Origin of the sequence: Pseudomonas sp. WHRI 8519, from assembly GCF_040224055.2 — a bacterium.
Taxonomy (GTDB): Bacteria; Pseudomonadota; Gammaproteobacteria; order Pseudomonadales; family Pseudomonadaceae; genus Aquipseudomonas; species Aquipseudomonas putida_X.
In genome coordinates this window covers 739,868-967,552 of sequence record NZ_CP167996.1, presented here as the reverse complement: position 1 = coordinate 967,552, position 227,685 = coordinate 739,868, and the positions used below count along the sequence as shown (strand labels likewise).

Sequence of the window (227,685 nt, the reverse complement as noted above, 5' to 3'; positions counted from 1 at the left end):
CTGCACGACAAGCGGCCGAGGCGAAGCGACTGGCTGCCGAGGCTGAACGCCACAGGCAGGAAGTAGCACGCAGAAGCATCAGCTATATCAACGACACCCATTCTGTTGCATCTGCGACTACCGTCATTCCGATTGGGGCAGCGAGCTTCGCTGTCGAGGTCGCGTCAGTTGCCCTTCGCGCTACGATCGTCGCTGCAGTAAGTCGATTGGCTGCCCCTTCGGCCACCTTGGCTGTAGCCATTCTTTCGGCAGCATGGCCTTCGACGCTCGGTAACGCTGAAAGGCGCTACCTGATCAGCACTCCTCTTTCCAGCCTTTCTCCGCCGGGCGGGCCTGACCTGGCAGCCCTTGCACTTTCGTCAGCCAGCGTAGACGTTCCTTACTTACTGGCTGGCAGTGAAGAAGGGAATGACATCGGCCTATACGTGGTGCCCGGTGGGAAAGCAGTGGCCGTAAGAGCGGCCACGTTTGATACAGAACGGCAGGTTTACAGCCTTGTACTTGAAAACCCGCAGCGCATCCTGACCTGGACCCCCGCCAGCCCGCCCGGAGGTGGTGAAGGTAGCTCCACCAGCCTGCCACCCGCTCCACCGGGCACGATTGTTTACACTGGCAGTAGCCTGAATCCTGTAAGTAATGAAACGGAAGGTTATCCGGCACTGGATCTGCTCGATCAGGAACGGCTGATCATCACCTTCCCGATCGACTCGGGATTGCCGCCTATTCTGGTGGTTTTCAAGAGTCCAAGGTATGAGCCAGGTACCGTCACAGGCGTCGGTGCACAAGTAACAGGGATCTGGCTTGGTGAGGCCGCCCGTGAAGGAGGCGCGCCGATACCGGCACATATTGCCGATCAGCTTAGAGGTATTGAATTTCCGAGCTACGATGCTTTTCGAGAAAAACTCTGGAAAATCGTTGCAAATGATCCCGAGCTTTCAAAGCAATTTTCCAAACAGAACCTTAGCCGCATGCGGGAAAGAGGGAACGCACCTAGGTCACGTTACTCTGATGCTTACGGGAAAAAGAAGAGTTTTGAACTACACCATGTAGTACCCATCAGCGAAGGGGGTGCGGTCTACGACATTGACAACTTAAGGGTTGTGACACCAGCAGCTCATCATAGGATTCATTATGGAGACAAACCATGAGCCTTAAGACCAACTACCACGACTATACAGAACTGGAATTCATTGAATTCCTAAAGGAAATATACCGGGCCAATACCGAGGAGCCGGATGACGTATTAGATCCTTTGCTGGAGCACTTTTCTGCAATAACCGAGCATCCTAGCGGAACCGACCTGATTTACTGGCCCGAGAATGATGAGCAAGGTGAGCCTGAAGCGGTCCTGAACATTATCAAAACTTGGCGTGCAGCTAACGGAAAGCCCGGATTCAAGGATAACTAAACCATATACCCCCGCTTCGGCGGGGCACCCTAATTAGAGCAAGAATTTTCCTACAAACCTTTAGAAAAATCCTCACACTCAGTGCAGTACGGTGAACATTTCCAACCCAAACAAACACAGTCATGATCCATGCATCACTTCAAGAGAGAAACGCTTTCATGGCTATGCACCTTCCAGAGTACATCGCACAGAAGCTGGCAGAACAAAGCTTCGCCAACTTCGACGAATTTTCCGAGTCCTTCTGGATGGCCGTCGCCGAGGACCCGGTCTACTCTCATCAATTCGTCACCTCGCAACTCAACCGCATCAAACAAGGCTGACCACCCCGCGCCCCGTTCGGCGAAACCGCCAAAGCCGTGCGCAACTATCAGCTCTGCCACCTCGACCCACCCACCTTGGGCGGTGCAATGTACGACGCTGAAAACCTGCGAATCATGAGCGTCCTGCAATACGCGCTATCGTCGGAGGTGCAGTGGTGATCAGTCAAAAGCACAGCCTTGCCGATTACACCTGCGCCGAGTTCAAGGCGGTGATCGAGGAACTGCTCCAGGCCTCTGGCACCTCGGCCTGGCAGGACCGATTGCTTGAACACTTTATCGACATGACCGAGCACCCGAGCGGCTCGGATCTGCTCTATTACCCGGCAAACGAACTCGAGGGCTGCGCCATGGGTGTGATCGCACGTATCATTGCCTGGAGAAAATCGAAGGGATTTGCCCTGTTCAAGGATATGCAATGAAAAAGTCGGTATGGATGCTGATGCTGCTTCTCTCGGGTTGCACCAATGGAGATTTCTTTCTGTTGCCCAATCAGCAGGACCTGAAATTTGCCTGCGACATGGATCCTTATAAACAAGGGTGCGAACGGCAAAATGATTATGGCCAGCATTTCAAGTCAGTCGAGGGCAAGAAGGGCTAGGTAGTCATTGGGGAGCGGTGCCTACTGGCTCAATGTTTGTTCTGTAATGCCCAAAAACTCGCAGGCTGCTTGAACATCCAACAACTGACAACGGCTGTCGATACGCTTCCGTACTACCTGAGGCTATGGCCGTCCAGTTGCGTCAGTCAATTTCTCAATGCATCCATTTGTAAATACGTTCGTCCATCAAGGTGCATGACTTACGCGCTGAGGTGGCGCGCAAATCGAGCGCCGCGCGGGCGGCGCTCGATCTCAAGAGCGCTGGAAAAGCCAAGGCAAGCACCTGGCAGCCCAAATGCATATTTCCTCCCCACAATCGAGTAGGAGGCGGGTTCACACCCGCCGTCCTCTCACACCACCGTGCGTACGGTTCCGTACACGGCGGTTCAGGCTATGCGGCTAAGCCGGTTGATCGTATCCAGTATCGAGACCAGTCCGAGTCGATCCCATAGTTTCTTCGGCAGCGCCTGATTCATATGTGGCGCCCCCGAGTTCCACCACGGGCCTCGGCCGTTATAGGCCGATTTACAGGCACGCTCTTCGCTTAAGCCCAGACGCATCAGGTTGCGCGCCCTCGTAGAGGGCTGCTTCCATTGGCGCCAGATGGCACAGCGGAGTTTGTGCCTGACCCAGCCATCCAGTTCCTCAAGTGGCCGTTTGCTCTGGCTGAGCTTGAAGTAACCCGCCCAGCCTCGTAATACAGGGTTTATCCGCTCGATGGTATTTGCCATCTTGCGACCCCGTGCACCGCGTAGCAACTCTGCGAGCCGGTCGCGCAGGCGACCCAGGCTCATCGTTGCCACCCGCAGCCTTGGCTGCTGATGCCAGCTCATCCCATAGCCCAAGTAGTCACACTTCCAGGCTCTCGCGACTCGACTCTTCTTCTGATTCACCGTCAGTTTCAAACGTTGGTTCAGGAAGCGCTCGACACTGACCAGTACTCGCTCGCCAGCCCGAGGACTGCGCACATAAATGTTCGCGTCATCGGCATAGCGCACGAAGCGATGGCCCCGCCGCTCCAGTTCGCGGTCAAATTCATCGAGCAGGATATTCGACAGCAGCGGCGAGAGCGGGCCGCCTTGCGGCGTCCCTTCCTGCCGTGGGCTAACGACACCGCCTGACATGACTCCCGCTTCAAGGTAGCGACGGATAAGCCTAAGTACGCACCTATCTTTGACCCGGCACTCGATACAGGCCATGAGGATGTCGTGGTTGACTCGATCGAAGAACTTTTCCAGATCGATTTCCACGCACCACCGATGCCCCGATGCCACATGGGCACGGGCCATCTCGACAGCTTGATGTGTGCTTCTGCCCGGACGGAAGCCATAACTGTAGTCCGAGAACAGTGGGTCGAAGATGAGCGTGAGCTGTTGCTGCAAGGCTTGCTGGATCAAGCGGTCCACGACGCTGGGGATTCCCAGTTGCCGTGTGCCGCCCTGCGGCTTGGGAATTTCAACCGCTCGCACTGCTTGTGGATGGTATTCACCGGCCAGTAGCCTGGCCTTGAGGGTTGGCCAATACTGTTTCATGTAGCCCGCCAAGTCAGCGACCGTCATGCCATCGGCACCCGGCGCTCCCTTGTTGCTGACCACGCGTTGATACGCACGTCTGAGGTTGGCCGGTGCAAGCACCCGCTCCATCAGCGTGTCCGGCTCCGCGTTCGTCCACGTTACTGACGCCGTCGATACCTTTGCGCTGTCAGGCATCATCCTCAGCTTCTGGCCGGGACTCGGGATGACAGTTTCCACTGTGGGAAATTTCTGCATTACGGCTACCAACGAGACAGTGACGCCTACTGGCGGCATAACCTGTTCGGCCCTTGGTGGCGCGGTTAACCGCCACTTACTACGGCTTCGGCTGACTTCTGCATGCTCATCCCGTCGCCTTACGACGCTCGGTAGCACAAAGGCAAGCGTGCAGATCTCCCAGGGTAATTCGCGCGACCTTCCTGCTTATGCCTGTCGGATTTACGTCACAGCGTTCCGTGCAAGTATTGGGCTTTGAAGATTGTTGCCTTCTTACCCCGCTGCGCCGCCTAATCCGCTTCCTGTTCGTCAGGCCAGCATTTTGCCTCGGGCTTCCTTCAGATTCGCAGTCGCCCACGACACCCTTGCCTCTGGCTAACACTTCCCCTTGCCGGGTGTGTAGAGGACTTTCACCTCCAAGTCACCCACTCGGCCACCACAGCCAAGCGGGTTGCGCTGACGCGCAACGCGCCATGCCTGGCGCACAACAAAAAACCCCGCCGAAGCGGGGTTTTTCACAAGCAGCAATGCTTAGATAGCGCCACGCTGGCGCAGCACATCCAGCACCTGCTTCACGCCTTCTTCAACACTGGTGTTCTGGGTATCGATCACCAGGTCGGCATCCAGCGGCACATCGAACGGGAAGCTCTCACCCGGAATGTTGTCGCCACCAGCAGCGTACAGGCCCTGCGGGTCGCGCTCACGGCAAGCCAACGGCGAGGCCTGAACGTAAACGGTCACCAGGCGCTCCTTGCCGATCAGGGCCTTGGCCTGCTCGCGGCCTTCGGCATCCGGGGCCACGAACGCAGCCAGGGTCAGCAGGCCGGCTTCGTTGAACTGGCGCGCCACATGGGCGGCGCGGCGCCAGTTCTCGGTGCGGCCGGCGCGGTCTTGCGGCAGGCCTTTGTTCAGGTCGTGGCGCAGGTTCTGGCCATCGAGCACGTACACCGCACGGCCCATGTCGAACAGCTTGCGCTCCACGGCATAGGCCAGGGTGCTCTTGCCGGCACCGGACAGGCCGCTGAACAGCACGGTGGCTGGCTGCTGGCCAAAACGCAGGGCGCGCTCTTCGGTAGACACGTGGGCCTGCTTGCCATGCTGGCCGGTGCTGCCGTGCGGCAGAACAGGCGGGGCGATGATCATGCCGGCGCCGACGGTGCCGTTGGTCAGGCGGTCGATGACGATGAACGCACCGGTGGTGCGGTTGCTGTCATAGCCGTCCAGGGCGATGGCGCTGTCCAGCGACACCTTGACGCGACCGATCTCGTTCAGCTGCAGCGCGCTGGCTGCATCTTTTTCGAGGGTGTTCACATCCACCTTGTGGGTGATGCTGGCAATCGAGCCCGGCACGTAGCTGGTGGCGCGCTTGATGTCGTATTTCTTGCCCGGCAGCATCGGTTCTTCGGCCATCCATACCAGCATGGCGTCGAACTGGTCGGTCACCGGTGGGACGTTGTCGGCATGTACCAGCAGGTCGCCACGGGAGATGTCGATCTCGTCTTCCATGGTCAGGGTCACGGCCTGGCCTGGGCCGGCGTTCTCCAGTTCACCTTCGTAGGTGACGATGGACTTGACCCGGCTGCTCTTGCCCGAGGGCAGCACGACGATTTCGTCACCCTTGTGCACCACGCCGCTGGCGAGGGTACCGGCGAAGCCGCGGAAGTTCAGGTTAGGACGGTTGACGTACTGCACCGGGAAACGCAGGTCGGTGAAGTTGCGGTCGGCCGCGACCTCGACAGTTTCGAGGATTTCCATCAGCGCAGGGCCGGTGTACCACGGCGAACGCTCGCTGCGGTTGACCACGTTGTCGCCCTTGAGCGCAGACATCGGCACGAAGTGCAGGCTGCTCGGGGTCAGATTGATGGCATCGGCGAACTTCAGGTAGTCGGCCTTGATTGCCTCGAAGACGCCTTCATCGAAGCCTTTGAGGTCCATCTTGTTGACCGCGACGACGATGTGCTTGATGCCCAGCAACGAAGCGATGTAGCTGTGCCGGCGGGTCTGGGTCTGCACGCCGTAGCGGGCATCGACCAGAATGATCGCCAGGTCACAGGTGGACGCGCCGGTGGCCATGTTGCGGGTGTACTGCTCGTGGCCTGGGGTGTCGGCGATGATGAACTTGCGCTTGGCGGTGGAGAAATAGCGGTAGGCGACATCGATGGTGATGCCTTGCTCACGCTCGGCCTGCAGGCCATCGACCAGCAGCGCCAGGTCGACTTCTTCGCCGGTGGTGCCGGACTTCTTCGAATCACGGGTGATGGCCTCGAGGTGGTCCTCGTAGATCATCTTCGAATCGTGCAGCAAGCGCCCGATCAGGGTGCTCTTGCCGTCATCCACGTTGCCGCAGGTGAGGAAACGCAGCAGTTCTTTACGCTCGTGCTGAGCCAGGTAGGCGAGGATGTCCTCGCTGATCAGATCGGATTGGTGACTCATTGCATTCAAGCTCCAAGCTGTAAGCTTCAAGCAGCAAGCTTGTCGGCATACAGCTAGTTAGAAATTTTGTTGATCAACCCTGCAAGCATTTTGGAGAGCTCGCGGGTTTCGTTAATCCAGTCGTTAGCCAATTCAGCGGGCAGGTAACCTATTTCACCGGCGATGATCAGTTGCGTACGCAGCTCCGCACTGGAGGCTTTCGCTACGCTGAGAAACCAGACCTTCTCTCGCCATCCTCTACGCTCCATCCCCTCTGCAATAGTGGAGGGTATTGAAACAGCTGAGCGTGTGATCTGAGATCGGAACCCAAAATCTCGGCATTCGGCAAAAGCCCGATACATCTCGACCGCTAAGCACTTGCTTCTCTGCCAAACCAGTAACTTCTCAAAATCCACTGCGAGCACTCCCTGTGCGCCCGCAGAGCAGGCGGCAGTCCGCAAATTTCAGAAGCTAACGCGTTTCGCTTCTTTCTTGCAGCTTGCCGCTTGTAACTTGAAGCTTAGAAGTAGCCCTGACGTTTCTTGTCTTCCATGGAGCCAGCGCCATCGTGGTCAATGACTCGGCCCTGGCGCTCGGAAGTGCGCGTCAGGAGCATTTCCTGAATGATGTCGGTGAGCGTTTCGGCTTCCGACTCGACAGCACCCGTGAGCGGGTAGCAACCGAGGGTACGGAAACGCACCTTCTTCTTGACGATGCGCGCTTTGTCTTCCTCGGAGAGATGCTCGAGGATGCGGTCGTCGTCGATCATGATCAGGGTGCCGTTCTTCTCGATGACTTCACGCTCGGCAGCGAAGTACAGCGGCACGATCGGGATGCCTTCGAGGTAGATGTACTGCCAGATGTCCAGCTCGGTCCAGTTCGACAGCGGGAACACGCGGATCGACTCGCCTTTGTTGACCTTGCCGTTGTAGACGTTCCACAGTTCCGGGCGCTGGTTCTTCGGGTCCCAGCGGTGCTTGCTGTCACGGAACGAGTAGACACGCTCTTTGGCACGCGATTTTTCTTCGTCGCGGCGGGCACCACCGAAAGCGGCGTCGAAACCATGCTTGTCCAAAGCCTGCTTGAGGCCTTGCGTTTTCATGATGTCGGTGTGCTTGGAGCTGCCATGGGTGAATGGGTTGATGCCCTGCGCCACACCTTCAGGGTTGACGTGGGTGATCAGCTCCAGGCCCATTTCCTCGACCATCTTGTCGCGGAAGCGATACATCTCCTGGAATTTCCACTGGGTGTCGACGTGCATCACCGGGAACGGCAGCTTGCCTGGGAAGAAGGCTTTGCGTGCCAGGTGCAGCATCACGGCGGAATCCTTGCCGATCGAGTAGAGCATCACCGGGTTGTCGAACTCGGCGGCCACCTCGCGGATGATGTGGATGCTTTCCGCCTCCAGCTGTTTCAAGTGCGTCAGTTTGTCGACCATGGCTACTCACGTAAAACGATCTTATGGACGGCCTTCGGGCCGTGTTCGAGCGAGCCACTTTATCACAGCGGCTGATTCTATTTAGGCGCCTGCCTAGATCGAAAAGGTCTAACGATATGACTAGGGGTTTGGCTATTGAAGGGCGGCTCTGCGGCCCCTTTCGCCAGCAAAGCGACGCCCATGCGCTGGAGGCCCGCTTGCCCGCGATTGGGCCGAAGATGGCCTCAGATCGGGTTCGGGCAATCGATGAACAGGTGCTCCAGGGCAAAGCGCCGGGCCAGGTAGTCGCCCAGCGCCTGCACGCCGTAACGCTCGGTGGCATGGTGCCCGGCGGCAATGAAGCTCACGCCATTTTCGCGGGCACTGTGGTAGGTCTGCTCGGACGCCTCACCACTGATGAACACGTCCACCCCGGCCGCGATCGCCGTATCGATATAGCCCTGCCCTCCGCCGGTACACCAGCCGACGCGACGGATCACCTGGTCACCCTCGACCAGCAGCGGCTCACGCCCCGTGACCTCCTGCACACGGCGGGCGAAATCGCGCGCCGTCACAGGCTCGGCCAGCGAACCTACCAGCCCGACCACCTTGGGATTATTCGGGTCCAGCGGCCCTTCGACAGTGATATCCAGTTGGCGGGCCAGTTGTACGTTGTTGCCGACCTCAGGGTGCACATCCAGCGGCAGATGAAAGGCCAACAGGCTGATGTCGTGCTTGAGCAGGGTCTTCAGGCGGCGCTGCTTGATCCCCGTGATGCACGGGTTCTCGCCCTTCCAGAAATAACCGTGGTGCACCAGTACCAGGTCGGCCTGTGCCTCGACTGCGGCATCGAGCAATGCCTGGCTGGCGGTGACGCCGCTGACGATGCGGCTGACCTGCGGGCGGCCTTCGACTTGCAGGCCGTTGGGGCAGTAATCCTGGATTTTCGCGCTACCCAGGTAACGCTCGGCTTCTTCAACCAGGGTGTCAAGGGCGACGGCCATGGAAAATCTCCTCGAAATCTGCACGTTCAACGGGAACAACGCCCGTATAATGGCCGCCATTATGGGCCGTCGCCGGCGTTGGGGAAACCGGTGTATGATCGCGCGCGTTCGCGCTCCGCCGCGCCACCATGGCCCTCGCCCACTCCCAGGATTCGTTCATGTTCAAGGCTTTGCGTTATTTTGGCTGGCCCCTGCTTACCGGCATATTGATCGCCATACTGATCATTCAGCGCTTCCCGCAGTGGGTCGGCCTGCCCAGCCAGGATGTAAACCTGCAACAAGCGCCACAGACCACGCAGATCATGCAAGGCCCGGTGTCCTATGCCGACGCCGTCACCCTCGCCGCCCCCGCCGTGGTCAACCTGTACACCACCAAGGTGGTGAACAAGAGCGCCCACCCGCTGTTCGAAGACCCGCAGTTCCGCCGCTTCTTCGGCGACAACCTGCCCAAGCAGCGGCGCTGGGAGTCGAGCCTGGGCTCGGCGGTGATCATGAGCCCCGAAGGCTATCTGCTGACCAACAACCACGTCACCAGCGACGCCGACCAGATCGTCGTGGCCCTCAAAGACGGCCGCGAAACCCTGGCACGCGTGATCGGCAGCGACCCCGAAACCGATCTGGCAGTCTTGAAGATCGACCTCAAGAGCCTGCCGGCAATCACCATCGGCCGCTCCGACACCATCCACATCGGTGACGTCACCTTGGCCATCGGCAACCCCTTCGGCGTCGGCCAGACCGTTACCATGGGCATCATCAGCGCCACTGGCCGCAACCAGCTGGGGCTGAACAACTACGAAGACTTCATCCAGACCGACGCAGCGATCAACCCGGGCAATTCTGGTGGCGCACTGGTCGATGCCAACGGCAACCTGGTCGGCATCAATACGGCGATCTTCTCCAAATCTGGCGGTTCACAGGGCATCGGCTTCGCCATCCCGGTCAAACTGGCACTGGAGGTGATGAAGTCGATCGTCGAGCATGGCCAGGTGATTCGTGGCTGGCTGGGTATCGAAGTTCAGCCGCTGAGCCAGGAACTGGCCGAATCGTATGGCATGCAGGGCCGCCCCGGTATCGTTGTCGCGGGCATTTTCCGCGATGGCCCGGCGCAGAAGGCCGGGTTGCAACTCGGTGACGTGATCCTGAGCATCAATGGCGAGCCGGCCGGTGACGGGCGCAAGTCGATGAACCAGGTGGCGCGGATCAAGCCCAACGAGAAGATCACCATCGAGGTGATGCGTAACGGTCAGCAGCTGAAGCTGATCGCCGAGGTGGGCCTGCGGCCGCCACCTGCTCCGGCAGCGGCCCCAGAAGAAGATAAATGACACAAGGGCTGCTCTGCAGCCCATCGCCGGCAAGCCGGCTGCCACAAGTGCTGCGCCTATCCTGAGCCCGGCGCCGTAGCTGTGGGCCGGCTTGCCGGCGATGGGCCGCAGCGCGGCCCCAGTTGCCTCAATGCAGGATCTGGCTGAGGAACAGCTTGGTACGGTCACTGCGCGGCCGGTCGAAGAAATCATCAGGCGCAGCCTGCTCCACGATCTCCCCCTTATCCATGAAGATCACCCGGTTCGCCACCGTGCGGGCAAAGCCCATTTCGTGAGTCACGCAGAGCATGGTCATGCCGTCCTCGGCCAGGCCAACCATGGTGTCGAGCACTTCCTTGACCATTTCCGGGTCGAGCGCCGAGGTCGGCTCGTCGAACAGCATGATCTTCGGCTTCATGCACAGCGCCCGGGCAATCGCCACGCGCTGCTGCTGGCCACCAGACAACTGCCCCGGGAACTTGTGCGCCTGCTCCGGGATGCGTACCCGCTCCAGATAGTGCATGGCGATTTCCTCGGCCTTGCGCCGCGGCATCTTGCGCACCCACATGGGCGCCAGGGTGCAGTTTTCCAGGATGGTCAGGTGCGGGAACAGGTTGAAGTGCTGGAACACCATGCCCACCTCACGGCGGATCGCCTCGATCTGCTTGAGGTCGTTGGTCAGCTCCACACCATCGACCACGATGCGCCCCTGCTGGTGTTCTTCCAGGCGGTTGAGGCAGCGGATGGTGGTGGACTTGCCCGAGCCGGACGGCCCGCACAGCACGATACGCTCACCCTGGCGCACGTTCAGGTTGATGTCCTTCAGTACATGGAACTGGCCGTACCACTTGTTGACGCCCTGCATCTGGATGATGCCTTCTGGGCCGGCAGGCTGCTTGATCGCTTCACTCATTTCGAAACTCCTAACGCTTGTGGCCAGTGTCCAGCTTGCGCTCCAGGTGCATGGAGTAGCGGGACATACCGAAACAGAAGATCCAGAACACCAGGGCTGCGAACACATAGCCCTCGGTGGCCATGCCCAGCCAGGCCGGGTCGGCGGCAGCCTGCTTGACGCTGTTGAGCAGGTCGAACAGGCCGATGATGATGACCAGGCTGGTGTCCTTGAACAGGGCGATGAAGGTATTGACGATGCCAGGGATCACCAGCTTCAACGCCTGCGGCAGGATCACCAGGCCCATCGAACGCCAGTAGCCCAGGCCCATCGCGGCAGCGGCCTCATATTGACCCTTGGGGATTGCCTGCAGGCCACCTCGCACCACCTCGGCGATGTACGCCGACTGGAACAGGATCACGCCGATCATGGCCCGCAGCAGCTTGTCGAAACTCATGCCTTCGGGCAGGAACAACGGCAGCATCACCGACGACATGAACAGCACGGTGATCAACGGCACCCCACGCCAGAACTCGATGAAGGTCACGCAGACCACCTTCACCGCCGGCATCCGTGAACGCCGCCCCAAGGCCAGCAGGATGCCCAGCGGCAAGGCGCCCACGATACCCACCGTGGCGATGACCAGGGTCAGCATCAGCCCGCCCCACTGGCTGGTCGGCACGCTTGCCAGGCCAAGGTATCCGCCATGCAGCAGCGTGTAGGCCAGGATCGGATACACCACCAGAAAGCCCAGGCCGTAGACGGCCTTGCGCGGGAAACGCTTGATGAACAGCGGCGCAGCGCCCAACACGGCAAGCCACACGGTCAGGTCCACGCGCCAGCGCAACTCCACCGGATAGTAGCCGTACATGAACTGGCCGAAGCGCTGCTGGATGAACACCCAGCAGGCGCCCTCCTTGGTGCAGTCGGCGCGCGTGGTGCCGACCCAGTTGGCGTCGATCAACGCCCACTGCAGCAGCGGCGGCACGATCAGCCATACCAGGTACACGGCGAACAGGGTCAGCAGGGTGTTGATCCAGCTGGAGAAAAGGTTTGCCCGCATCCATGCGAGCACGCCGACGGTCTTGACCGGTGGCGGCATGTCAGGTTTGAAAACATGGGCATTCACGGGCGTATCCTCACCGCTCGATCAGCGCAATGCGCTTGTTGTACCAGTTCATCAGCAGCGAAATGCTGATGCTGATGGCGAGATAGACACTCATGGTGATGGCGATCACCTCGATGGCCTGGCCGGTCTGGTTGAGTACGGTACCGGCGAACAGCGAGACCATCTCTGGGTAGCCGATACCTGCCGCCAGCGACGAGTTCTTCGCCAGGTTCAGGTACTGGCTGGTCAGCGGTGGAATGATCACCCGCAGTGCCTGGGGGATGATCACCTTGCGCAGCGTCGGGCCTTCGCGCAGCCCGAGCGAACGGGCGGCTTCGGTCTGGCCATGGCTGACCGAACGGATGCCCGAGCGTACGATTTCGGCGATGAACGCGGCGGTGTAGATGGTCAGCGCCAAGGTCAGCGCAAGCAGTTCCGGAATCAGGACCCAGCCACCAACGAAGTTGAAACCTTTGAGCTGCGGGACTTCCCAATGCACAGGGCTGCCGAACAGCACCGCACACAGGCCTGGGATCACCAGGAACAGGGCAAGCCCTGCCCAGAACTTGTGGAACGGTTCGCCGGTTTCGTTGAAGCGTTTGTTGGCGTAACGCACCATCGCCATGATTGCCACGATCGCCAGCACCAGGGCAGCGACGAATGGCCAGAAGCCTTCGGCCATGGTGGCGCCGGGCATGTTCAGGCCACGGTTGCTGATGAAGAACGCATCGTCGAAGCTGATGCTGCCCCGTGGCCCCGGCAGGGTCAGAAACACGGCGAAATACCAGAACAGGATCTGCAGCAGCGGCGGGATGTTGCGGAATGTCTCGACGTACACCGTCGCCAGCTTATTGATCATCCAGTTCGGTGACAGGCGCGCCACACCGATGATGAACCCCAGGATCGTTGCCAGAATGACGCCGATGAAGGTGACCAGCAGGGTATTGAGCAAGCCGATCACGAACACGCGTGCATAGCTGTCGGACTCCACGTAGGGAATCAGATGCTGGGCGATGCCAAAGCCGGCACTGCGGTCGAGGAAGTCGAAACCGGAAGTGATGCCCCGGTGTTGCAGGTTGGTCTGCGTGTTGTGGAACAGGTACCAGCCCAGACCCACCACGAAGATGATCGTGAGAATCTGGAACAACCACGCGCGCACACGTGGATCGCTCAGGGTCAGCCCCTTTTGTGCGCCGATTTGATTTTGCATGAAGTGCCCCGGACAGTAGGGATTCGAACAGCCTGCGGCGGCGGAATGCCGCCGCAGGGTGCAGCCATCAGCGCACAGGTGGCGCGTACTGGATGCCGCCGTTGTTCCACAGGGCGTTCATGCCACGGTCGATCTTCAGGTCAGTGCTCTGGCCCAGGTTCTTCTCGAACACCTCGCCATAGTTACCCACTTGCTTGACGATCTGTACTACCCAGTCCTTGGGCAGCTTCAGGTCCTTGCCGTACTCACCGTCAGCGCCGAGCAAGCGGGCTGTGTCCGGGTTCTTGGTACCTTTGGCTTCAGCCTCGACATTCTTCGAGGTGACGCCAGCCTCTTCGGCGTTGAGCATGGCGAACAGGGTCCACTTGACGATGCTGAACCACTCCTCGTCGCCCTTGCGTACCACCGGGCCCAGCGGCTCCTTGGAGATGGTTTCCGGCAGCACCACGTAGTCGGTCGGGCCGGCCAGCTTGGAACGCTGGGCGAACAGCTGCGACTTGTCCGAGGTCAGCACGTCGCAACGGCCAGACTCCAGCGATTTGGCGCTTTCGTCGGAGGTATCGAAGGTGATCGGGGTGTACTTCAGGCCGTTGGCGCGGAAGTAGTCGGAGACGTTCAGCTCAGTGGTGGTACCTGCCTGGATGCAGATGGTCGCGCCATCGAGCTCCTTGGCACTGGAAACACCCAGCTTCTTGTTGACCAAAAAGCCAACGCCGTCATAGTAAGTGACGCCGGTGAACACCAGGCCCATGCCGGCATCGCGCGAGCTGGTCCAGGTGGTGTTGCGCGACAACACATCGACTTCGCCGGACTGCAGCGCAGTGAAGCGTTCCTTGGCGTTGAGCTGGCTGAACTTGACCTTGGTGGCATCGCCGAACACGGCGGCGGCCACGGCGCGGCAGACATCGGCGTCGATACCGATGATCTTGCCCTGCGCATCAGGAACCGAGAAGCCTGGAAGACCGTCGCTCACGCCACACTGGACGAAGCCCTTCTTCTTGACCGCATCGAGGGTGGCGCCGGCCTGGGCATTGCTCACGGCGCCCAGCGCGGCGGCAGCGGTGAGGACTGCCAGGGTGGTTTTCAACATCTTCATTCACAACCTCCAAATCGCTCTTGTTGTACGAGCCGGAATTGCACCGCACCCTTATGAGGCGCATCCGACCCTTGTTGGCTTGTTATTGGGTCAATGGCGCAATGGGCTGTTCTATGACAGCCTTCGCGTGTCAAGGGTGTTACCGTACCGGCCCGACCCTTGCATCGCAGGTTTAATAGCAAGGGGCGTACCATAGTTGGCGGCTAAAGCGTTTAAGCGCTCGTCAAGTAGGGAAAGTTGTATCGTTGCGACATTCTTTTTCCGACAATCATTTCCAGCGCCTTCTTTTTGCGCATGCCTTCATACGATTCGCACACTTTCGGAGCAGTCATGACCCACCCGTTGATTCTCGAACCCCAGAAAACCGCAGATGCCTGTGTGATCTGGTTGCACGGCCTGGGCGCCGACCGTTACGACTTCCTACCGGTTGCCGAATTCATGCAGGAACGTCTGCTGAGCACGCGGTTCGTCATGCCCCAGGCGCCGACCCGGCCAGTCACCATCAACGGCGGCTATGCCATGCCCAGCTGGTACGACATCAAGGCCATGACCCCGGCCCGCGCCATCGACGAAGCGCAGCTGGAAGAATCGGCCGACCAGATCATTGCCCTTATCGAAGCCGAGCGGGCCAAAGGCATCGACCTGACGCGGATCATCCTGGCCGGTTTCTCCCAGGGGGGCGCGGTCGTGCTGCACACCGCCTATATAAAGTGGCAAGAAGCGCTGGGCGGTGTGATCGCACTGTCGACCTACGCACCGACCTTCAACGACACCCATCAGCTGAGCGCCTGTCAGCAGCGCACCCCGGCCCTGTGCCTGCATGGGGTGCACGACCCGGTGGTGATCCCGTCCATGGGCCGCACCGCTTTCGAGTACCTGAACACCTGGGGCGTGGCCGCACGCTGGCAGGAATACCCAATGGAGCACGAGGTGGTGGTGGCAGAGCTGAGCGATATCCACGACTGGCTGAGCACGCAACTGCAATAGTCAGGCTCTCTTGTAGTTGTGGGCGCATTCCGCTACGCCGCGCCCAGATCTTGCATTACACTGCCCGGCGTACATTCCTTAATCAGTTGATGAGACGATCGTGCTCAAGGCACTCAAGAAAATATTCGGCAAGGGAGACGCGGCACCTCAGGCCGTCGCTCCTGCTGCCAGCATCACGCCGCCTGCGGCGCACGTAGCTCAGCCCGAGCCGCAGCCCTCCACGCCGCGCACCGAAGCCGCCGCCAAGGCTCCATTGCCTGTCGCCGCGGCCAAAGCCGAGCCGCCGGCCAAGGACAAGCCCCGCCGCGAACGCAAGCCCAAACCCCAGGCCAGCCTCTGGAAGCCTGAAGACTTCGTGGTCGAACCACAGGAAGGCAAGACCCGCTTCCACGATTTCAAGCTCTCCAACGAGCTGATGCACGCCATCCATGACCTGGGCTTTCCTTACTGCACGCCGATCCAGGCCCAGGTATTGGGTTACACCCTGCGCGGCCAGGACGCCATCGGCCGCGCGCAGACCGGCACCGGCAAGACCGCCGCGTTCCTCATCTCGATCATCTCCCAGCTGCAGCAGACCCCGCCGCCCAAAGAGCGCTACATGGGCGAGCCGCGTGCGCTGATCATCGCGCCTACCCGCGAGCTGGTGGTACAGATCGCCAAGGACGCCGCCGCGCTGACCAAATACACCGGCCTGAACGTCATGACTTTCGTCGGCGGCATGGACTTCGACAAGCAGCTCAAGGCGCTGGAAGCACGCCACTGCGACATCCTGGTGGCCACCCCTGGCCGCCTGCTGGACTTCAACCAGCGCGGCGATGTGCATCTGGACATGGTCGAGGTGATGGTGCTGGACGAAGCCGACCGTATGCTCGACATGGGCTTCATCCCGCAGGTGCGGCAGATCATCCGCCAGACCCCACCCAAGAGCGAGCGCCAGACCCTGCTGTTCTCTGCCACCTTCACCGACGACGTGATGAACCTGGCCAAGCAGTGGACCACCAACCCTGCGATCGTCGAGATCGAGCCGGAGAATGTCGCCAGCGAAACCGTCGAACAGCACGTCTACGCGGTGGCGGGCAGCGACAAGTACAAACTGTTGTACAACCTGGTGACCCAGAACAAGTGGGAGCGGGTGATGGTGTTCGCCAACCGCAAGGACGAAGTGCGGCGTATCGAGGAGAAACTGGTACGCGACGGTATCAATGCCGCCCAGCTGTCGGGCGACGTGCCGCAGCACAAGCGCATACGTACCCTGGAAAGCTTCCGCGAAGGCCGGATCACCGTGCTGGTGGCCACCGACGTGGCGGGGCGTGGCATTCACATCGACGGCATCAGCCATGTGATCAACTTCACCCTGCCGGAAGATCCGGATGACTATGTGCACCGCATCGGCCGTACGGGCCGTGCCGGCACCAATGGTGTGTCGATCAGCTTTGCCGGTGAGGACGATTCATATCAGTTGCCGGCGATCGAGACGCTGCTGGGGCGCAAGATCAAATGCGAGATGCCGCCGGACGAACTGCTCAAGCCGGTGCCGCGCAAGCATCATTGATGGGTGCTGACAAAGCCGGCTTGCGGGCGATGGGCCGCAAAGCGGATCTAGATGCTCGCTAGTCCCGTCGAGCGCGCTCGGGCTATTACAGGTCTGCTATGGGGCTGCTGCGCAGCCCATCGCCGGCAAGCCGGCTCCCACCACGACCGCGCGGTTCTTCAGGCCTACGCTGTACCTGTGGCAGCAACTGTCTTGCTCAACTTCTAAAAGTTGGCGCAATCCAAGTGGGAGCCGGCTTGCCGGCGATCCGGGGCGAAGCCCCGGCCAATCGATCAGGCCTTACCAGCGCCCCGCCGCGTCCTGATCACTTTGCCGGCCTTCGACCCACCGCGGCCCCTCCTGGGTATTTTCCTTCTTCCAGAACGGCGCACGGGTCTTCAGGTAATCCATGATGAAATTGCAGGCATCGAATGCCGCCTGCCGATGGGCACTGGCCACACCGACGAACACGATCGGCTCCCCAGGCTCCAGCGCACCGATGCGATGCAGCACTTCAACCTTCAGCAACGGCCAGCGCTGCTCGGCCTCGACCACGATCTTCGCCAACGCCTTCTCGGTCATGCCAGGGTAATGCTCCAGGAACATCCCAGCCACGTCCCGGCCATCATTGAAATCGCGCACGTAACCGACGAACCCGACCACCGCGCCCACGCCGACATTGGCGGCATGCATGGCATTGACCTCAGCCCCGGGGTCGAACGCACCGTCCTGCACTCGCACAGCCATGCTCAGCCTCCGGTCACCGGTGGGAAGAACGCCACCTCATCGCCCGCTTCCAGCGGCTCATCGAGCTTGCACAGCTCCTCGTTGCGCGCGCACATCAGGTTTTGCTCGGCCAGGACCTGGTACTGCCCACCCTTGGCCACCAAGGCTTGACGTACATCGTCGAGCACCTTGAAGTCACCTTCCAGGCGCTCGGCATCCACCCCGAGCAATTCGCGGTAGCGGGCGAAATACATCACTTTGATGTTCATCACACATCCGCCTTGTAGTGGCCGCTCTTTCCGCCGAGCTTCTCCAGCAAGCGCACCTGCTCGATCACCATGCCCTTGTCCACCGCCTTGCACATATCGTAGATCGTCAGTGCGGCAACGCTGGCCGCGGTCAGCGCTTCCATTTCCACGCCGGTCTGCCCGGCCAGCTTGCAGCGTGCGAGGATACGCACCGCATCCACGCCCTCGGCGCTCAGCTCGACCTTGACGCTGGTGAGCATCAGCGGGTGACACAACGGGATCAGGTCGCTGGTCTTCTTCGCTGCCTGAATCCCGGCGATACGCGCCACGGCGAACACATCGCCCTTGGGATGCTCACCCTCGACGATCATCTGCAAGGTCTGCGGCAACATCCGCACGCGCGCCTCAGCGGTGGCCTCGCGCTCGGTCACGGCCTTTTCAGTGACGTCGACCATGTTGGCCCGCCCCTGGGAATCAAGATGTGTCAGCACTGCTCTGCTCCTGTGAAGGGAACACAGAGTGTAAACCTGTGGGTCAGGTTTGAGCAGTGGAAAAAACCGGGCGGCGCACCGCCCGGTTCGAGAGGCTACAGATGCGACTCGGCGTACTCGGCCAGCACCGAGCGCGGTACACCTTGCAGGGTGATGTGCACACCGTGGGGGAAGTCCTTGAAACGCTCGGTCAGGTAGGTCAGGCCCGAACTGGTCGCGGACAGGTAGGGGGTGTCGATCTGCGCCAGGTTGCCCAGGCAGACCACCTTGGAACCGGAACCGGCACGGGTGATGATGGTTTTCATCTGGTGCGGCGTCAGGTTCTGGCACTCGTCGATCAGGATCAGGCTCTGCTGGAAGCTGCGACCCCGGATGTAGTTCAGTGATTTGAACTGCAGGGGGACCCGCTCGAGGATGTATTCGACACTGCCGTGGGTGCTTTCATCATCCATGTGCAACGCTTCGAGGTTGTCGGTGATCGCGCCCAGCCAAGGCTCCATCTTCTCGGCTTCGGTGCCCGGCAAAAAGCCGATTTCCTGGTCCAGCCCCTGCACGCTGCGGGTGGCGATGATCCGGCGGTAACGTTTGCTGACCATGGTCTGCTCGATGGCCGCCGCCAACGCCAGGATGGTTTTGCCAGAGCCGGCGGCGCCGGTCAGGTTGACCAGGTGGATATCCGGGTCGAGCAGCGCGAACAGCGCCAGACTTTGATGGATATCCCGCGGCTTGAGGCCCCAGGCCTCCTGGTGCAGCAGTGGCTCCTGGTGCAGGTCGAGCAGCAGCAGCTCATCGTTGCGGATGCCCTTGATCCAACCCACGAACCCCTGCTCATCGATGATGAACTCGTTGACATGCACCGCCGGCAGGTTGTCGATCAGTTGCACGCGATGCCAGGTTCGTCCCCGCTCCTGACGGGTATCGACCTTGCTGACACGGTCCCAGAACGAACCGGTGACCGAGTGGTAGCCCTTGGAAAGTAGCGAAACGTCATCGACCAGCTGGTCGGTACTGTAATCTTCGGCCGCGATGCCACAGGCCCGCGCCTTGAGGCGCATGTTGATGTCTTTGGTGACCAGCACCACGTCCAGGTCGGCACGTTTGGCCCGTAGTTCCAGCAACTGGTTGATGATGATGTTGTCGTTGAGGTTCTCCGGCAGCAGCCGGTTGGGTTCGCTGCGGGGGCTCATCAGGATCGATAGAAAGCCCTTTGGCCCGCCCTTGCCACGTTGGATCGGCACGCCCTGCTCGACATCGTTGGGCGATGCGTCACCGAGGGTCTGGTCGATCAGGCGGATGGCCTGGCGACATTCGGCGGCGATGGTGTGTTTCCCTGTCTTGAGCTTGTCGAGTTCCTCCAGCACCGTCATCGGCAGGGCGACGTGGTGCTCCTCGAAGTTGAGAAGTGCGTTGGGGTCGTGAATCAGGACGTTGGTATCGAGCACATAGAGGATTGGCTTGCTGGAGGAAGGGTTGCGTCCTTGGTCATCCATACTCGGTCACCTTATGTCGAAGCCACACGGCGCGGTCTGCTGCGCCGCAAAGTGACTGCCGTTCTTCCCGTATCCGCGTCGCTACGGGCGGGAAGTGAACCTGGCAAGGTGGGCTTGGATGACGCCACCTGTGCTGCAGGAATCGGCTGTCTGGTTTCTTCATACCGCAAAAAGCATGACTAAAAAAAGCATTTTTACGTGTTGGTGAAGTTTATTTTTCCGAATGACGAACAGGACTTGGCGATGGACCCATACGGGACTACAGTCAGAAGTCAGACCCGTTATTCCTGATAGCCGTATTCACGGCAATCCTCCCAGCCAATGCCGCTTTGCGCGGTGTTTTCCAGTAACCATTGCACCGCCGGCTGCGCCTTGGGCAGGCTGTCATGGAACTGGATCACCCCCTTGCGCCACAGCAGCATCAAGGTCACCACCCGCTGGGCCGAGGCTTGGGCTGTCAACGGGCCATCATCCTGCGCATCGATATCCCACAGCGACACCCGCAACTGCTGGCTGGCCATGAATGCCTCGCCATCGGCCCGGCGCTGACCATAGGGCGGGCGGAACAACGGCACGTACTGCTCAGGCAGGTCGGCCTGGATCCGCGCCTGGCTGCGCCTGAGCGAATCCTGCCAGCCGTTCCACTGGGCATGCGAGCGATACTCCCACCCCTGAAGCCCCACGCACTGGCCATCATAGAGCTGCCCCAGCGCATTGGCCGTTCCAGCGTCACGCCGCTGCTGCAGGCGGTTGCCCAATACAAAGAAGGTGCCCTGCATCTTCTGTTTGCGCAGGTAATCGGTCAGCGTGTCGGTCGTGCTGCCCTGGGGGCCGGGCCCGCCCACGAAGGTCAGCAGGAACATGCGGTCGTTAAGCTCATCGCCGCTGCGCTCACGGTTGGACAGGCGTTCGACCTCGCTGGTGATCTGCGGCAACAGCGCCGCCTTGCGCAGTTGCTCATCCAGGTAGCGCACATGGAACTGGTGGCTAGGCTCGACCCAGCCTGTATAGAAGGTGCCGACATCGGCGGCGAACGTCGCAGCCTTCGTGCGCAAATCGGCCATGGACTCCACCAGGTAGCAGAACGAGGCATCCTGCTCGCAGCTGCGTTGGGCTTGCTGGTAGCCCTGCCACAGCCGCTGCCACATGCGCGCCCGCAGCGCCCGCACCTTTTGCAGGTTGATCTGCCGCAAACCCAGGCGCGCGGCCAGCGCCCGGTCGTCGAGCAGCTCACTTTCGTGCAGCACCTGGGCAAACGACAGGATCTCGGCGCGCGAGGCGACATCGAACAACGCTGGCGTGTCCAACTGTTCGGGCCACAGGCTGCGGTCCAGGCTGGCGGGGGGAATAGGGGCGGCGTGGGCGGCCAGGCTCAAGAGTGAGGCCAGCAAGACACCGGCAATGCGCACGATCGATCTCTCCGTCACAGCGAAAGGCGCACTATAGCGCCTGCTCATCCGATGGTCTGTGACTATTGTCGCCATAGTTTGGCGTTCCCCTGCTTCAATCCGTAGAATCCCGGCAACGATTCCAGGAGCCGACCCGATGCTGACGGTGATTTCCCCCGCCAAGACCCTCGATTACGACACCCCTGCGGTGACCGAGCGTTTTACCCTGCCCCAGTACCTGGACGATTCTCAGGAGCTGATCGTGCAACTGCGTGAGCTGTCACCGGCACAGATCAGCGAGCTGATGCACCTGTCGGACAAACTCGCCGGCCTCAACGCCGCTCGCTTTGGCAGTTGGACGCCAGACTTCACGCCGGAAAACGCCAAGCAGGCCCTGCTGGCCTTCAAGGGCGATGTGTATACCGGGCTGGACGCCGAAACCCTGAGCGAAGACGACTTCACCTACGCCCAGCAGCACCTGCGCATGCTCTCCGGCCTGTACGGCCTGCTGCGTCCGCTCGACCTGATGCAGCCTTACCGCCTGGAAATGGGGACCAAGCTGGCCAATGCCCGTGGCAAGGACCTGTATGCCTTCTGGGGCACGCGTATCAGCCAATGGCTGAACCAGGCGCTGGCCGAGCAGGGTGATGACCTGCTGTTGAACCTGGCCAGCAACGAGTACTTCAGCGCGGTGAAACGCAGCGCCCTCCAAGGCCGGGTAATCAACGTCGACTTCAAGGACCTGAAGAACGGCCAGTACAAGATCATCAGTTTCTACGCCAAAAAAGCCCGTGGCATGATGAGCCGCTTCGTGATCCAGGAGCGGGTCAACGACCCCCAGCAGCTCAAGCAGTTCGACGTACAGGGCTACTACTACAGCGCCGAACAGTCCAAGCCTGATCACCTGGTGTTCTTGCGCGACCATCCGGCCGAGTGAGTGCCTGCCCCACCGCCAGGCACCTGATCCCTGAAGCAGTGACCGATGAAGGGGCCGCACAGCGGCCCTTTTACGGCATGCGCACATAACCCGCCGACAGCCCCAGCACCTCGACCCCCTGCGCTACCGCCCTACCAGCGGTAACCGGCACCTTGCGCCCCTGCAGATCCCCCCTAGCCCGGTAAACCACGTAAGCCTGCCCCGCCTCATCCACCTGACATCACTGTTGCGATTGCCAAAGGTACGCGCCTTGAATGAGAGCTGTGGGGCATAGTGATCACGCGCCACGCGCAGGTCGAATTTCTGCGCGATGCGCTCAAGGTAAGCACTGCGGATGGCGCGGTTGTCCCGCAGGGCCAAGGCAACCGCATCGGCTAGCTCCAGCGATACCTCGGCCTCCCCGCTGGCCGCCCATGCAGTGGCCGACACCGCAAAGGCCTGGCCCGCACGAGACGGCTGCAGGGCATCTGCCGCCAGTACGGCTCCGCCCAGCAGCGCCAGGCACAGAAACACAGGCCACCTAGTCATCGCGCAATGCCAATACAGGTTGCAGGTGTGCCGCAGCCAGCGCCGGTTGCAAGCCAAAGAACAGGCCGAGCGACAACGCGCTGCCCATGCCCAGCCCTATCGATGACGCATCCAGCGCATAGCGCCAGCCTGACAGCAAGGCAAAGCCCCAACTGGCGGCCAGTCCCACCAGCGTGCCGAGCAACGCTCCGCCCCCTGCCAGCAACAGCGCTTCGAGCAGGAACAACCAGGCAATATCGCGGGTGCGTGCCCCCAGCGCCATGCGCACGCTGATCTCGCGACGGCGCTGCGCTACGCTCATCAGCATCACATTCATCACCCCAACCCCACCCAACAGCAATGCAATACCTGCAAAGCCGGCGAGCACCCACGTGAGCATCCGTGACTGGTTGGCCATCCCTTCGAGCAACTGCTGTGGCAGCTGCACATCGACCTCGTACCCAGGTAGTCGCGAAGCCAGATAATCAGTCAGCGGTTGTGCCGTGTCCGGCAACACGGCGACAGCATGGCCGCGTGCAAGCACCGTCCCCACCTCCGGCACAGCGCCCAGGCGGCGCATGCGCGGCAATGGCATCAACAGCGCATCGTCGACCTGTATTGGCAGCATCGGGTTGTAGCCCCGATGCGCAAGCACGCCAACCACCTCGAACAGGTAGCGGCCGGACTGCAGTCGGTCGCCCACGCGTGCACCCAGTTGCCGGGCCAGCGTGGCCCCCAGCAACACGTGAGTGGTGTCATCGTCGTAGGCGGACAACAAGCGGCCCTGACTGGCTTGCAAGTCCAGTACCTGCGCCAGTTGCAGCGTGCTTGCAGCGACCAGCGTCTCATGGCGCTTGCTCGCCAATTGCACTGTGGCCACAGAAACCAGCAAAGGCGCAGCCGCGCGAATGGACGCTGGCAATGCAGACAGGTCCAGGGCCACCGGCGGAACAACTTCAGCAGGGCATTGTAGGTTGGCGACCAGCAGATCACTGCCCATGCCTCGATACAGCTGCCGAGCATGTTGCGTGGCGCTGTGGCCGATATTGAGCAAGGCCACCAGCGCCGCGCAGCCCACCGCGATGCCGATAAGCGTCAGCCAGGCACGGGGGCCTGCCTGCCGCAAGCTGGCCAACGCCTCGCTCAAACGCTGTGGCCACGAAGGGCCTTAGGCCTCAGGCATCAAAGGCCCCGCCATGGCGCACCTCGATGCAACGCTCCATGCGCTGCGCCATGGCAGGGTCGTGGGTGACCATCAGCAAGGTCACGCCCCGCTCACGATTGAGTGCCAGCAACAGCGCTGCAATACCCTCGGCCGTGGCGCCATCGAGATTACCGGTCGGCTCATCGGCCAGCAGCACCGCAGGCTCTGTCACCAGCGCCCGGGCGATGGCGACCCGTTGCCGCTGGCCACCGGACAAGTCGGCTGGCAGAAGCTGCGCCCGCTGACCTAGCCCGACTTCCTCCAGTTGCTGCTGCGCCGCCAGGCGTGCCGCTACCCGCCCGATGCCCCGGTAACTCAATGGCAAAGCGACGTTGTCCAGCGCAGTCAGGCGCGGCAGCAGGTTGAAGCTCTGGAAGATGAAGCCCAGCAGGCGATTACGCATGATTGCCCGCTGGTCGGCGGTGGCTGCGGTCATGTCCCGGCCAGCCAGCACTATCTGGCCACGGCAAGGCTGGTCGAGCAGGCCGATCAGGTTGAGCAAGGTACTTTTGCCCGAGCCGGAAGGGCCGATGATGGCGCAGGTCTGGCCGCGGGGGATAGACAAAGAGACATCTTGCAGCACTGGTTGGCAGCCCTGAATGCGCGCGATACCGTTCACGCAAACTATCGGGTTCATGCCTTGGCCCCCCCATTCTCACCCTGAAAAGCAGCGTCGCTCTGCGAGTCGAGTGCTTTCGCTTGATCGCTTCGTGCAGATTTCCACTCCTTTGCCAACATGTCGATCAACGAAGTATCAAACTCCGGCTGCGGCACTTCATGCTGCGACAACTGCATCATGATATCGGCCTCATAGTTTCCATATTCGGCGACTTCAATGGGCGGTAGAGCATTATAAAAGTCCAGAATCTCATGCAACCCTTCATCAATTCGGCCCGTTCGCTGATACTCAGCATTCATCTTGCCGCTTATTGATTGTGCCCACTGGTTATGCTGGTCTGTTTTTTCGAACATTGCAGCGCGTCGCTCACTCACCGTGAAAGCCCCGCTTTCGTCGTAAATGATCAGGCTTAGCTGCTCGCGACTAAAACCCTTGAATGGGTTGCTACCTTTGCCACTTGCAAAATCATTGGCTTGGCGCGCACGCGCCAGCAACTCATCATTATCCGAATCCGGTAGCTGTGAATCATAAAAGTCTTTTGCCAAAGAATATGACAGCCCTGCCAACCTATCAAGAATGCTGGCTGCAAGGTCTGCCAGCTCACTACGGGAGAGCTGGCTATCACGCAACGCCGCACGCTCGGCAGCAGCACTCAACTGTTTAGCCAGGCTCGAGATTTTTTCTTCGCCATTGCCCGTTTCGCTGTCTATTTTCTGCGCGTCTACAAGGCCAGATTCCTCTACACGCCTGACAGTTAGAGCCGTGCCAACCTGGCTTTTATATACCCCACGACCACTGACGCCATCCATATACATAACTCCTGGTGCTGATGCAGCACCCGCCTTTCGCACAAATACTCCAACTACACTTCGCCGGCGCATACCGGCAAAGTGCAGACTTTGAGAGGCAGACTGGAACGCCACTCACCTCATCGTGAATTCGACTTTCCATGAGAAGTCAGCGGAGGTACTCGTAATATTCGCCGTGCACGTTGCCCCGCCACTTGGCGTTGCGGTTTTGGTCCACTGGGGCTGTTTTATTCCACCCGGTAGCATGCGCATCTGAAAAGTGGTGCCAAAAGCGCACGTCTTGCTGCCGATGGTGTAGCGCACCATCGCACCATTTACGTCCGGGCTTACCAACCGCTGCACGCGCATGAAGGTGGAAGATGAGGCTGAAATCGTATTGGAGGGTTTAGGGTTGGCGATCTGATAGGTACTGGTCTCATTTGAGGTCACCAGTTTCATGACCGCGGGCTGAGCACCGAGGTTTTTGATGGTCACTTCTACGGGCGGCCCCGCCTGCACCAGGCCGGCAGCAAGCAGCGAAACGATGGCAAGCACAATCTGCGATGTCTTTTTCATAAGCGTGATCTCGTCTCTTCCATGTGATTAAGGATGAGACGCCCCTGATGGCCAGTGGCCCCAGGCTGCCCAAGACGCTCCGTCGTTCATGGACAGCGCCTGAAAGGTGCGTCCAAGGGTGTTAACGACCCGCTGGGGCAAAACCTTAGCTTTTGCATGGCTTTGAGTATTTCTGAATGTGATCCCGCACCACCCTGAGGCATGAATCACAAAGCCATCACGCCAACAAACCAGCGTCAAAAAACGGACGAATAAGCCGTTATCGCCAACCGTCATAAGCCCGCTCGTACTTTTTTGACGAATTTTGAAAAAAATTTTCTCATGCTGGCACAAAAATATCGTACCCGGTTTTCGCCCTTTATATACAGGGGTGCTTCCGAAGCGTGCTATCAGTTTGAAACTATTCGCTACTGAAGAATTATTTAGAAATCTTTCATCGGGGCGAAACCCACCCAGGAACTTCTTCTGCGACGCATAGCTCATAGTGCCGTAACGAATTTCATGCCTGTGCGGTGTGAGAGATGACTTACAGAGGACTAGCAGTCGCGAACCAACAGCGGCTCTGAAACTTTTAACAAACGCCACGGGTACTCCCGTAGGCCCTGCCCAGCAGGAGAGACGCGCCCCTTAAAATCGTCCTAGTGGTTGATTTCAAAGGATTTTTCCAATTGAAAAAACAAGCACAGCAACGCGCCAAGTAGCGCATTGCAATAAAGACGGCTGCATTTCAGGGCACGCCTATTAATTACTGGCCTTTGACTGCCAACTTTGAGTGCATAACTTTGTGCGCTCCGGATTTGTTCATGCCTGCGCTCGGTGAAGTGTGCATTCGCCATGGGATCCGTGCGCCCTAAAACTGTTGTTAATCAACCCGGTCCGGCTCTTCCCGGAGGAGCTGGCGTGATAAACACATGAGGTGATAGCGATGCGTATCAGCATCTTTGGTTTGGGTTATGTGGGTGCGGTCTGTGCAGGCTGCCTGACGGCGCGAGGCCATGACGTGATTGGTGTGGACGTGTCCAGCACCAAGATCGACCTGATCAACCAGGGCAAGTCGCCCATCGTCGAACCTGGCCTGGAGGCACTGCTGCAACAGGGCATCGCCAATGGCCGCCTGCGTGGCACCACCGACTTCGCCGAGGCCATCCGCGCCAGCGACGTGTCGATGATCTGCGTCGGTACCCCAAGCAAGAAAAATGGCGACCTGGGCCTGGAATACATCGAGTCGGTCTGCCGCGAAATCGGTTACGTGCTGCGTGACACCACCCGCCGCCACACCATCGTGGTGCGCAGCACCGTGCTGCCAGGCACTGTGAAGAACGTGGTCATCCCGATTCTCGAAGACTGCTCGGGCAAGAAGGCCGGCGTCGACTTCGGCGTTGCGGTCAACCCTGAGTTCCTGCGTGAAAGCACCGCGATCAAGGACTACGACCACCCACCGATGACTGTCATCGGTGAACTGGACAGCGCCAGCGGCGACGTCCTGCAAAGCCTGTATGAAGAACTCGATGCGCCGGTCATCCGCAAGCCGATCGAAGTCGCCGAGATGATCAAGTACACCTGCAACGTCTGGCACGCCACCAAGGTCACCTTCGCCAACGAAATCGGCAACATCGCCAAGGCCGTCGGCGTCGATGGCCGTGACGTGATGGACGTGGTCTGCCAGGACAAGGTGTTGAACCTGTCGCAGTACTACATGCGCCCTGGCTTCGCCTTCGGCGGCTCGTGCCTGCCCAAGGACGTGCGCGCCCTCACCTACCGTGCCGCCAGCCTCGACGTCCGGGCCCCGCTGCTCGACTCGCTGATGCGCAGCAACGAATCCCAGGTGCAGAACGCCTTTGAACTGATCGAAGCCCACGACAAGCGCAAGGTCGCCTTGCTGGGCCTGAGCTTCAAGGCCGGTACCGACGACCTGCGTGAAAGCCCGCTGGTGGAGTTGGCCGAGCGCCTGATCGGCAAAGGCTACCAACTGGACATCTACGACGAGAACGTCGAGTACGCCCGGGTTCACGGCGCGAACAAGGAGTACATCGAGTCGAAGATCCCGCACGTCTCGTCGCTGCTCAACGCCGACTTCCAGAAGGTCATCGACAACGCCGAGATCATCGTTCTGGGCAACCGTGACGAGCAGTTCCGCGCCCTTGCCGACCAGGCACCGGCTGGCAAGCAAGTGATCGACCTGGTCGGTTTCATGAGCAAGCCAACCTGCACTACCCGCGGCACCGAAGGCATCTGCTGGTAAGCCAGCAGCCCGGCAGCGCAGGCCTCCTGCGCTGCCCTTTTTCCAGATTTCTCAACGGATGCTGAACATGCAAAGGCTACAGACAGTGCTGTTGCAGTGCGCCGGTTGGCTGCTCTACATGAGCCTGCTCATGTTGATCGCCCTGGCCTTGCCGGCCGACATCTTCGACTCGCAGTCCAAGCACTTCATCTTCCTGGTCGGCGCAGTCGGCATCTGGCGCTACTCCATGGGCGCCACCCATTTCATCCGCGGCATGATCTTCCTCTACGGCGTGTACCCCTACCTGCGCCGCAAGGTGCAGAAGATGGGCGCTGCAGCCGACCCGTCACACGTGTACCTGATGGTCACCAGTTTCCGCATCGAAGCGTTGACCACCGCGCAGGTGTACAGCTCGGTGATCCGTGAAGCGATCGATTGTGGCTTCCCCACCACCGTGGTCTGTTCGTTGGTGGAAATGTCCGATGAACTGCTGGTAAAGAGCCTGTGGGCCAAATACAACCCGCCCGCCCACGTGAAGCTGGACATCGTGCGCATCGCCGGGACCGGCAAGCGTGATGGCCTGGCGTACGGTTTCCGCGCCATCTCGCGCATGCTGCCGGATGAAAACGCCGTTGTCGCGGTGATCGACGGCGATACCGTGCTGGCCGAAGGCGTGGTTCGCAAGACCGTACCGTGGTTCAAGCTGTACCCGAACGTGGGTGGCCTGACCACCAACGAGTTCTGCGAAGTGCGCGGTGGCTACATCATGAGCGAGTGGCACAAGCTGCGCTTCGCCCAGCGCCATATCAACATGTGCTCGATGGCACTGAGCAAGCGCGTGCTGACCATGACCGGGCGCATGTCGATGTTCCGTGCCAGCGTGGTGACCAACCCCGAGTTCATCGCCGACGTCGAAAGCGACTCGCTGATGCACTGGCGCCTGGGCCGCTTCAAGTTCCTCACCGGTGACGACAAGTCCAGCTGGTTCAGCCTGATGCGCCTTGGCTACGACACCTTCTACGTGCCGGACGCCGCCATCAACACGGTCGAACACCCGCCGGAGAAAAGCTTCCTCAAGGCCAGCCGCAAACTGATGTACCGCTGGTACGGCAACAACCTGCGCCAGAACTCCCGCGCGCTGGGCTTGGGCCTGCGCCGCCTGGGGCTGTTCACCAGCATCGTGCTGTTCGACCAGCGTGTGTCGATGTGGACCAGCCTCCTGGGCCTGACCGTGGCCGTGATCGCCAGCCTCAAGTTCGGCCTGGGCTTCCTGCTGGTGTACCTGCTGTGGATCGGCATCACCCGCCTGATCCTCACCATCATGCTGCTGTGCTCGGGGCACAACGTCGGCCCGGCCTATCCGCTGATCCTCTATTACAACCAGATCGTCGGGGCAATGATGAAGATCTACGTGTTCTTCCGCCTCGACAAGCAGTCCTGGACCCGCCAACCGACTGCCCTGAAACGCGACCTCGCCAGTTTTCAACAATGGTTCAACACCTGGTCCTCGCGGACCATGACCTTCTCGGCTGCCAGCATCTTCGTCGCTGTGCTGTTCATGGTCGTGTGAGCCAAACCCGGATCGGAACTAACAGGAACAAATCACCATGAATACCGCCGTGAACGTCAATGTCGTGCATGAGTCCGAAGCCCAGCGCCAGCACGCCCGGGTGCGCATCCCAGCCAAGCTGCGCTACCTCGATGGCGAACGCCAGACCCATGAGGTCAAGGTCGAAGACCTGTCCGCTGGCGGCTTGAGCTTCTTCGCCAAGCAGCCGCTGCAGGTCGGCCAGGTACTGCGCGGGCGCTTGCAGTTCGTGGTCGACAACCTGGGCCTGTCGATGGACATCGAGTTTCAGGTGCGCTCCTGCAACCCGAGCGACGGCCGCACCGGTGCACAGTTCCAGAACCTCGAACCGCGCGACATCGCCACCCTGCGCCACATCATCACCAGCCACCTTTCAGGTGAGCTGATCAGCGTCGGCGACGTGCTCAGCACCCTGCAGCGCGACAACTTCACCAAGGCGCGCAAACAGAAGGACGGCGGCTCTGGCCTGTCCGCCTTCGGCCGGTTCAAGGCAGTGACCGTCACCCTGGGCGTGTTTGTGGTCGGTGTTGCCGCCTTCGGCTTCGTCGCCAAATCGCTGTACGGCATGTACTTCGTCAGCCACGCCGAAGCCGGCGTGGTCGCGGTGCCGACCACCAGCATCACCATGCCGCGCGACGGCACCGTCAACAGCCTGGTCGAGCCCGGCGGCATGGTGGTCAAAGGCGCGCCGCTGGCCAGTTTCAGCACCAGCATGCTGGACATGCTCAAGGGCCACCTGGACGACTCGCAGCTGGAGCCGGCCAAGGTCGAAGAACTGTTCGGCAAGCAACTCTCCGGCACCCTCACCAGCCCCTGCGATTGCGTGGTCGCCCGCCAACTGGTGGACGACGGCCAGTACGCCGCCAAAGGCCAGCCGATCTTCCAGCTGATCCCGCGGACCAGCAACCCGATGGTCGAAGCACGCTTCAGCTACCGCCAGTTCGATGAAGTCAAGCCAGGTACCCGCGTCAACTTCCAGGTGGCTGGCGAAAACGAAGTGCGCACCGGGCAGATCGTCAGCAGCACCAGCCTCAACAGCGAAAACCTGGCCTCCGACATCCGCGTGCAGATCAAACCAGACGGCGGCCTGCCTGCCGAGCTGGCCGGGCGCCCGGCATCGGTCAGCAGTGACCGTGGCCCTTCGCTCAACTGGCTGATCGACAAAGCCGCGGCCCGTGGGCTGTAAGAGGATCAACGCATGATGCCCCACAAGAAGAGCGCAAGCCTGGGCCTCTGCGCCCTGGCCGCGGCCATCGCCCTGGCAGGCTGTGCCGGCCTGCCCGACCAGCGCCTGGCCAACGAAGCCCTCAAGCGCGGTGACACCGCGCTGGCCGAGCGTAACTACAAGGCGCTGGCGGACCTGGGCTACAGCGAGGCACAAGTCGGCCTGGCCGACATCAAGGTCGCTACCCGTGACCCCGATCAGCTCAAGGAAGCCGAGGCCACTTATCGCGCTGCGGCGGCCACTTCGCCACGCGCCCAGGCACGCCTCGGCCGCCTGCTGGTGGCCAAGCCCGACAGCACCCAGGCAGAACGCGAAGAAGCCCAGACCCTGCTCAAGCTCGCCGCCAAGCAGGGCCAAGGCAACACCCTGATCCCGCTGGCGATGCTCTACCTGACCTACCCGCAGAGCTTCCCCGACATCAATGCCCAGCAGCAGATCGACCAGTGGCGCGCGGCCGGCAACCCGGAAGCGGGCCTGGCCCAGGTGCTGCTGTATCGCACCCAGGGGACCTACGACCAGCACCTGGCTGAGGTCGAGGACATCTGCAAGGCTGCGCTGAACACCAACGACATCTGCTATGTAGAACTGGCCACCGTGTACCAGAAACGCGGCCAGGCCGACCAGCAGGCTGCCCTGATCGGCCAGCTCAAATCCGCCTATGCCCGCGGTTCGGTGCCTGCCACTCGGGTCGACAGCGTTGCCCGTGTACTGGCCGACCGCAGCCTGGGCCAGACCGACGAGAAAACCGCCAAGGCGCTGCTGGAACAGGTCGCTGAGGCCAATCCGGCTTCTTGGGTGAGCCTGGCGCAACTGGTCTACGACTTCCCGGAACTGGGCGACACCGACCAGTTGATCGCCTACATCGACAAGGGCCGCGAAGCCGAACAGCCGCGCGCCGAACTGCTGCTGGGCCGCCTGTACTACGAAGGCAAGACCTTGCCCGCGGATGCCGAAAAGGCCGAACGCCACCTGCAGGCCGCTGCCGAAGCCGGCGAAGTCAGCGCCCACTACTACCTTGGCCAGCTGTATCGCCGTGGCTACCTGGGCAACGTCGAGCCGCAAAAGGCCGTCGACCACCTGCTCAGCGCCGCCCGCGGTGGCCAGAACAGTGCCGACTACGCCCTTGCCCAGCTGTTCAGCGAAGGCCATGGCATTCGCCCTCAACCGGGCGACGCCTGGGTATTCGCCCAGCTTGCGCAGGCCAACCCGACGCCGCAAGCCACCGAACTGCTGCAGCAACTCGACCAACAACTCACGCCTGACCAGCGCAGCCAGGCGCAGAGCCTGCTGGCGCAGGAAAGGCAGGCTCGCGGCAGCATGGCCCAAGGCGGCGCCAGCACCCTGGCCCTCGAGGCCCTGCAAGACGACGAAAAAGAAGTAGACGGTGAGGACTCGCTATGACGCTCAATCCCTTCGTGAAAGCCGGTATCGGCCTGAGCTTCGCCCTGCTGTGGTCCTGCCCGACCCTGGCCGACATGACTGCCCAGAAGAACTTCGGCCTGGATGTGAAAATCACCGGCCAGTCGGAAGACGATCGCGACCTGGGCACCCGCTCCGGCGGTGACGTCAACGGCCTGGGCCTGGACCTGCGCCCTTGGGTGTACGGCGAGCGCGGCAACTGGAGTGCCTATGCCATGGGCCAGGCCGTGGCCGCCACCGACACCATCGAAACCGACACCTTGCGCCAGAACGACGACGGCACCACCACCGACACCGGTGACGACAGCCGTCAACCCGACAAGAGCTACCTGGCCATGCGCGAGTTCTGGGTTGGCTACAGTGGCCTCACCGCGTACCCCGGCGAGCAACTGCGCCTGGGTCGCCAACGCCTGCGCAGCGACGACGGGATGTGGCGCGACACCAACATCGAAGCGTTGAACTGGACCTTCGACACCACCTTGCTCAAGGCGGACCTGGGTGTGGCCCAGCGCTTCAGCGAGTACCGCACCGACCTGACCGAGCTGGCCCCGGAAGACGAAGACCGTACGCACCTCTACGGTAACGTCGCCACGCAGTGGACACCGGGCCACTGGGTCGGCCTGCGCGCTCACCACACCCATGACAGTGGCAGCCTGAAAAGCCCGGGCGAAACCATCGACGCACTGGACAAGACCCGCACCGGCGACCTCACCTGGCTGGGCCTGGAAGCCAACAGCGACGCCTACAACTGGCGCAACGACCACACCGTCAACTACTGGGGCAGCCTGACCTGGCTGACCGGTGATCGCGACAAGCTCAACAGCCAGCTGGTCGGTGACGATCAGGTCGTCACCGGCAAGCAGAGCGGCGACGTCAACGCCTGGGCCACCGACCTGGGCATCCGCCTGCGTCTGGACCCGAACTGGCAGGTCGGCGCAGCCTATGCCCGCGGCAGCGGCGGCGGTGGCGACGACGGTTCGAACAACTTCGAGCAGACCGGCCTTGAGAGCAACCGCTCCAACTTCACCGGTACCCGCTCGCGCGTACACCGCTTCGGCGAGGCCTTCCGTGGCGAGCTGGGCAACCTGCAGGCGGCCACGCTGTTCGCCTCCTGGCAACTGCGCGAGGACTACGACGCCAGCTTCATCTACCACAAGTTCTGGCGTGTCGATGGCTCGCAGAACATCGGCTCCAGCGGCATCAACGCCGCGGTCAACGACAACGGCGTGAACCGCCCGCTGGTCAACGGCGAGAAAGACCTGGGCCAGGAAATGGACGTGGTCGTCACCAAGTACTTCAAGCAGGGCCTGCTGCCCGCTTCGATGAGCCAGGCGATCGACGAGCCGTCCGCGCTGGTGCGCCTGCGTGCCGGTGTGTTCAAACCCGGCGATGCCTATGGCAAGGAAGCGGATTCTTACATGCACCGCGCCTTCGTCGACGTGATCTGGCGCTTCTGAGGCCGGTAGAGGACCTGCAATGAACCTTCACCCGCACATACGTCACAGCCTTCTGGCCAGCGCCTTGCTGCTGGCCACAGGCCTGGCCGTCGCCGCAGAACCTGCGGTGATTGCCAAGGAACTGCAGCAGGCCAAGACCTACACCGTGTCCAGCGCCCCGACCGAGCCGCTGCACATGGACCCGCCCAAGCTGCCCGATCTGAGCGGTTACACCGCCGCCGCCGTGCAGAAAAAGATCGACCGCAGCCACAAGGGCAAGGTCAGCGTGCGCCGCATGCTGCAAGAAGAATCGCTCAAGGAATTCATCGGCGGCGACAACAAGGCTGCCGAGTGGGTACAACGCCAGCACGGCATCCCCCAGGCGATCTTTGTCGATGATGGCCATGTCGACCTGGTCGAGCTGAGCAAGAAGGTGCCCAAACAGTACCTCAGCGAAGTCGAGCCAGGGGTTTACCTGGCGCGCCTACCGATCGTGGTTGGGCACAAGGGCATCCTCGAGATCGACGGCAAGGTCAAGCAACTGCGCCTGTCCCAGGAGGGCGGCGCATTCCTGGTCAATGACGGCAAACTGTTTGTCAGCGACACCCAGGTCACTGGCTGGCGCGAGAAGGACAACGGTCCGGCGACCTTCCGCTCGCCCAAGGAATTCCGCCCGTTCCTGCTGTCGTGGGGCGGCACCGAGACGTACATCGTCAACACCAAGATGGCCAGCTTTGGCTATGCCAAGTCCAAGTCGTACGGTGTGAGCATCTCGCAGTACACCCCGAACATGGCCAAGCGCATGGGCCGCCCGGAGCCCACCGGCTGGATCATCGGCTCGGAATTCAGCGACATGTGGTACGGGTTCTACTGCTACGAGACCCAGGACTTCGTGGTCAAGGACAGCACCTACCGCGACAACATCGTCTACGGCATCGACCCGCACGACCGCTCGCACCGCCTGATCATCGCCGGCAACACAGTGTATGGCACCAAGAAAAAGCACGGGATCATCGTATCGCGTGAGGTCAATGACAGCTGGATCATCAACAACAAGAGCTACGACAACAAGCTCTCGGGCGTGGTGATCGACCGTAACAGCGTCAACAACCTCATCGCCTACAACGAGATCTACCGCAACCACACCGATGGCATCACGTTGTACGAGAGCGGCGACAACCTGATCTGGGGCAACAAGCTGATCAACAACCGTCGCCACGGCATCCGCGTGCGTAACAGCGTGAACATCCGCCTGTATGAAAACGTCGCCGTGGCCAATGGCCTGGTGGGTGTCTACGGGCACATCAAGGACTTGTCCGATACCGACCGTGACATCGCCCTCGACCCGTTCGACACCAAGGTGTCCCTGATCGTGGTCGGCGGTGAGCTGGCGGCCAATGGCTCAGGGCCTCTTTCGATCGACTCACCGCTCTCGGTGGAGCTGTACAAAGTCTCCATGCTCGCCCCGCGCAAGGCCAGCGGCATCAGCCTCAACGGCATCCTCGGTGAGCGCCAGGACGAAATCCTCGACCTGCTGGTGCGCCAGCAGAAGGCCGTGCTGATCGACCCGGTCGAACGCCAGACCGAAATGATCGATTAAGGAAGCCCAGACCATGACCCCACACTTGATGAAATTGCTGGGCCTGTCCGCCGCCCTCCTGGCCATCAGCCAGGGCGTGCGCGCCGACGAGGTCAAGGCGCCGACCTTCACTGCCGAGCCTTGCTGCCAGCTGTGCCCTGAAGCACACGACGCCAGTCGCTACACCACCCGCTACCAGCAGAACTTCACCACGCTGGTACAGGCCAAGGGCGACTGGCTGTTCCGTACCCGCGAAGACCTGCGTACCGAGTTCAACACCACACCGGCAGGCTACAAACGCCTGCAGCAAGTGCACGACGCGTTCAAGAAGCGCGGCGTTGAACTGGTGATGGTGTACCAGCCCACCCGAGGCCTGGTGAACCGCAACATGCTCAACCCGGCCGAGAAAGCCGCCTTCGATTACCAGAAGGCCCTTGGCAACTACCAGGCCATGCTCAAGCGCTTCGCCAGCATGGGCTACAACGTGCCGGACCTGTCGCCGCTGACCAACGAACAGTTGGCGGCCGCCGACCAGGGCAAGGACTTCTACTTCCGTGGTGACCAGCACTGGACGCCTTACGGCGCTGAGCGTGCAGCCAAGATCGTGGCCGACACCGTCCACAAGATGCCGGCCTTCGAAGGTATCCCACGCAAGGAATTCGAAACCCACAAGTCCGGGCGCATGGGCAAGACCGGCACCCTGCACAACGTTGCCGGGCAACTGTGCGGCACCAGCTACGCCGTGCAGTACATGGACCAGTTCGCCACCGAACCGAAAGGTGCCAGCGGCGGCGACGATCTGTTCGGTGACAGCGGTAACGCCCAGATCACCCTGGTCGGCACCAGCCACAGCGGCAAGAACTACAACTTCTCCGGCTTCCTGGAGCAGTACATCGGTGCCGACGTGCTCAACGTCGCCTTCCCTGGTGGCGGCCTGGAAGGCTCGATGATCGAATACCTGGGCAGTGAGGAATTCCAGAACAATCCACCGAAGATCCTCATCTGGGAATTCTCGCCCCTGTATCGCCTGGACCAGGAAACCATCTGGCGGCAGATCCTCGCGCTGCTCGACGATGGCTGTGACGCGCGTCCGGCACTGATGAGCGCCAGCAGCACCCTCAAGCCCGGCAAGAACGAGCTGATGGTCAACGGCAAGGGCGGCGTGATCAAGGACCTTATCAACCGCAACCTGCAGATGGACATCAAGTTCGAAGACCCTTCGGTGAAGGTGCTGCAAGCCACTCTCTGGTACCTCAACGGGCGCCACGAGGACATCAAGATCGAGAAGCCGGAAACCTCCGACACCAATGGCCGCTTCGTCTTCCAGATGCGTGAAGACGAGGACTGGGCCAGCCAGAACCTGTTGGCACTCGAGGTCCAGGGGCCGGAAAACGGTACCCAGAAAGTCGAGGCCAAGCTCTGCAAACGCAACAACTACGCCGTGCCCGCGCAAACCGCGCAGGCCGGCCAGTGAGGCGACCATGACTGCATTCAAGCGACTCTTCAGCCCCGCCCTGCTCGTGCTGGCCCTGACCGGCGGTGCCGCGCATGCCGCGCTGGTACCCCCTCAGGGTTATTACGAGGGGATTGAAAAGATCAAGACCAGTGACGGCAACTTCCGCTGCGAATCTGCGCCCAAACCCTACACCGGCGCGCTGCAGTTTCGCAGCAAGTACGAAGGCTCTGACAAGGCTCGGGCGACCCTGAACAAGGAGTCGGAACAAGCCTTCCGCGACTCCACCAAAGACATCACCACCCTGGAGCGTGGTGTCGCCAAGATGGTCAACCAGTACATGCGTGACGGCCGTCCGGCACAACTGGACTGCACCCTGACATGGCTGGGCACCTGGGCGCGCGCCGATGCGCTGATGTCCACCAACTACAACCACACCGGCAAGTCCATGCGCAAATGGGCACTGGGCAGCATGAGCGGCTCGTGGCTGCGCCTGAAATTCTCCAACTCGCAGCCCCTGGCCGCACACCAGGCCGAGGCCGAGCTGATCGAGAAGTGGTTCGCCCGCCTGGCCGAGCAGACCGTGCGCGACTGGAGCAACCTGCCGCTGGAGAAGATCAACAACCATAGCTATTGGGCGGCCTGGTCGGTGATGGCCACCGCCGTGGCCACCGACCGCCGTGACCTGTTCGACTGGGCGGTGAAGGAATACAAGATCGGCGCCAACCAGATCGACGACCAGGGCTTCCTGCCCAACGAAATCAAGCGCAAGCAACGTGCCCTGGCGTACCACAACTACGCCCTGCCGCCACTGGCGATGATCGCAAGCTTTGCCAAGGCCAACGGCGTGGACCTGCGCAGCGAAAACAACTTTGCCCTGCAGCGCCTGGGTGAAGGCGTGCTGTACGGCGCCCGCGACCCGCGCCACTTCGCCGAACGTGCGGGTGAGAAACAGGACATGAAGGACCTCAAGGTCGACGGCAAGTACGCCTGGCTCGAGCCTTGGTGCGCGCTGTACCAGTGCGTGGGCGACACCCTTGAGCGCAAACACGAGATGCAGCCGTTCGACAGCTTCCGCCTTGGCGGCAACTTGACCCGGGTCTATGACCCGAGCGCGGCTTCGAAGAAATAACGCAAAACCCTGTGGAGCTGGCTTGTCGCCAAGCCAGCTGCCACAGGAATACGAAGTGCCTTCCAGTTTTTGGGCTGGGGGGTTTGGGGGGCGCTTTGCCCTGGATGCTGTGAACCATTTAGGAGAACCGGGATGGTCTTCTCGTCCAACGTGTTCCTGTTCCTGTTCTTGCCGATATTCCTCGGCCTGTACTACCTGAGCGGGCAACGCTATCGCAACCTGCTGCTGCTGGTCGCCAGCTACATCTTCTACGCCTGGTGGCGGGTGGACTTCCTCGCCCTGTTCGCCGGTGTCACCCTGTGGAACTACTGGATCGGCCTGAAAGTGGGTGCCGCCGGCGTACGCACCAAGCCTGCACAGCGTTGGCTGCTGCTGGGCGTGGGCGTAGACCTGGCGATCCTCGGCTATTTCAAGTACGCCAACTTCGGCGTCGACAGCCTCAACGCGATCATCAGCTCGTTCGGCCTTGAGCCCTTCATCCTTACCCACGTGCTGCTGCCGATCGGTATCTCGTTCTACATCTTCGAATCGATCAGCTACATCATCGACGTGTACCGCGGCGACACCCCGGCTACTCGCAACCTGATCGACTTCGCGGCGTTCGTGGCGATCTTCCCGCACCTGATCGCCGGCCCCGTGCTGCGCTTCAAGGACCTGGTCGACCAGTTCAACAACCGCACCCACACCCTGGACAAGTTCTCCGAAGGCTGCACCCGCTTCATGCAGGGCTTCATCAAGAAAGTGTTCATCGCCGACACCCTGGCGGTGGTCGCCGACCATTGCTTCGCCCTGCAGAACCCGACCACCGGTGACGCCTGGCTCGGTGCGCTGGCCTACACCGCACAGCTGTACTTCGACTTCTCCGGCTACAGCGACATGGCCATCGGCCTGGGGCTGATGATGGGCTTCCGCTTCATGGAGAACTTCAAGCAGCCGTACATCAGCCAGTCGATCACCGAGTTCTGGCGCCGCTGGCACATCAGCCTGTCGACCTGGCTGCGCGACTACCTGTACATCACCCTGGGCGGCAACCGTAAAGGCACCTTCAACACCTACCGCAACCTGTTCCTGACCATGCTGCTGGGCGGCCTGTGGCACGGCGCCAACTTCACTTACATCATCTGGGGTGCCTGGCACGGCATGTGGCTGGCAATCGAACGCGCACTGGGCCTGGACACCAATCCGCAGCGCTTCAACCCGGTCAAGTGGGCGTTCACCTTCCTGCTGGTGGTGGTCGGCTGGGTGATCTTCCGCGCTGAAAACCTGGAAGTGGCCGGCCGCATGTACGGCGCCATGTTCAGCTTCGGCGAGTGGCAGCTGTCCGAACTCAACCGCGCCCAGCTCACCGGGCTGCAGGTAGCGACCTTGGTCATTGCCTACGTCACCCTGGCGTTTTTCGGCCTGCGCGACTTCTACCGCAATGCCACCCCGCCGGCAGCAATCCGCACGCCGGCGCAGGTCAATGCCGACGGTTCGCTTGGCCTGGACTGGACCCGGGTGATGACCCGTGCCCTGATCCTGCTGCTGTTCGTGGCCTCGATCCTCAAGCTTTCGGCGCAGAGCTACTCGCCGTTCCTTTACTTCCAGTTCTGAGGTTGATGACCATGACCCGGACTTTACGCATCACCTATTCCCTGTCGTTCCTCGGCCTGCTGGTGGGCATGGGCGCCTGGTCCACCGGCGGCCTGCAAAGCTTCCAGCGCACCGAGCAGATGACTCTGCTCAACGGCAAGCTGGCCAAGGCCGCCGAAACGCACTACGACGATGAGTTCCCGATCAAGCGCCTGGGCACCAACCTTTGGGCAGCCCTGGATTACAAGCTGTTCAACGAGGGCCGCCCAGGCGTGGTGCTGGGCCGTGACCAGTGGCTGTTCAGCGATGAAGAATTCAAGCCGACTGCCGGCGCCGACCAGCTCATGCAGGAAAACCTGGCGCTGATCCGCGGTGTGCGCGACACCCTGCAACAGCACGGTAGCCAGCTGGTGCTGGCGATCGTGCCGGCCAAGGCGCGGGTCTATTCGGAGTATGTAGGCAAGGAGGCGCCTGCCAGCCTGCATGAGGACCTGTACAACCAGTTCCATGCTCAGGTCCGTCAGGCCAACGTCTTCGCCCCTGACCTGATGGCCCCGATGGAACAGGCCAAGGCCCGCGGCCAGGTATTCCTGCGTACCGATACTCACTGGACGCCAATGGGCGCTGAAGTCGCCGCCCAGGCAGTGGCCGAGGCGGTCAACCGCCAGAGCCTGCTCAATGGCGATCCACAGGCGTTCATCACCGAGGCTGGCAACACCGCCCCGTACAAAGGCGACCTGACCAACTTCCTGCCACTGGACCCGCTGTTCAGCAATCTGCTGCCCAGCCCGGACACCCTGCAGCAACGCAGCACCCGACCCGTCGAGGCCCCAGGTGATAGCGGCGATGCCCTGTTCGCCGACAGCCAGATCCCGGTCGCGCTGGTCGGCACCAGCTACAGCGCCAACCCGCACTGGAACTTCCTCGGTGCGCTGCAGCAGGCCTTGCACAGCGATGTCGCCAACTATGCCGAAGACGGTCACGGCCCACTGCTGCCAATGCTCAAGTACCTGCAAAGCGATGCCTTCAAGAACGCCGCGCCACAGGTTGTGGTGTGGGAATTCCCCGAACGATATCTGCCAATGAAAAACGACCTCAGCAGCTTCGATCCGCAGTGGATCGCGCAACTGAAGAACACCCGTAAATCCGAAGAAAACCTGGCCCTGTCGTCCAACCGGACGGACCACTGATAGATAGAGAGGAACACGCACATGACTACCAAGACTTCCATTGCCAAAGCCCTCACCCTCGCAGCAGGCCTGTCGTTGGCTTCGATGCAGGCATTCGCCGGCGCCGACGCTGCCCTGTATGGCCCTACCGCACCGAAAGGCTCGACTTTCGTGCGCCTGTACAACGCCGCCCCTGCACCCGCTGCCGCGAGCGTTGGCAACACCCAGATCAAACAGGTCGGTGCCCAGGCCAGCAGCGACTTCAGCTTCCTCCCGGGCGGTGACTACACCGCGCAGGTCGCTGGCAAGAGCGTCCCGGTCAAGCTGGCCGCTGACAAGTACTACACCCTGGTCAACAACGGCAGCGGCAACCCGCAGCTGATCGAAGAACCACCGTTCAAGAACAAGCAGAAAGCCCTGGTACGTGTACAGAACCTGAGCGACCAGCCGCTGGCCCTGAAGACCGCCGACGGCAAGACCGAGGTGGTCAAGCCAGTGGCAGCCAAAGGCCGTGGCGAGCGTGAGATCAACCCGGTCAAGGTCAACCTGGCCCTGTTTGCAGGAGACAAGAAAGTCAGCGACGTCAAACCCGTCGCCCTGGAGCGCGGTGAAGCCGCCGTGCTGTACGTCACTGGCTCGGGCAGCAGCCTGTCGCCGGTCTGGGTCACCCGCCCAGTGTCCACCAACTGATCCTCTGCCTCTTTAACGACCTTATTGGAGAAACAACATGATCCCGGTAATTCTTTCTGGTGGTAGCGGTTCGCGTCTGTGGCCTTTGTCGCGCAAGCAGTTCCCCAAGCAGTTCCTCGCCCTCACCGGTGAGCACACGCTGTTCCAGCAAACCCTCGAGCGCCTGGTGTTCGAAGGCATGGACGCGCCGATCGTGGTCTGCAACAAGGACCACAAGTTCATCGTTCAGGAACAGCTCGCGGCGCTGAAACTGCAAACCCAGGGCATCCTCATGGAACCCTTCGGCCGCAACACCGCCCCTGCGGTGGCGATGGCCGCGATGAAGCTGACCAGCGAGGGGCGCGATGACTTGATGCTGGTGCTGCCGGCCGACCACGTGATCGACGACCAGAAAGCCCTGCAGCGGGCCTTGGCCCTGGCCACCGTAGCTGCCGAGCGTGGCGAGATGGTGCTGTTCGGTGTCCCGGCGACCAAGCCCGAGACCGGTTATGGCTACATCCGCTCCAGCCAGGACGCCCTGCTGCCCGAAGGGGTGGCCCGCGTGGCGGAGTTCGTCGAAAAACCCGACGAGAAGCGCGCTACCGAGTTCGTCCAGTCCGGTGGCTACTTCTGGAACAGCGGTATGTTCCTGTTCCGCGCCAGCCGCTTCCTGGAAGAGCTGAAAAAGCACGACCCTGACATTTATGACACCTGCGTGCTGGCCCTGGAGCGCAGCGACGAAACAGATGATGTGCTGAGCATCGACGAAGCGACCTTCGCCTGCTGCCCGGACAACTCCATCGACTATGCGGTGATGGAAAAGACCCAGCGCGCCTGCGTGGTGCCGATGTCGGCTGGCTGGAGCGACGTTGGCTGCTGGTCGTCGCTGTGGGAAGTGCATGACAAGGACGCCAATGGCAACGTCACCAAGGGTGATGTGGTGGTGCAGGACAGCCACAACTGCATGATCCATGGCAACGGCAAGCTGGTGTCGGTGATCGGCCTGGAAAACATCGTCGTGGTCGAGACCAAGGACGCGATGATGATCGCCCATAAGGACAAGGTCCAGGGCGTCAAGCAGATGGTCAAGACCCTCGACGAGCAAGGCCGCAGCGAAACTCAGAACCACCTCGAAGTGTACCGCCCGTGGGGCTCTTACGATTCGGTGGACATGGGCGGCCGCTTCCAGGTCAAGCACATCACCGTCAAGCCAGGCGCCAGCCTGTCGCTGCAGATGCACCACCACCGTGCCGAGCACTGGATCGTGGTCTCGGGCACTGCTGAGGTGACGTGCGATGAAAATGTGTTCCTGCTGACCGAAAACCAGTCGACCTACATCCCGATCGCCTCGGTCCACCGCCTGCGCAACCCGGGCAAGATCCCGCTGGAGATCATCGAAGTGCAGTCCGGTAGTTACCTGGGCGAGGATGATATCGAGCGCTTCGAGGATGTGTATGGGCGCACCTCCACGCCCGTCGACCGGGGCGTGTCGGTCAAGACCATCGCGCAGTAAGCTGCAAGCTTCGAGCTGCAAGCGGCAAGAAAAAGCGGGGCGGTGGTGTTCCTGCTGATGTGGGGGCACCGCCGGCCCGCTTTGCTCTTGCAGCTTCAAGCTTCAAGCTTCGAGCTGCAAGCGGCAAGACAAAGCGGGGCGGTGGTGTTCCTACTTGATGTGGGGGCACCGCCGGCCCGCTTTTCTCTTGCAGCTTCAAGCTTCAAGCTTCGAGCTGCAAGCGGCAAGACAAAGCGGGGCGGTGGTGTTCCTGCTGATGTGGGGGCACCGCCGGCCCGCTTTTCTCTTGCCGCTTGCAGCTTGGAGCTTGAAGCTTCCAGCTAGCAGCTCCAAGATGTCCGGAGACTCGAACGGGATTCGGACCACATGATCATCGGCGCCTTCCTCATCCTCACCTGGCTGGTACTGCTCCTGCGTTACCCGGGCAAGGCCCTGCCGATCTCGCTGGCCGCCGTCTGCGGCCTGGGGCTGGTGGCACTGTTCGTCGTCTGGCAGGACACACGCGAAGCTTCGCAACTGGCGCGGCTTGACCTGCGCCTGACCTACGCACCGGATCAATGCCCTGCCGACCGTGCCTTGAAGGTACATATGAAAAACGGCAACAAGGCTCCGCTGACCGAGCTGCGCTGGCGGATCGCTGCCTATGCCCCGGGCGATACCATCAACCTGGCCGAAAATACCTACAGCGCACCGCGCTATCGTGGGCCGGGCGAACTGCAGCCTGGGGCCGAATGGACCGATTGCCTGCCACTGCCGCCACTGCGCGCTGGGTACCGGCCGCAGACACTGGAGTTTCGCGCCGAACATCTACAGGGTACATTCGCCAACTGATACGGTGCCTGAACGGGCCCCATCGCCGGCAAGCCGGCTCCCAGCAAAAGCACCCAGTACCGCCTGGCATCGGTGCACCCTGCACCCGTTGGCAGCTAGGGATCTGGACTGGTCTCAGGAGGTTGGACACCAATCCAATGCCTTGGGGCAATCCAGGTACAGCACAGAGCTCAAGCCCTGTGCGGTCCATTTGTGGGAGCCGGCTTGCCGGCGATGGGGCCGGTTCGGCCTCTACATAACCTACTCTGAGCACAGGCCTGCCCAATGCCCACCGTCCTGATCACCGGTTGTTCCAGCGGCATCGGCCGCGCCCTGGCCGAAGCCTTCCGCGATGCTGGCCACGACGTATGGGCCACCGCCCGTAAAACCGAAGACGTCGAACACCTGGCAGCAGCCGGCTTCACCGCCCGGCAGCTTGACGTCAACGACGCCGAGGCCCTGATGCGCCTCGCCGACGAGCTGGAAACAGGCCACGGCCGCCTCGACATCCTGGTCAACAACGCTGGCTACGGTGCCATGGGCCCCTTGCTCGATGGCGGGGTGGAGGCCATGCGTCAGCAGTTCGAAACCAATGTGTTCGCCGTGATCGGCGCCACCCGCGCACTGTTCCCGCTGCTGCGCCGTGCGCGTGGCCTGGTGGTCAACATCGGCAGTGTATCGGGCATACTGGTCACGCCGTTCGCCGGCGCCTACTGCGCCTCAAAGGCTGCTGTGCATGCCTTGAGCGACGCCCTGCGCCTGGAGCTGGCGCCGTTCGGCATTCAGGTCATGGAAGTGCAACCGGGAGCGATCGCCTCACAATTTGCCAGCAATGCCCAGCGCCAGGCCGATCAGGTGGTGGCAGCGCAGTCGCCGTGGTGGCCGCTGCGCGAGCATATCCAGGCGCGGGCCCGCGCCTCGCAAGACCGGCCCACCTGCGCCGCACAATTTGCCCAAGGGCTGCTGGCTGCCACACGCAAATCGCCTGTGCCAGCGGTGGTGCGGCTGGGCAATGGCAGTACGGCGTTGCCGCTAGTGGCACGCTGGCTGCCACGACGTTTACTGGACTGGGTACTGCGTAAACGCTTCGGGCTGCTGCGACCGCTCTGATCCACTGCCCAGGTGGATCACCTGCCCCCACTTGCGCTCGGCCATGCCGCGGGCGTAATGCCGCTGTAGCCGCAGGGCAACGTCCTGCGTGCCGTTATTGACCAGGATATCGGTGTGCGGCACCTGCTGGAGCAAGGCCTGCACACCCTGTTCGGTGCCCAGGTCAGCGGCAACGCCAATGATCCGCGCCTTGGGCAAACGCTCGCGCACCGCTTTGAGCGCAGCGTCGACCAGCGCCTGGGTGCGGTCGTTGAGCACGACCTCGGCGCCGGCGGCGGCAAGGTCGATGGCGGTAGACACGCCCTGCCCGGCCATGGAACCACTGATGAGTGCGCGCTTGCCATTGAGGGAGAGGTGCATGGCTGCCTCCGCTTGATCACACCTTGTTCGTCGGCTGCCCGTCGAACGCCTGCCAGCCACCACCCAAAGCCTTGTACAGCCCGACCAACGCCTGCGATACCGCCGCCGAACTGTCGATCCACTGCTCTTCACTGGCAAGCAACGCACTCTGCACCGTCAGCACATTGAGAAAGTCCACCGCGCCTTCCACGTACTGGCGCTGGGCAGTTTCCAGGGCGATGCGGTTCTGCCGCACCGCTTCGGCCAAGTGATCACGGCGCAGTTGGCTGGCGTTGTACAGGCGCAGCACATCGTCGATCTCATGCCAGGCACCGAGCACCACCTTGCGGTAGTTGAGCGCCGCCTCCTGCTGCTGCGCCTCACGCAGCGCCAGGGTGCCCTTGAGCCGGCCACCCTCGAAGATCGGCAACGACAGCTGCGGGCCGAAGGCAAAGCGGCGCGAGTCCCAGGCGCCGAAGTCCGACAGTTGCATGGCCTGGAAGCCGACGCTGCCGGACAGCCGGATGCTGGGGTAGAAATCCGCCTTGGCCACGCCAATGCTGGCAGTGGCCGCATGCAGCCGGGCCTCGGCCTGACGGATGTCTGGACGGCGCTCGGCCAGCTCGGACGGCAAACCGATCGCGAATTGCTGCTGCGGCGCAGGCAGCTCTCCACCCTCAAGCAACTGTGCCTGCAAACTGCGTGGCGGTTCGGCCGCCAGCAGGCTCAGCGCGTTGATCAGGTCATCGCGCCGGGCCTCAAGGCTGGGCAGACGGGCCTCGATCGAGGCTACCTGGGCGCTGGCCTGGGCCACGTCGAGCCGGGTGGCGACACCCTCGGCCTGGCGGTCATGGGACAGCTTCAGGCTGTGCTGGGCGACCTTCAGGTTGTCACGGGTGACATCGAGCGTGTGCTGCACGGCACGCAACTGGATATAGTTGCCCGCGGTTTCCGACAACAGCGCCAGGAGCACACCGCGCCGGTCGTTCTCGGCCACTTGCACCGTGGCGTCGGCAGCCTCCACCTGCCGGCGTACCCGGCCCCAGAGGTCCAGTTCCCAACCGGCGACCAGGTCGCCCTGCCACAGGTTGAACGCCGACTTGCCGGCATTGCCAGACGGGTCGTTGAGGCCTTCGGCACTGTTACGGGCGCGGCTGTAGCCGGCATCCACATCGACCGACGGCGCCTGGTCGGCAGCCACCGTGCTGCGCAAGGCGCGGCTTTGCAGCAGCCGCGCACTGGCGATCTGCAGGTCCAGGTTACGCTCGGCCACCTGCTGGATCAGCGCACTCAGGCGTGCATCGTGGAAGGTTTCCCACCAACGAAGTTCAAGGGGTTCTGCCTGCGCCTGGCTGGGTGCCGCCTGGCCCTGCAGCGATGGCCATTGTTGAGGGGCCTGGCTGTCCGGGCGCTCGAAGTCCGGGCCAAGGGTGCAGCCAGCCATCAGCACGGCCAGCAGCAAAGGGCTCAAGCGTAATGCCGGTTTCATCGTGCACTTACCTCTTTGCCACTGAGCCTGTCACCACGGGTGTCGATGGTCGCTTCCACCGACATGCCCACACGCAAGCGCGCGAGTAACGGCTGGCCGTCATCGAAGACGATTTTCACCGGGATACGCTGCACCACCTTGGTGAAGTTGCCGGTGGCGTTGTCGGGTTTCACTGCCGCGAAGGTCACGCCCGTGGCGGGGGCAATGCTTTGCACATGGCCTTTGAGGGTTTCACCGGCAAAGGTATCGACGCTGATACTGACCGGCTGCCCCGGCTGCACATGGGTCAACTGGGTTTCCTGGAAGTTGCCCACCACATAGGCCTGCTGCAAGGGCACCACCGACAGCAGGCGCGCGCCCGGGTTGACGAAGGCACCCACGCGCAGGGCACGCTCACCGACCATGCCATCCACCGGCGCGGTAATGCGGGTGTAGGACAGGTCCAGCTGAGCTTTTTCAAGGCCCGCTTCGGCACGCTTCAACTGCCCATCGGCGCTGGCGACCTGAGCGCTGAGGATGTCCACCTGCTTGCGCGCGGCGACCAATGCAGCCTGGGTATTGGCCAGCCGTGCGCGGGCCTGGTCGACCCGGCTGCGCGCCTGCTGGGCATTCTGCACGGTGCCGGCGCCCTGCTCGGCGAGGCGGCTGTAGCGTTTGACCTCGTGGTCGGCGAACGATGCTTCGGCCTGCGCCGCCTTCACCGCCGCCTCAGCCTGGGCAATCAATGCCGCCTGGCGTTCCAAGGTGGCACGCGCATCGGCACTTTGCGCCTTGGCCACCAGCAGCTGGGCCTGCGCGGCATCCAGTGCGGCCTGGTAGTCCCGTGCATCGATGGTCGCCAGCAACTGGCCGGCCTGCACCTGCTGGTTGTCTTCGACCAGCACCTGCTTGACGAAGCCGGCCACCTTGGGTGCCACCACGGTGTAATCGGCGATCACGTAGGCGTCGTTGGTACGTTGCCGGTGGTCACTGCCGAGCACCCAGGGGCCGACGATACCCGCCAGCACGGCCACGGCGAGTACCGAGCCGATCACGATTGTCTTGCGCTTGTTGGTCATTTTCAGCGATCTCGAATTCATCCGGGCTCAGGCCACCGCGCGCGGTGGGTAGACCCGGGTAGGCACGAAAGGAATCAGGCAGATCAGCGCCACGGCGATACCGGCCATGACCAGGTAAAGGTCGGCCGAAGTCAGCACCAGCGCCTGGTCATGAATACGCTTGGCAAGGCCCGCAGCGTTGTCATCGATCAGCGGGGCGTTGCCCAGGCTGTCCACCAGGTGGTTGGAATGAAAGTGCCGGCGCAGCGTGCCGAGGGCGTCGAGCAGGCCACCGGCGATCACTGCGGCGAGCCCTTTGACGGTGTTGAACCAGGCGGAAGCGAATGGGCCTTCCTGCGGGCTCATGCCGTTGGTGGAGAGCATCAGCAGCGGCAGGACCGCCATCGGTTGGCCGAACACCTGAAGCAGGTAGAACGGGTAGAAATCACCGCGTATCCATTGGCCGGTCAGCAGGCTGCTACCGATGCACGACAGCACCAGCAGCGCCAGCCCCGTGGCCAGCACCCAGCGGCAGTCCACTGCGCGCAGGTTGCACAGTGCCGCCGTCAGCGGCAGGGCAATCAGTTGCGGCATGGCCACCAGCATCATCAGCGGGCTGGTTTGCGCCGGGCGATACCCTTGGATTTGTGCAAGGTAGGCGGAGGGGATGCTGCCCACGCCGGACAGCACCACCAGCACGCCGGCCAAGGTGACCAGCGCGAAGCTCAGGTTGCGCCGCGACAGCATGCGCAACTGGAAGAACGGCAGCGGCTCTGACCATTCGTTGTACAGGAACAGCACCAGCAACAGCGCACCCCCGCCCAGCAGCCAGCAGATCAGCGGCGAATCGAACCAGCCCCAGCGGTCCCCAAGCGACAGGCCCAGGACAATGCAGCTGATGGCCGGCAGCCCCAGCAGCACCCCGCGCCAATCGAACTGCTTGAAGCGCTCAAGGCGCAGCGGGTCCTGGGGCAAGCCCCAGCCGACACAGAACATGGCCAGTGCCGAGGGCAAGATGATCTGCCAGAACGCCCACTGCCAACCGACATATTCGGTCCACAGCCCGGCCAACGGCGTGCCAAGGTTCGGGCCGAAGGTGGCGGTCAGGGCATAGCAGGCCAACCCGTACACCTTGATGCCCGGCGGCAGGAAACGCAGCGCCACGCTCATGAGCATCGGTGGCAAGGCGCCCGATGCAAAGCCCTGAAGGATGCGCAGCAGCATGAGGCTGTGCAGGTTGGGGGCGAAGGGCTGCAGCAATCCAAGCAGCGCGAACATCCCAACCGCGCTCATGGTGAAGCGGCGCAAGGAGAAGGTAGTGGCCAGCCAGGGCGCGAAGGCCATGGCCGAGACCGAGGCTGCGCTGTAAACCGCCAGCAGCCAGGCGCCCTCGTCGGCGCCGATGCCCATGGCCCCGCGGATATCAGCCAGGGAGATCTTGGTCACCGATTCGTTGAGGCCGGCGCACAGCACGGCCAGCAACACGCCGAACAGCCCGACCACCACGCGCAGGCCGAACGCCGACTGCACGGGCGCAGCCGGCGCGGGGGCGGCGGCGATCGCGGTGGCAGGGGCGGACAGGGAACTCATGGGTAGACAACTCCAGCAACAATTTTATGGCTGGAGCAAGTCTAAGAAAGTCGAATGCTTACGAAAACTGACTTATCGGCAGTTCTATATTGCGTGTGACGCAATCCACTCGAAGCGCCACAAAACGCTGCGGGTTTACGGATCGACACTGCAACAGGCTTTCAAGATCTGCCGCAACCAGCGGTGCGCCGGATCGTTGTGATAACGCGGGTGCCAGGCCTGCAGCACGGTCACCCGTTCCAGCGGCACCGGAATCTCGAACGAGCGCAACGGCAAGCCGAGCTTGTGCACACTGTTGAGAATATTGGCGGGCATCGGCAGGATCAGGTCCGAATCGGGCAGCGAGAACAACGCCGAGTGGAAGCTCGGCGTAATCAGCGCCACCCGCCGTTGCACCTTGAAGTTGGCCAACTCGACATCGATCGGCCCGTTAGCACGGCCACGCCGGGACACGCTGATCTGTGGATAACTGGCAAAACTCTGCGCGGTGATCGGCTGGTCGAAGATCGGATGGTCGCGCCGCGCCAACCCCACGTAGTAAGTCTGGAACAGGCTCTGCACCTTGATTTCCGGGCCCAGGTCGACGGTCGAGCTGATGATCAGGTCGGTGCGCCCATCGCGCAGGATGCTGTCGTCATCACCACCGGGGCTCTCCGGCACGAAGCGCAGTACCGTGCGCGGGGCCTGCTCGTGCATGCGGCGCAACAGCAGGGCACCATACAGGGCGATGAACAGGTCATTGGTGCGGATGTTGAAGGCTCGGTCGAGCTTGGGTAGATCCACCTCTGCAGCACTGCGGAACACCTCACCGGCCTGCTCCACCAGCGCCGCCACCTGCTCGCGCAAGGCCAGCGCCCGAGGTGTGGGTACCAGGCCACGGCCGGCGCGCACCAGGATCGGATCGCCCAAGGCATCGCGGATACGCCCGAGGGTCCGGCTCATTGCCGCCGGGCTGAGGTTCATGCGCTGCGCCGCGCCGACCACACTGCCTTCATCGAGCAGGGCGTCGAGGGCGACGAGCAGGTTCATGTCCGGGAGTGGCATGGCCGATTTCCGTGGCGGTTGTGGGAACGCGATGTTAGCAGGTCGCACGATTGCACCAGACGCAATGCGCTCGTGCGTGGTAGCGCATTTATTTCCATGGCCTGATGAGCCATAAGTAAGGCTGTGACTTTACCGGCCCTATCGCCGGCAAGCCGGCTCCCACAGGGGTGGGGACTGCCCCGGGACATTGGATGGGTGTCCAACTTCCCGGGGGCAGGCCAAACTTGTGGGCCGGCTTGCCGGCGATGGGGCCAGTACAGGCAACCGACCAGCCAGTTTCAGCGAGGATCCTTATGCCCAGCCCCGTCCTGATCGCCATCGACGCCTCCCCTGCCTCGACCGCCCTGCTCACCCTCGCCCGCCGCTACTGCCGGCCCGACGAACACGAACTGCATGTATTGCTGGCCATCGACTCGACGTTCGCCGTGCACGACAAGCCTGCGCCTTACACCGCCGAGGAACTGGAGCAATACCCTGCCGCCTGTGAGGAACAACGCCTGGCCGACCGTGCCGTGGCCGAAGCCGTGGCATCGCTCAAGCAGGCCGGCTTCAGCAGCCAAGGCTGCATGGTCGCAGGGCAACCGGTCGAGGCCATCGTCGCCAAGGCGCAGGAAATCAAGTGCGGGCTGATCATCATGGGCCACCGCCACCTGTCGCGCCTGGGTCGGATGCTGGACCCGTCAGTCAGTGCGAAGGTGATTGACCGGGTCACAGTGCCGGTCTTGGTCGGGGCGGCAGTCTAGACATCGCACAGGCCCGCGTTCACCCATCGCTCGGCGTCACCACCACGGTGCACGTCGTCCCTGCCGCCAGCAGAAACCCGTCCGGCACTTCATCGATGTGTATCCGCACCGGCACCCGCTGGGCCAGGCGCACCCAGTTGAAGGTCGGGTTCACGTCGGCGATCAGCTCGCGGCTCTGCGGGTTATCGCGGTCGTAGATGCCCCGGGCGATGCTCTGCACATGGCCCTTGAGCCGTTCGCCGCTCATCATCTGCAGCTCAGCCTGGTCACCCACCTTCACGTGCGGCAGCTTGGTTTCCTCAAAGAAGCCGTAAACCCAGAACGAGTGTTCATCGACCACCGCCATCACCGCCTCACCGGTACGCGCATAGTCACCTTTGTGGATATTCAGGTTGGTCACGTAGCCATCGACCGTGGCAACGATGCGGGTGCGTGTGAGGTTCAACTCGGCCGCTGCCAGGGCTGCCTGGGCCTGTTGATAGTCGGCCAGCGCGGCGTTGGCGATGTTGCTGGCGTCGTCGCGGTTTTCCTCGGAGATCACCAGGTTGTCCATGTCGGCACGGCGCCGGGCGTTGACCTTGCGCATCTCCCAGGTGGCCTTGCGCGAGGCGACCAGCGCCTTGGCCTGGTCGACGGCCAACTGGTAGTGCTCGGGGTCGATCCGGATCAGCAGGTCGCCCTTCTTCACCCGCTGGTTATCCTTGACCGGTACATCCACCACATAACCGGGCACGTCGGCGGCGACATTGATGATGTCGGCCCGCACGCGCCCGTCGCGGGTCCAGGGCGTCGTCATGTAGTGCAGCCACAACTGGCGACCGATCACCACGGCAGCAGTCAGCACCAGCAAGGTGGCAATCAGGCTGAAGAACTTTTTCATCGAAGGATTCTCACCGGTAGAGCGACAGCGCCAGGGCGCCGAACAGGCAGACGAACAGGCTCAGGCGCAACAGCGCCGGGTGCCAGAAGAAGCGGTAGCCATCATGGCTGGCGATGAAGCGGTCCAGGCCCCAGGCCAGGCCCAGGGCGAACAGGAACATCAAGGTCATGGTGGGCATGTACACGCCATGGAAGGCGATTTCACGGGGCATGAGTTCACGGAGCATCGTGCAATCCTTTCGCCGTAGCCAACGGCGACTGTGGGTCGAGCAGGGAGGAACGGATGAAGTGCAGGTAGCTCTGCACGCGGCGCAGTACCGAGGTGTCGAAGTGCCGGGCGAAGGGTTCGTCGGTGGCCTGCACACGGCTGATGGCATGGTCGACAGCCACCAGCGCGCGCTCGTGGTTGCTGGCACTGGGCTGCAGGAACAGCCGCGCCAGCGCCCGGCCCATGACACGAATTGCCTGGCGCCAAGGCTGCGACTCGGCATACGCCGGGTGGACGGGTGCGCGGGCCTGCTCCTTGCGCAGCTCGATGACCGCATGGCCGATTTCCAGCACCGTCAACATCCAGCCCATCAGCTCGCTTTGTACCTGCGGCTTGCCGGCGGCCAGGCCATAGGCCTGGTGCAACAGGTCACGGGTGCGGCTTTCGAACGCCGAGCCCAGGCCGCGCAGGCGACCGCTGATGGCGAACAGCACCTGCTCGCGCAGTTCCTGCTCCAGGCGGCTCCACAACCAGCGGCTGTTGGGCGGCAGGATGATCGCCCCCGCCGCAGCGCAGACGAACATACCGATGACCATGCCGATGTAGTCGTTGATGAAGGTGTAAGGGTCGTACACGGTCAGGTTGTTAGGCACTGAGCCGATGGCGAAGAACACCAGCAGGCCTATGCCGTAACCCGCGTAGGCAGGCCGCGAAGACAGGAAGGCACCCAGCGTGAACACCGGCGCCAGCACCATGCACAGCAGCGCGAAGCCGTCGATCCAAGGGAACACGAAGAAGGTTTCGAAGAAGCCGATGAACGCCCCGATCGCCGTCCCGCAGGCCATTTGGAACGACATGCGCTTGGGGTTCGGCGAAGCCGCCGACAGGCCTACGGTGACGGTGGCGATCAAGGTCATCATGCCCCCACTTGGCCAGTCGCTGAGCAGCCAGTAGCTGCCCAGCAGCAACAGCACCGCCGAGGCGCGCACGCCGGCGGCCAGCGATACCAGCCAGCTGGTCTGGGCCACGTAAGGCTCATCCCACTGCTCGCGCTCATGCGTGTGCGCGGCCAGGGAGGCGTGGGTTTCGGCGTAGCTGTACATCTCGTCGACGAAGCGATAGAGCAGCTCGAAAGCGGTATGGAAATCGAGCTGGTCGGACTCGCTGGGGTCGGTCAGCAGGTATTCGGCGCGCAGGCCACGTACCTGAGCCTGCAGGCCCTCTTTGTAGGCCGCCAGCTCCAGCGTCAGGCGCAGCGCATCGGCATCGGTCAGCGCGCGCCCGACATAGGGCTCAAGCAGCTCGACCAAGGTGTTCAAACCCGGCTCGATGGCCCCGACGATGGTGAGCGGCCCACGGGCGCGCAGGCGTTCAAGCAACCGGTGCAGGGCGTTGAAGCGCGTGGTGATGGCCATGAACTCGCTGTTCATGCGCACCAGGCGGCCAGAGCGCCTGCGCATGTGCGGGTCTTCGAAGGCAGTGACGTTGCGCAGGCTTTCCAGGCCGACCGCCTCGGCGACGAACCTGACGTTGCTGGTTTCGAAACGGTCTCGCTGGCTGTCACCACGCAAGGCCTCGACCACGACCCCGGCGAACACGCCAAAACGCTGGTACAGCGCATTGCGCATGGCGGCGCTGGCCGACTGCGGCAGGACCGCGGCGCTGACGAAGGTCGAAACGAGGATGCCCAAGCCAATCTCCAGCACCCGCCATACCGCCGCCATGAACGCTTGGTCTGGGTGTTCCAGCACCGGCAGGCCGGTCATGGCCGCGGTGTAGCCGGCCAGCACGAAACCATAAGCGCGAAAGGTGCGGTAGCGCATGGCGCCCGCCGAACACAGGCCCACCCACAGCGCCAGGCTGGGCAGGAACAGCTCAGTGTTCTGCGCGAACAGGGCAATCAGCGCCACCATCATCGCCGAGCCGGCCAGGGTGCCGAGCACCCGGTAGAAACTCTTGGCGAAGACATGGCCGCTCTGCGGCTGCATGACGATGAACACGGTGATCATCGCCGTGCGCGGCTGTGGCAGCTCCAGGCGCATGGCCAGCCACAAGGTGATGAACGCAGCGGCCAGCACCTTGCAGATGTAGACCCACGTCACCCCGTCGGTACGCGCCCAGGCAAAGAAACCCCGGCGCCATTCCAGGCTGTGCAGCCAGCGCAGGGGCAGGCTCGATGCACTCATTCGGCGTGGTCCGGTTTGCGGTCGAAAACAGCCAGGCTGGCTGGGGTGGTCGGCGCTGCCTGGCGCTCCTGCTCAGGCACGTCCTTGCCGGCCTGCAGGCCACCGCCCAGGGCGGTCACCAGCTCGGCATGGGCGATCAGGCGCGCGGCTTGCACCTGCTGCTGCACGTTCTGCTGGCGCAGCAGCAAGGTCTGGGCATTGAGCACGTTGAGGTAGTCGGTCAGGCCCCGCTGAAAGGCGATCATGGCGATGTCGTAGGTCTTCTGTGCAGCGGCCACGGATTCAGCGGCGAAATGCGCCTGTTCCTGCATCGACTCACGGCGGATCAACTGGTCGGAAATGTGCTTCAACGCGCCAATGACCGTCTGGTTGTAGCGCGCCACGGCCACGTCATAGCCCGCCGCAGCCGCCCCCAGCTGCGAGCGCAAGCGGCCGCCGTCGAAGATGGGCAGGCTGACGGCCGGCCCGACGTTGTAGTTGAACTTGCGCCCGCTGAGAAATTCCAGCGGCCCGCCACCGGTGGCCATGAAGCCCAGGCTGCCGACCAGGTCGACGTTAGGGAAGAAGCCAGCGTGAGCGACGTCGATGCCACGCGCCTGGGCGGCCACCTGCCAGCGGCTGGCAACCACGTCGGGGCGCTGGCCGACCAGCTCGGCCGGCAGCGCAGACGGCAGCTGCACAGGGGCGGCAAGGGTCAGGCTGGGGCGCTGGATCTGCGCGCCCTCCCCTGGCCCCTTGCCCGCCAGCGCAGCCAGCTGGTTGCGGGTAAGCGCGATTTCTTCGTCGAGGCTGTCCAGTTGGCGATGGGTTTCGGGCAGCGGGGCCTCGGCCTGGCTGACCTCCAGATGGGTACCGATACCGCCGTCCAGGCGGCGCTTGGCCAAAGCCAGAATCTGCTCCTGCTGCTTGAGCTCGGCCTGGACGATGTCACGCTGGGCGAAGTGCAGGCTCAACTGAATGTAGGCACGCACCACGTTGTTCTGCAGTTCCAGTTGCGCCTGGCGGGCCTCGGCCACGCTCATGTGCGCCTGGTCCACGGCCTGTTCGCTGGCGTTGCGTTCGCGCCCCCAAAGGTCCAGGGCATAGCTGAAGCCGATGGCGGCGTTGTTGTCCCAGGTGTTGGCACCCGACAGTGCGCCAGGGCCGTAGAACGGGTCTTCAGGCCAGTTGTGGCGCTTGAGCGACGCCTGGCCGTTGGCCTGCAGCTGTTCTGCCGACTCGACCACGCCGGCCATGGCCTTGGCTGCGCGCACCCGCGCTGCGGCCATGGCCAGGCTCGGGCTACCCGCCACGGCCAGGTCCAGCCAATGGTTCAGTTGCGGGTCATGGTAGGCACGCCACCACTGCTGGTCGGGCCAGTGGGCATCGCTGGCGGCTGCACGGATGGCTGCGTCGGTGGTCAAGGTATTGGCTTGGAGGGTCTTGCTTTGTGGGGCAATGCCCCAGGTTCCGATACAGCCGCTCAAGGTGAGGCTAATGGCACAGGCACTGAACGCCTGAAGCGTTCTGATGATGCGACGCGGCACAGCTGCGATTTCCCGAGGAAGAGGTGGAGGGCTGGGCAATTCTAGGGGGCGGCCGCACTGGCGATAAGCGTGGATTCCTGCGAATCTTTGTTACCAAAACAGCGATAATCCGGCTTTGGTCGAAGGCACATGCAACTTACTTCGTGACACAATTTGCCCTCTACCTTGAGAGTGACCCATGGACACCCTGCAAAACATGCGTGCTTTCAGTTGCGTAGCCCAGCTTGGCAGTTTCACTGCTGCTGCGGCGCAACTGGATACGACCACCGCGAACGTGTCGCGGGCGGTCTCCAACCTGGAAGCCCATCTGCAAACCCGGCTGCTGAACCGAACCACGCGGCGCATCGCCCTGACCGAGGCGGGCAAGCGTTACCTGATGCGCTGTGAACAGATCCTGACCTACGTCGAAGAGGCCGAAGCCGAGGCGAGCGATGCGCATGCCCGCCCTGCCGGGCAATTGAAGGTGCATTCGATGACCGGGGTCGGCCAGCACTTCGTGGTCGATGCCATCGCCCGCTACCGCGAGTCGCACCCGGACGTGACGTTCGACCTGACCATGGCCAACCGCGTGCCCGACCTGCTCGACGAAGGCTATGACGTGTCCATCGTGCTGGCCACCGAGCTGCCGGACTCGGGCTTCGTGTCGCAGCGTCTGGGCATTACCTACAGCATCGTCTGCGCCTCGCCCGACTATGTGGCCAGGCACGGCTTCGCGCACAAGCCGGTCGACCTGCTGCAGCATGCCTGCCTGCGCATGGTCAGCCCGGTGATCCCGCTGGAAAAGTGGTTGTTCGACGGCCCGGAGGGCCAGGAGCTGGTCCACATCAGCAGTTCGCCGTTCCAGGTCAATTCTGCCGACGCGATGAAAACCGCGATTCGCAGCGGCATGGGCATGGGCGTGCTGCCGATCTACTCGGCCATCGAGGGTTTGCGTGATGGCAGCCTGGTACGGGTGATGCCGGACTACAGGCTGCAGGAGCTGAACCTGTATGCGATCTACCCGTCGCGCCAGTATCTGGATGCGAAGATCAAGACCTGGGTGGAGTACCTGCGCAATTCCTTGCCAGAAATTCTCGCAGCCCACGAAGCGGACCTGAAAACCCACGAGTTGCTCATCGCGAACTGAAGCAGCTGCAAGCTGCAAGCAACAGCAGGGCCGTGCACGCGCTGCTTTTTCTTGCAGCTTGAAGCTTGCAGCTTGTAGCTTCCACCTTTTGCCCGGAAGTAGCCCGATGAAAAAGACCGTCCTGGCCTTCAGCCGCATAACCCCGGCCATGGCCGAGCGCCTGCAGCAAGATTTCAACGTGATCGTGCCCAACCCCAAGCTCGGCGACATCAGTGCCCAGTTCAATGAAGCCTTGCCCGAAGCCCACGGCCTGATCGGCGCCGGTCGCAAGCTCGGCCGCGCGCAACTCGAAGGGGCCGCCAAACTGGAAGTGGTGTCCAGCGTCTCGGTGGGCTACGACAACTACGACGTCGACTACTTCAACGAGCGCGGCATCGCCCTGACCAACACGCCGGACGTGCTGACCGAAAGCACCGCCGACCTGGGCTTCTCGCTGATCATGGGCTGCGCACGGCGCACGGCCGAACTGGACGCCTGGACCAAGGCCGGCCAATGGCAGGCCACCGTCGGCCCAGCGCATTTCGGCAGCGACGTGCACGGCAAGACGCTGGGCATCGTCGGCCTGGGCAACATCGGCGCGGCCGTCGCCCGCCGTGGCCGCTTCGGTTTCAACATGCCGGTGCTGTATGCCGGCAACAGCCGCAAACCAGCACTGGAGCAGGAGCTCGGGGCCCAATACCGCAGCCTTGAGCAACTGCTGGCAGAATCCGATTTCGTCTGCATCGTGGTGCCGCTGTCCGACGCCACCCGCAAGCTGATCGGCGCTCGCGAGCTGAAGCTGATGAAGCCGAGCGCCTTCCTGATCAACATCGCCCGTGGCCCGGTGGTCGACGAAGCAGCGCTGGTCGAGGCGCTGCAAAACGGCACCATTCGCGGCGCGGGCCTGGATGTCTACGAAAAGGAGCCGCTGAGCGAGTCGCCGCTGTTCAAACTGCCCAATGCCCTGACGCTGCCGCACATCGGTTCGGCCACCGCCGAAACCCGTGAGGCCATGGCCAACCGGGCAATGGACAACCTGCGCGCTGCGCTGCTGGGCGAACGGCCGCGGGATCTGGTGAATCCACAGGTGTGGAAGGGCTGACAACGCGTATTCGCCGCGAAGAGGCCAGCACAGGCAACCTTCACATGGGTTGCCTGTGCCGCCTCACTACCTTGCGCACCACGTACCGGGGCCGATGCTTGGTCTCCTGGTAGATCCGCCCTATGTATTCGCCCAATATTCCGATGCCGATCAACTGCACCCCGCCCAGGAACAGCACTGCCGTCATCAACGACGGATAGCCCGGCACATCGTTTCCGAACAGCATTTTGTCGATCACCATGTACATCGCAAACACGAACGCCGACAGCGATACCCCTCCACCCACGTAACTCCATAGCCGCAAAGGCACCGTGCTGAACGAGGTAATGCCATCCAGGGCCAGGTTCCATAGCCGCCAGAAGCTGAATTTGCTGGTGCCCGCCGTGCGTTCGGGCCGGTCGTACTCGACGATTTCGGTACGAAAACCCACCCAGGACAACACACCTTTCATGAACAACTGCTGCTCCGGCAACTGGCGGATGGCGGCCACCACCTTGCGGTCCAACAGGCGAAAATCACCGACGTTTTCCTCGATCCGGGTCGAGGCGATGCGGTTGTGCAAGCGGTAATACAGGCGTGCAGTCCAACGCTTGAGCCGGGTGTCGGTCGCACGGCTACGGCGCTTGGCCAGCACGACGTCGGCCCCCTGCTGCCACAGCTCGATCATCTGTGCGATCAGCTCTACAGGGTCCTGCAGGTCGACGTCGATCGGCACCACCGCATCGCCATTGGCGTATTCGAGGCCCGCGAACAGGGCGGACTCCTTGCCGAAATTGCGCGAGAAGTTGACCACCGTGACCCATTCATCGCGCGCCGCCAACTCGGTGCAAATCTGCTCGCTGGCATCGCTGCTGCCATCGTTGACCAGCAGGATCTCGACCGTCACCCCCTGCAGCGTCGGCTCGCTGCGTACCGCATGATAAAAGCGTTCAAGGGTGTCCTGCTCGTTGTACAGGGGCGCGACCAGGGTAATGTTCATGCCTCCCTCCGCTTGAAAACCACCGCGTGCGAGTAGCTGTAGCCGACGATCAGGCTGGTGGCTGAAAACGTAAGCACGGTCAACCAGGGCGACAACTGCGCCCAATCGGCGATGGCCCCGAGCACTAGGCTGATGCCACCCATGCCGGCCATGAACACCAGGTAGTGCGACCCCGTTGGCCTGACGGCAAAGGTAAAGCGGGCATTGATGTGATAGGACACCGTTGCCGCCACGGCGAAGGCCAGCAGGTTGCTCTGCCCCTGATTCAACCCCAGCGCCAGCGCCCCCCAGAACACCAACCCGTGCAAGGCGGTATTACCGATGCCAACCAGGCCATAGCGAGCGAAACGAACCATGATCAGTGCTCCTGTCCGGTTGCCTGCGGCAGCTTGATCAGCACATAAGCGGCATCACCCACCAAATGGATGTCATAGAACCTGCTCACGACCCGTGGCGAGGGACTGCGGGCCAGTACCTGCCGACGGGTCAGCGGCGGCGACTGGTAGAACGTGCGAGGGTCGTCGATACCCACCCGCGGGAGCATTTCTGGCAGCATCACATACCGGTTCGCATCGATGACTTCGATCGCTGGCATATGCGCCAAGGTACCTTTGGCAGCAGGCACCCAAAGCCTGGACTGCCAATAGCCGAGCAGGTAGTAATGCCTGGCTGCGGCCAGCTCCGGCTGGGACGAGAGGTCATGGGCAACGGACTGGGCGACTGCTTGGTGCAAGGCCTTCTGCAGCATCAGCACCCGGCCGTACGCAAAGGACATGGAGAGCATGAACACGATCGAGGTGGCCAGAACGAACAGGCGCACACGGGGCAACGCTGCCAAGGCGTCGTGCACCACGTAAAGCAACATGGTCAGCGCGGCACCCAGGCCCATCAGTACCCGCGCGGTGGGGTCGAAGTGCTCCAGGAACAGAATGAGGCCTGGAATGCATAGCAGTATCAGGGCAACCGGTAACAGTAATGCCGCGACCAACCCCAGCCGCTCGCTCAAGGCGTAGGGACGACGCCACAGTGCTTGCATCTTGCGGCCCAATGAGAATGCCGCCAACAGGCACAAACCGAGGGCACCCCAGAACACCCAAGGTGTGAGCAACACGCTGACAACTTCCACCGTAGCCGCAAGGCGCTGGGATATTTCAGTCAGCCACAGCCCGTCGAAAGCAAGCAGCGCCGTACGCCCACTGCGCACCATCCAGGCGCAGGACACATAGAAAAGCCCCACGCCAACCAGCAACTGCCCCAAGCGCACCGCTGCAACCTTGCAAACCATTGCAAACCGGCTGCCGTTCATGACCAAACGCATGATTTCCAGGCAACACAAACCCGCGAATACGTTCAGGCCGGGTTGGTAGAGCGCAGCGCTGGCGGCCACCAGCAACGTGCCGCCGAGCCATGGTTTCGACCATTGGCAGCCAAGGGTGATCGCCCAGACGCTACACGCCAGCGACAAGGCCATCGACACCCCATCATATTGATAGGAAAGGTTCTGCAGGAAGAAGGGCTGCATCCACAACGGCAACACCACCAGCACGGCACTCACCGTCGGTAGCGTGAACCAGTGCTGCACCAGGTTGGCCAGCGCGTGTGCGGTAATCAGCACGGCAAGCAGCAACGGCAATGGGTAAAGGTTCACAGCAGCGGGGCCGAAACTCAGTACGGCATTGAGCAAGGCGGCCAGCGGCCGACCGTCTTGCACCCAGTCATTGCGTGCCAGGTACTGGCGCGCGTAGTCGTCCAGGACTGACATGTCGGCCATCAGCAGCGGGACGATATGCAACAGCAACGCTGCTGAACACGTTAGCCAAAGCTGTGTAGAGGACAGTGTTCTGAAGGAGTACGGCATTGGTTTCCCCAGCGATTTGCGGCCTAGTCTTAGCCATGCTGCAAATACGCGCACCTGTCATTTCTGACAGTTGCCAATGCCCCCGCCAACATGCAACACACCAGCAGCCACGGGCCTTGGCTTGCGAAACACCAGCACGTTACCCGCCATCACCGCGACCATCCCGAGCAACGCGGGGGCTGTCCATTGATAGCCTTCGGCAAACGCCGACACATTCAGCGCCACCAGCGGGAACAGCACCGTGCAATATGCAGCGCGCTCCGCGCCCATGCGCCCGACCAACGTCAGGTAGGCGGTGAAGCCGATCACCGAGCCCGGTATCACCAGGTACAGCAGCGAGCCGACATAGCGCGTGTCCCACTCCATCGCAAAGGGAATACCGCTGATCAGGCAATACACGGACAACAAAGCGGCCCCATAGACCATCCCCCACGCATTGGTGGTCATGGGCTTGAGGCCGGCTTTCTGCTGCATGCTCGACAACATGTTGCCTGCCGAGAAGCACAGCGTACCGAGCAAGGCCAGGCCGAGGCCATAAAGCGTTTCGCGGCTTGCCGCATGGTGCGACAACTCCGGCCAGAACAGCAGGCCCAACCCCAAAAGGCCAAGCGCGCCGCCAGCGAGTACGTTGCTGGCGACCCTCTGCCCGAAGAAGATCCGTGCGTTCAGCGCATTCCACAATGTGGCAGTGGAGAACACCACGGCGATCAGGCCACTGGCAATCCACTGGCTGGCGGTGAGGAAACACATGAAATTGACGCAAAACAGGCACAGCCCCTGCGCCAGACACAACAGGTGACCGCGCCGATTCATCGGCTGCAGGCGGCGGGTAAGCAGCAGGATGGCGAACAGGATCAGGCCAGCCAAGGCAAAGCGGTAGACGATCGACACCGGGATGGCGACTTCGCCCAATTGCAGTTTCAGCGCGAGCCAGGTGGTACCCCAGATCAGGACGGTGAGCAGGTACAGGGAAAGGTTCATGGGGGGTTCCTTAGGCATACGACCTTCATAGCGGGGGCACCATGCGGCCCATCGCCGGCAGGTCGGCCTCCACAGGTTCGGCTGCGTACTTGAAAGCGGCACCTGTGAGCGCTGGCTTGCCGGCGATCGAGGGCGCAGCCCTCGCCAGAGCCATCAGTGTTCGCTTCGGCCAGTGCTGTGCGCTTGCACAAACTTGCGCTTTTCAACGCCCAGGGAGCTGCCACCTCGGCGCATCGGCAGTACGATGGCAACAGAGGAATCGCCCATGACCCCACTGAACCAGCTGCACGTATTCAACGCCATGCATGCCTCGCCCCACGCCAGGCTGGAACTGAGCGCGCACCTGGGCGATGGGCTGGCCGCGGCACTGTGGAGCAACCGTGACGACGCCCGCGACTACCAGGCGCCCAGTCACCACACGCTGTCGTGCTACATCGCCCACGGCACGGGCACCTTTCGCCGCCAACGCCCCGCCGACAAAGGGGCACCGGGCAAACTGTGCATCATGCCGGCCGGCCACGAGTCCAACTGGGTGGTCAATGGGCAGCTGCGCCTGGCGCACCTGTACATCAGCGAGGTGCAGTTCGCCCTGGGCTGCGTGCGCCTGCTCGACCGGGAACCGCGGGAGATGCAACTGCAGGAAGCGACGTTTCTCGACGACCCACGGCAGTCCATGCGTTTTCGCCAGTTGATCAGCCTGGCCTGGGAGGAGCCAGGCGAGCGCTTGCTGGCCAGCAGCCTGGCACACGAGATCGTCGATCACGCCGTGCTCAGCCAGGTGGGGCCGCGCCAGGGGTTACGCCTCAAAGGCGGGTTGGCACCGAACCTGCGCCGGCAACTGGTGGACTACATCGAGGCACACCTGGATCAGCCCCTCACCCTCGGTGAGTTGGCCGTGCGTTGCAACCTCTCCGAGTATCACTTCGCACGCATGTTCCGCACCAGCTTCGGCGTGCCACCGCACCAGTATCTGCTGGCCCGCCGGTTGTATCGGGCCTGCCAGCTGCTGCGCCTGGGGCAGTTGCCGTTGGGAGACGTTGCGTTGCTGTGCGGGTTTGCCAGTGCCAGCCATTTCAGCAATCGCTTTCGCCAGGCAGTCGGCGCGACACCTGGCGATTATCGCGCCGCCTTCAGCCACTAGAACTCAAACGTACTCGACAGGCTCACCTGGCGTGCATCACCTATGGCGACGAAGTACTGGTTGACCGCCGAGCTGTAGTACACCTTGTCGAACAGGTTCTTCACGTTCAGTTGCAGGCGCACGTTGTGCTCGTCCAGCTTGGTCTCATACGTGGCGAAGGCATCGGCCACGGTGTAGCTGGGCAGGTCGAAGGTATTGGTCGAGTTGCCCGGGCGCTCGCCGACATAACGGGCTCCGGCACCGAAACGCAAACGGTCGCCGCCGAACAGGCTGCCGAAGTCGTACACCGCCGACAACGAGCCACTGTGCCTGGCCACGTTCTGCAGGCGGTTACCCTCGAGGTCTGGGTCCTTGGTCACCTTGGCGTCGGAGTAGGCATAACTGCCGATCAGGCTCCAACGCTCACTGAGCTGCCCGGTGAGGTCGAGCTCCACCCCTCTGGAACTGACCTCGCCCGCATTGCTGTAGACCGTATCGCCGGTACCGCTGTCGAAGTTGGCGACCAGCACGTTGCGTTTGGTGATGTCGAACAGCGCCAGGGTGCCGGTCAGGCTGCCGGGCATGTCGAGCTTGGCCCCCAGCTCCCACGATTTGCCCTCTTCGGGCGCAATCGACGAATCCAGCACCACGCCGCCGGTCAGCGGGGCAATGCTGGAGTTGGGCTTGAACGACTCGCTGTAACTGCCATAGAACGACAACTGTTCATCGACCTTGTAGACGATACCGGCATGCGGTACCCAGGCCTGGCCACGGGTGTCGGTATTGGCCTTGAACGGCCGGCCGCGGCCAGCGTATTGGTCGTACTGCTGAAAGCGTGCGCCGGCCACCAGTATCCAGTGCTCATCCAGGTGCACTGCGTCCTGCAGGAACAGCGCGTCGGTGCGCAGCTTGTCGGTCTGGTCACTGTCGCTGGCGCGCACCGTGCTCCCCTCCACTTCCTGGCCGTAGACCGGGTTCACATAGCTGAAGGAGGACTGCGCGCTCTGCCGAATCAGGTCGCCGCGAAAGACCTTGCGGTCTTCGTGATCGATGCCCATCAGCAGGTCATGCTGCATGCCGGCCAGCTCCAGGTTGCCAGTCAGGCTGAGGGTGGCGAACTGGTCGCGACTCATGGCGTTGTGGGTGCCATCGATGCTGCGTGTGAGCGTGCCCTTGGTTTCGTTGACACCGGTCACGCGCACCTGGCTGGCGTCGTAAGTCTCGCGGTTGAAGCTGTAGCCAACGTGCAGCTTCCAATCGTCGGCCAACTGGTGATCGACCTCCAGGCGATACAGGTCGGAGCGGCCTTCCATGTCGTTGAAGGGTTCATCCAGGCGGCGCGTGGCCGGAATGTCCAGCGGGTGGCCGTTGCTGCCGAAGGCGGTGCCCCGGTCGAACGGGTAGAGAAATTCACGGTGCTCGTAGGCCAGCACCACCTGGGTGTCCTCGCCAAGCCAGGCCAGCGACGGCGCCACCAGCGATTCGCGGTGCACGCCATAGTTACGCCAGTAATCCTCGTCTTCATGGTCGACGATCAAGCGGTAGGCGAAGTGGCTGTCGCCCAGTGCCCCGGTGCTGTCGAAACCGCCGCCGCTGCCATTCTTGCCGCTGCCGTAGGTCGAGCCGCGCACGTTCAGGGCGTTGTACTGCTGCAATTGCGGGCGCTTGCTGACCACGTTGATCACCCCGCCCGGGTCCTGGATGCCATAAAGCAGCGAAGCCGGCCCCTTGAGTACCTCGACCCGTTCGGTACTCGCATTGAGGCTACGCCCCTGCACCACGGGCATGCCGTCGCGCATGATCGAACCGTCGCGGTTGTCGCCGAAGCCGCGCTTCATCACCGTGTCGGAGGTGCCACCGAAATTGTTGCCCTGGGTGATGCCGCTGACGTTGGCCAGGGCATCATCCAGGTTGCGCGGGGCCTGGTCGCGAATGACCTGGGCCGGGACCACGTTGATGGCTTGGGGGATATCCTGGGACGGGCCCTGGCCACGCATGATCGAGGCGCTGGCCGGCGGCTGGTAGCTGTAGGTGTCCATCTGCGAGGTCACCGTGGTGGCCTGCAGGTTGAGCGCACCGGAGGTGTCCACAGGTTCGAGCGTCAGCGTGCGGGCGTCGACCCGGCGCCACGTCAGGCCAGCGTTGCCCAGCAACTGCTGCAGCGCCTGTTCGGCACTGAACGTACCCTGCAGGGCCGGTGCCTGCACGGCAGGCAGTTCCAAGGTGTAGACCACGCTCTGGCCGGTGGCGCGGCTGAAGGCACTGAGCGCCAGAGGCAAGGGCTGGCTCGGCTGGGCGAACCTGTGCAGTTCGAGCTGTTCGGCGGCGAAGATACCAGGGGCAGCAGCCAAGGCCGAAAGCGCAGAAAGACCAAGCCAGAGGGGGACGCAACGGTGGGTGAACTTCATGGACGCTGACCTGTGAGAGGGTGATGACTGCGAATGAATCGCACTTCCACTCATTACACGGATGTCACGTCCTGTTACCTCACCCGCTTTTGAAAATTATTTTCCCGCGACCGACACTTGCCGGATGACCGTCAACCGGCCGAGAACCGTCTGCCGCGAGAACCCCATCACCTTGCCCAGCGAGTCCAGCGCCGCCAGTGGCTCGCGCACCGGGAAACTGCCGCTGACCTTGCGCTGCCCCAACTCGCTGTCGAGCAGCACGATCCGCCCCGGGTAATAGCGCCCCAGGTCTTCGATCACCTGCGCCAAGGGCGCCTGGTAGTAGTTGACCCAGCCTTGGCGCCAGGCCAGACGGCTGTCGCTGTCCACACGCGCAGTCTCACCCGCCAGGCCTCGGGCATAGGCCAGTTGCTGGTTGGCCGTCAGCTCACGGGCGGCTTGCCCTTGAGCCGGCGTGACCGCCACTCGACCGTTGCGCACCGTGACCTGTGCACCCTCGGCCTGCTCCCGCACTTCGAACTCCGTACCCAGCACCCGCACCTGGCCCCCCGCCGCCTGTACCAAGAAGGGCTCACCGGTGTGGGTGACCTTGAAGAATGCAGCGCCATGCAACAGCCGCACCTGGCGCTGCCCGTGCTGGAAATCGACAGCAATGGCACTGCCCGCGTCCAGCGTCACCTGCGACTGGTCAGCCAGCGTCACCTGACGGATGGCGTCCGTGCTGCTGAAATCGGCTTGCAGGTCCTGCAGCCAGTACCCCGGGTGCCAGCCCCCCGCAACACCCACGGCCAGCACCAGGCATGCCGCCATAGCCAGGGCGCGGGCGCGGCGCCAGCGCGCCGGGACAGGCGCCTTGGCCATGGCATCCAGGTATCGCTGCAGGTCTGCGTGTTCTTCCTCGGCCAGGCGAGCCGCCGGTGCCGCAGTCTTGTGCCACAGCGCCTGGGCCTGGGCATAGGCTTCACGGTGCCTGGGGTCGGCCAGCAACCAGCGCTTGAACGCCACACTCTGCGCAACCTCAGGCTGCTCGTTGATCGTGGCCAGCCAACGCAGCGCTGCTTGCGACGGGTCAGCAGTGGTCAAGTCTGAACGGCTCATCGACGGGCGCTCCCTGGCCTGGGGATCGGGGGCGCGGGCTCGGCAACACTGGCTTTGCACGCTTGGAGGGCGCGCATCATATGCTTTTCCACGGCACTCTGGGACAGCTGCATGGCCTTTGCGATCTCGCCATATGTGCAGCCGTGTATACGGTTGAGCAAAAAGATCTGCCGGGTTCGCTCAGGCAAGGCGCGCAGCGCCGCTTCGATGCGCTGCAGGTCATGGTTGACCTCCAGCGCCTGCTCCGGTGCCTGGGCCAGGCATTCATCCAGGGGCAGCGACGCTTCGGCGATACGCTCGCGGCTGCCTTCACTACGCAGGTGGTCGATGGCCAGATTCCCGGCGCAGCGCAGCAGGTAGGTGTCCAGCGCCTCTACCTTGACCTCGGGGCGCCGCCAAAAGCGCAAGAACAGCTCCTGGACCAGGTCCGATGCCGTGGCGCGGCAGCCCACTCGACGGCTGACCAAGGCTTCCATGCGTGCGCGCTGGGCCATGAAGACCTGCACGAAACGCGCGCGAGTGCCGTCGCTGTCAGGCTCGATCAAGGCATCATCCGCCAGACAGGATCAATAGCGGGCCCACTATCAGGCTGATCGCCGCCAGCCCCAGCAGCACGCGCGGCTGGTAAGGCAAGGCGAAGACCCACAGGGTCACCCCGGCCATCGACACCGCGACCCACTCCACCACGCCATGCGCCCACCCACGCAGGTGCACCGACAGCGCCAGCGATGCCAGCAGCAACGACCAACCCGCCACGCGCAGGCTACGCAACTGGCCAGCAGCAGGCTTGCGCCCCAGCAGGTCGTTGAAGTGCCTTTCCATCGCCAGGCACAAGGCAGCGAAGCCGGCGAAACCGATCAGGGCGACGCTCAGCATCCATTCACCTCGACCGTTTCAGCCGTTGCCTTGGCCACCCGGGGCTCACGCTTGGCCACAGCCTTCGGGGCACGTAGCATCTTGCCTGCGGCCCAGGCCAAAAACAGACCGGTGCCGAGTGCCGTGAGGTCCAGCCCGGCCATGGCCCAGTCGCCGGCGGCCAGGCTGTGGTTCAGGCCCTGGCCGGTGGTCAGTGCATTGAGCAACGGCAGCAGGGCAAAGGCCAGCGCCCCAAGCCCCAACTGCTCGCCCCAGGCGCGACGCCCGGGGCGCAGCACGGCATGTACCAGCGACAACAGCCAGACTACGAAGAACGTGTTCACCTCCCAGTCCGCCCGGCCTTGCAGCGCGGCAGGCAGCACGCGGTTGGCCCAGAAAAAGCCGGCCACCGCGAGCAGCAGGCCACTGATGCTGGCAATGTTGAGCACCTCGACCAGGCGCAGCTCGGCGGGCATGCGTTCGCGCTTGGCGTGCTTGAGCTGGCGCTTGCCAAGCCACATCACCAGGCCCGTGCCGATGACCGCAGTACCGGCCACCCCGAACACGAAGTACAGCCAGCGCAACCAGGGCCCGGCGAAGTTGCCCATGTGCAGGCCGACGAAACTGAACGAGGTCATCATTGCAGCGCTTTCCGGTGCCCCTTGGCTCAGCAGTTCGCCCGTGCTGCCGTCGAACATCCAGTTGGCGCTGCGCTTGTAGGCGATGCTGTCGGCCGAAGCCTGGGCGAAGCTCACGCGAGCGTTGCGGTCGCCCGGGTTGTGGACCTGGATGTACCCCATGCGGGCTCCGGGGGCCTGCGCCTGAACCTTGGCATACAAGCTGGCCAACGGCACCAGTGGCGCAGCGACGTTGGCCACCTTGGGCACGTCCTCACGGCCGAACAGGTCGTTGAAATAGCCGTTGGTATTGCCCCCATAGCTGGCCATGATGCTGGCCGGCATCACCATGTACATGAAGATCACCAGGCTGCTGTAACTGATCATCAGGTGGAACGGTAACACCAGCACACCGATGGCGTTATGCCCGTCCAGCCACGAGCGCTGGCCCTTGCCGGGGCGGAAGGTGAAGAACTCCTTGAAGATCTTCTTGTGGGTGATGATCCCGGTGACGAGGCCGAGCAACATGATGAAGGCGCAGAAGGTCGCCAGCCAGCGCCCCCAGGGGTGGGGCATCTGCAGCTGGAAGTGGAAGCGGTAGAAGAATTCGCCGCCGCGGCTGTCGCGGGCCTCTACGGGCTGCCCGGTCTGGGCGTCGAGTTGCTTGCTGACAAAGCCACGGCGCCCGCCATCTGGGTCACGCCAACCGACGCTCAACGCGGCTTTGCGCTCGCTGGGCAAGCGGATCATCCAGTTGCCCGAATGTGCCGCGTTGGCCTCCAGGTAGCGCTGAGCCAGGCCCAGGCTCGCCACCGGGTCGAGTGCGTGGCGGTGGACTTCAGGCTGTGTCCAGTGGCTGATCTCTTCCTTGAAATACGACAGCGTGCCGGTCAGGAAGATAGCGAATAGCAGCCAGCCGAAAATAAGCCCGGTCCAGGTGTGCAACCAGGCCATCGCCTGGCGGAAACCGTCCTTCATGGGTTTCTCAGCCAATAGGCGAACCCGCTGATCAGCGCCAGCAGCAGGCTCGGCAGCAACACGCCCAGCCAGGCAAGCGCGGCGCTGCGACAGGCGAAACACCAGATGAAGGCCAGCAGGTAGAAGACGAACGACAACATCATGCCGGTCATGGCCGCGTCGACTTGCGGCAACGGCGCCAGCAGGGTGATGCAGACGCTGGCCATGGACGCCAGCAGGTATCCGCCCAGCACCGCAGCCAGGCAGCGTGAGGTCACGGCCAGGCGGTAGCTCAGGGGCAGTCCGGCGGCATTGCGCTTCATGGCGGAGGTCCGGGAAACGATGGGGTAGCAATAGTAATGATTTCAATTCGCATAAGCAAAGTCTGAAAGGCCACAGGGTTTTGAGCAGGCCTTCGCTCGTCAAGGGCAGCCCAGTTGCCTTTGCGATGCCAATTGCAACAGAACATTTATTTTCACGAAGGGCTTGAATTCAGGCTTCGGTTGCCTGACCTTAGAGTCAAGAGGCGAAGCTTTACCAAGGGCCTCAAGGGCCTAGGCACGCCTCCATGCGAGCAAGCTGAATAAGGATTGAATCATGCAAATCCAGGTCAACAGCAGCAACCATATCGAAGGCAACATCCGTCTCAACGAGTGGGTCCGCAGTACGCTGCAAACCACGCTCGAACGTTACGAGGAGGACCTCACCCGCATCGAGGTGCACCTGCGCGACGAGAACGGCGCCAAGCCCGGGCCGCATGACAAACGCTGCCAGATGGAGGCTCGCCCCAAAGGCCATCAACCGATTTCCGTGACCCATACCGCCGCTTCGCTGGACCAGGCCGTGGATGGGGCAGCCAGCAAGCTGAACAATGCGCTGGATCATTTCTACGGCAAGCTGCGCAGCAAGCGCGGTGTACTGGAGCTCAATGACCCCGACGCCTGATCCTTGCCAGTAACCAGAACGCCCGGCCATGTGCCGGGCGTTTTCGTTTCTGCTCTCGCCGCGTGGAGTCAGTACTTGGCAACCTGCAACAACGGTTGCGGGAACAGGTTGTCCAGTGTCTCCAGCAACCGTGCGTAATAGATGGGCTTGCGGAAGAAATCCAGCACCTGCAGGCGCAGCAGGTCGCTGAGGTCGTCTGCACCGGCGTGGCCCGACATGACGATCACCGGCAAATGCTGGCGGGCCGTATGGTCGCGCAAGCGCTGGATCAAATCGATGCCGCTTTCCTCCGGCATACGCAGATCAGTGATGACCAAGGCAACGTCCGGATACTGGGTGAGCAGTTGCAGTGCAGCTTTCACCGAGCCTGCGGTATGGCAGTAGTACCCCTCGCTTTCGAGGAGTTCGGCCAACTCAAGTAGATGCTCTTGCTCGTCATCGACCAGAAGAATCTGCTGACGCGAGGGCGAGTTCTGCATGTGCGGCTCCTGGACACCTGGCCCGGTGAGGCGTTGAACATCATTGGGTTAGGGATTAAAGAGCCCCCTGGATCGCGGTGAACATCGCCGTGATCTGGGTCGAGATGGGCGTGACGAAACCCGCCAGCACCACCGCCACCATCGCCGCGATGACCGCGTACTCGATACCCGAAGCGCCGTCTTTGCGACGCAGGAAGTGTTTGCAGTGAAGGACGACCTGTTTCAGCAACATGACCAGCTCCTTGCGGCGACATCGCCGGCGACAATGGTGTCAAAGTGACCCCTGTTTGCCATCAAAGGATTGCCAAGCTGGCGCCGTCCGCAAATATAAAAAAGCATTAGTCATCAGGTAATAATCCAAAAGCATTAAAGCCGTCGATTTCATCAACTGATTGTTTTAATTGGTTTTACATTCAGGCGTGAAAAAAACGCGAGCGGCTAATGGCGAATGGCAATGGGTGGGCTACCGTGCAATAGCGAAATAGTAACTTTTTGCCACCACCCGAACATGTGCACGGAGGCCAGACATGAGCAGTCGCTTGACCATGATTCTGGCTGCAGTTTTCCTGATCGGCGCACTGCTGGCAGGCTATTGGGGGGTGGTGCTCAGCCGCCCTGCTGCACCACCCCAGCCAGTCGCCCCTGTCGCCGAACAGCCGGCAGCCGTGGTTGCCGCGCCCACCCCAAAACCGCCCGAGCCCCAGCGCTTCCCTGTCGTCGTGCTGCGCAAGGCGCTGCCGGCCAATACGCCTCTGACTGCAGACGACGTGCTGCTCGAGCGCTTGCAGGTGGTGCCTGACGGGGCCTTCCAGCACGTAGACCAGGTGATCGGACGCAGCAGCGCCAGGCCACTGGCGGCAGGTAGCTGGCTGGACGAATCGAGCTTCCAGCCTGGCGGACCGCTGGCACGGATGATCCGCGCCCACGAACGGGCCGTGGCGGTCGGCGTGGACGAAGTGGTCGGCGCAGCCGGGCAACTGTACCCAGGTGATTTTGTCGACGTGCTGCTGTACCTGCGCGAAGAGGCCAACAACCCACAATCCTCGGCCCAGGTGGTGTTGCCGGCCCTGCGCGTGCTGAGCGTCGGCGAACAGATGGGCGTTGCCAATGACGGGCGGCCGGCACTGACCGCCGAGGAACTCAAGGCCCGACGCGAACAGGCGCGCCCAAGCAACCCGGCCAGCACCCACACCGTGGTGCTGGCAGTTCCTGAAGCCTTGGCCAGCCGCCTGATGCTGGCAGCCCAGGTCGGCGCCCTGCGCCTGGCCGTGCGCAGTGCCGCCGAGCAGCGGCTGGCCCGCTACTGGGCCGAAGCGGAAAGCAAGCCTCAGGTAGAAACCATCAACCGCGAACTCTTTCGGTTCAGCCAGCTTTCCCAGGCCCCGTTGGCCAAAACCGCCTCAAGCGCTGCAGCCGTTGCGAGCATGCAGATCATCCGTGGCGCACAGGCCGCGGACGCCAACAAGACCCCCTGACAAGGCAAGGATGCAGCATGCGCAGTTCCGAGCGTTGCAGTGCAAAACGGTTCGCCAGCCACACATGCCTGGCCTTGCTCATGATGGCGCTGTTGCCGCACGCCAATGGCGCCAGCAAAGGCTGCGAAGCCTTTGCCCAACTGCCTTCAGTGATCGAAATCGATCAAGGCCTACAGCAAGAATTACGCTTGCCGCTGGCAATCACCCGGGCTGCCGTCGGCGACCCCAACGTTGCCGATGTGCAACCCAGCGGTGACCGCGCCGTACTGGTGACCGCCGTGGGCCAGGGCAATACCACGCTCATGCTGTGGACGGACTGCGCCCCCGCGCCACACCGGGCCATGCTGTTCGTCAACGGCCAGGCCAGCGCCGCCATGGCCGAAACGGGCCTGCCACCGTCGCTGGATCCGGCGTTGCCGAGCCAGGTGCAGGCCGATATCCGCTTCGTCGAGGTGCGCCGCACCAAGTACAAGGAAGCCGGCGCCCGCCTGTTCTTCAGCGGCTCGAACAACAGCCTGATCGGGTCGCCGGGCACCGTGCCAGGCACATCGGTGACGCCGGGCGCCGTGCCTGTCACCTCGCCGCAGATCCCGCTCAACGACGGCGTGTTCAACATTGTCTGGGGCGGCGGCAGCAGCCGTTTCCTGGCAGCCATCAATGCACTGGAGAACAGCGGCTTCGCCTACACCCTGGCGCGCCCCAGCCTCACCGTGCTCAGCGGCCTGACGGCAAGCTTTCTGGCCGGGGGCGAGATACCGATCCCGGTGCCCAGCGCTGGCAGCGACAACTTTTCGATCGAGTACAAGGAGTTTGGTGTGCGCCTGGCCCTGACGCCGACCGTGATCAGCCGCGACCGCATCACCCTGAAGGTAGCGCCTGAAGTCAGCGAGCTGGATTACACCAACGCGGTGACCATTGGCGGTACCAGCGTACCGGGGCTGAGCATACGGCGCACCGATACCAGCATTTCCCTGGCCGATGGCGAGAGTTTCATCATCAGCGGCCTGGTCGGCAACAACACCCGTTCGGCGGTGGACAAGCTCCCCGGGCTGGGCAACCTGCCGATCCTTGGCGCGTTCTTCCGGCAATCGGCCCTGGTACGTGAGGAAACCGAGCTACTGATGATCGTCACCCCGCATCTGGTTCAACCGCTGGCGGCCAATGCCCGCCTGCCGGAACTGCCCGGTGAAGGGTTGCGCACCTATGACCCCAGCTGGGGCCGGCTGTTCTTCATGGAAAACGGCAACTTCGATGGCCAAAGCGGGTTATCACGATGAACGAGAGCCTCAACCAGACGTTTCTGGGCATCACCCGCAACGAAGAAGACCTGCAGTGGCTGCAGAGCGCGCTGGCACCCCAAGGCCAGGTGATCGGTGCCAGTGGCGGCAGCCTCGACGAGCTGTTGGCGCTGATCAATGCGACGTTCAGCACCTTGGTGTTCATCGGCCTGGACCGTGAGCAACTGGTCAACCAGTGCGCACTGATCGAAGGCGTGCTCGAGGCCAAGCCGCTGCTTGCGATCGTCGCCCTGGGTGATGGCATGGACAATCAGCTGGTGCTGCACGCCATGCGTGCCGGCGCCCGCGATTTCGTCGCCTATGGATCGCGGGCCAGTGAAGTGGCCGGGCTGGTCCGGCGCCTGGGCAAACGCATGCCCACCGTCACCAACAACCCCAGCCTGGGCGGCCTGACCGTGCTGTACGGCGTGCAGACCGGTGCCGACGGTGCGCTGCTGACCACGCATCTGGCGCGGGTGGTCCAGGAAAGCGGCCAGCAGACCCTGCTGCTGGACCTGGGCATGCCACGTGGCGACAGCCTGGCGCTGCTGGGGCTGGAGGCGTCGTTTTACTTCGGCGATGCCCTGCGCCACTTGCGCCGGCTCGACACCACCCTGATCGACAGCGCTTTCACCCGCGACAAGAAAGGCCTGCGCCTGCTGACCTTCGCCGAAGATGACGAACCTCTGCCCAAGACCAGTGCCGCCGAGCTGTACATGCTGCTCAGCGCACTGCGCCAGCACTTTCAGCACATCGTCGTGAACCTGACCGGGCATGCCGACAGCGAGGCCCTGCGCACCATCATCAGCCATTGCGACAAGCTCATCATCTATACCGACCAGAACATCCTCGACTGCCGGCGCAACCTCGAAGTGCTGGAGCTGTGGCGCGATCATGGCATCAAGCTGGAGCATGCCAGCCTGCTGGTCGACCGCTACCTGAGCAATGTCGCGCCGGATGCCGAGAGCCTGGCCAAGCGCTACGGCCTACCCCTGCTCAAAGTCATGCCTGACAGCCCCGAAGTCCGGCTGAACGTGAAAAACCAGGGCCTGAGCCTGTTCGAGCTGGCACCGCGGGAAAACCTGACCCAGGCCCTGCGCAGCCTGGGTGAGCGCTTGGCGCAGCGCTCGGAGAACCTTGCGCCACCGGCCTTTACCTGGCTGCGCCGGCTATGGGGTAGCAAATGAACGGCGACCAACCCTTCGGCGGCCCTCACCATGCCTCGGGCGACCCGTATGCGCTCAAGCGTGCACTGCACCGTTTTGCCATCGATGCCATCGAAGACAGCGGCCGCAACCTGCTCGAAGGCGCGCGCCCGGCATTGACGCAATTTGTCCTGGAGCAGGTGGGCGATTACGTGGCCCGCCTGCGCCTGGCGATGTCACGCTATGAAATGGAGCGCCTGGCCGAAGAACTGGTCGATGAGCTGACTGGGTTCGGGCCGCTGGAGGTGCTGCTGCGTGATGCCAGTGTCACCGAAATCCTGGTCAACGGACCGCACAGGGTGTTCGTCGAGCGCGGCGGGCAACTGCAACAGACTGACCTGCGTTTCATCGATGCCCACCACGTCGAGCGCGTCATGCAGCGCATCCTCGCACCGCTCGGAAGGCGCCTGGATGAATCGTCGCCGATGGTCGACGCGCGCCTGCCCGACGGCAGCCGGGTCAATGCGATCATTCCACCGGTGGCCTTGGACGGCCCCTGCCTGTCGATCCGCAAATTCCGCCAGGACATGCTCAAAAGCGCCGACCTGCTCGCCACCCGTGCCATCGACCAACCTATCTTCGACTTCCTCGAGCGCGCCGTGGGCCGGCGCTGCAACATCCTGGTCAGCGGCGGCACCGGCACCGGCAAGACCACCCTGCTGAACATCCTCAGCCAGATGATCGCCCCACGCGAGCGCCTGGTGACCATCGAAGACGTCGCCGAACTGCAACTGCACCATCCCCACGTGGTACGCCTGGAAACCCGCCCGCCAAATGCCGAGGGGCATGGCGAGATCAAGGCCAGCGAGCTGATCCGCAATGCCCTGCGCATGCGCCCGGACCGTATCATCCTCGGTGAAATCCGCGGTACCGAGGTGCTGGATGTACTCACGGCGATGAACACCGGCCACGATGGCTCGATGAGTACGGTGCACGCCAACACCGCGCAGGACGCCTTGCTGCGCCTGGAAACCCTGGTTGGCCTGAGCGGGCGGCAGATCGCCGAGAAGACCTTGCGGCAGATGATCTGCGCGGCACTGGACGTGGTGATCCAGCTGGCGCGCCTGCCCGACGGGCGCCGCTGCGTCAGTGAAATCCTGGAAGTGGTCGGCGTGCGTGATGACGTGTACGTGACCAGCACACTGTTCCGCCTCGACCGCCGCGGTGGCGACGTGTTTCTACGGGAGGCGCCGAACCCGGCGGGGAGCAAACTGCGCCATGAAGGTGTGCAATGACCGGCCCCTTGCTGCTGGCGCTGGCGCCCCTGTTGCTGGGCGTCGCCCTGATGCTGTTTCGCCGGGGCCTGTACAAGCGCAGCGAACAGCGCATTCTCCAGCGCCTGGGGCGGGCCTTTGAGTTGGCCCGCAGCGCCAACGCACGGCGCGACTGGCTCGAGCCGCTGTTGCAACGGGCCGGGCTTGGCGCCACCGACTGGCAACCGCAGCGCTGGCTGCTGGCCTGGCTGGGCCTGGCGCTGGTGGCGCTGCTGGGCGCCGGGTGGGTGGCCGCGCTGATGGTGCTGGTGAGCCTGCCGCTGCTCGGCTATTTCACCCTCAGCTGGCTATGCCGGCGGCGTGTGCAGCAGCTTGTCGCGCAACTGCCCGCACTGCTGGACTACAGCGTGCGTAGCCTCAAGGCCGGGCGAACCCTCAATGATGCGCTACTCGGTGGTATCGACGGCTCGCGCGAGCCGCTGCGCTCGACCATGACCCGGGTACGGCGCAGCGTGCAGCTGGGCGTACCGCTGGACGATGCGGTCAACGAACTGGCCGAGCTCTACAACCAGGATGAGTTGCGCCTGTTCGCCATGGGGCTGCGCATCAACCAGCGCTACGGCGGCAACACCAGCGAGCTGATGGAAAACCTGATCAAGCTGATCCGCGAGCGCGAACAAGGCAGCCGCCAGCTCAAGGCGATGACCGGCGAAACCCGCATCACAGCGATGATCCTCGGCGCCTTGCCGCTGTGCATGGTCGGCTACTTCCTGATGGCCAACCCGCAGTACCTGCTGACTATGTGGCAAGACAGCGGCGGCCAGATGATGTTGCTGCTCGCCTTCGCCCTGCAGGTGGTCGGCTGCCTGGTGCTGTGGCGCATGATGAGGAGCCTCTGACCATGGCCTTGTTGCTCTGTGCCGTGTGCCTGTTCATCGCCGCCGGCTTGCTGGGCTTGCAGGCGGCCCGTCAGCTGCGTGCCCGTTACCTGGTCACGCGCAGGCTGCAGGGGCGGCTGGCGCGCGAGGAGCGCCTGGGGAACTGGCTGCACTGGCTGGGCAACAGCCCCTTGGGGCAGCGCCTGCAGAAACTCGACGGTGAAACCCAGGCCTTGCTCGACCGGGTCGGCTGGCGCCGCAGCCGCCAGCGGGCGCTGTTCGCTGCCCTGCAACTGGGGCTGCCGCTGGTGGCGGTCGTCCTGACCTTGATCCTGCAGCACGCCGCACTGGGCGGTGCGGGCACACACTGGCTGGTCTGGCCGCTGTTTGCCTTGGGTGCCAGCTACCTGTTGCCCAAACGCTTGCTGGCGATGGCCGCCCGGCAGCGCCAGCAACGGATCGCCCTGGAAGTCAGCCTGATGATTCCGCTGCTGCGTATTCTGTTCGAGACAGGCCTGGCCGTAGAGCAGGCGTTGCGGGTACTGAGCCAGGAAGGCCAGGCGCTGCTCCCGGAAATCAGCGAAGAGCTACGCCTGGTGCTGCAACGGGTGGACTCGGGCCTGGCGCTCGGCCCGGAACTGGACAAGACCGCACGCCTGTTGGCCGTGGATGAATTCATCGATACCTGCGTAATCCTTCAGCAGTTGCTGGTACAGGGCAGCGGCGCGATGAAGTCGCTGCTCGCACTCAAGGATCTGCTCGACGACCGGCGCCTGACACGCATGCAGGAGCGGGTTTCGAAGATGTCGGCAAAGATGTCGGCGGTGATGATGGTATTTCTCTTCCCGGCACTGCTCATCGTCCTGGCCGGGCCGGGTTTTTCCGCCTTGACGCGGGCCTTGGGGCCCTAGGGAGTAACGGATGAAAGCGACCCTGTTGTTCACCGGCCTGCTAGTGCTGACGGGCTGCGCCGGCCAGCCGCCTGGCGGGCTCGGGCAGTTGTTCGGCACCTCAAGCTGCGCTAAGCCGGACGCCGACCAGCAACTGGCACTGAACCTGGCGGACGAGATGCTCAACGATGGCCGCCCGCACGCCAGCCTGGCGCACCTGGAGCAGTTGCCCAACACCCTTGACCAGGTACGCTTGCGCAAGGCCAGGGTCTCACGCCTGCTGGGGCGCAGCGAAGCAGAACCGCTGTACCGCAGCTTGCTCGGCGGCTGCCTCGCGGCCGAGGGTGAGCATGGCCTGGGCCAGCTCGCCTCGGCCCGCGGCGATGACGTGCAGGCCTTGCAGAACCTGCAGCGCGCGGCACGGCTGGCACCGACCGATGAGCGCATTCGCAATGACCTGGGTGTAGTGCTGATGAACCTGGGCAGGTATGAACAGGCACGCTTCGAATTCCTGACCGCCATCGAGCTCAAGGAGGACAACTCGCTGCCCGCCGTCAACCTGGTGACCTTGGCGCTGCTGCAAGACAACTGGCAGCAAGCCACCGACCTGGTCGGCCGCCTGCGGCTCAAGCCGGCGCAGTTCGCCCAGGCCCAGGCCCGCGCCAGCCAGATCAAAGCCACCGGGCGCGGGCCGATAGCCTCGGCCGGTGGCGAACGTGTGATGGTCAACTGAGCGAAGGAGAAGGTCATGATCAGGTATGTGATGCTGCTGGCCTGCTGCACCGGTTTCTCCACGGCCTGGGCAGAGGATTACCCACGCCAGCAACCGCCTGCGCAAACGGCGACCGAAGCGCTGCTGCGGGTGCAGTCCAGTGGCGAACAGGCGTCCAACCGCCTGCAGGTGCAGACAGCGCGCGAGCGCGACCTGTCCAAGCAGCGCTGGCTGGAAACCTACAAGTACGCCATTCCGGATTTCTATCGCTGGACCAAGGTGACCGAGTCCAACAACTGACCGGGCCAGGGCACGCTCAGCGCATGCACACGCAGGCCAGCAAAAAGCCCACCAGCACGAAGGGCGCAAATGGCTGGGTTTCAGGCGCCTGCCCTGCCCTGCGCCGCGCCCAGCGTCGCAACAGCGCCCAGATCAGCATGCAGCCCCCGGCACCGATGAACGTACCGAGCACGTAGGCCTGGCTGGTGGCCAACCCCAGCGCGCCGAGCAACTTGACGTCGCCGGCACCGAAACGCCCCATCATGTAGCCAGGCAATGTGAGCAGCAACACGATCACCAGTGCCCAGCCGGCATCACTGGCCCGGGCGCCGATCCAGCTGTGCCCGGTAGCCACCAGCCATACCAGCGCACAGGCTGCCACCCCCAGGGTCAGAACGTTGGAAATCTGCCGTTCGCGGACATCTTGCCCGCTGCACACGGCAAGCCACAGCAGCAAGGCGATACTGGATATTGGCAATTGGCCATCCCTGTTCGTCGAAGGCTTCTATGCTGTAACTCAGGACTCCTCGTCAGGGTAGACGCAATCATGCAAGCAGGCCCGCCAGCACGGCAAAAAGGCGCAGCAGCCATCGAGTTCGTCGCCGTCTTCATGATCTTTTTCACCGTGTTCTACGGCCTGGTCAGCTACACCCTGCCAATGCTGATGCTGCAGTCGTTCAACCAGGCCAGCAGCGAGGCCGTACGCCGCTGCGTGGCCCTGGACCCGAGCAGCGAAAGCTATGACGACGATGTGCAGGCGCTTGCCCACGCCGTGATCCGCGAGCAGTTGGCCTGGATGCCCGAGGCACTGGACTTCCAGCCGGCCGATGCACAGGTGAGCGTGGATGATGACAAGCTGCTGAAAGTGACGATCAATTATCCGAAAAGGAAACTGCACAACGTATTGCCGATGCTGGTGATACCGCTGATTGGCGAAGTGCCCCGCTTGCCTGAGAGCTTGCGAGCCGAAGCGAGCCTGCAACTGTGAGCGGCCTGTTCGATCGCTGGCTGGGCAGCCCTGCCGCAGAGCCTGCCGCGCAGATGCCGCAGGCGGTGGGCCTGCAGGTGTGGCTGGACGATCACGGGCACGTGCTGCGCCTGGCCGGGCCCTTGCGCACGCTGCTGGCCGTACCTGGCCACGCCCAGGCGCGAATACACGACTACCTGTATCGGCACAGCTGGCTGGCCCTCGAAGGTGTGCCTGCCGATTGGCAAGGGCAAGCGCTGGATCTGGATTTTCACACCGTGCACGGCCACGCCCTGCAGACCCGCGGCTGGCTGCAACACCAGGCGATCGGCTGGATGCTGCAGCTGTTCGATATCAGCGACCTGCTGCGCCAAGGCGCTCAGCAGGAGCAGTGGCTGACCCAGCGCCAGCTGGCCGCAGAGGTCGGCCAGGCCGTGCGTGACTGCAGCGAAGCGTGGCTGACGCAGACGACCGCCGAGCAACTGCTGCGCCTGGCCGAGCACTGGCACGCCGGCTCGGTACGCCTGATGTTGGCGGACCAAGCGCGCTGGCGCGCCTATACCTGCAGCGAAAACGACTGGCCTTGGCCCGATGACCAACGCCTGCAGCCGTGGCTGCAGGCGCTTCCCGCCCACTTTCAGCAGGTCGCGCCGGACTTGCCGCACTGGCGAGCGACGTGCGCTGGGTTACCGCTGTTCCTTGTGCCTTACAGCCACGGCCATGAGGTTCAGGCCTGGTTGCTGTGTGCGGGCGCGCCGTCGGTACCTGCGCCAGAGGCGGCCAAGGCGCTGTTGCAAGCCTTGCTCGAACCGCTGCTGGCGCGCCTGCGGCAACACCAGTTGCAGCAGCGCTCGCGGCATCTGGACGAGTTGCAACAGCAACTGGGCGCAGGCTGGTGGCAATGGCCCGGTCAAGGGCTGCTGCAGTTCGATCCGGCCCTGGCCGCCAGCCTTGACCTGCCTGCTACGGTAAGCCTCGAGCAATGGCTGGCGCGCCTGCATCCGGCTGATCGGGAGGCCGCGCAAATGGCCCTGGAGCAACTGCGCCACGGTGCTGCATTGAGCCTGAACGTGCGCCTGCTCGCAGCCGACAGTGCTGCCGCGCCGCGCTGGCTGCACTGGGTCGGGCAGTTGCACGGCGGGCAGGGGCAAGGCTTTGTGCTCGACATCAGCGCACTGAAAGCCCAGGAACTTCAGGCCAGCGCCGCGCGCGCCCGGCTGGAGAACCTGATCGCCAGCTCGCCTGCGGTGATCTATATCCAGCGCTGTAGCGAGGGCGCGCTGCACAGCGAATTTTTCAGCGCCAGCCTGACGCCGATGCTGGGCTGGCCCAAAGATAGCGAACTGGCGCGCCAGCCAGGCCAGGCGGTACACCCGCACGACCAGGCACTGTGGCTTGAACGAACACGTACGCTGCTGCGCGATGGCCAGGTACGCAGCCGCTATCGCCTGCGCGATCATCTGGGTGGCTACCACTGGGTGCTGGACGAAGCCCGCCTGTTGCGTGACGACCTCGGCCAGCCGGTCGAGGTGGTCGGCCTGTGGCTCGATGTCAGCGAAGCGACCGAAGCTGCCGAGCGTGTGCGCCAGAGTGAGGAACGCTACCGGGTACTGGTGGAGGATTCACCCGCGATGATCTGCCGCTACACCCCGGACCTGCAATTGCTGTTCGGCAACCGGCCGCTCGCCGAACAGCTGGAGTGCGCCCCTGAGCAATTGCGCGAGATGAACCTGGGCCAATGGATGTCAGAAGCCCAGCGCCTTGCATTCCTGCAGCGCCTCGCCGCGCTGACCCCCGAGCAGCCGCTGGGCAGCGCGGAGATCTGCCTGCAACTGCCAGGGCACAGGCATGCCTGGTGGGTGTGGGCCGAGCGTGGGTTGTTCGATGAGCAGGGCCGGCTGCTGGAAGTGCAGGCAGTGGGGCGCGACAACACGCAGGTCAGGCATAGCCAGCAACAACTGATGCAGGGCGCGAAGATGGCCACGCTCGGTGAGTTGGCGACAGGGCTGGTGCATGAAATCAACCAGCCGCTGAACGTGATGCGCCTGGCCATCGCCAATACCCTCAAGCGCGTGGAAAGCGGAGTGCTCGACGTCGAATACCTGCAAGGCAAGCTACAGCGCATCGATGCACAGGTGGGGCGTGTGGCCAGGCTGGTGGAGCATATGCGCACCTATGGGCGGCGCTCTGCGCTTGAGCACCAGGTGTTTGCGGCGTGGACGGCGGTGGATGGCGCCATAGCGTTGCTGGGTGAAGGGTTGCGCGGCAAAGGTGTCGCCTTGCAGATCGAAGCGCCGGACTTCTGCCCGGAGGTGCAAGGGCATGAGGACCAGCTCGAGCAGGTGCTGATCAACCTGATGGTCAACGCCCGGGATGCGTTGCTCGAGCGTCAGGTGGTCAGCCCCCGAATCGGCATCTGCCAGCGTATCGAGCAAGGGCAACTGTGCCTGCAGGTGGACGACAACGCCGGGGGTATCGACCCGCGTCTGATCGCGCGTATCTTCGAGCCGTTCTTCACCACCAAGCCTGCGGGCGTGGGAACCGGGCTGGGGTTGTCGGTGAGCTTCGGCATCGTCGAGGCCATGGGTGGCAGGCTCGAAGCACTCAATGGGGCTGACGGCGCCTGCTTCCGGGTATTGCTGCCCATCTACAACATCAACTGAGCTCGGCCGGTGGCGCAACTGAGGTTGGCGCCAACGTCGGTATTGACCAGGTCGATGCCCAGCACCTTCAACAGCACATTGACCAAGGGGTCGAGCAGCGGGCTGAGCAACCCCCTTATCAACGGTTCGATGATGCCTTTGACCGTACCGAGCACGTTACCGGCAATCACCAACACCTCGCCAAGGCCACTGTTGGCAGTGGGTTTGAAGGCCTGGAGCTGGACGCCCAGTAAGGTATCGCTGAGGCTGCCGACCACATTGTCATTGGCGGGGCGCATGTTCATGTAGGCCGCGGGCTGGCCGATATTGGGCGGTTCGCTGCCCGGCCCCTGGAACAGCAACGGGTGCTCTACCGGGCCACTGCCCAGCAGTTTGCTGTCGACCCGCAGGCCAAGACCACCACCGGCGTAAGGTATTCGGCTTTGGCAGGTGCCGAGTATCAGCAACTTGGTGCAGCGCTTGGTGCCGATATCGACCAATGGCAGGGCCTTGACTACGGTCGTGCCGCTGGTGAAGAACGCATCAGCGGATTCGAAGCGGCCCACCGCCAGCTTGGCGGCAGCGCTCTGAGCCTGAACGGTCAAACGCTTGGGCGAGCACCTGAACGTGTCAGGGGACTGCGGGTCGAGGCGCGCCGTGGCTTCGGCGACCTCAAGGCCAATGTCCAGCTCAAGCCTGTCTGGCACGAGCACGATGTCGGTGACAGTGCACGGCACACCCAGCAGACACAGCACCGACTCCAGTGTCGAAGCCAGGTTCAGGCTGAGCAGGTTATTGAGCACGTTGGTCAGCGGCGAGACAAGGTCGAGCACGGCATTGGCCAAGCCGAAAACCCCGCTGAGCAGCGGCAGGTCGAGGGAAATCATCGCCCGTACCTGAGCCGTGTGAACCCTCAGTTCATCCGTACGCGGGTCGCCGACCGCCGAGACCTGTTGCGGCTCGATCACCTTCAGCCGCACCCGCCCGTTGACCAGGCCGAGCACGCTGAGCGGCAAGTCGGCGGTGGCTGCGCTTTCGCTCGCCGCCAGCTGGATCACCCCCTGCACCAGCTGCAGCAGCTGGATGCTGGCGTCCAGCCCTGCTTGGGCAGTACCGTTCTGAATATCGAGAATCTCGCCCAGTTGCAGCAAGGTGCTGTTGCCGGCACCCAGGGCGACCTTGCCCAGGTTGGTGACGACATCGGCGGCGGCGCCGCTTTGCTCAAGCACCTTGACCGCCGCTTCCAGCAATTGTGTGGCGGTGGCGTCGGCATTGACTAGCTGCTGGTAGTCGCCGACGGTCAATTGCAGGTCGACAGCCAACTGGTCGAGGTAATCGAGCAGGTTGAGGTCGGTTGCGGCGATGCCGTTCCAGCCCGCCAGGCCAAGCTGCACGTTGCCACCCAAGGCGCCGAGCAAGCCATCGAGCAACACCGACTGTTGCGAGTTCACCGTAGCCAACGTAGTGCGAATGCTCAGCATGGCCTGTGGCGGCGAGGGTTTCGATGCCACAGCATGGGCCTGCAAGGTCGTGGTCAGCGGCACCTCCCCCCCTTGGGTCAGCAGGTAGATGCCGGCGGCGAAACTGGTGGTGACGGTGTTGCTGACATCGACCCTTATCGCTTCGTTACGGGTGTTGTCATGGGTGAAGGTGCGCAGGCTGTTGGCACCGGTCTGCAGGTAGCCACAGCTGGCCACCACCGGGCTGCCGGGCGTGTGGCCGTTGCGAGCCGCGGCGATGCTGGCGATGGCCGTGGCCTGTGGGCCATTGCCGGTGCACACGGCAGACTGGCCAGCAGCCTCCAGCGCGGCCATGTCGGCGATACGTTGCAACTTGCGCTGTTCAAGGTAAAGACGGCCGCTGTCCACCGCTACCAGCATGAACAGCAAGGCCAGCGCCAGCGTGGTAACCGCCATCAGGCCGATCGCGCCACGCTGCCGGGCAGCGGAAGAGGGAACCACGGGCACTCCTTTGCAGGCCAGAGGCCAGCCATCGCGGCTTTGGTCAAAAGAGTGTAGCCACACTAGTGGCTAATTGCCTTGCCCTGTTGATGCCAGGCTACCGATCAAATGCCCTGAACCAACCCGGCACCTATCCGGTCAATTCCTGCAATCACCTATTGCAGGCCCAGACCATGAACAATCCATTCGAGCAGATCAGCGCCGCCTTCGCCCCCGAGTACCGCGTCAACCTGAGCATCGAGCGCCTGGACGGCAGCATCATGCTGACCTTGTCCGATGATGCCGGCGTGGTCGCCAAGCGCCTGATCACCCAGGCCCAGCGCAACGACCCGGTGCGCCTGCAGCGGGTCATCGACAGCATCCGCCTGGGCCTGGCCATCGAACTGGGGCAGAACCCTTTGCAGGTGCTGGCCGCCCTCACCCGCGACCCACGCCAGCAGCCAAGTCACGCCATCGCCAACTGACGGCTACTTGCCGTCTTCCACTGCCTTGCCATTGGCGTCCAGCACCTTGGTCGAGGGGTAACGGTAGGAGGCGTAGCGCACCACCAGGATCGAAAACGCCAGCAGCAGGATGCCCCCGCACAGGTACAGCAGCCCCTCATCCGGCGCCTTGTGGTGCGACACATCACCGATCAGCAGGCGCGTCAGCGCGGTGATCGCCACATACAGCAGGAAGCGGATAGGCATGTGGTTGGTCTTGAAATAGATCCCGACCATCGCCCCGAGCTCCAGGTAGATGAACAGCAACAGAATGTCATCGACGCTGATGCCACCCTTGCCGAGCATGTCCAGGAACGTCATCACCGCCGCGTAGGCGGTAATGGCGCCGATGCCGAATAGGGCAAGGTAGTGGAACCCTTCTACACACAGATTGCCCAGCGAGTCGGCCGAGCCGTGCAGGCCCTTGCGCAGCTTTTCTGCCCATTTGATGTTCACGATGTGCGATTCCCCGATACGACATGAAGGATGGTGCGTCACGCATGTGACGCTTGTGCCATGCAGTTAAAGGGCCAGGCCCCTGCTTTGGAAGGCGGCCAATTGCCGCAAGGCACCTGTGGGCTACGCTTTTTTGCGGCAAGGGTTGCACCTGAGGTGCGATTGCCATTACTGTATGCGCATACAGTAATCGATCAACCAACCGCAAAAAGGCACAGAGGTGATGAATGGCCGTCGAAGTGGTGTACCGCAGCAGCCGCGACCCGGAGCGCTTGTTCATGGATAAGGCCGAAGCAGATCGTCACGACAAGATGCTCGAACTGGCCGAGCGACTGGCCGAGGTGCTGCAGAAGGCGGTGCCTTCGCTGTCCGAGCAGCAGGTCGAGGAAGCCGGCATTTACATGGCGAAGAACCGCGACGTGTTCGCGCGGGCATTCAAGAGCCAGCCGGACGCCTTGAGTGAGTTGTTGGACACTGACGCGGCCCAATGATCTGCGGCGGCTGGGCGGCCGTGCAGCGTCAGCCGTATAGCAACCGCTCGGCCAGCATTTGCGCCACGCGCGCGGGTGAGCGCTTCTCGGCCTGGGCGTGGGCGAACACCTCGGTCAGGCGCGTCGGGATGCGCGCCAGGTGCGCGGTGATGGTCGCCAATTCTTCGCCGCGGTGCTTCATTGCCACGTAGATCAAACCACCGGCATTGATCACGTAGTCCGGGGCATAAAGAATCCCGCGGGACTCCAACTGGTCAGCCACCTGCAAGGTGGTCAGCTGGTTGTTTGCCGCCCCCGCCACCGCAGCACAGCGCAGTTGCATCACCGTCTGGCCATTGAGCACCGGGCCCACGCCACATGGCGCAAAAATGTCGCAGGGCATGCTGATCAAGGCGTCGTTGGTCACCGGATGGGCGTTGAACTGCTCCACGGCCAGCCGCACCCGACCGGGGTCCAGGTCACTCACCAGCAACTCGGCACCTGCTGCGTACAATTGCTCGGCCAATGCATAACCCACATTGCCCAGGCCTTGCACCGCAATGCGCAAGCCTTTGAGGTCACTGCTGCCCAGGCGGGCCAGGCAGGTCGCACGGATGCCGGCAAACACGCCCATCGCCGCATGCGGCGAGGGGTCACCCGAGGCCGTTGTGCTGGTCACATGGGGCGTGCTCTGGGCGATGCAATCCATGTCCAGCGTCGAGGTGCCGCTGTCCACAGCGACGATGAAACGCCCCTGCAGGGTATCGATGCAGTGCCCCAGTGCTTCGAACAGTGCCGCGCGGTTTTCCACGTGCGGGTTGCGCATGACCACCGCCTTGCCACCCCCCAATGCCAGCCCGGCCAGCGCCGCCTTGTAGCTCATGCCTTGCGCCAGCCGGATGGCATCGGCCATGGCACTCTCGTCGTCTGCATAGGGCAGGTAGCGGCAACCACCCAGCGCCGGGCCGCGAATCTCGTTATGAATGGCCAAAACCGCCTTCAGGCCGGTTTGGGGGTCATTGAACAGGTGCAGTGACTGGGTGCGGGTGCTTTGCATCAGCGCGAACATCGGCGGGCTCCCCTGCGAGGTGCTCCTAGCAGTATAGGCATCCGCATGCAGGCCAAGCTGCTACCGGACCACTGGACGAATCAGCCCGCCAGCGCTATTACTCAAGGGTATGTGGAGATGCCCCGATGAACCCACGCCAAGCCTGCCTGGCCTGCCTGGAACGCGAACCGGTCGCCTTGCTGGAGGCTGCCTTGTGGATGGCCGCCGAGCACGATCACCAGGTCGAGCCTGCCACCAGCCTTGCCAGCCTGCACCACCTGCAAGCCGAAATCAGTGCCAGCCTGCCGATGCTGCCGCTCTGCGAGCTGGCTCAGCCACTGCTGCGCCAACTCAATGCGCTGGGCTTCCAGCAGGATGAATACCACCCTCTGCGCCCGCAGGCAGCACTGATGGACAAGGTTTTGCAGCGCCGCCGGGGCCAACCGCTGGCGCTGGCCATCATCACCCTGGAACTGGCCCGGCGCCTGTCCATAGCGCTGGAGGGTGTGGCATTCCCAGGGCACTTTCTGCTGCGCGTACCCGGTGCCGATCACCTGCTCGACCCTTGCGGTGGCCGGCGCCTGTACCCCAATGATTGCCGCGAGTTGCTGGCCCGCCAGTTTGGCCCGCACGTGCCACTGACAGCCGAGCACCTGCGAACGGCTACCCCGGCCCAGATGCTGCAGCGCCTTTCGCGTAATTTGCGCCAGTTGCATATCAGCAATGACAACCACCTGGCCGCGCTGATCGACGCCGAACGGGTCATGCAATTGGGCCCGGTGCAAGTGAGCGACTACATGACCCGCGCCTCGCTCTACCAGCACCTCGACTGCCCCCAGGCCGAACGCTTCGACCTGGAGCATGCCTTGCTGCTCACCGAGGATCCGGTGCAGCGCCTGAAACTGACCGAACGTATCGGCCAGTTACCGCTGGCGAAGCGTTCGATTCATTGAGCCGGTGTATCCGGCTGGCAGGACGGGTGCGCCATGGCGAATGCAGCATGCCTGGCGGCCAATCCCATGACCCGGCGGATGCGCGGATAGCTGCCGAGGTCGACATTGAACCGCTCGGCCGCATACAGTTGCGGCACCAGATAGACGTCCGCCAGCCCCGGCGCCTCACCAAAGCAGTAGCCATCGTCGCCGATCAGTTGCTCTACAGCCGCCAGGCCTTGGCCAATCCAGTGGGCGATCCACTGGTTGACCTGGGCCTCGTCATGGCCCAACTGGCGTAACTGGTTGAGCACACTGACGTTGTGCAACGGGTGGATGTCGCAACCGATGATGGCCGCCACACCGCGTACCTTGGCCCTCGCTGCAGCGCCACTGGGCAACAGCGCAGGCTGTGGATAAACCTCTTCCAGGTACTCGATGATCGCCGGCGACTGCACCAGCAGCTGGGCATCGTCGGTACGCAGCGCCGGGACCCGGCCCTGCGGGTTCACCGCTGCATACTCGGTGCCGCGCTGCTCGCCCTTGAGCAGGTTGACCGGCAGGGCCCGGTAATCCAGGCCCTTGAGCGCCAACGCGATACGCACCCGGTAGGAAGAGGTGGAACGGTAGTAGGTGTACAGCTCCATTACCCTGCTCCCTCAGTTGGCGGCAATGACCTTGCCGCGGCACTCACCAAAGCCGATGCTGGCCACGCCATCCCGCTTGCAACGGGCACGCAGGATGATTTCATCGCCGTCCTCGAGGAACTTGCGCTGCTCGCCACTGGCCAGCTCCACCGGCTGCTTGCCACCCAAGGTGGTCTCCAGCAGGCTGCCGTAAGCATCGGGCGAAGCACCGGACAGCGTGCCCGAACCGAACAGGTCGCCTGGCTGCAACTGGCAGCCGTTGACACTGTGATGGGCGATCAGCTGTGCCACAGTCCAGTACATGTTCAGGGTGTTGCTCAACGCCAGGCGGTGAGCGGGCAAGCCCTGTTCACGCATGCGCTCGGTCAGCAGCAGCACTTCCAGTTCGATGTCGAAGGCACCGTGGGCCTGATCACGCGGGTCTAGCAGGTAGGGCAACGGTTGCGGATCACCTTGCGGGCGTGCCGGCTGGGCGCAACGGAAAGGCTCCAAGGCCTCGGCGGTGACCACCCAGGGCGACAGCGTGGTGATGAAGCTCTTGGACAGGAACGGCCCCAGCGGCTGGTATTCCCAGGCCTGGATATCACGCGCCGACCAATCGTTGAGCAGGCACAGGCCAGCCAGGTGCTGATCGGCTTGCGCGATCGGAATCGCCTGCCCCATCTCGTTACCCTGGGCAATCCAGATACCCAGCTCAAGTTCGTAATCCAGGCGCGCGCACGGGCCGAAGGTCGGTTCGGTGTGCCCGGCGGGCAGCGTCTGGCCCTTGGGGCGGCGTACATCGGTGCCGGACGGGCGCAGGGTCGAGGCGCGGCCGTGGTAACCGATCGGCACGTACTTGTAGTTGGGCAGCAGCGGGTTATCGGGGCGGAACAGCTTGCCGACGTTGGTGGCGTGCTGAATGCCGACATAGAAATCGGTGTAGTCGCCGACCTTGGCTGGCAGGTGCAACTGGCAATCACTGGCAGGATGCAGCGCCGCCTTGAGCACCGCCTGGTGCTCGCTGTGTTCGCCCAACAACGCCAGCAATCGCTCGCGCAGCGCCACGCGGGCCTCACGGCCGAGGGCGAAAAAGGCGTTCAGCGCACCACCACGGGTAGCCTCCACCGCAGCCTTGGCCTGGCCCTCGAACAGCCCGGCAGCCAGTACGGCCTCCAGGTCGAGAACCGCATCACCGATGGCAACGCCGCAGCGCGGCGTTTCACCTGGGCGGCTGAAGATGCCCAGCGGCAGGTTCTGCAGCGGGAAGTCGCTGTGCCCGTTGGCGTGCTCGACCCAACTACGGGCAATGGCGGACTGGTTCATGGGTTATCTCCGGTTCGGGTTGAAGGTGCTCGGCAAGGTGGCCCAGCAACTATCGTAGTCGGCCTGCAACTGCGGGCATTCGAGGGCCTGCAGGCTCGGGCGCAGCACCTGGCTGGTCTCGAACATGAAGGCCATGGTGTTGTCGATCTTGTGCGGCGCGAGGTCAGCGGCGATGGCTTTCTCGCAGGTCTCGGCATCGGGCCCGTGGGCGCTCATCACCCCGTGCAGCGACGCGCCGCCGGGCAGGAAACCTTCGGCCTTGGCATCGTAGGCACCGCTGATCAGCCCCATGAACTCGTTCATCAGGTTGCGGTGGAACCACGGTGGACGGAAGGTATTCTCGGCCACCATCCAGCGCGGTGGGAAAATCACGAAGTCCATGTTGGCCAGACCGTGCACGCTGGTCGGTGAGGTCAAGACGGTGAAGATCGAAGGGTCGGGGTGATCGAAGCTGACCGTGCCGAGGGTGTTGAAACGGCGCAGGTCATACTTGTAGGGCACGTTGCTACCGTGCCAGGCCACCACGTCCAGTGGCGAATGCTGCAGCTCGCAGGCCCAGTGTTCGCCCAGGAACTTCTGCACCAGTTGCACCGGGCCTTGAGCCTCCTCGTAGTGCGCGACCGGGGCCAGGAAGTCTCGGGGGTTGGCCAGGCCATTGCTGCCGATCGGGCCCAGGTCCGGCAGGCGCAATGGCGCGCCGTGGTTCTCGGCAATGTAGCCGCGGGCCTGGCCATCAGGCAGTTCGACGCGAAACTTCATGCCGCGCGGTATCACCGCGATCTCCTGTGGCTCGACCTCCAGCAGCCCCAGCTCAGTGGCGATGCGCAGGCGGCCCTGCTCCGGCACTATCAGCAGTTCACCGTCAGCATTGAAGAACACCCGCTCCATCGAGCGGTTGGCGCAGTAGATGTAGACACTCACCCCCGCCGGTTTGTCCGCAGCCGAATTGGCTACCATCGGCAGCCAGCCTTCGATGAAGTCGGTTGCTTCAGCGGGGAGCGGTTGAGGGTTCCAACGCAGGCGATTGGGGGTGACGGCGCCCAACGGCCCGTTCAGTGGCTGACGCGCCAGCCGTTCGAAGCGCGGGTGCAGGGCGGAGGGGCGGATGCGATACAACCAGGTCCGGCGCAGTTCGCTGCGCGCCATGGTGAACGCCGTACCCGACAGCAGCTCGGCGTACAGGCCATAGGGGGCCTTCTGCGGAGAATTCTGCCCGATGGGTAGGGCCCCGGGCAGTGCTTCACTGGCGAATTCATTGCCGAAGCCGCTCAGGTACTGAAGGTCGGGCGACGTGTCGCGGTTCATCGATGCCTCCGGATTTTATATTTATCGTAATCAGATTACGAATAACGTAATTTGCTCCGTGTCAGGCGTCAAGCTATAAAGGCGCGACTCGACGAATCCGGAAACCCGTAACCCATGGCCAAAGCCAGCCCCCCCACCGACAACGGCAAGCAGAAGGTCCGCTCGGCGGAAGTCGGCACCGACATCCTCAAAGCCCTCGCCGAGCTCTCCCCGTCTACCTCCCTGTCGCGGTTGGCCGAGCACGTGCAGATGCCCGCGAGCAAAGTGCACCGTTACCTGCAAGCGCTCATTGCCAGTGGCTTTGCCGAACAGGATGCGGCCACCAACCACTACGGGCTGGGCCGCGAAGCATTGCGCGTGGGGTTGGCAGCGTTGGGTAGCATCGATGTGCTGAAGCTGGCTGCGCTGCCCTTGTCGCAGTTGCGTGACGAACTCAACGAAAGCTGCTTCATCGCCGTGTGGGGCAATCAGGGGGCCACGGTGGTCAGCATCGAGCCTGCTGTACGGGCGGTCACGGTGGTGACCCAGATCGGCTCGGTGCTGCCGCTGCTCAGCTCGTCCACCGGCCTGGTGTTTGCGGCGTACCTGCCTGAACGCGAAACCCTGGAGCTGCGCGACAAGGAACTTGCCGTGCTGCAGCAGAGCGCGAGCGATTACGACCGGCTGCTGGCAGGCATTCGCGAACGGGGCCTGCACCATGTGCACGGTTTGCTGATGCCGGGCGTGGATGCGCTCTCGGCGCCCGTTTTCAATGCCATGGGGCAGATCGCTGCGGTGATGACCGTAGTCGGGCCGACCTCGATCTTTCACGCCGATGAACATGGGCCGGCGGCGCAGCGCCTGCTGGCAGCAGCGGGCAATACCAGCTGGCGCATGGGTTACGCGCCGAAGGCCTGAGCGGGCGCTGGCACTGTTGCCTGGAACGTAAAGGTGAATGTCGCGAGGGGCTATTTTTCTTGCCTGATCAAGCGCTTATTCTGGGGTCACTGGCCGGCATGAAGGGCCCTCCCCCCGCCTTTCAGGCCTGCTAGGTTCACCGACGTTGATTTTGAAGCTCCTTGATCTGACGTCTCGATTGGCCGCTGCGCTTGCAGCGGCCTTTTTTTATTTACAGGGCGTTTGGGGCGTGGCGGACGCACGCTACAGCGGATAGCGCTGCAGGTTCGCCATCATCTGCTGCAACGCCTGCAGGCTGTCCTGTGGGTGTACCGCGTCAGCGAAATCACCAATCTGGTTCCAGCTGTCGGCCACCTGCTCAGGGCTGAACCCTTCCCTCGGGTCGAAGCCGACACCCAGGCTACGCTCCCAGCGCACCTTGCCTATCCAGCCTCCACCCACCTCGAACAGCTCACCGCTGCTCTGGCACTGCTCGCTGCCCAGGTAAACCACCAAGGGGCTGACCAGTTCAGGCTTGAGGCGCTCGAACACCTGTGCCGGGATCAGCCCTTCGGTCATGCGCGTGCCACCGGTGGGCGCGATGGCATTGACCAGCACGCCGTGCTTACGCCCCTCGATGGCCAGGGTTCGGGTCAAGCCATACAACCCAAGCTTGGCCATGCCGTAATTGGCCTGGCCGAAGTTGCCATAAATACCAGAGGTCGAAGCGGTGAAGATCACCCGCCCCCAGTTCTGCTCGCGTAAATGGGGCCAGGCAGCCCGGGTAACCTTATAGGCGCCCTCGACATGGACCCGGTAGACCTGATCCCAGTCACTGTCGTCCATCTTGTGGAAGGTCTTGTCGCGCAGGATGCCGGCATTGTTGACCAGCACATCGACCCGACCAAAGCTGTCCAGCGCCTGTTCGACGATGCGTGCGCCGTCACTCACGGAGTCGTGGTTGGCCACGGCCATGCCTCCCGCGGCGCGGATCTGCTCGACAACCCGGTCGGCCGCCGAAGCACTGGCACCTTCCCCATGGGTAGAGCCACCAAGATCGTTGACCACCACCTTGGCGCCACGCGCGGCGAACAGCAGGGCATGGGCGCGGCCCAAGCCACCACCGGCTCCGGTGACGATCACCACACGGTCTTGCAGACGTACCGGCTCGCTCATGCTCCTGGCTCCAGATAGGTTGAAGGCTCGAGTTTCCACCAGCCTCTAGCGGCGGACAATCAAGCTCACTCAGGCTGAATGCCAGGCGATAACGCGCAACGATATCAGTCGCTCAGGACCAGGCCACTTTTTGCGGGACGTAGCGCAGCGGCTGTTCGCGAAACGCCAGATAATGGCGCAGTACCTGCACAGGGGCTTCGGTGTGCGGGTAATGGCCTATGCCTTGCAATTGCACGATGTCCGGGTTGGGCACCAGTTGCCCGTAACGCTCGACCATCTGCGCGCCGCTCAGCGGATCGACCACACCGTTGATCAAGCGCATGGGCACGCCGTCACGCTGCAGCGCCCCCACCCAGCGCTCGCGATGCAGCCTGCGCTCGGTCACGAAACCTACCAGCTTGTGCAGGATGCGAGTGCCGCTGTTGGCCGCGATCAGGCTCCAGAAATCATCCAGTGCGCTTTCGCTGGGGTGAGTGCACGGCCCGTAGACCTGGCTGACGTTGCGCACCAGGTCGTCGCGCCCGAACGAGCGCGCCACCAGCCAACCCAGGCGGCTGAGCAGCAGTTTCTGTATCAACAGTACCCGGCAGCTTTCAGGGAACAGACCGCTGTTGAGAAACACGCAACTGGCGATGTCCGCACTCTGCTGTTCATGGTGCCGCGCCAGCAACTCCTGGGCCACACTGCCGCCGTAATCGTGTGCCAGCAGGTGCACAGGCTGGTCGACCTTGAGGTGGGCAAGCAACGCCTGCTGCAGGTCGGCTTGTTCGATCAGGCTGTAGCCATGGTTGAGCGGCTTGGCCGAATCGCCAAAGCCGAGCATGTCGCAGGCGATGACGCGAAAGCGCTGGGCCAGCGGCGCCCAGAGGTAATGCCAATCCCAGCTTGCGGTCGGGAATCCATGCAACAGCAGCAGAGGCTCTCCTTGCCCTGCGGTCCAGTAACTTATGCTCTGGCCCCGGAATGAAAATGTCTGACTCCGGGTACGCCAGACGCACAATGGTATCTCGGCCAAAGGCATCAGATTCGTCCCGGTATGCAACGGTTGTGGTGGTTATAGGGCAAGGCTGCGTTCATTGCATGTCACCTCGGCACATACATGTGCTCTCTATGTCGAGGCTGAGTCTAGTCAGCCACCAACTCGGTGAAACTTGCGTTGACAGCCAGCTTGATGACCGAGCGAGTCAGTGGCACGAACGGTCATGGCCCATGGGGGTCACTACAGCCTCAAGCCTCCAGGGCCTGGGCAAATGTCGCCAACCACGGTTCGGCGTCAGTCTCCGGGGTTACTGTCTCGCTGGCATCGAGCGTGAGCATCGGCTGCACTTCACGCACACCCAGTTCGGCGAACAACTCTCGCATCTGCTCACCACCGCCGCAGTAAGTATCGCCATAACTGGAATCGCCCAGCGCGATGACCGCCCCCGGCAGGCCACGCCAGGCAGCGGGCAGGGTGTCGCGGATGCTGCTGTACAGCGGCATGAGGTTGTCCGGCAGTTCACCCATGCCGGTGGTGGAGGTCACTGCCAGCAAGGCTTCTGGGGCAAAGCCTTCGAGATCCTGCTGGGTGGCGCGGGCTGCGTGCCAGGCGTCATGGCCTGCAGCTTTGAGCAGCGACTCGGCGTGACGGGCAACTTCTTCGGCGGTACCGTACACGGAGCCGGAAATAATGGCGATTTTCATCGGGAGATGGATTCCGAAACTGAGTGAAAACGTAGGATACTAGCATCCGGCGGTGGCAAAAGGCCGCCTACCCCTACGCCCTTTTGCCTACTGGCCCGGACATGATCAACGCACAACTGCTGCAATCGATGGTCGATGCGTCCAACGACGGTATCGTGGTAGCCGAACAGGAAGGCGATGACACCATTCTGATCTACGTCAACCCGGCGTTCGAGCGCCTGACCGGCTACAGCCGCGACGAGATCCTTTACCAGGATTGCCGTTTTCTGCAGGCCGATGACCGCGACCAGCTTGCCCGTGCACGCATTCGCAAGGCGCTGGCCGACGGCCGCCCCTGCCGCGAGGTACTGCGCAATTACCGCAAGGACGGCAGCGCCTTCTGGAACGAGTTGTCGATCACGCCGGTGAGATGCGATGCCGATAGCCGCACCTATTTCATCGGCATCCAGAAAGATGTCAGCCGCCAGGTCGAACTGGAGCGTGAACTGGCGCAGATGCACGTTCGTCGGGATTTCGACGAGCGCCCGGAACCAAGCGCCTAAGGCAGGGTCAATCCCGTTGAAGAAGTCGCCAACTCCGAGCTCGATCATGCACGCCAATGCGCTTTTGACCCAGGACGAACTGGATTTCATCCAGGACATGCAGCATTCCCCGCAATTGAACCAGATCGACCCGATGTCGAGCCTGCAGGTCAATGGCGACCGGCGCATTCAATCGTTGCTGGCTCGCCTGGTGGCCAACGAGCAAGTCACCCTGCAGGCCCAGTTCAACAATCAGCAGATCAATTTCCCCCTGCAACTGGTGGAGGACGAGTTCCACGCCGTGCACCTGCAGATCGGTTCGCCGGAAATCTACGAAGACGGCCCGATGCTTCGCCCGTGGCGCCTGTCGATGGACCAGCCCACTGCGCTGCTGGATGGGCAGGGCAAGGTCAGCGGGCTGTTCGTGCGCGAGATCTCTTTCAAAGGGGCGCTGCTGGAAATTCGCGGCCTGCCTGAAGCGCCTTCACGCTTCGACCTGCGCTTCGCGCCAGCGGGCATCCCGGCTATCACACTGCACGGCAGGCTACGCCGGCGTATCGGCTCGGATCTCGCTGCCTACGACCTCAGCCGCAGCCTGGCGCAAGAAACCGAGCGCTTGCGTGAATACATTCTGCAGGCCCATCGTCAGGCCCACCCGGAGCTGCACGCTCAGCTGTCGAGCTGACCGGCCAGGTATTGCCGCAGGCGCCGCCGCATCACGCTCACCTCTGCCCCCAAGCACGCCACCGGGCTGCCTGCCAGGCTTTCCTGGGCCAATTCGGCAGCTTCCCCCGCCAGTAACAATGGACACTCGAGCCCAACAGCCATCCGGCTCAAGCGCTTGCTCAGCTCAGCGGTGGGCGCCTGGTTGGAGAACAGCACCAAAGCGTCAGGCCTGAGCTTTGCAGAGACGACCGCCAACTCATCCAGCGGCTGCCCAGGCGCCAACAGCGTCACGCCGATATCATCGCTGCACAACAGCAGGCCGGTGACCAGCAGCTCCAGCTCCAGGCACTGCCCCGATAGCGGCGCCAGAAGCACGCAGCGGCTGTGCTGCCGACGCGTGAGTTGCAGGCGCGAGAACACTCGGGCACGCAAAAACTGATCGAGGAACAGCCACTCGCTGGCCTGGCCGAACGCACCTTGCCCCGCCGCCAAGTCGTGCCAGACGGGCATGAATACATCAGCGAAAACCTGGTCCTGGCTGATGCAGGCAAACACCTGGTCGAACAACCGATCAAGGCTTGCGGCATCGAAGCGTTGCACTGCCTCGCGCACTTGCGCCTGCCAGCGCAGGGCAGAATCGGCTGCGAACGCGTCACTCGCGCTCGCCTGATCACGCGCCAGAATACTGCCTACCTTGCTGACCGCCACGCCGCGCTCGAGCCACCCGAGGATGCGCCGGATATCGTCGATGTCCGCCAGCGAATACAGGCGGTGGCCGCTGTCGGTGCGGGTTGGCTGGATCAGCCCATAGCGCCGCTCCCAGGCACGCAGGGTCACGACATTGACCCCGGTGAGCCGGGAAACTTCACGTATGGGGAACAGGTCCTGATGCTGCAGGCCTGCTTCGACTTCCGCTGTAAGTCCCTGATTGTCGATCTGCACTGAATGACCTGTGCGCAATAAATTGGAGGTGCAGTCTACTACGGGAGGAAAGATCGCAGGTTACCCAGCCACAGCAGCAGGCAGTTGCCAAGGACGTTCAATCAGCCATAATCCGCGCCCGATTCTTGCATAGACGCTTGTGTCGCCCACCACCCCGGGCCACACAGCCAAGGGGCCGGCTACCCGCCAGCCCCGTCGCCAGGAGATACACGATGTCTACCCCACCCGTCACCCTGATGGTGTCGCGCCGCGCCGCCCACGGCCGCTACCAGGACCTGCTGGCCTGGCTGCACGAAGGCGAGCAGCTGGCCACCGACTTCCCCGGTTACCTCGGTTCAGGCATCCTCGCGCCGCCCCGCGACAGCGATGAATTCCAGATCATTTTCCGCTTCAGCGACGAGCCCACCCTGCACGCCTGGGAGCATTCGGCGTCGCGCCGCGCCTGGCTGCAGCGCGGCAACGGCCTATTCGAGCGCCCCAAAGAGAGGCGCGTCAGCGGCATTGATGACTGGTTTGGCAGCAATACAGTGCAAAAACCACCCCGTTGGAAACAGGCGGTAGCGATCTGGTTGGCATTCTTTCCCGTGTCGCTGTTGTTCAACGTGCTGTTCGGCCACTGGCTGAACGCACTGGAACTGCTGCCGCGTGTGATGCTCAGCACCTTGGCACTGACGCCACTGATGGTGTACCTGTTCATCCCGCTCTCCACCCGCCTGCTGGCCAGCTGGCTGCATGCTTCGCCTGCCTCTGGCGCCGCTCTGCGCAGCCGCTGAGGCGAGGCCGCACACGAGGGAAACAGTTCGGGTATGCTGGGCGGCAACGACAGGAAAGACAAGTTGACCGCCCGCACATGAACAGCCCAATTCTCGTTACCGGAGCCAGCCAGCGCGTCGGGCTGGCCTTGGCCCTCGAGCTGGCAGAGGCCGGCCATACCGTGGTCAGTGCCAGCCGCAGCGTGCAGCCCCAGCCTGCGCACCCGAACATCGTGCAGTTCCAGGCCGACCTTTGCCTGGCGGCCGAACGCCAGGCGCTGATCGACTACCTGCAGCAGCACTACGATGGCCTGCGCGCGATCATCCACAATGCCTCCTTGTGGCTCGACGATGGCCTGGACAACCTGCAGACCATGTTCCGCCTCCACGTCGAGGCGCCCTACCACCTGAACCTGGCGCTGGGTGATTTGCTGAACAAGGTCGACAAGGCCGATATCATCCACATCTGCGACGAAACGTCCTCGCGTGGCAGCAAGAGCCATATCGGCTACGCCGCCACCAAGGCAGCGCTGCAGAACATGGTGCTGTCGTTTGCCGAAAAATATGCGCCCAAGGTGCACGTCAACGGTATCCTGCCCGGGCTGCTGATCCTCAAGGAAGGGGGCGACGAAGCCTATCGCCAGCAAACCCTGAAAAAGGCCCTGCTGGAATTCGAACCCGGCCCAGGCCCGCTGATCGAGACGGTCAAATACCTGCTCGACAGCCAATACAGCACCGGCAGCCAGGTGGTCATCAACGGTGGCCGCCACCTGAAGAATCGCATGATTTGAGAGAACCCCATGACTGCGCAAGAACAACTCGAACTCGAGGCCGCCGCCTTCCGGCGCCTGGTCGCACACCTGCAGAACCGCACCGACGTGCAGAACATCGACCTGATGAACCTTTCCGGTTTCTGCCGCAACTGCCTGTCCAAGTGGTACAAGGCCGCGGCCGACGAACGCCAGGTCGACATCAGCCTGGATGACGCCCGTGAAGCGGTGTATGGCATGCCCTACGCCGAATGGAAAAGCCAGTACCAGAAAGAAGCCAGCGCCGACCAGCAAGCGGCGTTTGAAAAAGGAAAACCTCGTGACTGATCTGAACACCCTGCGCGCCAGCCTGGCCAGCGGCGAACACGCCTTTGCCGACACCCTGGCGTTCATCGCCGCCAACTACAGCTACCAACCACAGGCCTTCACCAACGGCGGCGTGGAAAACGCCGCCGGGCAGAACGAAGGCTCGTGCAAGACGCTGGGCCTGGCCCTGCTGGAGGGCCTGAGCGACCAGGAGGCGTTGCTGGCCTTCGGCGAACACTACCGCGACGTGGTGGCCACGCCCCAAGGCACCGACCATGGCAACATCCGTGCGCTGATCTCGCATGGCCTGGCGGGGGTGAAATTCACCGCGCAGCCGCTTTCGCGCAACGCCTGATACTGCCGGGCCGGGCAGGCCGCATCAGCTGATGACCTGCCCCGGCCCACCGGCCGGCAACCCGCCGCGCTGCACCCACGCCAGCGCTATCGGCCACAGGCTCTCGCGGAACCGGTCATGGAAGAACGCGAAGTGACCAATCTCCTCGACCGCGATATCCGCAGGGGCGATCCGCAGATGCCGACGCTCTGCGCCCTGCAGATAACCTAGCAATCGCTCCGTAGCGGCCACCGTGCCGAACGGGTCATCGGTCAGGCTGATCGCCAAGGTGGCAGCCCGCACCTGAGCAAACGGCACATGCTGCAACTGGCGCCCGCTGGGCCTTTGCTCGTAGCGTGCAGTAGCGGTAGTCCAGTCCTGCACCACACCTGCGGGCGTGTCTTCCATCCAGCCCAGGCGCTTGCCGGGGAAGTAACCGAACACGCGGGTCAGCAGGGGCATCGCCACGTGCCACTTTCCAAACAGCCGCCATCGCTGATCGGCTGCGTAGTCGCGCCAATAGGCGAACTGCGCCCCAACCATCACCACCCGCCTGATCCGCCCGGCAGACGGCGCCAGCCCCACGGCGCAACCACCGAAGCTGTGCCCCACGACGTCCACCGGCTGGCAGGGAAATGCCTGGCTGGCGTGCACCAGCATCGCTTCGAAATCCAGCCTGCCCCAGTCGCTCCAGGAGGCCTGGAAACCACGCAAGGAAGGCGGCCGGGATTCGCCGATGCCGCGGTAGTCGTAGGTCAACACATCGCAGCCTTGGGCGAACAGGTAATCGGCAAAGCGGGTGTAGTAGCGGCAGCGCACGGACGTGGCGGCGTTGATGATCACCAGCGGGCGCTGGGGATTGGCTTGGGCGTGGCGCCAGCAGAAACCACCAAGGCTATAGCCGTCGGCTGTGGTCTGGCGAAAAGGCGTGGCCGGCTGGGTGAGGCTGCTCATGGCGCGCTTCCTGTTGTCGTGCGCCAACGCTAGCAAAAAATTCGGGGGCTGTACCGGCCCTTTCGCGGGGCCGGTACAAGCCAAGGGGCTTACAGCTCGACGCAGTCGAACTTCACCTCGGTGGCCACATCTTCGTCGTAGTTGACGTCAGCGCGCTCGAAACCGAACAGGTTGAGGAACTGCTTCTTGTAACCAGCGTAGTCGGTCAGTTCGAACAGGTTCTCGGTGGTCACTTGCGGCCACAGGGCCTTGCAGGCGCCCTGCACGTCTTCGCGCAGTTCCCAGTCGTCCAGGCGCAGGCGGCCCTTCTCGTCCAGCTCCGCCGCGGCGCCGTCAGCACGGTACATACGGTCACGGAACATGCGGTCCAGCTGGTCCTGGGTGCCCTCGTGAACGCCCTTCTCCTGCATGATCTTGAAGACCATCGACAGGTACAGCGGCATCACCGGAATGGCCGAACTGGCCTGGGTGACCACCGACTTGAGCACCGCCACGTTGGCGCTGCCACCGACCTTGCCGGCCAGGCGCTGGGCGGTTTCGTCCAGGTCCTGCTTGGCCTTGCCCAGGGCGCCATGCCAGTAGATCGGCCAGGTGATGTCGCTACCGATGTAGCTGAAAGCAACGGTGCGAGCCTGTGGCGCCAGCACGCCAGCGGCGTTCAGGGCATCGATCCACAGCTCCCAGTCCTGGCCGCCCATGACGGTGACGGTGTCAGCGATTTCCTGCTCGGTGGCCGGCTCGATGCTGGCCTCGATGATGGTGTCTTTGTTGGTGTCGATGGCGGTCGACTTGTACGGCTGGCCGATCGGCTTGAGGGCGGAGCGGATCACTTCGCCGGTCTGCGGCAGCTTGCGCACGGGCGAGGCCAGGGAGTAGATGACCAGGTCGACCTGACCGCCCATTTCGTTCTTGATCAGCTCGATGACCTTGGCGCGTGCTTCATCGGAAAAAGCGTCACCGTTGATCGACTTGCTGTACAGGCCCTCGGCCTTGGCGAACTTGTCGAAGGCAGCAGCGTTGTACCAGCCGGCAGTGCCAGCCTTGGTCTCGGTGCCTGGCTTCTCGAAGAATACGCCCAGCGTATCGGCCTTGAAGCCGAAGGCTGCGGTAATGCGTGCCGCCAGGCCGTAGCCGCTGGATGCACCAATGACCAGGACCTTCTTCGGGCCATCCTCGCGCACGCCCAGCTTGCGGGTGGCTTCGATCTGGTCACGGACGTTCAGCTCGCAGCCCTTGGGGTGGGTCGTGGTGCAGATGAAACCGCGAACCTTAGGATGAATGATGGCCAATGTCTGTACCTCGTCAGGTTTATGCCGGGGAAGCGCCGCCTCGGGCGATTCCGATTGATCAGAGGGTGAGACTACCCCCACAGGTTATCCGACACATATTACGGGGTGATCAGAGGGATGCAAAACGATGCGCCCCCGGCAAGCCCTCATGCGCTGGCAAGAACCGGTGGCAAATACCAAGCGCCGGACACCCGTCCCGGTGCCATTGATTGGGTTTTCACATCAATGGCAAAGAAAAACAAACTTAACAAATGAGCCAAACCCGCCGAAGCTGGTGGCCCTGCGCCCGCTGGGCGACCACCTGCACACGGAGAACAACAAGATGAACGATGTGGTCATCGTCGCCGCAACCCGTACCGCCATCGGCAGCTTCCAGGGTGCCCTGGCCAACGTGCCTGCAGTAGACCTGGGCGCTGCCGTGATCAAGCGCCTGCTGGAGCAGACCGGCCTGGACCCGGCTCAGGTCGATGAGGTGATCCTCGGCCAGGTACTCACCGCCGGCGCCGGGCAAAACCCCGCACGCCAGGCCGCGATCAAGGCCGGCCTGCCCTTCAGCGTGCCGGCACTGACCCTGAACAAAGTCTGCGGCTCGGGCCTGAAGGCCCTGCACCTGGCAGCCCAGGCCATCCGTTGTGGTGACGCCGAGGTAGTGATCGCCGGAGGCCAGGAAAACATGAGCCTGGCCCCCTACGTGATGCCGTCGGCGCGTACCGGCCAGCGCATGGGCCATGGCCAGTTGGTCGACAGCATGATCAGTGACGGGCTGTGGGATGCCTTCAACGATTACCACATGGGCATTACGGCCGAGAACCTGGTGGAAAAGTACGGCATCAGCCGTGAACAGCAGGATGCGTTCGCTGCCCAGTCGCAGCGCAAGGCGGTGGCTGCCATCGATGCCGGCCGCTTCAAGGACGAGATCACACCCATTGTGATGCCGCAGAAAAAAGGTGACCCCAAGGTCTTCGACCGTGACGAGCAGCCACGCCCTGACACCACCGCCGATTCCTTGGCCAAGCTGCGCCCGGCCTTCAAGAAAGACGGCAGCGTCACTGCTGGCAACGCTTCCAGCCTCAACGACGGCGCTGCTGCGGTGCTGCTGATGAGTGCAGGCAAGGCCAACGCCCTTGGCCTGCCGGTATTGGCCAGGATTGCCGGCTACGCCAGTGCCGGGGTGGACCCGGCGATCATGGGTATTGGCCCTGTGTCAGCGACCCAGCGCTGCCTGGACAAGGCTGGGTGGCAATTGGGCGAGCTTGACCTGATCGAGGCCAACGAAGCCTTTGCCGCACAGGCGCTGGCGGTGGGCAAGGCGCTGGAGTGGGATGCCGAGCGGGTCAACGTCAACGGCGGGGCGATTGCCCTTGGCCATCCGATCGGTGCTTCGGGGTGCCGGGTGCTGGTGACCTTGCTGCATGAAATGATCAAGCGCGACGCCAGGAAGGGGTTGGCCACGCTGTGCATCGGCGGCGGCCAGGGGGTCGCTTTAGCGATCGAGCGTTGAGCCTGGGTCAAGGCCCGAGGTTTTCCAGGCCGCCGAAATCGGTGGCCACCCACTTCTGACCCGCTCATAGGGTTCAATGCCATTTATTGGCCTATTGGCTGATGATGGAAGGCAACGAGCACGTCTCGTTCAGAGCAACCTCGTACGCTTCCAGACATGCCCGCGCCTGAGACGCGTCGCACAATGCTTCCCTGACAAATCCAGGTGCCCCACTGCCATGAGCCTGCTTAAATCGGCGCTGCGCGATAAAACCTTCGTCTGCGTCATGGAATTCGTGCCCAAGCCGTCGGCCGAACGCTTCGCTGCGATGGAGGCGATCATGGCCCGTGGGCACTTGTGCGGCTGGCCAATGACCGTGGCCATCGGCGACCGTGTCGGTAGCCCGCTGGACCTCTCGCCATTGGACGCCCTGTCCAGCTTCAGTAAACCGGTCCCTGCCCTGCCCCACTTTTCTGGCAAGGACCGTGAACGCCATGACCTGCTGGCGCAAGTGAAAAGCATGGACGCCGCCGGTCTCGACCAAATGCTGCTACTGACCGGCGATCGCCTGCCCGGCCACCAGCCAGGCGAGCGCCCAGTGCGCTATCTGGAGTCGGTCGCGGCACTACAAATTGCACGCGAGGCCTGCCCCCACTGGCTGCTGGGGGCTGCACTCAACCCCTTCAAATACCGTGAGGAAGAAGGCGGTGCGCAGTACCTCAAGGCGCAGAAGAAGCTCGCTGCGGGCGCCGACTTCCTCACCCTGCAATTGGGTTTCGATGCCAGCAAGCATCTGGAGGCCATGCAGTGGATGGGCCGTCAGGCCGACCCCAAGCCTCTGCTGGCCTGCCTGATGAGCCTGAGCCATGGCCGTGCCGCGATGCTCGAGCATGTCGCCGGCGTTACCGTCTCGCCGTCGATGCGCGACATGCTCGAGGCTGAAGCAGCCGTCTCCAAAGCCTACGCCCACGCACGCAGCGTCGATCGCCTGGCCCTGCAGATCATTGGCGTAAAGTCGATGGGGTATGCCGGGGTGCACCTTTCCGGGGTTCATGAGCTCAAGCAACTGCTTGCCCTTGAGGCGCGTATCCAGGACTGGCAAGCGCGTATCCATTCACAGGCACAGTGGGCAACGGCCTGGGCCGAGAGCTGGCAGATGCCAGGCCTGCCGGCGGTGACCTTCCACCCACCACAAGCAGCCTGGCGCCACGGCCAGTCGCAGGTCAGCGCAACGGCCAGGGAGAAACTGCGTTATCACCTGTTGCATGGGTTTCATGCCCTGTTGTTCAGCCGTAACAACTGGCTGAGCAAGGCCTTTGGCTGGGCCGTGCGCCGGCCGCTGTGGGCCAGCGACAACGGCGCCCGCTGGCTGCACAGCCTGGAACGCAGCGTGAAGCGCCCGTTGCTGGGCTGCGACACCTGTGGCCGGTGCCGCCTGGAAGACACGTTGTACGTCTGCCCTGAAACCTGCCCCAAGGGCCTGGCCAATGGCCCCTGTGGCGGTACTGCGTTGAACCGCTGCGAGTTCGGCGACCGCGAGTGCATCCACAGCGTCAAATATCGCATTGCCAAAGCCGTGCAGCAGACCGAGGTGCTCGCCGAGCGGCTGATCCCCTGCGTCGAGGTACACACGCGTCACCGCAGTTCATGGCCGCAGTGGTTCGCCCCCCAGGCGCCTGGCCGGCTCAGCCCGCGGCCAAAGCTTCGAAACCCGCCCGAATCTTCGCCTCAGGCAGTTCATCGGCAATGAATACCATCACGCTTTCGCGCGTTTCGCCTTCGGCCCACTCGGCGTCCCAATCGAAACCATAGAGTTTGAGCACGCCCTGGAATACCAGGCGACGGTCTTCTCCGGCAATGTTGAGCACACCCTTATAGCGCAGCAGCTGTTTGCCGTGCGTCTCGAGCAACTCGTTCATGAAGTCGCTGAGGCGGTCGATGTCCAGAGGGACCTCGGTACGCAGCACCAGGGTCGAGATGCGGTCAGGTGTGGCGGGTCTGAACACTGGGCGCAGGGTTGGCCTGAGGTTGGCGCCCAGGTCAGGGTTGAGGTTGAACCCGCGCACATCGAGCAGTTCGGCCAGATCGATACGGCCATGCTCGACCACGCGCATCGCTGCACGGCCATTGATACGTGCCAGGCGCTCGCGCAGCGCCTCCACCACCGCCGGCTCGACCAGGTCGGTCTTGCTCAGCAACAGGCGGTCGGCGAAGCCCACCTGGGCCTGCGCGATGGTCTGGGTCAGATGCAAGTCGGCATGAGCCGCATCGACCAGGGTAATGATGCCATCGAGGAGATAGCGGTCGCGCAGTTCCTCTTCGACGAAGAAGGTCTGCGCCACCGGCGCGGGATCGGCCAGGCCGGTGCATTCGATCACCAGGCGATCGAAAGCGATCTCCCCGGCGTCCAGGCGTTCGAGCAGCAGGAACAGGGCACGGGTCAAATCGCCGTGAATGCTGCAGCATACACAGCCGTTGGCCAGGGTCATGACCTGCACCGGCTCGTCACCCAGCAGCTGGCTGTCGATGCCTGCCTCGCTGAACTCGTTCTCGATCACAGCGATTTTCAGGCCGTGCTCGGCTTTTAGCATGTGCTTGAGCAACGTGGTCTTGCCGGCACCGAGAAAACCGGTGAGCACGGTTACGGGAATGGGCGTCTGCACGCAGAAATCTCCTGAAGCTGAAAATGACTGTGGGAGCCCACAGGCTCCCACAGGTTCACGCAGTGTGCCGAATCAGCAGCACTTCGGGCCAGACTTGCCACCGTAGCGGGCTTCCTGGCGTTCCCGGAAGAACGCCTCGTAGCTCATCACCGGCTTGTCCGGGTGCTTGGTCTGCATGTGCTCGACATAGTTGTCGTAGTCGGGCATGCCGACCATCAGGCGGGCAGCCTGCCCCAGGTATTTACCCAGTCGACCCAGGTCGTTGAACATCGCAGCATTCCTCTCAAGCGTCAGGCAGTGCCTGGAACGGGGTTTCCTTGTCGGTGCGTTCCTTGCGACCGAGGGCGGCGTAACCGACCTTGACCGCAAAGAACAGCACGCTGAACACCACAATCAGGAACAGCACGGTGAGCCCGGCGTTGGTGTAGGCGTTGTAGATCACATGCTGCATCTGCCCGATGTCCTTGGCTGGGGCCAGCACCTGACCGGCATCCAGGGCGGTGCTGTACTTCTCGGCCAGGGCCAGGAAGCCAACCGCAGGGTTCGGGTCGAACAGTTTGATCAGCCCTGCAGTGGTTGTGCAGATCAGCAGCCACACCGCTGGCAGCAAGGTGACCCACATGTAGCGCTGGCGCTTCATCTTGATCAACACCACGGTGCCGAGCATCAGGGCGATACCGGCCAACATCTGGTTGGAGATGCCGAACAGTGGCCACAGGGTGTTGATGCCACCCAGCGGGTCGATCACGCCCTGATACAGCAGGTAACCCCAAAGCGCCACGCAGCCGGCCGTGCCGATCAGGTTGGCGGTCCACGACTCGGTCCGCTTGAGCGCCGGTACGAAGCTGCCCAGAAGGTCCTGCAGCATGAAGCGGCCGGCACGGGTACCGGCGTCCACTGCGGTCAGGATGAACAGGGCTTCGAACAGGATCGCGAAGTGGTACCAGAAGGCCATGGTGTTTTCACCCGGCAGCACCTGGTGCAGGATCTGCGCAATACCCACCGCCAGCGTCGGCGCACCACCGGCACGGGCCAGGATGGTGTGCTCGCCGATGTCGCGGGCTACGGCCTCAAGCTGCTCGGGGGTGATGAGGAACCCCCAGCTGCTGACCGTCTGGGCCACCGACACCACATCGGAACCAACCACTGCGGCCGGGCTGTTCATGGCGAAATAAACGCCTGGCTCGATGACCGACGCAGCGACCATGGCCATGATGGCGACGAACGACTCCATCAGCATGCCGCCGTAGCCGATGTAGCGGGCGTTGGTTTCGTTGTCCAGCAGCTTCGGCGTGGTCCCCGAGGAAATCAGCGCGTGGAAGCCGGACACCGCACCACAGGCGATGGTGATGAACAGGAACGGGAACAGTGTGCCCTTCCACACCGGGCCAGTGCCGTCGGTGAACTGGGTCAGCGCAGGCATTTTCAGCTCTGGCGCGATGATCAGGATACCGATGGCAAGGCCGACGATGGTGCCGATCTTGAGGAAGGTCGACAGGTAGTCACGCGGCGCCAGTACCAGCCACACAGGCAGCACGGCGGCGACGAAGCCGTAACCCACCAGCATCCAGGTGATCTGCACGCCGGTGAAGGTGAACGCCGGACCCCAGACCGGATCCGCGGCAATCTGGCCCCCCAGCCAGATCGACGCCAGCAGCAGGACCACGCCGACGACCGAAATCTCGCCGATACGCCCCGGGCGGATGTAGCGCATGTAGATGCCCATGAACATCGCGATCGGGATGGTCGCCATCACCGTGAACATGCCCCATGGGCTTTCAGCCAGGGCCTTGACCACGATCAGCGCCAGCACCGCGAGGATGATGATCATGATCAGGAAGCAGCCGAAAAGGGCAATGGTGCCTGGGATGCGGCCCATCTCCTCGCGCACCATGTCGCCCAGCGAGCGGCCGTTGCGGCGGGTGGACAGGAACAGGACCATGAAGTCCTGCACCGCACCGGCCAGCACCACACCGGCGATCAGCCAGAGCGTGCCGGGCAGGTAGCCCATTTGCGCAGCGAGCACGGGACCGACCAGGGGGCCGGCGCCAGCGATGGCGGCGAAGTGGTGACCGAAAAGAATGTGTTTGTTGGTCGGGACGTAGTCCAGACCGTCGTTGTTGAGCACCGCAGGGGTGGCTCGGCGTGGGTCGAGTTGCATCACCTTGGTGGCGATGAACAGGCTGTAGTAACGGTAGGCGACCAGGTAGATGGCCACTGCCGCGACCACGATCCACAAGGCATTGATCGCCTCGCCTCGACGCAGGGCGACCACACCCAGCGCACAAGCCCCGATGACCGCCAGCGCCAGCCACGGGATGTGGCGTAGCAGGCTGTTATTGTTGTTCATGGCATGCTTCCAGCTAAGTGGTTGGAATAGACAGCCCCTTGAGTCTAGGGCTTGCTTGAAGGGTTTACCATCCCGAATTGGCATGTAGCCACCGGCGAGCACAGGCTCTAGAACGCAGCTACCCGCACCACCTCATGCCTGGGAGGCGAGCCGCGCCCTGGCAGGCCTGTCATTTTTGCCAGTTGTTCAGGAAAGGGGCGTCGGCTTTCAATGATCAGGCAAGTCGATTGCCCTTGGACGACACGCGATTGGCGAATCTGCACACGCTGCAATTGTGCGTCGATCATCTGAAAAGCCAGCAAAAAGGAAACGATCATGACCACGGAAAAAGCCGGCACCGCTCAACGCTCAGCCCCCATCGCCCCCACCCATGGTTCGATTGCGACCCCAAAGTCCCGCGCCACCTTCGCTGAAGAAAGACGCTTTATAGACGGGAATCTTCACAACGGGATCGAAAGCGGCAAGTTCTTTCCGGAGACGACCGGTGGCCTGACCGACCCCTATGCTAAGGACGACGTAACAAATATTGCACCGCCAGCCGATGGCAAGATTGCCAGCGGCGAGCGGCCCGGCGCGGCCTACCTGGACAAAACGGATGTCGAGTGGGACAAGCATGATGTTGCCAGCGGCGCATCCCTTGATTTTGTCTGGAGTTTCAGTGCGCGCCACAAATATCGCCGTTTCAACTACTTCATCACCAAAGCCGACTGGAACGCCGGGGAGCCGCTGACCCGTGCCCAGTTCGAGCCGCAGCCGTTCGCCACATTCCTCAATGAGCTCCAGCCTTACTGGGGCTTCACCGACGAGCAGATGTGGCCGGCGCAACCCACCACCCATACGCTGAAGCTCCCTGAGCGCCAGGGCTATCACGTACTGCTGGGCGTGTGGGAAATAGCTGAGACCGACAAGGCCTTCTATCAGGTAGTCGACCTCAATTTTGTTGCCAAGTAAGAGCGTCACGAGGTGACGCGGTCCTATGTCATCCGTGTCACCTTTCATCCGGCAGGAGTGCCCGTGGCTGGTCTATAGTCAGTGCTAATGACGAGGGCCCGCCATGACCACTCCTTCCGACGATCGCCGGCGCTTCCAGCGCATTGATTTCGACGCCCCCACCGAACTGCGCCAGGGCGATCGCCGCTGGCCGGTCAAACTGCTCGATCTTTCGCTCAAGGGCCTGTTGATCGAGCGCCCTGAGCCGTGGAACGCCGACCTCACGCAGGATTTCGATGCGATCATCCAGCTGGACCCTCACACACGTGTGCAGATGCAAGTGGAGCTGCGCCATGAAGAGGCGAAGCGGCTGGGGTTCATTTGCCTGTACATCGACATCGATTCGATGAGCCATTTGCACCGTCTTGTGGAATTGAACGTGGCCGACAGCACCGAAATGATGCGCGAGCTGCGTCAACTCATCGAATAATGGGATCTCTTAGCTAGCTAATAGCTTTCCCACCTTGTGTTTCTTGTCTACCCAGACAGCTTTCAAGCTGGGTATCACCACGTTGTACACACCCCTCTAACACCGTATTCAACGAGTTGGTACGCGATCTGCATTGCGTTCTTGCACACCCTGCACGCCTGCTTGTTCGCGCTCCAATCAAAATATTGTATACAATTCTTGTAGCAATCATTTGTAGGAAGTGTCTACAGTAGCGGCACAACAATAAACAGTGAGCCTGCTCAATGACTACGTCCCCTAGCACGTCTCCCGCCAAGCGCCCCGAGGACGAAAACCTCGGCCTTGGAGCCAACTTGGCTTATGGCCTTCAGCATGTGCTGACCATGTATGGAGGGATCGTCGCAGTACCGCTGATCCTTGGGCAGGCTGCGGGCCTGAACGGTGCCGAGATAGGCATGCTTATCGCGGCCTCGCTGTTTGCCGGAGGCCTGGCAACGCTGCTGCAAACGCTCGGCCTGCCATTCTTTGGATGCCAGTTGCCGTTGGTGCAGGGCGTATCGTTCGCTGGCGTGGCAACCATGGGGGCGATTCTCAGCAGCCAGGACGGTGGTGGCTTGCCAGGCGTGCTGGGAGCAGTCATGGCGGCATCGCTGATCGGCTTTCTGATCACCCCGGTGTTCTCGCGCATCACCAAGTTCTTCCCGCCGCTGGTCACCGGCATCGTCATCACCACCATCGGCCTGACGCTGATGCCGGTGGCCGCACGCTGGGTGATGGGCGGCAACAGTGCTTCGCCGGAATTCGGCAGCATGGCCAACATCGGCCTGGCAGCGCTGACCTTCGCCATCGTGCTGCTGCTGAGCAAACTGGGCAACGCGACCATTTCGCGCCTTTCGATTCTGTTGGCCATGGTGTGCGGCACCCTGATTGCCTGGGCGCTGGGCATGACCGACTTCAGCAAAGTCGCCGAAGGCCCGATGTTCGCCTTCCCCACCCCTTTCCACTTCGGCATGCCGACTTTCCACATCGCGGCAATCCTGTCGATGTGCATCGTGATCATGGTGACCCTGGTGGAAACCTCGGCCGACATCCTGGCCGTAGGTGAAATCATCGATACCAAGGTCGACTCCAAGCGCCTGGGTAACGGCCTGCGCGCCGACATGGCCTCGAGCATCCTGGCACCGGTGTTCGGCTCGTTCACTCAAAGCGCCTTTGCCCAGAACGTAGGCCTGGTGGCCGTGACCGGGGTCAAGAGCCGCTACGTGGTGGCCACCGGTGGCGTGATCCTGGTGGTGCTGGGCCTGCTGCCGGTGATGGGCCGGGTGATTGCAGCAGTGCCGACGCCGGTACTGGGCGGCGCAGGCATCGTGCTGTTCGGCACTGTGGCCGCCAGCGGCATCCGCACCCTGTCCAAGGTCAACTACAAGAACAACGTCAACCTGATCATCGTCGCCGCTTCGCTGGGCTTTGGCATGATCCCGATTGCCGCGCCGAACTTCTACCACCACTTCCCGAACTGGTTCGAGACCATCTTCCACTCCGGCATCAGCTCGGCAGCGATCATGGCCATCGTGCTGAACCTGATCTTCAACCATTTCACGGCAGGCAATTCGGACCAGCAGTCAGTATTCGCCGCCGGCTACGAGCGCACCATCCAGTACTCGGACATCTCTGCGCTGCGCGATGGCGACTACTTCAAGGAAGGCAAGCTGTTCGACGCCGAGGGTAACGAGGTGCCGGTGCTGGAGCAGGACGAGCATGGCAATACGGCGCCCAGGCGAACGCCGGTAGCCGAGCACTGACCGCTGACTGAGCGGTAAAGCAGGGGGAGCCGATGCGCATCGTCGGCTCCCCCTTTTTGTTTGCCTGCAGCGGCCCACGGCCAACCCCGCAAGCGGGTTACTCGAACAAGGCGTCCAAGGCCTGCTCCAGCCGGGTCACGGCGATCACTTGCAAGCCGGCCGGTGATTCCTTCGGCGCGTTGCCCTTGGGCACGATGGCCCGCTTGAAGCCATGTTTTGCCGCTTCTTTGAGGCGCTCCTGCCCACTGGGAACCGGCCGCACCTCGCCCGACAAACCAATCTCGCCAAATACCAGCAGCCCATGGGCCAACGGCCGGTTGCGCAGGCTGGACATCACTGCAGCCAACAAGGCCAGATCCGACGCGGTTTCAAGGACCTTCACGCCGCCGACGACATTGAGAAACACGTCCTGGTCATGGGTGGGGATGCCACCATGACGGTGCAGCACCGCCAGCAACATGGCCAAGCGGTTCTGGTCCAGGCCCAGGGTGACACGCCGCGGGTTGGCCAGGTGGCTGTCATCGACCAGCGCCTGTACCTCTACCAGCATCGGCCGGGTACCTTCCCAGGTGGCCATGACCACGCTACCCGGTACTTCTTCCTGAGCCCGGTTGAGGAAGATCGCCGATGGGTTGGACACCTCTTTGAGCCCACGGTCGGTCATGCCGAAGACGCCCAGTTCATTGACCGCACCGAAGCGATTCTTCACCGCGCGCAGCAAGCGCAAGCGGCCATCGGACTCACCCTCGAAATACAACACGGTGTCGACCATGTGCTCCAGCACCCGCGGCCCGGCCAGGGAGCCTTCCTTGGTGACGTGGCCGACCAGGAAGATCGCCGTACCGCTCTGTTTGGCGTAGCGCACCAGCAGAGCCGCACTTTCGCGCACCTGGGCGACACCGCCGGGCGCGGATTGCAATTGCTCGGTGAAGATGGTCTGGATCGAATCGATGACCATGACCCGGGGCTTTTCCTGACGAGCCGTGGCGATGATCGTTTCTATGCACGTCTCGGTCATCACCTTGAGTTGGTCCTGGGGCAGCCCCAGGCGGCGTGAGCGCATGGCCACCTGCTGTTGCGATTCTTCGCCGGTGACATACAGTGCCGGCATGCCAACGGCAATGTTGCACAAGGTCTGCAGCAGAATGGTCGATTTGCCGATGCCCGGATCACCACCGATCAACACCACCGAGCCATCGACCAGGCCGCCACCGAGCACGCGATCGAGTTCGGTGCTGCTGGTGGTGAAGCGTGGAATCTCCTCGACGCTGACTTCGGCCAGGGTCTTGATCTGCGCCTGCTGCCCGGTCCAGCCGGCGCGACCGCTGGGTGGCGCTGCGCCACCGCTCTCGATCATGGTTTCGACCAGGGTGTTCCAGGCCCCGCATTCGCCACACTGGCCGGCCCATTTGGGAAAGGTAGCGCCGCACTCGGTGCAGCCATACAAGCGCTTGGCCTTGGCCATGGGCAGGGTCTCCTGGAAAAAGTGGCCATGATAGCCGACGCAGAGCGGTCGTGATCGCGTCTGGATGCGACAAAACTATTCTTGCCCGGAGCAGTCATTACCCCTGAGCGGCAAGCATCAAGCGTTTTGCTGGTTTACACTGGGTTGACGCCACCATTTGTTATAAGGGATATCGAACATGGGAATGATCAGTGAGTTCAAGGCCTTCGCGGTCAAGGGAAATGTCGTCGACATGGCGGTCGGTATCATTATCGGCGCGGCGTTCGGCAAGATCGTCTCCTCCTTCGTCGGCGACGTCATCATGCCCCCGCTGGGGCTGCTGATCGGGGGTGTGGACTTCAGTGACCTGGCGATTACCTTGAAGGCAGCTGAAGGTGACGTACCGGCCGTGGTGCTGGCCTACGGCAAGTTCATCCAGACCGTGATCGACTTCGTGATCGTGGCATTCGCCATCTTCATGGGTGTGAAGGCAATCAACCGCCTGAAGCGCGAAGAGGCCGTGGCGCCAAGCGCTCCGCCAACACCCACCCCTCAGGAAACGCTGCTGACCGAGATCCGGGATTTGCTCAAATCCCAGAACCAGAATCGCCTGCCCTGAGGAGCGGCAAGCGGCAAGCTGCAAGAGAAAAGCCGCTCGGCGCAACGCTCGCAGCTTGTAGCTTGCAGCTTGCAGCTTGCAGCTACCAGTAATTCTCCACGGCCACCTGGCCAGGCCGCTTGCTCAAGCTCAACTGCAAGTCACGCGCCTTGAGCACCTTGCGGGTCTCATCGATCATTTGCGGGTTGCCGCAAAGCATGACCCGTGAGTGCTCGGGCGACAGTTCGAGCCCCGCCGCTTTTTCCAGCTCGCCGTTCTCGATCAGCGTGGTGATACGCGCATTCAACGCACCCGGATGCTGCTCACGAGTAACCACCGGGATGAATTGCAGCTTGCCTGCAAACTCCGCCAGGTAATCACGCTGTTCAAGCCCGGCAATGTCATCCACATAGGCCAACTCCTTGGCCTCGCGTACCGAATACACCAGCTTGATGCTGTCGAAACGCTCCCAGGCCTCGAAGTCCTGCAAGATCGACATAAAAGGCGCAATGCCAGTACCGGTCGCCAACAGCCACAGGTCACGGCCACCGACGAAGCGGTCAAGGGTCAGGTAGCCAAACGCCTGGCGGTCGATCAGCAGGGTATCACCCTCGCCGAGGCGGCTGAGCTCGCTGGTGAACTCCCCGCCCGGCACCACGATGGAGAAGAAGTCGAGATACTCGTCATGCGGCGCACTGACCATCGAATAGGCACGCCAGACCACGCTGCCATCGGCCTTGGTCACGCCAAGCCGAGCGAATTGCCCGGCCCGGAAGCGAAAGCCCGGGTCGCGAGTCACCCGCAGGCTGAACAGGCCAGGCGTCAGTGGCTGGACGTCCAGCAGGGTCTGGCGGGTAAACTTTTCGGCACTGGCGGTCATGACGGGCTCCGTGAATAGCGTACGCACAGTGTCGCGCAAAGCGGCCAGGATAAAAACCGTTCGATTGTAAGGGCACAGACGACCACTCAGCCTTTTCCATGGGCAGATGAGACCTCCTTAACAAAAAAAACCCAACATGCCGCTCGGTCTTTTCCTACAATTGTTCCGGTATGCAAACGGATTGAGTCCTCAGGACGCGACGGAGGGGGCCAATGCCTCACTGGAATCACGAGCATTTACATCGCCTGGTCACTGAAAGCACGCCCCAGAAGGTATTCGACCTTGCGGTACACCTGGCACAGGACCTGGGCATGGAGTTCATGGGGCTCAAGCTGCGCATTCAACTTGCGGCCCAGGCCCCCAGGCTGTACCTGTACAGCAACTACCCGCTGGCCTGGATCGAGCGCTATCAGCGCGATGAGTTCTACAAGCAGGATCCGGCAGCTGCACTGAGCCACACGTCGACCGGGCCGGTACTGTGGACCGATGAGTTGTATCGTGAAGCTCCGGACTTTCGTGAGCAGGCGTGCAAACATGGCCTGCGCCACGGCTGGACTCAGTCGCTGCACGACCTCCGGCACAACGAGACACAGCTCAGTGTGGCAAGGCCCTGTGGCGAGATCGACATCCACGAACTGTACGACAAGGCCGGCCAGGTGCAATGGCTTTGCCACACGCTGCATGACACCATTTGCGAGCACCACCTGGGCAAATTGAGTTCGCCACTGAAGATGAGCGATCGCGAACTCGAGGTGCTGAAGTGGTCGGCCGCCGGCAAGACTGCAGCCGACGTTGCCTGCATTCTGTCCCTGTCGCTCAGCACGGTGAACTTCCATATTCGCAGCGTGATCACCAAGACCAACGCCTCCAACAAGGCCGGCGCCGTCGCCATTGCGATGATGCGGGGCCTGATCGACCAGTAGCCCAGCCTGCGACCCGCTGCAAAGCCCTGTAGAATCGCGTACCAAAGCTCGTGACGATCCGTCTCGGGCAGATCCGTGCCCGAGCCAGATGCCATGCCCCTGTTGATCACACCCTATGCCGAACTCGACCTGATCCGCCACCCGGACCAGGCCAACGACCCGTTGCAGGCCTTTGACGCCGCCGATGAATACCTGCTTGAGCAACTGCACGCTCAGCCACTGGCTGCCGGGAGCAGCGTGCTGGTCCTCAATGACAGTTTCGGCGCGCTGGCCGTCAGCCTGGTCGACCACGTGCCTGTGATCAGCAGCGGTGATTCGCACCTGGCCCGCATGGCCCTGGAAAAAAACCTCGCGCGCAACGGCAAGGCTTTCGACAGCGTACCGTTCGTGCCCGCCAGCGAGCATTGGCAGGGGCACTTCGATCGCGTGCTGGTCCGCGTGCCTAAAACCCTTGCACTGCTCGAAGAGCAACTGATCCGCTTGCAAGGCCATCTGGCGCCCGGCGCCCAGGTCATCGCTGCGGCCATGATCAAACACTTGCCTAGGGCTGCGGGTGAACTGCTGGAGAAGTACATCGGCCCGGTGCAGGCTTCGCTGGCGCAAAAAAAAGCGCGCTTGCTGACGGCCACCTTCAGCGAGCGCCCAGCCGCACGCTCCCCCTACCCGACCCGCTACCGCCTCGAGTCACCGGCGCTCGAACTGCTCAACCATGCCAACGTATTCTGCCGCGACGGCCTGGACATCGGCACACGGGCCTTCCTCCCCCACCTGCCACAGGGCCTGGGCAATGCCCGTGTCGCCGACCTGGGTTGCGGCAACGGTGTGCTGGCCATCGCCAGCGCGCTGGCCAACCCCCAGGCGCACTACACACTGGTGGATGAATCGTACATGGCGGTGCAGTCGGCGCAGGAAAACTGGCAGGCGGCGCTGGGCGATCGCGCGGTGACGGTGCAGGCAGGCGATGGCCTGGCCGGGCTGGAAAAGCAATCGCTGGAGGTGGTGCTGTGCAACCCGCCGTTCCACCAACAGCAGGTGGTGGGCGACTTCCTTGCCTGGCGCATGTTCCAGCAGGCGCGTGAGGCCTTGGTGGTTGGCGGTGCGTTGTACATCGTCGGCAATCGCCACTTGGGCTATCACAGCAAATTGGCGCGCCTGTTCCGGGGGGTTGAACAGGTGGCCGCGACACCGAAGTTCGTGATCCTCAAAGCCCGCAAATGAAGCCGGGGCCGCGCAGTGCGGCCCCGGATCATCAATGGGTGGTCAACCCCGCCGCGCTCATGAACAGCCGCATCGCATAGGCCGCCACACCCAGGGCGGCCACGCTCGCGGCCCAGATCAGTACCAGCCAGCCCAGGCGTTGCCACAGGGGTTTCTTCTCTTCAAGGCCATGCTTGCCAGCCATGATGGGCCCTCCTAGTGATAGCCGTCTTCGTGGGTGACCTTGCCACGGAACACGTAGTAGCTCCAGAAGGTGTACCCCAGGATGAATGGCAGGATGAACAACGTGCCGACCAGCATGAAGCCCTGGCTCTGCGGCGGCGCGGCTGCCTCCCAGATCGAGATCGACGGTGGAATGATGTTCGGCCACAGGCTGATACCCAGGCCGCTGTAGCCCAGGAAGATCAGCACCAGGGTCAGCAGGAACGGGGTGTAGTTGGCACTGCGTGCCACCGCCTTGAACAACCCGTAGAAGGTTACCAGCACCAGCAGCGGTACCGGCATGAACCAGATCAGGTTAGGCATGCTGAACCAGCGATCGGCGATCTGTGGGTAAGCGATCGGCGTCCACAGGCTGACGATGCCGATCACCACCAGCAACACCAGGGCCAGCGGCCGGCCGAGCTTGTGCATCTGCGCTTGCAGCGGCCCCTCGGTCTTCATGATCAGCCAGGTGCAGCCAAGCAAGGTGTAGGCAACGATCAGGCCCAGGCCACTGAACAGGCTGAACGGGGTCAGCCAGTCGAGCGTGCCACCGGCGTAGTGCCGGTCCACGACCTTGAAGCCCTCGATGAACGCCCCAAGCGCCACCCCCTGGAAGAAGGTCGCCACCAGTGAACCGCCGATGAACGCTTTGTCCCAGATGTGGCGCTTGTGGTCCTTGGCCTTGAAGCGGAACTCAAACGCCACTCCGCGGAAAATCAGGCCGATCAGCATGAGGATCAGCGGCAGATAAAGCGCTTCGAGCACCACCGAATAAGCCATCGGAAAGGCCCCGAACAGCCCGGCGCCGCCCAGGATCAACCAGGTTTCGTTACCGTCCCACACGGGGGCGACGGTGTTCATCATCACGTCACGGTCCCGCTCAGCCTCGACGAAGGGGAAGAGCATGCCGATCCCTAAGTCGAAACCGTCCATCACCACGTACATCATGACGCCGAAAATGATGATCACGGCCCAGATCAGCGGAAGATCGATACCCATGGCTCAGTTCTCCTTGCTCAGGCTGGGGGCAGTGGCCTTGTGGCCTTCATCGGCAGCGGACAGCGGCCGTGCCGGCGTGCGTTTCTGGCCTGGGCCACCTGGGGTGTGCTCATCGCCCTCGCCGGTTTTCGGCCCTTTGCGCACCAGGCGCATCATGTAGCCCAGGCCCGTGCCGAACAGCGCGAAGTACACCACCACGAATGCGATCAGGGTAAAGCCCAGCTGGGCGTAGCTATGGTTGGACACGCCCTCCGACGTCCGCATCAGCCCATACACCACCCACGGCTGGCGGCCGATCTCGGTCGTGAACCAGCCGGCAAGAATGGCGATCAGCCCCGATGGCCCCATCCACAGCGTCAGGTACAGGAATGGGCGCGACGTGTAGAGCGTGCCGCGCTTGCGCAGCCAGAGGCTCCACAGGCCAACGAAGATCATCAGGAAACCAAGCCCCACCATGACCCGGAACGACCAGAAGACAATGGTCGAGTTGGGACGGTCCTCGCGCGGGAACTCCTTCATGGCAGGCACTTGTTTATCCAGGCTGTGGGTAAGGATCAGGCTACCGAGCGCCGGGATTTCGACCTTGAAGCGGGTGGTTTCGGCTTCCATGTCCGGGATGCCGAACAGGATCAGCGGGGTTGGCTCGCCAGGGACGTTCTCCCAGTGGCCTTCGATTGCGGCAATTTTCACCGGCTGATGCTTGAGGGTGTTGAGCCCGTGGAAATCACCGATCACAGCTTGAATGGGGGCAACGATCAGCGCCATCCACATGGCCATCGACAGCATCTTGCGCACCGCCGGGTTATCCCGCCCGCGCAGCAGGTGCCAGGCTGCCGAGGCGCCAACGAAGAAGGCAGTGGCAACGAACGCGGCGGTGGCCATGTGCATCAGGCGGTAGGGGAACGAGGGGTTGAAAATGATCGCCAGCCAGTCCACCGGCACGACCCGGCCATCGATGATCTCGTGGCCTTGCGGGGTCTGCATCCAGCTGTTGGACGCCAGGATCCAGAAAGTCGATACCAGCGTCCCCAACGCCACCATCACCGTTGAGAAAAAGTGCAGGCCCCGGCCCACACGGTTCCAGCCAAACAGCATGACGCCGAGGAAGCCTGCCTCCAAGAAGAAGGCCGTCAGCACCTCATAGGTGAGCAGTGGGCCCGTGACAGCGCCGGCGAAGTCTGAAAAACGGCTCCAGTTGGTCCCGAACTGGTAGGCCATGACCAGGCCCGAAACCACGCCCATGCCGAAGTTCACGGCGAAGATCTTCGACCAGAAATGGTAAAGGTCACGGTAGACCTGCTCGTTGGTCCTCAGCCAAAGGCCTTCGAGAACCGCCAGGTAACTGGCCAGTCCAATGGTGATGGCCGGAAACAGGATGTGGAACGACACGGTAAAGGCAAACTGAATTCGGGCGAGCTCGAGGGCTTCTATTCCGAACATGATGCTTCCTCTTCAGGTAATCCGGCTTCGGGCTCGTGGCCCGTTGCCCACAGCCCCCGCGTTAGTGTCGAGTGCGGCACGTTGGAATTGTTCTGTTCGATCGCAGGGATTTTGACCCGCAGGCCAATTCGTTGTTTCTGGAACGATTGATCCAGATCAACGATTGCTACCAAGCATAGTCCTGAATGGCACGGCAGGCGGTGCGGTTGTTTGCCGCGTGACCAGTTGCCTCATGGGCTTCCAAAGCCGGTGGAAGCGTGCCGACACAGGCAAACAGTAACCGTTTGTTACAAACAGATGATAATCTGCCGCCCCCGTCTACTGCGCCGAGGCCACAGGTTTCCGATGTCCGATTCCGCACCGCAGTTGTTGCGCCATCACCGCCCTTTCATTGCCTTCTGGCTGGCCCGTGTGTTCACCGCCAGCGGTTTCCAGATGCTCACCGTGGCCATTGGCTGGCACCTCTACCAGCTGACCGGCAATGTGCTCGACCTGGGCCTGGTCGGGCTCGTCGAATTCGCCCCGCGGGTGCTGTTCATGCTGCACACCGGGCATGTCGCCGACCGCTTTGACCGGCGTAAGGTCGCGGCCCTGTGCCAGACCCTGCAGGGCCTGATCGCCCTGATGCTGGCGTTGGGAAGCGCCACCGACAACGTCAGCCGCGAACTGATCTTCGCCCTCGCCTTCCTGCTCGGCGCTACCCGCTCGTTCGAAATGCCCGCCACCCAGGCGCTGCTGCCCAATGTGGTGCCGCCCGGGCTGTTTCCTCGGGCCGTAGCGGCCTCAGCCTCGGCCACCCAGGCGGCGACCATCGTCGCCCCGGCCGTGGGCGGGTTTCTTTATGCCTTCGGCAGCATTTGGGTGTACGGCCCTACCGTGGTCCTGTATGCCATTGCATGCCTGCTGATGCTGAGCCTGAACTCGCGCCAGCAGGTGCCGCAGCGAGGGCGAGCCAGCCTGGAGTCGTTGCTGGCCGGGATCCGTTTCATCCGTAGCCGGCCAGACATTCTCGGGGCGATTTCCCTTGACCTGTTCGCCGTGCTGCTGGGAGGCGCCACCGCGCTGCTGCCAGTGTTCGCCAAGGACATCCTGCTCACAGGGCCGTGGGGCCTGGGCTTGTTGCGGTCGGCGCCCGCGGTGGGTGCGCTGCTGATGTCGTTCTGGCTGGCGCGCTTCCCGGTAGAGCGCAAGGTCGGCCGCACCATGTTCACCGCCGTCGGGGTGTTCGGCGTGGCCACCATCGCTTTTGGCCTGTCGACCTCATTCTGGTTCTCGCTGGCGGTACTGGTGGTGCTGGGTGCGGCAGACATGATCAGCATGGTGATACGCGGTGCGTTCGTGCAACTGGAAACACCGGACGAGATGCGTGGCCGGGTAAGCGCGGTCAACGGCCTGTTCATCGGCGCCTCCAACCAGCTCGGCGAGTTCGAATCGGGGGTCACGGCGCACTGGTTCGGCACGGTGCCGGCGGTGGTGCTGGGGGGCGTGGGCACCTTGGTGGTGACCGGCGTGTGGATAAAGCTGTTCCCGACACTGGCTACGCGGGATCGATTGCACAATGGTTGACGGCGGCCTGAACGGCCATAGGCCCCTGCCAGTCATGCTGGTATGATGCGCGGCTTTTTTCCTCCCCACGCAAAACCACGGCAGCCGCTGCGGCCTGTGCTTTGCTGATGGGGTCGATACATTCACGGCGCCGGGGGCGCCTCGGGGAGCGGGCATGCTGGAAAGGCTGTTTCAACTAAAAGCACACAACACCAACGTGCGCACCGAGATTCTTGCGGGCGTCACCACCTTCCTGGCGATGGCCTACATCCTGTTCGTCAACCCGAGCATTCTCGGCGAAACCGGCATGGACAAGGGCGCGATCTTCGTCGCCACCTGCCTGGCTGCGGCCATCGGCTCGGCGACCATGGGCCTGATTGCCAACTACCCGATCGCCTTGGCGCCAGGCATGGGCTTGAACGCGTTCTTCACCTACACCGTGGTCCTGCACATGGGCCACACCTGGCAGGTGGCGCTGGGCGCAGTGTTCCTCTCGGCGGTGATGTTCTTCCTGCTGTCGATCTTCCGCATTCGCGAGTGGATCGTGAACAGCATCCCGCTGCCGCTGCGCTCGGCCATCGCTGCGGGCATTGGCCTGTTTCTGGCGCTGATTGCCCTGCATAACGCCGGCATCGTCGTCGATAACCCGGCCACCTTGGTGGGCATGGGTGACCTCAAGCAGCCGTCGGTCATTCTTGCCACGCTCGGTTTCTTCCTGATTGTGGGCCTTGAATCGCTCAAGGTGCGCGGCGCGGTGCTGATCGGCATTCTCGCAGTGACGGTCGCGGCGATCGCGATGGGCGTCACACCGTTCGGCGGTATCGTGTCGATGCCACCGTCGCTGGCACCGACCTTCCTGCAGCTGGATATCGCCGGGGCCCTGGACGTGGGCCTGGTCAGCGTGATCTTCGCGTTCCTGTTCGTCGACCTGTTCGACAACTCGGGCACCCTGATCGCCGTGGCCAAACGCGCCGGCCTGATGGGCAAGGACGGCCACATGCCGAAGATGGGCCGTGCCCTGATCGCCGACAGCACCGCGGCCATGGCCGGTTCGCTGCTGGGCACCTCGACGACCACCAGCTACATCGAGTCGGCGGCAGGCGTGAGCGCCGGTGGCCGCACCGGCCTGACCGCCATCGTGGTGGCCGTGCTGTTCCTGCTGGCGCTGTTCTTCGCCCCGCTGGCCGGTAGCGTACCGGCCTTCGCCACCGCACCGGCGCTGCTGTTCGTCGCCGTGCTGATGGCTTCGGGCCTGGCGGAAATAAACTGGGACGACGTGACCGAGGCCGCACCGGTAGTGGTCACCGCCCTGGCCATGCCGCTGACCTACTCGATCGCCAACGGCATCGCCTTCGGTTTCATCTGCTGGACTGCGGTCAAACTGATCTCCGGCCGCCGCCACGAGCTGAACCCGGCACTGGTGATCCTTTCCATCCTGTTCGTCATCAAGCTGGGCTGGTTCAACGCATGAGTGCTGTCTTCGACCCAAGCGCCTACGACGCGCAACTGCAGGCCAAGGTTACCCGCCTGCGCGAGCTGCTGGCCCCCTTCGGTGCGCCGCAGCCCGCTGTGTTCGACTCGCCGCGCGAGCATTATCGCTTGCGTGCCGAGTTCCGCCTGTGGCGCGAGGACGGCCAGCGCCATTATGCGATGTTCGCCCCGGGCGAGAAGCACAAGGCCATCCTGATCGACGATTTCCCCATTGCCAGCGAGCGCATCAATGCACTGATGCCACGCCTCAAGGCGGCCTGGCAGGCCAGTGAAGAACTGAGCAATCGTCTGTTCCAGGTGGAATTCCTCACCACCCTCGCCGGCGATGCGATGATCACCCTCTGCTACCACCGCCCGCTGGACGAGGCCTGGGAAGTGGCAGCGCGGCAGCTGGCCGAAGAATTGGGCGTGAGCCTGATCGGCCGCTCCAAAGGCAAGCGGCTGGTCATCGGCCGTGATTACGCCGTGGAAAAACTCGACGTGGCTGGCCGCGTGTTCAGCTATCGCCAGCCCGAAGGCGCCTTCACCCAGCCCAACGGCGCGGTTAACCAGAAGATGCTGAGCTGGGCTTACGACGCCCTCGGCGAGCGCGATGACGACCTGCTGGAGCTGTACTGCGGCAACGGCAACTTCACCCTGCCGCTGGCTACCCGGGTACGCCAGGTGCTGGCCACCGAGATCAGCAAGACCTCGGTCAATGCCGCCCTGAGCAACCTGGAAGAGAACGCTGTGGATAACGTGCGGCTGGTGCGCCTATCGGCAGAAGAGCTGACTCAAGCGCTGAATGAGGTTCGCCCGTTCCGCCGGCTGGAAGGGATCGACCTGACGCGTTATGCCTTCGGTACGGTGTTCGTCGACCCACCACGTGCGGGTATGGACCCGGATACGTGCGAGCTGACGCGGCGCTTCGAACGGATTCTGTACATCTCGTGCAACCCGGAAACGCTGGCGGCCAACATCGAGCAGTTGCAGGACACGCACCGCATCGAACGCTGTGCGCTGTTTGACCAGTTCCCGTATACCCACCACATGGAAAGTGGGGTATTGCTGGTTCGACGCTGATTGGCGGAAATTGGGGCCGCTTTGCGGCCCCAGTTGTATCAGAAGTCGAAGAAGACCGTCTCCCCTTCCCCCTGAACACGGATATCGAAGCGATATGCCGTCTTGCCGTCCACCTCGCAACGCTTGGCAATCAAGGTTTCACGGCGCTGCGGCTGCTCGATCAGGTTGAGCACCGGGCACTTGGCGTTCGCCTCGGCCTCATCCTCGAAGTACAGCCGCGTGTGCAAGTGGATGTTGATGCCGCGGGCAAACAGGCTGATGTTGATGTGCGGGGCCATCGGCACACCGGCAGCGTTGTTCACCACCCCCGGTTTGACGGTCTGGACGGTCCACTCACCGGCATCGAAGGTGGTGGCGGTGCGACCGAAGCTGTTGAAGGCGTTTTCCAGGTTGTAGTCATCCTGGTACTGGCCATTGGCATCGGCTTGCCAGAGTTCAAGGAATGAATCGCGGATCAAGTGGCCGTTGCCGTCGTACACATGGCCGATCAACAGGATGTGTTCACCCGGCGCCTCTGGCTTGGCCATGCGGTTCCAGATTTCCTGGTCACGGGTGGGGTTACCGGCCGCTTCCAGGGCCAGGCCGATGTGTACGTAGGGGCCGGCGGTCTGCGAGGGGGTTTCCGGCAGCAGTTCGATTGGCATGGCGGGGTCCTCAGCAGTTTTCGAAGTGGGTCTTGCGCTGGCCGCGCAGCACGATGTCGAAGCGGTACGCCAGGCAATCCATGGGGTTGGCGTTACTCATGTCGAGCTTGGCGATCAGTTGCTGCACCGCTTCAGGGTTGGCGATCGACTTGACGATCGGGCACATCGGGATCAGCGGGTCGCCCTCGAAGTACAGCTGGGTGATCAGCTTGGTGGCGATCGACGGGCCGCTGATACCGAAGTGGATGTGCGCCGGGCGCCAGTCGTTCGGGCCGTTGCGCCATGGGTAGGGGCCGGGCTTGATGGTGCGGAAGCTGTAGTAGCCATCACTGTCGGTCAGGCAGCGGCCGACGCCACCGAAATTCGGGTCCAGCGGGGCCAGGTAGCGATCGTTCTTGTGGCGATAACGGCCACCGGCGTTGGCTTGCCACATTTCTACCAAGGTATTGGGCACTGGCTTGCCGTATTGGTCGACGACGCGGCCGGCAACGATGATGCGCTCACCAATCGGCAGGCCACCGTTGTTGAAGTTGAGCAGCAGGTCATGGTCGTGGGCGCCGAAGCCCAGGTGGGTGAAATCCGGGCCGGTGGTTTCGCTGATCGACTGCGGAATGCTGACCAATGCCTGGCGCGGCGAGCGGGCAACAGAAGTCTTGTAGTCGGGCGTCAGGGCCTTGGGGTGCCAGTTGCGATCACGGATCACGAAGCGGCTGTTGTCCTGGGCGGGCATGCCGTTTTCCTCTCTTGGAGTTATCAAAACACCTGTGGTTCGCAGGCGGACTTGCAGTTTCGGATAGGTCGAAGCAGATGAATATTGAATTCCGCCCACCGTTACTTAACCAAATGGTTATGCATTAGTACCTTTGGCTGGCGTGAACTAACCTATGTCTTCATGTTTCACGCTCTGGAGTGCACTTCATGGAATGGCGAAAAGGCCGTCGTAGCGACAACGTGGTCGATGCCCGTGGCCAAGGTGGCGGCGGTGGTGGCATGCGCTTTGGCGGTGGCAAGGGCCTCGGGCTCGGGGCCATCCTTCTGATCGTCGGCATCGGCTGGCTCACTGGCCAGGACCCGCTGCAGATCCTCGGTCAGCTCACCGGGCAAATGGAACAGCAGCAGGCTCCAAGCAGCGTGGGCAACAAGGCCCCAGCGGCCAACGACGAGCAGGCCCAGTTCGTCGCGTCGATCCTGGGCGACACCGAAGACACCTGGAAGGCGTTGTTCTCCCAGGCTGGCAAGCAGTATCGCGAGCCCAAGCTGGTACTGTTCAGCGGCCAGGTCAATTCCGCCTGCGGCTTCGCTTCAGCGGCGGTGGGGCCGTTCTACTGCCCTGCTGACCAAAGGGTGTACCTGGACATGTCGTTCTTCCGTGAAATGGAAACCCGCTTCGCCGCTGCCGGCGACTTCGCTCAGGCCTACGTGATCGCCCACGAGATCGGCCACCACGTGCAGACGTTGCTTGGCGTGTCGGCCAAGGTCGATGCGGCGCGCCGCGCAGGCCAGCGCCTGGAGGGTGAAAATGGCTTGCTGGTGCGCCAGGAGTTGCAGGCCGACTGCCTGGCCGGGGTATGGGCATACCAGGCGCAGCAACGGCTGAACTGGCTTGAGCCGGGGGATGTCGAGGAAGCGCTGAATGCAGCCAATGCCATCGGTGATGACCGGCTGCAGCAAAAAGGCCAGGGGCGCGTGGTCCCGGACTCCTTTACCCATGGGACCTCGGCGCAGCGGGTGCGGTGGTTCAAGGCCGGGTTTGCCCAAGGCGACGTGAACAGCTGCGACACGTTCAGTGCGCCCAACCTTTGACGTTTCGAGGCCCCCCTGCGCATGGCATGCCAGCTGCCGTGCGCGGTGTCGCAATTGAGTCGAAAAAGCGTTTCAGCTTCCCCGCCATTTGCCGATAACCCCTGCACGATTCAGCGGGCATCCAGAACAACAACGCCTAGCGATCGACAATTGATCAAGTGAGCGAAATCATTTCTGGAGAGCGTGCATGAACAGCTGGTTTGCCAACATCAGCGTCAACCTCAAACTCGGCCTGGGCTTCGGCCTGGTGCTGGTCCTCACCGGCCTGCTGGCCCTCACCGGCTGGACCAGCCTGGGCAGCCTCATCGACCGCAGCAACTGGATGGGCGACATCGGCAAGCTCAACAAAGACCTGACCGACCTGCGCGTCGCGCGCTTGCAGTACATGATCGCCAATGGCGACGATGCTGCAGCAGCGAACACCCAGGCCAAGCTGGATGCCTTCAGCAAACAGCAGCAATACCTGGTCAGTACTTTCAAGAGCCCGGAAAACGTCAAGCTGCTCAAAGAGCTCGGCCAGACCATCAGCGAGTACGAAGTCTCGCTGAACAAGATGCGTGCAGGCTACAAAGGCTCGCTGGCTGCACGTGACGCGATGAACGTATCGGCAGCCAAGGCCGACGAGGCCATGGAGCTGCTGGGCGAGGAGGTCATGGGCCGTCCCGAGGCCGATAGCGTGCGCCTGGCTCAATACCAACTGATCAGTAAGGCGCGCCAGCAACTGCTGCAAGTGCGGGTGGATGTGCGCGGTTACATTGCCGACAACTCTGCGGCCAACGAACAAGCCGCCCTGCGCCAGCTGGAGGCGGCCCTTGCCGAGATCGACACCCTGAAGCGTCAGCTGCCCGCCGAAGCCACGCGGGTGCAGCAGTTGGAGCAATCGATACAGACCTACCGTGAAGCCGTGCGCCAGTTCCGCGCTGCAGTCGCCGAAATCACCACCGCCCGTGCCGAGATGACCGTGCAAGGCGGCGACATCGTCAAGCGCAGCGATGCGCTGTACAAGATCCAGATCGACCGCCGCGACGCCGAGAGCGCCCAGGCACGCAGCCTGCAGACCATCGCCACGTTGCTGGCCTTGCTGGTCGGTGTGCTGGCAGCGGTGCTGATCACGCGCCAGATCACCCGGCCGCTGCACGACACATTGCAAGCGGTGGAGCGCATCGCCGGTGGCGACCTCACCCACGACCTAAGGGTTACCCGCCGCGACGAGATCGGCGTGCTGCAACAGGGCATCGCCCGCATGGGCACCACCCTGCGCGAGCTCATCACCGGCATCCGCGACGGTGTCACACAGATCGCCAGCGCCGCTGAGGAACTGTCGGCGGTCACCGAGCAGACCAGCGCCGGCGCAAACAGCCAGAAGGTCGAAACCGACCAGGTCGCTACCGCCATGCACGAAATGGCCGCGACCGTTCAGGAAGTCGCGCGCAATGCCGAACAGGCTTCCCACGCAGCCACCGGTGCCGACAACGAAGCACGCGCAGGTGATCGCGTGGTTGGCGAAGCGATCAGCCAGATCGAACGCCTAGCCGAGGAAGTGCACCGCTCCACCGAAGCCATGAACCTGCTGCAGCAGGAAAGCCAGAAGATCGGCAGCGTCATGGATGTGATCAAGTCGGTAGCCGAACAGACCAACCTGCTGGCGCTCAACGCAGCCATCGAAGCGGCCCGTGCCGGTGAGGCAGGGCGTGGTTTTGCCGTGGTCGCCGACGAAGTGCGTGGTTTGGCCCAGCGCACGCAGAAATCCACCGAAGAGATCGAAGAATTGGTGGCAGGCCTGCAACACGGTACCCAGCAAGTGGCCAACGCCATGCAAGGCAGCCGCACCCTGACCGACAGCAGTGTCGAGCTGGCGCGCAAGGCCGGCACTTCGCTGGAAAACATCACCAGCACGGTGTCGAGCATCCAGTCGATGAACCAGCAGATTGCCGCAGCAGCCGAGCAGCAGAGCGCGGTGGCTGAGGAGATCAGCCGCAGCATTCTGAATGTGCGCGATGTGTCGGAGCAGACCGCAGCGGCCAGTGACGAGACGGCGGCGTCCAGTGTCGAGCTGGCACGCCTGGGTGGGCACCTGCAGACGCTGGTCAGCCAGTTCCGGGTCTGACCTTAGCCTGTTGAGGCACGCTTGGCGGCCCCTTGCCGCCAAGCCGGCTCCCTCGATAGCGATGGGAGCCGGCTTGCCCGCGATACTGGCAGAGCTGGCAGCCGGTTATTTAACGACCATCCCCACCCCGCGCCCACGCGGATCCGAAGCCGTCTCAAGCTTCGCCCCGTTGACGCGGATCGCCTGGATATCCCCCATCTCCCAGCCCTGATCCTCGAGCACATAACCCATCTTCTTCAGCTCATCGGCCACCGGGCCGGTAAGCGGTGCATAGCTGTCGAAGTAGATGGTGTCCTTGGGCAGCAACTGGTGGTGCACCCGCTGCGCCGCGACGGCCTTGTCCAGGGGCATGCCGTAGTCGTACAGGTTGTTCATCACCTGGAAGATCGAAGTGAAGATCCGCGAGCCGCCCGGTGTACCGATCACCAGTTCGACCTTGCCATCGCGGGTCATCAGGCTGGGGCTCATGGACGACAGCATGCGCTTGCCCGGCTCGATGGCGTTGGCATCACCGCCCACCACACCGAAGGCATTGGCTGCGCCTGGCTTGGCGCTGAAGTCGTCCATTTCGTCGTTGAGCAGGAAGCCCGCGCCCTTGACCACCACACCACTGCCGTAGTCGAGGTTGAGGGTATAGGTATTGCTGACCGCGTTGCCCTGTTTGTCGACGATCGAGAAGTGCGTGGTCTGGTGCGGCTCAAGCCCCGGCTTGACATCCTCGGTGGCGGAGATGGCCTTGGCGTTGACCTGCGCGGCGCGCTTGGCCAGGTAGTCCTTGGCGATCAGCTGGTCGACCGGCACCTTGGTGAAGGCCGGGTCGCCCAGGTAGTCGGCGCGGTCGGCGAACACACGCTTCTCGATCTCAGCCAGCAGGTGAATGTATTGCGCCGAGTTGTGTGCCACGCCTTTGAAGTCGGCCGCACGGTCTTCCTTGATGCCCAGCAACTGGGCCAGGGCGACGCCGCCGGAGCTTGGCGGTGGCGCGGTGTAAACCACGTTGCCGCGCCAGCTCAGGGCCATGGGCTCACGCCAGACGGCCTTGTAGTCCTTGAGGTCTTCTTTGGTGATCAGGCCTTTGTCGGCCCGCATCTGCGCCACCAGCAGATCAGCGGTCTTGCCTTGATAAAACTCGCTCACGCCTTTGTCGGCAATACGTTCAAGGGTCTGGGCCATTTCTGGCTGTTTGAACAGCTCGCCGACCTTCATGGTGCCGAAATAGTCGTTGAAGTTGGTCGCGGTCTTGAACAGGCCCTGGGCGTCGTTGCGGTACTGATACTGCTTTTCGGCAATCTTGAAGCCGTTTTTCGCATAGCCGATGGCGGGGGTCAGCAGCTCGCTCCAGGGCAGCTTGCCGAATTTCTTGTGCGCTTCCCACAGGCCCATTACCGTGCCAGGCACGCCGGCTGCGCGCACGCCGACCAAGCTGAGGTTCTCGATGACCTCGCCTTTTTCGTCCAGGTACATGTTGCGGGTCGCGGCCTTGGGCGCCACTTCTCGGTAGTCGAGGAAGTACGGCTTGCCATCGACGAACAGGGTCATGAAACCACCGCCACCGATGTTGCCGGCCTCTGGGTAGGTCACCGCCAGGGTGAAGGCGGTGGCTACTGCCGCATCCACCGCGTTGCCGCCCTTTTTCAGGATGTCGGCGGCCACCTGTGCGCCATATTGATCAGGGGCGGCCACCGCGCCACCCTCCAGGGTGACCGCATAGGCCGATGAACAGCTCAAGATCGCCGCGCCGAGAGCCATGGACTGGAACAGGACAATACGCATGACACTTCCTTGGTGTTGTTTTTGTTGATCACCCAGTAAGGCCGAAGCCTGTCGACTGTGCAATCACCTGTAGGAAGTTTCGCCGCCAATGGACAGGATTTGTCGCGTTCAGGCAACTCAGCAGGCGTACATCGCCAGTTTGCGCTGGATGAAGTCGAGGAAGCACTGGATGCGCAGGGCCAGTTGCGTGTTGCGGTAATAAACAGCGTGGATAGGCTGGCGGTAGCCGTTGGTGGCAGCGCTCAGAATAACCTGCAGTCGGCCGGCGCGGATGTCCTCGTGGGTCATGAAGTGCGAGAGGCTGACGATACCCTCCCCGGCCAGCGCCAACTGGCGCAGGGTCTCGCCGCTGGAGGCGAGCAGCGCCGGGCGAATCGGCCAACGGTCGCCTTGGGCATGGCGCAGCGGCCACTGGTTGAGTGACTCGGGCTGGCTGAAACCGAGCAGGCAGTGATGGTTCAGGTCTTCGACATGCTGCGGTGTACCGTGTCGCTGCAGGTAAGCCGGACTTGCAAGGATTTGCACCGGGCTGCAGCCCAGCGAACGGGCGTGCAGGCTGGAGTCGGCCAACTCACCGATGCGGATCGCGACGTCGGTACTCTGCTCCAACAGGTCGATGATCAGGTCATCGGTGTTCAATTCCAGCTCGATATCGGGGTACTGGCTGCGAAATTCGCCGATCCAGGGCAGGATCGCATGCAGCATGAACGGCGCTGCGGCATTGATGCGCAAGCGCCCGGAAGGTGTCTGGCGGTTCATCGACAGGCGCTCTTCCATGTCGTCCATTTGCTGGAGCACCAGCCGAGAACGCTCGAGGAAAAAGCGCCCTTCTTCGGTCAGGTCCATGCGCCGGGTGGTGCGATTGACCAGCGTAGTGCCCAGCTTTGCCTCCAGGCGCGCCAAGGTGCGGCTGACCGCCGAAGGCGTCTGGCCCAGTTGCTCGGCGGCAGCGGAAATCGAACCGCAGTCGATGACGGCGACGAATACCTGGAGTTCTTCGGATCGGGTTTTCACAGGATTGACCACACAATGGATAGGCCGTGATTGATAGCGGGTGATCGGCGCCTGTGCAAGGGGCCGCTTCGCGCCCAGTCGCCGGCAAGCCGGCTCCCACCCCGACCGCGCTGTGCTTCAGGCCTGGGCTTTACCTGTGGAAGCAACTGTCTTGCTCAATTTCTAAAAGTTGCCGCAATCCAGGTGGGAGCCGGCTTGCCGGCGATTGGGGCGCGAAGCGGCCCTACCTCACTGAGCGACGCCGAACACGGCATTCAGATGCGCCTCGTAAGCTGCCAACGCAGCCGGCACATCCGGGCGCTTCATCACATCGACTGCCAGATAGGTTGGCAAGCCGGTCATGCCGAGGAACTGATTGGCCTTGTGGAACGGGAAATACACCGCATCCACCCCTTTGCCCTCGAAGAAATCGCTCGGGTCGTCGAAGGCCTGCTGCGGTGCGTTCCAGGTCAGCGACAGCATGTACTGCTTGCCCTGCACCAGGCCACCGCTACCGTACTTCTGCGAAGCATCCGAGCGGGTCCGGCCATCGTTGGCGTAGAGGCTGCCGTGGCCTGCAGTGAAGACTTCGTCGATGTATTTCTTGACGGTCCAGGGTGCGCCCATCCACCAGCCCGGCATCTGGTAGATCACCACATCGGCCCAGAGGAATTTCTCGACTTCGGCCTGCACGTCGTAGCCGGCGTCGATGAAGGTTTGCTGCACGTCAAAACCGGCTCGGTCGAGATGAGCGAGGGCAGCCTCGTGCAGCGTCTGGTTGAGGCGACCTTCAGAGTGGGCGAACTGTTTACCGCCATTGAGCAGGAGAATCTTTTTCATGCTGACCTCGCGTCAAGAATCAATGGCCGGCAGATTAGCGATCAAGGGGCATGGGATACAGGGTGAGCGGGGCAAAATACAATTGACCATAAGTCACGAATCCAAAGCTCATTATTGCCTTAATATCGCTTCACCCCATCATCAATGAGTTGTGATCAATGAGCGAGCAGTACGCCTTCATTCTCAAGGCAAAGACCCGTCCGGAAATGGCCGAAGCATTCGAAACCCTGTTCCGCGCCTACGTTGAACCGAGCCGCAATGAGCCTGGCTGCATCGAATACCACATGCTGCGCGACAAGGAAGACCCAAGCCTGTTCGTATTCTTCGAGGTATGGGCCAACAAAGCGGCGCTGGATGTGCATTCGGCGTTGCCGCACATGGTCGAGTTCTTCGAAAAACGTATGGAGTATCTTGAGTGTGACTTCGATATCCAGCTGATAGAAATGCTCAGCGCGTCCTCCGCTAGCCGTTGATCAGCAGGTGGCCGCCCAGCGCGGCCAGGCCGATGAAGAAGCACCGTTTGAACAGTACGGCGCTGATGCGCTGGCGCAGCCACTGGCCAACCAGCATGCCCAGGAGCGCGGGTGCCAGCATCAGCAATGAAGCCCCCATTGCCTGGCCACCCAAGGCGTCTTGGCCAGCCAGGCCCAGGGCCAGCGCCAGGGTCGAGACGGTGAACGACAGGCCCAATGCCTGGATCATTTCGTCGCGGCTCAGGCCAAGGCTCTGCAGGTAAGGCACTGCGGGTATCACGAACACACCCGTGGCGGCGCTCACGATGCCGGTCACCATCCCGCACAACGGCCCAAGCCACCCTTCTCTGCCTGCCGCCAGCCGCAGTCCAGGCCCGATCAGGCCATACAAGGCGTACACCAGCAGCGCCGCGCCCAACGCATGCGCCGCCCATGGGCCACTGTCGATCCCCAGCCAGGCACTACCAAGCAGCGTCCCCATAAAAATCATCGCGAGCATCGGCCCGAGACGCCGCAGCAACGCCGGCAGGTGGCCTCCCGCCGCCAGCTGCCAAAGGTTGGTGATAGTCGATGGCACGATCAGCAACGCGGCAGCCTGCGCCGGAGGCATAGCCAGGCCTAAAAGCCCCATCGCGATGGTCGGCAGGCCCAGGCCGATCACCCCTTTCACCGCGCCCGCCAGCAGGAACGTCATGATTACCAGCAGGGACAGAGCCGGCCCGATATGTTGATAGAAAGCGATCAGGTCATTCATGACCACCATCATGGCGTGCAACGGGGCTGCTGAAAATCTGCCATATACTCAGCCTGACTCTCACCAGGACAGAGGCTGATGCATTTCGACCTGATTGATCTCACGCTATTTCGGCACACCCTGGAGTGCGGCAACATCACCGCCGGGGCCCGCCACAGCCACCTGTCGCTGCCGGCTGCCAGTGCGCGAATCCGCGCCATGGAAGCCTCGCTCGGCACTGCGTTGCTGGAACGCAACCGCCGCGGTGTACAGCCGACCCCAGCGGGCCAGGCGCTGCTTCAGCATGCTCGGCTGATCGGCCAGCAGGTCGAACGCCTGCAGTTCGACCTGGGCCAGTACGCTCAGGGGCAGCAGGGCCAGGTGCGCCTGCTGTGCAACACAGCGGCGCTGACCGAATACCTGCCGGAGCAGTTGGCCGGGTATCTGGCCGATAACCCTGGTGTGAGCGTCGACGTGCAGGAAATGCCGAGCCTGAGGATCGTGCAGTCGATCAGCCAAGGCATGGCCGATGTGGGCATCATCTCCACCGCTGCGCCCAGCACGCACCTGCAAACCCTGCCGTTTCGCGACGACCCGCTGGTACTGATCACCCCGCTTGCTCACCCGCTCAGCTCGGAGCCTGCCCCAAGCTTCATCGGCAGCCTTGCCCACGGGCATGTCGGGCTCGGTGCGAACAGCGCCCTGGCGTTGTATCTGGAGGAGCAGGCCCTGCGCGAAGGGCGGCGCATGCACGTACGGGTGCGCGCCGAAGGCTTTGACGGTGTGATCCGCATGGTTGCAGGTGGCGCCGGGGTTGGCGTGGTGCCATTGGCGGCAGTGAGGCGCTGGGAAGGCGTGTTGCCGCTGCACTGGGTGGCGCTGCGCGAGGACTGGGCGAATCGCCGATTGCTGCTGTGCGCACGGGATTTTGCGGGGTTGCCAGGCTATGCGGCCGGGTTGGTCGAGCGGCTGGCCAAGCCCTGAGCGCGCTTACCCACGTGCATGCACATAGCGCAGTCAGGCACCTGAACGTCGAGCCCAGGCAACTGCGGCTCGGCCAATGGCCCTATGGTGTCGAGTCATTCAGCCAGTCACCAGGAGTTGTGCCATGTCCGATTTCATCACCGTCCTGCGCGAAACTTGCCCGACACCGGTCGTGGACGCTACCAAGTGGAAGCGCATCGGCGGCGATCCGCACACCGTCAACCTCAATGCTTACCTGTCGGCCGACGGCAGCAAGATCATGGGCACCTGGATCTGCACGCCGGGCAAGTTCGAGGTCAACTACGAGAAGTGGGAGTTCTGCCACTTTCTTGAGGGTTACTGCATCGTCACCCCGGAAGGTGAAGCGCCCAAACACCTGAAGGCCGGTGATGTGTTCGTGATCGAACCGGGCATGAAAGGGACCTGGGAAGTGGTCGAGACGGTACGTAAGTATTTCGTTTTCGCCTGATCTGTTACTCCGGCCCTGTGGACAACTCGCCCCCCCACAGGGCCACAGTTACATCCTCTGACATATACGCTCAGCCTACCTTCCATCTTTGTAGTCCTTTTCTGAAACGCATCGTTGCCTCCCATAATGTATTGCGCTCGTTTTTTTGCCGGCCTAGGCTCCATTCATGGCCCATATCGACGGGCGACATTACCCAGTAAAAATAATTGCCAGGGAGCGGTAACGATGGCTTTTGATGCATACATTCAGATCGACACCATTCCAGGTGAAGCCCTGGACGAACAATACAAAAAATGGATTGAAGTAATCGGTTACGACTTTGGCGTCAGTCAAAGCACATCCGCCACTGCGAGCTCCGCTGGGGGCGCTACATCTGGGCGCACCACCGTGACCAACTTCACCTTTAGGAAATATCTTGACAGTGCCAGTTGCAAACTGATGGAGGCCAGTTGTACCGGGCAACACCTCAAGGAAGTGAAGCTGGCGCTCTGTCGCGCCGGAGGCGAAAAACTAAAATATTACGAAATCATTCTAGAAGAAGTTATTATCGCCGAATATTCGCAGTGCGTTGACGCGGGTGTACCGCTGGAAGTGGTGCAGCTCAATTACGGTCGCATCAAGACCACATACACTCAGCAGCGGCGGCTTGATGGCGCCGGCGGCGGCAATATCGCTGGAGGTTGGGACCGTATCGGTAACAAAAAGTACGCGTGAGGGCAGCACTGTGTCAGAAGCCCGAGCGTTTCTCAATTTTAAGTTGCAAAACTATCACCGGCTCAAAACAGACCTTCGATTAACCGGTCATTCGCTGGAAAAGTTCGATGTGCTCAACGCTCATATTGCCGATACAGTGGTCCGTAGCGGTGAACTGGTGATCATCGGCGATCCCACGACCGCTTCCTGTACCAGCCAGGAAGCCTGGTTGATGAAGCAGGCCGCCGTTGTGCACATAGGACTGATGCGCAACGGCCAGGGTGTGGATAATTTTTTCCTAGATAACTTCGAGACCTTGAAGAGCCTCATCGCGCATGCATCCGTGGGCGCTGGCGTTGTCAGTGAAGGGTGGAGCAAGCACCTCAAAGCCATCGAGGCCACCTTGATGGATATTGAGAAGCTGCATCAGCAGTATCTCGGGTCAGGGACGATAACAGCTCGCGATCAGTTCTATGTCAAGCGTTCGGTTTTATTCATCAAGCTGAGTGAGCAATTAAACAAGTTAGCTGCATACGGTTCCGGCCTTAGAAACCAGAGTTCAATCAAAAGGACGCTAGGGATATCCACGAAGAGTTACTTGCACACGGGCGAGATTGCAGGCTATGCCACCAAGGTCGCAGCCGTAGCCAAAGCATCCAACTTGATAAAAAAAGGTGCCTACCTTGGTGTGGCTCTAGAAGTCGCAGGAACAGGGCTGGAGATTCACAAGGCTTGTACGCTGGGGCGTGAAGAAGATTGCAAGAGAGCGAAGTATGTTGAAGGAAGCTCACTAGTCGGGGGGATCGCAGGAGGCGCCGCCGGGGGGTATGTTGCTGGAACAATTTTAGCGCCAGCTTTATGCGTCGCGATCGGGGTTTCGACAGCGGGTGCAGGAGGGCTGCTATGTGCAGCAGTGATCGGAGGCGCTGGGGCAACGATTGGAGGTAAGATTGGAGAGGAGCGTGGTGAGCGCTACGGTGAGTTCCTATATCGGGAGTTTTCAAAGTGAAGAATTTCGATCATGGCTTTATCGCCGCCATAATTATCAATCTGATCATCATTGCACTGACAGTCCAGTGCTTCATTGCCTCACGACGCACTGAACACTTTGAATCCATGTTCCCCAACAGCCTGTACATCAAAAAAAACAAAGAAACTTACCATCGCGCCGGATTACTTGGAAAACTAATGCGCACCGGCGCTATCTCAACAGCACTTGCCCTACCGTCACTATTCACAAAGACCCATCTAATTGAACGGCAGGAAATCGAAGCATTTCCAAAGCGAACTAAAGTATTACTTGTAACTCTCTGGGCATTACACATAATTCTCTTTACCGCCCTTGCAACATCTCACTACTTATGACCTGACCTCACGATCCGCCAGTTCATTGCGGCATCTGTATAATTCAGATGTCGCAGCAGCTTGGGAAAAATCGCGGAACCGGCAACCTGTCCTCTGGTGCGCAGTTACAGAGGGAAGGCCGGCCGGCCCGCGATGAAGTCCACCTCGCTGTCAATCCTTCTTGCGGTAGCCCTCGACGATCGCCGAGAAATCTTTGCCACCCTCGCCGCGTAGGCTCATCGCCTGATACAGCTGCTGGGCCACAGCTCCGAGAATGACTGGTTGGTGCACCTGGCGCGCGGCTTCGGTCGCCAGCCCCAGGTCCTTGAGCATCAGCTCGGCACCAAAGCCACCGGTATAGCCGCGGGATGCCGGGGCGGTTTCGATGATGCCCGGCCAGGGGTTGTAGGTATCGGAACTCCAGCAACGCCCGGTCGAGCTGTTGATGATGCCGGCCAGTACCTTGGTGTCGATCCCCAGCGCATTGCCCAGCGCCATGGCCTCAGCTACGCCGATCATCGAGATGCCCAGCAGCAGGTTGTTGCAGACCTTGGCAATCTGCCCGGTGCCGACCTCACCGCAGTGCACGATGTTGCGGCCCATCTGTTCCAGTACCGGCTTGAGCGTGGCAAAAAGCGCTGCGCTGGCACCGACCATGAACGTCAAGGTGCCTGCCGCCGCGCCGCCAGTGCCGCCGGAAACCGGCGCATCGCCCATGTCCACACCTTTGGCCGCAGCGGCCTTGCACACCTCGCGCGCCGTCTGCGGGTCGATGGTGCTGCAGTCCACGGTCGGTGTGCCCGGGCGCACGCCCGCCAGCACGCCGTCTTCGTTCAGGTAGACACTGCGCACATGGGCTGCAGCCGGCAGCATGGTGATCACCAGCTCGCTGTTGGCTGCCGCTTCCTTGGGCGAGGCGCTGACCTGCCCGCCCAGTTCGGCGAGCTCGGCCAGTACGGTCTTGTTCAGGTCGAACAGGTTCAGCTGGTGCCCGGCCTTGATCAAGTTGCGGGCCATGGGGGCGCCCATGTTGCCCAGGCCGATGAATGCGATACGCATGGCGATCTCCTTAGCGCAGGCTGATGGTGGTGTTCACACCGTCATTGACGCTGTCGTCATCGAACCAGCGGGCGGTGACGGTCTTGGTCTGCGAGTAGAACTGCACCACCTGCTTGCCGTATGGGCCGAGGTCACCGAGCTTGGAGCCACGCGACCCGGTGAAGCTGAAGAACGGCACGGGTACCGGGATCGGGATATTGATACCGACCTGGCCGATGTCGATTTCGCTCTGGAACTTGCGCGCCGCCGCGCCGCTCTGGGTGAACAGGCCTGTGCCGTTGCCGAACGGGTTGGCGTTGACCAGGGCGATGGCTTCGTCGAGGGTGTCGACTGCCAGGGTCACCAGAACCGGGCCGAAGATTTCCTGGGTGTAGACCTGCATATCGGTTGTCACACCGGAGAACAGGGTCGGGCCGACGAAATTGCCTTGCTCGTAACCCGGGACCGTCACATCGCGGCCATCGAGTTCCAGCTTGGCGCCTTCCTTGATCCCGCTTTCGATCAGGCCCAGCACACGCTCCTTGGCACGCTTGGAAACCACCGGGCCGACATCGGTGCCCGGCTCGCTGCCGGCGTTGACCTTGAGCTTGCTTGCCGCCTCCTTGATATCCGGCAGCCATTCACGTGCCTTGCCCACCAGCACCGCCACCGAGGTGGCCATGCAGCGCTGGCCAGCGGCGCCGAAGGCGGCACCGACCAAGGCGTTGATGGTCTGGGTACGGTTGGCATCGGGCAGGACCACGGCGTGGTTCTTGGCCCCCATCATCGACTGCACGCGCTTGCCGTGCTGGCTGCCCAGGTTGTACACATGGGTGCCGACTTCAGTGGACCCGACGAAGGAGATCGCCTTGATATCCTTGTGCGTGCAGATCGCATCCACTACCTGCTTGCCGCCGTGGACCACGTTCAGCACACCGGCCGGCACCCCGGCTTCCAGCGCCAGCTCGACCAGCATCATGGTCGACAGCGGGTCCTGCTCGGACGGTTTGAGCACGAAGGTGTTACCGCAGACGATGGCCATGGGGAACATCCACAGGGGGATCATCGCCGGGAAGTTGAACGGGGTGATGCCGGCGCACACGCCGATGGGTTGGCGCAGCGTGTAGGTGTCGACGCCCCCGGCGACGTTTTCGGCGAACTCGCCCATCTGCAAGGTGCCGATGGAGGCGGCGTGCTCGACCACTTCCAGGCCTCGGAAAATATCACCTTCGGCATCGGCAATGGTTTTGCCCTGCTCGGCGCTCAGGGTCAGGGCAATGCGCTTGCTGTGTTCGCGGATCAACGCCTGCAGTTTGAGCATGATGCGCATGCGTGCGCCGATCGGGGTGTCGCGCCAGGTCTTGAAGGCGCGCTCGGCAGCCGCCACGGCGGCATCCACTTCTTCGACGGTGGCGAACGGCACCCGCGCCAGCACCTGCTGGGTGGCCGGGTTGACGATGTCGCGCCATTCGGTGGTCTTGGACTCGACCCACTGGCCGTCGATCAGCAGCTTGACCTGCTCGACCTTGGTTTGGTCGGGGGATTGGGGTGCGTTCATCTGCGTTCTCCTTGGAATTATTGTCAGGACGAGATCGCCAGCGCCGTGCAAACGCGAGGTGGCGTCATGGGGCTTTTTTCGAGTATAGATGTGCAAACATCCAACAAGAACGCACAAAAAAACCGGATCAACATGCAAAAAGACCTGACCTCCCTCAGTTCGCTGAACTGGGACGATTTGAAGTTCTTCCTCGAAGTGGCACGCACCCGCAAGGCCAGCAGCGCGGCCAAACGCCTGAGCGTCGACTACACCACGGTGTCGCGGCGCATCACTTCGCTGGAAGGTGCGCTGGGTACCCTTCTTTTCGAGAAATCCCGGACCAATGGCTTTGTTCTGACCGCCGAGGGGCAGCGCTTGCTCGGTTATGCGGAGTCGATCGAAAGCACGCTGCACATGGCCTGCGAACAGGTGTCCGGTTCAGGCGTGGCGTTGTCGGGCCATGTGCGCATGGGCTGTACGGAAGGCTTCGGCAGCTTTTTCGTCACCCCGCAGTTGAGCCATTTCGTCGATGCCTACCCGGCGATATCGGTGGATATCCTGCCGCTGCCGCATTTCATCAGCCTGTCCAAGCGCGAGGCGGACATCGTCATCGCCTTGGAGCGGCCCGAGCATGGGCCGTATGTGTGCTGCAAGCTGTGCGACTACCGGCTGCGGCTGTATGCGACCCAGGATTATCTGGACAACCATGCGCCGATCGACCAGGTCAGCGACCTGGTTGGCCATCCGTTCATCAGCTATGTGGATGACCTGGCGTTCAGCTCCGAGCTGCTGTACCTGGCCAATCTGATTCCCAACGCCAGCGCGCACCTACGCAGTACCAGTGTGATCGCACAGTACACGGCGGCGTTGCAGGGGCGAGGGTTGGCGATCTTGCCGTGTTTTCTGGCGGCGCAGGATGCGCGCCTGGTCACGGTGTTACCTGAGCAGATCGAGGTGACGCGACAGTTCTGGATGTATTGCCGGGAGGATTTGCGCAAGCTCAAGCGCATTACCCTGTTGTGGGATTACATTCGTGGGGTGACCGAGGCGAATGCACCATTGTTGATGGGGCAAACGCGTGAGATGCGTTTCGCTCAGCAGTAAAGGGGCTGCTCTGCAGCCCATCGCCGGCAAGCCGACTCCCACCACGACCGCGCAGTTCTTCAGGCCTGCGCTTTACCTGTGGAGGCAACTGTCTTGCCCAATTTCGCAAAGCCGGCGCAAATCCATGTGGGAGCCGGCTTGCCGGCGATGAATGCAACGCGGATCTCAGTAAGACGCCACCACAATCGATACCCGCCGGTTCTCGGTACGCCCAAGGCTGGTGCGGTTATCCGCTACCGGCTGAGTGCTGCCCAGGCCTCGGGTCTGAATGTTCTGGTTCGGCATGCCGATGCCGATCAACACCTTGGCCACACTCTGCGCCCGCCGCTCTGACAGCTGCTGGTTGTACGCCGCCTTGCCTGACGCATCGGCATGGCCGTCGACCCGCACGCCCTGAATGCCAACACCCAGCAACGCCTTGCCGATACGTTCGACAATCGCCTGGCTCTGGCCATTGAGGCTGTCCACGTCACTGCCGAACAGCACCTTGCCCGACAGATCGAACGCCCAGCCCTCATCGGTGGGGGCAAACCCCTCGCGCTTGAGCACAGCGACCTGTTCGGCCGTCAGCCCTTTCCGGGGTGTGCTCTGGCAACCCGTAAGCGCCAGCAAAACCAGCAGCAAGGCGATGAAGGGAAAATGCAAACGCTGTATCACGGTTCAGCTCCTGTTCTTGATTTCAGCGGCGGACCGTTCCGTCTGCGCCGCGTGCCAGTGGCCACGGCGCATGCGCTTGGCCTGGTACATCGCCGCATCAGCGGCATCGAGGAGGCTGGCGGGGTCGTCGCCATCCTCCGGGTAATAGGCAATACCGACGCTGAGCGAGGTGGTGATGCTACCCCCGCTGTCGAGCTGAATCGGCAGCGCCATGCTGCTGATGATCTTGTCAGCGATACGTTCAGCATCTGTGCGCGACTGCAGCGGTGTCAGCAGCACGGCGAATTCATCCCCGCCAAGGCGCGCCACCAGGTCATGCTCACGCAGTTGCGCCCGCACGCGTTCGGCGACGTTGATCAGCACCTGGTCCCCGACCGCGTGGCCGAGGTTGTCGTTGATCTGTTTGAAGTGGTCACTGTCGAGGAACAACAGCGCCATATGGTCTTGCTGCCGGGCGGCATTGCGCACGCTGCGGTTGAGCCGGCCCTCGAAGAACGCACGGTTGTGCAGGCCGGTGAGGCTGTCATGGCTGGCCTGGTGGGCCAAGGTGGCGTTTTCGTTCTGCAAGTGGCCATGCCAGATTTCCAGTTCGTCCAGCAAGGCGTTGAAGTCATTGCCCAGTTCATTGAGTTCCGCGATCGGCGCTTGCGGCACACGGCGGTCGAAGCTACGCTCGCGGCGGGCGGCGTGGGCAACGCTGGCCAGGCTACGCAGAGGGCGGACGATATCGCCGAGCATGCGCCGGGACAGGTACTGGGCGACAAAAGCGCTGAGGGCTGTGCAGAACAGGATGCCGCCCAAGCCGCTGAGCAGGAACAGCAGCAGGCTGCGGCCTTGGCCGACCAGCTCGATGTGCCCGACCTTCTGTTGCTGATGCATGATCGGCAGGTTGATGGGCTCACTCAGCAAGGCCCTTGCCACTTGCGCTTCCAAGGGCGCGAGCATGCCGTTGTCGTTGCGCTGCCAATGCGCCAACTGCTTACCGTCATTGTTGAACACCTTGGCATCGGCCACTTCTTCGGTTCTGGCAATCAGCTCCAAGGCCTCGTTGGCCGCGCCACTGTCGTCGAACACCACGGCGGCTTCGACGGTGTAATTGATCGAGCGGGCGATCAAGTGCAGGTTGTGGTTGGCGTACACACGCAAGGCAAGCACACCCAGCACTGTCAGCGAGATACCGGCAAGGCCGGCGGCCAACACGGCGACGCTGAGGTGACCCCGGCTCAGTACCGAGCGCAGGGTCGGGCGGACGCCACTTTTTCTGCTCGCCCTCATGGTTGCACCGCCCGGCGCCGCGACAACTGCAGCACGCTGGGGTGAATGCGAACGCCCGAGCGTGCCACAGAGTCAAGGTTGACCTCGAATGCAACCTGCTGGTCGCTGACCCGCAGGCAGAACAGGGTACCGACCGTACACGGGTCGTCGGCTTCACTGATGCTCAATACAGGGTGGTTACTGACGGCCTGGAACAACCGATCGCGCTGGCCTTGGTCGAGCTTGCCGATGTATACGGCGTCACACGCGTGGGCGATCTCCCGGTCATCAGCAAGCAGACGGCGCACTTGCAGCGGTTGGCCGGAGTTCTGCAGGTTGCCTTTGATCAGGTCGTCGGTGTACTCGGTAGGGCCGACGAGGCACAACCGCAGCGGCACCGGTTCGACTGGCCAGCGTGCGTAACTCAAGATACCCAATACAACCTGAGTCACGGCCTCGGCACGTTGCTGGGCCTGCGCAGCAGTGGCCGAATCATCCGCATGAACAGGGCCGGCCAATAGCGCCAAGAGGGTCAGCAAGCGCGAAAGCGCACCGCCCGTCACACGTCTGCCAACCACTGTCATGTGGGAAATCTCTTAAGTCCCTTCAGATGTGGCGCAACGATAGCACAACGCCGTTATCGCTGGGGAAGCGCCCTATCACGGCGCACGGCAGCGTCCACAGCAATGCATCACACCTGCTCGAGCATCAAACCGGAGATACGCCGCACCCTGCGCGCCACCGCTTCTTCGAAGATGCCCTGCCGTGGCTCGACCAGGCTGAAGCAATGCTTGGCCCGGGTGATACCGGTGTATACCAGCTCTTTGGTGAGCACCGGGTTGAGCGCGTCGGGCAGTACCAACGCGGTGTGGCTGAATTCAGAGCCCTGAGACTTGTGGACGGTCATGGCGAACACCGTTTCCACCTCGTTGAGCCGGCTGGGCAGCACGAAGCGCACCCCGCCACTGCCGTCGTTGCGTGGGAAGGCCACACGCAGCAGCGGCTCGCCCTGCTCGTCCGGCAAGCGCAGGGCGATGCCGATGTCACCGTTCATCAGGCCCAGACCGTAGTCGTTACGCGTCACCAGTACCGGGCGCCCTTCATACCAAGGCTGCTGGCTGTCGATCAGCCCGGCGCTGTGCAGCACTCGCGCCACCCGCTCATTGAGCCCTTCGACCCCCCAGGCGCCCCTGCGCACCGCGCACAGCAACTGGAAGTCCTCAAAGCTGCGCAGCACCTTGCCAGCCCACTGCTCCCAGAGCGGATCGTCGAAAGCACTGCCAGGCGCCGGACGATGCCGGCCAATGGTGCGCAGGTAGCTGCGATAGCCTTGTGGCCCATCGGCGCCGCGGTTCAGGCCGTCGAGTATCAGCCGATCAAAGGCGCGGTCGTGCTCGCCGCGCAGGGCCAGGCCGAATACATCGGCCGGCGGCATCGTCAACAGATCGCGGGCCGCCTGGGCTTGCTGGCGGTTGACCAGGCGCGCCAGCTGGCCGATACCGCTGCCTTCGCCAAAGCGCCTGGAAAAACGCAGCATCACGACTTGCTGGGCCAAAGGGTTGCGTTGCGCGTCGCCGGCCTTCAGCCCGCTCTCGGCCAGCGACTGACCGCCAATCTGCTCCAGCCATGCTTGGGTAGCGGGCGAGTAGCAGCCCTCTTCGGCATCCCGGCACAAGTCGCCCAGCACCGCACCCGCCTCGACCGAGGCCAGCTGGTCCTTGTCACCCAACAGGATCAACCGGGCTTTGGGGGGCAAGGCATCGAGCAGGTTGGCCATCATTTCGAGGTCGATCATCGAGGCTTCATCCACCACCAGCACATCCAGCGGCAACGGGTTGCCTGCATGGTGACGGAAGTGGCGCGATCCCGGACGGCTGCCGAGCAGCCGGTGCACGGTGCTGACATCGGTAGGAATCTGCCGGCGGACATCGGCACTGACCTGCAAACGCTCGACCTGCTGACCGATGGATTCGGTCAGGCGCGCTGCAGCCTTGCCGGTGGGCGCGGCAAGGCGAATGCGCAGCGGCCTGCCCTGCTCGACTGCAGGCGCCTGCAGCAAGGCCAGCAGGCGCACCACCGTGGTGGTCTTGCCGGTGCCCGGCCCACCGGTGATGATGCTGAAGCCGGCGCGGGTAGCCAGGGCACACGCCAGTTTCTGCCAATCCACCTGACCGGCCAGAGCACCTTCATCAAACAACTGCGCCAGGCGCGCAGGCAGGTCTGCGGGGGTGGCCTCGTCTTGGCCCAGGCGCTGGCGCAGGGTTTCGTCGATCTGCCGCTCGTAACTCCAGTAGCGGCGCAGGTAGAGACGTTCACCGCTGATCACCAATGGCCGGGCCTCATGGCCAGGGGTATCGCCAGCCGCCACCAGGGTGCTGGCGGCAATGCGCTTGCGCCAGGTGTGCAGGTCGAGGTTGGCGAGCAACTGCGACGGCAGCAGCAACGGCCCTGCCAGGGCATCGCCTTCCGGCGGCAGCGACAGGGCGAAATCCGGCTCGGCCAGGGTTTGCTGCAGGTCCAGGCAGACATGCCCGTGGCCCAGCTGATGGCTGGCCAAGGCAGCGGCCAGCAGCAACAGCGGATCGCTGCCGGGGGCGCGCTCTTCCAGAAAGGACACGAATGCACGGTCCAGGGCCCGCAACCAGCCGCGCTCAACCCAGCGGTCGAGCAGTTGCAGCAGGTCTGCGCTGTTGCGTTGTGGCGCCAGCGTCAGCAGGTGCTCGGCGTTCAGTGGCGTAGGCAAGAGGTCATCAAGGGTGCGACTCATGGCGCAGCTCCGGCGAACAGGTCGTGTTGTTGAGGCGCATGCACGCCACGGAACAGCGCATCGAGTGCTTCGATCAACTCACGTGGCGGCTTGGCGAAGTACACGCCGTGGCCGCTGCTGCTGGCGCCGCGCAAGAAGATGAACAGCGCACCGCCCACATGCTGGTCATAATCGTAATCGGGCAGCCGGGCACGCAACTGGCGATGCAGGGCCAGCAGATAAAGCACGTACTGCAAGTCGTAGCGGTGCTCCAGGATCGCCTTTTCCATGGCCGGCGTGTCATAGGCCTGGGTATCCGGGCCAAGCCAGTTGGACTTGTAGTCGGCCACGTAATAGCGGCCATCGAGCTCGAACGCCAGGTCGATGAAGCCTTTGAACATGCCGTTGAGCAGCGTCGGCTGAGCTGCGGGGCGCGCTGCACCTGGATGGGTGTGGCGGGCGACCAACTGGTCAAGCTGCTGGGCATCGACCTGATGGCTGGCGAACCAGAACTCCATTTCTATCTGATAGTGCTGCAACTGCGCCAACCTCAGGCTCATGTCACGGGCAGGCAGTGGCTCGTTCAGCAGTTGCTGCAACCATTGGCTCAGTGCCGGGATCCAGCCAGTCCAATCGCGCCGGTTGCAGCGCTGGCCGACGGTGCGCTCGACCAGTTTGGGGTTGGCGGCGACCTCGGCGAAGCCTTCGCGCCCGGCCCACTCGAGCAAACCATGGAGGAAGGTGCCGGGGTTCGGCCCGCGCGGGAAGCGGTGGATGTCGCCGCCGTCGGCGGGCACCTCGCGGGGCAGTTGAATAGCGCCCCCCTCATCGTCGAGCAACTGCTGGGCCAGGGAGCTGTCGGCACCCAGTGTCTGTTCACCCACCCGCAAGGCGCTGTAGGACGCGATCCACCAATGCTCCGCTGCTGCGCGACGAGGCTTGCGTGCAGGCTGCAGCTCGCGTTCGGCATGGGGCGTGCGGTAGCGCTGTTCGTCTGCCTCTGGCAGGCCGGGGCAGGCAATGTGTGGGCAGCCGGCCAGCAAGCTCTGCAGCCAGTCCGCCAGTTGCGCCGAGCCCTGCAGCGGTTCACCGCCGCCAAGCAGATAGCCGAGAGCGGAGCGGTGCAGCTGCGAACTTTTCTGGTTACCGCGCTTGAGGTCGGCAACGCCCAGCCAGCATGCATGCTGGGCACGGGTGAGGGCCACGTAGAGCAGGCGCAGGTCTTCCGCGAGGCGCTCATCATCGGCCAAGGCAATCTGCGTCGGGTCGGGGGTCAGGGTCAGTTGCGCCTGCCCTTGGCTGTCGTGCCAGGCCAGCGGCAGGCGACTACCGTCGACCGGTTTGCTGGTGCAGATGAACGGCAGGTAGACCAAGGGGTATTCCAGGCCTTTGGATTTGTGGATGGTCACCACCTTGACCAGCTGTTCGTCGCTCTCCAGACGAAGGATCTGGTCTTCACTGGCCTGGCCGGCGTTGGCCAAGTGCTCGGCCAGGTGGCGGATCAGCGCTTGCTCGCCATCCAGTTCGCCCGCCGCTTGCTGCAGCAGCTCCGCCAGGTGCAGCAGGTTGGTCAACACCCGCTCGCCATCGCTGCGGGCAACGAGCGTACGCGGCAACTGAAAATCGTGCAGCAGGTGCCGCAACATCGGTAGTACGCCTTGGCGCTGCCAGGTGTCGCGGTAGCGGCGAAAACGCATGACCCAGTCCTCCCAGACCCGCTCGTCCTGGTTCAACTGGTCCAGCTCGGCCAGCGACAGGTCCAGGGTCAGGCTGGCCAAGGCGGCCTTGAGCAGGCGCTCGGAGTCCGGCTCGGCGCAAGCCTTGAGCCAGGCCAGCAGGTCATGCGCTTCCTGGGCGGCGAAGACCGAGTCCTTGTCGGACAGGTACACGCTGCGAACGTCACGGGCGGCAAGTTCGGCTCGCACCAACTGCGCCTCATGGCCGTCACGTACGAGAATGGCGATGTCAGAGGGCAGGCACGGGCGCAGTTCGCCGTCAGCCTTGCTGAAACCGCTCTGGCCGCGCTGGGCACTGTTGAGCAGGGCGACGATGTGGCTGGCGCAGCTGGCCGCCAGTTGCTGCCGGTACAGTGTGCTGGAGACGGGGTCTTCGCTCTCCAATTGCCAACACTGCAGGGCCGGGATTGCCTGGCCGTCGATCAACAGGCGTTCGCTGCGCCCCTTGGCGCGTACCTCGATGAACGGCAACGGGTTGTCATGGCCTTCGCGGAACAGGAAGGCGCCCCGCCCTTGCTCACGGGCTTCGGCCTGCAGGAACACCTGATTGACAGCGGCCACCATTGCTTCACTGGAGCGGTAATTGGTGTCCAGGCTGTGCAGCCGTCCGGCGGTGGCGCGCCGCGCGGACAGGTAGGTGTAAATGTCGGCGCCACGGAAGGCATAGATGGCCTGTTTGGGGTCGCCGATCATGAACAGACCGGTTTCCTCACGATTTTCGCTGATGCGGTAGATGCGCTCGAAGATGCCGTACTGAACAGGGTCGGTATCCTGGAATTCGTCGATCAGGGCTACCGGGAACTGTTCGCGAATCAGGCCTGCCAACCTCTCGCCGGCTTCACTGGCCAACGCATGTTGCAGGCGCAGCAGCATATCGTCGAAGCCCATCTCGGCGCGGCGGCGCTTTTCCACCTCGAAGCGCGCCGAAACCCAGGCGGCGGCGTGCTCGAGCAGGCGGGCATCGGGGCTGGCCAAGGCCTGTAGCTGTTGTGGCAGATCGTGCATGGCGTGCAAGGCCGGGTGATCTGGAGGCTCACCGATCTTCCAGGCTTCGGCCATGCCTGCCGGGGTCAGGCGCGTAAAGCCAGTCCCTAGGTCAAGCTCCACTATCTGATCATCAGCAGCCCAGGCGCGTAACTTGTCGAACCAGGGTTCGAAGAAGCGCGCCTGCAGTTTGCGCCCGTCGACCTGCTTGGCGGCGACGGCGTCCCGGCAGATCTGTTGCAACTGCTCGGCCCACTGCGCCCATGGGGCTTTGAGTTGGTACAACTGATCGGCGCGCTCCAGCAGCGCTGCATCGATCAGCGCTTGCGGTTCTTGCTCATCCTGCTGGGCACGCACACGACCAAACAATGGGCGGATCCGGGGCAACAGTGCATCGGGGCTGCCCCAATGGCTGCGCACCCAGCCCAGCGCCGCGCCGTGCATGCCGTAGCAGAAACGCCGCCAGTAGTCGCGCATGACCTGGCCAAGCAGGTCGCTGTGGTCGGTTTCCAGGCTCTGGGTGAACAGGCTGCCGCTGTCGAAGGCATGTTCGCGAAGCATGCGCTGGCACCAGCCATGAATGGTCGAGACTGCCGCTTCGTCCATCCACTGTACGGCGATCTCCAGGCGGTTGGCGCAGCGAGGCCAGTGCTCCTGTGGATAATCGTCACGTAGCTGGTGCAACAGCGGGTCGGCTTCTGGCAGCTCGCCGCGAAAGAAGCGTGCAGCCTCGGCCAGGCGCGCGCGAATACGCTCGCGCAGTTCCTTGGTGGCTGCATCGGTGAAGGTCACCACGAGGATCTGCGGTGGCAGCAGTTCGCGGGCAAAAGCGTGCTCGCCGCCATGGCCAAGTATCAGCCGCAGGTAAAGGGCTGAAATGGTGAACGTCTTGCCGGTACCGGCACTGGCTTCGATCAGTTGGCTGCCGTGCAGGGGGAAACTCAGTGCCAGGGGACGGACCTGGGTCATGCGCCACTCTCCGGGTTGCCCAGCGTCTGCCAGGCTGCGCTGTATAACGGGCGGTACAGGGTTTCGCACCAGCCTTCAAAGGTTTCGTCGGCACTGAGTGCGGCGAAGTCACGGAATTGTCGGGCCAGGGCCAGGCTTTCGCTGCGCTCACCGAAACTGGTGCGGCCATCACCTTCGTAAGCACGCGCGGCTGCGGCGAGGGCTTTGTCAGGATCGTCCTGGGCCAGCCAGGCGAACGCTGTCTTGGCGGCAACCGGCAGCGGCGCATTCATTGCGGCCTGGCGTGACACCAGCAAATGGCCGAGCTGCTCAGCAGCTTGGTGTTGTGACAGTGGCGCAAGCAGCAAGGTGATGTCGCTGGCCAACAGGGCGCTATACAGTGGATAGCCTTCGGCGCAGGCCGCCAGGTGCATGACCCAACTGGCGATCAGCCGGTGCCACTTGAGACTGTTACGCCCGGCGCTGATGGTGTTGGGCACCGTGGTGATGCTCAACAGGCTTTGGTCGGCGGCCTGGTAGACCCGGCCAAGCCAGCCCTCAAGGCGATGACTGCCCTGTTCGAAACTGATCGGCAGCGCGCCCTCCACCACCTCGGGCCAGCGCTGCAACAATTGGCGATGGCGTTGCAGCAGGTCGGGCAGCGGCTGAATCAGTTCGGCCTGTAAAAGCTCACCGAACCCGGCCAACGGCAGCATGCCGCATGCCTGCAGCCGGCGCGCCTGGGCTTGCAGCGCATGCTCGGCGTTTTCCGGGTCGGCCAGCGCCGCCCCGAGCAGGCTTTCGCTGGCGCTGTAGCGCTGCAGGGCGTCGAGGACGAACGGCTCCTCATCTGGCGTCGGCGCCTCCAGCGCCTCGAAAAACACCTTCAGCCGCTGGCTGAAGAAGTGCCGCACCGGATTACGCAGAAAATCCTGCAGTTGTGTGAGCGTCAGGGCTTCATCGCCCACGTAGGGTGGCAGGCCAATGTCTGCCTGTTCGCCCTCATCGCTGACCTGGTGCAGCAGCTGCCATTCATGGGCGTAGCTGAACAACGCGCTGCCTTTCTGGAAATAACGCGAGCTGAAGGGCTGCAGCGGGTGCTCTTGCGTCAACCCATGCAACAACTGCTCGCCCGCGTGCTGGCTGTCCCTGCCACCGGCCAGCCGCCAACCTGCAGCCAGGTGATCGCGCAGTTGGCCTATGAGCACGGATGCCGGACGCTCGCTGTTGTCGCGGATGCTCCGGCCGACCCAGCTGATGTATAGCTGATCGCGCGCGGACAACAACGCCTCGAGCAGCAGGTAACGGTCATCCTCCCGGCGCGAGCGGTCGCCGGGGCGGTAATCACTGGCCATCAGGTCGAAGTCCAGCGGCTGCTGGGCGCGCGGGTAATCGCCATCATTCATGCCCAGCAGGCAGACCACCCGGAACGGGATGGCACGCATTGGCATGAGGGTGCAAAAGTTTACCGAACCGGCAAGAAAACGCTGGGACAGCTTGCCCTGATCCAGGCCCGACAACCACGCCTCGCGTATGACGGTGAGGGGTAGCACGTCTAGCAAGCCGACAGTCTCGCACACCTCCAGCCAGCTATCGCGCAGCTCCTGCAGTTGCATGAGCAGGAACTCGTCATGTTCGCCTTCTGCCAGGAAGAACACTTGCAACAACGCGTTCAGCCGCTCGCCCCATTGGGCAGCAGTGGCTGGCTGTGAGAGGGCATGGTTGGCCACATCCAGAGCGTCGAGCAACGCCACCAACGGGCCGATCAGCGCAGCATCCAGCCCGCCGATTTCGTCGTAGGGTTCGATACCGTCGCAGCCTTCCCCCATACCGACGGCATAACCCAACAACATACGCCGCAGGCCGAACCGCCAGCTGTTCTGCTCAAGGCCTTCGGGCAGGCCCAGGGCCGCTCGCTGCTCGGCATTGAGCCCCCAGCGGATACCGGCACCTTCGATCCAGCGGTGCAGCGTGGGCAGGTCGCTTTCGCGGATCCCGAAACGGGCTCGCACAGCCGGTACGTCCAGCAGATCGAGCACCTCGCTGACGGCGAAACGGCTGTCTGGCAGCTTGAGCAGATGCTCCAGGGCAATCAGCAAGGGATCCCGCCCGCGCTGGCCCTGATCGGTCAGGGTAAAGGGTATGTAACGCGGGTCGTTACGCTGTAACTGACCGAAAACGGCGCGGATATGCGGTGCATAGGTGTCGATCGCCGGGAGCATGACAATGACGTCACGCGGGCGCAGGGTGGGGTCGGCACTGAAGCGGGCCAACAACTGGTCGTGCAGGATCTCGACTTCGCGCTGTGGGCTGTGGGCGATGTGGAAGCGGATGGAGCGGTCTTTTGTCAGAACCACCTCAGGCCACAGCTCACGGGTTTCGGTAAGCGGGCGCAGTTCGAGGATATCGTCCTGCAGCTGCTTGAGCAGTGTTGTAGGCTCGCTTTCGCTGAACAAGTCGATGCGCCCGTCGCTGAATGCGCCCTGGTAGCTGCCTGGGTCGTCATAACTGTCGAGCAGGTTGATGTAGTCCCGCCCCTGTTTGCCCCAGGCGGCCAGCAAGGGGTGGGCGTGCTGGTGCAAGGACTCGTCATCCAGTTGCACGGGCATGCCCTGTTTGCGTTGCTGGCGCTTGTACTGGTGGCGCAGCAGGTCCTTGTCGGCGACGATGTCCGCCCAGTGGTGGCGACAAGGGTTGTGCACACACAGCAATACCTGGCTGAAGCGTGCAAGGCCTGCCAGCGCTTCCAAGGCTTGGGCAGGCAGGGATGAGATACCGAATACGATTACCCGTGAAGGCAGGCCCGCAGGGGGCTGCTCAAGGCTGTTGATACGTTCGATGAACCGCTGGTGCACCCCTGCCCGGCTTTGGGCCATGCCTTGTTCACCCACATCCTCGAGCAGGGCCCGCCACAGCTCTGCCTGCCAGCGGTTGCCAGGCGCCAGAGGCTTGCGTTCGCCACGGGCCGTATTGAGGACGTGCTGCCCGGCAGCCCAGTCCTTCAGCCAGTCGGCACGATAGACCTGGTATTGGTCGAACAGGTCAGCCAGGCGCTCTGCAAGCTGATAGCGTTTGCGCAGATCGCCGTCGTCAGTGAGGAAGCGTCGCAACGGCTCGAAATGCGGGCGCTCGATCAACGCGGGTAGCAAACGCATGAGTCGCCAGGTCAGCGGGGCCTTGTCGAGCAGGGAGACTTCCGGGATTTCGTCACGCCCGAGGACTTTTCTGTACAACTGCCACATGAAGCTGCCTGGCAACTGCACTTCGATGGCAGCAGCGATCCCACAGCCGCCTTGGTCATCTTCGAGCGGGTCCTCGGCCAAGGCCAGCTTGAGCCACTGGGCGATACCATTGCTCTGCACCAGAGCAATTTCGTTTTCCAGGGGGGCCAGCGGATAGCGCCGCATCCAGCTCACCACCAGGCTGCGCAAGTCGTCCAGGCGGTTGCCGTGCACGATCATGAAGCCGGGGTGGAGTGAAGTCGGGTTGGCCATTGATGGTTCTCTGAAGGCAGTTCGGGCTGATGGGAACGATATCACGGCTAACCGCCGAGTCCGGGATCTGTAAAAGCCAGAAAAGACAAAACCCCTACCTGCTCGCGCAGATAGGGGTTTTGCGAAATGAATCTTGACGATGACCTACTCTCACATGGGGAAACCCCACACTACCATCGGCGATGCATCGTTTCACTACTGAGTTCGGGATGGGATCAGGTGGTTCCAATGCTCTATGGTCGTCAAGAAATTCTGTAGCCAGAATGTCCAGATGGACAGCCCAGCGAATCCGGATATGCGATATTTGTGGTTCGTTGCGAACTTTCGGTTCGTATCATCTTCACCACCACAATCTGCAGCAGCAAATTGCTTGGGTGTTATATGGTCAAGCCTCACGGGCAATTAGTATTGGTTAGCTCAACGCCTCACAGCGCTTACACACCCAACCTATCAACGTCGTAGTCTTCGACGGCCCTTTAGGGGATTCAAGATCCCAGTGAGATCTCATCTTGAGGCAAGTTTCCCGCTTAGATGCTTTCAGCGGTTATCTCTTCCGAACATAGCTACCCGGCAATGCCACTGGCGTGACAACCGGAACACCAGAGGTTCGTCCACTCCGGTCCTCTCGTACTAGGAGCAGCCCCTCTCAAATCTCAAACGTCCACGGCAGATAGGGACCGAACTGTCTCACGACGTTCTAAACCCAGCTCGCGTACCACTTTAAATGGCGAACAGCCATACCCTTGGGACCGGCTTCAGCCCCAGGATGTGATGAGCCGACATCGAGGTGCCAAACACCGCCGTCGATATGAACTCTTGGGCGGTATCAGCCTGTTATCCCCGGAGTACCTTTTATCCGTTGAGCGATGGCCCTTCCATACAGAACCACCGGATCACTAAGACCTACTTTCGTACCTGCTCGACGTGTTTGTCTCGCAGTCAAGCGCGCTTTTGCCTTTATACTCTACGACCGATTTCCGACCGGTCTGAGCGCACCTTCGTACTCCTCCGTTACTCTTTGGGAGGAGACCGCCCCAGTCAAACTACCCACCATACACTGTCCTCGATCCGGATAACGGACCTGAGTTAGAACCTCAAAGTTGCCAGGGTGGTATTTCAAGGATGGCTCCATGAGAACTGGCGTCCCCACTTCAAAGCCTCCCACCTATCCTACACAAGCAAATTCAAAGTCCAGTGCAAAGCTATAGTAAAGGTTCACGGGGTCTTTCCGTCTAGCCGCGGATACACTGCATCTTCACAGCGATTTCAATTTCACTGAGTCTCGGGTGGAGACAGCGCCGCCATCGTTACGCCATTCGTGCAGGTCGGAACTTACCCGACAAGGAATTTCGCTACCTTAGGACCGTTATAGTTACGGCCGCCGTTTACCGGGGCTTCGATCAAGAGCTTCGCTTGCGCTAACCCCATCAATTAACCTTCCGGCACCGGGCAGGCGTCACACCCTATACGTCCACTTTCGTGTTTGCAGAGTGCTGTGTTTTTAATAAACAGTCGCAGCGGCCTGGTATCTTCGACCGGCATGAGCTTACGGAGCAAGTCCTTCACCCTCACCGGCGCACCTTCTCCCGAAGTTACGGTGCCATTTTGCCTAGTTCCTTCACCCGAGTTCTCTCAAGCGCCTTGGTATTCTCTACCTAACCACCTGTGTCGGTTTGGGGTACGGTTCCCAGTTATCTGAAGCTTAGGAGCTTTTCTTGGAAGCATGGCATCAACCACTTCGTCGCCTAAAGGCAACTCGTCATCAGCTCTCGGCCTTGAGATCCCGGATTTGCCTAAGATCTCAGCCTACCACCTTAAACTTGGACAACCAACGCCAAGCTGGCCTAGCCTTCTCCGTCCCTCCATCGCAATAACTGGAAGTACAGGAATATTAACCTGTTTTCCATCGACTACGCTTTTCAGCCTCGCCTTAGGGACCGACTAACCCTGCGTCGATTAACGTTGCGCAGGAAACCTTGGTCTTTCGGCGTGCGAGTTTTTCACTCGCATTGTCGTTACTCATGTCAGCATTCGCACTTCTGATACCTCCAGCAAGCTTCTCAACTCACCTTCACAGGCTTACAGAACGCTCCTCTACCGCATCACCAGAGGTGATACCCGTAGCTTCGGTGCATGGTTTGAGCCCCGTTACATCTTCCGCGCAGGCCGACTCGACTAGTGAGCTATTACGCTTTCTTTAAAGGGTGGCTGCTTCTAAGCCAACCTCCTAGCTGTCTAAGCCTTCCCACATCGTTTCCCACTTAACCATGACTTTGGGACCTTAGCTGACGGTCTGGGTTGTTTCCCTTTTCACGACGGACGTTAGCACCCGCCGTGTGTCTCCCATGCTCGGCACTTGTAGGTATTCGGAGTTTGCATCGGTTTGGTAAGTCGGGATGACCCCCTAGCCGAAACAGTGCTCTACCCCCTACAGTGATACATGAGGCGCTACCTAAATAGCTTTCGAGGAGAACCAGCTATCTCCGAGCTTGATTAGCCTTTCACTCCGATCCACAGGTCATCCGCTAACTTTTCAACGGTAGTCGGTTCGGTCCTCCAGTCAGTGTTACCTAACCTTCAACCTGCCCATGGATAGATCGCCCGGTTTCGGGTCTATACCCAGCGACTAAACGCCCTATTAAGACTCGCTTTCGCTACGCCTCCCCTATTCGGTTAAGCTCGCCACTGAATATAAGTCGCTGACCCATTATACAAAAGGTACGCAGTCACCTAACAAAGTAGGCTCCCACTGCTTGTACGCATACGGTTTCAGGTTCTATTTCACTCCCCTCTCCGGGGTTCTTTTCGCCTTTCCCTCACGGTACTGGTTCACTATCGGTCAGTCAGTAGTATTTAGCCTTGGAGGATGGTCCCCCCATGTTCAGACAAAGTTTCTCGTGCTCCGTCCTACTCGATTTCATTGATAAGAGATTTTCGTGTACGGGGCTATCACCCACTATGGCCGCACTTTCCAGAGCGTTCCACTAATCTCAAATCAACTTAAGGGCTGGTCCCCGTTCGCTCGCCACTACTAAGGGAATCTCGGTTGATTTCTTTTCCTCAGGGTACTTAGATGTTTCAGTTCCCCTGGTTCGCCTCTTGCACCTATGTATTCAGTACAAGATACTCAGCTTATGCTGAGTGGGTTCCCCCATTCAGAGATCTCTGGATCACAGTCTGTTTGCCGACTCCCCAAAGCTTATCGCAGGCTACCACGTCTTTCATCGCCTCTGACTGCCAAGGCATCCACCGTATGCGCTTCTTCACTTGACCATATAACCCCAAGCAATCTGGTTATACTGTGAAGACGACATTCGCCGAAAATTCGCATGTTGCTCTTTCGAGCAGAACTCACAAATTTTACCTTAGCCTGATCCACCAGCAGTGAAACTGGTGTTCAGTCTATTTCTATCACATATCCGAATTTTTAAAGAACGATCTGACAAAAGCCAGAAATCAACATTCATCACCGAATGTTCATTTCTAAGTTCTGAAAGCTGTACAACCTGAAAGAGTGGTGGAGCCAAGCGGGATCGAACCGCTGACCTCCTGCGTGCAAGGCAGGCGCTCTCCCAGCTGAGCTATGGCCCCGTATTTTCTAGGCCGCACCAAGTAATTGGTAGGTCTGGGCAGATTTGAACTGCCGACCTCACCCTTATCAGGGGTGCGCTCTAACCAACTGAGCTACAGACCTATAACAGGGTCGCGTTACAGCATCGTCTTTATACAAAGAATCAAGCAATTCGTGTGGGAGCTCATCAGCAGGCTGATGTCGTCGATTAAGGAGGTGATCCAGCCGCAGGTTCCCCTACGGCTACCTTGTTACGACTTCACCCCAGTCATGAATCACACCGTGGTAACCGTCCTCCCGAAGGTTAGACTAGCTACTTCTGGTGCAACCCACTCCCATGGTGTGACGGGCGGTGTGTACAAGGCCCGGGAACGTATTCACCGCGACATTCTGATTCGCGATTACTAGCGATTCCGACTTCACGCAGTCGAGTTGCAGACTGCGATCCGGACTACGATCGGTTTTGTGAGATTAGCTCCACCTCGCGGCTTGGCAACCCTCTGTACCGACCATTGTAGCACGTGTGTAGCCCAGGCCGTAAGGGCCATGATGACTTGACGTCATCCCCACCTTCCTCCGGTTTGTCACCGGCAGTCTCCTTAGAGTGCCCACCATAACGTGCTGGTAACTAAGGACAAGGGTTGCGCTCGTTACGGGACTTAACCCAACATCTCACGACACGAGCTGACGACAGCCATGCAGCACCTGTGTCAGAGTTCCCGAAGGCACCAATCCATCTCTGGAAAGTTCTCTGCATGTCAAGGCCTGGTAAGGTTCTTCGCGTTGCTTCGAATTAAACCACATGCTCCACCGCTTGTGCGGGCCCCCGTCAATTCATTTGAGTTTTAACCTTGCGGCCGTACTCCCCAGGCGGTCAACTTAATGCGTTAGCTGCGCCACTAAAATCTCAAGGATTCCAACGGCTAGTTGACATCGTTTACGGCGTGGACTACCAGGGTATCTAATCCTGTTTGCTCCCCACGCTTTCGCACCTCAGTGTCAGTATCAGTCCAGGTGGTCGCCTTCGCCACTGGTGTTCCTTCCTATATCTACGCATTTCACCGCTACACAGGAAATTCCACCACCCTCTACCGTACTCTAGCTTGCCAGTTTTGGATGCAGTTCCCAGGTTGAGCCCGGGGCTTTCACATCCAACTTAACAAACCACCTACGCGCGCTTTACGCCCAGTAATTCCGATTAACGCTTGCACCCTCTGTATTACCGCGGCTGCTGGCACAGAGTTAGCCGGTGCTTATTCTGTCGGTAACGTCAAAACACTAACGTATTAGGTTAATGCCCTTCCTCCCAACTTAAAGTGCTTTACAATCCGAAGACCTTCTTCACACACGCGGCATGGCTGGATCAGGCTTTCGCCCATTGTCCAATATTCCCCACTGCTGCCTCCCGTAGGAGTCTGGACCGTGTCTCAGTTCCAGTGTGACTGATCATCCTCTCAGACCAGTTACGGATCGTCGCCTTGGTGAGCCATTACCCCACCAACTAGCTAATCCGACCTAGGCTCATCTGATAGCGCAAGGCCCGAAGGTCCCCTGCTTTCTCCCGTAGGACGTATGCGGTATTAGCGTTCCTTTCGAAACGTTGTCCCCCACTACCAGGCAGATTCCTAGGCATTACTCACCCGTCCGCCGCTGAATCAAGGAGCAAGCTCCCGTCATCCGCTCGACTTGCATGTGTTAGGCCTGCCGCCAGCGTTCAATCTGAGCCATGATCAAACTCTTCAGTTCAATACTGCTTGGGTTTTTAAGAAACCCTAAACTTGGCTCAGCAATCTCAAATGACTATGTGATTTCTCGCATGGTCACTTGTGATGCTGATAATCTTTTTGACTATCAGTCCGTACTCACAAGCACCCACACGAATTGCTTGATTCGATTTGTTAAAGAGCGTTTGGTTAAGAGCGTTTCGTCTCAACCGAGGCGCGCATTCTACGCTTTCCTCAGAGCCTGTCAAGCGTTTATTTTGAAGTTTTTTGCGAGAAACTCGTTTAGCTTCAAACACTTGGCTCGCTTCGATCTCTCGTAGCGGGAGGCGAATAATACAGCGTTTAGAAGCGCTGTCAACCACCATTTCAACCGCTATCGATCAGATGACCGAAACACCTCCAGCACTACCTGGATTAAGTAACCCATTGAATTTCAAGGAGTTTCTCGTTCCGACTACGCTGGAAGTGGGGCGCATTATAAGGGGAATCGAGAGGGCGTCAACCTTTAATTTCAAGAAAATGACACATAGACGGAAGTGGCTCAATAAAGCGCAACGATGGTTTGACGTCATCTTGTAGCACCTACGAAGCCACCCTTCCCCGCCGCCCCATGATTCGAGGCACGCGCCGCGCCACCGCTGGCACCCGCAGCACCATCAACAAGACCCCGATGGCTGCATAGATCGCCCACTCACGGAGATCGGAGCGCACGATCCACAGGAAATGCAGCAGGCCCAACCCGAGAATCACATAAACCAGCTTGTGCAGTTTCTTCCAGCGTGCGCCCAAGCGCCGCTGGCTGTAGCGATTGGAAGTCACCGCCAGCGCCAGCAAACCCAGGAAGCCGAGCGCCCCCACAATAATGTACGGCCGCTTGCGCAGCTCGACGGCAAACTGCCCCCAATCCAGCCCCAGGATAAAGAACAGGTAGCAAAGGAGGTGCAACACGATATAGGCAAAACACCACAACCCCAGCTGCCGACGCACAACGATCCAACCCGACCACCCCGTCAGCTTCTGCAGCGGCGTCATGCTCAGCGTGATCAAAAGGAAGATCAACGCCCCCAGCCCAAGCCGATCCATAAGGATCTTCCCCGGGTCCGGTCCAAGCAGGTTCATGGCCGCCTCATACAACCACCACAGCGGAAACGCACAACCGACGATAAAGATCGCCAGGCGCAGCCAGGGATAACGCATCAATAGTTCTTCCGCAGGTCGAGGCCAGCGTACAGCGACGCCACTTCATCGGCGTAGCCATTGAACATCTGTGTCTGTCGCACATTGGGGCTGAACAGGCCACTGGGCAGGCGCCGCTCGCGCGCCTGGCTCCAACGCGGGTGATCGACCTCAGGGTTCACGTTGGCATAGAAACCATATTCATCAGGCGCAAGGCTCTCCCAGGTGGTGCGCGGCCGTTCGGCCACCAAGCTGATTCGCACGATCGACTTGATGCTCTTGAACCCATACTTCCACGGCACCACCAGCCGCAGGGGCGCACCGTTCTGGTTGGGCAGCTCCCGCCCATACATGCCGACCGCCAGGATCGCCAGGGGATTCATCGCCTCGTCCAGGCGCAAGCCCTCCTCATAAGGCCAATCGATCAAGGCGAAGCCCGAACGCTGCCCCGGCATGTTTTGCGGATCCTGCAGGGTCTCGAACCGCACATAGCGCGCCTTCGAAGTCGGCTCAACCTGCTTGAGCACCTGGGCCAGGGGAAAGCCCAGCCAGGGGATGACCATTGACCAGGCCTCCACGCAGCGCAACCGATAGATACGCTCTTCAAGCGCGTAGGGTTTGACAAAATCTTCCAGCGCATAGCGCCCGGGCTTGCCAACCTCGCCATCGACCACCACCGACCAGGGCTCGGTCTTCAGGCTCCCGGCATTGGCGGCTGGGTCGCCTTTATCAGGCCCGAACTCATAGAAGTTGTTGTAATGCGTGGCATCCTTGAAGGGCGTTATCGCCTCGTCTTTTACCGTCACGGCTTGCCAACGCGTTTCAGCCAGCTTGCTGGTGAACCAGGCCGGCGCGTTGCCTGCCTCGACATCTGCGTAACGCGACGCTTGGGCCGCGCGCGCGGCAAAGGGCATCGCCCCCAGCGCAACGGCGGCCATGGAGCCACCCAGCAGGGTACGACGGGAAAGGTAGATGCTTTCGGGCGTGATCTCCGATGCCTTGCAATCGGAAGACCTGGGAAGCTTTATAAGCATGACGGCTCCACAGCACTGGTTAGCGGATGTACCAGTAAGACTATGGAGCCGCAGGGTTATTCCATCATTAAATCATTCAAGATTTACGATGGCGGCCTTTGAGCAGGAACTGGATCGGGCCGGAAGCGGCGTAGGCGAGGAAGATCAGCAGCAGGATGCGCGGCGGATCGCTGAATACCACGGCAAACACCAGCACCACCGCCAGGATCGCCACGAACGGCACGCGCCCCTTGAGGTCGAGCTCCTTGAAGCTGTTGTACTTGATGTTGCTGACCATCAGCATACCGGCAGCGGCAACCAGCAGTGCCACCAGGAACGACAACTTGGACCCCTGGATGCCATAGTCGCTGAAGGCCCACACGGTGCCGGCCACCACCCCAGCGGCAGCCGGGCTGGCCAGGCCGATGAAGTAGCGCTTGTCAGCAGTCCCGACCTGGGTATTGAAACGCGCCAGGCGCAGCGCGGCGCCAGCGACATAGATGAAGGCGACCATCCAGCCGACCTTGCCCATATCGCCCAGCGCCCAGCCGAAGGCCAGCAGGGCCGGGGCCACGCCGAAGGCGACCATGTCCGACAACGAATCGTACTCGGCCCCAAAGGCGCTCTGGGTGTTGGTCATGCGGGCGACGCGGCCATCGAGGCCGTCGAGCACCATGGCCACGAAGATGGCGATGGCGGCAAAGGCAAAGTACTTGCTCGCCTCGCGCGGGTCGCCAGCACTGAGGGCGCTCTGCGCGCTCATCGAGTTGATGATGGAGTAGAAACCGGCAAACAGGTTGGCGGTGGTGAACAGGTTGGGCAACAGATAGATACCGCGATGGCGCACCTTGCGCCCTTCGGCATCATGCCCTTCTTCAACGTGCTCATCGACAGGTAGCAGGCTTTCGGCGTCGGAGGGCTTGTTCGGCTCTTCGGGACGTTCGCTCATGGAGGGTACCTTGCAACAGGATGGAAAATGTTCGACACGGGCCCGCGAAACAGGTTCTGACGGCAGGCCACTGGTCTGCTTTATACCAGAAGCTGAATGCCAGAACGAAAAAACGCGGCCGAAGCCGCGTTTTTCATCATTCGATAAGACTCAGTTCTTGGTCTTGTCGACGATTTTGTTAGCCGAGATCCACGGCATCATCGAACGCAGTTGCTCGCCGATGACTTCGATACCGTGAGCGGCGTTGTTGCGACGCTTGGCGGTCATCGATGGGTAGTTGGTGGCGCCTTCGGAGATGAACATCTTCGCGTACTCGCCGTCCTGGATGCGCTTCAGAGCGTTGCGCATGGCCTTGCGGGATTCTTCGTTGATGACTTCGGGACCGGTGACGTACTCACCGTACTCGGCGTTGTTGGAGATCGAGTAGTTCATGTTGGCGATACCGCCTTCGTACATGAGGTCGACGATCAGTTTCAGCTCGTGCAGGCACTCGAAGTAGGCCATTTCCGGCGCGTAGCCAGCTTCCACCAGGGTTTCGAAACCGGCTTTGACCAGCTCGACGGTACCGCCGCACAGAACGGCCTGCTCACCGAACAGGTCGGTTTCGGTCTCGTCCTTGAAGGTGGTTTCGATGATGCCGGTGCGGCCGCCACCAACGCCCGAAGCGTAGGACAGGGCGACGTTCTTGGCGTTGCCGGAGGCGTCCTGGTAGATAGCGATCAGGTCAGGGATACCGCCGCCTTTGACGAACTCGGAACGCACGGTGTGGCCCGGGGCCTTCGGCGCGATCATGATCACGTCGAGGTCGGCACGTGGAACGACCTGGTTGTAATGGATCGAGAAACCGTGGGAGAAGGCCAGGGTGGCGCCCTTCTTGATGTTCGGCTCGATTTCGTTCTTGTACAGAGCGCCCTGGAACTCGTCCGGAGTCAGGATCATGACCAGGTCGGCAGCAGCGACGGCGGTGGCAACATCGGCCACTTTCAGGCCGTGGGCTTCAGCCTTGGCAACGGTAGCCGAACCTTTACGCAGACCGACGGTAACGTCTACACCAGAGTCCTTCAGGTTGCACGCTTGAGCGTGGCCCTGAGAACCGTAACCGATGATGGCGACTTTCTTGCCCTGGATGATGGAAAGGTCGCAGTCTTTATCGTAGAAAACTTTCATGAAATACCCCTGGTTATATCTCGGCCCCTACGGAGCCATCGCTAATTTTTGAATTCAGATGCTGAGCACTTTGTCGCCACGGGCAATGCCGGTGACGCCACTGCGCACGGTTTCGAGAATCGATGCAGTGCCGATGGCCTGGATGAAGCTGTCCAGTTTGTCGCTGGTACCGCTGAGCTGCACGGTGTACACGCTGGCGGTAACGTCGACGATCTGGCCACGGAAGATGTCCGTGGTGCGCTTGATCTCGGCACGCTGGGCACCGGTGGCCTTGACCTTGACCAGCATCAGTTCACGCTCGATGTGAGCGCTTTCCGACAGGTCGACAAGCTTGACCACTTCGACCAGCTTGTTGAGGTTCTTGGTGATCTGTTCGATCACTTCATCATGGCCAACGGTGGTCAGCGTCAGACGCGACAAGGTCGGGTCTTCGGTAGGCGCCACGGTCAGGCTTTCAATGTTGTAGTTGCGCTGGGAGAACAGGCCGACCACGCGGGACAGAGCTCCGGGTTCGTTTTCCAGCAGCAGGGAAATGATGTGCCGCATATCAGGTACGCTCCGTCTTGCTCAGCCACATGTCACGCATCGAGCCATCCTTGATCTGCATCGGATAGACGTGCTCGGTACGGTCGACCGCGATGTCGATGAACACCAGGCGGTCCTTCATCGCGAAGGCTTCCTCGAGCTTGGGCTTGAGGTCCTTCAGGCTGGTGATGCGGATACCCACATGGCCATAGGCCTCGGCCAGCTTGATGAAGTCAGGCAGCGACTCGACATAGGAGTGCGAGTGGCGGCCGTTGTAGGCCATGTCCTGCCACTGACGGACCATGCCCAGCACGCCGTTGTTCAGGTTGACGATCTTCACCGGCAGGCCGTACTGCATGCAGGTGGACAGCTCCTGGATGTTCATCTGGATGCTGCCTTCGCCCGTCACGCAGGCCACGTCCTGATCCGGGAAATTGAGCTTGATGCCCATGGCCGCGGGGAAACCGAACCCCATGGTGCCCAGGCCACCGGAGTTGATCCAGCGGTTCGGCTTGTTGAAGCGGTAGTACTGCGCCGCGAACATCTGGTGTTGGCCGACGTCGGAGGTGACGAAGGCATCGCCGTTGGTCACTTCGCACAAGGTCTCGATGACGGTCTGCGGCTTGATGACGCTGCCGTCGCCCTTGTTGTACGGGAACAGGTCGCCATTACCGCGCCATTCGTCGATTTGCTTCCACCAGGCATCGGCCGCGGCCTTGTCTGGCTGCTCGCCGATTTCCTTGAGGATGCCCAGCATCTCGCTCAAAACGCTGTCGACCGGGCCCACGATCGGCACGTCGGCCTTGATCATCTTGGAGATCGACGCAGGGTCGATGTCGATGTGAATGATCTTGGCATTCGGGCAGAACTTGGCCGGGCCATTGACCACGCGGTCATCGAAACGCGCGCCGACCGCGAAAATCACATCGGCATTGTGCATGGCCATGTTGGCGGTGTAGCTGCCGTGCATGCCGAGCATGCCCAGGAACTGGCGGTCGGTACCCGGGAAGCCGCCAAGGCCCATCAGGGTATTGGTGACTGGCAGGTTCAGCGACTTGGCGATTTCGGTCAGCGCTTCGGAGCCGCCACCGAGGATCACACCGCCACCGGCATAAACGATCGGACGCTTGGCAGCCAGCAGCATCTCGGCAGCCTTGCGGATCTGGCCGGAGTGGCCACGCACTGCCGGGCTGTAGGAGCGCAGCTTGACCTTCTTCGGGTAAACGTATTCGAACTTCTCGGCCGGGTTGGTCATATCTTTTGGAATGTCGACCACGACCGGGCCTGGGCGGCCGGATTGCGCCAGGTAGAAGGCTTTTTTCAGGATTTCAGGGATCTCGGTGGCATGTTTGATCATGAAGCTGTGCTTCACGATCGGCCGCGAGATGCCGATCATGTCGGTTTCCTGGAAGGCATCGGTACCCACCATGGTGCTAGGCACCTGGCCGGACAGGATGACCATCGGAATCGAGTCCATGTAAGCGGTGGCAATACCGGTGATGGCATTGGTCGCGCCCGGGCCGGAGGTTACCAGCACCACACCGGCCTTGCCGGTGGCGCGGGCGTAGCCGTCCGCCATATGGGTAGCGGCCTGCTCGTGACGAACCAGGATGTGCTCGACTTCCGGTTCTTTGAACAGGGCGTCGTAAACATGCAGGAGAGCACCACCAGGGTACCCGTAGATGTGCTTAACGCCTTCGTCACGCAAGAAGCGGACGACCATCTCAGCGCCAGATAAAAGCTCCACGTTGTTCACCTCTAAAACGCCAGAATACCGTCCCTAGTGGACGGGTCTTAATAGGTTTACTGCCAAGCAGAGCATGAGCGAACGTCAGCACTGACTGAGCAAGTATTGGGAGCGCCCCAGAGTGTTGCGGGGTTATCCCACCCAGCGCGAGGTAACGCGTTGCGGGGTGTAACAGGTCGGCGCGGGTGTGCGCCTCATGATCTGCTTAGCGGGTCTGCTTCTGGCAGTCCCTCTAAAGCGGAATCTGGATTCTTGTGATTTGGCGGCTACAAGTCAAGAAAAATTATTGCCAATTTTTCCTAAAGATGAATTCCAGCCACCACTAAAAACCGACACTGCAGCAGAAAAAATAACATTTACACAAAAAAGGGCCACAATCTGCGGCCCTTGAAGGAAAAATAGAAGAAATCAGGCTCAACTCGCGATCAATCGATCGAACTCTGCCAGCAGGCGCCGCAACTCACGACTCTGCTCCGGCCTGTCGACGAACACCGTCTCGGCCATCACCAGAATGCCCGAGGCGTTGGGCAGCGGTTGACCCAGCTCGATGATGATCTTCATGCGCGGCAGGAAGATCCACTGCAACCACTGCTCGAAGCTCATGCTGTCCACCGCAAAAGGCACCGTGCTGGCCAGCGCCTCATCGCTTGGCGGCTCGTCAGCCCACCACCCCTGCACGATCAACTCACGCTCGATGAGCAGCAGGTGGTCAGCGATATCCAGAATGCGCTGCTCGATCATCATGAGTTGACCCGCGCTTTCTGCCGGGCCAACGCGGCGCCAGCGCTGTCGCCCTGCTTCTCACGAGCCTGGGCAATGGTGTTCCACAGCTCGGCCTGAAGGTCAGGACGGCCATTGGCGTAAGTCAGGGCACGGCGCGCCAACTGCTCGGCCTGTGCTGCATCGCCTTGGGACAGGCGCACCTGCGCCAGACGGAACAGCACCTGCGGCTCGCGCGGGGCGATGCGTTGGGCGCGCTCCAGGCTTGAGGCTGCACCGTTGAAGTCGCCGCTGCCCTGTTGCGACTGGGCAGTGGTCAACAGGGCCAGCACCGGACCATCGAGCTGCTCGTCAGCCGACAGCCCACCGGATGCCGCACTGCTGCGCGGAATGCCGGTTGGCGCGCTGGCAGCGGCCGAGGCACTATTCATCGACGCGATGTCGAACGGTTCGTCGGCGATCGGGTTGGGGTTGGTCTCCATCGGCGCAGATGTGCCGGGGCCAGGGGTAATCGGCGTGGTGCTGATCGGTGCCACGCCATTGCCTGCGGGGAACGTCTGGATGCCCGTGGCACCGGCGCCTTGCGGAATCATCACGGTCACGCCGGAGTCCTCGGGCAGGGTTTGCGCTTGCGAGGTGCCGTTGTTGATGCCGGCCGCCGAGCGGTTGGCCGTCACCCGTTCGCTGTTGGACACCCGAGTGCTCGAGTCCACGACCGGGATGTTGCCACGCTGAACGCTGGAACAGCCCTGCAGCACCACCAGTGCCGTCACGGCAGGAAACCACCACTTTTTCACTTCACACCTCATCAATGCTGCCAGGGCTTAATTCATCCAGCCTTTGACCCAGTCCATGACCGATTCTGCCGGATTTTGCTCGCCGCCGCAGATTGCGCCGGCGGGCGGTTCGCTGCCGCGAATATACGGCATCTGCACCGCTCCCGGACAGCTTGCGTCGGAGCCCTGCCCACTGTAGGGGTCGATCCAGGCCTGTACCACGTTGTCTGGTTGCGGCATGTCCAGCGGCAGCGGGTCAGCCTTCTTCATGAAGCTGGTCCACACCTGCAGAGCACCGGTGGCGCCGGTGAACGGCGTCTTGCCGTTATCGTCACGGCCCATCCACACCACCGCCAGCAAGTCCTGGCTGAAGCCAGAGAACCAGCTGTCACGGGAGTCGTTACTGGTACCGGTCTTGCCCGCCAGCGTCAGCGACCTGGGCAGCACGTTGTACACGGAGCGGCCGGTACCTTCGCGCATCACCCGCTGCATCGCGTTCTGCACCAGGTAGATAGAGCCCGGGTCGAAGGTTTGCTGGATCTGGAACGGGTAACGCTTGAGCGGCTCACCTTCGGCGGTGAGCACACTGCGGATACCGCGCATCGGCGTATTGAAGCCGCCGTTGGCGATGGTCTGGTACATCGTCGCCACCTGCATCGGCGACATGCCACCGGCCCCCAGCAGCATTGCCGGGAACGGCTGCCAATCGACATTGACCCCGAGCCGGCCGATGGTCTTGATGACGTTGGGCACACCTACTTCCAGGCCGATCTTGGCGGTCGACAGGTTGTAGGAGTTGGCCAGCCCCTGGTACAGGTAAATGGTGCCATGCGGGCGGCGATCGTAGTTCTGCGGGCGCCACACTTGGCCATTGGCGCCCTTGACCGAAAACGCCTCGTCCTGCACCCAGCTGGTCAGGGTGTACTTGCTCGGCTGCTCCAGCGCGGTGAGGTACACCGCTGGCTTGACCAGCGAGCCAATCGGCCGCACGGCATCGATGGCACGGTTGAAGCCGGCGAATCCGGCCTGACGGCTGCCGATGAGCGCCTGCACCTCACCGGTTTCCGGGTTGGTCACGACCATCGCCGATTCGACCTCGTCAGCGCCTTTGCGCCCTGCCAGACGCTTGAAGGTCTCATTCATCGAGGTTTCGGCCTTCATCTGCAGGATCGGGTCGAAACTGGTGAAGATGCGCAGGCCTTCTTCAGTAAGGTCCTCGTCGCGATAGTCCTGGCGCAGCTGACGCTTGACCAGGTCGAGGAAGGCCGGGAACGAACTGTCGGCCAAGCTGCCCCGCTTGGTCACGCCCAGCGGCATCTTCTTGGCCGCATCGACCGCCTCCTGGCTGGCAACGCCCTGCTCGGCCACAAGGTCCAGGACCAGGTTACGCCGCGCCAGGGCCCGCTCGGGGTGGCGACGCGGGTTGTAGTAGGACGGCCCCTTGACCATACCCACCAGCAAGGCGATCTGGTGCAACTTGAGTTCCGACAGCGGTTGGCTGAAGAAGAACTGGCTGGCCAGGCCAAAGCCGTGCACGGCGCGCTGGCCATCCTGGCCGACGAAGACCTCGTTGAGGTAAGCCTCGAGAATTTCGCGCTTGTCGTAGTGCATCTCCAGCAGTACGGCCATCATCGCTTCAGTCAGCTTGCGGGTGAGGGTGCGTTCGCTGGTCAGGTAGAAGTTCTTCACCAACTGCTGGGTCAGGGTACTGCCACCCTGGCGCATGGTACCGGCGGAGGTGTTGACCCACAAAGCACGCGCGATGGACTTGGGCGACACGCCGAAGTGGCTGTAAAAGTCTCGGTCTTCGGTTGCCACCAGGGTTTCGAGCAAGTACGGGGGCACCTGATCGATCTTGATCAGGATGCGGTCCTCGAGGTTCTTCGGGTAGATGCCGCCGATCATCAACGGCTCGAGGCGCACCACATCCAGCTTGGCATTGTTGGCGCCGGACAGCCCGGCAACGTAGTCGCCGGAGAAGCGCACACGCACGAACTGCGCGGGTTCCATCCCCTCATAGAACTGGAAGCCGCGGGTGTTGAGGTCGACGGTATTACCGTTGACAGCCGCAGCGCCCGGGCCATTGGCCGCGCTTTCCCGCCGGTAGCCGAGGGCATCGAGTTCGGTGAGGAAGTCGTTCTTGCTCAGCTTCTGGCCGACGAACAGCTCCAGCGGCCGGGCGTATACCTTGGCCGGGATGGTCCAGCGCTTGCCGGAGAACTTCTCCTGGACGACAGCATCGAGGTAAACCGCGAAGCCGGCAACGATCACCAGGCCGACCAGGCTGAGCTTGAACGCCCAGCCCAGCCAGGCGCGCGAGCGGCCGGTCGGGCGTTTCTTAGGGGTACGGGAATTTCGGGTTCGAGTCATGGCGGCGGATTATACGCACTTTGTAAAGGCTGGGCAGGCGCCCTCTGGCGGTATGCAGGGACGGCACCATTGACCATAATGGCGCCTTCGAATTCCCTGCCCCCGGAAGGATTTCCCGTGAGCCAAGCCTTGATCACAGCGTTGCAGAACCCCGCCCTTTACCCTCACCCCGTGGACGGGTTCCAACTCATCGAGACGCACATCTCCTGGGTCCTGCTCACTGGCGAATACGCCTACAAGATCAAGAAGCCGATGAATTTCGGCTTCCTCGACTTCACCGGGCTCGATCAGCGCCAGCATTTCTGTAACGAAGAGTTGCGCCTGAACCAGCGCCTGACGGACGGCCTGTACCTGGAAGTGCTGCCGATCACTGGCAGCGCCGAAGCCCCGCAGCTTGGCGGTGAAGGCGCTGCGATAGAGTACGTACTGAAAATGCGCCAGTTCCCGCAGGGGCAGATGCTCAACACCCTGCAGGCCAACGGCGAACTCAATGCCGGCCACATCGACCAGATGGCCCGGCAGATCGCAGCATTCCACCTGCAGACCCCGAAAGTGCCCGCCGAGCAGCCATATGGCTCACCTGAAAGTGTCATGGCCCCGGTCGAGCAGAACTTCGAGCAGATCCGTCCGTTCCTCAGTGACAAGGCCGACCTGCAGCAGCTGGACAACCTGCAAGCTTGGGCGCGCAGCAGCTTCGAGCGCCTTGAAGGCCTGTTCGCGGCGCGCAAGGCCAATGGCTTCACCCGCGAATGCCACGGCGACATTCACTTGGGTAACGCCACCGTGATCGATGGCAAGGTGGTGATCTTCGACTGCATCGAGTTCAACGAACCGTTCCGCATGACCGACGTCTGGGCCGACACCAGCTTCCTCGCCATGGACCTGGAAGACCGCGGCCTGAAATGCCTGGCGCGGCGCTTCGTCAGCCAGTATCTGGAGCTGACCGGCGACTATGAAGGCCTGGAAGTGTTGAACTTCTACAAAGCCTACCGCGCCCTGGTCCGCGCCAAGATCGCCCTGTTCAGCATGCCGGCCAATGCCGATGGCGTGCAGCGTGCCACCAGCCTGCGCACCTACCGCAACTACGCCAACCTGGCAGAAAGCTACAGCGCCATCCCTTCGCGCCTACTGGCCATCACCCATGGCGTATCGGCCGTAGGCAAGAGCCACGTCGCCATGCGCCTGGTCGAAGCCTTGGGCGCTGTGCGCGTGCGCTCGGATGTGGAGCGCAAGCGCTTGTACGGTGAACAGCAACACGCCCAAGCAGGCCAACTGCAAGCGGGCATCTACGACAACGATGCCAGCACCGCCACCTACCAGCGCCTGCACCAGCTTGCCGCGACCATCCTGCGCGCAGGTTTCCCGGTAGTGCTCGATGCTACCTACCTCAAGCGTGAACACCGCAAAGCTGCCGCCGAAGTCGCGAACGATACCGGCGTGCCATTGCTGATCCTCGATTGCCAGGCACCTGAGGCGGTCATCGCCAGTTGGCTGGAGCAGCGCCTGGCGGACAACAACGACCCGTCGGACGCCACCCTGGAAGTGGTCAAGGCGCAGCAGGCCAGCCGTGAGCCGCTGGATGAAGTGGAACGGCAGCAGAGCACGCGCGTTGATACTCAGGATGCCAGCAGCATGGACCAGGTGATCGACCAGATCCGCCAGCGTTTGCCAGGCCTCTAAAATCAGCTCGATTCGGGCCGGCTAATGGCCGGCCCGAACACCTCCCCCCGGCGCAAACAGGGCATCTCGTCGCCCCCGATGGCAAAAGGCCGCGCATTTTCCAACCCCCGCTACACTCCTCTCTGACCTGCTCGCGATTTATCCCCTAATACCCGTTCAGCCATCGCCAGGAGGCTCGATGAACGATGAATTGCAGCATCTGAAGAATCTTGGAAAGACCTCCGCGCAGTGGTTACATGCGGCCGGTATCCACAGTGCATCGGATTTGCGTCGGCTCGGCGCGGTAGGTGCTTACCAGGCCGTGAAAACCCGAGGGTTCCGGGCGTCGAAGGTGTTGCTGTACGCCATTGAAGGCGCGCTGCTGGACATGCACTGGAACGATTTGCCGGCCGAGCGCAAGCAAGCGCTCAATCAACAACTCGATGCGAAATGCCCTACGCAAAAAAATGCGAAATAAACATCAGATGGGGATTGACTCGATAATGAGAATCGTTATGATTATCACAACTGGTCGCGAGACTGGTTGGATAAGCTGAAAGCCCCTGGTTCGGACTCTCAGATTATCTCCTCATCAGGCTAATCACGGTTATTGACCCGGCATTTTTTGCCGGGTCTTTTTTTTTGCGGCTTGCCACTGCCTCGTGAACGCCCGCACGCCTAGTTACGCAACGGTGCGCAATAATCCTGCTCCGGCATCGCCGCCGTATACCAGACATAATCTGCCATCCCCGCGTCGACCTGCTGACCAACCTCGGCCAACAACAGCACCTTGCTCTGCCCCTCTGCCCCCAGGTCGGCGAGGTGCAACGGCACGCCCAAGTCCTTGCGTACGTGGAATGCACCGGCCAGCAACAGGGCAGGCTGCGGCGCCGAGAGCAGCCGCTGGGCAATGCGCCGGTCACGTTGTTGCTGAACGGCCAGCATCGCCGGCAACTGGCTCGCGGGGAGCAAATCACAGTGCCCGGCCCTCACCTGCTCGAGCAATGCTGCCTTCACCTGTGGCGCATTGGACTGCGCCCCCGGCACCGGCGTCGCCAGGCGATAGGCCTGGCGCATTTCGCCAACCGACAGGTTGGCGGCCAGAAGGGGAACATGGCTGCCCAATGCTTCACGTACGATCGGCCCGTACAGCTGCCAGTCCCAGCCCTCCTGCCACGCCAGGGCCTTGGGCAGATCTTGCGGCAATGTGGCCTGGGCTTGAACCGCATCGACCCGAGCCTGCTGCTCCGGTTGCAGCATTTCCAGAAGCAGGCTGCCTTGGGGGCGCCGGGCCTGCATGGCGCGGATCAACCAAAGTTGCAAGGCGTGATGGTCTGCGTTGTCATGCTTTTCGCCTACCAGCACTCGCGGTACGCCAGCCAGGTCCTGCACCAACTGTTCAGGGCTGATGACCTTGCCGCTGGCCAGATCGTGGATTTGCCCCAGTTCTGCGCGGTCACGCCCTTCGCTACTCTGCCAGGCGGGTAGCGGCGGCACGCTGGCTTGGCAGCCCCCCAGCGCAAACAACACGCCCAGCAGCGCGCCAGACAGTAAGCAATGATGCATGGGCAACGCCTCCTAGCGGGTGATGATCAGCGGATGCCCCCGTTCCGGATGGGCCTGTACCAATACGTCTATGCCGAAGACGGCCTTCAGCGCCGCGGGCGTCAACACCTCTTGCGGCGAGGCCAGAGCATGGGTACGGCCCCCTTCGAGCAACAGAATACGATCACAGTAGCGCGCCGCCAGGTTCAGGTCATGCAGGATCACCAATACCGCTGCGCCGCGGTCGGCAAAACTGCGCACAGCTTGCAAAGTGGTGTGCTGGTGCAACGGATCGAGCATCGAGGTCGGCTCGTCAAGCAGCAGCGTAGCCCCCTCCTCACCCGGCCACAGCTGCGCCAGTACGCGGGCCAGGTGCACACGTTGCCGTTCCCCGCCCGACAACGCCAGGTAACTGCGCCCCAGCAGGTGGCAGGCATCTGCTGCATGCAGCGCTGCCTCAACGATCTCAGCGTCACGCACTTGGCCGCTGTCATGGGGCATTCGCCCCATGCCGACCACTTCCTCGACCCTGAACGCAAAGCCCAGGCTGGACACCTGCGGCAACACCGCCAGGCACCTGGCCCGCGCCTGCCCGTCCCAGCTGGCCAACGGCCGGCCCTGCAACGTCACGCGCCCTTGGCCGGGCGCCAGTTCGCCACACAGCACGCCCAGCAGGCTGCTCTTGCCTGCACCATTCGGGCCGAGCACACCCACCACCTGGCCCGGATGCATTTGCAGATTGAGGTCATGCAGTACTTCATTCCCACCACGGCGCAGGTAAAGGCCCTCGACTTGCAACATCAACTGCGCCCTCTGATCAACAAAACCAGGAAAAACGGCGCACCGATAAAGGCCGTGACGATACCGATCGGCAACTCGGCCGGCGCCAGCGCCAAGCGCGCCACCAGGTCGGCGAGCAGCATCAGCACGCCGCCAGCCAATAGCGATGCGGGCAACACCACGCGGTGATCAGGCCCGGCCAGCAAGCGCACCAGGTGCGGTACCACCAAGCCGATGAAGCCGATAAGCCCCGCCGCCGCCACGGCCGCGCCCACACCCAGGGCCGTGCAGAACACCAGCTCGCGCTTGAGCCGCTCCACCTCGATACCCAGGTGCCGCGCCTCGGACTCGCCCAGCAGCAAGGCATTGAGCGCCCGCGCCCGGCGCGGCAACCACAGCGCGACGCCTGCGGCCACGATCAGCAACGGCCACAGGCGGTCGTAGCTGGCACCGTTGAGGCTGCCCAGGTTCCAGAAGGTCAGCGTACGCAGGGTGGCGTCGTCGGCCAGATAAGAAAACAGGCCGACCGCCGCGCCCCCCAGCGCGGTCATGGCTACACCGGCCAGCAACATTGTGGCCACATTGGTCTGCCCATCGCGCCGCCCTAGACGATAGACCAGCGCGGTGACCGCCAGGCCGCCGATAAAGGCGCACAGTGACAACAAGTAAGGCGCAAAAGCCTCAGGCAGGCCGCCAAACCAACTACCGCCAACGATAGCCACTGCAGCGCCCATGGCTGCCCCGGCGGATACGCCCACAAGCCCAGGGTCGGCCAGCGGATTGCGAAACAACCCCTGCATGGCCACACCGCACAGCGCCAGCACCGCCCCCACTGCCAAGCCCAGCAGCGTGCGTGGCAGGCGAATCTGGCCCAGGATCATTTCGGCCTGCTGCAGGCCTTCGCCGTCGATGCGCAGCCCCACTAACCGCAGGCCCGCGCGCAAGGTATCGAACAGCGGCAAGCTCACAGGGCCCAGGGCGAGGGACAGCCATACCGCCAACAGGCACAGCAGGCTCAGGCAGATAATCAGTGTACGTGGCTGCACGCGCTGCTTCATTGCGTGAGGCTGACCTTTGCCGCCGGGTAGAAGGCAGCCGCCAGGTCTTGCAGGGCCTGCGGCAAGCGCGGGCCAAGGCCGCCGACCAACAGGGTTGGGTCAAGTGGCACCAGGCGCTGGTCGCGTACCGCTCGGGAGGCGGTCAACGCCGGGTTTTCCTTGAGCAGTGCCTGCAGGGCCTGGTCGCCGACCAACGCGCGATCGGAGAACACCACGACATCGGGGTCCAGGGCCGCCAATGCTTCATTGGAGAAGTTCTTGTATCCCTGATGCTCGGCCAGGTTTCGCCCACCTGCCTGACGCAGCAGCCAGTCACCTGCGGTGCCCTGCCCGGCAATCAGCGGTTTCGCCCCCGCGTGGCCGACCAGCAACAGCACACCCGGCGCTTTGTGGCTGGCCTGTGCCTGCTTGACCTGCATCTGCAACAGCTCGAGCTGCTGATGATAATCAGCGGCGAGTTGCGCGGCCTTCTGCTCGGCGCCGAGCAAAACACCCAGCTGCTTGAGGTTTGCATCCACGGCGGCGAGGTCCGCCTTGCTGGAGAGCAGCTCCACCCGAACCCCGGCTTTGCGGATTTGCGCAAGCACAGGTGGCGGCCCCATCTCTTCTGTGCCGACCAGCACATCCGGGCGCAGGCTGAGGATGCCCTCGGCGGACAACTGGCGCTGGTAACCGATACTTGGCAGGGCCTTGAGCGACTCAGGATGCTGGCTGGTGGTATCCACACCCACCAAGCGCGGCTCGCCGCCCAGGGCGCTGACCCACTCGCTCAATGCGCCGCCAGCACTGACCCAGCGCTGTGGCAAATCGGCGGCCAGCGCCTGGGTGGAAGCGACCAGGGCTGCGCACAAGGCAAACAAGGCAGCGGGACGACGCATCATCGGATTCCTTCTGAAGGCGAGCCACACGCCTTGTGGCGAACGGCGGAACTGCGCACCATAGACAACCGGGCGCTGCGATTGCGCGCAATTTGATAATTATTCGCATTGGCGCGTCAAGCCATCACATGTCTCACGAGTTTTCCTGCACATGCACTTCCTTTGTACTTCCGCAGCGCTGGCCGAGGGCCATAGCCGCGCCTTCAGGGTAGACGGCATCGAACTGTTCGGCGTGCGTCGCCAGGGCCAGGTGCATCTGTATCGCAACCGCTGCCCGCACCGGGGGATCCCCTTGAACTGGCAGGCGGACGCATTTCTCGATGACAGTGCAAGCCTCATTCACTGCGCCCATCACGGTGCGCTGTTCCTGATAGAAAATGGCGAATGCGTGGCAGGCCCCTGCGAGGGTGATGCGCTGCAGGCCCTGGACTGCCTGGAAGACAGCCAGGGTATCTGGCTCAGGGGTTGACCAACACCGGTAGCGGGCGGTCGATGACGATGTGCCCGGCATCCAGGCGCACGCCATAGGCCAGCACCTCTACCCCATCCGCCACGGCGGCACGCAGCGCCCGGGCATAGGCTGCATCGATCTCGTCGGCCGGACGCACCGCTTCGATGCCCGTCAGGTTCACACAGTACAGCTGCACCGCACGTATGCCTTGCCGGGCCAGCGCCGCAAGTTCGCGCATGTGCTTGGCACCGCGCTGGGTGACGGCATCCGGGAAAGCGGCCACTGCCGTATCCGGGTACCCCAGTGTCACGCTCTTGACCTCGACATAAGCCGGCCCGTGGTCGAACTCCAGGCGAAAGTCCACGCGGCTGCCCTCTTCACCGTAGGCCACCTCACGTTTAAGTGCAGTGAAGCCCGCCAGCTCTTGGATCACGCCGGCGCGAAGCGCTTCCTCGACCAGCGCGTTGGCCCGCCCCGTATTGATGCAAGCCAGCCGCCCCTGAGGCGTCTCGCTGATTTCCCAGGTGCCCGGCAACTTGCGCTTGGGGTCGTTGGAGCGACTGAACCAGACCTGCCCGCCCTCACGCATGCAATTGAGCATGGAGCCCGTGTTGGGGCAGTGGATGGTCAACTGCTCGCCATTGGCCAGCTGGATGTCCGCCAGGAACCGCTTGTAGCGGCGCAGCAGCCGCCCTTGTTCGAGTGGAGGAAAGAACACCATCAGCCCTGCCAGCTCCGCAAGCCACGGGCGATGCGCTGGACCGCCTCCTCCAGCCGCGGCAGGCTTTGTGTGTAGGCAAAGCGCACATGATGGCCTGCCAGGTGGCGGCCGAAGTCCAGGCCCGGCGTGAACGCCAGGTGCTCGGTTTCCAGAAAATGCTGGCAGAAAGCAAAGGCATCGCCGCCAAAGGCACTGATGTCGGCATATAGATAGAACGCGCCCTGCGGCTCCACGGCAATGCCAAAGCCCAGTTCGCGCAGGGCGGGCAACAAGTAGTCGCGACGGCGGGCAAATTCGGCGCGGCGCGCTTCGAAAATTGTCAGGGTTTCAGGCTGGAAACAGGCCAGTGCGGCGTGCTGGGCCATGCTTGGCGCGCTGATGTACAGATTTTGCGCAAGCTTTTCCAGATCGGCCACGGCCTCAGGCGGTGCAACCAGCCAGCCAAGCCGCCACCCGGTCATGCCGAAATACTTGGAAAAACTATTCAGGACGAAAGCCGAATCGTCCACTTCCAGGACGCTCGGCGCGTCCATGCCGTATGTCAGCCCGTGGTAGATCTCGTCCACCACCAGGTGGCCATTTCGTTCGCGGGTGGCCTTGGACAAGCTGGCCAGCTCATCACGCTCCAGCACGGTACCGGTGGGGTTGGCTGGCGAAGCGACCAGGGCACCGACAGTGTCCTGGTGCCAGTGCCGGTCCACCAGATCGGCGGTCAGTTGATAGTTCACCTCAGGCCCGACAGGTACCAGTTGCGCCCCCCCTTCGACCAGCCGCAGGAAGTGGCGGTTGCAGGGGTAGCCGGGGTCTGCCAACAGCCAGTGCTTGCCGGGGTCGACCAGCAGGCTGCTGGCCAGCAGCAGCGCGCCAGAGCCCCCCGGGGTGATCAGAATGCGTTCGGGGTCTATCGCGACGCCATAACGCTGGTCGTAAAAGCCGGCAATCGCCTCACGCAAGGCCGGCAGGCCACGCGCGGCGGTGTAGCGGGTATGCCCGGCGGCCAGCGCCGCCTGGCCTGCTTCGACGATAGGCGCGGCGGTGGTGAAGTCCGGCTCACCGATTTCCAGGTGGATCACATCATGACCGGCCGCTTGCAGCTCGTTGGCCCGCGCCAGCAACGCCATGACATGGAAGGGTTCAATGGCGCGGCTGCGCGCACTGTAGTGGTGGGCCATTACCTTCTCTCAATTGGGTCTAAACTGGTGATTCTACCTTTGCACAGCACCGAACGTACGCCCCATGGCGCTGTCAACACGTAGGATCGGGCGGGCTAGCGCACCCCCGATCTATCTGGTAAGTTCGGCGGCTCGCAGTCGCAGGGCCGGCGGGTGCCGGAGATGGAGCATCCTGCGCATTGGATCAGATGAGTAAGAGGCGGTCTATTCATGTCCACCGTAGAAAAGCAAAAAACCGGTCAAACCATGTACGGTGTCGCGCCCTATAATGAGACCAAGGGCGAAGAGTACATGGGTGAGCCCATGAAGAAGCACTTCACCAAGCTTCTCAACGCCTGGAAAGGCGAGCTCATGCAGAGTGTGGATCGCACCGTAGACCACATGAAAGATGAAGCTGCGAACTTCCCGGACCCGGCCGACCGTGCCAGCCAGGAAGAAGAATTTGCTCTTGAACTGCGCAACCGTGACCGCGAGCGCAAGCTGATCAAGAAAATCGACAAGACCCTGCAGAAGATCCAGGACGAAGAGTACGGCTGGTGCGAATCGTGCGGCATCGAAATCGGCCTGCGTCGCCTGGAAGCCCGCCCCACCGCGGACCTGTGCTTCGACTGCAAGGAAATCGCCGAGAAAAAGGAAAAGACAGTCGGCAAAGGCTGATCCTTCTCTCCTCCGAACGGGGCGCATCATGCGCCCCGTTTTATTTTCAGAAACACCACTGCCCATGAACGACTCGCGCTACATCGGACGCTTCGCCCCCACCCCCAGCGGTTTTCTGCACTTCGGCTCGCTGGTGGCCGCCCTGGCCTCCTGGATTGACGCCCGCGCGGTGAATGGCCGTTGGCTGCTACGCGTGGAAGACACCGACCCGCCACGGGAAATGCCCGGCGCCCGTGATGCAATCCTGCAGACCCTGGAGCGCTATGGGCTGGAATGGGATGGCGAGGTGGTCTTCCAGAGCCAGCGCCACGACGCTTACGGCGCGGTGGTAGACCGCCTGTTCAACATGGGCCTGGCCTACGCCTGCACCTGTTCGCGCAAACAGCTCGAAGGCTACAACGGCATCTATCCAGGGTTTTGCCGCAACGCCGGGCACGCGCGCGAAGGCGCCGCCATCCGCCTGCGGGTGCCTGAGCTGATCTACCGCTTCAACGACCGTGTGCAAGGGGATTTCCAGCAACACCTTGGCCGCGAGGTGGGCGACTTCGTGATTCAGCGCCGCGACGGGCTGTATGCGTACCAGCTGGCAGTCGTACTGGACGACGCCTGGCAAGGTGTTACCGACATCGTGCGCGGGGCCGACCTGCTCGACAACACGCCGCGCCAGCTGTACTTGCAGGAATTGCTGGGCTTTTCCCAACCGCGTTACCTGCACATTCCATTGATCGTGCAACCTGATGGGCACAAGCTGGGCAAGTCATACCGTTCACCGCCGCTTGAGGCTGATCAGGCAACGCCGTTGCTGTTGCGGGCGTTGCGGGCATTGGGCCAGGAAGCCGACCCTCAGTTGCTGACGGCAACGCCCGCTGAAGTATTGGCTGTGGCGCGCCAGCGCTGGCAGCCAGAAGCCATTGCACAGCGAACAACGGTGCCCGAGGCTGATTTGAAGTGAAGCATCACCGGCCCTAGCGCCGGCAAGCCGGCTCAACCGTTACTGTGCGCTACCTCGCGGCCAGCTGGCGCCAGGGCGAAATCGGGCAACCCACGTCTCAAAAACAAAAGCCCAATAATTTCAAACCCTTGGCGAACACCACCGATTCCCGCTAGCATCGCTCCAACCATTTGCGCCAATAATAAGTCCAAGCCCGCAGCGCCCAACCATCGAGGCCAGCATGTACATCTATCGTTTGGTCCTGCTTCTGGTCGTGGGGATCTACCTGTTCTCCCCGGCCATCATGGACTGGTGGATCGAACCGACCGGCGCCTGGTATCGCCCTTACCTGCTCTGGCTGATCCTGATCGTCGTCACTTTCATCCTGCAGAGCCAACGAGATGCCGATGAGCTTTAGCCTGACCCAGATGATCCTGATCAGCGCCGGGTACCTGATGGTGCTGTTCGGCGTGGCCTGGATCAGCGAGCGTGGGTTGATACCCCGTTCGATCATTCGCCACCCGCTGACCTACACCCTGTCGCTGGGCGTCTACGCCAGTGCCTGGGCTTTCTACGGCTCGGTGGGCCTGGCCTATCAGTATGGCTACGGCTTCCTCGCCTGTTACCTGGGCGTTTCCGGGGCCTTCCTGCTGGCGCCTGTGCTGCTTTATCCGATCCTCAAGATCACCCGCACCTACCAATTGTCGTCATTGGCCGACTTGCTGGCCTTTCGCTTTCGCAGCACCTGGGCCGGTGCGCTGACGACCATTTTCATGTTGATCGGGGTGCTTCCCTTACTCGCCCTGCAAATTCAGGCAGTGGCCGACTCGATCAGCATTCTCACCGGCGAACCGGTCAAGGCACGCGTGGCCTTTGCCTTCTGCGCACTGATCATCCTGTTCACCATCTTCTTCGGCTCGCGTCACATCGCCACGCGCGAAAAGCATGAAGGGCTGGTGTTCGCCATCGCCTTCGAGTCGGTGATCAAGCTGCTGGCGCTGGGCGGTATTGGCCTGTACGCCCTGTACGGCGTGTTCGGCGGCCCGCACGGGCTGGAAGTGTGGCTGCTGCAGAACCAGACCGCCCTGGCCGCGCTGCACACCCCGCTGCAGGAGGGCCCATGGCGCACCCTGCTGCTGGTGTTCTTCGCCTCGGCCATCGTCATGCCGCACATGTACCACATGGCCTTCACCGAAAACCTCAACCCGCGCTCCCTGGTCAGCGCCAGCTGGGGCCTGCCGCTGTTCCTGCTGCTGATGAGCCTGGCCGTGCCGCTGGTGCTGTGGGCGGGCCTGCGCCTGGGCGCCAGCACCAACCCCGAGTACTTCACCCTGGGCCTTGGGATCGCCGCCAACAACAAGGCGCTGGCACTGCTGGCCTATGTCGGCGGGCTGTCCGCCGCCAGCGGCCTGATCATCGTCACCACCCTGGCCCTGTCGGGCATGGCGCTCAACCACCTGGTGCTGCCGCTGTACCAGCCGCCGGCCGAAGGCAACATCTACCGCTGGCTGAAATGGACCCGCCGCGCACTGATCGTCGCCATCATCACCGCCGGCTTCATGTTCTACCTGAACCAGAACACCCACCAGAGCCTGGCCAACCTGGGCATCGTCGCCTTCGTCGCCACGCTGCAGTTCCTGCCGGGGGTGCTGTCGGTGCTGTACTGGCCAACCGCGAACCGCCGCGGCTTCATCGCCGGCCTGCTGGCCGGCACCCTGGTCTGGATGGTGACCATGCTGCTGCCCCTGCTGGGCAACCTGCAGGGCTTCTACATCCCACTGCTGGACATGATCTATGTGCTCGACGACACCAGCTGGCACATGGCAGCGATCGCCTCCCTGGCAGCCAACGTACTGTTGTTCACGCTGATTTCACTGTTCACCAACGCCAGCAGCGAGGAAGTCAGTGCCGCCGAAGCATGTGCGGTGGACAATGTGCGCCGGCCCCAGCGCCGCGAGCTGCATGCAGCTTCACCGCAGGAGTTCGCCACCCAACTGGCCAAGCCACTGGGTGCCAAGGCTGCACAGAAGGAAGTCGAACAAGCCCTGCGCGACCTCTACCTGCCGTTCGACGAGCGCCGCCCCTATGCCCTGCGCCGCCTGCGTGACCGCATCGAGGCCAACCTCTCGGGCCTGATGGGGCCGAGCGTGGCCCAGGACATGGTCGAAACCTTCCTGCCCTACAAGTCTGGCAACGAGAACTACGTCACCGAAGACATCCACTTCATCGAAAGCCGCCTGGAAGATTACCACTCGCGCCTGACGGGCCTGGCTGCCGAACTCGATGCCTTGCGCCGCTACCACCGTCAGACCCTGCAGGAGCTGCCCATGGGCGTCTGCTCGCTGGCCAAGGACAAAGAAATCCTGATGTGGAACAAGGCCATGGAGGAGCTGACCGGCATCGCCGCCAAGCACGTGGTCGGGTCGCGCCTGGTAACCATCGATGAACCGTGGCGCGGCCTGCTGCTGGGTTTCATCAACGTACCCGATGAGCACTTGCACAAACAGCGCCTGGCACTGGACGGCCAGCCGCGCTGGCTCAACCTGCACAAAGCGGCCATCGATGAGCCCCTGGCACCTGGCAACAGCGGGCTGGTGTTGCTGGTCGAAGACCTCACCGAAACACAGGCCCTGGAAGACAAGCTGGTGCACTCCGAACGCTTGGCCAGCATCGGCCGCCTCGCTGCGGGCGTGGCCCACGAGATCGGCAACCCGATCACCGGCATCGCCTGCCTGGCGCAAAACCTGCGCGAGGAGCGCGAAGGCGACGGCGAGATCATCGAGTTGTCGAGCCAGATCCTCGAACAGACCAAACGGGTGTCGCGCATCGTGCAGTCGCTGATGAGCTTTGCCCATGCCGGCGGTAGCCACCAGAACAGCGAAGAACCGGTGTGCCTGGCCGAAGTGGCCCAGGATGCCATCGGTCTGCTGGCGTTGAACCGGCGCAATTTCGAAGTACAGTTCTTCAACCTCTGCGACCCCGACCACTGGGCAGAGGGGGACCCTCAGCGCCTGGCCCAGGTGCTGATCAACCTGCTCTCCAACGCGCGCGACGCGTCGCCGCCCGGCAGCGCCGTGCGGGTACGCACCGAGGTCAGCGAGCACACCGTCGACCTGATCGTCGAGGACGAAGGCAGTGGGATTCCGAAGAACATCATGGACCGCCTGTTCGAACCTTTCTTCACCACCAAGGACCCGGGCGAGGGAACCGGACTAGGGCTCGCTCTGGTCTATTCCATCGTGGAAGAGCATTATGGGCAAATCACCATCGACAGCCCGGCCGACATCGAACGGCAACGTGGCACCCGGATCCGCGTGACCCTGCCCCGGCATGTCGTAGCGACGTCCCCTGAAATTCGAGACCGTCGAGAGAATTGAATCAATGCCGCATATTCTGATCGTCGAAGACGAAACCATCATCCGCTCGGCCTTGCGTCGCCTGCTCGAGCGGAACCAGTACCAGGTCAGCGAAGCCGGCTCGGTGCAGGAAGCCCAGGAACGCTTCAGCATTGCCACCTTCGACCTGATCGTCAGCGACCTGCGCCTGCCCGGCGCGCCGGGTACCGAGTTGATCAAGCTTGGCCAAGGCACCCCGGTGCTGATCATGACCAGTTACGCCAGCCTGCGCTCGGCGGTGGACTCGATGAAGATGGGCGCGGTGGACTACATCGCCAAGCCTTTCGACCACGACGAAATGCTCCAGGCGGTGGCGCGTATTCTGCGCGACCGGCAGAGTGCACCGGCACCCGCTCCAGTGGCCGAGCCACGCAGCAACGGCAAGGCAGCCCCTGCCGACAAAGGCGCTCCGGCATCGGCCAACGGCGAGATCGGCATCATTGGCTCGTGCCCTCCCATGCAGGACATGTACAGCAAGATCCGCAAGGTGGCGCCGACCGATTCCAATGTGCTTATCCAGGGCGAGTCCGGTACCGGTAAGGAACTGGTAGCCCGTGCCCTGCACAACCTGTCACGGCGCGCCAAAGCACCGATGATCTCGGTGAACTGCGCGGCCATCCCCGAAACCTTGATCGAGTCGGAACTGTTCGGCCACGAAAAAGGGGCATTCACCGGTGCCAGCGCAGGGCGTGCGGGCCTGGTGGAAGCGGCAGACGGCGGCACCCTGTTCCTCGATGAGATCGGTGAACTGCCGCTGGAGGCCCAGGCCCGTCTGCTGCGCGTGTTGCAGGAGGGCGAAATCCGCCGGGTGGGTTCGGTACAGTCGCAAAAAGTCGACGTGCGCCTGATTGCCGCGACCCACCGCGACCTGAAAAACCTGGCCAAGGCCGGGCAATTCCGTGAAGACCTTTATTACCGCCTGCACGTCATCGCCCTCAAGTTGCCAGCCCTGCGTGAGCGCGGCAGTGACGTCAACGAGATCGCCAGCGCCTTCCTCGCCAGGCAGAGCGCGCGCATCGGTCGTGACGATTTGCACTTCTCGCCTGAAGCCGAGCAAGCCATTCGTCATTACAGCTGGCCGGGCAACGTGCGCGAACTGGAGAACGCCGTAGAGCGTGCGGTGATTCTGAGCGAGAGCGCGGAGATATCGGCCGAACTGCTGGGTATCGACATCGAGCTGAGCGACATGGACGATGACGACATTCTCGACAACGCGATGGCCGCGGGCGCTGCCAACAACGCCAGCCATGAGCCGACCGAGGACCTGTCGCTGGAAGACTACTTCCAGCATTTCGTGCTTGAGCACCAGGACCATATGACCGAAACCGAACTGGCCCGCAAGCTCGGCGTCAGCCGCAAGTGCCTGTGGGAACGCCGCCAACGCCTGGGCATTCCGCGCCGCAAGAGCAACGCTACCAGCGAATGAGCGACGCCCATGGAGCGCCGCCCGCGCGGCGCTCCATCGCATGGACGCGCAACCGCCTCTGCGTGCCCCTGGTAACAATCGGCCCCCGCAAAAATCTGTTACCTAACCTTTTCGCCGTAACAGTTCCCGAGGCGTACGGTAACGAAATCTCGTCATTCCCCACCGGCCAGCCTCTCGTCAAACCCGTCAAACCATTGATTTAATTGGGTTTCTCAAAGTTGGCACGCCACCTGCTATATGTTCAGTACAAGAACAATAACAAGCACTGCAACTCAGAATAAGAACAAGACGAAACGGCTCACGCACAATAAAAACAAGACGGCGGAGGCGCAGCTAACTGATTCTTTTGGAGAGGATGCGTGTTTGGGGCTTGCCCCACGACCAGGCAGAGAACAACAAAAACTGCACTAAAAAGCAGCGCCTGAACTGGTTGGATCGATTGATCAGCGTGACATCAGCGGCCAAAGCAATCCGTTTGCTCTTAACCCCTGGATTGGGGGTCGTCCACAAGCTTTGAGATTTGTGGGCAGGGCACTCAACAAAAACAAGAAGCCCGGCATAAAAACAATAAGAGCACGCAACGACTTCTTGGGGAGCTTAGGCTCCCCTTGTCGTTTCTCCCCTTCTGGCAGTCCATCCTGCTACCGCCTACACCATTCCCCGAGTAAATGCTAGAATCCCCGCCCATCATGCGGCCATTCTCCTATTCTTGGCCGAACATTCCTTCACACAGTGCATCCCATGCTGAAGAAGCTGTTCCAGTCTTTCCGCCCTCCCGTACCGGGCCAGCACCACAAGCGCACCACGCCTGAGGTGATCAACAAGAGCCAACACTCGCTGCAGCGCCACCAGTTCAGCCGCCATGCGGTGAATATCGTCGAGCGCCTGCAAGGCGCGGGCTACCAGGCCTACCTGGTCGGTGGTTGCGTGCGCGACCTGATGCTGGGCATCACGCCCAAGGACTTCGACGTCGCCACCAGCGCAACACCTGAGCAGGTACGTGCCGAGTTCCGCAATGCGCGCATCATCGGCCGTCGCTTCAAGCTGGTTCACGTGCATTTCGGCCGTGAAATCATCGAAGTCGCGACCTTCCGTGCCCCTCACTCCGAAGACGACCAGGGTGACAGCCACCGCTCGTCGCACAATGCCAGTGGCCGCATTCTGCGCGACAACGTATACGGCAGCCTGGAAGAAGACGCGCAACGCCGCGACTTCACCATCAACGCCCTGTACTACGACCCGGTCAGCGAACGCATCCTCGATTACGCCAACGGCGTGCATGACGTACGCAACCGCCTGCTGCGCCTGATCGGTGACCCGACGCATCGCTACCAGGAAGACCCGGTACGCATGCTGCGCGCGGTGCGTTTCGCCGCCAAGCTCGACTTCGGCATCGAAAAGCACACTTACCAGCCGATCCGCGGCCTGGCGCCGCTGCTGCGCGAAATCCCGCCAGCGCGGCTGTTCGAGGAGTGCCTCAAGCTGTTCCTGTCCGGGCAAGGCGCGATCGTCTTCGAGATGCTGGTAGACCTGGCGTTGTTCGAGCCGCTGTTCCCGGCCAGTGCGCATGCACTGGAAGAGCGCCCGACCTACACCCATACCCTGATCAGCCAGGCCCTGAGCAACACTGACCTGCGTATCAAGCAAGGCAAACCGGTGACCCCGGCCTTCCTGTTCGCCGCCCTGCTCTGGCCAGCACTGCCAAGCCGCGTTCTGCACCTGCAAAACCAGGGCGTGCCGCCGATCCCGGCGATGAATGGCGCAGCCCACGACCTGATTGCCGAACAGTGTGCACGCATTGCCATTCCAAAGCGTTTCACCCTGCCCATCCGCGAGATCTGGGACATGCAGGAGCGCCTGCCGCGCCGCAGCGGCAAACGTGCCGACGTGCTGCTCGACAACCCACGCTTCCGCGCCGGCTACGATTTCCTCCTGCTGCGTGAGAGCGCAGGCGAAGAAACCGATGACCTCGGCCAGTGGTGGACCGATTACCAGGACGCCAACGACGCCGAGCGCCGCGAGATGATCCGCGAGCTGGGCAGCCGCGATGAAGGCACCGGCGCCGGCCCACGCAAGCGCAAGCGCAGCTCCAGCAAGCGTAAACGTGGTGGCGATGAGGCGTTCGAGTGACCACTCGCGCCTACATCGGCCTTGGTAGCAACCTGGATGCGCCTGCCGAGCAACTGGGCAACGCCCTGCAGGCGCTGGACCGGGTGGCGAACACCCGCCTGGTGGCGGCGTCTGCCCTGTACACCAGCGACTCCCTGCTGCCTGGCCAGCCGCGTTACACCAACGCCGTCGCTGCCCTGGACACCTCGCTCGCCCCCCTGGACCTGCTGGACGCCCTGCAAGCCATCGAAAACGAACAGGGCCGTGTGCGCAAGGAACGCTGGGGCCCACGCACGCTCGACCTGGACATCTTGCTGTTCGGCGACCACGTCATCGATGTGCCACGCCTGCAGGTGCCGCACTACCACATGCATGCCCGCCCCTTCGTGCTGTACCCACTGGCCGAGCTGGTGGCAGACGATTTTCACCTGGCCGACGGGCGCCCGCTTGCCCAGTTGCTCCAAGCCTGCCCGTTCGTTGGCCTGGAACGCCTGTAGCCCAGGCGCTGCGGCCCTTCTCCAAGGGCGGTAACGCCAGTAACACCCTGTTAGTAACAATGCGGTAACAGGGTGATTGACTTCCCCCACCTCGCTCACGACTATAGGCGTCCCGTGTGGCACCAAAGTGCCGCATACCCGTATTTAGGCCCGGACGGACCTGTGCCCCGAACATCACGCGCGATGATGTGCCGCTCCGGAAGATGACTACACGCGTTGTTGGCGGTCGTTTTTCACAGCGCCTGAACGAGGATTTTCCTACATGCCTGACGTAACCCTGACCACCCTGCACGGCCTCAAGGCCAAGGGTGAAAAGATCACCATGCTGACCTGCTACGACGCCACCTTTGCCAAGGCTGCCAGCCAGGCCGGCGTCGAAGTGTTGCTGGTGGGCGACTCCCTGGGGATGGTCCTGCAGGGCCATGACAGCACGCTGCCCGTCACCACGGCGGAAATGGCCTACCACACCGCCTGCGTCAAACGCGGCAACGAGGGTGCGCTGATTCTTGCCGACCTGCCGTTCATGGCCCACGCCACCGCCGAGCAGGCCTTCGCCAACTGCGCCATGCTGATGCAGGCTGGCGCCCACATGATCAAGCTTGAAGGCGCTGCGTGGCTGGCCGAGACCATTCGCCTGCTGGCCGAGCGCGGCGTGCCGGTGTGCGCCCACATGGGCCTGACCCCGCAAACCGTCAACGTTCTGGGCGGTTATAAAGTGCAGGGGCGCCAGGAAGCCCAGGCCCGGCAGATGCGCGCTGATGCCATCGCGCTGGAACAGGCCGGCGCCGCCATGCTGCTGCTCGAATGCGTACCTGCCGAACTGGCCGCCGAGATTACCCAGGCCGTGAGTATCCCGGTGATCGGCATCGGTGCCGGCAGCGCTACCGACGGCCAGGTGCTGGTCCTGCACGACATGCTGGGCTTGTCCCTGAGCGGCCGGGTGCCGAAGTTCGTGAAGAACTTCATGGTCGGCCAGCCAGACATCGCGAGCGCACTTGCCGCCTACGTCAAGGCGGTCAAAGACGTGAGCTTCCCAGCGAGTGAGCACGGATTCAGCGCATGAACACAGTCAATACCGTCGGTGAACTGCGCGCGGCCATTGCCCGCGCACGTGGCGAGGGCAAGCGTATCGGCTTCGTGCCAACCATGGGCAACCTGCACAGCGGCCATGCTGCGCTGGTGACCAAAGCGGCCCAACGTGCCGACTTCGTCGTTGCCAGCATCTTCGTCAACCCGCTTCAGTTCGGCGCCAACGAAGACCTCGACAAATACCCTCGCACCCTTGCCGCCGACCAGGAGCGCCTGCTCCAGGCGGGTTGCGATCTGCTGTTCGCGCCTACTGTGCAAGAGATGTACCCAGACGGCATGGCCGTGCAGACCCGCGTCAGCGTGCCGAACCTCTCCGAAGGCCTGTGTGGCGCAAGCCGTCCGGGGCATTTCGAGGGCGTAGCGACCGTGGTCAGCAAGCTGTTCAACATGGTGCAGCCTGATCTCGCGGTATTCGGCGAAAAGGACTACCAGCAACTGGCGGTGATTCGCGCCATGGTGCGCGACCTGAACATGCCGATCCAGATCATCGGCGAGCCGACCGTGCGCGCCGAAGATGGCCTGGCGCTGTCGTCACGCAATGGTTACCTGACGGCCGAGCAGCGGGCTACCGCGCCGGTGGTCTACCGCACGCTCAAGCACATCGGGGACGCCATCAGCCGTGGCCAACGCGACTTTGCCGCGCTGGTTGCCGAGGGCCAGGATCAGCTGGCAGCAGCCGGCCTGCGCCCGGACTACCTGCAGGTACGCCATGCGCTGACCCTTCGCCCAGCGATGATCGACGACCGTGACCTGGTGATTCTGGTTGCCGCCTACCTGGGGAACACGCGGCTTATCGACAACCTTTATGTGCACCTGGACGAACCGACCGCGTGACGCCGAGGGGCTGCACTGCAGCCCCAAATTCCCCTCCCCGCCCCATTCCCTGCGCGCAACCAATGCCTATAATGATGGCCTGCCTGAACCTGGCCATGACGCCCCTGTCCAAGGCCACACCTACGCAACAAGGAATTCTGCGCAATGGCGTATTACCGGACACCCCATGATGTTACGGCCCTGCCAGCCTGGCAGGCCCTTCAGCAGCACCGCGACGCCATGCAGGATTTCAGCATGCGCGAAGCCTTCGCCGCCGACCCCAAGCGCTTCGATGAATTCTCCCTGAGCTGCTGCGGCCTGTTCCTCGACTACTCGAAAAACCTGATCAACGAACAAAGCCGCGACCTGCTGGTGCAGTTGGCCGAACACGTCGGCCTGCAGGATGCGATCAAGTCGATGTTCAGCGGCGAAATCATCAACGCCTCCGAAGGCCGCCCGGTGCTGCACACCGCCCTGCGCCGCCCGGTGGGTGACAAGCTCAGCGTCAACGGCGTCAACGTGATGCCCGAGGTGCACAAGGTACTCAACCAGATCACCGAGCTGGTGGGGCGTATCCACGACGGGCTATGGCGTGGCTACAGTGAGAAGCCGATCACCGACGTGGTCAACATTGGCATCGGCGGCTCTTTCCTGGGCCCAGAGCTGGTTTCCGAGGCGCTGCTGCCCTACGCCCAGCGAGGCGTGCGCTGCCACTACCTGGCCAACATCGACGGCAGTGAATTCCATGAGCTGTCGGCCAACCTGCGCGCCGAAACCACCTTGTTCATCGTCTCGTCCAAGTCGTTCAACACCCTCGAGACCCTGAAGAACGCCATGGCCGCACGTACCTGGTACCTGGCCCAGGGCGGTTCTGAAGCAGAGCTGTATCGCCACTTCATCGCCGTTTCCAGCAACAAGGCTGCCGCCGTGGCCTTCGGTATCCGCGAAGAAAACATCTTCCCCATGTGGGACTGGGTCGGCGGGCGCTATTCGCTGTGGTCGGCCATCGGCCTGCCGATTGCCCTGGCCATCGGGACCGCCAACTTCAAGGAACTGCTGTCGGGTGCCTACACCATGGACCAGCACTTCCAGACCGCGCCGTTCGAGAAGAACATGCCGGTGCTGCTGGCCCTGCTGGGCGTCTGGTACGGTAATTTCTGGGGTGCCCGCAGCCACGCGATCCTCCCCTACGATCACTACCTGCGCAACATCACCAAACACCTGCAGCAGCTGGACATGGAATCCAACGGCAAGAGCGTGCTGACCGACGGTACGCCAGTGAAGACCGATACCGGCCCGGTCATCTGGGGTGGCGTCGGCTGCAATGGCCAGCACGCCTACCACCAGTTGCTGCACCAGGGCACCCAGCTGATCCCGGCCGACTTCATCGTCCCGGTGGTGAGCTTCAACCCGGTCGCCGACCACCATCAGTGGCTGTACGCCAACTGCCTGTCGCAAAGCCAGGCGCTGATGCTGGGCAAGACACGTGAAGAGGCAGAGGCCGAATTACGTCAAAAAGGCCTGAATGAAGCCGACATCGAAAAACTCGCGCCGCACAAGGTGATCCCGGGCAACCGCCCGAGCAACACCCTTGTGGTCGAACGCATCAGCCCGCGTCGCCTTGGCGCGCTGGTGGCGATGTATGAGCACAAGGTGTTCGTGCAGAGCGTGATCTGGGGTATCAACGCCTTCGACCAGTGGGGCGTGGAACTGGGCAAGGAGCTGGGCAAGGGTGTCTACCAGCGTATCGTCGGCAGCCTGGAAGACAGCGCCGAAGACGGTTCCACCCAGGGCCTGATCAACTACTTCCGCGGTCGTCACCGCGGCTGACCGATGCCGGCGTCTTCGTGGCCAGCCCGCGAAGACGCCGGCACAGGTTGAACACCTGTTCCAGCTACACTGTCCAATCGAATAGCCGTTGCAGTCCACCGCCCCGACAAGCGCAAAGGACCACCTGCCATGTTCGATATCCGCGACTATCCCCAGGCCCTGGCCGTCAGCCAGTCCGCCAGCCTCTCTTCCGACGACTACAGCCGCCTCTACCGCCAGTCGGTTGAAGACCCCGACACCTTCTGGGCAGAACAGGCCAAGCGTCTGGACTGGATCAGACCGTGGTCCAGCGTACAGCACTGCGACCTCAAGACCGGCGAAGCCCGCTGGTTCGAAGGTGGCCAACTGAACGTCAGCTACAACTGCATCGATCGCCACCTGGCCCAGCGCGGCGGGCAGACCGCCCTGTTGTGGGAAGGCGACGACCCCGCGGACTCCAAGGCCATCACCTATCAAGAGCTGCACCGCCAGGTCTGCCGCTTGGCCAATGCGCTCAAGGCACGTGGCGTGCACAAAGGCGACCGGGTATGCATCTATATGCCGATGATCCCCGAAGCCGCCTACGCCATGCTTGCCTGCACGCGCATCGGCGCGATTCACTCGGTGGTGTTCGGCGGCTTCTCGCCGGATGCGTTGCGCGACCGAATTCTCGATGCTGACTGCCGCACCGTGATCACCGCCGACGAGGGCGTGCGCGGCGGCAAACGCATCCCGCTCAAGCAGAATGTCGACAAGGCATTGGCCAGTTGCCCCGACGTCAGCAGCGTAGTGGTAGTGCGCCGTACGGGCACCGATGTCGCCTGGAGCGAAGGCCGCGACCTCTGGTACGACCAGGCGACGGAAAACGCGGGTGACGACTGCCCACCTGAACCCATGGAGGCCGAAGACCCGCTGTTCATCCTTTACACCTCCGGCAGCACCGGTAAGCCCAAGGGCGTGCTGCACACCACTGCCGGTTACCTGCTGCAGGCCGCTATGACCTTCAAGGTGGTGTTCGACTACCGTGACGGCGAGGTGTTCTGGTGCACCGCCGACGTGGGCTGGGTCACCGGCCACAGTTACATCGTCTATGGCCCGCTGGCCAACGGCGCGGTTTCACTGATGTTCGAGGGCGTTCCCAACTACCCCGACAGCTCCCGGTTCTGGCAGGTGGTGGACAAGCACAAGGTCAATATCTTCTATACCGCACCCACCGCCCTGCGCGCACTGATGCGTGAAGGCTCTGGCCCGTTGCAGGGCACATCGCGCAAGAGCCTGCGCCTGCTCGGTAGCGTCGGCGAGCCGATCAACCCAGAGGCGTGGGAATGGTACTTCGAGCAAGTCGGCCAAAAACGCTGCCCTATCGTCGACACCTGGTGGCAGACCGAAACCGGCGGCATCATGCTCACCCCGCTGCCCGGCACGCAGAAGCTCAAGCCCGGTTGTGCGACCCAACCCATGTTTGGTGTGCAGCCGGTGCTGCTGGATGACAAAGGCAAGCTGATCGAAGGCCCCGGCGCCGGCCTGCTGGCGATAAAGGCCAGTTGGCCGGGGCAGATCCGCAGCGTCTACGGCGACCACCAACGCATGGTAGACACCTACTTCAAACCCATGCCCGGCTATTACTTCACCGGCGACGGCGCCCGCCGCGATGCCGATGGCGATTACTGGATCACTGGCCGCATCGATGATGTGATCAACGTTTCCGGTCACCGCATCGGCACCGCCGAAGTGGAAAGCGCCTTGGTATTGCACGAAAGCGTCGCCGAGGCCGCAGTGGTCGGTTACCCCCATGACCTCAAGGGTCAGGGTGTGTATGCCTTCGTGACGACCATGAATGGCGTGACGCCGGACGATGCCCTGCAGGCCGAACTGCTGGCACTGGTCAGCAAAGAGATCGGCAGTTTCGCCAAACCCGAGCTGATCCAGTGGGCGCCGGCCTTGCCCAAGACCCGCTCGGGCAAGATCATGCGGCGTATACTGCGCAAGATTGCCTGCAACGAGCTCGACACCCTGGGCGATACCTCGACCCTGGCTGACCCGAGCGTGGTGCAGGGGTTGATCGACAAACGCCTCAACCAATAGCCGGCGGCAGCTGTTCATGGCCGCCCTGAACGACAGGTCACCATGGAAGCCCTACGCCGCCGCATCGAAACCCAGGTCATGAGCCTCACCGGGCTGGCCCTCGGCCAGCTCGACCTGGAATCCCCCAAAGGTGACCCTGGCCTGTTCGGCCCGCACAGCATGAGCTGGCGGGTGCACGGCGATTTCCCCAGCATGCTGGTTGGCGGTATCAGCGCCCTGATGCTGCAACTGCTGCACCCGCTGGCACTGGCGGGGGTGTGGGATCACTCCAACTTTCGCCAGGACCTGCTCGGCCGCCTGCGCCGCACCAGCCAATTCATTTCGGGCACAACATTCGGCTCGACCCGTGATGCCGAATGGCTGATCGACAAGGTCCGCACCATTCACCTGCAGGTCACCGGGACATCGCCCGATGGCCGTCCATACGCTGCCAGCGACCCCGACCTGCTGACCTGGGTCCACGTGGCCGAAGTCAGCAGCTTCCTCGCCGCCCACCTGCGCTATCGCGACCCGCAGCTGTCACGTGCCGAGCAGGATAGCTATTACGATGAGATCGCCCTGATCGCCGAACGCCTCGGCGCCCGCAATGTACCCCGCTCATGCCAGCAGGTTGACGAGTACCTGCAGCGTATGCGGCCTCAATTGCACTGCGACGCGCGCAGCCTGGAAGTGATCGAGATCCTGCTTCAGGCCCCAGCCCCGAGCCGACTTGCCGAGCCGGTTGGCAGGTTGATGCTGCAAGCGGGTATCGACCTGTTGCCGGACTGGGCCCAGGAAATGCTCGGCCTGCATCAGAGCCCGCTGCAGCGGGGCATGGTCCGGTTGGGGCTGAACCGCACCGCCCCCGTGCTGCGTTGGGCCATGCGTGACGGTTCGGCGCATCGCGCCAGAAGGCGTATGGGGATCGAGTGAGTGCAAATGCCCTGCCCCCGGCGGAACCGATTTAACCTGCCATACTCCAAGCTCTCCTGCCTGGACAGACGAAGCGACACATGTACAAAGGATTGACTCGCGCCCTTGGCGCCCTGTTGGCTCTGGTGGCCCTCTACAGCCTGCTTGGCTTTCTAATCGCGCCGGGCGTTGCCCTGCGCATCGCCAACCAGCAGTTGGCGCAGTACGCCACACTGCCGGCGCACCTCGAGCGCATAGAACTCAACCCGTTCAGCCTCGAACTGACGCTGTGGGGCCTGCAGATCGGCGAACCGGGCAAGGAACAGGTAGGCTTCGAGCGGCTGTATGCCAACCTGGCGCTCGACAGCCTGTGGAGCGGCGCCCTGCACTTGCAGGCGGTCGAACTCGACAAGCCCCGCAACGAAGTGCTCTTCGCCAAGGACGGTACGCTCAACCTCACCCAGCTTTTCAAACTGCCGGCCAGCGAACCCAAAGCTGACGAGCCTGCATCGGATCCGTTCCCCTTGCGCATCGGCAGCATCAAGCTCAACGCTGGCTACCTGCATTTTGCCGACCAACGCCCAAGCGAGCCGATCGAATTCGTCTACGACGACATGAACCTGGAGCTGAAAAACCTCAGCACGCTGCCGAACGACAACGCCGACATGACGTTGGTGGCACTGGGCCCTAACGGCGGGCGCATCGACTGGAATGGCACCTTGAGCCTGGCGCCTATAGCGTCCGAAGGCACACTGAAAATCACCGACGGCAAGATGAAGCTGTTCTGGCCCTACGTTCGCGACGCCGTGCCGCTGGTGCTGGAGGACGGCGTGGTCAACTTCGACACGCACTACAGGCTCAACCTGTCCAAGCAAACCGAGCTGTTGCTGGACAACACCTCGGTACGTGTCGCGCCATTCGCCATAAAGGCGCCGGATGGCCGCCCACTGGTCCGCCTGGCGAGCCTCGATGTCAGCGAAACCCGCATCGACCTGGCCAAGCAGCTGGTGACCGTGGGCAAGATCCGCAGTGAAAAACTGGAAACCTGGGCCGCCCTGGAGCAGGACGGCCAACTCGATTGGCAAAAACTCTTCGCCAGCCAGCCGGCCAAGCCCACGCCCAAGGAAAAGGCAGAGCCGGCCGCCGCAGCACCGGCCCCCAACGACGAGGCAGCAAAGCAGCCGAGCAAGCCATGGCAAGTGCTACTCAAGGACGTTCAGCTGCGCAATTATCAGGTGCACCTGGCCGACCGCAGCCAGAAAGAGCCGGTGGCGCTGGACGTTGGGCCGCTGAACGTCGACATGCAGGGCTTCGACAGCCTCAACCAGTCGCCTTTCACCCTCAAGCTCGACACCGGCATTGGCAAGCAGGGCAAGCTGCAGGCCAGTGGCGAGGTCAACCTGGCGCCGGTCAGCGCCAGGCTCGACGTCAGCACACGCGACATCGATCTGCGTATTGCGCAGGCCTACATCAACCCGTTCATCCGCCTGGAGCTGCGTAGCGGCATGCTCGCCAGCGACCTCAAGGTCGACCTCAAAGGCACCGAGCCACTGGCCTTCACCGTGGTCGGCAAGGCGCAGGTCAACCAGTTGCACACCCTGGACACCATCAAGAACCGCGACTTCGTCAAATGGCAGCAGGTGAATGTCGACGGCCTGGCCTATGTGCACGGGGATACCCTGGCCATCGATAAGGTAACCCTCCTGCAGCCCTATGCCCGCTTCATCATCAACGAAGACCGCACCACCAACGTGGATGACCTGCTCATCCCGCAGCCTGCCGATGCCCCCGCGCCAAACGAAGCCAAGCCGGCCAGCCCCGCAGGCAGCAAGCCGCTGGGCATCCGCATCGGGCAGATCAGCATCAACGATGGCTCAGCCAACTTCGCCGACCTCACCCTCACACCTAACTTCGCCACGGCCGTCCAGCAAATGAACGGCCAGATCGGCACCATCGACAACCGTAAGCCGGCGCCAGCCAAGGTGGACATCAAGGGTAAAGTCGACCGTTACGCACCCGTTACCATCAAAGGCGCGCTCAACCCGTTCAACCCGCTGGCCAGCCTTGATATCGCCACCAGCTTCAAGCGCGTCGAGTTGACCACGCTGACGCCCTACTCCGGCAAGTTCGCGGGCTTTCGCATTCGCAAGGGCCGCCTGAACCTCGACCTGCACTACCTGATCACCAACGGCCAGCTCAAAGCCGAGAACAAAGTGGTGGTCGAACAGCTGCAACTGGGGGAAAAGGTCGATAGCCCGGACGCGGTCGACCTGCCCATTCGCTTGGCGGTCGCGCTGCTCAAGGACACCGAAGGCAAGATCTCGATCGAACTGCCGGTGACCGGCGACCTCAACAACCCGCAGTTCAGCGTCATGCCAATCGTCTGGCAGACCTTGCGTAACCTTGTACTGCGGGCGGCACAGGCACCGTTCAAATTCATCGGCGGGCTGATCGCTGGCGGCGGCTCACAAGACCTCGGCAATGTATCGTTCGCCCCAGGTTCCAGCGAGCTCAATGGCGATGCGCAATCGGCCCTGAACAAACTCGCCTCGGCGCTCAAGGAGCGCCCTGAACTGCGCCTGGAAATCGAAGGCACCAGTGCCCAGACCAGTGATGGCCCACTGCTCGCTCAGCAGCGCCTGGAGCGGGAGTATCAGGCCATCTGGTACAAGATTCTGCAACGCCGTGGCGACAAGGTCCCGGCCAACGCGTCCATGCTGGTGGTCGACGACAGCGACAAACCGGCCATGCTCGAAGGCATCTACCGCACCCGCCTGAAACAGCAACCGCCGGCCGACTGGGAACAGCTCAGCCGCGAGGAACGCACCGCCAAGCTGCGCGAGGCGGTACTCAAGTCATGGGCCGAAAGTGCCCCATTGCTGCGGACCCTGGGCCAGGAGCGGGCCAGCAGTATCAAGGACTACCTGGTCGACAAGGGCAAGCTTGAGGATGACCGGGTCTACTTCATCGATACCACGCTGGGGCAGGCTGAATCAGATGGTCGGGTGATTACGCCGTTGCACCTTGATGCTGAGTAATCCCTGCCAGCCGCACCGGCCCCATCGCCGGCAAGCCGGCTCCCACGGGTGTGGACTGCCCCCAGAAGATGGTCGGGTGATTACGCCGCTGCACCTTGATGCTGAGTAATCCCTGCCAGCTGCACCGGCCCCATCGCCGGCAAGCCGGCTCCCACCGGTGCTGCACTGCCCCCAGAAGTTGGACACCGATCCACTATCCTGGAGCAGGCCATCCTGTGGGGGCACCTGTCTTGCTCAACTTCTAAAAGCGGGCGCGGTCCCTGTGGGAGCCGGCTTGCCGGCGATGGGGCCATCACATCCACACTTGAATTCAGACCAACCGCTGCCCCGACACCGCCGGGTGGTATAGCGGCTGCACCTTGTTGCCTGCCGGGTCCAGCAAGTGGAAGCTGCGCGCGCCATCCCCATGATTGAAGGGCCGGTCCAGCAGCGTCACCCCGCAGGCCTTGAAGTACTGATACCAGGCCTCCAATTCCTCTACGCTGTCGACGATGAACCCATAGTGATCCAGCGTCTGCAGGCCATTGGCAGCGCCTGCCCCCCGCCCCAGCGACAGGTTGTCGTTACCACAGGTCAAGTAGACCAGATCCTCGTTGGCCCGATTCAATACCTCCATGCCGAGCACATCGACATAGAAGCGCTCGCATTCTTCAAGGTTGGGCACCAACAGGGCGATATGGCGCAGGCCATTGAGGCGACCGGGGCGTGCAGGTAAATCAGACATTGGCTGGCTCCATTTTTGTATACAATTCATTGTTGAATTTAAAACAAAAGGAGCCTCATGTGTACAGTCTGTTCATCAAGACACGGGTCAAGCCGGGTTGCGCCGAACTATTTCTCACTGCCATCAAGGTAAACGCTGCCGCTTCCGTTGCCACAGAACCCGGCTGCCTGGTATTCGATGTGTCACAGGATCGAGTCGACCCCGAGGTGATCTACCTCTACGAAATCTACCGCGATGACAAGGCGTACGAAGCGCATACCCAGACCGCGCACTTTCGTGAGAGCCGGCCGCTTGTGGAGCCACTGATCGCCGAGCAGGTGTGTTTCGAAGGCGATGTCGTCGCGCGCAATCCGGTGAATTGAGCGCTAATGAAAAGCCCCGGCCGAGGCCGGGGCTTTTTTGAAAGGTGGCCAGGTCCTTTTGGCCGACGGGACATTCCTTATTCGGACTTCAGACCATCAGCCATGACGCTCTTGACGCCCTTGATGTTCTTGGCGATTTTGACTGCTACGTCTTTCTGAGAATCGGTGACCTTCACGTCTGAAGACAGCGAAACCACGCCTTGGCTGGTTTCGACTTTGATGTCAGAGCCTGGCACGCCTTTTTCAGTCAACAGGTCAGCTTTGACTTTGGTGGTGATCCAAGTGTCGGAGCCTTCCTGTTGCATGTTGTCCACAGTATCGTTGGCAGCCAACATGACTGGAGCCTGAACTGGCTCTGCGGCGAACGCGCCACCAGCCATGGTCAGGGTCAGAGCGGTAGCAGTAGCGGCAGCAATGGCGAACTTCTTCATGTGAGTCACTCCTGTTTTTCGAAAGGTCTGCGCCGTATGTCCTGGCGGCAGATATGAAGGTAGTTGCACGGGCTGTGCCAGGTTTTAATCTTTTATTTTTTCCTTAAATATCAACAACTTATATAAGATTCAAACAGCGGCTGATCGTGCAAATTGCAACCTGCGAGGTAAATCTGCGTGCAAGATGCAAGTGTGCAAAAGGTTCCCGGCAGGCCATAAAAAAAGGGCCCGCTAGGGGCCCTTTTCATACAGCGTTGCTGGTCGCTTAGACGCCTGAGGCCTTGGCCGCGGCAACGTCTTTGATCGACAGTTTGATACGGCCGCGGTTATCCACGTCCAGTACCAGTACTTCGACTTCCTGACCTTCTTTGAGGATATCGGTCACTTTCTCTACGCGTGCATCGCTGAGCATGGAGATGTGCACCAGACCATCCTTGCCAGGCAGGATGTTGACGAAGGCGCCGAAGTCGACGATACGCTCGACCTTGCCCACGTAGATCTTGCCAATCTCGGCCTCGGCGGTGATGCCCAGAACGCGCTGACGCGCTGCTTCTGCAGCTTCTTTGGTTTCGCCGAAGATCTTGATCGAGCCATCGTCTTCGATATCGATCGAAGCTTTGGTCTCTTCGCAGATGGCGCGAATGGTGGCGCCGCCTTTACCGATGACGTCACGGATCTTGTCGGTGTCGATTTTCATCGCGATCATGGTCGGCGCGTTGGCCGACAGCTCGGTACGCGACTGGCCAATGATCTGGTTCATCTGGCCGAGGATGTTCAGGCGCGCTTCCAGGGCTTGGCCCAGGGCGATTTCCATGATCTCTTCGGTGATGCCGTTGATCTTGATGTCCATCTGCAGTGCGGTAACGCCTTTGGCAGTACCGGCAACCTTGAAGTCCATGTCGCCCAGGTGGTCTTCGTCACCCAGGATGTCGGTCAGGACAGCGAACTTCTCGCCTTCCTTGACCAGGCCCATGGCGATACCGGCCACCGGTGCCTTCATCGGTACACCAGCATCCATCAGTGCCAGGGAAGCACCGCAGACCGATGCCATGGAGCTGGAACCGTTGGATTCGGTGATTTCCGACACGACACGGATGGTGTACGGGAACACGTCAGCGGCAGGCAGCATGGCCTGTACCGAACGGCGGGCCAGGCGGCCGTGGCCGATTTCACGACGGCCAGCACCGCCCATACGGCCACACTCACCTACCGAGAACGGCGGGAAGTTGTAGTGCAGCATGAAGGGGTCTTTCTTCTCGCCTTCCAGGGTGTCCAGCAGCTGGGCGTCACGGGCAGTACCCAGGGTCGCGACGACCAGGGCCTGGGTTTCACCACGGGTGAACAGTGCCGAACCGTGCGTCTTCGGCAGAACGCCCACTTCGATGTTCAGCGGGCGTACGGTCTTGGTGTCACGACCATCGATACGCGGCTTGCCGTTAACGATGTTTTCGCGAACGGTGCGGTATTCGATCTCGCCGAAGATTTCTTTGACTTCGCTGGCCGAAGGCTGGCCTTCTTCGCCGGAGAACTTGGCGATCGCCTGGTCACGCAGCTCGCCCAGGCGTGCATAGCGGTCGGCCTTGACGGTGATGGTGTAGCCCTGGGAAACCGCTTCGCCGAATTCAGCGCGAATGGCGTTGAACAGCTCGGTGTTGGCAACGGCAGGTTTCCAGTCCCAGGTCGGCTTGCCGGCTTCGGCAGCCAGCTCTTTGACAGCCTGGATAACGGCCTGGAATTCGTCGTGGGCGAACAGTACAGCGCCCAGCATCTGGTCTTCGGTCAGCTCTTGAGCTTCCGATTCAACCATCAGCACGGCGTCGGAGGTACCGGCAACGACCATGTCCAGGCTCGAGGCAGCCAGTTGCTCGTAAGTCGGGTTCAGCAGGTAGCCAGTGCTTTCGTGGAAGGCAACACGGGCAGCGCCGATCGGGCCTTCGAACGGGATACCGGAGATGGCCAGGGCAGCCGAGGTACCGATCATCGCAGCGATGTCCGGATCGGTCTTCTTGCTGGTCGATACCACGGTGCAGACGACCTGGACTTCGTTCATGAAGCCTTCAGGGAACAGCGGGCGGATCGGACGGTCGATCAGGCGCGAGGTCAGCGTCTCTTTCTCGGAAGGACGGCCTTCACGCTTGAAGAAGCCACCCGGGATCTTGCCGGCGGCGTAGGTCTTTTCCTGGTAGTGGACCGACAGCGGGAAGAAGCCCTTGCCTGGATCGGCCTGCTTGGCACCGACTACGGTCACCAGCACGGTGACATCGTTGTCGACGGTAACCAGCACGGCGCCGGTTGCCTGACGGGCAATGCGGCCCGTTTCGAGAGTAACGGTCGATTGACCGAACTGGAATTTCTTGATTACCGGGTTCACGGTTTCCTACCTTTTTTCAGTGGCTCTGGGGGAACTGGTTTCTTGCGAATTCTTGGGCAGAACAGGGAATCGGCCCCATTGACCGTCCAGATACAACACGAGGCTGGGAGCCTGGCGCCGGGCGGAAAAACCGCTCAGCGTTGCCAGGCTGCCAACCTCGAAGATACGCGTGACGTGTCCGACGCAAACGCTGCCAAGCAGCGCTGGCGAAGCATGCGACACGCCATGCACACCACTGACCAGGCCGCTATTAGCGACGCAGGCCCAGGCGACCGATCAGGGCGCTGTAACGAGTGGTGTCTTTGCCCTTCAGGTAGTCCAGCAGCTTACGACGCTGGTTAACCATACGGATCAGGCCACGACGCGAGTGGTGGTCTTTACCGTTGGCCTTGAAGTGGCCTTGCAGCTTGTTGATGTTCGCGGTCAGCAGAGCGACCTGAACTTCCGGGCTACCAGTGTCACCAGCAGCTTGCTGGAAGTCGGTAACGATTTGAGCTTTTTCTTCAACGCTGAGGGCCATTTGGCTTCTCCTGATAACGGAACCCGCAAGCGGGTCCAATAGGCCAGGGACAAATCCCTGTATTAATAAAAAAGGTGTGACCGTGCCTACTGACAGCCACCCTTGTATCCGCGGGCCACAGCAAAAGCCGAAGCCCCCGGTTTCGATCATTCCGATCGAATCAGTCGACGCGGCGCAATACGCCCGTCTTCGCTCACTTCACCGATACCGATGAAACGACCATTGTGATCCTGTACCCGGACCATGCCAAATTGCGGCGCGTCCGGCGCACGTACCGCCTGGCCGTGCAGCCAGTAGAACGCGCTGTGTTCGGACAGGCCAATCAGCGGCCAGTCCTGCAGGCCACTGTCCGAAGGCATGAGGAAGCGATCGAGCGCTTCGTTACCGCCATCGGCGTGGGCCTGTTCAAGTTCTTCGAGGGTCACGGTCTGGGCCAGCTCGAAGGGCCCGGCGTGGGTCCTGCGCAGCTCGGCAACATAGGCGCCACAGCCAAGGGCCTCGCCGATATCCTCCACCAGGGTGCGGATATAGGTGCCTTTGCTGCATCCTACGCTCAGCCGTGCTCGTGTACCTTCGCACTCGAGCAACTCCAAGCGGTTAATAGTAACAGAACGCGCCTCGCGCTCCACTACCTCTCCTGCACGCGCCAGCTTGTATAGCGGCTGACCATCACGCTTGAGCGCCGAGTACATCGGCGGTATCTGGCTGATCGGGCCGCGAAAACGTGGCAGCAGCGCCTCGATGTCGGCACGACCAACGGTCACCTCACGGGTTTGCAGGACCTCGCCTTCCGCATCGGCAGTATTGGTAGTCTGCCCCAGCTGCATGACGGTTTCGTAGCCCTTGTCGGAATCGAGCAGGTACTGCGAAAACTTGGTCGCTTCGCCGAAGCACAGCGGCAGCACGCCAGTAGCCAACGGGTCGAGGCTGCCAGTGTGGCCGGCCTTTTCCGCGTTGAGCAACCAGCGCACTTTCTGCAGTGCGGCGTTGGAAGTGAAGCCAAGAGGCTTGTCCAGCAGGATGATGCCGCTGACGTTGCGGCGGATACGTTTGACCTGGGCCACCGGTTACTCCTTGGTGTCCTGCTCGTCGGTATCCTTGTGCAGGCGGTCTTCGGCCACTGCACGCTCGATCAGCGCCGACAGATGCACACCGCGGCTGACGCTTTCATCGAAATGGAAGTGCAACTGCGGCACGCTGCGCAGCTGCATGGAGCGGCCCAGGTGCAGGCGCAGGAAGCTGGCTGCGCTGTTCAGCGCCTTCAGCGACTGCTGCACGGCGTCCGGGGTTTCTTCACCCATGACGGTGATGTAGACCTTGGCGTGGCCCAGGTCGCGACTGACGTCCACGGCAGTGATCGTCACCAGGCCGACGCGTGGGTCCTTGACTTCACGGCGGATCAGCTCTGCCAGCTCACGCTGCATCTGATCACCGATACGTTGGGTACGGCTGTATTCTTTGGCCATTCTTGCTACCTGTAACGTAAAGCGGCAAACGCCCGGTCAGGCTGAAGCCTGACCGGGCGCTACCTACTGAGGGGCTGCCCACCGCCCTGGGGCGGGGGCTGAGACCCTGCTCGCCCTTAAAGGGTACGAGCAACCTGGACTTTCTCGAAGACTTCGATCTTGTCGCCGACCTTGACGTCGTTGTAGCTCTTGACGCCAATACCGCACTCCATGCCCGAACGTACTTCTGCAGCGTCGTCCTTGAAGCGACGCAGCGATTCCAGCTCGCCTTCGAAGATGACCACGTCGTCGCGCAGTACGCGGATCGGACGGTTGCGGTACACGGTACCTTCGATGACCATACAGCCAGCGATGGCGCCGAACTTCGGCGAACGGAACACGTCACGCACTTCGGCAACGCCCAGGATGTTCTCGCGGACATCGCTGCCGAGCATGCCGGTCAGGGCCTTCTTGACGTCTTCGATGATGTCGTAGATCACGTTGTAGTAACGCATATCCAGACCTTCCTGCTCGACGATCTTGCGCGCACCGGCATCGGCACGCACGTTGAAGCCGAACAGCACCGCATTGGACGCCAGCGCCAGGTTGGCATCGCTCTCGGTGATACCACCGACGCCGCCACCGATCACGCGAACCTGAACTTCGTCGTTGCCCAAGCCGCCGAGCGAACCCTGCAGCGCTTCCAGGGAACCGCGCACGTCGGTCTTGAGGACGATGTTGAGGGTCTTCTTCTCTTCCTGACCCATGGTCTCGAAGATGTTTTCCAGCTTGCCGGCGTGAGCACGAGCCAGCTTGACCTCGCGGTACTTGCCCTGACGGAACAGAGCAACTTCGCGGGCTTTCTTCTCGTCGGCGACCACGGACAGCTCGTCACCGGCTTCCGGGGTGCCATCCAGGCCAAGAATCTCGACCGGGATAGACGGGCCGGCTTCCTTAACAGGCTTGCCGTTCTCGTCCAGCATGGCACGCACGCGGCCATAGTTGGAGCCGCACAGGACCATGTCGCCCTGACGCAGGGTACCGTCCTGAACCAGGATGGTAGCCACCGGGCCGCGGCCCTTGTCCAGGCGCGATTCAACCACCACACCACGACCAGGCGCGGTCGGAGTGGCCGTCAACTCAAGTACTTCGGCCTGCAGCAGTACGGCTTCGAGCAGTTCGTCGACACCGGTACCCATCTTCGCCGAAACCTTGACGAACGGCGTGTCACCACCCCATTCCTCGGAGGTCACGCCTTCGACGGACAGCTCGTTACGGATGCGATCGAGGTCTGCACCAGGCTTGTCGATCTTGTTCACCGCAACCACCAGCGGGACGCCAGCTGCCTTGGCATGCTGAACGGCTTCACGGGTCTGTGGCATCACGCCGTCGTCCGCCGCCACCACCAGGATGACAATGTCGGTCGCCTTGGCACCACGGGCACGCATCTGAGTGAACGCAGCGTGGCCTGGGGTATCGAGGAAGGTGACCATGCCGCGGTCGGTTTCCACGTGGTAGGCACCGATGTGCTGGGTGATACCACCGGCTTCGCCAGCGGCAACCTTGGCACGACGGATATAGTCGAGCAGCGAGGTCTTGCCATGGTCAACGTGACCCATGACGGTAACCACCGGTGCACGCGACTCGGCCTGGCCTTCGAACTTCAGCGACTCGGCCAGGGAATCTTCCAGGGCGGTATCGCTGACCAGGGTGACCTTGTGGCCCAGCTCTTCTGCGATCAGCTGAGCGGTTTCCTGGTCGAGCACCTGGTTGATGGTGACCGGAGTACCCATCTTGAACATGAACTTGACGACTTCAGCGGCCTTGACCGACATCTGCTGCGCAAGCTCAGAGACCGTGATGGTCTCGCCGATGGTCACGTCACGGATGACCGGACCCGTCGGGTTCTGGAAGCCATGCTGGTTGCGCTTCTTCAGCTTGCCCTTGCCACCACGACCACGGCGCGCGCCATCGCTCTCTTCGTCGGTGGTGCGCGGAGCGGCACGAGGGGTCGGAGCCTTTTCCTTCTCCTTCACCTTGACCTTGATCGATACACGTGGCGCCTCGCCACGGCGACGATCGTCATCGCGGGTGCGGCTTTCGTTGCGACGGGTCTCGTCCTTCTTGCGCTCGGCAGCACGGGCTGCAGCGTCTTCGGAAGCAGGCGCGTCAGCGACGACCGGTGCGGGTGCCGGAGCTGCAGCTGGAGCGGCGGGTGCCGGCTCGGCCTTGGCAGCTGGGGCAGCGGCAGCAGTGGCGTTCGCGTGGCGACGAGCCTGCTCTTCGTTGCGCTGGCGAACGTCGGCGTCGACCTTGTCACGCGCGGCGTTTTCAGCCGCACGGCGCTCGTCCTGCTCACGTTTCTGCTCAGCCTGAATCTCTTCAGGGCTGCGCTGAACGAATACTTTCTTCTTGCGTACTTCTACGCTGATGCTTTTGCTACCGGCGACACGCAGGGTGCTGGTGGTCTTGCGCTGCAAGGTAATCTTGCGCGGCTCTTCCGCCTTGCTCTTGTGGCTGCTCTTCAAATGGGTCAGCAGAGTCTGCTTCTCATTGTCGGTCACTACCTGACCGGCGTCGGTGTGCGGCAGACCTGCCTCACGCATCTGCTGCAGCAGGCGCTCTACCGGTGCCTCGACCTCTTGGGCCAGTTCTTTCACCGTGACTTGCGTCATGCACTTCTCTCCTCAGGCCGCGCCTAATTACTCGAACCAGTGGGCTCGGGCGGCCATGATCAACTTGCCGGCACGCTCTTCGTCGATGCCGTCGATGTCGAGCAGGTCGTCAATCGACTGCTCGGCCAGGTCTTCGCGGTTAACCACGCCGCGCACCGCCAGTTCCGCCGCCAGGTCCTTGTCCATGCCCTCAAGGGAGAGCAGGTCTTCGGCCGGATGGGCGTCTGCCAGTTTTTCTTCGGTAGCGATGGCCTTGGTCAACAAACGGTCCTTGGCTCGAGCGCGGAGCTCATTGACGATTTCCTCGTCAAAGCCATCGATGTTGAGCATTTCTTCCAACGGTACGTAGGCAATTTCTTCGAGGCTGGTAAAGCCTTCGTCGACCAGCACTTGGGCCAGCTCCTCGTCGACTTCCAGTTCCTCGATGAAGTTGCGCAGGATGTCACCGGTTTCCGCCTGCTGCTTGGCCTGGATATCCTTCTCGGTCATCACGTTCAGGGTCCAGCCGGTCAACTGACTGGCCAGGCGAACGTTCTGACCACCACGGCCAATGGCCTGGGCCAGGTTGTCCTCGGCAACGGCGATGTCCATGGCATGGGCATCTTCGTCAACGATGATCGCCGCGACTTCAGCCGGCGACATGGCGTTGATGACAAATTGCGCCGGGTTCTCGTCCCACAGGACGATATCCACACGCTCGCCACCCAGCTCGCCGGATACGGCCTGGACGCGCGAACCGCGCATGCCGATACAGGCACCCTGCGGGTCGATGCGCTTGTCCTTGGAGCGGACGGCGATCTTGGCACGCGAACCCGGATCACGGGAAGCGGCCATGACTTCGATGAGGCCTTCGGCGATTTCCGGCACTTCGATGCGGAACAGTTCGATCAGCATCTGTGGCGCGGTGCGCGACAGGATCAGCTGCGGACCGCGGTTCTCGGTGCGGATTTCCTTGAGCAGCGCACGCAAGCGCACGCTGACCCGGAAGGTCTCACGTGGAATGATGTCTTCGCGAGCCAGCAGCGCCTCGGCGTTGTTGCCCAGGTCGACGATGACGTTGTCGCGGGTAACCTTTTTGACAGTGCCGGAGATGATCTCGCCAACGCGTTCGCGGTAGGCATCGACCACCTGGGCGCGCTCGGCCTCACGGACCTTCTGCACGATGACCTGCTTGGCGGTCTGGGCGGCGATACGACCGAATTCGATGGACTCGATCTTCTCCTCGATCACGTCACCCACTTTGGCTTCAGGGTGAGTTTCGTGAATCTTGGCCAGCCAGGTCTCGATCGCCGGATCGTCCAGATCGGCTTCGTCGACCACGGTCCAGCGACGGAAGGTCTCGTAGCTACCGGTGTGGCGGTTGATTTCCACACGCAGATCGACTTCGTCTTCAAAACGTTTTTTGGTTGCAGTGGCCAGAGCCACTTCCAGCGCTTCGAAAATGACGCCGGGCGGTACACCTTTTTCGTTGGATACCGATTCAACAACCAGCAGTACTTCTTTGCTCATCGTACGCCTCGCCTTGCGCAAGCCATTGGGCCCGGATAGTCCGCCGGGCCCGGCACGTCTCAGTCAAAACTGGGAATAATATTGGCCTTGTCGATCGAATCGATCGGCAACAGAAACTCGTGAGTGTCCACCTGGACCACCACATCCTGCTCCTCCACACCGCGGAGAAGGCCCTGGAAGTTACGACGACCTTCGAAGGGCGTACGCAGCTTGATCTTCACTTGTTCGCCGGCATGCGAGGCAAACTGTTCCAGCGTGAACAGCGGGCGATCCATGCCTGGAGAGGACACCTCAAGGGTATATTCACTGCTGATCGGATCTTCCACATCAAGAATGGCGCTGGCCTGACGGCTGACCGCTTCACAGTCCTCCACCAGGATGCCGCCTTCCTTGTCGATATAGATGCGCAGTACCGAATGCTTACCCTGGGAAACGTACTCGATCCCCCAGCATTGATAGCCCAGACCCTCGACCACCGGGGCCAACAAGGCCTGCAACTGTTCTAGCTTGCTCGACACCTGAACCCCCTCGTGCATGCTGTGCAAATAAAAAATGGGCGAAGCGCCCATCCCTGAAAGCGCCGTTGGACAACGACGCCGTAAACTGTTCGGCTAGCAAAAAGCCCCTGAAAAGGGGCTCCGCTGAAGCTGGTTGCGGGGGCTGGATTTGAACCAACGACCTTCGGGTTATGAGCCCGACGAGCTACCAAGCTGCTCCACCCCGCGACAAAGCTGGGGCGAAAGTATAAGACTGAACCCGTCGCTGGGTCAATCTAACCTCCACCTGCAAGAAAGCCCGCTAAAGCGGGCTCTCAAGCTTTAATTGGTACCGAGAAGGGGACTCGAACCCCTACACCCTATGGGCACAACCACCTCAAGGTTGCGTGTCTACCAATTCCACCACCTCGGCAATATTACTTCTTGAAACCCGTTACTTCTGCTCTTCGGCTGGAGGAGGTACGTCACCCGCTGGGGTGGTTTCGCTCTTCTGCTCCTGGAGCACCGGTACATCATCATTTACTGCCGGCTTTGGCTGTTGCACTTCCAAGACCGCTGGATCCGGAAGTCCCGCCTGACCAAGCTGGTGAGCTTGTTGCTTGGCGAAGTATCCTAACCCAAGTGCTGTCAAAAAGAAAGTGGCGGCAAGTATAGCAGTGAATTTACTCAGGAAGGTAGCAGAACCTTGGCTTCCGAACACAGTATTTGAAGCACCTGCGCCGAAAGATGCACCTGCTTCCGCACCCTTACCCTGTTGCAACAGTACCAGCACTACAAGCGACAGCGCTGCCAACAGATGAAAAACAACGATAACTGTTTCCAGCATTTGTTCAGTTTCCTGCGGCGCGACAAATTGCACCGAATTCGTCTGCGTTCAGGGATGCTCCACCAATGAGCCCCCCATCAATATCCGGCATGCCGAACAGTTCGGCCGCATTGGCCGCCTTCACGCTACCGCCGTAGAGAAGCTGCACGTTCTGCGCAACTTCGGCGTCCTTCGCTGCCAACTGCTTACGGATGGCGGCATGCACATCCTGAGCTTGTTGCGGCGAGGCCGTCAAACCTGTACCGATGGCCCATACAGGCTCATAGGCAATTACTGCATTGGCAAAAGCGGCAATACCGAACGCGTCGATAACACTGCTTAGTTGACGCCCTACAACTTCAAGCGTCTTGCCCGCTTCGCGCTCTTCAAGAGTTTCCCCTATACAGAGCACCGGCGTCAAACCACTTTTCTGAGCAGCTGCAAACTTGCGATTAAGCACTTCTTCACTTTCACCGATAACCTGGCGACGTTCGGAGTGGCCAATCAACACCAACTTGCAACCCGCTTCAGCCAACTGACTCGGTGCAACTTCACCGGTCAGCGCACCCTGTTCGGGCTGTACTGCAGAATTCTGTGCTCCAACGGTGATTCCTTTGCCTTGCAGGCCATCAATGACTTGATTGATGAACAGGGCCGGAGGAAAAACCGCGACTTCGATACCGTCGGGGATGAGCATATTGCCCAAGCCCTGAGTCAGCTCAGCGACGCTGGCGCGGGTACCGTGCATCTTCCAGTTACCAGCTACCATGGGGCGACGCATGCTTTACCTCGTCGGTCAAAGTGGGCGCAGATCTTACCCAACCAGATCTGCGCTGGCAAGCCCAATTCAGACACAAACTTCAGCGACCAGCTTGGCCAGGGCTTCGGCATGCGTGCGCACCTGGCTTTCGTCGTCACCTTCAACCATCACCCGCACCAACGGCTCGGTGCCCGACTTGCGCAACAGCACACGCCCACGCCCCGCCATGTCGTCAGTGACCTTGGCACTGGCCTCCTTGACGGCCGGATGCTCCAGGGGGTCGACCTTGCTCGCGCCAAAGCGCACATTGATCAGCACCTGTGGGCACTTGCGCAAGGCCTGGCGAGCCTGCGCCAAGGTCTCGCCGCGGCGCTTGAGCGCCAGCAGTACCTGCAGTGCGGCAATGATCGCATCACCGGTGGTGGTGTGGTTGCAGCACACGACATGCCCAGAGTTTTCACCCCCCACCAGCCAGCCGCGCTCGAGCAGCTCGGCCATCACGTAGCGGTCGCCAACCTTGGCCCGCACGAAAGGAATGTCCAGGTCCTTGAGCGCAAGCTCCAGGCCCAGGTTACTCATCAGCGTACCGACCACCCCACCCTGCAACTTGCCCCGCTCGTGCAGGTCCCGGGCAATGATGAACAGCAGCTCGTCACCATCGACGATCGCGCCGGTATGGTCGACCATCAACACCCGGTCACCGTCACCATCGAAGGCGATACCCAAGTCGGCGTGGCCGACCAGTACTGCCGCCTGCAGCGACTCGATATGGGTCGAACCGCAGTTTTCGTTGATGTTCAGGCCATCAGGCTGCGCATGCAGCACCGTCACGTCGGCACCCAGCTCACGGAACACGCTCGGCGCGACTTTGTAGGTCGCACCATGGGCGCAGTCCACCACCAGCTTGAGGCCTTCGAAACCGGTGCTGGTCGGCACACTGCTCTTGCAAAACTCGATGTAGCGGCCAGCGGCATCGTTGATGCGCGAAACCTTGCCCAGCTTGCTGGAGTCGACCACCGTCATCGGCTGGTCAAGAAGCTCCTCGATCATCAGCTCGATTTCGTCGGGCAGCTTGGTGCCCTGGCCCGAGAAGAACTTGATACCGTTGTCATCGTGCGGGTTGTGCGAGGCACTGATGACGATACCCGCTTCGGCATGGAAGGTACGGGTCAGGTAGGCGATGGCCGGCGTGGGCATCGGCCCGAGCAGCAAGACGTCAGCACCTGCAGCAGAAAGGCCCGCCTCGAGCGCGGACTCGAACATGTAACCGGAAATACGCGTGTCTTTGCCCACCAGCACGCGGCAGTTACCCTGCTTGCGGAAGGCCATGCCCGCCGCCCAGCCCAGCTTGAGCATGAAGTCGGGGGTGATCGGGTATTCGCCGACGCGGCCACGGATGCCGTCGGTACCAAAGTATTTTCTGCTCATAGGGACTCCAATCTTCTTATTCGGCGTTCTGTACCGCAGCGATCATGCGCACCACATCGGCGGTCTCGGCCACATCATGGACGCGCAGAATGCTGGCACCCTTGGTCATGGCCAATGCCGCAAGCGCGAGGCTGCCGTACAGCCGCTCGCCGACCGGACGATCCAGCGTCAGGCCGATCATGCTCTTGCGGGAAACCCCCACCAGCAACGGGCGACCGAGGCTGTAGAGCGCTTCCATATGTTTGAACAGGCTGAGGTTATGCGCCAGTGTCTTGGCGAAGCCGAAACCTGGGTCGAGGATGATGCGTTCGGCACCGATTCCCGCCGCTGCGCAAGCCGCCATCCGCTGTTCAAGATAGCGCGTTACGTCAGCAGTCACATCCTCGTAATGCGGGTCGTCCTGCATGTTCCCCGGCTCACCGCGCATGTGCATCAGGCACACCGGCAGCCCGGTATCTGCCGCAGCATCGAGGGCACCATCACGTTCCAGTGCACGCACGTCGTTGATCAGGCCAGCACCGAGGCGGGCCGACTCACGCATGACGGCAGGCGTGGAGGTATCGACCGAAATGACCACGTCAAGGCGACTGTTGATCGCCTCGACCATAGGCGCCACACGCTCGAGCTCCTCGGTGACCGACACCGCACGGGCACCCGGGCGAGTCGACTCGCCGCCGATGTCGATCAGCGTCGCGCCTGCCGCCACCATGGCTTCTGCATGACGCAGGGCCTCGTCGCGCTGACTGAAGCGCCCGCCATCAGAGAAGGAATCAGGGGTGATATTGAGGATACCCATGACATGGGTACGGGACAAATCAAGAACCCGGTTGCCGCAAGGCAACCGGGTCGGGTACAGCTTAGAGCTCATAGATGCCCTTAGTGTTGAGCCGCTGGGCCGCCGATCGGCGATTCAGGGCGATCATTCTGGGCAGCAGGCGTGCCCGAAGTCTTATCGTCGTCCCAGTCACGCGGTTCACGAGGCGTACGACCGGACATGATGTCGTCGATCTGGTCGGCGTCGATGGTCTCGTACTTCATCAGTGCTTCGGCCATGGCGTCGAGCTTGTCGCGGTTGTCGGTCAGCAGCTGCTTGGCAGTGGCATAGCACTGGTCGATGATGCTGCGCACCTCCGAATCGATCAGCTTGGCAGTTTCGCCGGAAACACTGGCGTGCTGGCTACCGGCGCTGCGGCCGAGGAAGACCTCGCCCTCCTCTTCGGCATACATCAGCGGGCCGAGCTTCTCGGACAGGCCCCACTTGGTGACCATGTTCCGGGCAATCTGGCTGGCGCGCATGATGTCGTTCGAGGCACCGGTGGTGACGCCGTCGAAGCCCAAGGTCATTTCCTCGGCGATACGGCCACCGTACAGCGAGCAGATCTGGCTGATCAGCGCACGCTTGGACAGGCTGTAGCGGTCTTCTTCGGGCAGGAACATGGTCACACCCAGGGCGCGACCGCGCGGGATGATCGAGACCTTGTAGACCGGGTCATGCTCAGGCACCAGACGACCAACGATGGCGTGACCGGCCTCGTGGTAAGCGGTGTTCTGTTTTTCCTTCTCGGACATGACCATGGTCTTGCGCTCGGCGCCCATCATGATCTTGTCTTTGGCCAGTTCGAACTCTTTCATCTCGACCAGGCGCTTGTTGGAGCGTGCCGCGAACAGCGAAGCTTCGTTGACCAGGTTGGCCAGGTCAGCACCGGAGAAGCCTGGCGTACCACGGGCAATGACCGCCGGGTTGACGTTTTCGCCGATCGGCACCTTGCGCATGTGGACCTTGAGGATCTGCTCACGACCACGGATGTCCGGCAGGCCGACCACCACCTGGCGGTCGAAACGACCAGGACGCAGCAAGGCCGGGTCCAGTACATCCGGACGGTTGGTGGCGGCGATGACGATGATGCCATCGTTCATTTCAAAGCCGTCCATCTCGACCAGCAACTGGTTGAGGGTCTGCTCACGCTCGTCGTGACCACCGCCCATACCGGCGCCACGGTGGCGACCAACGGCGTCGATCTCGTCGATGAAGATGATGCATGGGGCGTGCTTTTTAGCCTGCTCGAACATGTCGCGCACACGGCTGGCACCCACACCGACGAACATCTCGACGAAGTCCGAACCGGAGATGGTGAAGAAAGGCACCTTGGCTTCGCCGGCAATGGCCTTGGCCAGCAAGGTCTTACCGGTACCCGGCGGGCCAACCATCAACACGCCACGCGGGATGCGCCCGCCCAGGCGCTGGAACTTGCCCGGGTCGCGCAGGAACTCGACCAGCTCGCCGACTTCTTCCTTGGCCTCGTCGCAACCTGCGACGTCGGCCAGGGTGGTCTTGACCTGGTCTTCGGACAACAGGCGCGCCTTGCTCTTGCCGAAGCTCATCGGCCCGCCCTTGCCGCCTGCACCGCCCTGCATCTGGCGCATGAAAAACATGAACACGGCGATGATCACCAGGATCGGGAAGCTCGCTACCAAAAGCTGAGTCCAGATGCTCTGCTGCTCAGGCTGCTTGCCTTCGACGACCACGTTATTGTCGACCAGGTCGCCGATCAGGCCGTTATCGGTAATGGCCGGGCGAACGGTCTTGAAGCTGTCGCCATCGGAGCGCTTGCCGGTAATGATGTAGCCATCGACGGTAACACGCTCGACCTTGCCATCCTTGACCTGCTGGATGAAGTCGGAGTAGTTGAGGGTCTGCGGCTCGTTAGGGCTGGAGAAGTTGTTCATCACCGTCACCAGGACAGCTGCGATGATCAACCACAGGATCAGATTCTTTGCCATGTCGTTCAATTCGCTACCCTCTGAGGCCGGCGCACGACGCAGCCGTGCCTCGCATGATATTCATCGCCCTAACTTACTACATTACCTACGCAACCGCAGGCACCGTCTGTAACCCTTTGTGAAATCTAGACTACACGAAGTTCGGACAATCCAGACGGGGCGGCCGATTGGAAATAACTATCGACCACCCCGCAGCACGCCATTCAAGCGCCCTTGAAACCCCTACCCAGCAGGTACTGTTCACGCGAGCGGTCCCGCGAAGACGACGGCTTGCGCATCTGCACCTTGTCGAACTTGGTGCGAACATCCTTCAGGTACATGTCAAAGCCTTCGCCCTGGAAAATCTTGATGAGAAAATCACCACCGGGCTTGAGTACACGTGTTGCCAGGTCCAGGGCCAACTCACAGAGGAACATCGCACGTGGCATGTCCACTTCAGGCGTACCACTCATATTGGGGGCCATGTCGGAAATCACAAGGTCTACGTGCGAATCACCGACAGCGTCGAGAATTTGTTGCAGCACCTCATCCTGGGTGAAGTCGCCCTGAATGAAGGTAACGTCAGGGATCGAGTCCATTTCCAGAATGTCGGAAGCGATCAGGCGGCCTTGGCCACCAATCAGACGACTGGTCACCTGCGACCAACCGCCAGGGGCTGCGCCGAGGTCGATCACGCTCATGCCGGGACGGATCAGGCGGTCCTTTTCCTGGATCTCCAGCAGTTTGTAGCTTGCGCGCGAGCGGTAGCCATCCTTCTGCGCCTGCTTAACAAAAGGGTCGTTAAAATGCTCTCGCAGCCAGTTGGCGCTGCTTTTGGAACGTTGTACCACGGGGCACCTCGATGATATGCGTCGTGTTTGACTGGGCGGAGCCACAGGCCCTCGGGTAAAATGCCCGTCAATTTTACAGAATCAGACGGAAAGGGTCAGATTATGCCGCTCAATAACGAGCAGAAGAAGCAATACAAATCCATTGGTCATGACCTGAAACCGGTCCTGATCGTTGCTGGCAACGGTTTGAATGAAGGCGTGATCGCTGAACTGGACCGCGCCCTGGCCGACCATGAGCTGATCAAGGTCGAAATTCGCTCGGAAGATCGCGAAGAGCGCGCCGAGACCATCGCAGAGCTGTGCAAGCAAGGCCGCGCCGAGCTGGTGCAGACCATCGGCAAGAAAGCGCTGATCTACCGCAAGAACCCGCAGCCGAACAAGCAGCTGTCCAACATCCACCGTTACAAGTAACGGTGGCGCCGCTCAGTGGCGCGCTTGACGCGCCCTGACCGGTACCGGTTGAGCGACCAGCACGATGCCGGAAAACCCCAGCACCAGGAAACAGAACATCTGCCAGCGCTCGCCGACCGAGATACCGTAGCGCAAGGTGTAGTACCCCACGCAGGCCGCAAAGCCCAGCAACAGCATCTGGCCACGGAATTGCCGCCACCAGGCAGCCAGGCCATCGACCCTCGCCAGCACCGCCAGCTGCGTCAGCAGCCCGAGCATCGCCACACCTATCAACCAACGGTCGATTTGCCCGGCGATGTCCTGTACCAGCAAGGGCGCCAGGCCACTGACCTTGAGCGCAGGCACCAGCCCCACATGGAACACCCAAAGGCCACCGACCCAGAAAACCTGGGCCAGTTGCCAGAGGATCCCCTCAAGGGATGGCGCCCGCTGGCGCCGGTCAGATGTGCTTGACTTCGACAATCTCGTACTCGACCGAGCCGCTTGGCGTCTTGACGACGACAGTATCACCTTCTTCCTTGCCGATGATGGCACGGGCGATCGGTGCGCCACTCGAGAGCTTGCCTTGCTTCACGTCGGCTTCATCCTCGCCAACGATCTGGTAGCTCACCTCTTCATCGGTTTCAGTGTTGGCCAGCACCACAGTGGTACCGAAAATCACCTTGCCGGTGTGAGGAATAGTGGTCACATCGATCACTACCGAGTTCTGCAGACGGCCTTCGATGTCGCGGATACGCGCCTCGACCATGCCCTGCTCCTCACGGGCGGCATGGTATTCGGCATTTTCCTTGAGGTCGCCCAGTTCGCGCGCTTCGCCAATGGCCTGACTCAGGCGCGGGCGCTCGGTCTTGCTCAGGAACAGATGTTCCTCTTCCAGGGCGCGAGCGCCCTGAACGGTCATCGGATACTTGGTAATGCTCATGCTTTAAGTCCTGCATGCAGATCCTGCAAGCGACGAACGGTCTTTTCAGGGCCGAATTTCAGCGCTTCGCAGATGGCTTCACCAGCCGCAATGGTCGTGGTGCAGTAGATCTTGTGCTGCAACGCATTGCGACGAATCGAATAGGAGTCAGCAATCGACTGACGGCCTTCGGTGGTGTTGATGATCAACGACACTTCGTCGTTCTTGATCATGTCGACCACGTGCGGACGACCTTCGGTCACCTTGTTCACGCGGCGCACTTTCAGGCCCGCCGCCTCGATGACCTTGGCAGTACCTGCAGTAGCGACCACTTCAAAGCCCAGGGCGATCAGGTCGCGGGCAACGCCAGCCACTTGGGGCTTGTCGTCGTCACGTACGCTGATGAACGCGGTACCGCCCGTTGGCAATACTTCGCTGGCACCCATCTGGGCCTTGGCGAACGCTTCACCGAAGCTGTCACCGACACCCATGACTTCACCCGTCGATTTCATCTCAGGGCCGAGGATCGGGTCAACCCCTGGGAACTTGGCGAACGGGAAGACGGCTTCCTTGACGCTGTAGAAGTTCGGGATGATTTCCTGGGTGAAGCCCAGCTCTTTCAGGGTTTTGCCAGCCATGACGCGGGCAGCGATCATCGCCAGGGACGTGCCGATGCACTTGGACACGAACGGCACGGTACGCGAGGCGCGCGGGTTGACTTCGATCACGTAGATCTTGTCGCCCTGCAAGGCCAGCTGCACGTTCATCAGGCCAACCACGCCCAGCTCCAGTGCCATCTTGCGCACCTGGTCGCGAACCTGGTCCTGCACGTCCTTGCTCAGCGAGTAAGGCGGCAGCGAGCACGCCGAGTCACCGGAGTGAACACCGGCCTGTTCGATGTGCTGCATGATCGCGCCGATGACAACGTCGGTGCCGTCGCAGACCGCATCCACGTCCATCTCGATGGCGCAGTTGAGGAAGTGGTCGAGCAGTACCGGGCTGTCGTTGGACACTTGCACGGCTTCACGCAGGTAGCGCTTGAGCTCGTCCAGTTCGTAGACGATCTCCATCGCGCGGCCACCCAGTACGTAGGACGGGCGCACCACCAGCGGGTAACCGATACCGCCCGCGGCACGGATGGCTTCTTCTTCGCTGCGCACGGTGGCGTTTGGCGGCTGCAGCAGGTTCAGGCGCTGAACCATCTGCTGGAAGCGCTCACGGTCTTCGGCACGGTCGATGGCGTCCGGGCTGGTACCGATGATCGGTACGCCGGCCTCTTCCAGGGCGCGTGCGAGTTTCAGCGGGGTCTGGCCGCCGTAGTGGACGATGACGCCCTTGGGCTTCTCGACGCGGCAGACTTCCAGCACGTCTTCCAGGGTCAACGGCTCGAAGTACAGACGGTCGGAGGTGTCGTAGTCGGTGGAGACGGTTTCCGGGTTGCAGTTGACCATGATGGTTTCGTAACCGTCTTCACGCAGTGCCAGTGCCGCGTGCACGCAGCAATAGTCGAACTCGATGCCTTGGCCGATACGGTTCGGGCCGCCACCCAGGATCATGATCTTGTCGCGGGTCGACGGGTTGGCCTCGCACTCTTCCTCATAGGTGGAGTACAGGTAGGCGGTATCGGTGGCGAACTCGGCAGCGCAGGTGTCGACGCGCTTGTAAACCGGGAACACTTCCAGCTTGTGGCGGTGACGGCGCAGGTTCTTGTCGGTGATACCGAGCAGCTTGGCCAGACGCTGGTCCGAGAAGCCCTTGCGCTTGAGGCGCAGCATGTAGTCCTTGTCGATCGCCGACAGGGCCAGGGTCTTGACCTTCTCTTCTTCCTTGATCAGGTCTTCCATCTGAACCAGGAACCACATGTCGATGCCGGTCAGGGCAAAGATCTCTTCGCAGGTCATACCCGAACGCATGGCGTCAGCCACGTACCAGATACGCTCGGCGCCCGGCACGGTCAGCTCGCGCTTGAGGATGCTGGCGGCTTCAGGGCTGGCCAGGTCGACTTTCGGGTCCAGGCCGCAAGCACCGACTTCCAGGCCGCGCAGGGCTTTCTGCAGGGACTCCTGGAAGGTACGGCCGATGGCCATGACTTCACCCACGGACTTCATCTGGGTGGTCAGGCGGGCGTCGGCTTTCGGGAATTTCTCGAAGGCGAAGCGTGGCAGCTTGGTGACGACGTAGTCGATCGACGGCTCGAAGGACGCCGGGGTACGGCCGCCCGTGATGTCGTTCTGCAGTTCGTCGAGGGTGTAACCAATGGCCAGCTTGGCGGCGATCTTGGCGATCGGGAAGCCCGTTGCCTTGGAAGCCAGCGCCGATGAACGCGAAACACGCGGGTTCATTTCGATCACGACCATGCGGCCAGTGTTCGGGCAGATACCGAACTGCACGTTGGAACCGCCGGTTTCAACGCCAATTTCACGCAGCACCGCCAGCGAGGCGTTGCGCATGATCTGGTATTCCTTGTCGGTCAGGGTCTGCGCTGGCGCCACGGTGATGGAGTCACCGGTGTGCACGCCCATCGGGTCGAAGTTTTCGATCGAGCAGACGATGATGCAGTTGTCCTTTTTGTCACGGACCACTTCCATCTCGTACTCTTTCCAGCCGATCAGCGATTCGTCGATCAGCAGCTCTTTGGTCGGCGACAGGTCCAGACCACGGGTGCAGATTTCTTCGAACTCTTCACGGTTGTAAGCGATACCACCGCCGGTGCCACCCATGGTGAACGACGGGCGGATGATGCATGGGAAGCCAAGCTTCTCAAGGACCGCATTGGCCTCTTCCATGCTGTGGGCGATACCGGAGCGCGGGCACTCCAGGCCGATGTCCTTCATGGCCTTGTCGAAGCGCGAACGGTCTTCGGCCTTGTCGATGGTGTCGGCGTTGGCACCGATCATCTCTACGCCGAACTTCTCCAGCACGCCGTGGCGCTCCAGGTCCAGGGCGCAGTTCAGTGCGGTCTGGCCACCCATGGTCGGCAATACGGCGTCCGGGCGCTCTTTTTCGATGATCTTGGCCACCGACTGCCACTTGATCGGCTCGATGTAGGTGGCGTCGGCCATGGCCGGGTCGGTCATGATGGTGGCTGGGTTGGAGTTCACCAGGATGACGCGGAAACCTTCCTCGCGCAGGGCTTTACAAGCCTGGGCGCCGGAGTAGTCGAATTCGCAGGCCTGGCCGATCACGATCGGGCCAGCGCCGAGAATCAGGATGCTTTTGATGTCTGTACGTTTTGGCATGGTGGTCACTCAAATCCGGGGTCAGTCGGCAAGCCGCTTTGAACAATCTGGGTCAGGCGCGGCCGGGCGCGGCAGGTGCCGGCCCGGGGCCTTGAAGCAGGATGCTCAGCGGCGCTTGGCCATGGCATCGGTGAAACGATCGAACAGTGGCGCGACGTCGGTCGGGCCCGGGCTCGCTTCAGGGTGGCCCTGGAAGCTGAACGCGCTCTTGTCGGTACGCTCGATACCCTGCAGGGTGCCGTCGAACAGCGACTTGTGGATGGCGCGCACGTTACCCGGCAGGGTGGCTTCGTCTACGGCGAAACCGTGGTTCTGGCTGGTGATCATGACCACGCCGGTGTCCAGGTCCTGGACCGGGTGGTTGGCACCGTGGTGGCCGTGGCCCATTTTCACGGTCTTGGCGCCGGAGGCCAGGGCCAGCAGCTGGTGGCCGAGGCAGATGCCGAACACCGGGATCTCGGTTTCGAGGACCTCTTTGATCGCCTGGATGGCGTAGTCGCATGGCTCCGGATCACCAGGGCCGTTGGACAGGAACACGCCGTCCGGGTTGAGCGCGAGCACTTCGCTGGCCGGGGTCTGGGCAGGCACCACGGTCACGCGGCAGCCGCGGGCGACCAACATGCGCAGGATGTTCAGCTTGACGCCGTAGTCGAAGGCGACAACGTGGTACGGCAGCTCGGAGGCTTCCAGGGTCGGGTGGCTGTCAGTTTTCAGCTCCCACACGCTGGAGCGCCACTCGTAACGCTCCTTGGTGGAAACGACCTTGGCCAGGTCCATGCCCTTGAGGCCGGGGAAGGCGCGGGCCGCGGCGATGGCGGCTTCTTCGCTGATGTTGTCACCAGCCAGAATGCAGCCGTTCTGAGCGCCCTTTTCACGCAGGATACGGGTCAGGCGACGGGTGTCGATGCCGGCGATGGCAACGACATTGTTGGCCTTGAGGTAGTCAGGCAGCGACTGGGTGTTACGCCAGTTGCTGGCCAGCAGCGGCAGGTCACGGATGACCAGGCCGGCGGACCAGACACGGTTCGACTCGGCATCTTCCGGCGTGGTACCGGTGTTGCCGATGTGCGGGTAGGTCAGGGTAACTATTTGCTGCGCGTAGGAAGGGTCTGTAAGGATTTCCTGGTAGCCGGTCATAGCGGTGTTGAATACCACCTCACCAACGGTCTGACCGTCGGCTCCGATGGCTTCACCGCGAAAAATACTGCCGTCGGCAAGGGCGAGTATGGCTGGCTTTGTCAAGAAGACCTCCCGTAAATCAAGCATGAAAGGGCGATCGCAGGTTGCAAAAAAGCGGAGTGACGTATGGACACGTCACCCCGCTTTTATGTGCTGAATTCAATTCGCTGCGCGCTTTTAGTGGACACACTAAAGCTGTAGCTTACAGAAAAGTGCTTTTTTGGTCTACCGCAAATGTGCCTCTAAAACACATGATTGCGACAGGGGGTGCCTTGCACCCCATCGCCGGCAAGCCGGCTCCCACATGTACGGCACCAACCGGAAGGTTTGCAATCCCCTGCGGGAGCAGCTGCCTTGCTCAACCCTAAAAGCCCACACAATCCATTGTGGGAGCCGGCTTGCCGGCGATAGGGCCATCACAGTCGCTGCAAGACTCAGCGCAGCTCCAGCACATCCTGCATGTCGTACAAGCCCGCCTCACGCCCATCCAGCCACAGCGCGGCACGCACCGCACCCTTGGCGAAGGTCATGCGGCTGGACGCCTTGTGGGTGATTTCCAGGCGCTCACCTTCTGCGGCGAACAGCACGGTATGGTCACCGACCACATCGCCGGCACGCACGGTGGCGAAGCCGATGGTCTTGCGATCACGCGCCCCCGTCTGGCCCTCACGGCCATACACCGCCACTTCCTGAAGGTCACGGCCCAGTGCGTTGGCCACCACCTCACCCATGCGCAGCGCAGTGCCTGACGGCGCATCGACCTTGTGCCGGTGGTGCGCCTCGATGATCTCGATGTCGACATCATCGCCCAGCACCCGCGCGGCCATGTCCAGCAACTTCAGGCTGAGGTTGACGCCTACGCTGAAGTTGGCGGCGAAGACGATCGGGATGTCCTTGCCCGCCTCGGCCAACAGCTGCTTCTCGTCGCTGGTGAAACCGGTGGTGCCGATGATCATGGCCTTGCCATGCTTGCGGCAGAACGCCAGGTTCTTCAGGGTCACCGAAGGGTGAGTGAAGTCGATCAGCACATCGAAATCGTCGGCAACCTTGGCCAGGTCATCCGACAGCGGCACACCGATACGGCCAAGGGCCGCCAACTCACCGGCATCCGCCCCGACCAGCGAGCTGTCCGGGCGATCGATCGCCGCGGTCAGCCCGGCACCTGGGGTTTGCTGCACAGCTTCGATCAGGGTTTTGCCCATCCGCCCTGCCGCGCCCATCACTGCAATACGTCGCATAGCCTGTTCCTTGTCAGAGATCGCCGAAGAAGCGCTTCACGCCATCGAACCAGCCATTGGCCTTGGGCGAGTGGGAGCTGTCGCCTTCGAGCGAGTCGCGCAGCTCTTCGAGCAGTTCACGCTGGCGACGGCTGAGGTTGACCGGGGTCTCAACCGCAACGCGGCACAGCAGGTCACCCGCACCACCACCACGCACCGGTGCCACACCCTTGCCACGCAGGCGGAACTGCTTGCCGGTCTGAGTGCCTTCCGGGATCTTGAGCTTCACACGACCATCGAGGGTCGGCACTTCCAGCTCGCCACCCAGAGCGGCATCGGTATAGCTGATGGGCACTTCGCAGTAGAGGTGCTTGCCGTCACGCTGGAAAATCTCGTGCTCACGCACGTTGATCACCACGTAAAGGTCGCCAGTCGGGCCACCGTGAGTGCCCGCCTCGCCTTCGCCGGACAGGCGGATACGGTCGCCCGTGTCGACGCCGGCCGGCACCTTGACCGACAGGGTCTTGTATTCCTCGACGCGGCCTTCACCGTGGCAAGCATTGCAAGGGTCGGTGATGATCTTGCCCTGGCCATGGCAGCGCGGGCAGGTCTGCTGCACAGAGAAGAAGCCCTGCTGCATGCGCACTTGGCCAATGCCGCCGCACGTCGGGCAGGTCGATGGCGTCGAACCCTTCTTCGCACCGCTGCCGTCACAGGGCTGGCAATTGACCAGGGTCGGCACACGAATACTGACCGTGGTGCCGCGCACGGCTTCTTCCAGGTTCAGTTCCAGGGTGTAGCGCAGGTCGCTGCCGCGCGCAGCGCCACCACGACCACCGCCACGCCCACCACCGAAGAAGTCACTGAACACATCGCCAAAGATGTCGGAGAAGTTGGCGCCACCAAAGCCTGCACCGCCGCCACCCATGCTCGGGTCGACACCGGCGTGACCATACTGGTCGAACGCGGCCCGCTTGCTCGCATCAGACAGCACTTCGTAGGCCTCGTTGGCCTCCTTGAACTTGTCTTCGGACTCTTTGTCGCCCGGGTTGCGGTCCGGGTGGTACTTCATCGCCAGGCGGCGATAAGCCTTTTTCAGGTCTGCTTCACTGGCGCCGCGCTCGACACCCAGGACCTCATAATAATCACGCTTGGACATAGGTCATTTGCACCTTGTTGGGCGTTCGGCATCCGCGCCGCGCCGTCAGCACCCGCCTGAAGACCCGATGCGGCCCAGACAAATGCTGTAAAAAATTCTCGAATTCCAGATACGCCAACGCGGGAGCAAGCCCCCGCGCGGCGACATCCTACCAGCTCACCGCCAAACGACGGTGAGCTGGCCGACAACATGCAACGATTACTTCTTGTCGTCGCCTTTCACTTCTTCGAACTCGGCGTCAACCACGTCATCGTGCTTGGCTTCCGGTTCGGCCTGCTGCTGAGCACCGCCCTGAGGCTGTTCGGCCGACTGCTCGGCGTACATCTTCTGTGCTACCGGCGCGGAGACCTTGGACAGTTCCTCGACCTTGGCATCGATGGCAGCCTTGTCGTCGCCTTTGACAGCGGCTTCCAGGGCAACCACGGCCGCTTCGATGGCAGTCTTCTCTTCGGCAGTGACCTTGTCACCGGCGTCAGCGACCATCTTGCGGGTCGAGTGAACCAGCGCGTCACCCTGGTTACGGGCAGCGGCCAGCTCTTCGAACTTGCGGTCTTCCTCGGCATTGGCCTCGGCGTCACGCACCATTTTTTCGATCTCTTCGTCGGACAGACCGGAGTTGGCCTTGATCACGATCGACTGGGTCTTGCCGGTGGCCTTGTCTTTGGCGCCGACGTGCAGGATGCCGTTGGCGTCAATGTCGAAGGTCACTTCGATCTGCGGAACACCACGCGGTGCTGGCGGGATGTCAGCCAGGTCGAACTTGCCCAGCGACTTGTTCTGCGAGGCTTGCTTGCGCTCACCCTGCAGCACGTGAATGGTCACTGCGCCCTGGTTGTCGTCGGCCGTCGAGAACACCTGCGACTTCTTGGTCGGAATGGTGGTGTTCTTCTCGATCAGCGGGGTCATCACGCCGCCCATGGTTTCGATACCCAGGGTCAGCGGGCTGACGTCCAGCAGCAGCACGTCTTTCACGTCACCGGCCAGTACGGCACCCTGGATGGCAGCGCCCATGGCAACTGCTTCGTCCGGGTTGACGTCCTTGCGAGCTTCCTTACCGAAGAAGTCGGCTACGGCCTTCTGAACCAGCGGCATACGGGTCTGGCCACCGACCAGGATCACGTCGTCGATCTTGCTGGCGTCGATGCCTGCGTCTTTCAGGGCGATGCGGCAAGGCTCGATGGTACGGTTGACCAGGTCTTCGACCAGCGACTCCAGCTTGGCGCGGGAGATCTTCACGTTCAGGTGCTTGGGACCTGTCGCGTCTGCAGTGATGTACGGCAGGTTCACGTCGGTCGACTGGGCCGAGGACAGTTCGATCTTGGCCTTTTCCGCGGCTTCTTTCAGACGCTGCAGGGCCAGAGGGTCGTTCTTCAGGTCCATGCCCGACTCTTTCTTGAACTCGTCGACGAGGTAGTCGATCAGGCGCATGTCGAAGTCTTCGCCACCCAGGAAGGTGTCGCCGTTGGTGGCCAGTACTTCGAACTGGTGTTCACCGTCGACTTCGGCGATTTCGATGACCGATACGTCGAAGGTACCACCACCCAGGTCATAAACGATGACGGTGTGGTCGCCCTTGGCTTTGTCCATGCCATAGGCCAGCGCAGCAGCGGTCGGCTCGTTGATGATGCGTTTTACGTCCAGGCCCGCGATGCGGCCGGCGTCTTTGGTGGCCTGACGCTGGCTGTCGTTGAAGTAGGCCGGAACGGTGATGACCGCTTCGGTGACTGGCTCGCCGAGGTAGTCTTCGGCGGTCTTCTTCATCTTTTTCAGGACTTCGGCGCTGATCTGCGGCGGCGCCATTTCCTTGCCGGAAGCTTCGACCCAGGCGTCACCGTTGTTAGCCTTGACGATCTTGTACGGCACCAGCTTGATGTCTTTCTGCACGACATCTTCTTCGAAGCGGCGGCCGATGAGGCGCTTCACTGCGAACAGGGTGTTGTGCGGGTTGGTGACGGCCTGGCGCTTGGCCGACTGGCCAACCAGGATTTCGCCGTCATTGGCGTAGGCCACGATCGAAGGGGTGGTACGCGCACCTTCGGCGTTTTCGATGACCTTGACGTTACCGTTTTCCAGAATGGAGACGCACGAGTTGGTGGTCCCCAGGTCGATACCGATGATTTTGCCCATGTTTACTCTCCCGAAACTTGAATTTGGTTGCAGCGACTACTTTGGCCAACTGCGGTAATACTTGAAGGCTTGACACCTAGATGGGGATGCCCCGACGGATTTCAAGCCTTTTCATCGATCGAAGGCTGCGGCGCGCTCGGCGCCTTGCTGACCACTACCATGGCAGGGCGCAGCAGGCGGCCATTGAGCAGGTAGCCCTTCTGGAACACGTTCAGCACGCTGTTGGGCTCTACCTCGGCGCTTTCCTGCATGGCCATGGCCTGATGGTGCTCTGCGTTGAACGGCTGGCCGTGCGGGTCGATGGCTTCGAGGTTGTAACGCTTGAGGGTGTCCTGGAACATCTTGAGGGTCAGTTCGACGCCTTCACGGATCTTCTTGACCTGTTCATCCTCAGCGCTGGAGTGCGCCAGGGCCAGCTCAAGGCTGTCGATCACTGGCAGCAGGTCGCCGGCGAACTTTTCCAGGGCGAACTTGTGCGCCTTCTCGACATCCTGCTCGGCGCGGCGGCGCACGTTCTGCAGGTCGGCGACGGCACGCAGGGACTGATCCTTGGCGGCGGCCAGCTGCTCCTCGAGCTCTTGAACGCGGGCGCCGTTATCCACTGCACCTGCCTCTTCGGCGTTAAGGTCTTTCTCATTCAGCTGTTCGTCAGCCATGGGGTCTCTCCTCCGCAATCTCTGTAGTACGAGCAAAGCTCGCCGTGTCTGCCGGCTATATGGGGCCGGAAAAATCAGCTTCAAGGGGCAAAGCGGTTTTGGGTCGACGATGGAAACTGCGAGCAGGCATTGGCAGGGTCGAAAAAAGTACTGTATAAATAACCAGACCTGACTTTTCGGGAGCCGCCCCATGCTGGTGCACCTGTCCATTCACAACTACGCCATCGTCGAACACCTCGATCTCGAACTCGCCCGCGGCATGTCCGTCATCACCGGCGAAACCGGCGCAGGCAAATCGATCATGCTCGACGCCCTCGGCCTGGCCCTGGGTGATCGTGCCGACAGCGGCGTGGTGCGCCCTGGCGCAGACAAGGCGGACATCCTGGCCACCTTCGACCTGGTGGATATCCCCGAAGCGCACACCTGGCTGGCCGATCGCGACCTGGACGACGGCGGCCCGTGCATCCTGCGCCGCGTGATCACGGCCGAAGGCCGCAGCCGCGGCTACATAAACGGCACGCCCTGCCCGCTGGGTGACCTGAAGGCGCTCGGTGAACTGCTGATCGACATCCACAGCCAGCATGAGCACCAGTCGCTGCTCAAGACCGACACCCACCGCCGCCTGCTCGACGAATATGCCGGTGCCATCGACCTGTCCCGTCAGGTTCAGCTGGCCGCCAAGCGCTGGAACCAGACCCGCCTGGAGCTGGAGCACCTGTCCAACTCCGGCGATGAGCAGCGCGCCCGCCACCAGTTGCTCAGCTATCAGCTCGAAGAACTCGACAACCTTGGCCTGGGTGAGAACGAACTGGAGCAGTTGGAACAGGAACACAAGAACCTGACCAACGCCGAGGCCCTGTTCGGCATCTGCCGCCAGGTCATCGACCAGTGCAGCGAAAGCGACTCGGGCAATGTGCTCGGCGCCCTCACCTCCAGCCTCAACCGCCTGGGCGCCGCAGCCAATACGCCCAAGGCACTGGGTGAAGCCGCCAATCTCATCGCCAGCGCACAGATCCAGATAGAAGAAGCCGTGGGCGAACTCAACCGCTTCCTCGACAACTTCGACGCCGACCCCATGCGGCTGCAGGCCCTGGAAGAGCGCCTCGACACCATCTACACCCTGGCGCGCAAACACCGCGTGCACCCGACCGAACTGCCCCACCTGCAGCAGCAACTGCTTGAGGAGCTCGAAGGCCTGAATGCCAGCGACGAATCCATAGAGCGCCTGGGTGAGGAACTGTCCGCCTACGCCAAGCATTATCAGGAAAAGGCAACCGAGCTGAGCGCCTTGCGCCAACAGGCCGCCAAACAGCTCGCCGTCGCGGTCGAACAAGAGATCCAGCGCCTGGGCATGCCTGGCGGGCGGTTCTGCATCGAACTCACACCCAACCAAAGCAACGACCTGTCGCCACACGGCCTTGAGCAAATAGAACTGCTGGTCAGCGCCAACCCCGGGCAGCCGCTCAAAGCGTTGGCCAAAGTGGCCTCGGGCGGCGAACTGTCACGGATCAGCCTGGCGATTCAGGTCATCACGGCGCAAACCTCACGCATCCCGACGCTGGTCTTCGACGAAGTTGACGTGGGTATCGGTGGGCCGACGGCCGAGATCGTCGGCCAGCTGTTGCGCCGCCTCGGTGAACGCGGCCAGGTGCTGACCGTCACCCACCTGCCCCAGGTCGCGGCGCAAGGGCATCATCATTTGTTCGTGCACAAGGTGCGCAACAGCGACACAACGCACACTGCCGTGGCCAACCTTGGCAAGCGCGAGCGGGTCGAGGAGGTGGCGCGGATGCTGGGCGGTATCGACCTGACCAAGGAATCGCTGGCGCATGCACGCAAGATGGTGGTGTCCGGCAAGGCGTGAAGCTGCCTGCAGCCGGCTCCAGCAGTTATCCCTGCGGCACAAAGCACAAAGGCGACCCTAGGGTCGCCTTTGCTGTTCATAACGACTGAAATCGTTACTTTTTCTTACGCACGTAGAGGACCAGGTTGTGGTCCACCAGCTCGTAGCCATGCTCGGCCACGATCTCTTTTTGGCGCCGCTCGATTTCGGCATCCATGAATTCGATGACTTCACTGGTCTCCACGTTGACCATATGGTCGTGGTGACCGCCGTCCGCCAGCTCGAAAACTGCGTGACCGCCATCGAAGTTGTGACGCACCACCAGCCCAGCAGCCTCGAACTGGGTGAGTACGCGATAAACGGTTGCAAGACCGACGTCCTCGCCAGCCTCCATCAGCGCCTTGTAGACATCCTCGGCGCTCATGTGACGTTGCTCGGTCGAATCGAGCATCTGAAGGATCTTGACTCGAGGCAGTGTCACCTTGAGACCGGCTTTGCGCAGTTCGCTATTTTCAACCATGGTCAGCTTTCTCGCCGATGCTGCTTCGCAGCTTCTCTTAATACGGGTATGATCGGGGTTTACGTTGTCCAGCCAAGATAGTGGAAGTCGCCCACCGATGCAAAACAACACCAAGCACTTGCTAACCAGCCTCACCTTCGTGGGACTGCTCGCACTCGCCGGTTGCTCGTTTCCCGGGGTTTACAAAATCGACATCCAGCAGGGCAATGTCGTTACGCAAGACATGATAGACCAATTACGCCCCGGAATGACCCGCCGGCAAGTAAGGTTTATCATGGGCAACCCTCTGCTCCAGGATACTTTCAACACCAATCGTTGGGATTACCTGTACAGCCTGCAACCCGGTGGCGGCCAACGCCAACAGGAACGCATGAGCATCTTCTTCAATGACAGCGACCAACTGGTCAGCCTGTCTGGCGATTTCATGCCAGGGGTGAGCCGCGACCAGGAAATCCTGGGCGGCAGCAGCGATACCACTGTCAGCCCGGCCACCGAGCCAGGCCAGCCAGCATCGCAGCCGGAAGAGAAGCCAGCCAAACCCGGCTCTGTGGAAGAATCCATCCAGCGCGAGATCGACACCATCCAGACCACACCGGTGCCGACACCCGCCCCACTGGATACCTCGCCACAATAAATTGCAGGCGAAAAAAAGCCCGGATCATTCCGGGCTTTTTTGTGCCTGGTGGCTTGGCAGCATCAGCTATTGAGCTGCTTGGCACGCTGGCAGAACGCATCCACCAATGTATTGGCGGCCTGATTGAAAAGCGGCCCCAAGGTGGCCCGCACGATCGGCCCGGCGTAATCGAAGGACAGGTCCAGGCTGATCTTGCAGGCTTTTTCCCCCAGCGCCTTGAACACCCACACGCCATGCAGCTGGGTGAACGGCCCTTCCTCCAGGTTCATCTCGATGGACTGCCCCGGCACCAGCACATTGCTGGTCACGAACTGCTGGCTCATCCCCCCTTTGGCCACCTCAAGCTTGGCCCGCATGTGCGTGTCACTGGCTTCGAGCACCGTCGAGGCCGAGCACCAGGGCAAAAACTGCGGGTAGCTGGCTACATCATTGACCAGGTCGTACAGCGCCTGGGCAGGGTACGGCAGCAGGGCGGAGCGTTGAATATGGGTAGTCATCCAGGCGTCACTTCCAAGGCTGGGTGGCGGGCTTCGCAGCGTGCCAAAAACAGAACCTGTGCGTAAGACAGGGCCTGTATTGTCCGGTATTCATTGCGGTGGCTCAAGCGCACCGAAATCCCGTAGCCGACCACGCGGTGACTTGCCTATAATGCCGCCCCTATGGCTAAACAAAAGAAACATCCGACCGGGACCATCGCGCAAAACAAAAAAGCGCGACACGATTACTTCATCGAACACAAGTTCGAGGCCGGGCTGGTCCTGTCCGGTTGGGAAGTAAAAAGCCTGCGGGCCGGCAAGGCGCACCTGACCGACAGCTACGTGCTGCTCAAGGATGGCGAAGCCTGGCTGTTCGGCAGCCACATCACCCCGCTGACCACTGCCAGCACCCACGTCATCGCCGACCCTATCCGCTCGCGCAAGCTGCTGCTGAACAAGCGCGAGCTGGAGCGTGTGGAAGCTGCGGTGGCGCAGAAGGGCTACACCTGTGTGGCCTTGGCGCTGTACTGGAGCAAGCACCTGATCAAGTGCGAGATTGCGCTTGGCAAGGGCAAGAAGGAATTCGACAAGCGCGACACTGTGCGCGAACGCGATTCCAACCGCGAGCTGCAGCGTGCGGTGCGCAACAAGGGCAAGGAAGACTAAAGGCTTCTTCGCTCTGTAGCGCCGCTATCGCCGGAAAGCCGGCTTTCACAGGCAGCCCACTGGCTTCAGGTCAGTGACGCGCCTGTGGAAGCAACTGTGTTGCTCAAATGCTAAAAGCCGGCGCGATCCCTGTGGCAGCAACTGTCTTGCTCAACTGCTAAAAGTTGGCGCAATCCATGTGGGAGCCGGGCTTGCCGGCGATGGGCCGCAAAGCGGCCCCAAGTGCTCGCTGGTCCCATCGAGCGCTCGGGCTATTACAGCGCTGCTAGGGGGGCTGCTGCGCAGCCCATCGCCGGCAAGCCGGCTCCCACCACGACCGTGCAGCTCTTCAGGCCTGCGCTTTACCTGAGGAAGCAACCGTCTTGCCCAATTCCTAGAGGCCGGCGCAAATCCATGTGGGAGCCGGGCTTGCCGGCGATGGGCCGCAAAGCGGCCCCAAGTACTCGCTGGCCCCGTCGAGCGCTCGGGCTATTACAGCGCTGCTAGGGGGCTCCCACCACGACCGCGCTGTTCTTCTGGCCTGCGCTTTACCTGTGGAAGCAACCGTCTTGCTCAACTGCTAAAAGCTGGCGCAACCCTTGTGGAAGCCGGCTTGCCGGCGATGGGGGCCACGAACTTCAGCGCCCGCTGCGCCGCTCTGCCCGCGCTACGCGCTGGGCTTCGTTCTGCGCCTCTTCCAGCACCTCCTGCACATACAGAATGTGCCGGCTGGACACCTCCCGCGCATCGTCCGCCCTGCCTTCGACAATCGCCTGGTACAACTCACGGTGCTGGCTGATCAGCATGTCCCGCGTCTCGGTGCGCTGCTGGTACATGCCCCCGATATTGGTCACCACATTGCGCTTGAGCAGGTCGAACAGCCCGCGAATGGTATGCAGCAGCACGGCATTGTGGCTGGCCTCGGCAATCGCCAGATGGAAGCGCGCATCCGCCGCCCCCTCCTCTGCCCGGGTAACCTGGTCAGCCCGGGCATAACAGTCCTGCAGGGTGTCGAATGCAGCCTTGAGCCGGGCGCGATCAGGCTCGGTGGCGCGCTGGGCAGCGTAATAGGCGCATGACGCCTCCAGGGTGTGACGGAACTCCAGCAAATCGCGCTGCGCCTCGGCGCTGTGCTCCAGCAGTTGCAGCAACGGGTCGCTGAAGGTTGAGCCGAGCGATTCGGCCACATAGTTACCACCACCCTGCCGGCTGACCAACAACCCCTTGGCCACCAGCTTCTGGATCGCCTCGCGCAGTGAGGGGCGCGACACACCGAACTGCTCGGCCAGGGCGCGCTCGGCCGGCAGCCGCTGGCCCGAGGTCAGCGTGCCTTCGAGAATCATCCCTTCCAACCGGTCGACGATGTCGTCGGACAGGCGCCGCTGGCGGACCTGATCAAAAACCATCACATGCTCTCCACAAACCCCCGGCAAATTTCAGGGGGCGTCTATTCTCGCCGATCCACGCCACGCCGACACCCATCAGGCGACGTTTTTCAAACCCCATCAGCCACCCGCTCATCGGCACACGACCAAAGTTTTGCACAGGACAAATTGACACACCCATCACAGCGCTTTTAACCTAGCGTCCAGCCATTGTAAATTGGTCTTACCAATTATCCAATGCCAGTGCCTGACCAACAACAATTAGGGGCCACCCCATATGCAAACCTGGCAACAACTCTATTCCCCGCTCGGTAGCCTTGGCCTGTCCGCATTGGCGGCGGTCATACCCATCGTGTTCTTCTTCCTGGCCCTCGCCGTGTTCCGCCTCAAAGGCCACGTCGCCGGCAGCATCACCCTGGGATTAGCGATGCTGGTAGCGATCTTCGCCTTCCAGATGCCGGTCGACATGGCCCTCGCTGCCGCAGGCTATGGCTTCCTCTACGGCCTCTGGCCAATCGCCTGGATCATCGTTGCCGCGGTGTTCCTGTACAAGCTCACCGTCAAGAGCGGCCAGTTCGAGGTCATCCGCAGCTCGGTACTGTCGATCACTGACGACCAGCGCCTACAGGTGCTGCTGATCGGCTTCTGCTTCGGGGCCTTCCTCGAAGGCGCGGCCGGCTTCGGCGCCCCCGTGGCAATC

Annotated in this window: 206 protein-coding genes, 4 tRNA genes and 3 rRNA genes (2 of these 213 only partly in view); 90 read left to right on the top strand and 123 right to left on the bottom strand. The window is 62.1% G+C overall.

All coding sequences use genetic code 11. From position 1 onward, the window contains the following. The 5 genes from ABRP30_RS04430 to ABRP30_RS04410 form a co-directional block, all read left to right on the top strand. Positions 1–1,148, top strand: the 3' end of a protein-coding gene (locus tag ABRP30_RS04430; RefSeq protein WP_349976496.1) for an S-type pyocin domain-containing protein. 1,192 nt of this gene lie to the left of the window's left edge; the window shows 1,148 of its 2,340 coding nt (coding positions 1,193–2,340); its start codon lies off the left edge, out of view; it ends in the stop codon at positions 1,146–1,148. Continuing rightward, positions 1,145–1,408: a bacteriocin immunity protein gene (locus ABRP30_RS04425; RefSeq protein WP_241804697.1), complete on the top strand. Its 264-nt coding sequence runs from the start codon at positions 1,145–1,147 to the stop codon at positions 1,406–1,408. Before ABRP30_RS04430 ends, ABRP30_RS04425 begins: the two co-directional genes overlap by 4 nt. A 158-nt stretch (positions 1,409–1,566) precedes the next feature. After that, a complete protein-coding gene (locus ABRP30_RS04420; RefSeq protein WP_372490405.1) occupies positions 1,567–1,728 on the top strand; it encodes a hypothetical protein in 162 nt (53 codons plus the stop codon). Positions 1,729–1,883: 155 nt separating this feature from the next. Then, complete coding sequence (locus tag ABRP30_RS04415; RefSeq protein ID WP_241804695.1) at positions 1,884–2,147, top strand: bacteriocin immunity protein; 264 nt, start codon at positions 1,884–1,886, stop codon at positions 2,145–2,147. Next, positions 2,144–2,326, top strand: coding sequence for a hypothetical protein (locus ABRP30_RS04410; RefSeq protein WP_241804694.1), 183 nt, complete (start codon positions 2,144–2,146; stop codon positions 2,324–2,326). The genes ABRP30_RS04415 and ABRP30_RS04410 overlap by 4 nt, the downstream gene beginning before the upstream one ends. Before the next feature lie 386 nt (positions 2,327–2,712). On the opposite strand, the gene ltrA is transcribed toward ABRP30_RS04410, so the two are convergent. The 5 genes from ltrA to ABRP30_RS04385 all read right to left on the bottom strand — a co-directional run bounded on the left by ltrA (position 2,713) and on the right by ABRP30_RS04385 (position 8,907). Beyond that, on the bottom strand, positions 2,713–4,134 hold the full coding sequence (ltrA, locus tag ABRP30_RS04405; RefSeq protein ID WP_372490404.1) for a group II intron reverse transcriptase/maturase: 1,422 nt from the start codon (positions 4,132–4,134) through the stop codon (positions 2,713–2,715). Positions 4,135–4,605: 471 nt separating this feature from the next. Next, the gene (cysN, locus tag ABRP30_RS04400; RefSeq protein ID WP_241806641.1) at positions 4,606–6,507 is read right to left on the bottom strand and encodes a sulfate adenylyltransferase subunit CysN; all 1,902 of its coding nucleotides are present in this window, start codon (positions 6,505–6,507) and stop codon (positions 4,606–4,608) included. A 53-nt stretch (positions 6,508–6,560) separates the two neighbouring features. Further along, on the bottom strand, positions 6,561–6,902 hold the full coding sequence (locus ABRP30_RS04395; RefSeq protein WP_267821113.1) for a four helix bundle protein: 342 nt from the start codon (positions 6,900–6,902) through the stop codon (positions 6,561–6,563). 104 nt (positions 6,903–7,006) lie between these two features. After that, positions 7,007–7,924 (bottom strand): sulfate adenylyltransferase subunit CysD, encoded by a 918-nt coding sequence (gene cysD / locus ABRP30_RS04390; RefSeq protein ID WP_267821111.1) that lies wholly within the window; start codon positions 7,922–7,924, stop codon positions 7,007–7,009. Positions 7,925–8,148: 224 nt separating this feature from the next. Then, positions 8,149–8,907, bottom strand: a complete 759-nt coding sequence (locus ABRP30_RS04385) for a Nif3-like dinuclear metal center hexameric protein (protein WP_241806639.1) — start codon at positions 8,905–8,907, stop codon at positions 8,149–8,151. 158 nt (positions 8,908–9,065) lie between these two features. On the opposite strand from ABRP30_RS04385, the gene algW reads away from it, so the two are divergent. Continuing rightward, positions 9,066–10,229: a Do family serine endopeptidase AlgW gene (gene algW, locus ABRP30_RS04380; RefSeq protein ID WP_349976343.1), complete on the top strand. Its 1,164-nt coding sequence runs from the start codon at positions 9,066–9,068 to the stop codon at positions 10,227–10,229. 127 nt (positions 10,230–10,356) lie between these two features. On the opposite strand, the gene ABRP30_RS04375 is transcribed toward algW, so the two are convergent. The 4 genes from ABRP30_RS04375 to ABRP30_RS04360 all read right to left on the bottom strand — a co-directional run bounded on the left by ABRP30_RS04375 (position 10,357) and on the right by ABRP30_RS04360 (position 14,514). Beyond that, positions 10,357–11,121 carry an amino acid ABC transporter ATP-binding protein gene (locus ABRP30_RS04375; protein WP_054899237.1) on the bottom strand — a complete coding sequence of 255 codons (765 nt, stop codon included), beginning with the start codon at positions 11,119–11,121 and terminating at the stop codon, positions 10,357–10,359. Between the two features lie 10 nt (positions 11,122–11,131). Next, entirely contained in the window at positions 11,132–12,229 is a 1,098-nt protein-coding gene (locus ABRP30_RS04370; protein WP_267821105.1) for an amino acid ABC transporter permease, read from the bottom strand. A 10-nt stretch (positions 12,230–12,239) separates the two neighbouring features. Next, positions 12,240–13,418, bottom strand: coding sequence for an amino acid ABC transporter permease (locus tag ABRP30_RS04365; protein WP_267821102.1), 1,179 nt, complete (start codon positions 13,416–13,418; stop codon positions 12,240–12,242). A 67-nt stretch (positions 13,419–13,485) separates the two neighbouring features. Beyond that, positions 13,486–14,514 (bottom strand): amino acid ABC transporter substrate-binding protein, encoded by a 1,029-nt coding sequence (locus ABRP30_RS04360; protein ID WP_267821100.1) that lies wholly within the window; start codon positions 14,512–14,514, stop codon positions 13,486–13,488. Positions 14,515–14,844: 330 nt separating this feature from the next. On the opposite strand from ABRP30_RS04360, the gene ABRP30_RS04355 reads away from it, so the two are divergent. Both ABRP30_RS04355 and rhlB read left to right on the top strand, forming a co-directional pair. After that, positions 14,845–15,501, top strand: coding sequence for an alpha/beta hydrolase (locus ABRP30_RS04355; protein WP_241806634.1), 657 nt, complete (start codon positions 14,845–14,847; stop codon positions 15,499–15,501). A 100-nt stretch (positions 15,502–15,601) separates the two neighbouring features. Then, the gene (gene rhlB, locus ABRP30_RS04350; protein WP_241806633.1) at positions 15,602–17,053 is read left to right on the top strand and encodes an ATP-dependent RNA helicase RhlB; all 1,452 of its coding nucleotides are present in this window, start codon (positions 15,602–15,604) and stop codon (positions 17,051–17,053) included. 279 nt (positions 17,054–17,332) lie between these two features. Here rhlB and moaE read toward each other — a convergent pair whose 3' ends face one another. From moaE to ABRP30_RS04325, 5 genes are all read right to left on the bottom strand, one after another. Further along, entirely contained in the window at positions 17,333–17,779 is a 447-nt protein-coding gene (gene moaE / locus ABRP30_RS04345) for a molybdopterin synthase catalytic subunit MoaE (protein ID WP_241806632.1), read from the bottom strand. A gap of 2 nt (positions 17,780–17,781) precedes the next feature. Next, complete coding sequence (moaD, locus tag ABRP30_RS04340) at positions 17,782–18,027, bottom strand: molybdopterin converting factor subunit 1 (RefSeq protein WP_241806631.1); 246 nt, start codon at positions 18,025–18,027, stop codon at positions 17,782–17,784. Next, positions 18,027–18,497: a cyclic pyranopterin monophosphate synthase MoaC gene (moaC, locus tag ABRP30_RS04335; protein WP_267821095.1), complete on the bottom strand. Its 471-nt coding sequence runs from the start codon at positions 18,495–18,497 to the stop codon at positions 18,027–18,029. Before moaC ends, moaD begins: the two co-directional genes overlap by 1 nt. A 95-nt stretch (positions 18,498–18,592) precedes the next feature. Then, on the bottom strand, positions 18,593–19,987 hold the full coding sequence (locus tag ABRP30_RS04330; RefSeq protein ID WP_241806629.1) for a PhoH family protein: 1,395 nt from the start codon (positions 19,985–19,987) through the stop codon (positions 18,593–18,595). A gap of 281 nt (positions 19,988–20,268) precedes the next feature. Further along, on the bottom strand, positions 20,269–21,396 hold the full coding sequence (locus ABRP30_RS04325) for a polysaccharide deacetylase family protein (RefSeq protein WP_349976344.1): 1,128 nt from the start codon (positions 21,394–21,396) through the stop codon (positions 20,269–20,271). 136 nt (positions 21,397–21,532) lie between these two features. Between ABRP30_RS04325 and yaaA the strand changes: the two genes are divergently transcribed. Continuing rightward, a complete protein-coding gene (gene yaaA / locus ABRP30_RS04320) occupies positions 21,533–22,312 on the top strand; it encodes a peroxide stress protein YaaA (RefSeq protein WP_349976345.1) in 780 nt (259 codons plus the stop codon). 123 nt (positions 22,313–22,435) lie between these two features. On the opposite strand, the gene ABRP30_RS04315 is transcribed toward yaaA, so the two are convergent. The 5 genes from ABRP30_RS04315 to ABRP30_RS04295 all read right to left on the bottom strand — a co-directional run bounded on the left by ABRP30_RS04315 (position 22,436) and on the right by ABRP30_RS04295 (position 26,006). Further along, positions 22,436–22,840, bottom strand: a complete 405-nt coding sequence (locus tag ABRP30_RS04315) for a hypothetical protein (protein WP_372490403.1) — start codon at positions 22,838–22,840, stop codon at positions 22,436–22,438. Beyond that, a complete protein-coding gene (locus tag ABRP30_RS04310; protein WP_267821089.1) occupies positions 22,833–23,966 on the bottom strand; it encodes an ABC transporter permease in 1,134 nt (377 codons plus the stop codon). Before ABRP30_RS04310 ends, ABRP30_RS04315 begins: the two co-directional genes overlap by 8 nt. Positions 23,967–23,994: 28 nt before the next feature. After that, positions 23,995–24,660, bottom strand: a complete 666-nt coding sequence (locus ABRP30_RS04305; RefSeq protein WP_267821087.1) for an ABC transporter ATP-binding protein — start codon at positions 24,658–24,660, stop codon at positions 23,995–23,997. Continuing rightward, positions 24,657–25,451 (bottom strand): hypothetical protein, encoded by a 795-nt coding sequence (locus ABRP30_RS04300; RefSeq protein WP_267821084.1) that lies wholly within the window; start codon positions 25,449–25,451, stop codon positions 24,657–24,659. Before ABRP30_RS04300 ends, ABRP30_RS04305 begins: the two co-directional genes overlap by 4 nt. A gap of 114 nt (positions 25,452–25,565) precedes the next feature. Then, on the bottom strand, positions 25,566–26,006 hold the full coding sequence (locus ABRP30_RS04295) for a hypothetical protein (RefSeq protein ID WP_267821082.1): 441 nt from the start codon (positions 26,004–26,006) through the stop codon (positions 25,566–25,568). Between the two features lie 925 nt (positions 26,007–26,931). Here ABRP30_RS04295 and ABRP30_RS04290 point away from each other — a divergent pair. From ABRP30_RS04290 to ABRP30_RS04225, 14 genes are all read left to right on the top strand, one after another. Further along, the gene (locus ABRP30_RS04290; protein WP_241806619.1) at positions 26,932–28,248 is read left to right on the top strand and encodes a nucleotide sugar dehydrogenase; all 1,317 of its coding nucleotides are present in this window, start codon (positions 26,932–26,934) and stop codon (positions 28,246–28,248) included. 67 nt (positions 28,249–28,315) lie between these two features. After that, positions 28,316–29,797: a glycosyltransferase family 2 protein gene (locus tag ABRP30_RS04285; protein WP_267821080.1), complete on the top strand. Its 1,482-nt coding sequence runs from the start codon at positions 28,316–28,318 to the stop codon at positions 29,795–29,797. A 37-nt stretch (positions 29,798–29,834) separates the two neighbouring features. Further along, entirely contained in the window at positions 29,835–31,001 is a 1,167-nt protein-coding gene (locus ABRP30_RS04280) for a PilZ domain-containing protein (protein ID WP_267821078.1), read from the top strand. 12 nt (positions 31,002–31,013) lie between these two features. Further along, entirely contained in the window at positions 31,014–32,441 is a 1,428-nt protein-coding gene (algK, locus tag ABRP30_RS04275; protein WP_349976346.1) for an alginate biosynthesis TPR repeat lipoprotein AlgK, read from the top strand. Beyond that, on the top strand, positions 32,438–33,916 hold the full coding sequence (locus tag ABRP30_RS04270; protein WP_267821073.1) for an alginate export family protein: 1,479 nt from the start codon (positions 32,438–32,440) through the stop codon (positions 33,914–33,916). The genes algK and ABRP30_RS04270 overlap by 4 nt, the downstream gene beginning before the upstream one ends. Positions 33,917–33,935: 19 nt before the next feature. Next, positions 33,936–35,495, top strand: a complete 1,560-nt coding sequence (gene algG, locus ABRP30_RS04265) for a mannuronan 5-epimerase AlgG (RefSeq protein ID WP_241806614.1) — start codon at positions 33,936–33,938, stop codon at positions 35,493–35,495. A gap of 13 nt (positions 35,496–35,508) precedes the next feature. Then, positions 35,509–36,948 carry an alginate O-acetyltransferase gene (locus ABRP30_RS04260; RefSeq protein WP_267821071.1) on the top strand — a complete coding sequence of 480 codons (1,440 nt, stop codon included), beginning with the start codon at positions 35,509–35,511 and terminating at the stop codon, positions 36,946–36,948. Between the two features lie 7 nt (positions 36,949–36,955). After that, entirely contained in the window at positions 36,956–38,059 is a 1,104-nt protein-coding gene (locus ABRP30_RS04255; protein ID WP_267821069.1) for a mannuronate-specific alginate lyase, read from the top strand. Positions 38,060–38,191: 132 nt separating this feature from the next. Next, positions 38,192–39,652: an MBOAT family protein gene (locus ABRP30_RS04250; RefSeq protein WP_241806611.1), complete on the top strand. Its 1,461-nt coding sequence runs from the start codon at positions 38,192–38,194 to the stop codon at positions 39,650–39,652. A gap of 11 nt (positions 39,653–39,663) precedes the next feature. Continuing rightward, on the top strand, positions 39,664–40,821 hold the full coding sequence (locus ABRP30_RS04245; protein WP_349976347.1) for an alginate O-acetyltransferase: 1,158 nt from the start codon (positions 39,664–39,666) through the stop codon (positions 40,819–40,821). A gap of 21 nt (positions 40,822–40,842) precedes the next feature. Continuing rightward, positions 40,843–41,490, top strand: coding sequence for an alginate O-acetyltransferase AlgF (locus ABRP30_RS04240; protein WP_267821065.1), 648 nt, complete (start codon positions 40,843–40,845; stop codon positions 41,488–41,490). A gap of 37 nt (positions 41,491–41,527) precedes the next feature. Next, complete coding sequence (locus ABRP30_RS04235; protein ID WP_267821063.1) at positions 41,528–42,982, top strand: mannose-1-phosphate guanylyltransferase/mannose-6-phosphate isomerase; 1,455 nt, start codon at positions 41,528–41,530, stop codon at positions 42,980–42,982. 366 nt (positions 42,983–43,348) lie between these two features. After that, a complete protein-coding gene (locus ABRP30_RS04230) occupies positions 43,349–43,813 on the top strand; it encodes a multidrug transporter (protein ID WP_349976348.1) in 465 nt (154 codons plus the stop codon). A gap of 264 nt (positions 43,814–44,077) precedes the next feature. Continuing rightward, positions 44,078–44,902, top strand: a complete 825-nt coding sequence (locus ABRP30_RS04225) for an SDR family oxidoreductase (protein ID WP_349976349.1) — start codon at positions 44,078–44,080, stop codon at positions 44,900–44,902. Here ABRP30_RS04225 and ABRP30_RS04220 read toward each other — a convergent pair. The 5 genes from ABRP30_RS04220 to ABRP30_RS04200 all read right to left on the bottom strand — a co-directional run bounded on the left by ABRP30_RS04220 (position 44,852) and on the right by ABRP30_RS04200 (position 50,401). After that, on the bottom strand, positions 44,852–45,262 hold the full coding sequence (locus ABRP30_RS04220; protein ID WP_349976350.1) for an SDR family NAD(P)-dependent oxidoreductase: 411 nt from the start codon (positions 45,260–45,262) through the stop codon (positions 44,852–44,854). The genes ABRP30_RS04225 and ABRP30_RS04220 overlap by 51 nt on opposite strands. A 16-nt stretch (positions 45,263–45,278) precedes the next feature. Further along, the gene (locus ABRP30_RS04215) at positions 45,279–46,730 is read right to left on the bottom strand and encodes an efflux transporter outer membrane subunit (protein WP_349976351.1); all 1,452 of its coding nucleotides are present in this window, start codon (positions 46,728–46,730) and stop codon (positions 45,279–45,281) included. Further along, complete coding sequence (locus tag ABRP30_RS04210) at positions 46,727–47,788, bottom strand: HlyD family secretion protein (protein WP_349976395.1); 1,062 nt, start codon at positions 47,786–47,788, stop codon at positions 46,727–46,729. Before ABRP30_RS04210 ends, ABRP30_RS04215 begins: the two co-directional genes overlap by 4 nt. A gap of 27 nt (positions 47,789–47,815) precedes the next feature. Further along, positions 47,816–49,357 carry an MFS transporter gene (locus ABRP30_RS04205; RefSeq protein ID WP_349976352.1) on the bottom strand — a complete coding sequence of 514 codons (1,542 nt, stop codon included), beginning with the start codon at positions 49,355–49,357 and terminating at the stop codon, positions 47,816–47,818. Between the two features lie 135 nt (positions 49,358–49,492). After that, positions 49,493–50,401, bottom strand: coding sequence for a LysR family transcriptional regulator (locus ABRP30_RS04200; protein WP_267821050.1), 909 nt, complete (start codon positions 50,399–50,401; stop codon positions 49,493–49,495). A gap of 293 nt (positions 50,402–50,694) precedes the next feature. On the opposite strand from ABRP30_RS04200, the gene ABRP30_RS04195 reads away from it, so the two are divergent. Further along, on the top strand, positions 50,695–51,144 hold the full coding sequence (locus tag ABRP30_RS04195; protein WP_349976353.1) for a universal stress protein: 450 nt from the start codon (positions 50,695–50,697) through the stop codon (positions 51,142–51,144). Between the two features lie 19 nt (positions 51,145–51,163). On the opposite strand, the gene ABRP30_RS04190 is transcribed toward ABRP30_RS04195, so the two are convergent. The 4 genes from ABRP30_RS04190 to ABRP30_RS04175 are packed head-to-tail and all read right to left on the bottom strand — an operon-like array spanning position 51,164 to position 55,943. Further along, positions 51,164–52,024, bottom strand: a complete 861-nt coding sequence (locus ABRP30_RS04190) for an HlyD family secretion protein (RefSeq protein ID WP_349976354.1) — start codon at positions 52,022–52,024, stop codon at positions 51,164–51,166. A 10-nt stretch (positions 52,025–52,034) separates the two neighbouring features. After that, positions 52,035–52,235 (bottom strand): DUF1656 domain-containing protein, encoded by a 201-nt coding sequence (locus ABRP30_RS04185; protein WP_241806649.1) that lies wholly within the window; start codon positions 52,233–52,235, stop codon positions 52,035–52,037. A 4-nt stretch (positions 52,236–52,239) separates the two neighbouring features. Continuing rightward, on the bottom strand, positions 52,240–54,417 hold the full coding sequence (locus tag ABRP30_RS04180; RefSeq protein ID WP_349976355.1) for an FUSC family protein: 2,178 nt from the start codon (positions 54,415–54,417) through the stop codon (positions 52,240–52,242). Next, complete coding sequence (locus ABRP30_RS04175) at positions 54,414–55,943, bottom strand: efflux transporter outer membrane subunit (RefSeq protein ID WP_349976356.1); 1,530 nt, start codon at positions 55,941–55,943, stop codon at positions 54,414–54,416. Before ABRP30_RS04175 ends, ABRP30_RS04180 begins: the two co-directional genes overlap by 4 nt. A 178-nt stretch (positions 55,944–56,121) precedes the next feature. Between ABRP30_RS04175 and ABRP30_RS04170 the strand changes: the two genes are divergently transcribed. Both ABRP30_RS04170 and ABRP30_RS04165 read left to right on the top strand, forming a co-directional pair. Beyond that, a complete protein-coding gene (locus ABRP30_RS04170; protein WP_349976357.1) occupies positions 56,122–57,069 on the top strand; it encodes a LysR family transcriptional regulator in 948 nt (315 codons plus the stop codon). A gap of 106 nt (positions 57,070–57,175) precedes the next feature. Continuing rightward, complete coding sequence (locus ABRP30_RS04165) at positions 57,176–58,150, top strand: D-glycerate dehydrogenase (RefSeq protein ID WP_241806596.1); 975 nt, start codon at positions 57,176–57,178, stop codon at positions 58,148–58,150. Between the two features lie 40 nt (positions 58,151–58,190). On the opposite strand, the gene ABRP30_RS04160 is transcribed toward ABRP30_RS04165, so the two are convergent. The 4 genes from ABRP30_RS04160 to ABRP30_RS04145 all read right to left on the bottom strand — a co-directional run bounded on the left by ABRP30_RS04160 (position 58,191) and on the right by ABRP30_RS04145 (position 61,968). Further along, positions 58,191–59,129 carry a glycosyltransferase family 2 protein gene (locus tag ABRP30_RS04160; RefSeq protein ID WP_267821038.1) on the bottom strand — a complete coding sequence of 313 codons (939 nt, stop codon included), beginning with the start codon at positions 59,127–59,129 and terminating at the stop codon, positions 58,191–58,193. Further along, positions 59,126–59,485: a GtrA family protein gene (locus ABRP30_RS04155; RefSeq protein ID WP_241806594.1), complete on the bottom strand. Its 360-nt coding sequence runs from the start codon at positions 59,483–59,485 to the stop codon at positions 59,126–59,128. The genes ABRP30_RS04160 and ABRP30_RS04155 overlap by 4 nt, the downstream gene beginning before the upstream one ends. Positions 59,486–59,487: 2 nt before the next feature. Next, positions 59,488–60,921, bottom strand: coding sequence for a glucosyltransferase domain-containing protein (locus ABRP30_RS04150; protein WP_349976358.1), 1,434 nt, complete (start codon positions 60,919–60,921; stop codon positions 59,488–59,490). A gap of 123 nt (positions 60,922–61,044) precedes the next feature. Next, positions 61,045–61,968: a DMT family transporter gene (locus ABRP30_RS04145; protein ID WP_349976359.1), complete on the bottom strand. Its 924-nt coding sequence runs from the start codon at positions 61,966–61,968 to the stop codon at positions 61,045–61,047. Between the two features lie 265 nt (positions 61,969–62,233). Between ABRP30_RS04145 and ABRP30_RS04140 the strand changes: the two genes are divergently transcribed. Then, positions 62,234–63,109 carry an AraC family transcriptional regulator gene (locus ABRP30_RS04140; RefSeq protein WP_267821032.1) on the top strand — a complete coding sequence of 292 codons (876 nt, stop codon included), beginning with the start codon at positions 62,234–62,236 and terminating at the stop codon, positions 63,107–63,109. On the opposite strand, the gene ABRP30_RS04135 is transcribed toward ABRP30_RS04140, so the two are convergent. From ABRP30_RS04135 to ABRP30_RS04110, 6 genes are all read right to left on the bottom strand, one after another. Then, positions 63,106–65,496 carry a TonB-dependent receptor gene (locus tag ABRP30_RS04135; protein WP_267821030.1) on the bottom strand — a complete coding sequence of 797 codons (2,391 nt, stop codon included), beginning with the start codon at positions 65,494–65,496 and terminating at the stop codon, positions 63,106–63,108. The genes ABRP30_RS04140 and ABRP30_RS04135 overlap by 4 nt on opposite strands. A 96-nt stretch (positions 65,497–65,592) precedes the next feature. Continuing rightward, complete coding sequence (locus ABRP30_RS04130) at positions 65,593–66,594, bottom strand: FecR domain-containing protein (RefSeq protein WP_349976360.1); 1,002 nt, start codon at positions 66,592–66,594, stop codon at positions 65,593–65,595. Continuing rightward, positions 66,591–67,088, bottom strand: a complete 498-nt coding sequence (locus ABRP30_RS04125; RefSeq protein ID WP_372490468.1) for an RNA polymerase sigma factor — start codon at positions 67,086–67,088, stop codon at positions 66,591–66,593. Before ABRP30_RS04125 ends, ABRP30_RS04130 begins: the two co-directional genes overlap by 4 nt. Positions 67,089–67,143: 55 nt before the next feature. Further along, the gene (locus ABRP30_RS04120; RefSeq protein WP_241806588.1) at positions 67,144–67,470 is read right to left on the bottom strand and encodes a DUF3325 domain-containing protein; all 327 of its coding nucleotides are present in this window, start codon (positions 67,468–67,470) and stop codon (positions 67,144–67,146) included. Then, positions 67,464–69,044: a PepSY-associated TM helix domain-containing protein gene (locus ABRP30_RS04115; protein WP_349976361.1), complete on the bottom strand. Its 1,581-nt coding sequence runs from the start codon at positions 69,042–69,044 to the stop codon at positions 67,464–67,466. Before ABRP30_RS04115 ends, ABRP30_RS04120 begins: the two co-directional genes overlap by 7 nt. Further along, complete coding sequence (locus tag ABRP30_RS04110) at positions 69,041–69,346, bottom strand: DUF3649 domain-containing protein (protein ID WP_241806586.1); 306 nt, start codon at positions 69,344–69,346, stop codon at positions 69,041–69,043. Before ABRP30_RS04110 ends, ABRP30_RS04115 begins: the two co-directional genes overlap by 4 nt. 274 nt (positions 69,347–69,620) lie before the next feature. On the opposite strand from ABRP30_RS04110, the gene ABRP30_RS04105 reads away from it, so the two are divergent. Continuing rightward, positions 69,621–69,968: an HPF/RaiA family ribosome-associated protein gene (locus ABRP30_RS04105; RefSeq protein WP_241806585.1), complete on the top strand. Its 348-nt coding sequence runs from the start codon at positions 69,621–69,623 to the stop codon at positions 69,966–69,968. Between the two features lie 68 nt (positions 69,969–70,036). On the opposite strand, the gene ABRP30_RS04100 is transcribed toward ABRP30_RS04105, so the two are convergent. Next, a complete protein-coding gene (locus tag ABRP30_RS04100) occupies positions 70,037–70,447 on the bottom strand; it encodes a response regulator (RefSeq protein WP_267821020.1) in 411 nt (136 codons plus the stop codon). A gap of 55 nt (positions 70,448–70,502) precedes the next feature. After that, the gene (locus ABRP30_RS04095; protein WP_267821018.1) at positions 70,503–70,679 is read right to left on the bottom strand and encodes a Flp family type IVb pilin; all 177 of its coding nucleotides are present in this window, start codon (positions 70,677–70,679) and stop codon (positions 70,503–70,505) included. Positions 70,680–70,974: 295 nt separating this feature from the next. Here ABRP30_RS04095 and cpaB point away from each other — a divergent pair, with 295 nt between their 5' ends. The 8 genes from cpaB to ABRP30_RS04055 are packed head-to-tail and all read left to right on the top strand — an operon-like array spanning position 70,975 to position 78,398. Next, positions 70,975–71,922 carry a Flp pilus assembly protein CpaB gene (gene cpaB / locus ABRP30_RS04090; protein ID WP_349976362.1) on the top strand — a complete coding sequence of 316 codons (948 nt, stop codon included), beginning with the start codon at positions 70,975–70,977 and terminating at the stop codon, positions 71,920–71,922. Between the two features lie 17 nt (positions 71,923–71,939). Continuing rightward, complete coding sequence (locus ABRP30_RS04085) at positions 71,940–73,199, top strand: type II and III secretion system protein family protein (RefSeq protein WP_372490401.1); 1,260 nt, start codon at positions 71,940–71,942, stop codon at positions 73,197–73,199. Continuing rightward, positions 73,196–74,386, top strand: a complete 1,191-nt coding sequence (locus tag ABRP30_RS04080) for a pilus assembly protein (protein WP_349976363.1) — start codon at positions 73,196–73,198, stop codon at positions 74,384–74,386. Before ABRP30_RS04085 ends, ABRP30_RS04080 begins: the two co-directional genes overlap by 4 nt. After that, entirely contained in the window at positions 74,383–75,639 is a 1,257-nt protein-coding gene (locus ABRP30_RS04075) for a CpaF family protein (protein ID WP_267821012.1), read from the top strand. Before ABRP30_RS04080 ends, ABRP30_RS04075 begins: the two co-directional genes overlap by 4 nt. After that, positions 75,636–76,517: a type II secretion system F family protein gene (locus tag ABRP30_RS04070; RefSeq protein WP_349976364.1), complete on the top strand. Its 882-nt coding sequence runs from the start codon at positions 75,636–75,638 to the stop codon at positions 76,515–76,517. Before ABRP30_RS04075 ends, ABRP30_RS04070 begins: the two co-directional genes overlap by 4 nt. A 2-nt stretch (positions 76,518–76,519) precedes the next feature. Then, positions 76,520–77,407 (top strand): type II secretion system F family protein, encoded by an 888-nt coding sequence (locus tag ABRP30_RS04065; RefSeq protein ID WP_349976365.1) that lies wholly within the window; start codon positions 76,520–76,522, stop codon positions 77,405–77,407. A 10-nt stretch (positions 77,408–77,417) separates the two neighbouring features. Beyond that, positions 77,418–78,119: a tetratricopeptide repeat protein gene (locus tag ABRP30_RS04060; protein ID WP_349976366.1), complete on the top strand. Its 702-nt coding sequence runs from the start codon at positions 77,418–77,420 to the stop codon at positions 78,117–78,119. Positions 78,120–78,134: 15 nt separating this feature from the next. Continuing rightward, positions 78,135–78,398 (top strand): DUF3613 domain-containing protein, encoded by a 264-nt coding sequence (locus tag ABRP30_RS04055; protein ID WP_241806576.1) that lies wholly within the window; start codon positions 78,135–78,137, stop codon positions 78,396–78,398. 16 nt (positions 78,399–78,414) lie between these two features. Here ABRP30_RS04055 and ABRP30_RS04050 read toward each other — a convergent pair whose 3' ends face one another. Further along, complete coding sequence (locus tag ABRP30_RS04050) at positions 78,415–78,849, bottom strand: A24 family peptidase (protein ID WP_349976397.1); 435 nt, start codon at positions 78,847–78,849, stop codon at positions 78,415–78,417. A gap of 75 nt (positions 78,850–78,924) precedes the next feature. Here ABRP30_RS04050 and ABRP30_RS04045 point away from each other — a divergent pair, with 75 nt between their 5' ends. Together ABRP30_RS04045 and ABRP30_RS04040 are read left to right on the top strand one after the other, a co-directional pair. Further along, on the top strand, positions 78,925–79,365 hold the full coding sequence (locus tag ABRP30_RS04045; protein WP_241806575.1) for a TadE/TadG family type IV pilus assembly protein: 441 nt from the start codon (positions 78,925–78,927) through the stop codon (positions 79,363–79,365). Continuing rightward, the gene (locus ABRP30_RS04040) at positions 79,362–82,007 is read left to right on the top strand and encodes an ATP-binding protein (RefSeq protein WP_349976367.1); all 2,646 of its coding nucleotides are present in this window, start codon (positions 79,362–79,364) and stop codon (positions 82,005–82,007) included. Before ABRP30_RS04045 ends, ABRP30_RS04040 begins: the two co-directional genes overlap by 4 nt. Here ABRP30_RS04040 and ABRP30_RS04035 read toward each other — a convergent pair. After that, positions 81,992–83,947: a pilus assembly protein TadG-related protein gene (locus ABRP30_RS04035; RefSeq protein WP_349976368.1), complete on the bottom strand. Its 1,956-nt coding sequence runs from the start codon at positions 83,945–83,947 to the stop codon at positions 81,992–81,994. The genes ABRP30_RS04040 and ABRP30_RS04035 overlap by 16 nt on opposite strands. A gap of 173 nt (positions 83,948–84,120) precedes the next feature. On the opposite strand from ABRP30_RS04035, the gene ABRP30_RS04030 reads away from it, so the two are divergent. After that, positions 84,121–84,411 (top strand): DUF3509 domain-containing protein, encoded by a 291-nt coding sequence (locus ABRP30_RS04030; protein ID WP_241806572.1) that lies wholly within the window; start codon positions 84,121–84,123, stop codon positions 84,409–84,411. Positions 84,412–84,414: 3 nt separating this feature from the next. Here the strand turns inward: ABRP30_RS04030 and ABRP30_RS04025 are convergent, their stop codons facing one another. Next, positions 84,415–84,885: a phosphate-starvation-inducible protein PsiE gene (locus tag ABRP30_RS04025; protein WP_039604338.1), complete on the bottom strand. Its 471-nt coding sequence runs from the start codon at positions 84,883–84,885 to the stop codon at positions 84,415–84,417. 227 nt (positions 84,886–85,112) lie between these two features. On the opposite strand from ABRP30_RS04025, the gene ABRP30_RS04020 reads away from it, so the two are divergent. Then, positions 85,113–85,376 (top strand): YebG family protein, encoded by a 264-nt coding sequence (locus ABRP30_RS04020; protein ID WP_267820995.1) that lies wholly within the window; start codon positions 85,113–85,115, stop codon positions 85,374–85,376. Positions 85,377–85,404: 28 nt separating this feature from the next. On the opposite strand, the gene ABRP30_RS04015 is transcribed toward ABRP30_RS04020, so the two are convergent. Further along, the gene (locus ABRP30_RS04015) at positions 85,405–86,424 is read right to left on the bottom strand and encodes a Glu/Leu/Phe/Val dehydrogenase dimerization domain-containing protein (RefSeq protein ID WP_349976369.1); all 1,020 of its coding nucleotides are present in this window, start codon (positions 86,422–86,424) and stop codon (positions 85,405–85,407) included. Between the two features lie 125 nt (positions 86,425–86,549). Between ABRP30_RS04015 and ABRP30_RS04010 the strand changes: the two genes are divergently transcribed. Continuing rightward, the gene (locus tag ABRP30_RS04010; protein ID WP_349976370.1) at positions 86,550–87,356 is read left to right on the top strand and encodes a tetratricopeptide repeat protein; all 807 of its coding nucleotides are present in this window, start codon (positions 86,550–86,552) and stop codon (positions 87,354–87,356) included. On the opposite strand, the gene maiA is transcribed toward ABRP30_RS04010, so the two are convergent. From maiA to hmgA, 3 genes are read right to left on the bottom strand one after another with little or no spacing between them, the layout of a single operon-like run. Further along, the gene (gene maiA, locus ABRP30_RS04005) at positions 87,350–87,982 is read right to left on the bottom strand and encodes a maleylacetoacetate isomerase (RefSeq protein WP_349976371.1); all 633 of its coding nucleotides are present in this window, start codon (positions 87,980–87,982) and stop codon (positions 87,350–87,352) included. The two genes, ABRP30_RS04010 and maiA, sit on opposite strands and share 7 nt — an antisense overlap. Before the next feature lie 12 nt (positions 87,983–87,994). After that, positions 87,995–89,287 carry a fumarylacetoacetase gene (gene fahA / locus ABRP30_RS04000; RefSeq protein WP_349976372.1) on the bottom strand — a complete coding sequence of 431 codons (1,293 nt, stop codon included), beginning with the start codon at positions 89,285–89,287 and terminating at the stop codon, positions 87,995–87,997. 3 nt (positions 89,288–89,290) lie between these two features. Further along, positions 89,291–90,592 carry a homogentisate 1,2-dioxygenase gene (hmgA, locus tag ABRP30_RS03995; protein WP_349976373.1) on the bottom strand — a complete coding sequence of 434 codons (1,302 nt, stop codon included), beginning with the start codon at positions 90,590–90,592 and terminating at the stop codon, positions 89,291–89,293. A 114-nt stretch (positions 90,593–90,706) separates the two neighbouring features. On the opposite strand from hmgA, the gene ABRP30_RS03990 reads away from it, so the two are divergent. Continuing rightward, positions 90,707–91,489 (top strand): IclR family transcriptional regulator, encoded by a 783-nt coding sequence (locus ABRP30_RS03990; protein WP_267820985.1) that lies wholly within the window; start codon positions 90,707–90,709, stop codon positions 91,487–91,489. A 243-nt stretch (positions 91,490–91,732) separates the two neighbouring features. Here ABRP30_RS03990 and ABRP30_RS03985 read toward each other — a convergent pair whose 3' ends face one another. The 3 genes from ABRP30_RS03985 to ABRP30_RS03975 all read right to left on the bottom strand — a co-directional run bounded on the left by ABRP30_RS03985 (position 91,733) and on the right by ABRP30_RS03975 (position 94,327). After that, positions 91,733–92,644: an SDR family oxidoreductase gene (locus ABRP30_RS03985; protein WP_267820983.1), complete on the bottom strand. Its 912-nt coding sequence runs from the start codon at positions 92,642–92,644 to the stop codon at positions 91,733–91,735. Between the two features lie 112 nt (positions 92,645–92,756). Continuing rightward, positions 92,757–93,665, bottom strand: a complete 909-nt coding sequence (locus tag ABRP30_RS03980) for an alpha/beta hydrolase (RefSeq protein WP_349976374.1) — start codon at positions 93,663–93,665, stop codon at positions 92,757–92,759. Between the two features lie 206 nt (positions 93,666–93,871). Next, the gene (locus ABRP30_RS03975; RefSeq protein ID WP_267820979.1) at positions 93,872–94,327 is read right to left on the bottom strand and encodes a flavodoxin; all 456 of its coding nucleotides are present in this window, start codon (positions 94,325–94,327) and stop codon (positions 93,872–93,874) included. Between the two features lie 101 nt (positions 94,328–94,428). Between ABRP30_RS03975 and ABRP30_RS03970 the strand changes: the two genes are divergently transcribed. Beyond that, complete coding sequence (locus ABRP30_RS03970) at positions 94,429–94,869, top strand: PAS domain S-box protein (RefSeq protein ID WP_349976375.1); 441 nt, start codon at positions 94,429–94,431, stop codon at positions 94,867–94,869. A gap of 46 nt (positions 94,870–94,915) precedes the next feature. Beyond that, positions 94,916–95,533, top strand: a complete 618-nt coding sequence (locus tag ABRP30_RS03965; RefSeq protein ID WP_349976398.1) for a hypothetical protein — start codon at positions 94,916–94,918, stop codon at positions 95,531–95,533. Here ABRP30_RS03965 and ABRP30_RS03960 read toward each other — a convergent pair. Beyond that, on the bottom strand, positions 95,518–96,456 hold the full coding sequence (locus tag ABRP30_RS03960; protein ID WP_372490399.1) for a MerR family transcriptional regulator: 939 nt from the start codon (positions 96,454–96,456) through the stop codon (positions 95,518–95,520). The genes ABRP30_RS03965 and ABRP30_RS03960 overlap by 16 nt on opposite strands. A 212-nt stretch (positions 96,457–96,668) precedes the next feature. On the opposite strand from ABRP30_RS03960, the gene ABRP30_RS03955 reads away from it, so the two are divergent. The 4 genes from ABRP30_RS03955 to ABRP30_RS03940 all read left to right on the top strand — a co-directional run bounded on the left by ABRP30_RS03955 (position 96,669) and on the right by ABRP30_RS03940 (position 98,639). Beyond that, positions 96,669–97,229: an antibiotic biosynthesis monooxygenase gene (locus ABRP30_RS03955; RefSeq protein WP_267820973.1), complete on the top strand. Its 561-nt coding sequence runs from the start codon at positions 96,669–96,671 to the stop codon at positions 97,227–97,229. A 77-nt stretch (positions 97,230–97,306) separates the two neighbouring features. Further along, positions 97,307–97,999 (top strand): dihydromonapterin reductase, encoded by a 693-nt coding sequence (gene folM / locus ABRP30_RS03950; RefSeq protein ID WP_267820971.1) that lies wholly within the window; start codon positions 97,307–97,309, stop codon positions 97,997–97,999. A gap of 9 nt (positions 98,000–98,008) precedes the next feature. Continuing rightward, positions 98,009–98,305, top strand: a complete 297-nt coding sequence (locus ABRP30_RS03945) for a DUF1244 domain-containing protein (RefSeq protein ID WP_241806558.1) — start codon at positions 98,009–98,011, stop codon at positions 98,303–98,305. After that, positions 98,298–98,639: a HopJ type III effector protein gene (locus ABRP30_RS03940; protein ID WP_241806557.1), complete on the top strand. Its 342-nt coding sequence runs from the start codon at positions 98,298–98,300 to the stop codon at positions 98,637–98,639. Before ABRP30_RS03945 ends, ABRP30_RS03940 begins: the two co-directional genes overlap by 8 nt. A gap of 24 nt (positions 98,640–98,663) precedes the next feature. Here the strand turns inward: ABRP30_RS03940 and ABRP30_RS03935 are convergent, their stop codons facing one another. Continuing rightward, on the bottom strand, positions 98,664–99,572 hold the full coding sequence (locus ABRP30_RS03935; RefSeq protein WP_349976376.1) for an alpha/beta fold hydrolase: 909 nt from the start codon (positions 99,570–99,572) through the stop codon (positions 98,664–98,666). 89 nt (positions 99,573–99,661) lie between these two features. Continuing rightward, the gene (fabV, locus tag ABRP30_RS03930) at positions 99,662–100,861 is read right to left on the bottom strand and encodes an enoyl-ACP reductase FabV (RefSeq protein ID WP_241806555.1); all 1,200 of its coding nucleotides are present in this window, start codon (positions 100,859–100,861) and stop codon (positions 99,662–99,664) included. Between the two features lie 322 nt (positions 100,862–101,183). Between fabV and ABRP30_RS03925 the strand changes: the two genes are divergently transcribed. Both ABRP30_RS03925 and ABRP30_RS03920 read left to right on the top strand, forming a co-directional pair. After that, a complete protein-coding gene (locus ABRP30_RS03925) occupies positions 101,184–102,362 on the top strand; it encodes an acetyl-CoA C-acetyltransferase (RefSeq protein ID WP_241806643.1) in 1,179 nt (392 codons plus the stop codon). Positions 102,363–102,579: 217 nt separating this feature from the next. Next, positions 102,580–104,091: a methylenetetrahydrofolate reductase C-terminal domain-containing protein gene (locus tag ABRP30_RS03920; protein ID WP_349976377.1), complete on the top strand. Its 1,512-nt coding sequence runs from the start codon at positions 102,580–102,582 to the stop codon at positions 104,089–104,091. Here the strand turns inward: ABRP30_RS03920 and yjiA are convergent. The 3 genes from yjiA to ABRP30_RS03905 all read right to left on the bottom strand — a co-directional run bounded on the left by yjiA (position 104,027) and on the right by ABRP30_RS03905 (position 107,354). Then, positions 104,027–105,004 (bottom strand): GTPase, encoded by a 978-nt coding sequence (yjiA, locus tag ABRP30_RS03915; RefSeq protein ID WP_241806553.1) that lies wholly within the window; start codon positions 105,002–105,004, stop codon positions 104,027–104,029. The two genes, ABRP30_RS03920 and yjiA, sit on opposite strands and share 65 nt — an antisense overlap. A gap of 72 nt (positions 105,005–105,076) precedes the next feature. After that, complete coding sequence (locus ABRP30_RS03910) at positions 105,077–105,274, bottom strand: YbdD/YjiX family protein (RefSeq protein ID WP_008094130.1); 198 nt, start codon at positions 105,272–105,274, stop codon at positions 105,077–105,079. A gap of 13 nt (positions 105,275–105,287) precedes the next feature. Beyond that, on the bottom strand, positions 105,288–107,354 hold the full coding sequence (locus ABRP30_RS03905; protein WP_349976378.1) for a carbon starvation CstA family protein: 2,067 nt from the start codon (positions 107,352–107,354) through the stop codon (positions 105,288–105,290). A 315-nt stretch (positions 107,355–107,669) separates the two neighbouring features. On the opposite strand from ABRP30_RS03905, the gene ABRP30_RS03900 reads away from it, so the two are divergent. The 3 genes from ABRP30_RS03900 to ABRP30_RS03890 all read left to right on the top strand — a co-directional run bounded on the left by ABRP30_RS03900 (position 107,670) and on the right by ABRP30_RS03890 (position 110,555). After that, positions 107,670–108,305, top strand: a complete 636-nt coding sequence (locus ABRP30_RS03900; protein ID WP_349976379.1) for a lytic polysaccharide monooxygenase auxiliary activity family 9 protein — start codon at positions 107,670–107,672, stop codon at positions 108,303–108,305. A gap of 103 nt (positions 108,306–108,408) precedes the next feature. Continuing rightward, positions 108,409–108,774, top strand: a complete 366-nt coding sequence (locus ABRP30_RS03895) for a PilZ domain-containing protein (protein WP_012312725.1) — start codon at positions 108,409–108,411, stop codon at positions 108,772–108,774. A 263-nt stretch (positions 108,775–109,037) separates the two neighbouring features. Further along, a complete protein-coding gene (locus tag ABRP30_RS03890; RefSeq protein ID WP_241806551.1) occupies positions 109,038–110,555 on the top strand; it encodes a nucleobase:cation symporter-2 family protein in 1,518 nt (505 codons plus the stop codon). 97 nt (positions 110,556–110,652) lie between these two features. On the opposite strand, the gene radA is transcribed toward ABRP30_RS03890, so the two are convergent. Continuing rightward, positions 110,653–112,020 (bottom strand): DNA repair protein RadA, encoded by a 1,368-nt coding sequence (radA, locus tag ABRP30_RS03885; protein ID WP_241806550.1) that lies wholly within the window; start codon positions 112,018–112,020, stop codon positions 110,653–110,655. A 178-nt stretch (positions 112,021–112,198) separates the two neighbouring features. Between radA and mscL the strand changes: the two genes are divergently transcribed. Next, positions 112,199–112,618 carry a large-conductance mechanosensitive channel protein MscL gene (gene mscL, locus ABRP30_RS03880; RefSeq protein ID WP_267820948.1) on the top strand — a complete coding sequence of 140 codons (420 nt, stop codon included), beginning with the start codon at positions 112,199–112,201 and terminating at the stop codon, positions 112,616–112,618. 82 nt (positions 112,619–112,700) lie between these two features. On the opposite strand, the gene ABRP30_RS03875 is transcribed toward mscL, so the two are convergent. Next, positions 112,701–113,477, bottom strand: a complete 777-nt coding sequence (locus tag ABRP30_RS03875) for a ferredoxin--NADP reductase (RefSeq protein ID WP_241806548.1) — start codon at positions 113,475–113,477, stop codon at positions 112,701–112,703. A gap of 212 nt (positions 113,478–113,689) precedes the next feature. Here ABRP30_RS03875 and ABRP30_RS03870 point away from each other — a divergent pair, with 212 nt between their 5' ends. Both ABRP30_RS03870 and ABRP30_RS03865 read left to right on the top strand, forming a co-directional pair. Next, entirely contained in the window at positions 113,690–114,400 is a 711-nt protein-coding gene (locus ABRP30_RS03870) for an autoinducer binding domain-containing protein (RefSeq protein ID WP_241806547.1), read from the top strand. A gap of 93 nt (positions 114,401–114,493) precedes the next feature. Beyond that, the gene (locus ABRP30_RS03865) at positions 114,494–115,618 is read left to right on the top strand and encodes a methyltransferase (protein WP_349976380.1); all 1,125 of its coding nucleotides are present in this window, start codon (positions 114,494–114,496) and stop codon (positions 115,616–115,618) included. A 31-nt stretch (positions 115,619–115,649) separates the two neighbouring features. Here the strand turns inward: ABRP30_RS03865 and ABRP30_RS03860 are convergent, their stop codons facing one another. The 3 genes from ABRP30_RS03860 to ABRP30_RS03850 are packed head-to-tail and all read right to left on the bottom strand — an operon-like array spanning position 115,650 to position 118,261. Next, positions 115,650–115,805 carry a DUF2474 domain-containing protein gene (locus ABRP30_RS03860; RefSeq protein WP_267823870.1) on the bottom strand — a complete coding sequence of 52 codons (156 nt, stop codon included), beginning with the start codon at positions 115,803–115,805 and terminating at the stop codon, positions 115,650–115,652. 8 nt (positions 115,806–115,813) lie between these two features. Next, the gene (cydB, locus tag ABRP30_RS03855) at positions 115,814–116,821 is read right to left on the bottom strand and encodes a cytochrome d ubiquinol oxidase subunit II (protein ID WP_241806545.1); all 1,008 of its coding nucleotides are present in this window, start codon (positions 116,819–116,821) and stop codon (positions 115,814–115,816) included. A 3-nt stretch (positions 116,822–116,824) separates the two neighbouring features. Further along, positions 116,825–118,261, bottom strand: coding sequence for a cytochrome ubiquinol oxidase subunit I (locus tag ABRP30_RS03850; protein WP_241806544.1), 1,437 nt, complete (start codon positions 118,259–118,261; stop codon positions 116,825–116,827). A gap of 345 nt (positions 118,262–118,606) precedes the next feature. Here ABRP30_RS03850 and ABRP30_RS03845 point away from each other — a divergent pair, with 345 nt between their 5' ends. The 3 genes from ABRP30_RS03845 (at position 118,607) to trmA (ending at position 122,359) form a co-directional block, all read left to right on the top strand. Beyond that, complete coding sequence (locus tag ABRP30_RS03845) at positions 118,607–119,827, top strand: MFS transporter (protein ID WP_241806543.1); 1,221 nt, start codon at positions 118,607–118,609, stop codon at positions 119,825–119,827. 154 nt (positions 119,828–119,981) lie between these two features. Continuing rightward, a complete protein-coding gene (locus ABRP30_RS03840; RefSeq protein WP_241806542.1) occupies positions 119,982–121,277 on the top strand; it encodes an NCS2 family permease in 1,296 nt (431 codons plus the stop codon). Continuing rightward, the gene (gene trmA / locus ABRP30_RS03835; RefSeq protein ID WP_349976381.1) at positions 121,274–122,359 is read left to right on the top strand and encodes a tRNA (uridine(54)-C5)-methyltransferase TrmA; all 1,086 of its coding nucleotides are present in this window, start codon (positions 121,274–121,276) and stop codon (positions 122,357–122,359) included. The genes ABRP30_RS03840 and trmA overlap by 4 nt, the downstream gene beginning before the upstream one ends. 38 nt (positions 122,360–122,397) lie before the next feature. Here trmA and pcaG read toward each other — a convergent pair whose 3' ends face one another. Both pcaG and pcaH read right to left on the bottom strand, forming a co-directional pair. Next, a complete protein-coding gene (gene pcaG, locus ABRP30_RS03830; RefSeq protein ID WP_349976382.1) occupies positions 122,398–123,003 on the bottom strand; it encodes a protocatechuate 3,4-dioxygenase subunit alpha in 606 nt (201 codons plus the stop codon). A 10-nt stretch (positions 123,004–123,013) separates the two neighbouring features. Continuing rightward, entirely contained in the window at positions 123,014–123,733 is a 720-nt protein-coding gene (gene pcaH / locus ABRP30_RS03825) for a protocatechuate 3,4-dioxygenase subunit beta (protein WP_241806539.1), read from the bottom strand. 188 nt (positions 123,734–123,921) lie between these two features. On the opposite strand from pcaH, the gene ABRP30_RS03820 reads away from it, so the two are divergent. Continuing rightward, the gene (locus tag ABRP30_RS03820) at positions 123,922–124,806 is read left to right on the top strand and encodes a neutral zinc metallopeptidase (RefSeq protein WP_267820933.1); all 885 of its coding nucleotides are present in this window, start codon (positions 123,922–123,924) and stop codon (positions 124,804–124,806) included. Positions 124,807–124,993: 187 nt separating this feature from the next. Further along, the gene (locus ABRP30_RS03815; protein ID WP_349976383.1) at positions 124,994–126,913 is read left to right on the top strand and encodes a methyl-accepting chemotaxis protein; all 1,920 of its coding nucleotides are present in this window, start codon (positions 124,994–124,996) and stop codon (positions 126,911–126,913) included. A 105-nt stretch (positions 126,914–127,018) separates the two neighbouring features. Here ABRP30_RS03815 and ggt read toward each other — a convergent pair whose 3' ends face one another. From ggt to ABRP30_RS03800, 3 genes are all read right to left on the bottom strand, one after another. Beyond that, on the bottom strand, positions 127,019–128,686 hold the full coding sequence (ggt, locus tag ABRP30_RS03810) for a gamma-glutamyltransferase (protein WP_349976384.1): 1,668 nt from the start codon (positions 128,684–128,686) through the stop codon (positions 127,019–127,021). Positions 128,687–128,803: 117 nt separating this feature from the next. Continuing rightward, positions 128,804–129,700, bottom strand: coding sequence for a LysR family transcriptional regulator (locus ABRP30_RS03805; RefSeq protein WP_267820929.1), 897 nt, complete (start codon positions 129,698–129,700; stop codon positions 128,804–128,806). A 228-nt stretch (positions 129,701–129,928) separates the two neighbouring features. Continuing rightward, positions 129,929–130,519 carry an NAD(P)H-dependent oxidoreductase gene (locus tag ABRP30_RS03800; protein ID WP_241806534.1) on the bottom strand — a complete coding sequence of 197 codons (591 nt, stop codon included), beginning with the start codon at positions 130,517–130,519 and terminating at the stop codon, positions 129,929–129,931. Between the two features lie 158 nt (positions 130,520–130,677). Between ABRP30_RS03800 and ABRP30_RS03795 the strand changes: the two genes are divergently transcribed. Beyond that, positions 130,678–130,992 (top strand): putative quinol monooxygenase, encoded by a 315-nt coding sequence (locus ABRP30_RS03795; RefSeq protein WP_349976385.1) that lies wholly within the window; start codon positions 130,678–130,680, stop codon positions 130,990–130,992. Here the strand turns inward: ABRP30_RS03795 and ABRP30_RS03790 are convergent. Beyond that, positions 130,982–131,746: a sulfite exporter TauE/SafE family protein gene (locus ABRP30_RS03790; RefSeq protein WP_349976386.1), complete on the bottom strand. Its 765-nt coding sequence runs from the start codon at positions 131,744–131,746 to the stop codon at positions 130,982–130,984. The genes ABRP30_RS03795 and ABRP30_RS03790 overlap by 11 nt on opposite strands. 78 nt (positions 131,747–131,824) lie before the next feature. Here ABRP30_RS03790 and ABRP30_RS03785 point away from each other — a divergent pair, with 78 nt between their 5' ends. From ABRP30_RS03785 to ABRP30_RS03765, 5 genes are all read left to right on the top strand, one after another. Continuing rightward, a complete protein-coding gene (locus ABRP30_RS03785) occupies positions 131,825–132,709 on the top strand; it encodes a LysR family transcriptional regulator (protein WP_349976387.1) in 885 nt (294 codons plus the stop codon). Between the two features lie 124 nt (positions 132,710–132,833). Next, complete coding sequence (locus ABRP30_RS03780) at positions 132,834–133,178, top strand: cupin domain-containing protein (protein ID WP_241806530.1); 345 nt, start codon at positions 132,834–132,836, stop codon at positions 133,176–133,178. A gap of 225 nt (positions 133,179–133,403) precedes the next feature. Beyond that, the gene (locus ABRP30_RS03775; RefSeq protein ID WP_267820920.1) at positions 133,404–133,892 is read left to right on the top strand and encodes a type VI secretion system tube protein Hcp; all 489 of its coding nucleotides are present in this window, start codon (positions 133,404–133,406) and stop codon (positions 133,890–133,892) included. Between the two features lie 10 nt (positions 133,893–133,902). Beyond that, on the top strand, positions 133,903–134,880 hold the full coding sequence (locus ABRP30_RS03770) for a hypothetical protein (RefSeq protein WP_349976388.1): 978 nt from the start codon (positions 133,903–133,905) through the stop codon (positions 134,878–134,880). Further along, positions 134,877–135,236: a hypothetical protein gene (locus tag ABRP30_RS03765; protein WP_349976389.1), complete on the top strand. Its 360-nt coding sequence runs from the start codon at positions 134,877–134,879 to the stop codon at positions 135,234–135,236. The genes ABRP30_RS03770 and ABRP30_RS03765 overlap by 4 nt, the downstream gene beginning before the upstream one ends. Before the next feature lie 150 nt (positions 135,237–135,386). On the opposite strand, the gene mmsB is transcribed toward ABRP30_RS03765, so the two are convergent. Beyond that, the gene (gene mmsB, locus ABRP30_RS03760; RefSeq protein WP_267820915.1) at positions 135,387–136,274 is read right to left on the bottom strand and encodes a 3-hydroxyisobutyrate dehydrogenase; all 888 of its coding nucleotides are present in this window, start codon (positions 136,272–136,274) and stop codon (positions 135,387–135,389) included. Between the two features lie 10 nt (positions 136,275–136,284). Then, entirely contained in the window at positions 136,285–137,811 is a 1,527-nt protein-coding gene (locus ABRP30_RS03755; protein WP_349976390.1) for a CoA-acylating methylmalonate-semialdehyde dehydrogenase, read from the bottom strand. A 132-nt stretch (positions 137,812–137,943) separates the two neighbouring features. Between ABRP30_RS03755 and ABRP30_RS03750 the strand changes: the two genes are divergently transcribed. Further along, positions 137,944–138,894 carry a LysR family transcriptional regulator gene (locus tag ABRP30_RS03750; RefSeq protein ID WP_267820911.1) on the top strand — a complete coding sequence of 317 codons (951 nt, stop codon included), beginning with the start codon at positions 137,944–137,946 and terminating at the stop codon, positions 138,892–138,894. Between the two features lie 165 nt (positions 138,895–139,059). Here ABRP30_RS03750 and ABRP30_RS03745 read toward each other — a convergent pair whose 3' ends face one another. The 20 genes from ABRP30_RS03745 to mrcB form a co-directional block, all read right to left on the bottom strand. Further along, on the bottom strand, positions 139,060–139,551 hold the full coding sequence (locus tag ABRP30_RS03745; protein WP_267820909.1) for an OmpA family protein: 492 nt from the start codon (positions 139,549–139,551) through the stop codon (positions 139,060–139,062). 3 nt (positions 139,552–139,554) lie between these two features. Then, on the bottom strand, positions 139,555–140,826 hold the full coding sequence (locus ABRP30_RS03740; protein ID WP_349976391.1) for a diguanylate cyclase domain-containing protein: 1,272 nt from the start codon (positions 140,824–140,826) through the stop codon (positions 139,555–139,557). Beyond that, a complete protein-coding gene (locus ABRP30_RS03735) occupies positions 140,823–141,389 on the bottom strand; it encodes a YfiR family protein (protein WP_349976392.1) in 567 nt (188 codons plus the stop codon). The genes ABRP30_RS03740 and ABRP30_RS03735 overlap by 4 nt, the downstream gene beginning before the upstream one ends. A gap of 107 nt (positions 141,390–141,496) precedes the next feature. Continuing rightward, positions 141,497–143,572 (bottom strand): exodeoxyribonuclease V subunit alpha, encoded by a 2,076-nt coding sequence (gene recD / locus ABRP30_RS03730; protein WP_241806517.1) that lies wholly within the window; start codon positions 143,570–143,572, stop codon positions 141,497–141,499. Beyond that, the gene (recB, locus tag ABRP30_RS03725; protein ID WP_349976393.1) at positions 143,569–147,240 is read right to left on the bottom strand and encodes an exodeoxyribonuclease V subunit beta; all 3,672 of its coding nucleotides are present in this window, start codon (positions 147,238–147,240) and stop codon (positions 143,569–143,571) included. The genes recD and recB overlap by 4 nt, the downstream gene beginning before the upstream one ends. After that, a complete protein-coding gene (recC, locus tag ABRP30_RS03720) occupies positions 147,237–150,713 on the bottom strand; it encodes an exodeoxyribonuclease V subunit gamma (protein WP_349976394.1) in 3,477 nt (1,158 codons plus the stop codon). The genes recB and recC overlap by 4 nt, the downstream gene beginning before the upstream one ends. Positions 150,714–150,844: 131 nt before the next feature. Then, positions 150,845–150,960: ribosomal RNA gene (rrf, locus tag ABRP30_RS03715) — 5S ribosomal RNA — on the bottom strand. 134 nt (positions 150,961–151,094) lie between these two features. After that, positions 151,095–153,986 (bottom strand): 23S ribosomal RNA (locus ABRP30_RS03710). A gap of 242 nt (positions 153,987–154,228) precedes the next feature. Then, positions 154,229–154,304 (bottom strand) — tRNA-Ala (locus tag ABRP30_RS03705). Between the two features lie 26 nt (positions 154,305–154,330). Beyond that, positions 154,331–154,407: transfer RNA gene (locus ABRP30_RS03700), tRNA-Ile, on the bottom strand. 86 nt (positions 154,408–154,493) lie between these two features. Next, a 16S ribosomal RNA gene (locus tag ABRP30_RS03695) occupies positions 154,494–156,030 on the bottom strand. Together the 16S, 23S and 5S rRNA genes with 2 tRNA genes alongside form the textbook arrangement of a ribosomal RNA operon. A 560-nt stretch (positions 156,031–156,590) precedes the next feature. Beyond that, a complete protein-coding gene (msrQ, locus tag ABRP30_RS03690) occupies positions 156,591–157,205 on the bottom strand; it encodes a protein-methionine-sulfoxide reductase heme-binding subunit MsrQ (RefSeq protein WP_267820897.1) in 615 nt (204 codons plus the stop codon). After that, positions 157,205–158,218: a protein-methionine-sulfoxide reductase catalytic subunit MsrP gene (msrP, locus tag ABRP30_RS03685; RefSeq protein WP_267820895.1), complete on the bottom strand. Its 1,014-nt coding sequence runs from the start codon at positions 158,216–158,218 to the stop codon at positions 157,205–157,207. The genes msrQ and msrP overlap by 1 nt, the downstream gene beginning before the upstream one ends. Before the next feature lie 76 nt (positions 158,219–158,294). Beyond that, a complete protein-coding gene (gene pssA, locus ABRP30_RS03680) occupies positions 158,295–159,146 on the bottom strand; it encodes a CDP-diacylglycerol--serine O-phosphatidyltransferase (protein WP_012312687.1) in 852 nt (283 codons plus the stop codon). Positions 159,147–159,296: 150 nt separating this feature from the next. After that, positions 159,297–160,313: a ketol-acid reductoisomerase gene (gene ilvC / locus ABRP30_RS03675; protein WP_012312686.1), complete on the bottom strand. Its 1,017-nt coding sequence runs from the start codon at positions 160,311–160,313 to the stop codon at positions 159,297–159,299. 54 nt (positions 160,314–160,367) lie between these two features. Continuing rightward, positions 160,368–160,859, bottom strand: a complete 492-nt coding sequence (gene ilvN / locus ABRP30_RS03670) for an acetolactate synthase small subunit (RefSeq protein WP_003250040.1) — start codon at positions 160,857–160,859, stop codon at positions 160,368–160,370. Between the two features lies 1 nt (position 160,860). Beyond that, positions 160,861–162,585, bottom strand: coding sequence for an acetolactate synthase 3 large subunit (locus ABRP30_RS03665; protein WP_241803816.1), 1,725 nt, complete (start codon positions 162,583–162,585; stop codon positions 160,861–160,863). A gap of 414 nt (positions 162,586–162,999) precedes the next feature. Continuing rightward, positions 163,000–163,326: a YqcC family protein gene (locus ABRP30_RS03660; protein WP_241803817.1), complete on the bottom strand. Its 327-nt coding sequence runs from the start codon at positions 163,324–163,326 to the stop codon at positions 163,000–163,002. Then, the gene (locus ABRP30_RS03655) at positions 163,326–164,114 is read right to left on the bottom strand and encodes a tetratricopeptide repeat protein (protein WP_324288814.1); all 789 of its coding nucleotides are present in this window, start codon (positions 164,112–164,114) and stop codon (positions 163,326–163,328) included. The genes ABRP30_RS03660 and ABRP30_RS03655 overlap by 1 nt, the downstream gene beginning before the upstream one ends. Before the next feature lie 15 nt (positions 164,115–164,129). Further along, positions 164,130–166,451: a penicillin-binding protein 1B gene (gene mrcB / locus ABRP30_RS03650; protein WP_267820888.1), complete on the bottom strand. Its 2,322-nt coding sequence runs from the start codon at positions 166,449–166,451 to the stop codon at positions 164,130–164,132. Between the two features lie 117 nt (positions 166,452–166,568). Here mrcB and ABRP30_RS03645 point away from each other — a divergent pair, with 117 nt between their 5' ends. Together ABRP30_RS03645 and ABRP30_RS03640 are read left to right on the top strand one after the other, a co-directional pair. Further along, on the top strand, positions 166,569–168,131 hold the full coding sequence (locus ABRP30_RS03645) for a bifunctional aminoglycoside phosphotransferase/ATP-binding protein (protein WP_267820886.1): 1,563 nt from the start codon (positions 166,569–166,571) through the stop codon (positions 168,129–168,131). A gap of 178 nt (positions 168,132–168,309) precedes the next feature. Further along, positions 168,310–168,588 carry a TfoX/Sxy family protein gene (locus ABRP30_RS03640; protein WP_241803821.1) on the top strand — a complete coding sequence of 93 codons (279 nt, stop codon included), beginning with the start codon at positions 168,310–168,312 and terminating at the stop codon, positions 168,586–168,588. A 200-nt stretch (positions 168,589–168,788) separates the two neighbouring features. Here the strand turns inward: ABRP30_RS03640 and ABRP30_RS03635 are convergent, their stop codons facing one another. The 4 genes from ABRP30_RS03635 to ABRP30_RS03620 are packed head-to-tail and all read right to left on the bottom strand — an operon-like array spanning position 168,789 to position 172,374. After that, positions 168,789–169,676 (bottom strand): ChaN family lipoprotein, encoded by an 888-nt coding sequence (locus ABRP30_RS03635; protein WP_267820883.1) that lies wholly within the window; start codon positions 169,674–169,676, stop codon positions 168,789–168,791. Positions 169,677–169,688: 12 nt separating this feature from the next. Further along, a complete protein-coding gene (locus ABRP30_RS03630; protein ID WP_267820881.1) occupies positions 169,689–170,456 on the bottom strand; it encodes a heme ABC transporter ATP-binding protein in 768 nt (255 codons plus the stop codon). Then, entirely contained in the window at positions 170,456–171,439 is a 984-nt protein-coding gene (locus ABRP30_RS03625; RefSeq protein WP_241804118.1) for an iron ABC transporter permease, read from the bottom strand. The genes ABRP30_RS03630 and ABRP30_RS03625 overlap by 1 nt, the downstream gene beginning before the upstream one ends. Positions 171,440–171,489: 50 nt before the next feature. After that, positions 171,490–172,374: a hemin ABC transporter substrate-binding protein gene (locus ABRP30_RS03620; protein ID WP_241803824.1), complete on the bottom strand. Its 885-nt coding sequence runs from the start codon at positions 172,372–172,374 to the stop codon at positions 171,490–171,492. A 148-nt stretch (positions 172,375–172,522) separates the two neighbouring features. Between ABRP30_RS03620 and ABRP30_RS03615 the strand changes: the two genes are divergently transcribed. Further along, positions 172,523–172,840, top strand: a complete 318-nt coding sequence (locus ABRP30_RS03615) for a Rieske (2Fe-2S) protein (RefSeq protein ID WP_267820877.1) — start codon at positions 172,523–172,525, stop codon at positions 172,838–172,840. On the opposite strand, the gene sfsA is transcribed toward ABRP30_RS03615, so the two are convergent. Next, entirely contained in the window at positions 172,830–173,543 is a 714-nt protein-coding gene (gene sfsA, locus ABRP30_RS03610; protein WP_349975277.1) for a DNA/RNA nuclease SfsA, read from the bottom strand. The two genes, ABRP30_RS03615 and sfsA, sit on opposite strands and share 11 nt — an antisense overlap. Further along, positions 173,543–174,715, bottom strand: coding sequence for a pyridoxal phosphate-dependent aminotransferase (locus ABRP30_RS03605; protein WP_349975276.1), 1,173 nt, complete (start codon positions 174,713–174,715; stop codon positions 173,543–173,545). Before ABRP30_RS03605 ends, sfsA begins: the two co-directional genes overlap by 1 nt. Positions 174,716–174,925: 210 nt before the next feature. On the opposite strand from ABRP30_RS03605, the gene dksA reads away from it, so the two are divergent. The 13 genes from dksA (at position 174,926) to ABRP30_RS03540 (ending at position 193,455) form a co-directional block, all read left to right on the top strand. Then, positions 174,926–175,372 carry an RNA polymerase-binding protein DksA gene (gene dksA / locus ABRP30_RS03600; protein WP_267820872.1) on the top strand — a complete coding sequence of 149 codons (447 nt, stop codon included), beginning with the start codon at positions 174,926–174,928 and terminating at the stop codon, positions 175,370–175,372. Positions 175,373–175,436: 64 nt separating this feature from the next. Further along, positions 175,437–176,324, top strand: coding sequence for a tRNA glutamyl-Q(34) synthetase GluQRS (gluQRS, locus tag ABRP30_RS03595; protein WP_349975275.1), 888 nt, complete (start codon positions 175,437–175,439; stop codon positions 176,322–176,324). A gap of 220 nt (positions 176,325–176,544) precedes the next feature. After that, the gene (locus ABRP30_RS03590) at positions 176,545–176,721 is read left to right on the top strand and encodes a hypothetical protein (RefSeq protein ID WP_003250005.1); all 177 of its coding nucleotides are present in this window, start codon (positions 176,545–176,547) and stop codon (positions 176,719–176,721) included. Beyond that, positions 176,705–179,680, top strand: a complete 2,976-nt coding sequence (locus tag ABRP30_RS03585; protein ID WP_241803830.1) for a sensor histidine kinase — start codon at positions 176,705–176,707, stop codon at positions 179,678–179,680. Before ABRP30_RS03590 ends, ABRP30_RS03585 begins: the two co-directional genes overlap by 17 nt. 4 nt (positions 179,681–179,684) lie before the next feature. After that, positions 179,685–181,124, top strand: coding sequence for a sigma-54 dependent transcriptional regulator (locus ABRP30_RS03580; protein WP_349975274.1), 1,440 nt, complete (start codon positions 179,685–179,687; stop codon positions 181,122–181,124). A gap of 741 nt (positions 181,125–181,865) precedes the next feature. Further along, positions 181,866–183,254: a polynucleotide adenylyltransferase PcnB gene (locus tag ABRP30_RS03575; RefSeq protein ID WP_241803832.1), complete on the top strand. Its 1,389-nt coding sequence runs from the start codon at positions 181,866–181,868 to the stop codon at positions 183,252–183,254. Then, entirely contained in the window at positions 183,251–183,730 is a 480-nt protein-coding gene (gene folK, locus ABRP30_RS03570; protein WP_241803833.1) for a 2-amino-4-hydroxy-6-hydroxymethyldihydropteridine diphosphokinase, read from the top strand. The genes ABRP30_RS03575 and folK overlap by 4 nt, the downstream gene beginning before the upstream one ends. 262 nt (positions 183,731–183,992) lie before the next feature. Then, the gene (gene panB / locus ABRP30_RS03565; protein ID WP_349975273.1) at positions 183,993–184,793 is read left to right on the top strand and encodes a 3-methyl-2-oxobutanoate hydroxymethyltransferase; all 801 of its coding nucleotides are present in this window, start codon (positions 183,993–183,995) and stop codon (positions 184,791–184,793) included. Beyond that, positions 184,790–185,653, top strand: a complete 864-nt coding sequence (panC, locus tag ABRP30_RS03560; protein ID WP_349975272.1) for a pantoate--beta-alanine ligase — start codon at positions 184,790–184,792, stop codon at positions 185,651–185,653. The genes panB and panC overlap by 4 nt, the downstream gene beginning before the upstream one ends. Positions 185,654–185,797: 144 nt before the next feature. Further along, the gene (gene pgi, locus ABRP30_RS03555) at positions 185,798–187,462 is read left to right on the top strand and encodes a glucose-6-phosphate isomerase (protein WP_267820862.1); all 1,665 of its coding nucleotides are present in this window, start codon (positions 185,798–185,800) and stop codon (positions 187,460–187,462) included. Positions 187,463–187,591: 129 nt separating this feature from the next. Next, positions 187,592–189,526 (top strand): acetate--CoA ligase, encoded by a 1,935-nt coding sequence (gene acs, locus ABRP30_RS03550; protein WP_267820860.1) that lies wholly within the window; start codon positions 187,592–187,594, stop codon positions 189,524–189,526. Positions 189,527–189,568: 42 nt separating this feature from the next. Next, positions 189,569–190,438, top strand: coding sequence for an oxygenase MpaB family protein (locus tag ABRP30_RS03545; RefSeq protein ID WP_267820858.1), 870 nt, complete (start codon positions 189,569–189,571; stop codon positions 190,436–190,438). 80 nt (positions 190,439–190,518) lie between these two features. Beyond that, positions 190,519–193,455 carry a DUF748 domain-containing protein gene (locus ABRP30_RS03540; RefSeq protein ID WP_267820855.1) on the top strand — a complete coding sequence of 979 codons (2,937 nt, stop codon included), beginning with the start codon at positions 190,519–190,521 and terminating at the stop codon, positions 193,453–193,455. 310 nt (positions 193,456–193,765) lie between these two features. Here ABRP30_RS03540 and ABRP30_RS03535 read toward each other — a convergent pair whose 3' ends face one another. Then, positions 193,766–194,179 (bottom strand): VOC family protein, encoded by a 414-nt coding sequence (locus ABRP30_RS03535; RefSeq protein ID WP_267820853.1) that lies wholly within the window; start codon positions 194,177–194,179, stop codon positions 193,766–193,768. 59 nt (positions 194,180–194,238) lie between these two features. On the opposite strand from ABRP30_RS03535, the gene ABRP30_RS03530 reads away from it, so the two are divergent. Beyond that, positions 194,239–194,541, top strand: a complete 303-nt coding sequence (locus tag ABRP30_RS03530; RefSeq protein WP_267820849.1) for a putative quinol monooxygenase — start codon at positions 194,239–194,241, stop codon at positions 194,539–194,541. A 77-nt stretch (positions 194,542–194,618) separates the two neighbouring features. On the opposite strand, the gene ABRP30_RS03525 is transcribed toward ABRP30_RS03530, so the two are convergent. The 16 genes from ABRP30_RS03525 to rlmE all read right to left on the bottom strand — a co-directional run bounded on the left by ABRP30_RS03525 (position 194,619) and on the right by rlmE (position 210,593). After that, positions 194,619–194,972: a BON domain-containing protein gene (locus ABRP30_RS03525; RefSeq protein WP_267820847.1), complete on the bottom strand. Its 354-nt coding sequence runs from the start codon at positions 194,970–194,972 to the stop codon at positions 194,619–194,621. A gap of 265 nt (positions 194,973–195,237) precedes the next feature. After that, positions 195,238–197,343: a polyribonucleotide nucleotidyltransferase gene (gene pnp, locus ABRP30_RS03520; protein ID WP_012312657.1), complete on the bottom strand. Its 2,106-nt coding sequence runs from the start codon at positions 197,341–197,343 to the stop codon at positions 195,238–195,240. A gap of 250 nt (positions 197,344–197,593) precedes the next feature. Next, a complete protein-coding gene (gene rpsO / locus ABRP30_RS03515; protein ID WP_012274241.1) occupies positions 197,594–197,863 on the bottom strand; it encodes a 30S ribosomal protein S15 in 270 nt (89 codons plus the stop codon). Between the two features lie 146 nt (positions 197,864–198,009). Beyond that, entirely contained in the window at positions 198,010–198,927 is a 918-nt protein-coding gene (gene truB, locus ABRP30_RS03510) for a tRNA pseudouridine(55) synthase TruB (protein WP_119688251.1), read from the bottom strand. Positions 198,928–198,930: 3 nt separating this feature from the next. Continuing rightward, on the bottom strand, positions 198,931–199,329 hold the full coding sequence (gene rbfA, locus ABRP30_RS03505) for a 30S ribosome-binding factor RbfA (protein ID WP_241803842.1): 399 nt from the start codon (positions 199,327–199,329) through the stop codon (positions 198,931–198,933). Positions 199,330–199,445: 116 nt separating this feature from the next. Continuing rightward, positions 199,446–201,983 carry a translation initiation factor IF-2 gene (infB, locus tag ABRP30_RS03500; protein WP_241803843.1) on the bottom strand — a complete coding sequence of 846 codons (2,538 nt, stop codon included), beginning with the start codon at positions 201,981–201,983 and terminating at the stop codon, positions 199,446–199,448. Between the two features lie 27 nt (positions 201,984–202,010). After that, on the bottom strand, positions 202,011–203,492 hold the full coding sequence (gene nusA / locus ABRP30_RS03495) for a transcription termination factor NusA (RefSeq protein WP_241803844.1): 1,482 nt from the start codon (positions 203,490–203,492) through the stop codon (positions 202,011–202,013). 59 nt (positions 203,493–203,551) lie between these two features. Then, the gene (gene rimP / locus ABRP30_RS03490) at positions 203,552–204,010 is read right to left on the bottom strand and encodes a ribosome maturation factor RimP (protein WP_241803845.1); all 459 of its coding nucleotides are present in this window, start codon (positions 204,008–204,010) and stop codon (positions 203,552–203,554) included. Positions 204,011–204,140: 130 nt separating this feature from the next. Next, positions 204,141–204,217, bottom strand: a tRNA-Met gene (locus ABRP30_RS03485). Between the two features lie 98 nt (positions 204,218–204,315). After that, positions 204,316–204,401: transfer RNA gene (locus ABRP30_RS03480), tRNA-Leu, on the bottom strand. A 21-nt stretch (positions 204,402–204,422) separates the two neighbouring features. Continuing rightward, on the bottom strand, positions 204,423–204,815 hold the full coding sequence (gene secG, locus ABRP30_RS03475) for a preprotein translocase subunit SecG (protein WP_241803846.1): 393 nt from the start codon (positions 204,813–204,815) through the stop codon (positions 204,423–204,425). 4 nt (positions 204,816–204,819) lie between these two features. Next, a complete protein-coding gene (tpiA, locus tag ABRP30_RS03470) occupies positions 204,820–205,575 on the bottom strand; it encodes a triose-phosphate isomerase (protein ID WP_349975271.1) in 756 nt (251 codons plus the stop codon). 66 nt (positions 205,576–205,641) lie between these two features. Continuing rightward, positions 205,642–206,982 carry a phosphoglucosamine mutase gene (gene glmM, locus ABRP30_RS03465; protein WP_241803848.1) on the bottom strand — a complete coding sequence of 447 codons (1,341 nt, stop codon included), beginning with the start codon at positions 206,980–206,982 and terminating at the stop codon, positions 205,642–205,644. 16 nt (positions 206,983–206,998) lie between these two features. Further along, a complete protein-coding gene (gene folP / locus ABRP30_RS03460; protein ID WP_046788151.1) occupies positions 206,999–207,850 on the bottom strand; it encodes a dihydropteroate synthase in 852 nt (283 codons plus the stop codon). Between the two features lie 8 nt (positions 207,851–207,858). Further along, positions 207,859–209,763 (bottom strand): ATP-dependent zinc metalloprotease FtsH, encoded by a 1,905-nt coding sequence (gene ftsH, locus ABRP30_RS03455; protein WP_241803850.1) that lies wholly within the window; start codon positions 209,761–209,763, stop codon positions 207,859–207,861. A 203-nt stretch (positions 209,764–209,966) separates the two neighbouring features. After that, entirely contained in the window at positions 209,967–210,593 is a 627-nt protein-coding gene (rlmE, locus tag ABRP30_RS03450; protein ID WP_241803851.1) for a 23S rRNA (uridine(2552)-2'-O)-methyltransferase RlmE, read from the bottom strand. A gap of 102 nt (positions 210,594–210,695) precedes the next feature. Here rlmE and yhbY point away from each other — a divergent pair, with 102 nt between their 5' ends. Next, complete coding sequence (yhbY, locus tag ABRP30_RS03445; RefSeq protein ID WP_241803852.1) at positions 210,696–211,004, top strand: ribosome assembly RNA-binding protein YhbY; 309 nt, start codon at positions 210,696–210,698, stop codon at positions 211,002–211,004. Positions 211,005–211,016: 12 nt separating this feature from the next. On the opposite strand, the gene ABRP30_RS03440 is transcribed toward yhbY, so the two are convergent. The 8 genes from ABRP30_RS03440 to grpE form a co-directional block, all read right to left on the bottom strand. Further along, entirely contained in the window at positions 211,017–211,466 is a 450-nt protein-coding gene (locus tag ABRP30_RS03440) for an MFS transporter (RefSeq protein ID WP_241803853.1), read from the bottom strand. Next, the gene (gene greA / locus ABRP30_RS03435; RefSeq protein WP_012312644.1) at positions 211,444–211,926 is read right to left on the bottom strand and encodes a transcription elongation factor GreA; all 483 of its coding nucleotides are present in this window, start codon (positions 211,924–211,926) and stop codon (positions 211,444–211,446) included. The genes ABRP30_RS03440 and greA overlap by 23 nt, the downstream gene beginning before the upstream one ends. Beyond that, positions 211,923–215,144 (bottom strand): carbamoyl-phosphate synthase large subunit, encoded by a 3,222-nt coding sequence (gene carB / locus ABRP30_RS03430; RefSeq protein ID WP_241803854.1) that lies wholly within the window; start codon positions 215,142–215,144, stop codon positions 211,923–211,925. The genes greA and carB overlap by 4 nt, the downstream gene beginning before the upstream one ends. Before the next feature lie 105 nt (positions 215,145–215,249). Continuing rightward, positions 215,250–216,386, bottom strand: a complete 1,137-nt coding sequence (gene carA / locus ABRP30_RS03425; protein WP_349975270.1) for a glutamine-hydrolyzing carbamoyl-phosphate synthase small subunit — start codon at positions 216,384–216,386, stop codon at positions 215,250–215,252. Between the two features lie 371 nt (positions 216,387–216,757). Next, positions 216,758–217,561: a 4-hydroxy-tetrahydrodipicolinate reductase gene (dapB, locus tag ABRP30_RS03420; RefSeq protein WP_349975269.1), complete on the bottom strand. Its 804-nt coding sequence runs from the start codon at positions 217,559–217,561 to the stop codon at positions 216,758–216,760. Positions 217,562–217,574: 13 nt separating this feature from the next. Then, positions 217,575–218,699, bottom strand: coding sequence for a molecular chaperone DnaJ (gene dnaJ, locus ABRP30_RS03415; protein WP_241803857.1), 1,125 nt, complete (start codon positions 218,697–218,699; stop codon positions 217,575–217,577). 198 nt (positions 218,700–218,897) lie between these two features. Next, positions 218,898–220,826, bottom strand: a complete 1,929-nt coding sequence (gene dnaK / locus ABRP30_RS03410) for a molecular chaperone DnaK (RefSeq protein WP_012312639.1) — start codon at positions 220,824–220,826, stop codon at positions 218,898–218,900. Between the two features lie 101 nt (positions 220,827–220,927). Beyond that, positions 220,928–221,482 carry a nucleotide exchange factor GrpE gene (grpE, locus tag ABRP30_RS03405; protein WP_012312638.1) on the bottom strand — a complete coding sequence of 185 codons (555 nt, stop codon included), beginning with the start codon at positions 221,480–221,482 and terminating at the stop codon, positions 220,928–220,930. 190 nt (positions 221,483–221,672) lie between these two features. Between grpE and recN the strand changes: the two genes are divergently transcribed. Beyond that, positions 221,673–223,346, top strand: a complete 1,674-nt coding sequence (gene recN, locus ABRP30_RS03400; RefSeq protein WP_349975268.1) for a DNA repair protein RecN — start codon at positions 221,673–221,675, stop codon at positions 223,344–223,346. A gap of 94 nt (positions 223,347–223,440) precedes the next feature. Here recN and fur read toward each other — a convergent pair whose 3' ends face one another. Further along, a complete protein-coding gene (gene fur, locus ABRP30_RS03395; protein ID WP_008096237.1) occupies positions 223,441–223,845 on the bottom strand; it encodes a ferric iron uptake transcriptional regulator in 405 nt (134 codons plus the stop codon). Positions 223,846–223,942: 97 nt separating this feature from the next. On the opposite strand from fur, the gene ABRP30_RS03390 reads away from it, so the two are divergent. Beyond that, a complete protein-coding gene (locus ABRP30_RS03390; protein WP_241803860.1) occupies positions 223,943–224,479 on the top strand; it encodes an outer membrane protein assembly factor BamE in 537 nt (178 codons plus the stop codon). A gap of 62 nt (positions 224,480–224,541) precedes the next feature. On the opposite strand, the gene ABRP30_RS03385 is transcribed toward ABRP30_RS03390, so the two are convergent. Continuing rightward, on the bottom strand, positions 224,542–224,976 hold the full coding sequence (locus tag ABRP30_RS03385) for a type II toxin-antitoxin system RatA family toxin (protein WP_241803861.1): 435 nt from the start codon (positions 224,974–224,976) through the stop codon (positions 224,542–224,544). A 162-nt stretch (positions 224,977–225,138) separates the two neighbouring features. Here ABRP30_RS03385 and smpB point away from each other — a divergent pair, with 162 nt between their 5' ends. Next, entirely contained in the window at positions 225,139–225,621 is a 483-nt protein-coding gene (gene smpB / locus ABRP30_RS03380) for an SsrA-binding protein SmpB (protein ID WP_012312633.1), read from the top strand. Positions 225,622–226,238: 617 nt separating this feature from the next. Here smpB and ABRP30_RS03375 read toward each other — a convergent pair. After that, positions 226,239–227,006 (bottom strand): FCD domain-containing protein, encoded by a 768-nt coding sequence (locus ABRP30_RS03375; protein ID WP_012312632.1) that lies wholly within the window; start codon positions 227,004–227,006, stop codon positions 226,239–226,241. A gap of 256 nt (positions 227,007–227,262) precedes the next feature. Here ABRP30_RS03375 and ABRP30_RS03370 point away from each other — a divergent pair, with 256 nt between their 5' ends. Continuing rightward, positions 227,263–227,685: the 5' end (the start) of a lactate permease LctP family transporter gene (locus ABRP30_RS03370; protein WP_241803862.1), read on the top strand. The gene runs 1,248 nt beyond the window's last position; only the first 423 of its 1,671 coding nucleotides appear in the window; the start codon lies at positions 227,263–227,265; its stop codon lies off the right edge, out of view.

What these genes read in the sequence shown, in the direction of transcription:
- ABRP30_RS04085 (WP_372490401.1), top strand. Translation starts at nt 71,940, where the DNA reads ATGCGCAGTTCCGAGCGTTGCAGTGCAAAACGGTTCGCCAGCCACACA.
- ABRP30_RS03900 (WP_349976379.1), top strand. Translation starts at nt 107,670, where the DNA reads ATGACCACGGAAAAAGCCGGCACCGCTCAACGCTCAGCCCCCATCGCC.
- pcaG (WP_349976382.1), bottom strand. Translation starts at nt 123,003, where the DNA reads ATGCCAATCGAACTGCTGCCGGAAACCCCCTCGCAGACCGCCGGCCCC.
- ABRP30_RS04065 (WP_349976365.1), top strand. Translation starts at nt 76,520, where the DNA reads ATGGCCTTGTTGCTCTGTGCCGTGTGCCTGTTCATCGCCGCCGGCTTG.
- ABRP30_RS04130 (WP_349976360.1), bottom strand. Translation starts at nt 66,594, where the DNA reads ATGAGCCGTTCAGACTTGACCACTGCTGACCCGTCGCAAGCAGCGCTG.
- dnaK (WP_012312639.1), bottom strand. Translation starts at nt 220,826, where the DNA reads ATGGGCAAAATCATCGGTATCGACCTGGGGACCACCAACTCGTGCGTC.
- ABRP30_RS04080 (WP_349976363.1), top strand. Translation starts at nt 73,196, where the DNA reads ATGAACGAGAGCCTCAACCAGACGTTTCTGGGCATCACCCGCAACGAA.
- ABRP30_RS04165 (WP_241806596.1), top strand. Translation starts at nt 57,176, where the DNA reads ATGAAAAAGACCGTCCTGGCCTTCAGCCGCATAACCCCGGCCATGGCC.
- ABRP30_RS03920 (WP_349976377.1), top strand. Translation starts at nt 102,580, where the DNA reads ATGAGCCTGCTTAAATCGGCGCTGCGCGATAAAACCTTCGTCTGCGTC.
- ABRP30_RS04280 (WP_267821078.1), top strand. Translation starts at nt 29,835, where the DNA reads ATGAATACCGCCGTGAACGTCAATGTCGTGCATGAGTCCGAAGCCCAG.
- hmgA (WP_349976373.1), bottom strand. Translation starts at nt 90,592, where the DNA reads ATGAACCGCGACACGTCGCCCGACCTTCAGTACCTGAGCGGCTTCGGC.
- ABRP30_RS03615 (WP_267820877.1), top strand. Translation starts at nt 172,523, where the DNA reads ATGCACTTCCTTTGTACTTCCGCAGCGCTGGCCGAGGGCCATAGCCGC.
- cysD (WP_267821111.1), bottom strand. Translation starts at nt 7,924, where the DNA reads ATGGTCGACAAACTGACGCACTTGAAACAGCTGGAGGCGGAAAGCATC.
- ABRP30_RS03740 (WP_349976391.1), bottom strand. Translation starts at nt 140,826, where the DNA reads ATGAGGGCGAGCAGAAAAAGTGGCGTCCGCCCGACCCTGCGCTCGGTA.
- ABRP30_RS03955 (WP_267820973.1), top strand. Translation starts at nt 96,669, where the DNA reads ATGTCTACCCCACCCGTCACCCTGATGGTGTCGCGCCGCGCCGCCCAC.
- maiA (WP_349976371.1), bottom strand. Translation starts at nt 87,982, where the DNA reads ATGGAGCTGTACACCTACTACCGTTCCACCTCTTCCTACCGGGTGCGT.
- algG (WP_241806614.1), top strand. Translation starts at nt 33,936, where the DNA reads ATGAACCTTCACCCGCACATACGTCACAGCCTTCTGGCCAGCGCCTTG.
- ABRP30_RS04205 (WP_349976352.1), bottom strand. Translation starts at nt 49,357, where the DNA reads ATGAGTTCCCTGTCCGCCCCTGCCACCGCGATCGCCGCCGCCCCCGCG.
- ilvC (WP_012312686.1), bottom strand. Translation starts at nt 160,313, where the DNA reads ATGAAAGTTTTCTACGATAAAGACTGCGACCTTTCCATCATCCAGGGC.
- pssA (WP_012312687.1), bottom strand. Translation starts at nt 159,146, where the DNA reads ATGAGCGAACGTCCCGAAGAGCCGAACAAGCCCTCCGACGCCGAAAGC.
- ABRP30_RS04355 (WP_241806634.1), top strand. Translation starts at nt 14,845, where the DNA reads ATGACCCACCCGTTGATTCTCGAACCCCAGAAAACCGCAGATGCCTGT.
- ABRP30_RS03965 (WP_349976398.1), top strand. Translation starts at nt 94,916, where the DNA reads ATGCACGCCAATGCGCTTTTGACCCAGGACGAACTGGATTTCATCCAG.
- rbfA (WP_241803842.1), bottom strand. Translation starts at nt 199,329, where the DNA reads ATGGCCAAAGAATACAGCCGTACCCAACGTATCGGTGATCAGATGCAG.
- ABRP30_RS03970 (WP_349976375.1), top strand. Translation starts at nt 94,429, where the DNA reads ATGATCAACGCACAACTGCTGCAATCGATGGTCGATGCGTCCAACGAC.
- ABRP30_RS03800 (WP_241806534.1), bottom strand. Translation starts at nt 130,519, where the DNA reads ATGAAAAAGATTCTCCTGCTCAATGGCGGTAAACAGTTCGCCCACTCT.
- ABRP30_RS03635 (WP_267820883.1), bottom strand. Translation starts at nt 169,676, where the DNA reads ATGCATCATTGCTTACTGTCTGGCGCGCTGCTGGGCGTGTTGTTTGCG.
- recB (WP_349976393.1), bottom strand. Translation starts at nt 147,240, where the DNA reads ATGACCCAGGTCCGTCCCCTGGCACTGAGTTTCCCCCTGCACGGCAGC.
- greA (WP_012312644.1), bottom strand. Translation starts at nt 211,926, where the DNA reads ATGAGCATTACCAAGTATCCGATGACCGTTCAGGGCGCTCGCGCCCTG.
- ABRP30_RS03790 (WP_349976386.1), bottom strand. Translation starts at nt 131,746, where the DNA reads ATGAATGACCTGATCGCTTTCTATCAACATATCGGGCCGGCTCTGTCC.
- recN (WP_349975268.1), top strand. Translation starts at nt 221,673, where the DNA reads ATGCTGGTGCACCTGTCCATTCACAACTACGCCATCGTCGAACACCTC.
- ABRP30_RS04140 (WP_267821032.1), top strand. Translation starts at nt 62,234, where the DNA reads ATGACCCCACTGAACCAGCTGCACGTATTCAACGCCATGCATGCCTCG.
- carB (WP_241803854.1), bottom strand. Translation starts at nt 215,144, where the DNA reads ATGCCAAAACGTACAGACATCAAAAGCATCCTGATTCTCGGCGCTGGC.
- ABRP30_RS03375 (WP_012312632.1), bottom strand. Translation starts at nt 227,006, where the DNA reads ATGGTTTTTGATCAGGTCCGCCAGCGGCGCCTGTCCGACGACATCGTC.
- ABRP30_RS04225 (WP_349976349.1), top strand. Translation starts at nt 44,078, where the DNA reads ATGCCCACCGTCCTGATCACCGGTTGTTCCAGCGGCATCGGCCGCGCC.
- ABRP30_RS04330 (WP_241806629.1), bottom strand. Translation starts at nt 19,987, where the DNA reads ATGGATGACCAAGGACGCAACCCTTCCTCCAGCAAGCCAATCCTCTAT.
- ABRP30_RS04125 (WP_372490468.1), bottom strand. Translation starts at nt 67,088, where the DNA reads ATGGCCCAGCGCGCACGCATGGAAGCCTTGGTCAGCCGTCGAGTGGGC.
- algK (WP_349976346.1), top strand. Translation starts at nt 31,014, where the DNA reads ATGATGCCCCACAAGAAGAGCGCAAGCCTGGGCCTCTGCGCCCTGGCC.
- ABRP30_RS03990 (WP_267820985.1), top strand. Translation starts at nt 90,707, where the DNA reads ATGGCCAAAGCCAGCCCCCCCACCGACAACGGCAAGCAGAAGGTCCGC.
- mmsB (WP_267820915.1), bottom strand. Translation starts at nt 136,274, where the DNA reads ATGCGTATCGCATTCATCGGCCTGGGCAACATGGGCGCCCCCATGGCC.
- ABRP30_RS03585 (WP_241803830.1), top strand. Translation starts at nt 176,705, where the DNA reads ATGCCGATGAGCTTTAGCCTGACCCAGATGATCCTGATCAGCGCCGGG.
- ABRP30_RS04295 (WP_267821082.1), bottom strand. Translation starts at nt 26,006, where the DNA reads ATGAAAAAGACATCGCAGATTGTGCTTGCCATCGTTTCGCTGCTTGCT.
- ABRP30_RS03755 (WP_349976390.1), bottom strand. Translation starts at nt 137,811, where the DNA reads ATGAACGCACCCCAATCCCCCGACCAAACCAAGGTCGAGCAGGTCAAG.
- ABRP30_RS04215 (WP_349976351.1), bottom strand. Translation starts at nt 46,730, where the DNA reads ATGAAACCGGCATTACGCTTGAGCCCTTTGCTGCTGGCCGTGCTGATG.
- ABRP30_RS03540 (WP_267820855.1), top strand. Translation starts at nt 190,519, where the DNA reads ATGTACAAAGGATTGACTCGCGCCCTTGGCGCCCTGTTGGCTCTGGTG.
- ABRP30_RS04055 (WP_241806576.1), top strand. Translation starts at nt 78,135, where the DNA reads ATGATCAGGTATGTGATGCTGCTGGCCTGCTGCACCGGTTTCTCCACG.
- yhbY (WP_241803852.1), top strand. Translation starts at nt 210,696, where the DNA reads ATGCCGCTCAATAACGAGCAGAAGAAGCAATACAAATCCATTGGTCAT.
- ABRP30_RS04260 (WP_267821071.1), top strand. Translation starts at nt 35,509, where the DNA reads ATGACCCCACACTTGATGAAATTGCTGGGCCTGTCCGCCGCCCTCCTG.
- acs (WP_267820860.1), top strand. Translation starts at nt 187,592, where the DNA reads ATGTTCGATATCCGCGACTATCCCCAGGCCCTGGCCGTCAGCCAGTCC.
- ABRP30_RS03975 (WP_267820979.1), bottom strand. Translation starts at nt 94,327, where the DNA reads ATGAAAATCGCCATTATTTCCGGCTCCGTGTACGGTACCGCCGAAGAA.
- ABRP30_RS03875 (WP_241806548.1), bottom strand. Translation starts at nt 113,477, where the DNA reads ATGACCGCCAGTGCCGAAAAGTTTACCCGCCAGACCCTGCTGGACGTC.
- ABRP30_RS04255 (WP_267821069.1), top strand. Translation starts at nt 36,956, where the DNA reads ATGACTGCATTCAAGCGACTCTTCAGCCCCGCCCTGCTCGTGCTGGCC.
- recC (WP_349976394.1), bottom strand. Translation starts at nt 150,713, where the DNA reads ATGGCCAACCCGACTTCACTCCACCCCGGCTTCATGATCGTGCACGGC.
- ABRP30_RS04300 (WP_267821084.1), bottom strand. Translation starts at nt 25,451, where the DNA reads ATGGATGGCGTCAGTGGTCGTGGGGTATATAAAAGCCAGGTTGGCACG.
- msrP (WP_267820895.1), bottom strand. Translation starts at nt 158,218, where the DNA reads ATGCTTATAAAGCTTCCCAGGTCTTCCGATTGCAAGGCATCGGAGATC.
- dapB (WP_349975269.1), bottom strand. Translation starts at nt 217,561, where the DNA reads ATGCGACGTATTGCAGTGATGGGCGCGGCAGGGCGGATGGGCAAAACC.
- ABRP30_RS04425 (WP_241804697.1), top strand. Translation starts at nt 1,145, where the DNA reads ATGAGCCTTAAGACCAACTACCACGACTATACAGAACTGGAATTCATT.
- ABRP30_RS03840 (WP_241806542.1), top strand. Translation starts at nt 119,982, where the DNA reads ATGCTGGAAAGGCTGTTTCAACTAAAAGCACACAACACCAACGTGCGC.
- ABRP30_RS03580 (WP_349975274.1), top strand. Translation starts at nt 179,685, where the DNA reads ATGCCGCATATTCTGATCGTCGAAGACGAAACCATCATCCGCTCGGCC.
- ABRP30_RS04070 (WP_349976364.1), top strand. Translation starts at nt 75,636, where the DNA reads ATGACCGGCCCCTTGCTGCTGGCGCTGGCGCCCCTGTTGCTGGGCGTC.
- ABRP30_RS04240 (WP_267821065.1), top strand. Translation starts at nt 40,843, where the DNA reads ATGACTACCAAGACTTCCATTGCCAAAGCCCTCACCCTCGCAGCAGGC.
- mscL (WP_267820948.1), top strand. Translation starts at nt 112,199, where the DNA reads ATGGGAATGATCAGTGAGTTCAAGGCCTTCGCGGTCAAGGGAAATGTC.
- algW (WP_349976343.1), top strand. Translation starts at nt 9,066, where the DNA reads ATGTTCAAGGCTTTGCGTTATTTTGGCTGGCCCCTGCTTACCGGCATA.
- ABRP30_RS03775 (WP_267820920.1), top strand. Translation starts at nt 133,404, where the DNA reads ATGGCTTTTGATGCATACATTCAGATCGACACCATTCCAGGTGAAGCC.
- ABRP30_RS03815 (WP_349976383.1), top strand. Translation starts at nt 124,994, where the DNA reads ATGAACAGCTGGTTTGCCAACATCAGCGTCAACCTCAAACTCGGCCTG.
- pgi (WP_267820862.1), top strand. Translation starts at nt 185,798, where the DNA reads ATGGCGTATTACCGGACACCCCATGATGTTACGGCCCTGCCAGCCTGG.
- ABRP30_RS03945 (WP_241806558.1), top strand. Translation starts at nt 98,009, where the DNA reads ATGACTGCGCAAGAACAACTCGAACTCGAGGCCGCCGCCTTCCGGCGC.
- ABRP30_RS04155 (WP_241806594.1), bottom strand. Translation starts at nt 59,485, where the DNA reads ATGGTTCGTTTCGCTCGCTATGGCCTGGTTGGCATCGGTAATACCGCC.
- ABRP30_RS03735 (WP_349976392.1), bottom strand. Translation starts at nt 141,389, where the DNA reads ATGACAGTGGTTGGCAGACGTGTGACGGGCGGTGCGCTTTCGCGCTTG.
- secG (WP_241803846.1), bottom strand. Translation starts at nt 204,815, where the DNA reads ATGCTGGAAACAGTTATCGTTGTTTTTCATCTGTTGGCAGCGCTGTCG.
- dksA (WP_267820872.1), top strand. Translation starts at nt 174,926, where the DNA reads ATGTCCACCGTAGAAAAGCAAAAAACCGGTCAAACCATGTACGGTGTC.
- folM (WP_267820971.1), top strand. Translation starts at nt 97,307, where the DNA reads ATGAACAGCCCAATTCTCGTTACCGGAGCCAGCCAGCGCGTCGGGCTG.
- ABRP30_RS03795 (WP_349976385.1), top strand. Translation starts at nt 130,678, where the DNA reads ATGAGCGAGCAGTACGCCTTCATTCTCAAGGCAAAGACCCGTCCGGAA.
- ABRP30_RS04075 (WP_267821012.1), top strand. Translation starts at nt 74,383, where the DNA reads ATGAACGGCGACCAACCCTTCGGCGGCCCTCACCATGCCTCGGGCGAC.
- ABRP30_RS04105 (WP_241806585.1), top strand. Translation starts at nt 69,621, where the DNA reads ATGCAAATCCAGGTCAACAGCAGCAACCATATCGAAGGCAACATCCGT.
- ABRP30_RS03895 (WP_012312725.1), top strand. Translation starts at nt 108,409, where the DNA reads ATGACCACTCCTTCCGACGATCGCCGGCGCTTCCAGCGCATTGATTTC.
- msrQ (WP_267820897.1), bottom strand. Translation starts at nt 157,205, where the DNA reads ATGCGTTATCCCTGGCTGCGCCTGGCGATCTTTATCGTCGGTTGTGCG.
- ABRP30_RS04210 (WP_349976395.1), bottom strand. Translation starts at nt 47,788, where the DNA reads ATGACCAACAAGCGCAAGACAATCGTGATCGGCTCGGTACTCGCCGTG.
- ABRP30_RS04020 (WP_267820995.1), top strand. Translation starts at nt 85,113, where the DNA reads ATGGCCGTCGAAGTGGTGTACCGCAGCAGCCGCGACCCGGAGCGCTTG.
- folP (WP_046788151.1), bottom strand. Translation starts at nt 207,850, where the DNA reads ATGAGCTCTAAGCTGTACCCGACCCGGTTGCCTTGCGGCAACCGGGTT.
- ABRP30_RS03935 (WP_349976376.1), bottom strand. Translation starts at nt 99,572, where the DNA reads ATGAGCAGCCTCACCCAGCCGGCCACGCCTTTTCGCCAGACCACAGCC.
- ABRP30_RS03535 (WP_267820853.1), bottom strand. Translation starts at nt 194,179, where the DNA reads ATGTCTGATTTACCTGCACGCCCCGGTCGCCTCAATGGCCTGCGCCAT.
- infB (WP_241803843.1), bottom strand. Translation starts at nt 201,983, where the DNA reads ATGACGCAAGTCACGGTGAAAGAACTGGCCCAAGAGGTCGAGGCACCG.
- radA (WP_241806550.1), bottom strand. Translation starts at nt 112,020, where the DNA reads ATGGCCAAGGCCAAGCGCTTGTATGGCTGCACCGAGTGCGGCGCTACC.
- gluQRS (WP_349975275.1), top strand. Translation starts at nt 175,437, where the DNA reads ATGAACGACTCGCGCTACATCGGACGCTTCGCCCCCACCCCCAGCGGT.
- ABRP30_RS03525 (WP_267820847.1), bottom strand. Translation starts at nt 194,972, where the DNA reads ATGAAGAAGTTCGCCATTGCTGCCGCTACTGCTACCGCTCTGACCCTG.
- cysN (WP_241806641.1), bottom strand. Translation starts at nt 6,507, where the DNA reads ATGAGTCACCAATCCGATCTGATCAGCGAGGACATCCTCGCCTACCTG.
- panB (WP_349975273.1), top strand. Translation starts at nt 183,993, where the DNA reads ATGCCTGACGTAACCCTGACCACCCTGCACGGCCTCAAGGCCAAGGGT.
- ABRP30_RS03980 (WP_349976374.1), bottom strand. Translation starts at nt 93,665, where the DNA reads ATGCCTTTGGCCGAGATACCATTGTGCGTCTGGCGTACCCGGAGTCAG.
- moaE (WP_241806632.1), bottom strand. Translation starts at nt 17,779, where the DNA reads ATGGCTGTGCGAGTGCAGGACGGTGCGTTCGACCCCGGGGCTGAGGTC.
- ABRP30_RS03385 (WP_241803861.1), bottom strand. Translation starts at nt 224,976, where the DNA reads ATGACTACCCATATTCAACGCTCCGCCCTGCTGCCGTACCCTGCCCAG.
- ABRP30_RS04010 (WP_349976370.1), top strand. Translation starts at nt 86,550, where the DNA reads ATGAACCCACGCCAAGCCTGCCTGGCCTGCCTGGAACGCGAACCGGTC.
- ABRP30_RS03620 (WP_241803824.1), bottom strand. Translation starts at nt 172,374, where the DNA reads ATGATGCGTCGTCCCGCTGCCTTGTTTGCCTTGTGCGCAGCCCTGGTC.
- ABRP30_RS03905 (WP_349976378.1), bottom strand. Translation starts at nt 107,354, where the DNA reads ATGAACAACAATAACAGCCTGCTACGCCACATCCCGTGGCTGGCGCTG.
- ABRP30_RS04095 (WP_267821018.1), bottom strand. Translation starts at nt 70,679, where the DNA reads ATGTTGCTGAAACAGGTCGTCCTTCACTGCAAACACTTCCTGCGTCGC.
- ABRP30_RS04220 (WP_349976350.1), bottom strand. Translation starts at nt 45,262, where the DNA reads ATGCACCTCTCCCTCAATGGCAAGCGCGCACTCATCAGTGGTTCCATG.
- ABRP30_RS03630 (WP_267820881.1), bottom strand. Translation starts at nt 170,456, where the DNA reads ATGTTGCAAGTCGAGGGCCTTTACCTGCGCCGTGGTGGGAATGAAGTA.
- ABRP30_RS03390 (WP_241803860.1), top strand. Translation starts at nt 223,943, where the DNA reads ATGCAAAACAACACCAAGCACTTGCTAACCAGCCTCACCTTCGTGGGA.
- fahA (WP_349976372.1), bottom strand. Translation starts at nt 89,287, where the DNA reads ATGAACCAGTCCGCCATTGCCCGTAGTTGGGTCGAGCACGCCAACGGG.
- ABRP30_RS03985 (WP_267820983.1), bottom strand. Translation starts at nt 92,644, where the DNA reads ATGAGCGAGCCGGTACGTCTGCAAGACCGTGTGGTGATCGTCACCGGA.
- glmM (WP_241803848.1), bottom strand. Translation starts at nt 206,982, where the DNA reads ATGAGCAGAAAATACTTTGGTACCGACGGCATCCGTGGCCGCGTCGGC.
- ABRP30_RS03890 (WP_241806551.1), top strand. Translation starts at nt 109,038, where the DNA reads ATGACTACGTCCCCTAGCACGTCTCCCGCCAAGCGCCCCGAGGACGAA.
- grpE (WP_012312638.1), bottom strand. Translation starts at nt 221,482, where the DNA reads ATGGCTGACGAACAGCTGAATGAGAAAGACCTTAACGCCGAAGAGGCA.
- pcaH (WP_241806539.1), bottom strand. Translation starts at nt 123,733, where the DNA reads ATGCCCGCCCAGGACAACAGCCGCTTCGTGATCCGTGATCGCAACTGG.
- ABRP30_RS04045 (WP_241806575.1), top strand. Translation starts at nt 78,925, where the DNA reads ATGCAAGCAGGCCCGCCAGCACGGCAAAAAGGCGCAGCAGCCATCGAG.
- ABRP30_RS04195 (WP_349976353.1), top strand. Translation starts at nt 50,695, where the DNA reads ATGCCCAGCCCCGTCCTGATCGCCATCGACGCCTCCCCTGCCTCGACC.
- cpaB (WP_349976362.1), top strand. Translation starts at nt 70,975, where the DNA reads ATGAGCAGTCGCTTGACCATGATTCTGGCTGCAGTTTTCCTGATCGGC.
- ABRP30_RS04110 (WP_241806586.1), bottom strand. Translation starts at nt 69,346, where the DNA reads ATGAAGCGCAATGCCGCCGGACTGCCCCTGAGCTACCGCCTGGCCGTG.
- ABRP30_RS04120 (WP_241806588.1), bottom strand. Translation starts at nt 67,470, where the DNA reads ATGCTGAGCGTCGCCCTGATCGGTTTCGCCGGCTTCGCTGCCTTGTGC.
- ABRP30_RS04245 (WP_349976347.1), top strand. Translation starts at nt 39,664, where the DNA reads ATGACCCGGACTTTACGCATCACCTATTCCCTGTCGTTCCTCGGCCTG.
- ggt (WP_349976384.1), bottom strand. Translation starts at nt 128,686, where the DNA reads ATGCGTATTGTCCTGTTCCAGTCCATGGCTCTCGGCGCGGCGATCTTG.
- fur (WP_008096237.1), bottom strand. Translation starts at nt 223,845, where the DNA reads ATGGTTGAAAATAGCGAACTGCGCAAAGCCGGTCTCAAGGTGACACTG.
- mrcB (WP_267820888.1), bottom strand. Translation starts at nt 166,451, where the DNA reads ATGACTCGAACCCGAAATTCCCGTACCCCTAAGAAACGCCCGACCGGC.
- ABRP30_RS04420 (WP_372490405.1), top strand. Translation starts at nt 1,567, where the DNA reads ATGGCTATGCACCTTCCAGAGTACATCGCACAGAAGCTGGCAGAACAA.
- ABRP30_RS04230 (WP_349976348.1), top strand. Translation starts at nt 43,349, where the DNA reads ATGATCATCGGCGCCTTCCTCATCCTCACCTGGCTGGTACTGCTCCTG.
- ABRP30_RS04290 (WP_241806619.1), top strand. Translation starts at nt 26,932, where the DNA reads ATGCGTATCAGCATCTTTGGTTTGGGTTATGTGGGTGCGGTCTGTGCA.
- ABRP30_RS04360 (WP_267821100.1), bottom strand. Translation starts at nt 14,514, where the DNA reads ATGAAGATGTTGAAAACCACCCTGGCAGTCCTCACCGCTGCCGCCGCG.
- ABRP30_RS03750 (WP_267820911.1), top strand. Translation starts at nt 137,944, where the DNA reads ATGCAAAAAGACCTGACCTCCCTCAGTTCGCTGAACTGGGACGATTTG.
- ftsH (WP_241803850.1), bottom strand. Translation starts at nt 209,763, where the DNA reads ATGGCAAAGAATCTGATCCTGTGGTTGATCATCGCAGCTGTCCTGGTG.
- ABRP30_RS03910 (WP_008094130.1), bottom strand. Translation starts at nt 105,274, where the DNA reads ATGTTCAACGACCTGGGTCGACTGGGTAAATACCTGGGGCAGGCTGCC.
- ABRP30_RS03545 (WP_267820858.1), top strand. Translation starts at nt 189,569, where the DNA reads ATGGAAGCCCTACGCCGCCGCATCGAAACCCAGGTCATGAGCCTCACC.
- recD (WP_241806517.1), bottom strand. Translation starts at nt 143,572, where the DNA reads ATGAGTCGCACCCTTGATGACCTCTTGCCTACGCCACTGAACGCCGAG.
- panC (WP_349975272.1), top strand. Translation starts at nt 184,790, where the DNA reads ATGAACACAGTCAATACCGTCGGTGAACTGCGCGCGGCCATTGCCCGC.
- ABRP30_RS03925 (WP_241806643.1), top strand. Translation starts at nt 101,184, where the DNA reads ATGAACGATGTGGTCATCGTCGCCGCAACCCGTACCGCCATCGGCAGC.
- ABRP30_RS04315 (WP_372490403.1), bottom strand. Translation starts at nt 22,840, where the DNA reads ATGACTAGGTGGCCTGTGTTTCTGTGCCTGGCGCTGCTGGGCGGAGCC.
- rpsO (WP_012274241.1), bottom strand. Translation starts at nt 197,863, where the DNA reads ATGGCCCTCAGCGTTGAAGAAAAAGCTCAAATCGTTACCGACTTCCAG.
- ABRP30_RS04200 (WP_267821050.1), bottom strand. Translation starts at nt 50,401, where the DNA reads ATGCCACTCCCGGACATGAACCTGCTCGTCGCCCTCGACGCCCTGCTC.
- ABRP30_RS04375 (WP_054899237.1), bottom strand. Translation starts at nt 11,121, where the DNA reads ATGAGTGAAGCGATCAAGCAGCCTGCCGGCCCAGAAGGCATCATCCAG.
- ABRP30_RS04115 (WP_349976361.1), bottom strand. Translation starts at nt 69,044, where the DNA reads ATGAAGGACGGTTTCCGCCAGGCGATGGCCTGGTTGCACACCTGGACC.
- ABRP30_RS04365 (WP_267821102.1), bottom strand. Translation starts at nt 13,418, where the DNA reads ATGCAAAATCAAATCGGCGCACAAAAGGGGCTGACCCTGAGCGATCCA.
- ABRP30_RS03575 (WP_241803832.1), top strand. Translation starts at nt 181,866, where the DNA reads ATGCTGAAGAAGCTGTTCCAGTCTTTCCGCCCTCCCGTACCGGGCCAG.
- smpB (WP_012312633.1), top strand. Translation starts at nt 225,139, where the DNA reads ATGGCTAAACAAAAGAAACATCCGACCGGGACCATCGCGCAAAACAAA.
- ABRP30_RS04100 (WP_267821020.1), bottom strand. Translation starts at nt 70,447, where the DNA reads ATGCAGAACTCGCCCTCGCGTCAGCAGATTCTTCTGGTCGATGACGAG.
- ABRP30_RS03590 (WP_003250005.1), top strand. Translation starts at nt 176,545, where the DNA reads ATGTACATCTATCGTTTGGTCCTGCTTCTGGTCGTGGGGATCTACCTG.
- ABRP30_RS04235 (WP_267821063.1), top strand. Translation starts at nt 41,528, where the DNA reads ATGATCCCGGTAATTCTTTCTGGTGGTAGCGGTTCGCGTCTGTGGCCT.
- ABRP30_RS04015 (WP_349976369.1), bottom strand. Translation starts at nt 86,424, where the DNA reads ATGTTCGCGCTGATGCAAAGCACCCGCACCCAGTCACTGCACCTGTTC.
- ABRP30_RS03660 (WP_241803817.1), bottom strand. Translation starts at nt 163,326, where the DNA reads ATGATCGAGCAGCGCATTCTGGATATCGCTGACCACCTGCTGCTCATC.
- ABRP30_RS04185 (WP_241806649.1), bottom strand. Translation starts at nt 52,235, where the DNA reads ATGCCCCGTGAAATCGCCTTCCATGGCGTGTACATGCCCACCATGACC.
- moaD (WP_241806631.1), bottom strand. Translation starts at nt 18,027, where the DNA reads ATGAACATCAAAGTGATGTATTTCGCCCGCTACCGCGAATTGCTCGGG.
- ABRP30_RS03850 (WP_241806544.1), bottom strand. Translation starts at nt 118,261, where the DNA reads ATGTTCGGAATAGAAGCCCTCGAGCTCGCCCGAATTCAGTTTGCCTTT.
- ABRP30_RS03845 (WP_241806543.1), top strand. Translation starts at nt 118,607, where the DNA reads ATGTCCGATTCCGCACCGCAGTTGTTGCGCCATCACCGCCCTTTCATT.
- ABRP30_RS04410 (WP_241804694.1), top strand. Translation starts at nt 2,144, where the DNA reads ATGAAAAAGTCGGTATGGATGCTGATGCTGCTTCTCTCGGGTTGCACC.
- ABRP30_RS03640 (WP_241803821.1), top strand. Translation starts at nt 168,310, where the DNA reads ATGAACGATGAATTGCAGCATCTGAAGAATCTTGGAAAGACCTCCGCG.
- ABRP30_RS03605 (WP_349975276.1), bottom strand. Translation starts at nt 174,715, where the DNA reads ATGGCCCACCACTACAGTGCGCGCAGCCGCGCCATTGAACCCTTCCAT.
- ABRP30_RS04135 (WP_267821030.1), bottom strand. Translation starts at nt 65,496, where the DNA reads ATGAAGTTCACCCACCGTTGCGTCCCCCTCTGGCTTGGTCTTTCTGCG.
- dnaJ (WP_241803857.1), bottom strand. Translation starts at nt 218,699, where the DNA reads ATGTCCAAGCGTGATTATTATGAGGTCCTGGGTGTCGAGCGCGGCGCC.
- ABRP30_RS03865 (WP_349976380.1), top strand. Translation starts at nt 114,494, where the DNA reads ATGCCCCTGTTGATCACACCCTATGCCGAACTCGACCTGATCCGCCAC.
- ABRP30_RS04145 (WP_349976359.1), bottom strand. Translation starts at nt 61,968, where the DNA reads ATGAACCTTTCCCTGTACCTGCTCACCGTCCTGATCTGGGGTACCACC.
- ABRP30_RS04060 (WP_349976366.1), top strand. Translation starts at nt 77,418, where the DNA reads ATGAAAGCGACCCTGTTGTTCACCGGCCTGCTAGTGCTGACGGGCTGC.
- ABRP30_RS03655 (WP_324288814.1), bottom strand. Translation starts at nt 164,114, where the DNA reads ATGAGGTGTGAAGTGAAAAAGTGGTGGTTTCCTGCCGTGACGGCACTG.
- ABRP30_RS04385 (WP_241806639.1), bottom strand. Translation starts at nt 8,907, where the DNA reads ATGGCCGTCGCCCTTGACACCCTGGTTGAAGAAGCCGAGCGTTACCTG.
- ilvN (WP_003250040.1), bottom strand. Translation starts at nt 160,859, where the DNA reads ATGCGGCACATCATTTCCCTGCTGCTGGAAAACGAACCCGGAGCTCTG.
- ABRP30_RS04170 (WP_349976357.1), top strand. Translation starts at nt 56,122, where the DNA reads ATGGACACCCTGCAAAACATGCGTGCTTTCAGTTGCGTAGCCCAGCTT.
- yaaA (WP_349976345.1), top strand. Translation starts at nt 21,533, where the DNA reads ATGCTGACGGTGATTTCCCCCGCCAAGACCCTCGATTACGACACCCCT.
- trmA (WP_349976381.1), top strand. Translation starts at nt 121,274, where the DNA reads ATGAGTGCTGTCTTCGACCCAAGCGCCTACGACGCGCAACTGCAGGCC.
- cydB (WP_241806545.1), bottom strand. Translation starts at nt 116,821, where the DNA reads ATGGGTATCGATCTTCCGCTGATCTGGGCCGTGATCATCATTTTCGGC.
- ABRP30_RS03780 (WP_241806530.1), top strand. Translation starts at nt 132,834, where the DNA reads ATGTCCGATTTCATCACCGTCCTGCGCGAAACTTGCCCGACACCGGTC.
- ltrA (WP_372490404.1), bottom strand. Translation starts at nt 4,134, where the DNA reads ATGCCGCCAGTAGGCGTCACTGTCTCGTTGGTAGCCGTAATGCAGAAA.
- tpiA (WP_349975271.1), bottom strand. Translation starts at nt 205,575, where the DNA reads ATGCGTCGCCCCATGGTAGCTGGTAACTGGAAGATGCACGGTACCCGC.
- ABRP30_RS04190 (WP_349976354.1), bottom strand. Translation starts at nt 52,024, where the DNA reads ATGAAAAAGTTCTTCAGCCTGATTGCCACCTTGCTGGTGCTGACTGCT.
- ABRP30_RS03870 (WP_241806547.1), top strand. Translation starts at nt 113,690, where the DNA reads ATGCCTCACTGGAATCACGAGCATTTACATCGCCTGGTCACTGAAAGC.
- ABRP30_RS04030 (WP_241806572.1), top strand. Translation starts at nt 84,121, where the DNA reads ATGAACAATCCATTCGAGCAGATCAGCGCCGCCTTCGCCCCCGAGTAC.
- sfsA (WP_349975277.1), bottom strand. Translation starts at nt 173,543, where the DNA reads ATGGTGTTCTTTCCTCCACTCGAACAAGGGCGGCTGCTGCGCCGCTAC.
- ABRP30_RS04305 (WP_267821087.1), bottom strand. Translation starts at nt 24,660, where the DNA reads ATGAACCCGATAGTTTGCGTGAACGGTATCGCGCGCATTCAGGGCTGC.
- nusA (WP_241803844.1), bottom strand. Translation starts at nt 203,492, where the DNA reads ATGAGCAAAGAAGTACTGCTGGTTGTTGAATCGGTATCCAACGAAAAA.
- ABRP30_RS03820 (WP_267820933.1), top strand. Translation starts at nt 123,922, where the DNA reads ATGGAATGGCGAAAAGGCCGTCGTAGCGACAACGTGGTCGATGCCCGT.
- ABRP30_RS04160 (WP_267821038.1), bottom strand. Translation starts at nt 59,129, where the DNA reads ATGAACATTACCCTGGTCGCGCCCCTGTACAACGAGCAGGACACCCTT.
- ABRP30_RS04180 (WP_349976355.1), bottom strand. Translation starts at nt 54,417, where the DNA reads ATGAGTGCATCGAGCCTGCCCCTGCGCTGGCTGCACAGCCTGGAATGG.
- ABRP30_RS03785 (WP_349976387.1), top strand. Translation starts at nt 131,825, where the DNA reads ATGCATTTCGACCTGATTGATCTCACGCTATTTCGGCACACCCTGGAG.
- ABRP30_RS04250 (WP_241806611.1), top strand. Translation starts at nt 38,192, where the DNA reads ATGGTCTTCTCGTCCAACGTGTTCCTGTTCCTGTTCTTGCCGATATTC.
- ABRP30_RS04285 (WP_267821080.1), top strand. Translation starts at nt 28,316, where the DNA reads ATGCAAAGGCTACAGACAGTGCTGTTGCAGTGCGCCGGTTGGCTGCTC.
- ABRP30_RS04270 (WP_267821073.1), top strand. Translation starts at nt 32,438, where the DNA reads ATGACGCTCAATCCCTTCGTGAAAGCCGGTATCGGCCTGAGCTTCGCC.